The organism is Rufibacter sediminis, from assembly GCF_014269285.1.
Lineage (GTDB): Bacteria > Bacteroidota > Bacteroidia > Cytophagales > Hymenobacteraceae > Nibribacter > Nibribacter sediminis.
The window spans coordinates 1-230686 of record NZ_JACOAF010000030.1; the positions used below are offsets into that span (position 1 = coordinate 1).

General features: G+C 51.6%; 195 protein-coding genes and 2 pseudogenes (1 of these 197 cut by a window edge). 95 read left to right on the plus strand and 102 right to left on the minus strand.

The window, feature by feature from the left end; all coding sequences use genetic code 11:
• The first annotated feature begins 228 nt into the window (after window positions 1-228).
• Complete coding sequence (locus H7U12_RS11975) at window positions 229-1686, plus strand: DEAD/DEAH box helicase (RefSeq protein ID WP_186638083.1); 1458 nt, start codon at window positions 229-231, stop codon at window positions 1684-1686.
• Between the two features lie 163 nt (window positions 1687-1849).
• Here H7U12_RS11975 and H7U12_RS11980 read toward each other — a convergent pair whose 3' ends face one another.
• The 3 genes from H7U12_RS11980 to H7U12_RS11990 all read right to left on the minus strand — a co-directional run bounded on the left by H7U12_RS11980 (window position 1850) and on the right by H7U12_RS11990 (window position 4044).
• A complete protein-coding gene (locus tag H7U12_RS11980) occupies window positions 1850-2224 on the minus strand; it encodes a hypothetical protein (protein ID WP_241749334.1) in 375 nt (124 codons plus the stop codon).
• A gap of 249 nt (window positions 2225-2473) precedes the next feature.
• A complete protein-coding gene (gene upp / locus H7U12_RS11985; protein ID WP_186638084.1) occupies window positions 2474-3127 on the minus strand; it encodes a uracil phosphoribosyltransferase in 654 nt (217 codons plus the stop codon).
• Window positions 3082-4044: a GNAT family N-acetyltransferase gene (locus H7U12_RS11990; protein ID WP_186638087.1), complete on the minus strand. Its 963-nt coding sequence runs from the start codon at window positions 4042-4044 to the stop codon at window positions 3082-3084. The genes upp and H7U12_RS11990 overlap by 46 nt, the downstream gene beginning before the upstream one ends.
• Before the next feature lie 223 nt (window positions 4045-4267).
• On the opposite strand from H7U12_RS11990, the gene H7U12_RS11995 reads away from it, so the two are divergent.
• The 6 genes and pseudogenes from H7U12_RS11995 to H7U12_RS12020 all read left to right on the plus strand — a co-directional run.
• Complete coding sequence (locus tag H7U12_RS11995) at window positions 4268-5959, plus strand: hypothetical protein (RefSeq protein ID WP_186638090.1); 1692 nt, start codon at window positions 4268-4270, stop codon at window positions 5957-5959.
• Window positions 5960-6235: 276 nt separating this feature from the next.
• Entirely contained in the window at window positions 6236-8068 is a 1833-nt protein-coding gene (locus H7U12_RS12000) for an ABC transporter ATP-binding protein (protein WP_186638092.1), read from the plus strand.
• Window positions 8069-8715: 647 nt separating this feature from the next.
• Window positions 8716-9213, plus strand: coding sequence for a hypothetical protein (locus H7U12_RS12005; RefSeq protein WP_186638094.1), 498 nt, complete (start codon window positions 8716-8718; stop codon window positions 9211-9213).
• Between the two features lie 3 nt (window positions 9214-9216).
• Entirely contained in the window at window positions 9217-9801 is a 585-nt protein-coding gene (gene lpcA / locus H7U12_RS12010; RefSeq protein ID WP_186638105.1) for a D-sedoheptulose 7-phosphate isomerase, read from the plus strand.
• Window positions 9802-9854: 53 nt separating this feature from the next.
• Window positions 9855-10532, plus strand: coding sequence for a hypothetical protein (locus H7U12_RS12015; protein WP_186638108.1), 678 nt, complete (start codon window positions 9855-9857; stop codon window positions 10530-10532).
• Between the two features lie 287 nt (window positions 10533-10819).
• Window positions 10820-11884 (plus strand): annotated as a pseudogene (locus tag H7U12_RS12020) (YifB family Mg chelatase-like AAA ATPase); the annotation flags it as partial.
• A 152-nt stretch (window positions 11885-12036) separates the two neighbouring features.
• Here the strand turns inward: H7U12_RS12020 and H7U12_RS12025 are convergent.
• Together H7U12_RS12025 and H7U12_RS12030 are read right to left on the minus strand one after the other, a co-directional pair.
• Window positions 12037-12426, minus strand: coding sequence for a hypothetical protein (locus H7U12_RS12025; RefSeq protein ID WP_186638110.1), 390 nt, complete (start codon window positions 12424-12426; stop codon window positions 12037-12039).
• Between the two features lie 116 nt (window positions 12427-12542).
• On the minus strand, window positions 12543-12938 hold the full coding sequence (locus tag H7U12_RS12030) for a hypothetical protein (protein WP_186638112.1): 396 nt from the start codon (window positions 12936-12938) through the stop codon (window positions 12543-12545).
• Between the two features lie 534 nt (window positions 12939-13472).
• Here H7U12_RS12030 and H7U12_RS12035 point away from each other — a divergent pair.
• The 3 genes from H7U12_RS12035 to H7U12_RS12045 all read left to right on the plus strand — a co-directional run bounded on the left by H7U12_RS12035 (window position 13473) and on the right by H7U12_RS12045 (window position 16517).
• On the plus strand, window positions 13473-14957 hold the full coding sequence (locus H7U12_RS12035) for a DNA integrity scanning protein DisA nucleotide-binding domain protein (protein WP_186638114.1): 1485 nt from the start codon (window positions 13473-13475) through the stop codon (window positions 14955-14957).
• Between the two features lie 110 nt (window positions 14958-15067).
• Window positions 15068-15928 (plus strand): DUF4238 domain-containing protein, encoded by an 861-nt coding sequence (locus H7U12_RS12040; protein WP_186638116.1) that lies wholly within the window; start codon window positions 15068-15070, stop codon window positions 15926-15928.
• 241 nt (window positions 15929-16169) lie between these two features.
• Window positions 16170-16517, plus strand: a complete 348-nt coding sequence (locus H7U12_RS12045; protein WP_186638118.1) for a hypothetical protein — start codon at window positions 16170-16172, stop codon at window positions 16515-16517.
• Between the two features lie 120 nt (window positions 16518-16637).
• Here the strand turns inward: H7U12_RS12045 and H7U12_RS12050 are convergent, their stop codons facing one another.
• From H7U12_RS12050 to H7U12_RS12060, 3 genes are all read right to left on the minus strand, one after another.
• Window positions 16638-18320 carry a hypothetical protein gene (locus H7U12_RS12050; RefSeq protein ID WP_186638120.1) on the minus strand — a complete coding sequence of 561 codons (1683 nt, stop codon included), beginning with the start codon at window positions 18318-18320 and terminating at the stop codon, window positions 16638-16640.
• A gap of 218 nt (window positions 18321-18538) precedes the next feature.
• Complete coding sequence (locus H7U12_RS12055) at window positions 18539-19006, minus strand: hypothetical protein (RefSeq protein WP_186638122.1); 468 nt, start codon at window positions 19004-19006, stop codon at window positions 18539-18541.
• Window positions 19007-19320: 314 nt separating this feature from the next.
• Window positions 19321-19746, minus strand: a complete 426-nt coding sequence (locus H7U12_RS12060; protein ID WP_186638125.1) for a hypothetical protein — start codon at window positions 19744-19746, stop codon at window positions 19321-19323.
• A gap of 296 nt (window positions 19747-20042) precedes the next feature.
• Here H7U12_RS12060 and H7U12_RS12065 point away from each other — a divergent pair, with 296 nt between their 5' ends.
• From H7U12_RS12065 to H7U12_RS12095, 7 genes are all read left to right on the plus strand, one after another.
• Window positions 20043-20438: a hypothetical protein gene (locus tag H7U12_RS12065; protein WP_186638127.1), complete on the plus strand. Its 396-nt coding sequence runs from the start codon at window positions 20043-20045 to the stop codon at window positions 20436-20438.
• 349 nt (window positions 20439-20787) lie between these two features.
• Entirely contained in the window at window positions 20788-20964 is a 177-nt protein-coding gene (locus tag H7U12_RS12070; RefSeq protein WP_186638130.1) for a hypothetical protein, read from the plus strand.
• Window positions 20965-20967: 3 nt separating this feature from the next.
• Window positions 20968-21297, plus strand: a complete 330-nt coding sequence (locus H7U12_RS12075; protein WP_206683921.1) for a hypothetical protein — start codon at window positions 20968-20970, stop codon at window positions 21295-21297.
• Between the two features lie 293 nt (window positions 21298-21590).
• Window positions 21591-22052 carry a hypothetical protein gene (locus H7U12_RS12080; protein WP_186638136.1) on the plus strand — a complete coding sequence of 154 codons (462 nt, stop codon included), beginning with the start codon at window positions 21591-21593 and terminating at the stop codon, window positions 22050-22052.
• Window positions 22053-22145: 93 nt separating this feature from the next.
• Complete coding sequence (locus H7U12_RS12085) at window positions 22146-23231, plus strand: dsDNA nuclease domain-containing protein (RefSeq protein ID WP_186638139.1); 1086 nt, start codon at window positions 22146-22148, stop codon at window positions 23229-23231.
• Complete coding sequence (locus H7U12_RS12090) at window positions 23228-23803, plus strand: hypothetical protein (protein ID WP_186638142.1); 576 nt, start codon at window positions 23228-23230, stop codon at window positions 23801-23803. Before H7U12_RS12085 ends, H7U12_RS12090 begins: the two co-directional genes overlap by 4 nt.
• Before the next feature lie 2 nt (window positions 23804-23805).
• Complete coding sequence (locus H7U12_RS12095; RefSeq protein ID WP_186638144.1) at window positions 23806-25695, plus strand: hypothetical protein; 1890 nt, start codon at window positions 23806-23808, stop codon at window positions 25693-25695.
• Between the two features lie 118 nt (window positions 25696-25813).
• On the opposite strand, the gene H7U12_RS22985 is transcribed toward H7U12_RS12095, so the two are convergent.
• A complete protein-coding gene (locus tag H7U12_RS22985; RefSeq protein ID WP_186638146.1) occupies window positions 25814-25972 on the minus strand; it encodes a KilA-N domain-containing protein in 159 nt (52 codons plus the stop codon).
• Between the two features lie 1182 nt (window positions 25973-27154).
• Here H7U12_RS22985 and H7U12_RS12105 point away from each other — a divergent pair.
• From H7U12_RS12105 to H7U12_RS12115, 3 genes are all read left to right on the plus strand, one after another.
• Window positions 27155-27580 (plus strand): hypothetical protein, encoded by a 426-nt coding sequence (locus tag H7U12_RS12105; RefSeq protein WP_186638148.1) that lies wholly within the window; start codon window positions 27155-27157, stop codon window positions 27578-27580.
• Window positions 27581-27590: 10 nt separating this feature from the next.
• Window positions 27591-27797 (plus strand): hypothetical protein, encoded by a 207-nt coding sequence (locus H7U12_RS12110; protein WP_186638150.1) that lies wholly within the window; start codon window positions 27591-27593, stop codon window positions 27795-27797.
• A gap of 95 nt (window positions 27798-27892) precedes the next feature.
• Window positions 27893-29089 carry a hypothetical protein gene (locus tag H7U12_RS12115; RefSeq protein WP_186638152.1) on the plus strand — a complete coding sequence of 399 codons (1197 nt, stop codon included), beginning with the start codon at window positions 27893-27895 and terminating at the stop codon, window positions 29087-29089.
• Between the two features lie 123 nt (window positions 29090-29212).
• Here H7U12_RS12115 and H7U12_RS12120 read toward each other — a convergent pair whose 3' ends face one another.
• Both H7U12_RS12120 and H7U12_RS12125 read right to left on the minus strand, forming a co-directional pair.
• On the minus strand, window positions 29213-29638 hold the full coding sequence (locus tag H7U12_RS12120; RefSeq protein ID WP_186638155.1) for a hypothetical protein: 426 nt from the start codon (window positions 29636-29638) through the stop codon (window positions 29213-29215).
• Window positions 29639-29952: 314 nt separating this feature from the next.
• A complete protein-coding gene (locus H7U12_RS12125) occupies window positions 29953-30624 on the minus strand; it encodes a recombinase family protein (RefSeq protein ID WP_186638166.1) in 672 nt (223 codons plus the stop codon).
• 327 nt (window positions 30625-30951) lie between these two features.
• Between H7U12_RS12125 and H7U12_RS12130 the strand changes: the two genes are divergently transcribed.
• Window positions 30952-31476 (plus strand): hypothetical protein, encoded by a 525-nt coding sequence (locus H7U12_RS12130; RefSeq protein ID WP_186638169.1) that lies wholly within the window; start codon window positions 30952-30954, stop codon window positions 31474-31476.
• Window positions 31477-31869: 393 nt separating this feature from the next.
• Here the strand turns inward: H7U12_RS12130 and H7U12_RS12135 are convergent, their stop codons facing one another.
• Together H7U12_RS12135 and H7U12_RS12140 are read right to left on the minus strand one after the other, a co-directional pair.
• Window positions 31870-32454 (minus strand): helix-turn-helix domain-containing protein, encoded by a 585-nt coding sequence (locus tag H7U12_RS12135; RefSeq protein ID WP_186638172.1) that lies wholly within the window; start codon window positions 32452-32454, stop codon window positions 31870-31872.
• A gap of 25 nt (window positions 32455-32479) precedes the next feature.
• Window positions 32480-33541: a tyrosine-type recombinase/integrase gene (locus H7U12_RS12140; protein WP_186638175.1), complete on the minus strand. Its 1062-nt coding sequence runs from the start codon at window positions 33539-33541 to the stop codon at window positions 32480-32482.
• Window positions 33542-33732: 191 nt separating this feature from the next.
• On the opposite strand from H7U12_RS12140, the pseudogene H7U12_RS12145 reads away from it, so the two are divergent.
• From H7U12_RS12145 to H7U12_RS12165, 5 genes and pseudogenes are all read left to right on the plus strand, one after another.
• Window positions 33733-34224: pseudogene (locus H7U12_RS12145) on the plus strand (magnesium chelatase subunit ChlI family protein); the annotation flags it as partial.
• Between the two features lie 220 nt (window positions 34225-34444).
• Window positions 34445-35143: a porin family protein gene (locus H7U12_RS12150; protein ID WP_186638178.1), complete on the plus strand. Its 699-nt coding sequence runs from the start codon at window positions 34445-34447 to the stop codon at window positions 35141-35143.
• A 290-nt stretch (window positions 35144-35433) separates the two neighbouring features.
• On the plus strand, window positions 35434-36036 hold the full coding sequence (locus H7U12_RS12155) for a porin family protein (protein ID WP_186638180.1): 603 nt from the start codon (window positions 35434-35436) through the stop codon (window positions 36034-36036).
• Between the two features lie 384 nt (window positions 36037-36420).
• Entirely contained in the window at window positions 36421-37068 is a 648-nt protein-coding gene (locus tag H7U12_RS12160) for a porin family protein (RefSeq protein ID WP_186638182.1), read from the plus strand.
• A 199-nt stretch (window positions 37069-37267) separates the two neighbouring features.
• Window positions 37268-37921 (plus strand): porin family protein, encoded by a 654-nt coding sequence (locus H7U12_RS12165; protein WP_186638184.1) that lies wholly within the window; start codon window positions 37268-37270, stop codon window positions 37919-37921.
• A 103-nt stretch (window positions 37922-38024) separates the two neighbouring features.
• Here the strand turns inward: H7U12_RS12165 and H7U12_RS12170 are convergent, their stop codons facing one another.
• The 9 genes from H7U12_RS12170 to uvrA all read right to left on the minus strand — a co-directional run bounded on the left by H7U12_RS12170 (window position 38025) and on the right by uvrA (window position 53460).
• Entirely contained in the window at window positions 38025-39395 is a 1371-nt protein-coding gene (locus H7U12_RS12170) for a dipeptidase (RefSeq protein WP_186638186.1), read from the minus strand.
• Window positions 39396-39690: 295 nt separating this feature from the next.
• A complete protein-coding gene (gene plsY, locus H7U12_RS12175) occupies window positions 39691-40335 on the minus strand; it encodes a glycerol-3-phosphate 1-O-acyltransferase PlsY (RefSeq protein ID WP_186638188.1) in 645 nt (214 codons plus the stop codon).
• Between the two features lie 203 nt (window positions 40336-40538).
• Window positions 40539-45758 (minus strand): hypothetical protein, encoded by a 5220-nt coding sequence (locus H7U12_RS12180; RefSeq protein WP_186638191.1) that lies wholly within the window; start codon window positions 45756-45758, stop codon window positions 40539-40541.
• Window positions 45759-45773: 15 nt separating this feature from the next.
• The gene (gene prmA / locus H7U12_RS12185; protein WP_186638194.1) at window positions 45774-46613 is read right to left on the minus strand and encodes a 50S ribosomal protein L11 methyltransferase; all 840 of its coding nucleotides are present in this window, start codon (window positions 46611-46613) and stop codon (window positions 45774-45776) included.
• A 267-nt stretch (window positions 46614-46880) separates the two neighbouring features.
• A complete protein-coding gene (tpiA, locus tag H7U12_RS12190; RefSeq protein ID WP_186638196.1) occupies window positions 46881-47645 on the minus strand; it encodes a triose-phosphate isomerase in 765 nt (254 codons plus the stop codon).
• Between the two features lie 174 nt (window positions 47646-47819).
• Window positions 47820-48983, minus strand: a complete 1164-nt coding sequence (locus tag H7U12_RS12195) for a lycopene cyclase family protein (RefSeq protein WP_186638198.1) — start codon at window positions 48981-48983, stop codon at window positions 47820-47822.
• Complete coding sequence (locus H7U12_RS12200) at window positions 48973-49638, minus strand: carotenoid biosynthesis protein (protein ID WP_186638214.1); 666 nt, start codon at window positions 49636-49638, stop codon at window positions 48973-48975. The genes H7U12_RS12195 and H7U12_RS12200 overlap by 11 nt, the downstream gene beginning before the upstream one ends.
• Window positions 49639-49735: 97 nt before the next feature.
• Window positions 49736-50431 carry a YiiX family permuted papain-like enzyme gene (locus tag H7U12_RS12205; RefSeq protein WP_186638224.1) on the minus strand — a complete coding sequence of 232 codons (696 nt, stop codon included), beginning with the start codon at window positions 50429-50431 and terminating at the stop codon, window positions 49736-49738.
• 212 nt (window positions 50432-50643) lie between these two features.
• Window positions 50644-53460 (minus strand): excinuclease ABC subunit UvrA, encoded by a 2817-nt coding sequence (gene uvrA / locus H7U12_RS12210; RefSeq protein ID WP_186638225.1) that lies wholly within the window; start codon window positions 53458-53460, stop codon window positions 50644-50646.
• Window positions 53461-53739: 279 nt separating this feature from the next.
• Here uvrA and H7U12_RS12215 point away from each other — a divergent pair, with 279 nt between their 5' ends.
• The 4 genes from H7U12_RS12215 (at window position 53740) to H7U12_RS12230 (ending at window position 60458) form a co-directional block, all read left to right on the plus strand.
• Window positions 53740-53868: a 30S ribosomal protein THX gene (locus tag H7U12_RS12215; protein ID WP_186638226.1), complete on the plus strand. Its 129-nt coding sequence runs from the start codon at window positions 53740-53742 to the stop codon at window positions 53866-53868.
• 220 nt (window positions 53869-54088) lie between these two features.
• The gene (locus H7U12_RS12220; protein WP_186638228.1) at window positions 54089-54472 is read left to right on the plus strand and encodes a hypothetical protein; all 384 of its coding nucleotides are present in this window, start codon (window positions 54089-54091) and stop codon (window positions 54470-54472) included.
• Window positions 54473-54919: 447 nt separating this feature from the next.
• Window positions 54920-59290 carry a CusA/CzcA family heavy metal efflux RND transporter gene (locus H7U12_RS12225; protein ID WP_186638230.1) on the plus strand — a complete coding sequence of 1457 codons (4371 nt, stop codon included), beginning with the start codon at window positions 54920-54922 and terminating at the stop codon, window positions 59288-59290.
• Between the two features lies 1 nt (window position 59291).
• The gene (locus tag H7U12_RS12230; RefSeq protein ID WP_186638234.1) at window positions 59292-60458 is read left to right on the plus strand and encodes an efflux RND transporter periplasmic adaptor subunit; all 1167 of its coding nucleotides are present in this window, start codon (window positions 59292-59294) and stop codon (window positions 60456-60458) included.
• A gap of 485 nt (window positions 60459-60943) precedes the next feature.
• Here the strand turns inward: H7U12_RS12230 and H7U12_RS12235 are convergent, their stop codons facing one another.
• Window positions 60944-62203, minus strand: a complete 1260-nt coding sequence (locus H7U12_RS12235) for an MFS transporter (protein ID WP_255897120.1) — start codon at window positions 62201-62203, stop codon at window positions 60944-60946.
• Between the two features lie 187 nt (window positions 62204-62390).
• Here H7U12_RS12235 and H7U12_RS12240 point away from each other — a divergent pair, with 187 nt between their 5' ends.
• The 7 genes from H7U12_RS12240 (at window position 62391) to nth (ending at window position 68203) form a co-directional block, all read left to right on the plus strand.
• Window positions 62391-62825 carry a hypothetical protein gene (locus H7U12_RS12240; protein WP_186638237.1) on the plus strand — a complete coding sequence of 145 codons (435 nt, stop codon included), beginning with the start codon at window positions 62391-62393 and terminating at the stop codon, window positions 62823-62825.
• Between the two features lie 495 nt (window positions 62826-63320).
• The gene (locus H7U12_RS12245; protein WP_186638240.1) at window positions 63321-63713 is read left to right on the plus strand and encodes a group III truncated hemoglobin; all 393 of its coding nucleotides are present in this window, start codon (window positions 63321-63323) and stop codon (window positions 63711-63713) included.
• Between the two features lie 785 nt (window positions 63714-64498).
• Window positions 64499-65128 carry a DUF6799 domain-containing protein gene (locus H7U12_RS12250; protein ID WP_186638243.1) on the plus strand — a complete coding sequence of 210 codons (630 nt, stop codon included), beginning with the start codon at window positions 64499-64501 and terminating at the stop codon, window positions 65126-65128.
• A gap of 20 nt (window positions 65129-65148) precedes the next feature.
• Window positions 65149-66036, plus strand: coding sequence for a YitT family protein (locus H7U12_RS12255; protein WP_317170770.1), 888 nt, complete (start codon window positions 65149-65151; stop codon window positions 66034-66036).
• Between the two features lie 446 nt (window positions 66037-66482).
• Entirely contained in the window at window positions 66483-67082 is a 600-nt protein-coding gene (locus H7U12_RS12260) for an RNA polymerase sigma factor (protein ID WP_186638247.1), read from the plus strand.
• The gene (locus H7U12_RS12265; RefSeq protein WP_186638250.1) at window positions 67057-67287 is read left to right on the plus strand and encodes a hypothetical protein; all 231 of its coding nucleotides are present in this window, start codon (window positions 67057-67059) and stop codon (window positions 67285-67287) included. The genes H7U12_RS12260 and H7U12_RS12265 overlap by 26 nt, the downstream gene beginning before the upstream one ends.
• A 238-nt stretch (window positions 67288-67525) precedes the next feature.
• Complete coding sequence (gene nth, locus H7U12_RS12270) at window positions 67526-68203, plus strand: endonuclease III (RefSeq protein WP_186638252.1); 678 nt, start codon at window positions 67526-67528, stop codon at window positions 68201-68203.
• A gap of 281 nt (window positions 68204-68484) precedes the next feature.
• On the opposite strand, the gene H7U12_RS12275 is transcribed toward nth, so the two are convergent.
• Window positions 68485-69687, minus strand: a complete 1203-nt coding sequence (locus H7U12_RS12275) for a glycosyltransferase family 4 protein (protein WP_186638254.1) — start codon at window positions 69685-69687, stop codon at window positions 68485-68487.
• A 66-nt stretch (window positions 69688-69753) separates the two neighbouring features.
• Window positions 69754-70749 (minus strand): gliding motility lipoprotein GldB, encoded by a 996-nt coding sequence (gene gldB, locus H7U12_RS12280; RefSeq protein WP_241749335.1) that lies wholly within the window; start codon window positions 70747-70749, stop codon window positions 69754-69756.
• A 62-nt stretch (window positions 70750-70811) separates the two neighbouring features.
• Here gldB and H7U12_RS12285 point away from each other — a divergent pair, with 62 nt between their 5' ends.
• Window positions 70812-71507 carry a porin family protein gene (locus tag H7U12_RS12285; protein ID WP_186638257.1) on the plus strand — a complete coding sequence of 232 codons (696 nt, stop codon included), beginning with the start codon at window positions 70812-70814 and terminating at the stop codon, window positions 71505-71507.
• Window positions 71508-71918: 411 nt separating this feature from the next.
• Here the strand turns inward: H7U12_RS12285 and H7U12_RS12290 are convergent, their stop codons facing one another.
• The 3 genes from H7U12_RS12290 to H7U12_RS12300 all read right to left on the minus strand — a co-directional run bounded on the left by H7U12_RS12290 (window position 71919) and on the right by H7U12_RS12300 (window position 74993).
• A complete protein-coding gene (locus H7U12_RS12290; protein WP_186638259.1) occupies window positions 71919-73523 on the minus strand; it encodes an Rne/Rng family ribonuclease in 1605 nt (534 codons plus the stop codon).
• 219 nt (window positions 73524-73742) lie between these two features.
• On the minus strand, window positions 73743-74627 hold the full coding sequence (locus H7U12_RS12295) for a tetratricopeptide repeat protein (RefSeq protein ID WP_241749337.1): 885 nt from the start codon (window positions 74625-74627) through the stop codon (window positions 73743-73745).
• A 60-nt stretch (window positions 74628-74687) separates the two neighbouring features.
• Window positions 74688-74993 carry an HU family DNA-binding protein gene (locus tag H7U12_RS12300; protein ID WP_149090371.1) on the minus strand — a complete coding sequence of 102 codons (306 nt, stop codon included), beginning with the start codon at window positions 74991-74993 and terminating at the stop codon, window positions 74688-74690.
• A gap of 194 nt (window positions 74994-75187) precedes the next feature.
• On the opposite strand from H7U12_RS12300, the gene mutY reads away from it, so the two are divergent.
• From mutY to H7U12_RS12355, 11 genes are all read left to right on the plus strand, one after another.
• Window positions 75188-76261: an A/G-specific adenine glycosylase gene (gene mutY, locus H7U12_RS12305; protein WP_186638261.1), complete on the plus strand. Its 1074-nt coding sequence runs from the start codon at window positions 75188-75190 to the stop codon at window positions 76259-76261.
• Between the two features lie 45 nt (window positions 76262-76306).
• Window positions 76307-76798: a single-stranded DNA-binding protein gene (locus tag H7U12_RS12310; RefSeq protein ID WP_186638264.1), complete on the plus strand. Its 492-nt coding sequence runs from the start codon at window positions 76307-76309 to the stop codon at window positions 76796-76798.
• Window positions 76799-76824: 26 nt separating this feature from the next.
• Window positions 76825-78186 (plus strand): transporter associated domain-containing protein, encoded by a 1362-nt coding sequence (locus tag H7U12_RS12315; protein WP_186638272.1) that lies wholly within the window; start codon window positions 76825-76827, stop codon window positions 78184-78186.
• Complete coding sequence (gldD, locus tag H7U12_RS12320) at window positions 78173-78772, plus strand: gliding motility lipoprotein GldD (RefSeq protein WP_186638275.1); 600 nt, start codon at window positions 78173-78175, stop codon at window positions 78770-78772. Before H7U12_RS12315 ends, gldD begins: the two co-directional genes overlap by 14 nt.
• A 436-nt stretch (window positions 78773-79208) precedes the next feature.
• On the plus strand, window positions 79209-79610 hold the full coding sequence (locus H7U12_RS12325) for a hypothetical protein (RefSeq protein ID WP_186638278.1): 402 nt from the start codon (window positions 79209-79211) through the stop codon (window positions 79608-79610).
• Window positions 79611-79711: 101 nt separating this feature from the next.
• Window positions 79712-80590: a DUF4238 domain-containing protein gene (locus tag H7U12_RS12330; protein WP_186638281.1), complete on the plus strand. Its 879-nt coding sequence runs from the start codon at window positions 79712-79714 to the stop codon at window positions 80588-80590.
• A 77-nt stretch (window positions 80591-80667) separates the two neighbouring features.
• Complete coding sequence (locus H7U12_RS12335) at window positions 80668-81246, plus strand: hypothetical protein (protein ID WP_186638284.1); 579 nt, start codon at window positions 80668-80670, stop codon at window positions 81244-81246.
• On the plus strand, window positions 81224-81829 hold the full coding sequence (locus tag H7U12_RS12340; protein WP_186638286.1) for a hypothetical protein: 606 nt from the start codon (window positions 81224-81226) through the stop codon (window positions 81827-81829). Before H7U12_RS12335 ends, H7U12_RS12340 begins: the two co-directional genes overlap by 23 nt.
• Before the next feature lie 688 nt (window positions 81830-82517).
• Window positions 82518-84614, plus strand: a complete 2097-nt coding sequence (recG, locus tag H7U12_RS12345) for an ATP-dependent DNA helicase RecG (RefSeq protein WP_186638295.1) — start codon at window positions 82518-82520, stop codon at window positions 84612-84614.
• 708 nt (window positions 84615-85322) lie between these two features.
• The gene (locus H7U12_RS12350; RefSeq protein ID WP_186638297.1) at window positions 85323-86777 is read left to right on the plus strand and encodes a hypothetical protein; all 1455 of its coding nucleotides are present in this window, start codon (window positions 85323-85325) and stop codon (window positions 86775-86777) included.
• A 189-nt stretch (window positions 86778-86966) separates the two neighbouring features.
• Window positions 86967-87491, plus strand: coding sequence for a hypothetical protein (locus H7U12_RS12355; protein ID WP_186638298.1), 525 nt, complete (start codon window positions 86967-86969; stop codon window positions 87489-87491).
• A gap of 109 nt (window positions 87492-87600) precedes the next feature.
• Here the strand turns inward: H7U12_RS12355 and H7U12_RS12360 are convergent, their stop codons facing one another.
• The 9 genes from H7U12_RS12360 to H7U12_RS12400 all read right to left on the minus strand — a co-directional run bounded on the left by H7U12_RS12360 (window position 87601) and on the right by H7U12_RS12400 (window position 101453).
• Entirely contained in the window at window positions 87601-88056 is a 456-nt protein-coding gene (locus H7U12_RS12360) for a hypothetical protein (protein ID WP_186638299.1), read from the minus strand.
• 12 nt (window positions 88057-88068) lie between these two features.
• Window positions 88069-89496 (minus strand): SusD/RagB family nutrient-binding outer membrane lipoprotein, encoded by a 1428-nt coding sequence (locus H7U12_RS12365; protein WP_186638305.1) that lies wholly within the window; start codon window positions 89494-89496, stop codon window positions 88069-88071.
• A gap of 4 nt (window positions 89497-89500) precedes the next feature.
• Window positions 89501-92590, minus strand: coding sequence for a SusC/RagA family TonB-linked outer membrane protein (locus tag H7U12_RS12370; RefSeq protein WP_186638312.1), 3090 nt, complete (start codon window positions 92588-92590; stop codon window positions 89501-89503).
• A 298-nt stretch (window positions 92591-92888) separates the two neighbouring features.
• Window positions 92889-94676 (minus strand): acyl-CoA dehydrogenase family protein, encoded by a 1788-nt coding sequence (locus tag H7U12_RS12375; protein ID WP_186638326.1) that lies wholly within the window; start codon window positions 94674-94676, stop codon window positions 92889-92891.
• A gap of 107 nt (window positions 94677-94783) precedes the next feature.
• Window positions 94784-95962 (minus strand): acetyl-CoA C-acyltransferase, encoded by a 1179-nt coding sequence (locus H7U12_RS12380; RefSeq protein WP_186638328.1) that lies wholly within the window; start codon window positions 95960-95962, stop codon window positions 94784-94786.
• A gap of 134 nt (window positions 95963-96096) precedes the next feature.
• Complete coding sequence (locus H7U12_RS12385) at window positions 96097-96393, minus strand: GIY-YIG nuclease family protein (protein WP_186638330.1); 297 nt, start codon at window positions 96391-96393, stop codon at window positions 96097-96099.
• A gap of 56 nt (window positions 96394-96449) precedes the next feature.
• Window positions 96450-98852 (minus strand): 3-hydroxyacyl-CoA dehydrogenase/enoyl-CoA hydratase family protein, encoded by a 2403-nt coding sequence (locus H7U12_RS12390; RefSeq protein WP_186638332.1) that lies wholly within the window; start codon window positions 98850-98852, stop codon window positions 96450-96452.
• Between the two features lie 124 nt (window positions 98853-98976).
• Complete coding sequence (locus tag H7U12_RS12395; RefSeq protein ID WP_186638346.1) at window positions 98977-99411, minus strand: MarR family winged helix-turn-helix transcriptional regulator; 435 nt, start codon at window positions 99409-99411, stop codon at window positions 98977-98979.
• Between the two features lie 275 nt (window positions 99412-99686).
• Window positions 99687-101453 carry an AMP-dependent synthetase/ligase gene (locus H7U12_RS12400; protein ID WP_186638350.1) on the minus strand — a complete coding sequence of 589 codons (1767 nt, stop codon included), beginning with the start codon at window positions 101451-101453 and terminating at the stop codon, window positions 99687-99689.
• Between the two features lie 156 nt (window positions 101454-101609).
• On the opposite strand from H7U12_RS12400, the gene H7U12_RS12405 reads away from it, so the two are divergent.
• The 5 genes from H7U12_RS12405 to H7U12_RS12425 all read left to right on the plus strand — a co-directional run bounded on the left by H7U12_RS12405 (window position 101610) and on the right by H7U12_RS12425 (window position 105965).
• Window positions 101610-102758, plus strand: coding sequence for a formimidoylglutamase (locus tag H7U12_RS12405; RefSeq protein ID WP_186638353.1), 1149 nt, complete (start codon window positions 101610-101612; stop codon window positions 102756-102758).
• Window positions 102759-103309: 551 nt separating this feature from the next.
• Complete coding sequence (locus H7U12_RS12410) at window positions 103310-103540, plus strand: cytochrome b5 domain-containing protein (protein WP_186638356.1); 231 nt, start codon at window positions 103310-103312, stop codon at window positions 103538-103540.
• 53 nt (window positions 103541-103593) lie between these two features.
• On the plus strand, window positions 103594-104445 hold the full coding sequence (locus tag H7U12_RS12415) for a BadF/BadG/BcrA/BcrD ATPase family protein (RefSeq protein ID WP_186638358.1): 852 nt from the start codon (window positions 103594-103596) through the stop codon (window positions 104443-104445).
• Window positions 104442-105248 carry an N-acetylmuramic acid 6-phosphate etherase gene (gene murQ, locus H7U12_RS12420; protein ID WP_186638365.1) on the plus strand — a complete coding sequence of 269 codons (807 nt, stop codon included), beginning with the start codon at window positions 104442-104444 and terminating at the stop codon, window positions 105246-105248. Before H7U12_RS12415 ends, murQ begins: the two co-directional genes overlap by 4 nt.
• 147 nt (window positions 105249-105395) lie before the next feature.
• The gene (locus tag H7U12_RS12425) at window positions 105396-105965 is read left to right on the plus strand and encodes a hypothetical protein (protein WP_186638368.1); all 570 of its coding nucleotides are present in this window, start codon (window positions 105396-105398) and stop codon (window positions 105963-105965) included.
• A gap of 134 nt (window positions 105966-106099) precedes the next feature.
• Here the strand turns inward: H7U12_RS12425 and H7U12_RS12430 are convergent, their stop codons facing one another.
• The 5 genes from H7U12_RS12430 to era form a co-directional block, all read right to left on the minus strand.
• Complete coding sequence (locus H7U12_RS12430; RefSeq protein ID WP_186638372.1) at window positions 106100-106294, minus strand: hypothetical protein; 195 nt, start codon at window positions 106292-106294, stop codon at window positions 106100-106102.
• Between the two features lie 50 nt (window positions 106295-106344).
• A complete protein-coding gene (locus H7U12_RS12435) occupies window positions 106345-106539 on the minus strand; it encodes a hypothetical protein (protein ID WP_186638375.1) in 195 nt (64 codons plus the stop codon).
• A gap of 254 nt (window positions 106540-106793) precedes the next feature.
• A complete protein-coding gene (locus H7U12_RS12440; RefSeq protein ID WP_186638378.1) occupies window positions 106794-106991 on the minus strand; it encodes a hypothetical protein in 198 nt (65 codons plus the stop codon).
• A 67-nt stretch (window positions 106992-107058) separates the two neighbouring features.
• Window positions 107059-108372 carry a ribosome biogenesis GTPase Der gene (gene der / locus H7U12_RS12445; RefSeq protein WP_186638387.1) on the minus strand — a complete coding sequence of 438 codons (1314 nt, stop codon included), beginning with the start codon at window positions 108370-108372 and terminating at the stop codon, window positions 107059-107061.
• Between the two features lie 203 nt (window positions 108373-108575).
• A complete protein-coding gene (gene era / locus H7U12_RS12450) occupies window positions 108576-109466 on the minus strand; it encodes a GTPase Era (RefSeq protein ID WP_186638389.1) in 891 nt (296 codons plus the stop codon).
• Between the two features lie 417 nt (window positions 109467-109883).
• On the opposite strand from era, the gene hemH reads away from it, so the two are divergent.
• Window positions 109884-110912: a ferrochelatase gene (gene hemH, locus H7U12_RS12455; protein ID WP_186638391.1), complete on the plus strand. Its 1029-nt coding sequence runs from the start codon at window positions 109884-109886 to the stop codon at window positions 110910-110912.
• A gap of 97 nt (window positions 110913-111009) precedes the next feature.
• Here the strand turns inward: hemH and H7U12_RS12460 are convergent, their stop codons facing one another.
• The 4 genes from H7U12_RS12460 to proS all read right to left on the minus strand — a co-directional run bounded on the left by H7U12_RS12460 (window position 111010) and on the right by proS (window position 114590).
• Entirely contained in the window at window positions 111010-111150 is a 141-nt protein-coding gene (locus H7U12_RS12460; RefSeq protein ID WP_186638393.1) for a hypothetical protein, read from the minus strand.
• A gap of 53 nt (window positions 111151-111203) precedes the next feature.
• Window positions 111204-112043, minus strand: coding sequence for a S41 family peptidase (locus H7U12_RS12465; protein WP_186638395.1), 840 nt, complete (start codon window positions 112041-112043; stop codon window positions 111204-111206).
• Window positions 112044-112225: 182 nt separating this feature from the next.
• Window positions 112226-112807 (minus strand): LOG family protein, encoded by a 582-nt coding sequence (locus H7U12_RS12470; RefSeq protein WP_186638403.1) that lies wholly within the window; start codon window positions 112805-112807, stop codon window positions 112226-112228.
• Window positions 112808-113111: 304 nt separating this feature from the next.
• On the minus strand, window positions 113112-114590 hold the full coding sequence (gene proS, locus H7U12_RS12475) for a proline--tRNA ligase (protein ID WP_186638405.1): 1479 nt from the start codon (window positions 114588-114590) through the stop codon (window positions 113112-113114).
• Between the two features lie 202 nt (window positions 114591-114792).
• Here proS and H7U12_RS12480 point away from each other — a divergent pair, with 202 nt between their 5' ends.
• Both H7U12_RS12480 and H7U12_RS12485 read left to right on the plus strand, forming a co-directional pair.
• The gene (locus H7U12_RS12480; RefSeq protein ID WP_186638407.1) at window positions 114793-115893 is read left to right on the plus strand and encodes a hypothetical protein; all 1101 of its coding nucleotides are present in this window, start codon (window positions 114793-114795) and stop codon (window positions 115891-115893) included.
• A gap of 21 nt (window positions 115894-115914) precedes the next feature.
• Window positions 115915-117411 carry an OmpP1/FadL family transporter gene (locus tag H7U12_RS12485; protein ID WP_186638410.1) on the plus strand — a complete coding sequence of 499 codons (1497 nt, stop codon included), beginning with the start codon at window positions 115915-115917 and terminating at the stop codon, window positions 117409-117411.
• A 258-nt stretch (window positions 117412-117669) separates the two neighbouring features.
• Here H7U12_RS12485 and lpdA read toward each other — a convergent pair whose 3' ends face one another.
• The 4 genes from lpdA to H7U12_RS12505 form a co-directional block, all read right to left on the minus strand.
• Window positions 117670-119073 (minus strand): dihydrolipoyl dehydrogenase, encoded by a 1404-nt coding sequence (lpdA, locus tag H7U12_RS12490; RefSeq protein WP_186638411.1) that lies wholly within the window; start codon window positions 119071-119073, stop codon window positions 117670-117672.
• Window positions 119074-119179: 106 nt separating this feature from the next.
• On the minus strand, window positions 119180-120826 hold the full coding sequence (odhB, locus tag H7U12_RS12495) for a 2-oxoglutarate dehydrogenase complex dihydrolipoyllysine-residue succinyltransferase (protein WP_186638413.1): 1647 nt from the start codon (window positions 120824-120826) through the stop codon (window positions 119180-119182).
• 88 nt (window positions 120827-120914) lie between these two features.
• A complete protein-coding gene (locus H7U12_RS12500; RefSeq protein WP_186638417.1) occupies window positions 120915-123677 on the minus strand; it encodes a 2-oxoglutarate dehydrogenase E1 component in 2763 nt (920 codons plus the stop codon).
• A gap of 905 nt (window positions 123678-124582) precedes the next feature.
• Window positions 124583-126199, minus strand: a complete 1617-nt coding sequence (locus tag H7U12_RS12505; protein WP_186638419.1) for a hypothetical protein — start codon at window positions 126197-126199, stop codon at window positions 124583-124585.
• Between the two features lie 193 nt (window positions 126200-126392).
• Between H7U12_RS12505 and H7U12_RS12510 the strand changes: the two genes are divergently transcribed.
• The 3 genes from H7U12_RS12510 (at window position 126393) to H7U12_RS12520 (ending at window position 127905) form a co-directional block, all read left to right on the plus strand.
• Entirely contained in the window at window positions 126393-126665 is a 273-nt protein-coding gene (locus tag H7U12_RS12510) for a hypothetical protein (RefSeq protein WP_186638420.1), read from the plus strand.
• Window positions 126666-126779: 114 nt separating this feature from the next.
• Window positions 126780-127052 (plus strand): hypothetical protein, encoded by a 273-nt coding sequence (locus H7U12_RS12515; RefSeq protein WP_186638421.1) that lies wholly within the window; start codon window positions 126780-126782, stop codon window positions 127050-127052.
• 373 nt (window positions 127053-127425) lie between these two features.
• Window positions 127426-127905 (plus strand): very short patch repair endonuclease, encoded by a 480-nt coding sequence (locus H7U12_RS12520; protein ID WP_186638422.1) that lies wholly within the window; start codon window positions 127426-127428, stop codon window positions 127903-127905.
• Window positions 127906-128020: 115 nt separating this feature from the next.
• Here the strand turns inward: H7U12_RS12520 and H7U12_RS12525 are convergent, their stop codons facing one another.
• Window positions 128021-128572, minus strand: a complete 552-nt coding sequence (locus H7U12_RS12525; RefSeq protein ID WP_186638423.1) for a hypothetical protein — start codon at window positions 128570-128572, stop codon at window positions 128021-128023.
• A gap of 268 nt (window positions 128573-128840) precedes the next feature.
• Between H7U12_RS12525 and H7U12_RS12530 the strand changes: the two genes are divergently transcribed.
• Window positions 128841-132395: a BamA/TamA family outer membrane protein gene (locus H7U12_RS12530; RefSeq protein ID WP_186638430.1), complete on the plus strand. Its 3555-nt coding sequence runs from the start codon at window positions 128841-128843 to the stop codon at window positions 132393-132395.
• 95 nt (window positions 132396-132490) lie between these two features.
• On the opposite strand, the gene H7U12_RS12535 is transcribed toward H7U12_RS12530, so the two are convergent.
• Window positions 132491-132721 carry a hypothetical protein gene (locus H7U12_RS12535; RefSeq protein WP_241749339.1) on the minus strand — a complete coding sequence of 77 codons (231 nt, stop codon included), beginning with the start codon at window positions 132719-132721 and terminating at the stop codon, window positions 132491-132493.
• A 289-nt stretch (window positions 132722-133010) separates the two neighbouring features.
• Here H7U12_RS12535 and H7U12_RS12540 point away from each other — a divergent pair, with 289 nt between their 5' ends.
• Together H7U12_RS12540 and H7U12_RS12545 are read left to right on the plus strand one after the other, a co-directional pair.
• A complete protein-coding gene (locus H7U12_RS12540) occupies window positions 133011-133256 on the plus strand; it encodes a hypothetical protein (protein WP_186638434.1) in 246 nt (81 codons plus the stop codon).
• A 17-nt stretch (window positions 133257-133273) separates the two neighbouring features.
• A complete protein-coding gene (locus tag H7U12_RS12545) occupies window positions 133274-134368 on the plus strand; it encodes an MBL fold metallo-hydrolase (RefSeq protein ID WP_241749341.1) in 1095 nt (364 codons plus the stop codon).
• Window positions 134369-134509: 141 nt separating this feature from the next.
• On the opposite strand, the gene H7U12_RS12550 is transcribed toward H7U12_RS12545, so the two are convergent.
• Both H7U12_RS12550 and H7U12_RS12555 read right to left on the minus strand, forming a co-directional pair.
• Window positions 134510-135241: a PRC-barrel domain-containing protein gene (locus H7U12_RS12550; RefSeq protein WP_186638436.1), complete on the minus strand. Its 732-nt coding sequence runs from the start codon at window positions 135239-135241 to the stop codon at window positions 134510-134512.
• Window positions 135242-135265: 24 nt separating this feature from the next.
• A complete protein-coding gene (locus tag H7U12_RS12555) occupies window positions 135266-135457 on the minus strand; it encodes a hypothetical protein (RefSeq protein WP_186638438.1) in 192 nt (63 codons plus the stop codon).
• A 91-nt stretch (window positions 135458-135548) separates the two neighbouring features.
• Here H7U12_RS12555 and H7U12_RS12560 point away from each other — a divergent pair, with 91 nt between their 5' ends.
• The gene (locus H7U12_RS12560; protein ID WP_186638440.1) at window positions 135549-135737 is read left to right on the plus strand and encodes a hypothetical protein; all 189 of its coding nucleotides are present in this window, start codon (window positions 135549-135551) and stop codon (window positions 135735-135737) included.
• A 165-nt stretch (window positions 135738-135902) separates the two neighbouring features.
• Here H7U12_RS12560 and H7U12_RS12565 read toward each other — a convergent pair whose 3' ends face one another.
• Window positions 135903-136904, minus strand: coding sequence for a hypothetical protein (locus H7U12_RS12565; protein WP_186638442.1), 1002 nt, complete (start codon window positions 136902-136904; stop codon window positions 135903-135905).
• A 153-nt stretch (window positions 136905-137057) separates the two neighbouring features.
• On the opposite strand from H7U12_RS12565, the gene H7U12_RS12570 reads away from it, so the two are divergent.
• From H7U12_RS12570 to H7U12_RS12580, 3 genes are all read left to right on the plus strand, one after another.
• Window positions 137058-137768 carry an SIMPL domain-containing protein gene (locus tag H7U12_RS12570; protein ID WP_186638444.1) on the plus strand — a complete coding sequence of 237 codons (711 nt, stop codon included), beginning with the start codon at window positions 137058-137060 and terminating at the stop codon, window positions 137766-137768.
• Window positions 137769-138012: 244 nt separating this feature from the next.
• Window positions 138013-139161, plus strand: coding sequence for a ribonuclease D (locus H7U12_RS12575; RefSeq protein WP_206683922.1), 1149 nt, complete (start codon window positions 138013-138015; stop codon window positions 139159-139161).
• 39 nt (window positions 139162-139200) lie between these two features.
• The gene (locus H7U12_RS12580) at window positions 139201-139587 is read left to right on the plus strand and encodes a DUF6960 family protein (RefSeq protein WP_186638448.1); all 387 of its coding nucleotides are present in this window, start codon (window positions 139201-139203) and stop codon (window positions 139585-139587) included.
• 50 nt (window positions 139588-139637) lie between these two features.
• Here the strand turns inward: H7U12_RS12580 and H7U12_RS12585 are convergent, their stop codons facing one another.
• The gene (locus tag H7U12_RS12585) at window positions 139638-140513 is read right to left on the minus strand and encodes a manganese catalase family protein (RefSeq protein ID WP_186638450.1); all 876 of its coding nucleotides are present in this window, start codon (window positions 140511-140513) and stop codon (window positions 139638-139640) included.
• Window positions 140514-141010: 497 nt separating this feature from the next.
• On the opposite strand from H7U12_RS12585, the gene H7U12_RS12590 reads away from it, so the two are divergent.
• Window positions 141011-141253: a hypothetical protein gene (locus tag H7U12_RS12590; protein ID WP_186638452.1), complete on the plus strand. Its 243-nt coding sequence runs from the start codon at window positions 141011-141013 to the stop codon at window positions 141251-141253.
• A gap of 239 nt (window positions 141254-141492) precedes the next feature.
• On the plus strand, window positions 141493-141876 hold the full coding sequence (locus tag H7U12_RS12595) for a hypothetical protein (RefSeq protein ID WP_186638454.1): 384 nt from the start codon (window positions 141493-141495) through the stop codon (window positions 141874-141876).
• Between the two features lie 54 nt (window positions 141877-141930).
• Here the strand turns inward: H7U12_RS12595 and H7U12_RS12600 are convergent, their stop codons facing one another.
• Complete coding sequence (locus H7U12_RS12600) at window positions 141931-143160, minus strand: NAD(P)-dependent oxidoreductase (RefSeq protein WP_186638456.1); 1230 nt, start codon at window positions 143158-143160, stop codon at window positions 141931-141933.
• 204 nt (window positions 143161-143364) lie between these two features.
• Between H7U12_RS12600 and gcvP the strand changes: the two genes are divergently transcribed.
• Together gcvP and H7U12_RS12610 are read left to right on the plus strand one after the other, a co-directional pair.
• Window positions 143365-146280, plus strand: coding sequence for an aminomethyl-transferring glycine dehydrogenase (gene gcvP, locus H7U12_RS12605; RefSeq protein ID WP_186638457.1), 2916 nt, complete (start codon window positions 143365-143367; stop codon window positions 146278-146280).
• A 294-nt stretch (window positions 146281-146574) separates the two neighbouring features.
• On the plus strand, window positions 146575-147198 hold the full coding sequence (locus H7U12_RS12610) for a DUF4136 domain-containing protein (RefSeq protein ID WP_186638458.1): 624 nt from the start codon (window positions 146575-146577) through the stop codon (window positions 147196-147198).
• A 99-nt stretch (window positions 147199-147297) separates the two neighbouring features.
• Here H7U12_RS12610 and H7U12_RS12615 read toward each other — a convergent pair whose 3' ends face one another.
• The 9 genes from H7U12_RS12615 to H7U12_RS12655 all read right to left on the minus strand — a co-directional run bounded on the left by H7U12_RS12615 (window position 147298) and on the right by H7U12_RS12655 (window position 158159).
• Window positions 147298-149283: an OmpA family protein gene (locus H7U12_RS12615; protein WP_186638459.1), complete on the minus strand. Its 1986-nt coding sequence runs from the start codon at window positions 149281-149283 to the stop codon at window positions 147298-147300.
• 18 nt (window positions 149284-149301) lie between these two features.
• Window positions 149302-150255: a PorP/SprF family type IX secretion system membrane protein gene (locus H7U12_RS12620; protein WP_186638460.1), complete on the minus strand. Its 954-nt coding sequence runs from the start codon at window positions 150253-150255 to the stop codon at window positions 149302-149304.
• A gap of 34 nt (window positions 150256-150289) precedes the next feature.
• Window positions 150290-152506: an ice-binding family protein gene (locus H7U12_RS12625; RefSeq protein ID WP_186638461.1), complete on the minus strand. Its 2217-nt coding sequence runs from the start codon at window positions 152504-152506 to the stop codon at window positions 150290-150292.
• 474 nt (window positions 152507-152980) lie between these two features.
• On the minus strand, window positions 152981-153865 hold the full coding sequence (gene lipA / locus H7U12_RS12630; protein ID WP_186638889.1) for a lipoyl synthase: 885 nt from the start codon (window positions 153863-153865) through the stop codon (window positions 152981-152983).
• A gap of 69 nt (window positions 153866-153934) precedes the next feature.
• Window positions 153935-154684, minus strand: a complete 750-nt coding sequence (locus H7U12_RS12635) for a hypothetical protein (RefSeq protein WP_255897093.1) — start codon at window positions 154682-154684, stop codon at window positions 153935-153937.
• Between the two features lie 403 nt (window positions 154685-155087).
• The gene (ytxJ, locus tag H7U12_RS12640; RefSeq protein ID WP_186638462.1) at window positions 155088-155426 is read right to left on the minus strand and encodes a bacillithiol system redox-active protein YtxJ; all 339 of its coding nucleotides are present in this window, start codon (window positions 155424-155426) and stop codon (window positions 155088-155090) included.
• Between the two features lie 36 nt (window positions 155427-155462).
• Window positions 155463-155798, minus strand: a complete 336-nt coding sequence (locus H7U12_RS12645) for a hypothetical protein (protein WP_186638463.1) — start codon at window positions 155796-155798, stop codon at window positions 155463-155465.
• A complete protein-coding gene (locus H7U12_RS12650; protein ID WP_186638465.1) occupies window positions 155795-156079 on the minus strand; it encodes a hypothetical protein in 285 nt (94 codons plus the stop codon). The genes H7U12_RS12645 and H7U12_RS12650 overlap by 4 nt, the downstream gene beginning before the upstream one ends.
• Window positions 156080-156179: 100 nt before the next feature.
• Complete coding sequence (locus tag H7U12_RS12655; RefSeq protein WP_186638467.1) at window positions 156180-158159, minus strand: alpha-ketoacid dehydrogenase subunit alpha/beta; 1980 nt, start codon at window positions 158157-158159, stop codon at window positions 156180-156182.
• A gap of 207 nt (window positions 158160-158366) precedes the next feature.
• Between H7U12_RS12655 and H7U12_RS12660 the strand changes: the two genes are divergently transcribed.
• The 5 genes from H7U12_RS12660 (at window position 158367) to H7U12_RS12680 (ending at window position 165329) form a co-directional block, all read left to right on the plus strand.
• Complete coding sequence (locus H7U12_RS12660) at window positions 158367-159650, plus strand: M16 family metallopeptidase (protein ID WP_186638469.1); 1284 nt, start codon at window positions 158367-158369, stop codon at window positions 159648-159650.
• A gap of 321 nt (window positions 159651-159971) precedes the next feature.
• Window positions 159972-160454, plus strand: a complete 483-nt coding sequence (gene ispF, locus H7U12_RS12665; RefSeq protein ID WP_186638470.1) for a 2-C-methyl-D-erythritol 2,4-cyclodiphosphate synthase — start codon at window positions 159972-159974, stop codon at window positions 160452-160454.
• Window positions 160455-160588: 134 nt separating this feature from the next.
• Window positions 160589-162244 carry a M28 family peptidase gene (locus H7U12_RS12670; protein WP_186638471.1) on the plus strand — a complete coding sequence of 552 codons (1656 nt, stop codon included), beginning with the start codon at window positions 160589-160591 and terminating at the stop codon, window positions 162242-162244.
• Between the two features lie 227 nt (window positions 162245-162471).
• Window positions 162472-163689, plus strand: a complete 1218-nt coding sequence (locus tag H7U12_RS12675) for a thioredoxin family protein (RefSeq protein WP_186638472.1) — start codon at window positions 162472-162474, stop codon at window positions 163687-163689.
• A 257-nt stretch (window positions 163690-163946) separates the two neighbouring features.
• Window positions 163947-165329, plus strand: a complete 1383-nt coding sequence (locus H7U12_RS12680) for a LutB/LldF family L-lactate oxidation iron-sulfur protein (RefSeq protein WP_186638473.1) — start codon at window positions 163947-163949, stop codon at window positions 165327-165329.
• A 96-nt stretch (window positions 165330-165425) separates the two neighbouring features.
• Here the strand turns inward: H7U12_RS12680 and H7U12_RS12685 are convergent, their stop codons facing one another.
• From H7U12_RS12685 to H7U12_RS12700, 4 genes are all read right to left on the minus strand, one after another.
• Window positions 165426-165662, minus strand: a complete 237-nt coding sequence (locus H7U12_RS12685) for a hypothetical protein (protein ID WP_186638474.1) — start codon at window positions 165660-165662, stop codon at window positions 165426-165428.
• Between the two features lie 115 nt (window positions 165663-165777).
• Window positions 165778-166854 (minus strand): aminotransferase class V-fold PLP-dependent enzyme, encoded by a 1077-nt coding sequence (locus H7U12_RS12690; protein WP_186638475.1) that lies wholly within the window; start codon window positions 166852-166854, stop codon window positions 165778-165780.
• 242 nt (window positions 166855-167096) lie between these two features.
• Window positions 167097-168989: a phosphoglycerate dehydrogenase gene (gene serA / locus H7U12_RS12695; protein ID WP_186638476.1), complete on the minus strand. Its 1893-nt coding sequence runs from the start codon at window positions 168987-168989 to the stop codon at window positions 167097-167099.
• A 180-nt stretch (window positions 168990-169169) separates the two neighbouring features.
• Window positions 169170-170126: an asparagine synthetase A gene (locus H7U12_RS12700; protein WP_186638477.1), complete on the minus strand. Its 957-nt coding sequence runs from the start codon at window positions 170124-170126 to the stop codon at window positions 169170-169172.
• Window positions 170127-170288: 162 nt separating this feature from the next.
• Here H7U12_RS12700 and H7U12_RS12705 point away from each other — a divergent pair, with 162 nt between their 5' ends.
• The 4 genes from H7U12_RS12705 (at window position 170289) to H7U12_RS12720 (ending at window position 174156) form a co-directional block, all read left to right on the plus strand.
• Window positions 170289-170753, plus strand: a complete 465-nt coding sequence (locus H7U12_RS12705) for an Lrp/AsnC ligand binding domain-containing protein (RefSeq protein ID WP_062543670.1) — start codon at window positions 170289-170291, stop codon at window positions 170751-170753.
• An 89-nt stretch (window positions 170754-170842) separates the two neighbouring features.
• Window positions 170843-171721, plus strand: coding sequence for a glycerophosphodiester phosphodiesterase (locus tag H7U12_RS12710; RefSeq protein ID WP_186638479.1), 879 nt, complete (start codon window positions 170843-170845; stop codon window positions 171719-171721).
• A 587-nt stretch (window positions 171722-172308) separates the two neighbouring features.
• Window positions 172309-173505 carry a cation:proton antiporter domain-containing protein gene (locus H7U12_RS12715; RefSeq protein WP_186638481.1) on the plus strand — a complete coding sequence of 399 codons (1197 nt, stop codon included), beginning with the start codon at window positions 172309-172311 and terminating at the stop codon, window positions 173503-173505.
• A gap of 102 nt (window positions 173506-173607) precedes the next feature.
• Window positions 173608-174156 (plus strand): hypothetical protein, encoded by a 549-nt coding sequence (locus H7U12_RS12720; RefSeq protein ID WP_186638483.1) that lies wholly within the window; start codon window positions 173608-173610, stop codon window positions 174154-174156.
• Between the two features lie 162 nt (window positions 174157-174318).
• On the opposite strand, the gene sdaAA is transcribed toward H7U12_RS12720, so the two are convergent.
• Window positions 174319-175224 carry an L-serine ammonia-lyase, iron-sulfur-dependent, subunit alpha gene (gene sdaAA, locus H7U12_RS12725; protein ID WP_186638488.1) on the minus strand — a complete coding sequence of 302 codons (906 nt, stop codon included), beginning with the start codon at window positions 175222-175224 and terminating at the stop codon, window positions 174319-174321.
• A 220-nt stretch (window positions 175225-175444) separates the two neighbouring features.
• Between sdaAA and H7U12_RS12730 the strand changes: the two genes are divergently transcribed.
• Both H7U12_RS12730 and H7U12_RS12735 read left to right on the plus strand, forming a co-directional pair.
• Window positions 175445-175996, plus strand: a complete 552-nt coding sequence (locus H7U12_RS12730) for a Crp/Fnr family transcriptional regulator (RefSeq protein WP_186638489.1) — start codon at window positions 175445-175447, stop codon at window positions 175994-175996.
• A 64-nt stretch (window positions 175997-176060) separates the two neighbouring features.
• Window positions 176061-176630 carry a DinB family protein gene (locus H7U12_RS12735; RefSeq protein ID WP_186638490.1) on the plus strand — a complete coding sequence of 190 codons (570 nt, stop codon included), beginning with the start codon at window positions 176061-176063 and terminating at the stop codon, window positions 176628-176630.
• A 30-nt stretch (window positions 176631-176660) separates the two neighbouring features.
• On the opposite strand, the gene H7U12_RS12740 is transcribed toward H7U12_RS12735, so the two are convergent.
• A complete protein-coding gene (locus H7U12_RS12740; RefSeq protein WP_186638491.1) occupies window positions 176661-178091 on the minus strand; it encodes a thioredoxin-like domain-containing protein in 1431 nt (476 codons plus the stop codon).
• Between the two features lie 556 nt (window positions 178092-178647).
• Here H7U12_RS12740 and H7U12_RS12745 point away from each other — a divergent pair.
• From H7U12_RS12745 to H7U12_RS12755, 3 genes are all read left to right on the plus strand, one after another.
• Window positions 178648-179112, plus strand: a complete 465-nt coding sequence (locus H7U12_RS12745) for a hypothetical protein (RefSeq protein ID WP_186638492.1) — start codon at window positions 178648-178650, stop codon at window positions 179110-179112.
• A gap of 194 nt (window positions 179113-179306) precedes the next feature.
• Complete coding sequence (locus H7U12_RS12750; RefSeq protein WP_241749343.1) at window positions 179307-180095, plus strand: phosphatase PAP2 family protein; 789 nt, start codon at window positions 179307-179309, stop codon at window positions 180093-180095.
• Window positions 180096-180201: 106 nt separating this feature from the next.
• Window positions 180202-181713 carry an NAD(P)H-hydrate dehydratase gene (locus H7U12_RS12755; protein ID WP_186638494.1) on the plus strand — a complete coding sequence of 504 codons (1512 nt, stop codon included), beginning with the start codon at window positions 180202-180204 and terminating at the stop codon, window positions 181711-181713.
• Window positions 181714-181849: 136 nt separating this feature from the next.
• Here the strand turns inward: H7U12_RS12755 and H7U12_RS12760 are convergent, their stop codons facing one another.
• The 11 genes from H7U12_RS12760 to H7U12_RS12810 all read right to left on the minus strand — a co-directional run bounded on the left by H7U12_RS12760 (window position 181850) and on the right by H7U12_RS12810 (window position 191191).
• Window positions 181850-182698, minus strand: coding sequence for a UbiA prenyltransferase family protein (locus H7U12_RS12760; protein ID WP_186638496.1), 849 nt, complete (start codon window positions 182696-182698; stop codon window positions 181850-181852).
• Between the two features lie 178 nt (window positions 182699-182876).
• Window positions 182877-183437: an inorganic diphosphatase gene (locus H7U12_RS12765; protein ID WP_186638498.1), complete on the minus strand. Its 561-nt coding sequence runs from the start codon at window positions 183435-183437 to the stop codon at window positions 182877-182879.
• A gap of 39 nt (window positions 183438-183476) precedes the next feature.
• Window positions 183477-185144, minus strand: coding sequence for an alkaline phosphatase PafA (gene pafA, locus H7U12_RS12770; RefSeq protein ID WP_241749345.1), 1668 nt, complete (start codon window positions 185142-185144; stop codon window positions 183477-183479).
• A gap of 198 nt (window positions 185145-185342) precedes the next feature.
• Window positions 185343-186239: an ATP synthase F1 subunit gamma gene (atpG, locus tag H7U12_RS12775; RefSeq protein WP_186638500.1), complete on the minus strand. Its 897-nt coding sequence runs from the start codon at window positions 186237-186239 to the stop codon at window positions 185343-185345.
• A gap of 73 nt (window positions 186240-186312) precedes the next feature.
• The gene (atpA, locus tag H7U12_RS12780; protein ID WP_186638502.1) at window positions 186313-187893 is read right to left on the minus strand and encodes a F0F1 ATP synthase subunit alpha; all 1581 of its coding nucleotides are present in this window, start codon (window positions 187891-187893) and stop codon (window positions 186313-186315) included.
• A gap of 2 nt (window positions 187894-187895) precedes the next feature.
• Entirely contained in the window at window positions 187896-188456 is a 561-nt protein-coding gene (gene atpH / locus H7U12_RS12785) for an ATP synthase F1 subunit delta (RefSeq protein ID WP_186638504.1), read from the minus strand.
• Between the two features lie 70 nt (window positions 188457-188526).
• Window positions 188527-189024, minus strand: a complete 498-nt coding sequence (locus H7U12_RS12790; RefSeq protein ID WP_186638506.1) for a F0F1 ATP synthase subunit B — start codon at window positions 189022-189024, stop codon at window positions 188527-188529.
• 117 nt (window positions 189025-189141) lie between these two features.
• Window positions 189142-189396: an ATP synthase F0 subunit C gene (gene atpE / locus H7U12_RS12795; RefSeq protein WP_123128431.1), complete on the minus strand. Its 255-nt coding sequence runs from the start codon at window positions 189394-189396 to the stop codon at window positions 189142-189144.
• 38 nt (window positions 189397-189434) lie between these two features.
• The gene (atpB, locus tag H7U12_RS12800) at window positions 189435-190520 is read right to left on the minus strand and encodes a F0F1 ATP synthase subunit A (protein ID WP_186638514.1); all 1086 of its coding nucleotides are present in this window, start codon (window positions 190518-190520) and stop codon (window positions 189435-189437) included.
• Window positions 190521-190564: 44 nt separating this feature from the next.
• Window positions 190565-190930: a hypothetical protein gene (locus tag H7U12_RS12805; RefSeq protein ID WP_194362540.1), complete on the minus strand. Its 366-nt coding sequence runs from the start codon at window positions 190928-190930 to the stop codon at window positions 190565-190567.
• 24 nt (window positions 190931-190954) lie between these two features.
• Entirely contained in the window at window positions 190955-191191 is a 237-nt protein-coding gene (locus H7U12_RS12810; RefSeq protein ID WP_186638518.1) for an AtpZ/AtpI family protein, read from the minus strand.
• Between the two features lie 373 nt (window positions 191192-191564).
• Between H7U12_RS12810 and porW the strand changes: the two genes are divergently transcribed.
• From porW to uvrC, 3 genes are read left to right on the plus strand one after another with little or no spacing between them, the layout of a single operon-like run.
• Window positions 191565-194099 (plus strand): type IX secretion system periplasmic lipoprotein PorW/SprE, encoded by a 2535-nt coding sequence (gene porW, locus H7U12_RS12815; RefSeq protein ID WP_455566834.1) that lies wholly within the window; start codon window positions 191565-191567, stop codon window positions 194097-194099.
• A gap of 1 nt (window position 194100) precedes the next feature.
• On the plus strand, window positions 194101-196398 hold the full coding sequence (locus tag H7U12_RS12820) for a penicillin-binding protein 1A (protein ID WP_186638522.1): 2298 nt from the start codon (window positions 194101-194103) through the stop codon (window positions 196396-196398).
• Between the two features lie 23 nt (window positions 196399-196421).
• Window positions 196422-198224: an excinuclease ABC subunit UvrC gene (uvrC, locus tag H7U12_RS12825; protein ID WP_186638523.1), complete on the plus strand. Its 1803-nt coding sequence runs from the start codon at window positions 196422-196424 to the stop codon at window positions 198222-198224.
• 725 nt (window positions 198225-198949) lie between these two features.
• Here the strand turns inward: uvrC and porN are convergent.
• The 10 genes from porN to lipB form a co-directional block, all read right to left on the minus strand.
• A complete protein-coding gene (gene porN / locus H7U12_RS12830) occupies window positions 198950-199987 on the minus strand; it encodes a type IX secretion system ring subunit PorN/GldN (protein WP_241749350.1) in 1038 nt (345 codons plus the stop codon).
• Between the two features lie 17 nt (window positions 199988-200004).
• Complete coding sequence (porM, locus tag H7U12_RS12835) at window positions 200005-201594, minus strand: type IX secretion system motor protein PorM/GldM (protein ID WP_186638524.1); 1590 nt, start codon at window positions 201592-201594, stop codon at window positions 200005-200007.
• A gap of 59 nt (window positions 201595-201653) precedes the next feature.
• Window positions 201654-202451: a type IX secretion system motor protein PorL/GldL gene (gene porL / locus H7U12_RS12840; protein WP_186638525.1), complete on the minus strand. Its 798-nt coding sequence runs from the start codon at window positions 202449-202451 to the stop codon at window positions 201654-201656.
• A gap of 78 nt (window positions 202452-202529) precedes the next feature.
• A complete protein-coding gene (porK, locus tag H7U12_RS12845) occupies window positions 202530-203552 on the minus strand; it encodes a T9SS ring complex lipoprotein PorK/GldK (protein ID WP_186638530.1) in 1023 nt (340 codons plus the stop codon).
• Window positions 203553-203754: 202 nt separating this feature from the next.
• On the minus strand, window positions 203755-204723 hold the full coding sequence (locus tag H7U12_RS12850) for a PorP/SprF family type IX secretion system membrane protein (protein ID WP_186638532.1): 969 nt from the start codon (window positions 204721-204723) through the stop codon (window positions 203755-203757).
• A gap of 139 nt (window positions 204724-204862) precedes the next feature.
• The gene (locus H7U12_RS12855) at window positions 204863-205654 is read right to left on the minus strand and encodes a uroporphyrinogen-III synthase (protein ID WP_186638534.1); all 792 of its coding nucleotides are present in this window, start codon (window positions 205652-205654) and stop codon (window positions 204863-204865) included.
• A 66-nt stretch (window positions 205655-205720) separates the two neighbouring features.
• Window positions 205721-206848, minus strand: coding sequence for a DUF4271 domain-containing protein (locus H7U12_RS12860; protein WP_186638536.1), 1128 nt, complete (start codon window positions 206846-206848; stop codon window positions 205721-205723).
• A gap of 2 nt (window positions 206849-206850) precedes the next feature.
• Entirely contained in the window at window positions 206851-207885 is a 1035-nt protein-coding gene (locus H7U12_RS12865; protein ID WP_186638537.1) for an MraY family glycosyltransferase, read from the minus strand.
• 74 nt (window positions 207886-207959) lie between these two features.
• Entirely contained in the window at window positions 207960-208364 is a 405-nt protein-coding gene (locus H7U12_RS12870) for a hypothetical protein (protein ID WP_186638538.1), read from the minus strand.
• Window positions 208348-209082: a lipoyl(octanoyl) transferase LipB gene (lipB, locus tag H7U12_RS12875; RefSeq protein ID WP_186638539.1), complete on the minus strand. Its 735-nt coding sequence runs from the start codon at window positions 209080-209082 to the stop codon at window positions 208348-208350. Before lipB ends, H7U12_RS12870 begins: the two co-directional genes overlap by 17 nt.
• A 154-nt stretch (window positions 209083-209236) precedes the next feature.
• On the opposite strand from lipB, the gene H7U12_RS12880 reads away from it, so the two are divergent.
• On the plus strand, window positions 209237-209590 hold the full coding sequence (locus H7U12_RS12880) for a YraN family protein (RefSeq protein WP_186638540.1): 354 nt from the start codon (window positions 209237-209239) through the stop codon (window positions 209588-209590).
• Window positions 209591-209869: 279 nt separating this feature from the next.
• On the opposite strand, the gene H7U12_RS12885 is transcribed toward H7U12_RS12880, so the two are convergent.
• Together H7U12_RS12885 and H7U12_RS12890 are read right to left on the minus strand one after the other, a co-directional pair.
• Window positions 209870-210787: a toxin-antitoxin system YwqK family antitoxin gene (locus tag H7U12_RS12885; RefSeq protein ID WP_186638541.1), complete on the minus strand. Its 918-nt coding sequence runs from the start codon at window positions 210785-210787 to the stop codon at window positions 209870-209872.
• Window positions 210788-211023: 236 nt separating this feature from the next.
• On the minus strand, window positions 211024-211908 hold the full coding sequence (locus H7U12_RS12890; RefSeq protein WP_186638542.1) for a septal ring lytic transglycosylase RlpA family protein: 885 nt from the start codon (window positions 211906-211908) through the stop codon (window positions 211024-211026).
• 421 nt (window positions 211909-212329) lie between these two features.
• Between H7U12_RS12890 and H7U12_RS12895 the strand changes: the two genes are divergently transcribed.
• Window positions 212330-213238, plus strand: coding sequence for a DUF72 domain-containing protein (locus tag H7U12_RS12895; protein ID WP_186638544.1), 909 nt, complete (start codon window positions 212330-212332; stop codon window positions 213236-213238).
• A 120-nt stretch (window positions 213239-213358) separates the two neighbouring features.
• Window positions 213359-214897, plus strand: coding sequence for a gliding motility protein GldB-related protein (locus tag H7U12_RS12900; RefSeq protein ID WP_206683923.1), 1539 nt, complete (start codon window positions 213359-213361; stop codon window positions 214895-214897).
• 417 nt (window positions 214898-215314) lie between these two features.
• On the opposite strand, the gene H7U12_RS12905 is transcribed toward H7U12_RS12900, so the two are convergent.
• From H7U12_RS12905 to H7U12_RS12935, 7 genes are all read right to left on the minus strand, one after another.
• Window positions 215315-216646 carry a sensor histidine kinase gene (locus H7U12_RS12905; protein WP_186638557.1) on the minus strand — a complete coding sequence of 444 codons (1332 nt, stop codon included), beginning with the start codon at window positions 216644-216646 and terminating at the stop codon, window positions 215315-215317.
• The gene (locus H7U12_RS12910) at window positions 216630-218012 is read right to left on the minus strand and encodes a sigma-54-dependent transcriptional regulator (RefSeq protein WP_186638559.1); all 1383 of its coding nucleotides are present in this window, start codon (window positions 218010-218012) and stop codon (window positions 216630-216632) included. Before H7U12_RS12910 ends, H7U12_RS12905 begins: the two co-directional genes overlap by 17 nt.
• 444 nt (window positions 218013-218456) lie before the next feature.
• Window positions 218457-219641 (minus strand): ABC transporter permease, encoded by a 1185-nt coding sequence (locus tag H7U12_RS12915; RefSeq protein ID WP_186638560.1) that lies wholly within the window; start codon window positions 219639-219641, stop codon window positions 218457-218459.
• Entirely contained in the window at window positions 219638-220879 is a 1242-nt protein-coding gene (locus H7U12_RS12920; RefSeq protein WP_186638564.1) for an ABC transporter permease, read from the minus strand. The genes H7U12_RS12915 and H7U12_RS12920 overlap by 4 nt, the downstream gene beginning before the upstream one ends.
• Window positions 220880-220889: 10 nt before the next feature.
• Window positions 220890-221582, minus strand: coding sequence for an ABC transporter ATP-binding protein (locus H7U12_RS12925; RefSeq protein ID WP_186638571.1), 693 nt, complete (start codon window positions 221580-221582; stop codon window positions 220890-220892).
• A 299-nt stretch (window positions 221583-221881) separates the two neighbouring features.
• On the minus strand, window positions 221882-223363 hold the full coding sequence (locus H7U12_RS12930) for a TolC family protein (protein WP_186638573.1): 1482 nt from the start codon (window positions 223361-223363) through the stop codon (window positions 221882-221884).
• A 12-nt stretch (window positions 223364-223375) separates the two neighbouring features.
• Window positions 223376-224626, minus strand: coding sequence for an efflux RND transporter periplasmic adaptor subunit (locus tag H7U12_RS12935; protein WP_186638575.1), 1251 nt, complete (start codon window positions 224624-224626; stop codon window positions 223376-223378).
• Between the two features lie 266 nt (window positions 224627-224892).
• On the opposite strand from H7U12_RS12935, the gene H7U12_RS12940 reads away from it, so the two are divergent.
• The 4 genes from H7U12_RS12940 to H7U12_RS12955 form a co-directional block, all read left to right on the plus strand.
• Complete coding sequence (locus H7U12_RS12940) at window positions 224893-225378, plus strand: RNA methyltransferase (protein WP_186638576.1); 486 nt, start codon at window positions 224893-224895, stop codon at window positions 225376-225378.
• A gap of 61 nt (window positions 225379-225439) precedes the next feature.
• Window positions 225440-227053, plus strand: coding sequence for a BatA domain-containing protein (locus H7U12_RS12945; RefSeq protein ID WP_186638577.1), 1614 nt, complete (start codon window positions 225440-225442; stop codon window positions 227051-227053).
• A 34-nt stretch (window positions 227054-227087) separates the two neighbouring features.
• On the plus strand, window positions 227088-229301 hold the full coding sequence (locus H7U12_RS12950; protein ID WP_186638578.1) for a DUF4175 family protein: 2214 nt from the start codon (window positions 227088-227090) through the stop codon (window positions 229299-229301).
• 2 nt (window positions 229302-229303) lie between these two features.
• Window positions 229304-230686: the 5' portion of a hypothetical protein gene (locus H7U12_RS12955; RefSeq protein ID WP_186638579.1), read on the plus strand. The gene runs 408 nt beyond the window's last position; the window shows 1383 of its 1791 coding nt (coding positions 1-1383); it begins with the start codon at window positions 229304-229306; the stop codon falls past the right edge of the window.

A 230686-nucleotide genomic window follows, 5' to 3' on the forward strand; every position in this document is an offset into this window, starting at 1 on the left:
GCCAAGCAGTTGTAAACCTGTGCGATTTTGAAAAACTCACCGAGTTTTCCTTTTCGGAAACAAGACTTACCCTCTGATACACCGCTAATCCCCAGACCTCGTAGTGCCCGGAGGTCCTGCGAGTGTCTCTGCGAAAAGCTTTTCCCGGCTCTTTTCCCAAAATCGGCTTAAAAACGTATTACAGGAGAGAACGATAGAGACAAATCTCAATTCCGTACCTTTGCACCGATGATAGAAGAAGAAAACGAAAATCTTGCCCCGGAGCAGGATGAAACCATAGCCTCTGAGGCGACAGAGGAAACCTCGGCAGAAGAGCAGGAGGAGCAAGAAGAAGCACCCCAACCCAGCTTCGAGGATTTCAAGCTGAACAAGCAGCTTTTGAACGCCATCGCGGAGTTGGGCTTCCAGAAACCCACGCCGGTGCAGCAGAAAACCATTCCGCTGGCCATGGCCGGGCATGATGTGATGGGTATTGCGCAGACGGGCACGGGCAAAACCGGCGCGTACACGCTGCCGCTGCTCATGAAAGTGAAGTACGCGCAGGGCAAACACCCGCGCGCCCTCATTCTGGCGCCCACCCGCGAGCTGGTGATGCAGATTGAGGAGCACATCCAGAAATTCAGCGCGTACTTAGACGTGCGTACCGTGGGCATCTACGGTGGCGTAGGCCCAAAAACCCAGATTGAGCGCATTCAGGCCGGGGTTGACATTCTCGTGGCCACGCCCGGCCGGCTCATGGACATTTACCGCAAAGGCGAACTGCACCTGAAAGAACTCAAAACGCTGGTGCTGGACGAGGCCGACAAGATGATGGACATGGGCTTCATGCCCCAGATCAGGCAGATTTTGGAGATTATCCCCCGGAAACGGCAGAACCTGCTGTTCTCGGCCACCATGCACGAGCGGGTGCACACCCTTTCTGAGGAGTTCCTGGAGTTCCCGATGGTGGTGGAAGTCACGCCGCAGGCCACGCCGGTGGAGACGGTGAGCCAGAAATTATTCCAGGTGCCTAACCTCCGCACCAAGATCGCGCTGCTGGAGTATTTGTTCAAAGACCGGGAAACGTTTAACCGCGTCATGATTTTCACCCGCTCCAAAACCAACGCCGACAATGTGAGTTCCTTTCTGGACCGCAAAGGCGAGGGCGGCGTGCGCGTGGTGCACGGCAACAAAGGCCAGAACACGCGCATCAACGCCGTGGAAGCGTTCAGAGAAGGTGAAGTGCGCTATTTAGTGGCAACTGATGTGGCGGCCCGTGGCATCGATATCAATGACGTGAGCCACGTGATCAACTTCGATGTGCCCATTATCTACGAGGACTACGTGCACCGCATCGGGCGGACGGGCCGCGCCGAGCAGAAAGGCGCTTCCATCATCTTCGCCAACGAGGCCGAGATGCACCACATTGACCGCATTGAGAAGCTCATCAAGATGAAGATCCCGCAAGCGCCTATCCCGGAGGAAGTGCGCGTGTACGAGACCCCGTTCGAGGAGCAGCAGGTCATCGACCGCGAACTGGACAACCAGCGCCGTCGCGATGACCCGGATTTCAAAGGCGCGTTCCACGAGAAAAAAGCCCGTCCGCAGTACGAGAACAAAGGCAAAGGCGAGAAAGTGAGAGACCTGAAGAAAGCCGGCTGGAAGAAAACCAAAGCCGGGGGCGGCAGCAAACGCAAAAGCCGATAAGTTGATAGCTGATTGTTGATTGTTTTTAGAAAATCGGGATCTACTTTTAGCCCGATTTTCTAAAAACAGGCGTAAAATGGAAGAGCCGCTTAGGAAACTAAGCGGCTCTTCCATTTTATATTAGGTATGCTGGAGAAAACAATCAGCAATGAACCATTAGCCACTACTTCAGGAACTGCAGGAAAGGCAGGTGGCTTAACTTGAAGAGCGTGAGGGTGACGGCAAAGCCCCAGAAGACGGCGCTCCAGAGCATGTGCAGCATGATGCGGCTTTTGGAGACGCCCAGCACGGTGGCCAGCACGGTACCTACAATGGGCGTGAACAGCACCGGCGTGAGGAAAGCGATGCCCGACATGCCAAACCGTTTCCAGACGGAGACAATCCGGCGGTTCTTCTTGCTGAACATGGGTTTGTTTTTAGCCCGCTGGCGCGCCACGTACCGGTCATGCACCGCTGAGCCTATCCAGGAAAACAAGAACACGCTGGTCATCATGCCCGCCACGGTCAGGCATAAGGTGGCCCAGAAGGATAACCCCATAGTCAACCCCACCAATGGGCCGCCAAAGAACTTGACAGCACTCAGCAGATAAACAGAAATATATTTAAGAACAGCAGCAATCATACAGCCTTCGGCATAGCGGTTACATCCAACACGAGATTCTCTTTCAATGTATCGTTAATCCCCTCACGAAAAGAGATTTACGGGCCTGTTCCGGTCAATACACCATAGTACTAACGAACCTTAGCTCACATCTATTAGAGCAAAAAAAACTATTTATTGTATTTTTTAACTTTTGGCCCCGAAAGCCAGATCTCCGGCATCGCCCAGGCCGGGCACAATATAGGCGTTTTCGTTCAGTTGCTCATCCATGGCGCCCAGCCAAAGCTCGGCCTCCGGAATCTGCTCGTGCACGTGCGCCACTCCCTCGGGGCTGGCAATGATGGCGGCAATGATGATCCGCTTGGGAGTGCCAAACCGCAGCATGTCTTTGTAGGTCAATACCAGAGACTTACCCGTGGCCAGCATGGGATCTACCAGAATCAGGATCTTGTCTTCCAGGTGCGGGGTGGCCATGTAGTCTAAGTGCACCGACAGCTGCCGGGCTCCTTCTACCCGGTACGCGCCCACAAATGCACAGGTAGCCCGGTCAAAATAGTTGAGGAAGCCCTGGTGGAACGGCAAACCGGCCCGCAGCACCGTGGCCAGCACCGGGAACTCCTGCAACAAGGTTTGCTGCGTCTGGGCCAGGGGCGTCTGGATGGTCTGCTCTGCATACGGCAGCGTTTCCGAGATTTTGTAGGCCATCACCTCGCCCAGGCGCTCCAGGTTGCGCCGGAAACGCAGGCTGTCACTCTGGACCGTCACGTCCCGCAATTCAGAGATGAAATGATTGGCTAGCGAAGGTGTCTGGCTAAGAATGAAAAGACGGTTGGAGTCCATTGCAGGGCAGATAAGTTAGATTGGAGGCTTAAAGATACATACGAGACGGGCTGCGCGCCAAAACCAGCGTAAAAATTCGCCACGCCGGGCACTTCGCTGCCTTCAAAGTCAAAGGTTTTGCCGGAGCCGGCCGCGCGCTGGATCAGCTGGTCCAGAAGATAAGCCATAGCGTTTTGTTGGCGGCCCCGGGCAGAACTGGCCCCAAACAGGAACGTGATCCGGTCTGGGGTAGTCAGCATAAACGCCGCCGCCAGAAGATTATTCCCGCTCCGAACTTCCCACACCTGTCCTGCTTTTTCTTGCCGGGCCCGGTCATGCAGCGCTACTAGTCTCTGATAGTGCCGGCTCCGTAGCTCGGGCAGTTCCTGGCCTTTGGTGCTTCTAAACAGTTCTATGAGGGCAGTGATGGACGCGGTGGGCTGTAAAGTGAACGGCTCCTTGTGGGCTTTCTGAAGGTTCCGCCGCAGGTTGGAAGAGTAGTTCTGCCGCAGGGCCGCATAGTCAGGTGTCAAGGATAACTCGTAATTAGGCCGGAGGCGCCAAAACCAGGTTTCCGGCAAAGCCGATGGATTGATTGAGGCGAGCGGCATCTGGTACTGCCCTCGGGGGTAAGCAGCAGTCAAAACGTTGAGGTACTCTTCTACGGTGCGGTGTTGGCTGGTTGGGGTAAGTACCAAACCCAACTGCTGCGTGAACAGAGGCTGGTACACGCTCGCCTGACCCAACCGCCGCCGGACGGGCACCGGAAACAGCGACACGTATTCTTCGCCCTGCATTTCCACCAAAGCTGCCCACTGGCCGGCGCACACGGCCTCCAGGTACCAGAACTGCACGTATACCAACGGCTGATGCGCTTTCTGCAGGCAAGTTTTCCAGCGGGTTTCGTTTAAGGCATCTCGGCGCAGCAAGTGTATCATCTCAGAGGCAAGATACTGTTTTCAAGATTCTTTTGGCGCAAGAGCGGCCCGGCGGCGGGAAGGAAAAGAGCGTTTTGGGGCCATTTTCCGGAAAAGGGGCCTAAAGAAGAAACTCCTCCCGCTCCCGGAACGCAAAACGCCTCCGCCCGCAGGCAACCCAAGGGGCCCCGGAAGAGTACACGGTCAAAATTCCACTAACTTCGCGTATTCAACTCCTATTTATATGAGAAAAACTTACCGTCTGCTGTCGGGGCTACTTTTTCTGGCGGGTGCCGCCCAGGCCCAGGATGCCACCGTGCCCTTAAACCAGGATGTTTACCGCGTCATTGACCGTTACCATATCAAGCAGAACACCGAGGACCTGCACACCTCGTTCAAACCCTACGGCCGCGCCCGCGTGGCCCGGCTGGGCGAAGCGGCGCGTCAGGAGTCGATGACCGGCTCGGCCACCGATGAGTACAACGTCAACTATCTCCTCAACGATAACTGGAACTACACCCGCAATTCCCGCACCAACGAGAGCCAGCGCTCTTTGGGGCCGTTTTTCCAAAACAAGACCGATTTCTACCACTATGAGAGCCCCGAGTTCACCTTGCGGGTGAACCCGGTCATCGGTTTACAGGCCGGCAAAGACACTGACTCAGATGGTTTGCGCTACATCAACACGCGCGGCTTACAGGTAGAAGGCTCCATTGACGAGAAACTGGGCTTCTACACCTTCCTAGCCGATAACCAGGTGAAACTGCCCGACCACGTGAACCAACGGGTGCGCCGCGACAACATTGTGCCGCACGAAGCCTACTGGAAAACCTTCGGGACGGGCGGCTATGACTTTTTCTCGGCCCGAGGCTACGTCAATTACGCGGCCACCAAGCACATCAACGTGATGCTGGGCCATGACCGCAACTTCATAGGCAACGGATTCCGGTCCATGATCCTGTCAGATTATGCGGCCCCGTATTTCTTCCTGAAGCTGCAGACCCAGATCTGGAAACTGCAATACACCAACCTCTACGCCGAGCTCACCCAGGACTTTGAGCGCGCTGACCAGCTGTACGACAAAAAGTACATGACCCTGCACCACCTCAGCGTAAACATTTTGCCTAACCTGAACGTGGGCGTGTTTGAGTCGGTGATCTTTGGGCGGGACCACGGTCGGTTTGAGTTGCAGTACCTGAACCCGGTTATCTTCTACCGCAGCATTGAGCAGGGTCTGGGCTCAGAAGACAACGCCCTCTTGGGGATGGATTTCAAGTGGAACATCTACAACCGCGTGCAGCTGTACGGCCAGGCCGTGCTGGATGAATTCCTGATCAGTGAACTGCGGGCCGGCAACGGCTGGTGGGGAAACAAATTCGCCTTGCAGGGCGGCGCCAAGTACATCGATGCCTTCGGGGTGTCCAATCTGGATCTGCAGGGAGAACTTAACCTGGCCCGGCCTTACACCTACCAGCACGAAGATGCGTCTAAAAACTACCAGCACTATCTGCAACCGCTAGCGCACCCCATGGGCGCCAACCTGGCCGAGGCCGTGGCCATTGTGCGCTACCAGCCGCTGCCTAAGTTAACGCTTACCGGCAAAGCCATTGTCACCCGCTACGGCCAGGACCCGGAGCCCACCGTAGACCCGACAAACCCGGAAGGCGGCACCATTGACTATAATTACGGCGGCAACGTCCTGAAACCTTACACCACCCGCCCCGGCGATTACGGCTTTAAGATTGGCAGCGGCGTCACCACTGATCAGGTCTACGGCGAGGCCACTGCTTCCTTCCAGCTGATGTACAACATGTTTCTGGACGTGACCCAGGTCGTGCGCCGCGCCAATGCAGACGATAACCGGTTCGACCAGAACAACGCGTTCACGGCCGTGTCTTTCCGGTGGAACATCCCGCAACGCACGCATGAGTTTTAATCGCGTTAACGGTAGGGGCAATCCCTTGTGGTTGCCCTGAACGGAACTCAACGCCAAAGGGCAACCACAAGGGATTGCCCCTACCCGTGAGAATACCAAAATAAGGCAAAAAGAACTGCTCCATCTTTTTTGAAGCAGTCAGTAAACGCCAATGGCCTCCTTCTATCATAGAAAGGGGCCATTGGCGTTTTAGGCCCATTTTCAGAAAACTAGCCCATAAACACCTCCAACACAACGCATGCGGTTTCATTCCGGCAAAGCCGTACCTTTGTCGGAATGAAAACTTATTTCCGCATTCTATTCTTTGCGCGGCCGTTTAGCCAGTACGTTCCGTGGTACGCCATCGCCACGTTGCTGGCCACCATTTTCGGGGTGATGAACTTCACGTTGCTGGCCCCCCTGATGACGGTATTATTTGATCAGGTGGAAGCCCAGAAAGCACTTCCTACGGAGGCACCGACCTTCGCTTTCTCCTTTGACTGGCCCAAACAGTACTTCAACTTTTACTTCGGGCAGGTGGTGCAGACGCAGGGCACCATGGGCGCGCTCCGGTTCATCTGTCTGCTGCTGGTGTCATCTGTGCTGCTGGCCAACCTCTTCCGGTACATCGGGTTACGGATAGAAGGCGTGGTGCGGGCGCGGGTGGTGAAGAACCTGCGGCAACAGGTTTTTGAACGCCTGACCCAGCTGCAATTGGGCTTCTTCTCCAACCAGCGCAAAGGCAACATCATGTCTACGCTCACCAATGACGTGCAGGAGGTGGAAAACTCGGTGGTAAGTACTTTGAACGTGCTGTTCCGGGAGCCATTTCTGCTGATCGGGTACTTTGGGGTGCTGTTTTACCTCTCTCCGCAACTTACCTTCTTTAGCTTGCTCGTGCTTCCCATCTCGGGGCTGATCATCTCCAGCATCTCCAAAAAACTGAAGCGGCAGTCTACCCAGGGGCAAGACGCGCTGGGCTCCATCATGGGCATCATTGACGAAACCCTGAGCGGCCTGCGCGTAATCAAAGGCTTCAACGCGCAGCCCTACGTCATTGACAAGTTCAACCAGACCAACAACCGCTACGCCAACATCATCACCTCCATGAACAACAAGCGCAGTCTGGCCTCGCCGTTCTCTGAGTTCATGGGCGTGAGCGTGGTGGCGGGTATCCTGTACTTTGGCGGATCATTGGTATTATCCGGCGACACCGACCTGACCGGCCCCAAGCTGGTGGCGTACCTGGCCTTGTTCTCACAGGTGCTGGTACCGGTGAAAGCCATCTCCAATGCGTTCAGCAACATCCAGCGCGGGCTGGTGTCCGGGCAGCGGGTGCTTGCCCTCATTGACACCGAGCCGCTGATCCGGGACAAGCCCAATTCCCGGTCTTTACCAGAATTCACCCAGGAAATAGAGTTCAAGAACGTGGGCTTCCGGTACGCCGAGGACCCAATCTTGCAGGACATCAACCTGCGCATCCCCAAAGGGAAGACCATTGCGCTGGTAGGTCCCTCGGGCGGCGGAAAATCTACCCTGGCCGACCTACTCCCGCGTTTCTATGACCCCACCGAAGGTTCTATTACCATTGACGGACAAGACCTGCGCGATTGCTCCTTGTTCTCTGTGCGGGAGCAGATGGGCATTGTAACCCAGGAATCCATCCTGTTCAACGACACCATCTTCAACAACATCGCCTTCAACAAAACCGATGCCACCGAGGCCGAGGTCATTGCCGCCGCCAAGATCGCGAACGCCCACGAGTTCATCACGCAAAGCCCAGACGGCTACCAGACCGTAATTGGCGACCGGGGCAGCAAACTCTCCGGCGGCCAGCGCCAGCGCCTGAGCATCGCCCGCGCCATCCTCAAGAACCCGCCTATCTTGATCATGGACGAAGCCACCTCGGCCCTGGACACTGAGTCTGAGAAACTGGTGCAGGAAGCCTTGACCAACCTCATGAAGAACCGCACCTCCCTGGTGATAGCCCACCGCCTAAGCACCATCCAGCACGCCGACGAGATCATCGTCTTGCAGGGCGGCCGTATTGTGGAGCGCGGCAACCACGCCCACCTGGTGCAGCAAGGCGGCCTGTATTTCAAACTAACGCAGATGCAGCATACCTCTTAACAGTTTTCACTTGTAATTCAGAAGCCGTTTAGAGCCTTTTTTCATAAAATCAGGCTCTAAACGGCTTCTGGCTTTTCATGGTGTTTTGTTTTTCGAAACGTGAACCCACCCCTACCCCTCCGAGGAGGGGAGCATCAGATAATGAATCGAAATTAGAAACTGTTTAATATAACAAACGTGGTCTACCATCGCCCTTGCTGCGTGTTTTCACCAACAAGCGGAATGGCCCATACGTTTGGATTGTTGGTGAGAACACCAACAAAGGCAGCTATATAGCTGGTTCAAGTTTCCAACTTGGACCTAAAATGAGCTGAAGTTTGAAACTTCAGTGAGCCGTAAGGCTCAAAGTATGCAGTAATGTCAATGCCTTTAGAAGGAGCCAAACCATTGAAATAGAACCTAACGACCATACTCTCCCACGAGGGGAATGTCGCCTTGCATTGCTCACTTTCCTTTTACAAAACTCCTTATGTTATCTGATACTCCCCTCCTGGGAGGGGTAGGGGTGGGTTCGCCACAAACCAGCAAACCAAGGCGCTTCTCACGTCTCCTGGTTCGTCATCTTTGAGTCTTTCACAGCTATTTCCCGGCTTTTGCGTACAGGTTATAATATTCATTATTCTTAATGTTCATCAACCGGTACGCCTATGGAATCCTTTAAGAAGTTCGTAAATATTCTGGTGATGGTGTATTTGCTCATCGCCCTGCTGTTTCTGCTGCGTATCCTGAGTGTCTCTAAATTCGTGATGCTCTTTGACTTAGCCACCCACGCAGACTTTTTCAACCGGCTCCTGTGGGTGGGCGTGGTGTTGCTCCTGGCCGAACTCTTGGTAGAAAACGTGTATATTGCCACCCTGAAACGAAGCCTGGAGCGCGAAAGCCGGCTACACACCGAACTGAAGGCGAAGCACACCGAGTGGAAGGCGAAGCATTATGACCAGCAGCTGAAAGCTTCTGGCGCCCCGCTAATCCCCGAGCCAGACCCCGCCAGACCGGCCGCCGTTCCGCCGCAAACCAGCCCTCGGGCAGACACCGCCGCTAACCATGACGAGCAGCTCATCATCACGCCCGCTCCCATGCCGCCCACGTTGAACCCCGATGAAAACCCCAACCTGCCGCCGGCAGACCACCGGCCATTAGTTTAGTACATGACTACCTCTCCTTCTGCCCTTATTCTGCAGGAACTGCAACAAGCCCAACAGGTGCTGACCGATTTTCTGGCCCAGCCCGCCACTATTGCTTCTATTGAGGCCGCGGCGCAACTCATGGCCCAAAGCCTGAAAAACGGCGGCAAGATTCTTTCCTGCGGCAACGGAGGTTCCATGTGTGACGCCATGCACTTCGCCGAGGAACTCACCGGCCGCTACCGCGATGACCGGGCTCCCATGGCCGCCATCTCCATCTCAGATCCCAGCCACATGAGCTGCGTGATCAATGACTACGGCTACGACCATGTGTTCTCCCGCTACGTGCAGGCCTTGATCAGACCCGGCGACGTGCTGCTGGGCATCAGCACCAGCGGCAACTCGGCCAACGTGCTCAGAGCCGCCGAGGCGGCCCGCGCCCAGGGTGCCCACGTGGTGGTGCTGACCGGCAAAGACGGCGGCCAGTTGGCCCCGCTGAGCGATGTAGAGATCAGGGTGCCGCATTTCGGCTACGCCGATCGGATTCAGGAAATCCACATCAAAGTCATCCACATCCTCATTCTGCTGCTGGAAAAGCAAATGGCTTAACTTTTGACGGACTTGCCAAGAGCTCAGCAGAAAAAGAACTAATCTTTAAAAACATGCGAAATTCTCTAGTGATTTTCCTACTGGCTGGTTTTATGCTTTCTTGCCAAAACGAGGCTCAAAACAAGGAAACAGCCACCGCAGGGACTGGCGCAGAGGCTAGCCTTGGATCAGGAGATTCCACGCAAACCGAGTCTGCTGCTGCTGCTGCGCAGGACACCGCTTACCAGATCATTCCCGGTCAGCGCATCGGGCAGGTTACGCTGGGCGATTCTCCGGAGAAAGCATTTGCCGCTCTAGGCCCCTCTGATGCCGGTGATGCCGCCATGGGCAAATCCATTTCTACCTGGTACAGCAAAGAAAATGCGGCCCAAAAGCACCAACTGAATATCTACAGCGTGCGCGAGCGCACCGGCCTGCCAGATGAAACCGTGCGGGTGCACCAGGTGAGAATTACCTCTCCGCAGTTTACCCTCGCAGAAAACCATCTGAAAACCGGCAGCACACTCGCCCAGATCAGAAACCATTTCCCGCAGGTGACCCCGATTGCCTACTATACACCCCAAGGGCAGCAGCGGGCCTATGTGTATGATGCGGCAGAACAAGGCATCGCGTTTGAGATCACCGGCCCCGATAGCGTTTGCGTGGGCATTACCATTCACGTCACAGGCAGCGGCGCAACCGAAAGGTACTTACCTGTTCATGAAGGACTGGTTCAGCTGAACCAGAAGTAATCACGCTTTCTTACCTGGCCTGCGGTCCGTTTTCAGGCTGTTTTAGAAAAATCGGCTTCAAAACATACAACACAGGATCTTCTTTCTGCCTCCATTACTTGCGGGCAATGAGTTGGTATCAGCGGCTGCGCCGAATGTCAACGATTTCTGGCAGCAGCTTACCTGGAGCTTTGCCGTCTATGCAGAGGAAAGCACCGGCTCCAGCACAGAGCAGATGAAAGGAATTAATTCCGACGCATTTCTGTTGGACTGCTTAAGATAAATCCTATAAAATATTAGATTCCTCTATGCTTGTAAAAACCTTCGGAAGCGCCGTACAGGGCGTGAATGCCTTCACCATTACCATCGAAGTAAACGTATCGCCGGGGACCAAGTATTTTCTGGTGGGTCTGCCTGACAATGCCATCAAAGAAAGTGAGCAACGGATTGAGTCTGCCCTGAAGCACCACGGCTACCGGATGCCGCGCCAGAAAGTAGTCATCAACATGGCCCCGGCCAACGTGCGCAAAGAAGGCTCTGCCTATGATCTGCCCATTGCCCTGGGAATTCTGGCCGCCTCAGAACAGCTCCTTACCGATCATCTGGAACGATACCTCATCATGGGAGAACTAGCCCTGGACGGCGAAGTTCGGCCTATCAAAGGAGTGCTGCCCATTGCCATTCAGGCCCGCAAAGAAGGATTCAAAGGCATTATCCTGCCCCGGCAAAACACCCAGGAAGCGGCCATTGTGAACAATCTGGACGTGATTGGCGTGGCTAACCTGAAAGAGGCCATTGACTTTCTGCGCGGCGACCTGAAAATTGACCCCGTTAAGATAGATACCCGCGATCTGTTCCAAGTCACCATGCACCAATACACCGCCGACTTCGCCGATGTGCAGGGTCAGGAAAACATCAAGCGGGCGCTGGAGATAGCCGCGGCCGGCGGGCACAACGTGATTATGATCGGGCCGCCCGGCGCGGGGAAAACCATGCTGGCAAAACGCCTCCCGTCCATCTTGCCGCCGCTTACGCTGCACGAAGCCCTGGAAACCACCAAAATCCACTCGGTGGCCGGTAAACTGGGAGCGCAGAGTTCCCTGATGGCCCAACGTCCGTTCAGAGCGCCGCACCATACCATTTCAGACGTGGCGCTGGTGGGCGGCGGCGGCAATCCGCAGCCCGGCGAGATCTCGCTGTCGCACAACGGGGTGCTTTTCCTGGACGAGCTGCCCGAGTTCAAAAGGACGGTGCTGGAGGTGATGCGCCAACCGCTGGAGGAGCGGCGGGTGAGCATCTCACGGGCCCGGCTCACCATTGATTTTCCGGCTAATTTCATGTTGGTGGCCAGCATGAACCCGTGTCCGTGCGGTTGAAATTATATTACCTGTCAATTAGTTACGAAATTTAGTAGCAATTCAGTAACAGGCAATTAATCTCATACAAAACATAGAAAGGGAAAAAAATAAAAAAAGTGCAAGAACAATTTACAAGCACAACAAGGGAAAGCTTGAAGGCAGCGATCTTATGTGCAGCTTCCTATATGATTACGTAGATGTGTATACGCATAATAAAGCTTTGTTACTGCATCGTAGCGACAATCTGTCGCGGCTTTATAACATGGCTTCCGTTGTCTATTCATAGCTACAATCGCTAGACTATCAGCCCTCATCATTGCAATTTCACAAGTTTCACCCTTCCCCTCAATTAAAGAGCTGGAACCTTTATCAGATGATACTTCAACAGATTCCATCTTGGCGGAATCAGGAGAAAAGTCTGGTTGTGAATTAAGAGGTTCATCAGTTGTTTTTGTATTAGAAGAATTACTGTTTTCTACTAACTGAGTCTCACTTTGCTTTTCTGAACTACATGAGAGAGCCAAGAAACAAATAATGATGAGTAACGATGTTTTCATAACTTCTAAATTTTGATCAATAGCAGAATTGCCCCATAATACTTGTTAACTTATATACATATCATTCAAATTTATTATATAAAAAAAAGGGCCTTTAAAAATTAGGCCCTTTTTTCTTAGCAACTACCCAGGTGATTATGAACATTAGCTGTTGCAGTATAAAGCTTTGTATTATTATCATATTCACATTTTGTGGCAGCTCTCATACATGGCTTACCGTGATCTTGCATAAATACTCTAGCTCTGTCATTAGCTCTCCGCATAGCTTGGTCGCAATTTTCGCCCGTTTCACTAATGAGCGTCCCAAAAAACGCCTTATTTTTGAATTGAGTAGTGTCTGAGGTCATTTTTGTAGAATCAGTGGTAAAACCTGCTTCGTCACTGACAGTTTCTTCTGTACCTTGATTTGAATCAGATGCCGAAGCACTTTCCATTGATTCACTTCCATCAGGCTTTTCTGATGAGCAAGAAAAAGCAAAAGCACATAAAATAAGGAATAAGGATTTTTTCATAATATTTTTTTATTAATAGTTGAGAATCAAACATATATATTTTTATTTAATATTCAAAAAATATATATATGTTTTTTTTCATCTTACTGAAAAACAATTAATACTACTTACAATGAAAATGAAACTAATTGAAACGGCCTCTTTTCCAGCAATCATAAATCCCAATGACTGCATACTGCCCGTGCCGTTGAAACAGCACTGATAATAAGCAACTTACAACTACATAGTAACATTATTGTAACAGACATTCCTTTCTAAACAGAGTATAAATCAGTAAACATTTTTAAAATTTTTACTTATGAGCTTCTACATCTACCAAGCCAAGTTCCATAAGCGATCAACAGAAGTTGCAAGAGCCTAACAAAAAGGTTCTTTAAGATAGCTGCTTATCATGCTTGAAAAGCTAAAAGCTCAGTACTCAAGCTTTCCTAAAGCCTCAGAAAATATAAACTATGGATAAATGCTGTTGCATCTATATCTTTGAAGAAGCTCTACCAATCTTTTAAATTAATATAACCAATATAGACTATATCAATGGATAGTTCATTTTTCCCAAAAACCTGGCGAAGCAAAGAAGTAAAAGTTTCAGAAGAAGAGCAAAATATACCACTAGGTCAATATAATCTAGTTAGAGTTGAAAAAAAATTTATAGAAGTTATCACATCATTTGTTCAAAGCATATTTAACTATGAACAAATTAAAGTCACTCTTAATAAGAAAGAAAATTATAATACAGCTTCAAAAGGATATTCTTCAGGAAATTTAGTTCCTGAAAGTGGACACACCAAGTTCCATTTCGCTGCAAAACTTTTTAATGATCAGCTATATGAATTTAGTGTATCTAATATACCTGCTACACCGGAAAGCAGTCATATAAAAATATTTTTTACGGTGTTGATGGAATACCTATTCCACTTCAATGATATCATCACAAAAACACTTCCGGTTCAAGATGGAAGGCTATTTGCTTCTTCAGATTTTATTACAAAAAGCGACATTTGGCTATATAATATTAAACGAACAATAATTATAGAATATATCTATAATTTATTCAACACGTTTGATAAAGATTACAATAGCGAGCCCAAGCTTTTCCCAAATCAAATTCGATATAATATTGACCTAATAAACCTAATCTTTGATTTTGGCATTGAATTAAGCACAAAAAAAGTAGAAAATAAAGAAATTTACTGTGGATTCATCTTCCATGATGATGGGGATGAAGTAAAGTTCAACTCAGTAAAAAGCTTCAAATTCGAGAAACAATTTGATTTTGGAAACTTTGGACAATTAAAAAGTTACTTAGAAATAAGTAATGGTCAAAATATTTTCTTCAACGTAACTAATGAAAAAATCACACACTTATTTATTACTAAAGATAAACTGAATGAAATTTATCTTAGTCCAATGGGAAATGGTAAAACATTCCAAAGCAGACCATTAATTCTTTCAGTCCAAGGCAATGGCAATATATACTTCTTAGAGGGTCGGTCTGATCAAAACAAAATATTACTCCAAATTGTAAACTCACAACCACTTATTCGTGACAACGATTTTATAAAAAAATTTATTTATAATAGTTTAGAAGAGTTTACAACAGTTGATGATATTAAGCTAGAAGTATTCTCTAAATGGATTATGAGTTTAAGCCAGAGGAAACATGGCACAAGCTTACTATTTAACAATATCACTAATGAGACACAAAGCAAACTTGTAAAAAGCATTCAAATAACATTTGATAGTGGTTCTTTTTTAGAAAAACGTACCTTGCCTTATGATTTATCACTTCTAGATAGCATTACAAACCCAGATGGCGCTGTAATATTTAACAAAAATTTAACACCAACACATATCAGCACAATCCTTCCAATAGGGCAAAATGCTACAGGAGAAAGTGGTGGAGCAAGGCATAATTCCATCGCAAATTTTACCAATGAGTTTTCTTGTTTAGGAATAGTTATTTCAGAAGATGGCCCTATAACAATATTCAAAAATGGAAAAAAGCTTATAAAGTTTTGATTAAACAATAAATATTAATCAAGCAAAGCTTAAAGATATTAATCTGATTAAAATGAAAGAATCGTAGTTACTGATGATTATTCATTTATATTTTGGCAAACTAAAATTTAATGGCAATTTCTAATAGACATCATTATATCCCAAGATTCTTGATTGACAAGTTCACTGATTCTGACAAAAAGGTTTGGGTCTATAATAAAATTGAAGGTAGAATTCAGAAAAACAAACAAAGCTCAAAGTCTATCTTCTTTGAAATGGGTAGAAATAATTTTGATATCAATGGGGAAAAGGCTGACAATATCGAACAATTGTATGGTGAAGTTGACAATCTGCTTTCAAAGAACTTAGAAAAAGTATTATCAACACATTCTATGAGTGGGAGAGAATTAACTTTACTAATTCTACTAGTTTCATTAACCAAATGGAGAATCCCATCGAGTGATGAAAGATTTAAGAGTCAGTTCCAAGACATACCAAGTGAACAGTTAGGTTTAGCAATAAGGCCTATTGGCAAAACAGAAAGTGATGAAGAGGCATTGAAAAAAATTAAGGAAATGGATTTCATAAAAGAAGTGAACAGACTTCTTTTGCCAATTCAGCCTTTGCTTAGAGAAGAAAACCTTAATGAAATTCACAAGAATTGCTTTATTGTATCTCATGAAGATTTCCCTTCTCTACTTGGGGACACTCCAATTATTGAGAGCCTAAATACCAGTTATGAAACGTTAGGGAACTTTATTTTCCCATTAAGCAAAAATGAAACGCTAGTATGCAAAAGGGGGACAAGTAAAAAAAATCCTCAAACAGTATTTTACATACAAAAGGACTTAACAATGTTTCATTTAGCTCAAAAGTATGTTGTATGTAAAAGCAAGGAGCATCTTCTTAATATCGCCCGAATTCATCAAACTTTATTACAAGAAAACAAAGCCCATTTATTAACAAAATACATCTTTAATTTTTTTGATTAAAATTATTACCCAACAATCAAGCTTTCTTCCAACAATTTTAGTCATGAATAGAGCCTGTCATTTAATCAAAGCAACTGAATTAATCAATTCTTCAGCCACTCAGGCAACATTTTAGCAAACTAGTTTCAAAGCAGTAAGAAACATATTCCATGCAAAAAATACTGGAAGGCTTATGGAAAAGTCTTCAAAAGCATCTTGTAGAGATTTATGCAACTGAAAAAGCCTTTGACGATTCCTGTTTGTGGCAGACCACTTCCCCTTCAACCCCACTGTCGCTGAGTCAGAAAAGCTTGAAACGTTTCTACTTTGTAGAACAAACTTACGCAACCTCTTCATGGACGAGGTCTCACAGCTAAGCATTCTAGTCAAGACCATTAGAACTAAAAGCTATAATGAAGAGGCTAAAATGCAGCTTTTGATGCTCTTACTTGGTTATATTGAAATCGTTTCCTCAGTGTTTGAAAAGCTTTTCAAATTTAAACACACCAAGCTTTCCAGTGATAAAGAATTGGAGCAGTCCCAAACAGATTTTGAAAGATTTATAAAGTTTGTTCGACTGATTATTAAAGGAATTTTACCAAATCCCTAAACAAATAATTTTATTTTAAGCAATTCCCTCCTGATTGCATGAAGGTCATCTAATTGTAAATGAAACTTTCTACAATTAGTGTTCTCGTGCAATCTACTTCTAACCTCAATCATAAAAGCATTATGCCGCTATCTGCAATTCCTCAGCGTCTCTGTAATCCTCCATACATACCTTAGGGTATCTTCCAAAGAATTCAAGCATGCTTCGTTCTAAATGGCTCTTTACATATTCTGCATAATCTGCACGTACTATAACAGAGTCATGTATTGTAAGGCACCAAATACCTTTCTCTTTTAGCTCCGGCAATACATTTTCAATGAAAAAGTCTGCTTCCAGCCTCTGCATCATTATGGGCACCTTTGATTTTCTTCCATCCCCTTTATTGAATTGAATCCATTGCCAAACGGATGGAAATCGATATTCAATGAAAGTACCTGCCTCAGTTAAAGGAGCTACACTTACCACACTGCTTTTCTTGTTAATGTACCTGCTTCTGTAGATGTCCTGCATGACCTTTTTCTTTACCTTATCCCTGCTCTCAGGCGATGCACATTGCCCTGTGGATTCCACAATGGCATTATAGAGGTCTGCACCTTCCACTAGGTCCAGGTACTCCAGCAAATCAGGGGGCGGGGTCATGCCCTGTTCCTGGTAGTCATTCAGGATCGTTACCCCAAGAATCCACGGTTGGCAGGTCTTTATGTCAAGGTTCACCAGGCTGACAGGTGCTTCTTCCCCGTTCCGGTACACCAATGCTTTCCTGGCCTCTCGTTTCAGGTTTGTGATTGGGGAGTATAGCCTCCCCCCTTTGTCGTCTGTGAAAACGACCTTTTCCTCCAGTCCCAGGTAGAGGGAAGTGAGGGAGTGGACCAGCTGGCACTGCCTGGAGACCTCGCTGTGACTGATACCTTTTGGGTGAGGGCTGGTACCTTTTGGGTGAAACAGGGGGACACTATGAGGTATGAATAGTGTCTCCCTTACCTCATCCCCTCCCCCACACTCCCCAACAGTGCCTACCAGTGCTGACCCCATTTCCCCCAAGAGGGAATCAGTGCCCATGATGTTGACCGCTGACTCAGTGGTACCGGATGAATAGGAGACCATGAAGCACCCCCCTCTGCTGGTTTCCAGCTTATCGGCCCATCCGGTGAGTTCCTCAAGGGAGATGTTCAGCGTAAGGCGGCAAACCTCATCCAGCTTGCCTCTGTCGAAACTCAGTTTCCCAAGGTTCTCTATTGTGGCCACCCGGCCTGCCTCCCTATCTATGCCATTTGCCCGTCTTGCCCTCTGCAGGGAGAACCGTTTGATTTCGGCAAGCCTCTTGTTTATTATGACCTGCTCCTGAAGTCTGTAGTAGTACTCATCCACCCCCTCTATGTGGGCCGGGTTCAGGTGGTACTGGTAGCACTTGCCCTCCCTATAGAACCCGTCATCCAAAATAAAGGCCCTTTTGGGGCTCTCACAGAACCGCTTCAGCTTTGACCAGCTGACAGCATTGCCCTTTCCGTAACGCTTCTCCATGGCCTCATTGGCTAGCGGAACCGGGCTTGTGATCCCCTTCCTCCTGCTGAGGTTCCTGCAGTAGATAGTGGACAGCAGCCACAGGACCCCTTCCTTCCCCCTTAGCTGGGCCCGCTCGGAATCACCGAACGCCTTGAACTCTCCGGCCCGGAAGGACAGCTCCACTCGCCTGCCCAACGATGCCGGTACCTTTACAATGTGGCTATTGATATTTGTGGCTTTGCCTGAAACAGACATGTATGCAGAAGGCATTACCTTCCTATCGGCACTCTTTCTCCCCATTCCTTCTCTCCTATTCTTCCCAATCCCCTAAGCTGACATGGTGTATTGCCCCCTTTCAATATAGGGGTTACTATAGACCAATGCTTAGCACAACCATTCTTGGTTCAAGCAATTTTATAGGGTCAGCCAGCTAGGGAATTTGATGCTCTTCAATAAACATAAAGAAGCCTCGCATCAAATAGACTGATGCAAGGCTTGTGGCAAATTTCAAAATGACTTTACTCTGAGATAAAGGCTTCGAACTCCTCCTTAGTCGTGATAGAAGCTGGAAAAGTAAAATAAACGCTTGGGGATTTCAGAGACAGTTTTATCCCTACTCCACTATCAACACCTTCTGCAATACGGCTTAGGATTTCAGATAACTGCCGTCCCCTTACAGATTGACCCGAAGCCAACTCATTTTCCAGAGTGAGCAGACTGCCAAGATATCTCAGGAACGTCTCACCGGGAAATTCATCAATGGTATCATTTGCAACCCAAGAAATACCTTCTACCTGCTCAACTACCTCATATTTATGGAAGGCCAGGTGTATACCCTCATCCCACTCTTTGTAATCTCCATTTGGGTGGACCTCCAGTAAGTAGAAGAACTGACCTGACTTTTTTAAGACAAAATCTGTAGCCTCAGTTTTACCGTTAACAATCCTCTCGATTTTACCCAAAGTCTCCGCTCTTGACAAATCCATACAACCTCCTTTTTTATGTTATACCATAATTTCAAGGCAAAACTAAGTGATTTATTACGTCAAAAAAAGGATCAACAAGCCATAAATTCTACATAAATACTTATAATACAACGCATTACAAACGCAAGGGCTTATTTTTGTAAAGCAACCTCAATTATCTTTATTTTTCCCTATTATTTTTTTAGTTCAACTGTAGTGAAGGGTAGTCCTACCTTTGATTTAATACAACCTTAGACCAGTTACGCTCAAGGTCAGTGAATAAATTGAAAAGGGCAAGGTGGCCCTCTGTTTCCCTCATCAGGACGGGCCTTTTCTCACATCTTAGAGACCATGATGGAATGGCTACCACTTGAGCCTTCTATTTTCCAAATCTCTTTTCTGACAGGGTCAACCCACCCCTCCAACTTATCATTGTATTTGAACTGCTTATTGAACCGGGCGATATGCACTGACAGGTCCGTTGACTTGATAGCATAGGAGTTTGATACGCAGATGCCGTTCTTGAAATCTGCCGAGAAGTCCGGGTTGGTGATCATGTAGGAGCTGCTCCCGCACTGCCTGCATATCATAAAGAACTCATAATCAGGCTGGTCATCATAGGCACCCTCATTCCAATATGACTTGGAGACTTGGGTGCTCCAGTAATCCTTGACTTTCTCCTTACTCTGGCCAACAAAGGACTTTTGACCAAAGGTGAGAATGGAAATGAATAGAAGCGGAATGAGCACTAGAATTTTCATATAAGGAATGATAGGGGTTTTTGATGCAAAGTAAACCTAATATTCAAAATGCTCAATATTCAAACAAGTTCTAAGGAAAAGTTAAATGGGCAGAATCGCCTATTTAAAATTGAAGGATAGATACCATTCAATAAAGAGCAAAGCCTAGTGAGGACACAACATCCCCCTTTAAAGAAAATCAAGATTTCTTATAGCCCTTTTATGATCGAACAGGTCACTTTTTTCCTATACTCTTATGAGTTCCATTGGCGATTTCATGACCAGTCGGACACTGTACATTAATTAAACACAAGAGTATGAAAGTAAAAGAGAAAGAGTATCTGCCGGTACTGAAGTACATCCAGATTCTAAGCGAGAAGGCGATCCCGGTAAGTTTAGAATCCATTTCCAACGCGCTTGCCTACAGCGCCTTCGATGCAAGATGTGACGACAAGGGTCAATGGCATGTCGCCAAACACGAGTTATTGAAACGGGTTCGGGAGCATGGCAAAAAGGTCCCACCCGTTGAGGAGGGTTATGTCACACTTCAAGCCTATGTCTATCTGCTGAATGAGGCGGGTATTGACATGCCCGAGGACAGGGTTTGGGCGCAGATAATCTATGGCAACATGATAGGCAAAAATGACGAATTTGGCAGGTTCCTAATCAGCAGGCAGGACCTGGACAAGGCAATTGAGCGGTTTGGGAAGTAGAGAGATAAAGACAATTGGAGGAACAAACAATGAATAGCACGACACAAAATCAGAACTATTACACCTGTAAACAATTTTCAGAGGCATTGGCAGGAAAGGGCGTGATTTTAGCACCCAAGTGTGTCCAAAAGCACATTCGCTTAGGGAACATACGTGCAAAAAAGGACTGCATCCGGCCGAGGTTCTGGACGATCCCGCACTCTGAGCTGATACGTTTGACAAACCAGGAGTAATCAAGAACAACAATCTGACTACGTCTATCACCTACAAAAGGGGCCTCTGAAGGGAGGTCTCCTTTGTTTTGAGGCGGCAGGAAAACGAGTAGACAACCTAAGATAGAGAGGGGTATATGGCAGTAAATGTAGCTAGCGAGACAGGCTATGACCGCTTGAGCTGTGAGGTCAGGGTTATCAGGAGTGATGGCAGCGTTATTAAGTTTTTCCAGTGCGTGAGCATTGAGATTGACACGTCTATGGACACGCTCACAGACGTGGCCACGGTCACTCTGCCTTATGACAACCGCTAGAACGTGAAGGACTCCAACGGGTTCAACCAATACTGGCTTGTGTCAGGAAATAGAGAAGGCTTTTTCTCCATCAGGGAGGAGATTGAGGTTTACTTTGGCTACAACTTTAAAGACGAGCTGGAGTTTCAGGGCTATATTACTGAAGTGATTCCTGAAAACCCTTTGAAGCTTATCTGCCAGGACCGTTCTTGGAAGCTCAAGAAGAATAGGCTCATGTTCAGTAAGCCGGGGCCGGTACATTTGAAAGACATTCTCCCTAAGCTTGTAGAGGGTACTGGGGTAGCAGTACACCCTCAGACGCACATTCAGAACATTGTATTTGGGGTCCTATAAGTACCAGGAAACAACAGCCCAACTGCTGGAGGAATGGAGTGGAATGGGCCTAATCTCCTTTATGAAGGAAGGGAAACTAGTAATTGGTAGGTCTTATTTCAGCTCTTATGCAGTTGTGTATTCCACCTCAGAAACCAAAAGGTACACGCCCCCTGTCCTGGCCAGTGATGACAATGTTATTGAGGATGCCCGCAAGGTTAAAACATCCTTATAAATCAACACGTTACAATAAATGGCTACATTTTAAGCAACATCATTTTTCTTTAAATTATTTTCTCCATTACCTTTCCTAGATGGAGAAAAAGCAAGAAAATAGCCCTTCCTTTCAAAAGACTAGAGATAATCTTCTCACTAGCCTCCAAAATCATTTAGAAAATATCTATCTGGTGGAAAAGCAGTTTACTGATATAATCATTCTTTCCGATGTCTTCCCTTTCAACCCAAATCAAGTAGAAAAGGATAAATGGGAGGATTATGAAATCAAGAGAGGGAACCTCAGAGACCTCTTTATAGACGAGACTAACCAATTGGAAGGACTAATAAAAGCAATTAGGCAAAAAAAGTTTAATCCCACAGATTCAAAACAGTTACTTCTATTGATATTAGGGTATGTAGATATAGCTGATTCAGCATTCCAAAAACTGTTTACTTATAGCTTTGTAACGAGAAACATAGATGAAATGCTAGAGAGCACACAAACTCGCTTCGTAAAACTTAGAAATCTAATAAGATTACTCATTAAAGGTGTTATCTAAACCCTCACGAGCCAAGTTTATTGCAGTTCATATATTAAATCCATAGTATTACTACTATATAAGATCACACATTCCATAATTATAACTTTAAGCATGTCCCTTCCTTCAATTAAGGATTTAACCCCCATAGAAACTGGGGGTAGAATAGCAAGAAACGGCTTTGTTTATCAGGATCATGTCGGGGTTCAATTTCTTCTAGACATGCTCTATGAAGAAGAGATACAAGAGGTATGGTTTGAGGGTGAAGACGATATTGTTTTGCATAGAGTAAACTCAAGCAGTAGCCATATAGAGATGGTTCAGGTAAAATCCAATGACTTAGACTCGAGATGGTCTGTCTCTAAACTTTTCAGCCTAGAGTTACTACCTAAATCTCTAGCGCGAGGAAGATGCAAAGAAGATATTATTTACAGAATAATAACCGCAACAGATGTAGATTCAGGTATTAGCTTTTTAAAAAACGAAATAGGCTCTAATAACAGGAATAACTCAAACTTGGATACATTATTGAAGCCATACCTAACACAAATAAACAAAATTGGCAAAAATCCAAAAGGCGAGGATGCATACTCATGGTTTAACAAATGCTTTTGGGAAGTCTTTCATAGCCAAGATACTATTAAGTACAAAAACTTATCTTATTTGGAAAAATGTCTAAATGAAAAATTCAACACAGTTTTACCACCAGATCAAAAATTAGAAATATATCAGCAACTGTTAGCGTTCGTCTCAAATGCAGGGGTTGGCAATGAAAAGAATAATTTCACCAAAGAAGAGATTTGCGATAAACTTGATCACCTTCTAAATAATTTATCTGCTCCAAAACAAGGCAGCAAAACACTTGACACCAAATTGATTCAAGCAAACCTAGAGCCAGAAGTAGTATTAACAGCTAAAGAATTCCGTTGGCAATTCCAAAAGGAAAGCTTGAATTTTAATTTCTACAATAAAACCCAAATCACTGCATTTAAGAACAAAATACATCTCCTAATACAAGATTTAAAATTAAGGTTTGACGATGGAGAGTTCCAATTTACTGATATTCAATTTCACAATTATTGTAGAAAAAAAGTAATTGAACTAGCTAACGAACATAAGATTGAGCAGGCTATTGCACTTGGTTGCATGTATGACAACACAAGTAGATGCACCCACAGATTCACTAAAGCCAAAGCATGATTTCAATAAATAACCTTTCATACTATCCAGTTGGCACAACCTTAGTATCAGATGATCTTATAGAGTTTCATGCATCTAGAATACTTCTAATCCTACGCATATGTGGCCAAAAGGACAAAGCAAGAAAACAGTATAAAATCACAGGGCTGACAAAACTTGCCAAGTTAGACTTCTTTGTTAGATACCCTGAATTTTTTAGAAGGCTCGCCAAAAGGCTAGATTTAGCAGAGCTAAATATAGAAAACCATACAGGAGGAATAGAATCAAGAATGATACGCTTCCATTATGGTCCATGGGATCAAAGATATTATCAGTTACTTCCATACTTAGAAGCAAGAAGCCTTATATCCGTTGAAAAAGATAAAACCGCATTCACTTTCTTTCTATTGGAAAAGGGGCAACACATTACAGATCAACTTTTGGAAGATTCTGATTTTGAATTACTCAAACATAATTTATTTAATATTAAACGCTCAATCGGTTCTTATTCAGGCAATAAGTTAAAAGAGCTAGTTTATGATATGTTTAAGGAGGAAGTTACTAACCAACCATTAGGGAATATAATTTTTTAATTGTGGCAAATTCAATATTACTCATTAAAGCGGAAAGAATTACCTCAGAAGGAGAAGTAGAACTTTTACTTTTTGACAAAGGCATAAATTTAATTACGGGTGAACATGGGGCTGGGAAAACGACATGGATAAAACATATTGATTTTGTTTTAGGAAAAGATTCAAATATAAGCCATGTTTTTCCTGATGATGAGCTATCAACAAAATACGCTAAACTCTCCATTGATTGTTTAATAGGTGAAGACTTGGTACATATTCATAGACTACCCTTAGAACATGGAGTAGCATCAAAAATATTTATTAACGACATACCTTATTCTCCTAGTGAGTTTTCAACAGAAATATTAAGGCTTTTAAATATTCCTTCAGACATCAAATACCCTAAGGGAAACCCATATACAACACCTTGGGTTACACTTACATTTAGGAGTATATTCAGGCATATATACAGAAAGGAAGATTCTTGGAATGATATTACTGAGAAGCAGCCACAGAATGAGCAATTTGCCTCTATTTCATTGCTTTTAGGTTACGCAGATAAAATATTCCCTAATGAACTTAACAACTCTATATCCAATGAGAAGAAGCTTTTAGAGTTACAAAATAAACGAGATCAATTTAATGATATTATCTTTTCAATAGCTAGAGAAATGTCATCAAAGGAAAACTCACTAATTAATAAAAAATCCAGTCTAGAAATAAACAACATCATTGAACACCTTCAGTCTGAATTAAAAAAGATTGAAGTTGACCGCGAAACCATTCTGAAATCCAGGCTGGAAAGATTAGATAATGAAAATAAATTTAAAGAAATAGGTCTTTCAGAAACCAGGGCTATTTTATATAGCGAAAAATCAAAAAATATAGAAAATGCATCTACGCTAAGAAAGAAAATTAATGAATTCCAAATAATCAAACAATCTATTTCAGACGAACTTGGAAGACTAAAAAGAACCAAAAAATCAGGACTCATTTCTGAGCTAAAGATTACTCACTGCCCAGCCTGCGATCAAGAATTTGAAAAGACTTATGCAACTAAAGACGAATGCTTTGTTTGCCACAGAAGCATTCATGGTATTAGCACAAAAAAATCTACAAGGATAGATTTTGAAATTGAACAGTTAACCGGAGAACTTACCGAAATTTCTTCAATATTAATGCAAGATCAAAAAGCATTAAATAACTACAAAGACAATGACGAGGTATTAGGGGAAACTATTCTTGCAATAGACACGCAACTAGAATCTTTAAAAAGTCAGTTGTTTGCTTTAAATGACAATCAAATATCAGATTTAGATGTGCAAAAAGGTCGTATAATTGAGCAGATTATAAATTATGAAAGATTAGACAAAAATCGTTCGTATAAAACCCTATTAGAACAAGAGATTATTGATCTCGAATTTGAAATATTAAAAGAAAAAGCAATTCTTGAAAAAAAGGAAGCTTTAATTGACTTTGAAACTATCCCTCATGAGCTTGCATATTATATGCAAGATTACGTGGACAAAGTTTCAAAAGGCAATCCTAATATATGGAAGAACAAAGGCAGGATAAATATTTTAATGAATGAATCTAAAATTAGCTTTTTTGTAAACAACAAGAATTGGACTGCTCTTGGCGGCTTAGATCGTTATATATTTCTACTATCTTATCAATACGGGCTTCTCGCTTTAAGCTACAACGCAGAATGCAATTATCCTGCTCTCACAATAATTGATTTACCACCGGATTTAGGTAGGTCAAAAGAAACGAGTTTCAATTATCTGATTACTCCTTTCACAAGTTTATCGAATGCAATGTTAACTAGTGGATCAGGAATTCAGATTATTGTCCTAGGAAGGTCATTTACAGGTATAAAAAATGCTAACACAATTCCTATTGCTCGCCAATAATTCCCGTTAAAGCCCATGACCAGGAAAGAGAAACCGTCTTAGGTCATAATGCACGCCGGGAGGTTGCGGCCTGTAGAGTATTTAAATTCACTCACCTCGCTCCTACTGTGGTTTACATTCATAGTTTAAACTCTGGGTTGAGCCAGCCAGCGAACTTGATCACCAGCGTCTTGTGCATCCACGTCCCTGAGTGGTGTCTGCCCTTTACGATTTTAAAGGGGAGGATTCTCACCTTTAACTTTTTAGAGAGAGCGTTCACAAACTCAATGGTGCTCATCCTTCAAAAGTCTTTGGCCTTCTTCCCGAACACCATTGCCATGTGCGTGGCGTTTGCCATCGCATCTCTGTCTACCGCCTCAAACTTAGGGACAGCCATGCTTCGAAAATCAAGGCAAGTTTTTGGTGCATCTACGCTCCTGAGAGATAGCGGCCTTTAACGATTTCAAAAGCGGGATTTCCCGACTTTAACTCTGGGACTTGATAGACTCCCTGGAATGATTCAGTTGTATGTAACGGCTTGGCTTTCTCTTGAGAGTCTTGATAATCAACCAACTCAAAACTGAGTTCGTTGAAATTTAATGTCCTCAAAATTGAGGGCAATGGATTAAAGCAGACCTAATCTGCTGATGCTGAAACGGAACCCTGTTTCAGTGCTGCTTCATCATTCCTGTTGAATTTGCAGCATTTGTAGTGCAATCACTTTAATCACTGCACAACACAAAGATTTTACAAGTTTTTCCAAGTTTTCATCAACTTCTACTTACCCGTTTTCCTATACTTCTTCGAAGTTGAGCAAGAAAGTTCCATCAGGGTGATGAGTACAGAACGACAGCCAATTTCAAAGGAATATTCTGGGGGTTGTCGGGGTGACTACGGACGCTCGCTCTCAGTCTTAAGCTCAAGAGGTTTCCCATGGAGCAACTCAGCAAAGATACCGAGGGGAGGAACGCAAAGGCACTAGCGCGTTTGGTATCAAACTGTCAGAATCTTCGGCCTTTGTGTCTGACAGCCCGAATACTCAAAACAAGTATTCAGGATGGCTACCCCCTTAGCGTAAGCTCTGCCTTTCGCTCCAAGGGGTAGCCACCCAAAGCCTAAAACAACCCTATTCCTACACAGTAGGGAACAGAGTAGAACCGAGTGAAGCTAATTCGAACTGAGAGGAAGCTGTTGGCAAAGGAAGATTGAGCAGATGGGAACAGTAGGAAGAGTGAAAGGAGGGAAAGAATGGAAGTGGAACCAGTAGAGTTTTTGACAATCAGTGCATTCGTGGCCAGGCTACGGGACAATGGGATTAGGGTAGACTGCCAGACGGTAGAGAACCAAATCAAACAAGATGACCTTGACGCAGAAAAGGACACTGAGGGGAATTTCCTAATTCCCGCAAGTGAGGTAGACCGTTTGGTAGTAGCGGTGCAGTGTATTACCAGTATTATTCAACCAGGTAAAATTTAGAAGAATGGAAACAACAGCTACAGCAACATTGGAAAAGGATTATATCAAACTCCTGCAGTGTAATCAGGTGCTAAACGAACGAGGCATTGAGTTCTCCCTGAGGGGGATTAGCGCCCTTCAGGCAATAGGCAAGGTGGACACCATCAGAGATGAAAACGGCACTTGGTGGATTAGTAAGCGCGAGATGCTTATCCGCATTCGGGAGAGCGGAAACCATAAACTACCCCCAATTGAAGAAGGCTGGATTTCACTGGAGGGCTATGTCTACCATCTGAGTGAGGCTGGAATCAAAGTAGAGGAAGGGAAAGTCTGCACCCAGATATTCTTCACCGAGTCCATCCAAGGGAAAAGGGATGATTACGGAAGGACCTTGATCAAGGCAGAAGAGCTGCAGAAAAGGATTGAAAAAGGGGTACAGAATTTTTTTTAAAGATAAAATTATGGCTACAATCACTACCAAAGAACAAAAATTTTATACGGTGTCACAGTTTAGCAAAGTGATTTCTGAGAAAGGTATTTCTATCGGTGGCCAGGGCATCAGAGATCACATAAAGGCTGGACGCATCTCTGCAAAGAGAGACATTTTCCGGCCAAAGCTCTGGATGATCCCCCATACTGAATTAACCAGGCTTACAAACCAGGAATAAGAAATTGATCGTCTTCATACTCGCAAAAGGACCTCCCCTGGAGGTTCCCTTTGTTTTAAAATGTTGAAAATAAATAATTTGAGAGGGGAGGAAAAATGATAGCAAGCGGTACAAATTATGACAGGCTCTCGTGTGAGATCAGGATTACCAGGGCAAATGGAGACCTTTTGAAATTCTTTCAAGCGGTTGAAATTGAGGCAGAAACCAGCATGGACACACTGACAGACACCTGTATTGTTACTCTACCGATGGACAACAGGTGGGTAGAGAAAGATTCCAACGGATACAATCAATATCGGATGGTCTCCGGAAACAGAGAGGGATTCTTTTCCATTGGGGATGAGATTGAGGTTTGCTATGGCTATAACTTTAACAACACTTTGGAGTTCCAGGGTTTCATCACTGAAGTAGAACCTAATTCTCCTTTGCGATTAATCTGCCAAGACCGATCTTGGAAGCTCAAGAAAAACAGGCTCATGTTCAGCAAGCCAGGTCCTGTCCATTTGAAAGACATTCTCCCTATGCTGATAGAGGGCACCGGGGTAGAGATTCACCCTCAGACGTATGAGCAAAGCATCACCTTTGGGGGCCTCTCGGTTCCAGGTAGAACAACGGCACAACTGCTGGAGGAGTGGCGGGAGATGGGCTTGATCAGTTTCATGAAAGAGGGGAAACTGGTAATAGGAAGAAGCTATTTCAGTTCCTCCGCTGGCGTGTACTCCAGCTCTCTTACTAAAGGATACATCCCCCCTGTGTTGGCCACAAATGACAATGTGATTGAAGATGACCTAAGGATTGCCACCATTGAGGCAAGTGAAGTCGCAATCCGAGCAGTGTCAATGCAGACTCGGAGCAATAAATCTCATAGTGTGACTCTAGTAAAGGACCCTCAAACGCCTTCCAAAATGCTAGTGGTGGAGGTCCATGACGAGAGGCTTACCAAGTCTCAAAACGAAGAGCGGCAAAGCAAGATCATCGCTCAGGTGGAGAAGAGGGGTATTTTCCTGGAAGATTACTTTATCAAGACGCACCATGAAATCAACCTGGACAAGGACCAGCTGATTGAGGCGGCAAAGGCTGCTTTTCCAAAATACCTGAGAAGCGGCCTTGAAGGCAGTTGCCTTACGTTCGGGGACTATCCCTTGAGGGTAGCCGAGACCATCTGCTTTCTGGACCCAAGATCACCAGACAAAAACGGTGAATACCTGGTAAGGTCACTCCAGAAGAGTTGGGGGGCCGGAGGAATTAGGCAAAGGGTTGAAATACCCCACAAGATCAAGAATATTGGGTAAGGAGCGGGGGTAGGTAAAGCCTACCCCTCATCTTGCGACTGCAGGTACTGGAGGCTAAACACCGGCCAGGTTGGAAGAATTTGTGCGTCAATGACTTGATTTATTATGATGATTGACGAGTAATTAGCTCCTTTCACATTTAATTATTAAATATAACATACCTGCAGTTGATATACACATTGTAAGGAAGCCCAAAAATGATTTTAATGTTAGCACCCCATATTTATCTTCTAATTTTCTCTTAGCAATTATCCAAACAAGAAAATAAAAGAAAAGATAAATAAACCCCATAACTGCTATTTCACCGTTATCTCCGAGCCTAGGAATCCCCATTTTATACAAACCTATCAATAAACCATAACATACTAAACCTAATACCAACCCATTCCCTAAAAACGAAAAAATAGCTCCTTTGAAATTACGTGAGTCCAAGAAACCGCTGTAAACACTGTGCCAAAAGGCTAAAATGAGGAATACTGCAACAACAAGACAGATAACACCTATTAATAAATCTCCTGAGCTTATTGGTTTAGCTATATGTTCTTCCATTCTTATAAAGTATATGATATCATTAACAATATATAAATATCTCACAAAAAAATTAAAATATGATTACAATGGAGGAGTGATGTGTTCATTGCCTTGCTTGTTGATTGAACCAATTGTAAAAAGCTGGAAATGAGAGCCGGGCCGGAGTAGAATTTGCCAGGAATGAAAACCTGAGAATTGCCTCAAAAAATTGAGGGGGCTCCCTAAAAGGAATTCATGTTGAACTTTGAAAAAGGGCCGATAATACACGCCTCCTTACGTACAGAAGGGTAGTGGCCCCTGCTATTTTTGAAAGGGAGGGGGCCTAAGCCCTTTTAAGATACGGACTCTGTTGCTCTCTTGTAGAGCTTGTGGACACTGCTGACCCCAAACGCCTTCCCTTGGGAGGTGACAAGCCCTAGCTCATTCAGCTTGTCTACTATCTCCCTGAATGATTTACCCTCTCTCTTCTCACTCAGGATTACATGGATAGCCTGCCTGTTCTCTTTGCTGTTCAGGGCATTGCTCTTGCGAACCTCCAGCCCTTTCAGCCTTGCCTCCTCTGTTAGGTTGGCCGGGGTGCCTAACTTAATCCCTTGTGCTTTCTTGGCCTCCAGGGCAGCCCTTGTGCGTTGGCTGATCAGCTCCCGTTCATGCTGGGCAAGCACCGCAAAAATGCCGATGGTTAAAGTGTTTGCGTCTGGCATGTCAGCGCATACGAAGTCTACCCCACTGTCTTTCAGGGCAAAGATAAAGGCGGCATTGCGGCTCAATCTATCCAGTTTGGCAATGCAAAGAGTACTGCCTGCGGTCTTGGCCTTGGCCATGGCAGCGGCCAACTGTGGACGCTTGTTTTTCTTACCAGACTCTACCTCCGTGAACTCTGCTATGATGCAGTCCTCGTATTTGGTAAAGGCCCTCACAGCGGCTCTCTGTGCCTCCAGCCCTAAGCCGGACTCCCCCTGTTTTGCGGTACTCACTCTGTAGTAGGCTATGTATGTTTTCATGTGCTTGAGGTATGAAATAAAGGTAGCTACAGATGTTCACTTTTACAAACGGAACGTCTAAAACAGTGAACAAGGTCATTATTGCCTTTCAGGTGTACCGAAGGTTCCAAGAAGAGAGAGTGGGATTACTGTGTTGGGAGAGGCATAGAAGCCCCTAGATAATACCTGTTGGAAAAATTAAAATATTATGGAAAAACTTTATATTGAAAAGCTATATAGTATATTAAGCAATGAATTGCTAATCACCTGATTCACTTGATTTATACAATAGTTATAGTAGTCTTAACAATCAAAAAAATTATTCTTTAACGTAAATAGCAATCAAAGATGGGTTTATTCCAACGGATTTTTAAGAGACAAACAGAAACCCCAGAGAAACTGGTTTTAATCATGGTCGTCAAATCGGCTGAGATGGTTTTGGAGGAAAGGCAGTTAACAAAGGGGGCAGTTTTTGAAGTCGCAATTTTTTCCTCACTGCATGTCCTAAGAAGAGTTAAACACTATTGCCCAGAGCATTACTCAGAATTTGAAAGAAAATATTTCAGGGAACTGTTCTTGTTTGCAGATGAAGTTGGAATATCTAAAATGATTCCAGGCAATAAGACTGAATTTCTAAATAATCGGCTTGAGTTCTATGGTTCCGAGATAAATAAAATGAAGACTATTACGGGGTATTACCCTACAAAAATGGGGTACAATTTTTATAAAAAGCCATTACAAGCTCAAAGTGGGGACAACTATGATCATATGGAACTTATTGCATTGACAATCAAAATAGATGAATTGTATGGTGTTTTAGATGAGGCTGCAAACATTGGAATGCAGGAGATGAAGAAACAGTATAAAAAATAAACTCATTAAATCTATGGGTCCAAGGAGGGGTAACCTTGATTCTGTGAATGTTTAGAAACTCCCTTATACATACCTATGGATTCAAGGTTTTCATAGGTTCTCCCCATTTTTATGGGAGAGTTATTAATCAGGTGTGATGATTATGACATAGCAAAAAACTTGCTCTTTAACCTTTGAGCGAGTTTTTTGCTATGAATTAGTATGCTTATGAAAGGCGACAGTTAATTTCTCTTAGACAGGTGCTTTCATTAATAAATGACGGTGAATCATTAGCTGCCCCTCAAATTTGTATTAAATTCTGATTAGGGAATCTACTTAACATGAATTAAGATCAAGTTACGTAATATAAGAAGGTACAATAACCGCCACCATCTTTTCTTGTTCTACCTCTTCTTAATTGTTCTTTTTTTTCTCCCAAAAATTATCAAGCTGACTTTTGGGATAATAAAGCAACTTTCCTCCCCTCTTTAGCGGCTGAAGTAATTTTTTGTGATTATAATAGTACATGGTACTCTTTTCAACTTTCAAATACTTTGCAGCTTCATCAATATCCAACAATTCATCATTTGGGTCAATTCTGTCATTAGGTAAATTCAGTTTCCCCAATACTTTCTGTCGTTCCAGAATATCTTTCATACCCCTCTCCAAAAGCTTAAATTTTTCAGGAATCATCTCTACTAGTACAGCAAACTGCTCTGATAAATCTTTTAAGTGAATTAAAAACAAATCTCTTGGGGATAGCTCATCTACTCCTTCTTTAGCTTGCTGGACAAGAAAACTTGGAGGTGCCTCATGGTTAAACCTATTCTCTAACATTTGCTCAATCCTCCCACTACAATATTCAATTTGAGTATACTTTAGAAAGGAAATCCTTTCTAAAACATCTAATTGAAATAGTAAATCATCCAACTTCCTAGTTAGGCTAATATCTTCCCGCACCAACTGCCACAGCAGTAAATCGTATTTTTTAAAATCCATTATGTAAATATTGTTTCTGCAACGGTTAGTTGTCCATACTTTCAAAGGCCTCTACTAGAGTCCTACCAAGCAACTGAGCATATATCTCTGTTGTATGGATGTTTGAATGCCCCAACCCTTCTTTCACTGCTTTTAAATTACCTGTTTTTAAAAGCATCAAAGTCGCACAGGTATGTCTACCTGTATGCCAGGTAACATTAGTAGTGATACCAGCCTGCCTAACCCAATCTCTTATTATGTCATACCTATTACCATCCCCTTGAAAGGGCCAAGGGAAAACATTTTCAGAAGGCTCTCCTCTTTCTCCCATATAGAATTGTGCATTTTTATTTAATGGAACAACATGAATCTTTTTAGGTGTCTTTACCGGCCGGAAAGTTAGTCTACCATCCTTGACGTTGCTCCATTTGATTTCTTTTAAATCAGATATACGCAACCCAGTATAACAGCCAAACAAGAACATTCTTTTTATAAGATCATATTTACAGGGGGCTTTCTTAAGACTCTCCAATTCCTCTTCCGATAAAAATACTCTTTGGGGAACATGCTCTTTAATGGGAGGTACATCAAGAGTAGGGTCAATATCAATAATACCTTTTTTGTGAAGAGTAATAATGAATTGCTTAAACTTCAAAAAGCAGGTCTTAGCAAAATTTTGGCTAAGGTTCTTCAATAAATATTCCCGAAACCCTTCAGCCACTTCAGTTGAAAGTTCCTTCATCATCATAGAGCCTCCGCAAAATTTTGAGAAATGCTTGTAAGAGCAATATGTGTTACTCCTAGGTCCTCGGATTTGGAATTGTTTATCTGAAAATTCCTTGAAGCTCTTGAGGAAGTCTTTATTTGCCTTATCAACGTTAGCAAAACTCAACCTGTGATTCAAGAGCTCCACAACTCTTCCAGCAACTATCTTTTCAACTTCAGCATCAACTAGCTTATTAAAAGCCTTTTCCTCAGCAGTTGTTGGCTTTGCATACCTGTACAAGTCTTCCAAGAACTCATACTTCCGTTTCTTGTCTTTGTAGATGTCCAGATAAATGCTTTGCTTGTTATCTTTCCTGTCTTTATAACGAACTTTTACTCCCATGTTACCTCCTTTGTTATTGTTGTTACTAATTGATTTCTACAAACGTATCGTAACATTTTCAGTAACGCAAGCCCCCCAAAACAACTCAAAACACTTCAAACAACTTCAAAGCATTTCAAAGTATAAATGCGTGATTGATAGTTAATTAACTATTTTTTCGCCCCCAATTTGAAGGATTCAAACACTACTTCAACCTTTGTCCGTGTGGATTTTACAACGACCCCAACAAAGACTGCGTCTGCGGACCGGGCGTGGTGCAGCGCTACCTCAACAAAGTGAGTGGCCCCTTGCTGGACCGCATTGATTTACACGTAGAGGTAACTCCCGTTTCCTTCGATCAGATGACCGAAACGCGCAAGACTGAGACCAGCGCCGACATCCGGGAACGGGTAGAGCGCGCGCGCCAGTTACAAGCCGAGCGCTTCAAGGACTTCCCCGACATCCACTCCAACGCCATGATGCCGCCGCAAATGGTGAAGGACCTGTGCCGCATTAACGAGGCCGGCCGTTTACTGCTGAAAGCCGCCATGGAGAAACTGGGCTTGTCAGCGAGGGCCTATGACCGCATCTTAAAGGTAAGCCGCACCATTGCCGATTTGGCCGGTTCAGAGGAAATCAAGATTGAACATTTAGCCGAAGCCATCCAGTACCGCAGCCTGGACCGCGAAGGCTGGGCGGGCTGATCTTAGTTTTTGCCCCGTTTTCTTAAAACTGCCTTAAAACACCGGTGCCTCTGTTCTGCAATAGAGGCACTGGCGTTTTAAGGCAGTTTCTTTTTCAGCTTCATAGGGGTATGCATGGAGAACGCTGTCTGGAATATGGAGAGCGGCAGCGATGAAAGGCCTCGCCACCATCGCTGCCGCTCTTACTTCCAAAGAACCATTATACCACAACCTATCTAGTATGAAAAAAATAGCCATTCTTACCGTCGCGGTGTTCACGTCTTACTTCGCGCAGGCCCAAACCGGCCCATCCATTGGTGTAAAAGCAGGGGTTAACTACAGCACCATTACCGCCGACAATGACAACAACGTCAAATACAAGCCAGACTTCCACCTGGGAGCCTTCGCCGATTTCTCCATTTCTGACATGGTTTCCATTCGGCCGGAGCTTTTGTATTCCAGAAAAGGGGCCAAATTTGAGTTCAGCGGCACAGAAGTAGTGGAAGATGAATTTGGCGATGAGCAAACCATTACCGGAACAGTAGACGGCAAACTGATCCATCAGTACCTGGAACTACCCGTGCTGGCGCACATCAAAGCCGGAAACCTATTCTTTGAGGGCGGCCCTACGTTCGCTTACCTGCTGAAATCAGAAGCAGACATGAAGATAGAATATTCGGGTGATGATATGGATTTCTCTATGGACGAAACCACAGAAATCACCGAGGACATGAAACGCTTTGAGTTTGGCTACGCGGCCGGTATCGGTTACGAACTTCCCAGCGGTCTGGGCTTGACGCTTAGATACCAGGGCGGCTTGAGTGACCTTAACAAAAATTCTGACCAAGACACCGACGACGAGGATCTGGGGGCACCGTCTGGCAAGATGAAGAACTCTGTCTTCCAACTCTCGCTCAGCTACAGATTTGGCGGTAGATAATCAATTTACCTGCTTTTTCAAAAAAGGCCTGCTAAACGCAGGCCTTTTTTTGTTTATTCCTTTACCTTTCCGGTAGCGTCTGGCTCCTCATTTTTTTCAGAGAACGTCATTCCCTTTCTTCGTTCAGGCCATGCACCACCGCCTGGTTCTCCATTTATTACCCGCTTAGAGCAACCTCAGTGCATTGAAGCAAAAATTCATGTTCTAGTATAGGAAACAGCCCTGAAACTTGTTAACTAGCGCCGCATTCATACTAAATAGTACAACCTTAAAAATCTTAAGCTCATTTTATGAAGAAATTATTACTATTTGTAGCGGTATTGTTCACTACGTATGCTGCCCAGGCACAGGACGGCATCAAGCTTGGGGTTAAAGCAGGCGCTAACTTCAGCAACTGGACGGGTAAAGATGTGGAAGAAGCATTCGGTACGGAGTTAGATTACAAAGTTGGCTACCATGTTGGGGTCTTCTTAGATTATAGCTTTTCTGACTTCGTTTCTCTTCGGCCTGAGGTACAGTTGTCGAACAAAGGCTTTAAGATTGACGGAGACGGTGACGCTACCGTAAAAGCTCAGGTAAACTACATTGACGTGCCTGTTTTAGCCCGCATCAACGCAAACGGTTTGTTTTTTGAAGGTGGTCCTACCATTGGCTTCAAGGTTTCTTCTAAACTGAAGATGAAAGACGGCGATAATGAAGCTTCTACTTCGTTAGACGGCATCAGGACGGTAGACTTTGGCTATGCCGCCGGCTTAGGGTATGAATTAGAGAATGGCTTGGGCATTGGCTTACGTTACAATGGAGGCTTTTCTAAAATTTCGGAAGATGGAGAAGGCAAAGTATACAACTCCAATATTCAGCTAGCCCTGAGCTATATTCTTGTAAGAAAGTAAACCTCCGGTTATATATGTAAGGAAAAGGCCTGCTCTTAGCAGGCCTTTTTTTATGGCTCCCGTTTAACCTATAGCAGCAGAGACAGCGTTTAGAGACGCTAAGCACTCCAGTTTAGGGCCGTTTTCAGAAAATGGGCCGCTAAACGCAATTACTGCCCTCCTTTCCAGAAGCGGAAGCACCAACGCAAAGAATTCACCAACTCTACACAACTCGGTGACCATCAGCAACTCGCTACCTAATTATCTTTTTCTAAGTCATACATCACTCAGATTTTGACAAAAATTTTATGACCCTAGAACCAACGTTTTTATTTCAGGCCGTATAAAGAGTGTTTTTACCCGAGATCGTTCGCAAACTTTCTCATTTACCATTTAAGTAAAACTATGAAAAAGATTGTATTATTTCTGGCAGCTGTCATTTCTTTCGGTGTTGCTCAGGCACAAACACGTTTCGGAATTAAGGCCGGAGCAAACTACTCTAACATTTCTGGTAAAGAGTTGGCCAACGAAGACATCTACGAAAACAAATTGGGTTTCGTAGGTGGTTTGACAGCCAATTTTGACCTGAGCGGAGATGGATTCTTGTCTTTGCAGCCGGAGCTTTTGTTCTCGCAACGCGGGTATCAGTACAAAGACGAGGAATACACCATCAACAATACAACTTACAAGAGCAAGGGAGATATGAATTATAACTACCTTGACCTACCTGTTCTATTAAAAATTAATGCCGGTGGACTGTTCTTTGAAGGTGGCCCTCAAGTTTCTTATCTGTTAGGCATCAAAGATAAGACGGAGACAAAAATCGGAAGCCGGGATTATGATAATTCCAGAAGAATTGACAAAGATGATCTTTCTGAACTGGAGATTGGTTACGCCGCTGGTTTAGGATACCAGCTGGAAAACGGCCTTAGCCTTGGTTTGCGTTACACGGGTGGTATCAACAAACTAGCCAAAGAAGACAACGATGAATTAGGAAATGCCCGTCATTCTGCTTTCCAGTTAACCTTAGGCTTCCTGTTCCCGAGCAGATAAGCACACGGTTTCATACAACCTATAAAAAAATGGGTGGGCCTTTTGAAAAGGTCCACCCATTTTTTTATAGGTCATTGTCAGGTATTTACCCTTCAGCCCAGTCGCTCCTCTATAGCAACCGGCGCAAACCGAATAGTTTAGGCACAGTGTTTGATAAAATACTTGCAAACAATGGAACTAAACTCAAAATTCTAAACTCATGAAAAAGCTTTTCGTTTTAGTGGTTGCGGTTATTGCCTCGTACGCGGCGCAAGCGCAGACTACCTTCGGGATCAAGGGTGCTTTAAACTACTCCAACCTTTCCGGTGATCTCAAGGATGAAACAAGATTCAACAACAAACTGGGCTTTGCCGGCGGTCTGTACCTGAACGTACCCGCAGTGGGCGACTTCTTCTCCATTCAGCCCGAAGTCCTGTATTCCAACAAAGGTTTCAAGTACGATGACGAGACCTATACCGATCCGCTGAAACTGCACACTTACCGCAAAGAAGGAACTGCCAACTTCAACTATTTAGACGTACCGGTGCTAGCCAGAGTGAAGGCCGGCGGATTTTTCTTTGAGGCCGGTCCGCAGGTGTCTTACCTGATTGGCGTCAATGACAAAACCAAAACCTATGTAGATGACAAGCTGGAAGATTCTAAAACCAGCTCCAAAAGCAAAGAAGGCTACTCTGATTTCGAGGTGGGCTATGCTGCCGGGCTTGGTTTCGCAACACAAGGTGGCATCAGTTTAGGATTGCGGTACAACGGCGCTTTCTCTGACCTCACCGATGACTCTCCCGCCAGAGGCGATTTCAAAGATGCCCGCCATTCATTGTTCCAACTGAGCGTAGGTTTCCCCATCAGCCGGTAATCGACTCTAAAACAATATAAATCAGGCTAAAAACAGAGAGCCCCGCCATTAGCGGGGCTCTCTGTTTTTAGCCTGATTTATGAAAATGGCCCTTAAAACGCGTTTACGCCTGTTGCTGGTGCAAGGCTGTAAAATGCTGGTAGAACAGCGGAATGGTTTCAATGCCTTTCATGAAATTGAACACGCCAAAATGCTCATTAGGCGAGTGAATGGCGTCTGAATCCAGCCCGAAGCCCATCAAAACGGTATCAATGCCCAGCTCAGATTTGAACATGGCTACAATGGGAATGCTGCCCCCACTGCGCACCGGCACCGGCTTCTTCCCGAAGGTATCTTCCATGGCCCGGGCGGCCGCCTGGTAACCCGCCGAGGTGGTAGGCGTGACCACCGGCTCGCCGCCGTGGTGCGGTTTCACCACCACTTTCACGCTGGGCGGCGCAATGGACTCAAAGTGTTTCTGGAACAGCGCGCTGATTTCCTCGGAGGTTTGGTGCGGCACCAGACGCATGGAGATTTTGGCAAACGCCTTGGAGGCGATCACCGTTTTAGCGCCCTCGCCGGTATAGCCGCCCCAGATTCCGTTCACGTCCAGCGTAGGCCGGATGGAGTTGCGCTCCATGGTGCTGTAACCCGCCTCGCCGTGCACATCAGACAAGTCAAGGGCTTGCTTGTACGCGTCCAGGCTGAACGGCGCCCGCGCCATCTCGGCCCGTTCTTCCTGGCTCAGTTCCTCCACGTTGTCATAGAACCCGGGAATGGTGATGTGGTTGTTCTCGTCGTGCAGCGAGGCGATCATCTTGCACAGAATGTTGATGGGGTTGGCCACCGCGCCGCCGTACAAACCGGAGTGCAGATCGCGGTTGGGGCCGGTTACTTCTACCTCGTGGTAGCTGAGGCCGCGCAGGCCAGTAGTCACCGAAGGCACATCGTTGGCCAGCATGCCGGTGTCTGAGATGACAATGATATCGGCGGCCAGCTTTTCCTTGTTTTCTTTCACGAAGGTGGCCAGGTTCACGGAGCCAACTTCTTCTTCGCCCTCAATCATGAACTTCACGTTGCAGGGCAGCGCCTGCTGCTGCATCATGGTCTCAAACGCCTTCACGTGCATGTAGGTCTGTCCTTTGTCATCGCAGGCGCCGCGGGCGTAGATTTTCTCGTCTTTGATGACCGGCTCAAACGGCGGTGAATCCCAGAGTTCATACGGGTCGGCGGGCTGCACGTCATAGTGGCCGTACACCAGCACGGTAGGCAAGTTCGTGTCGATGATTTTATCGGCGTATACAATCGGGTTGCCGGCCGTCTGAAACAGTTGGGCATTATCGGCGCCGGCTTCCTCCAACTTGGTTCTAAGATATTCAGCCGCCCGCAGCACGTCTCCTTTGAAAGAAAGATCGGCGCTCACCGATGGAATACGCAGCAACTCCAGCAACTCTTGCAGAAACCGGTCTTTGTTCTCTTCAATATAGGCTTTCATAGTATAGGGTTGATGATGGGTGAAGTTAAACTAAAAAGCGCCTTCCTCCTTCAAGAAAGACGCTTTTGTATCGATTTTGCTTTTAAAAACGTCAGCTAGGGCAGCTATTCCTCCGTTTTTTCGGCCATTCGCTCTGTTTTGAGACTCTTTTTCAGAAATCGGCCCCAAAACCGTCACGACAGGCAAACCGATTTTGTGCGGCAGGATTCTTTGTAGTACAATGATTTCTGGTTTGAGGCCCGTTTCCGGAAAAACGCCTTAAAACGGAAACCAGTATAGCTGGCAGCGCGAGCTGCTATTTGCTTCTGAACGGATTGATGTTGGCTTTGCTTTCCACGCCTTGCAGCAGCCGGGTGATATTCTTCTTGTGCGTCAAAACCACCATAATGGCAATGAACACCCCGAACACGGGCAACAGCCAATTGTCTGGCCTGAACACTGGCAGCAACAACAGCAGCGGGAAAGAAATGGCGGCTAGCATGGAACTCAACGATACGTACTTGGTCAAAAGCAGCACCACCACAAAAATCCCCAGGCAGATAAGCGCCACCTGCAGATGCACGGCCAGCACCATGCCCATGAGCGTGGCCACGCCTTTGCCTCCTTTAAAGCCCACGTACACCGGGAAGATGTGGCCCAGCACGGCTACCACGCCCAGAATCAGTTTGAACAGAATGAGTTGCTGCGGCTCAATCACCTCCCAGGACAGCAGCAGATTGGCCAGCGAGGTGGCGGCCCAGCCTTTCAGGATGTCCACGGCCATCACCAGGGAGCCCGGCTTCTTGCCCAGTACCCGGAACGTGTTGGTGGCCCCGGCGTTGCCGCTGCCGTGCTGGCGTACGTCAATGCCATAGAACTTTTTGCCCACCCACACGGCCGTGGGAATGGAACCAATCAGATACGCCAACAAAATTATTCCGCCAATAACGACAATCTCCATGTAGTTGTACAGTTAGTGAAACCCCGATTCCTTAGATACGGCTACGCCCGATAGGGTTCCATAAATATATTTCTTCAAATATAGGCAAACCCGCAGCATAGCCCAACACCGGCACAGGCCCTACACGAAACATCCCGTTTCCGGGCAGTTTCTGAAAAACGGCCTGAAAACGGGATGCAGTGCAAGAGAAATGAATCTAGCCCTTAGTTGCCCACCGCGGTGATGTCGGGTTGGGTTTCATCGGCTTTCTTTTTCTTGTCTTTCTTCTTTTTGCCGGAGGCGTCTTCCTGCTCGTTCACCGGGGTCTCGAAGCCAGAAGGAACCACATCTACTTCGGCCTCCTTCTTTTTCTTCTTGTCTTTCCCTTTGGTGTCCTCGGGCTGCGCGGCCGGGGCCTCAAAACCGGCGGGAACAGCGTCAGATGCTTCGTCTTTCTTTTTCTTCTTGGACTTGGCTTCCTCGGGCTGGGCTACCGGCGTATCAAAGCCGGTTGGCATAGCTCCGGTATCGGTTTCCTCGCCTTTCTTTTTCTTCTTGCTTTTCTTCCCGGAGTCTTCCTCGGCCATTTCGGCGGTGTCAAAGGTGTTGTACGTAGGCTGAGGCGCGGCTTTCAGCGGCTCTTTGCCCAGGTACGTTTTCCGGAAGAAATTCACAAACTCCATCTTATCTATGTCTTCCAGCGGATAGAAGGTGTACGAACCACCCGCCGAGCCTCTGCCTTTCGACTTAGATGCCACCGCGCCGTTGAACTGCGGATCTGATGAGGTTACGCCCAGGCCTCCTTCGTAGAAGTTGAAGTAATACCACGTATACGGGTTTACCTCCAGGTACATAGACACCACATCGCTGGAAGCGCCTTTCTTGATCTCAATGTGCCCGGCAATTTTGGCGTTCACGTCTATCTTGTCAATCCCCGCGATGCTGATGGGCCCCACACTGTACCACGCGTTCTGCTTAGGCGACCATTTCAGTTTCACCTGGTTCAAGACCAGCGTATGGATGAGCTTAGGCGACACCTTGGAGAACGGCACGTAGCCTTTGGAGGTGAGGGCCGTGAAATCAGCCACGCCTTTGTCGCCCACAAACGCCGCCAGTTGGAACGGCAGGTTCGGGTTGTTCAGGTCCACGCCTTCTGGCAAGCCCGCCACGTCTTTCGCTACTTTCTGGCCCATGCTCTCTATGGCCTGCTCTGGCGCGTTGAAGTCAAAGGCCATGAAGGTATCCAGGTCATAGCGGCTGCTGTCGGTGCGGCCGGTGCCACTACCCACGGTTTGCAGGTTAAAGCCTTTCACGTTCTTGATCAGGTTGAACTGACCGTCATAGCGGGCTTCTTTGGTGGCATCGTTGTACTGGAGCATGTTGCCCGTGTATGACTTGCCGTAGGCCCGGCCTTCATCGCCAATTTTGTACATCTTATCTTCTTTGTTGAAAGAAAGCAAGCCCTGCACCTCAAACACGTCCAGGTCATCGTCATACTGTTTCTTGGAGACGAAGGTGTTGTAGATCTTACCCGAGGTGGCGTTCACGTGGATACCGGTCTTCAGCGGAGTGCCATCGGCTAAGGCCGGGTTCTTGATTTCCAGGCGCACGTCTTCGGGGTCTACGCCGTCGCGTTTGTAGGGGAACCAATCAGAGTTCTCGCCGCCGCTGAACAGCATTTTAGCGTATCCGTCAAAATTCAGCACCTTCTTGTTGGAGACCACGCCCATGTTGCCGTGGTAGCGCACCTTAGGCATGATAAACAGCGTGTCTTTCTCTTTGACGGTTCCCTCAGCTAAGAAGAAGTCAGCCGCTTTGGGCTCGTCTTTCTTGCCGCCGTCCTGCTTTTGCCAGGTGAACTTGTCCATCTTAATTTTGTAGGAGTCTCCCCCGGCGTTGGCAAAGGTGTAGATCGCGTTCCCGGTCAACCCGAAGCGGTTGTCTATGTGCAGCTCGCCTTTCGCCATCTGGTGGAACTTCTGCACCGAGTCCATCACCAGCGTAGCTTTCTGGAAGGTTTTCAGCTCGGCATCTTTCAGGAACTGCACCCGGTTGCTGTCCGGAATCAGGTAACTGTCGCCCACCGGAATGTACGGCACGCCCGAGGCCACCAATGTATAGTTCCCAAAATCATAGGTGGCGCTTTTGGCTTTGAAGGCCAGCGAATCAGTGCCTGATTTCATGGAGTAGAAGTAAGACTCAGAACCGTCTGTGTTGCCGCTGGACAAGGTGAGCTTTCTGGATTTGAAATCCCATTTACCGGCGGCCAGCGACGATCTATACTGCGCAAACGGGAACTCCGTGGTTGCTTTTCCTTTGGTTTCGGCACCGTACTCGGCGTAACCGGCATCCATGTGGAAATCCAGGTACACGTCATAGGTGGTGAGCGCGGGGATTTTCTTATCGGCGGAGGCGACTTCCATGCCGGCCTTGTTCCCGTGGATGAGCCCTTTCTTGAAGACGAACAGCGGCGATTTCATGGCCACTTCCTTGTTCTCCACCACCCCGTTCCCGAACAGCGAGGACGGCGTGAAGCCCAACATGCCTTTGTAGGTAAACCGGTCGTTGAAAATGCTCATCAGCTCGCGGCCCACGGTGTGCACCTGCAGGGTGTCCTGGTACGGGTGCCAGTTCATCTTGAAGGCCTTGAAGGTACCGCTGGGGTAAGAACCCTGGGCCACCGTTCCCTCCTTGAAGCTTCCTTTCTTTCCTACCTCAGTGATGGCAGAATCCAGGAAGAACACGAAGGCCGGTGAGTGCATGGTGGCCGTTTGGTAACTTAACACGCCTTTGCCGCGCAGACCTTTGGTGTCCATGGTAAGCGTGTCAGTGAAACGCCCTTTGCCGCCGTACACCGCAAAACCGGCTTTAGGCACTGGGTACGAGAAGCCCAAGGCCCCATCGGGCTGAATAGCCAGCTTGGTTTCAAACGGCGGGAAAATGCCTCCTGAGTTAAACGTTCCCTTGAACCCGATGACGTTGTTCTTGGTACTGGCCATGCTGTCAATCTTGAACGGCGGAATGTTGAAATACACGCTGGTGTCATACACGCCCCCCAGAATCTCGGGTTTGTTGAAGTACACCGTCATGCCTGAGATGGCATCCAAGGCTGGATAACCCGCTGATTTCTTCCGGCCCGATTTGTTATCGGGTCGGTTGAGGTACAGTTTGGCCTGGCCTTTTCCGCCGCGGTTTACCAAGGTGAACGGCGTTTCTTTCTCTTTGCCGTCTTTCCCCTTGGTTTTGGTGGTTAATACCGTAGAGTCAATTTTGGCCAGATCAATGAAAAAGCCATCGTAATCAAACAGGAACTCCTTGCCTCGGAAACTGAAGTCAGTGGATTTCACTTTCCCGTTGAACAGGATGTTCCGGTTTTTCTGCACCCGCACCATCTGGCTGTCTGGCGTGGCAATCACCGCCGAGTCTGGGTGGAAGGCGAAAGACTCTACACCGCGCAAAATTAGATCGCCGGAAGCTAAATCCAGGGTGGCGTTCTTGCCGGCCGGCGAGAGGGCGTTCAGGTGGATGTAGTCATAGTCTTTCTTGTTGCGCGAGGCGTCAACGTAATGGTACGCTTTCTCGCGCAGGCGCACGAAGCCGGTGGCCGCGTCATAGTCCAGGTAGTTGCTCTGCGATAGCGTGGTGAGCGCGTTGTGCAGCACCTCTTTCTTGATCTTGGTGTCCTCGGCCATGTTGGTCAGGTAAAACGACATCGATCCTATTTTGGCCGCGTAGCCCACAGTGGTATACAGCGGATGGAAATTAGAGATGGTTTTAATCTGCTGGAAGCGGGTCTCGGTGAAATATTCCTTGGAGTTCACCTGCACCGGCACCTGGTTTTTGGCCGTGAGAATGGCGAAGTCAATGGTAGGCTCCTTGATGTTCCAGGAAGCCATATCCGTGGTGAGTTCTATCTGGTGGTAGGAATGGTAATACGGCGTCAGTTGGTACAGCCCTTCGGGGTTGATGAGCACCAGCCGTTTTCCATCTTTGTTGTACTTGAACTTCACCCCAGGGTGCGTGATGGAGTCTTTGCCCTGGAAGAGCGCAATTCCAGCCTCAGGGGCGGTCAGCAAACTGTCACTGATGGTGTAGTTGCGGGACGTAGCCCGGAATTTAGGTTCCCCGTTCTCAGACACCCAGATGGTGGAAGGGCTGCCATCCAGCGCGGCACTCATCAGCGTTCCGCCGGAAAGGGAAAGCCCCCCCAGGTATTTGATGTCCGCGCCAAAACGCTTGATCTGGGCGTTGTTGGTGTGGGAGATGAACTTCGGGAAACCGTTGTCGCCGTTGGCTTTGGGGCGGGTGAGGCGGTATTCCAGGTTACCACGGATGCTGTTTTCCAGCACCACTGGATAGGTAAGCGTCACGTCTTCGGCTTTGAAGGCCGGTTTGGCCACTTCAAAGGACAAGTTCTTGAACTCAGCCGTGGCATCGCCGCCTAGTCTGTTCCAGACCAGTTTACCGCCTTTGCCGGCGTACATCCCGTTGGCTAGCGACATGGCACCCGAGGCCTCTTTGATGGTCACGGAGTCAAACGCCGACGTGAATACCAGATCAGACTTCTCCACCACCACCACCGGACCCGCCAGTACGGGCAACGGAGCCGAGACATACTCCTCTACGATCACCGGCTTGGGTTCTTCTTTTTTAACCGGGGTTTCTGCTTTTGCCGTGGGCGCAGGCTTGGCGGTGGTTTTCTTTTTGGTACTGCTCGCCGTTTTGGCCGCCGGCTTTGTCGTTTTCTTAGGCGTCTCCCAGGCCGCCCAAGGATCTTCTTCCACGGGTTTCGCTACTTTCTTGGGAGCTGGTTTGGGGGCTGGAGGGGCAGCTTTGGCCGTTTTGGCGGCTGGTGCCGGAGTAACGGGCGCTTTGGCGGGAGTTGCAGGAGCTGCCGTTTCCTCGGTTCCCCACCCGGCATCCGTGGCTGGGGCGGCCGTGCCTTCGCGGTAATCGAAAGAGAAAATGCCTCCCTGGGCCCGCAAGCCGTTGGTAGGGCCTTTGTAGAGCGTTTTATCCGTGAGGAACTTCTGTGTGTTGACCAGAAACTTCTCATAGACTTTAACATCCTGTTTCTGAAGGGTCTGCTCCATCACGTTCAGCAGTTTGTCCAGGTTAGCGCCGGTGTACTGGTGCAGGTTCACGCTGGACCCAATGGTACCCAGGAAATTCTCAAAGTGCGGCCGTGCCTTCAGCTTTTTCTTGAGCATCTGCTGCGCCAGATCCATGATCTTGGTTTGCTGGGCTGTACTCACTCGGCCGCTGCTCCAGGCTTGCTCAAATGAGGTTCCCGTCTGCACCGCGGCGGCATTTTTGGTGCCCGTCATCAGGGCGCGCATGTCCAGCGCAAACTGAGCCGGGTCATCGGCGGACACCTTATAGGTCTGGGCATGGCTAGCCAACCCACTTACCATTAAAATCAGAAGGAGATAAAAATGCTTCATAAGGAACGATGCAGGCTATTTAGTGGCTGTTTTCCGGAAAATGGCCGAAACCCAGTTGTTCTTGCTTCTGGACGTCTCAAAAATAAGGCCAAGCGTGGTGGCCCGCTCCTGCAGAATGGGAAGGTCCTCGGTATAAAACCCGCTGAGCACCAGCGGCTCGCCGGGCAGAAGCAACTGGCTGTACACGGGCATGTCTTCCAGCAGCACGTTGCGGTTGATGTTGGCCAGGATGAGGTCAAACGGCGCCTCGCCCTGCAGCACAGTAGCATCGCCTAGGCGCACTTCCAGCGTGGAGCAGTTGTTGCGTTCGGCGTTTTCGCGGGCGTTTTCTACAGTCCAGTCTTCAATGTCCACGGCCAGAACCTGCCGGGCGCCCAGTTGCTCGGCCATAATGGCCAGAATACCCGTGCCGCAGCCCATGTCCAGCACGCGCTTGCCGGTGTGGTCCAGGGTGAGCTGGTTCTCGATCATGAGCGTGGTGGTCTCGTGGTGCCCCGTCCCGAAGGACATTTTAGGCGTAATCACGATGTCGTATTCAATTCCCTCGGGCTTAGGGTGGAAATCGGCGCGCACCGATACTTTCTCGGCAATCAACAACGGTTCAAAGTTCTTCTCCCACTCCTCGTTCCAGTTCTGCTTGGCGATGCTCTTGGTCTCGTACGGAAACTCGCCGGCGAAACTGTACCGCTCCAATACTTCCTGCAGGGCTTCCTCAGAAAACCGCTCCTCTTCAATGTATCCCTGGAACCCTTCCTCGGTGTCCTGAAACGTATCAAAACCCAGCTCCCCCAGTTCGGCGATCAGGATTTCTGCGTATTCTGGCGAGGCGGTAACCGTTACTTCAATAAAACTCATAAGCGTGTTTATAAGAATTCTGCCATTTGGCAGAAGATCAGGTAAAATTCAAACGAAAATAAGCGTAATATCTTGCGTTTTAGACTTATTTCTAGAAAATGAGGTAAAAAGTACCAAAAATATTTTATTCCGGAGCCCTCCTGCCTCTAGGTGAGCGCTGGGCCTTAAAAACAGTTTAGGCCTGTTTTCTGGAAAACAGGCCTAAAACATATAACATATTCTATATTGATCTTCCGCCTACCGGGAAGCGGTCCGGCGAGGCGGAAACTAGAAAGATTTGATGATATCGGTGAAGTCTCTGGACTTGAGCGAAGCGCCGCCGATGAGGCCGCCGTCTACGTCTGGCTGCGCGAACAGCTCTTTGGCGTTGCCGGGGTTGGCGCTGCCGCCGTACAGGATAGTTTTGTTGTAAGCCGCCTCGGCATTAAACAAGCGGGAAAGCTCTTCTCTGATGGAAGCGTGCATTTCCTGCGCCTGCGCGCTGCTGGCGGTACGGCCAGTACCGATGGCCCAGATGGGCTCGTAGGCAATCACAATCTGGTCAAATTCCTCGTTGCTCAGGTGCGCCACGGTTTCTCTCAGTTGCTGGGCTACGTACTTGAAATGGTCATCGGCCTCACGTACTTCCAACGGCTCGCCGCAGCAGAAGATCGGTTTGATGCCTTGCGCCAAAGCCGCTTTCATTTTCTTCAGGAGCAGATCAGCATCTTCGTTGTGGTATTGTCTCCGCTCAGAATGACCTACCAGCACGTACTCCACGCCCACTGATTTCAACATACTGGCTGATACCTCGCCGGTGTACGCGCCGCTCTCGTGGGCGCTTACGTCCTGCGCCGCCAGGTGCATGCGGGAGTTGCCCTGAATCAGTTTGCTGATGGAGTGCAGGAACGGAAACGGCGGCGTGACAATCACCTCCACGTTGTCTCCGGAGACCTCGTCTTTCACCATGTTGTCAATTTCGCTCACCAGCGCCTGGGCATCCTGGTAAGTTTTGTTCATTTTCCAGTTACCGGCAACAATGTTCTTTCTCATAGCCTTGAATTAGTGGTTGAAAGCGGCAACTTCTTGGTCACCGCGTTTTTAGGTTCTTTTTCTGAAAACAACCCCAAAAGGCTTTCCACCGGAAAACCAGAGGCGCTGCTGGGCCGCTAAGTTAATGATTTGTGGATTACGTGCGTGCCCTGATCTGGCAAATGGGCATTTGCTTCAAGAAGCGGTTGAGCTGCCCAGCCCTTGTTTGATGACTGCCGAGAGGAAAATAGTCCGGTCTACGGCGTTCATGATCCGGAGGTCTTCCAGCAGAGACGTCTCTTCGTTCAGGAACTTCAGGATAAGGCTGGCCGGCAGTTTGCTGAACATGTCATGGAAGACGCGCCAGGGCTCCTGCTTTTTCTCCTGCAATACCCGCAAAAACACGCTGTCATAGAACGCGAACTTGTTGATGGTCTTTTCAGAACCGGTCAGCGGTTTCTCTCCCCGGGCCAGATTCTGCGCGATGGCCGCGCATTGCCGCTGAATAAAGCTGAAGGTGTAGCCCGTGGAGGCCTTGGTAGCGCCGCCCGCCGTGCCGATGTTGATCACCTGCTCGCTCATTTGTTTGGAGAACGGCGCATCGGTCATGGGAATGATCCCGAATTCTTCGTGGGTGATGTCATAGTCGGTGATGTGCAGGAAATCGCGGAGGTAGGCCTGAATTTCGCTATCGTATTCTTCCTGCGGCAGCACTGCTTCTGAGAAACCCGTGTATTCCACCAGGGCCTCGTGGGCGTTCACCGGCAGCACGTACATAAACCGACAATCGCCGTGTTGGGCCACCCGGAAATCCATGAGCGTCGGCTCCTCGGGTTTGAAGACCGGCGATGGTGTTCTGATGAAAATGCCCTTAAAATGCTGCACCAGGTAATGCTTCTGCGGCAGCTTCGGGATTTGGAAGAGCACACTGTTGAAGACGTACTCGGCCTGGTACACCGCTTTTTTGCCTCTGATAATTCCGTTTGGTTCCAGCGCCACCATCTCGTCTTGCCGGAACTCCACGTTGGGAAACCGCGCCATCAGGTTGAAACAGTGTTGATAGAACGAGAGGCTGTCCAGCATTTTGTACCGATACGGACTGATGTCCAGCAACGCCGAGAACTCTTGCGAATGGAAATGCAGCTTGGCCCATTTGCTCTTGAGGCAGCTCTCAAACGGACTCTCACTAGTTTCCCAGAAGCACCAGGTGCGGTCGTTGGTTTGTTTCAGGTCGCGGTCCAGGAGCAGGATGCGTTTGGTTTGCAGATTTTCATGGCTGAGCAGGTAGCACATCAGACTCAACCCGGCGGCCCCGGCCCCGGCAATGATGTAATCGTAGGTGAACGGCTTATCCGGCATAAAAGAATTCCACTACATTCAGCAACAGGAAAAACACGAACTGCACCAGCAGGAAATACGGCGCGAACAGGTTGCGGGAGTTCTTCAGCAGCGGAATGAGCACCACCGCGAACAGAAAGCTGAACACGTACCAGGCCAGGTAATTCTGCAAAGGCGGCGTGTGACCGTCCCAGTACCAGAAATCGAATTTCTCGCAGACCTGCTCAATCAAAAAATCAATGCTCACCGGAATGGCCGCCGCTATGGCTGCCTTCGCTAAAAAAGGTTTCGCCCATTGGTTGACAACCGCCACGGCCGCAAAGCACAACGCCGCCCAGTTCATGCCAATCACCAGCGGCACTTCCATGAACTTGAACCCGAACGCATCGCCGTAATGATACCCCCCAAACACCTTCCCAGTGGCTACGCCGATGATTTCAGCGGTTAAGCCCACCAGAAACACCGCTACAACTCCCAGCACCAGTTTAAGGGTTAATCCCTGCTGGTTCCAGAGCAGCAGCCCGGTGGCCAGTACCAGATTTAAAGGCGTGTTGCTCAGAAACCATTCGCGGTACGAGGTGTAAAACCCAATGAGCCCGCATACGTGGAACAGGCAGATGATGCCCACGGAGAGTTGGAGTTTGTTGACAGGAAGAGGAGCGGTGAGTTCCTTCATTCAGTTGAAGCTTGTTAGAATATGACGCAAAGACACCTGTACGCGGCGGCGGCAATATAGTCAACCGGATGGAATAAGATTTGTTCTGCTCTGCGGCTTACTTCTCCAGTACGGTCACTAACAAATCTGACGCAAACATGCTGGCCGGAGAAATCACCTTCTCCTCAAGCGGAATATTGTGCCCGTAGCGTTCGCGCATTTTCGCTTGCACCGGCTTTGCTGTCAAATCAAAGTCCTTCAGCTTTTCCAGTTTCCCTATTTCTAAACCAGTGGCTCGCTGGTAGACTTTCCAGATGAGTTCAGAACAGTAGATTTTGTCATCAGACCATTCAAAGGTAAGATCATAGTCTTTGCCCGCCAGTTTCTCTCCTTCCTGCTTCATTTTAGCCAAAGCCGATGGCGAGAGTACCTCATGGGCGTTTTTCAACCGTTTTACCACAAAATGGCCTCCCTCACCACGGGCAATCCACCTAGCTAAGGGTGTAGTGGATACCGGCTGCACCGCCTCGTAAACGAAATAGTTTTCGCCTTCTCGGTAGACAATGCCGCAGTGGCTGTACTTGGATTTAGTGGCGAGTTGGATGGCCTGGCTCTGCGCCGAGCGCGAGGTATGGAAAATCAAATCTCCGTTCTGTAGTTCGTTGGAAGCAGATAGTTCCCGTACCCGGTCCGCCGCTATCTCCTGGTATTCTTCAGGACTGGGTTTGCCGTAGCGTTTTTCCAGAAAGTAACCCACTGCTACTAAAGGAAGAAGTACCCACAAGGCCAGCAAGATTTTGGAGCGGAGTTTCATACTACAAGGTAACAGAATTATCTTTTTTCTTAACAACGACGCTGTAGGGGCAATCCCTTGTGGTTGCCCTTATCCGTTTCCACCGTATTAGGGCAACCACAAGGGATTGCCCCTACAAACAAGAAGACCTGTGAGGTTTTGAAAACCTCACAGGTCTAACTCAGAGACTATCGTTTTGAGGCCCTTTTCTTAAAAACAGCCTCAAAACAGCTTTATAATTTCGGTTTCAAATACTTGCCGGTGTGGTTATCCTCTTGCTTCACGAGATCTTCCGGGGTCCCTTCAAAGAGCAGGTGGCCGCCGTTGGTACCGCCTTCGGGGCCCAGGTCAATGATCCAGTCGGCGCATTTGATGATGTCCATGTTGTGCTCGATGACCAGTACGGTGTTGCCGTTTTCCACCAGGGCATTCAGGGCCGTTAACAGCTTGCTGATGTCGTGGAAGTGCAGGCCGGTGCTGGGCTCATCAAAGATGAACAGGATGTTGCCGTTGTGCGGCGTGGCTCCTTTGGTCAGGAACGAGGCCAGTTTTACGCGCTGCGCCTCCCCACCTGAAAGCGTATTGCTGGACTGCCCTAACCTGATGTACCCCAAACCCACGTCTTGCAGCGGCTTCAGTTTCTCCAGGATCTTGGGCTGGTCTTTAAAGAAAATTAGGCTGTCATCAATGGTCATGTCCAAGACTTCGGAGATGTTTTTCTCGTGGTACTGAATGTCCAGGATGTCTTGCTTGAACTTCTGTCCGCCGCAGGCCTCACAGGTCAGGTAAATATCTGCCATGAACTGCATCTCAATCTTCACCTGGCCTTCGCCCTGGCAGACTTCACACCGACCGCCCTCAATGTTGAACGAGAAGTGCGACGGCTTGAACCCGCGGGCTTTCGCCAAAGGCTGGTCAGCGTACATGGTTCTGATGGCATCGTAAGCTTTCACGTAGGTCACCGGGTTGGAGCGCGACGACTTGCCAATCGGGTTCTGGTCCACAAACTCCACGTGGCTCACCTTGTTGATGTCGCCGGTGAGTTTGTCGAATTTACCCGTGGCATCGGCGTGGCCGCCCAAGGCTTTGATGAGCGACGGGGCCAGAATCTTCTTCACCAGCGTGGACTTACCAGAGCCGCTCACGCCCGTCACCACCGTCATGACATCCAACGGGAACTTAGCGGTCACGTTTTTGAGGTTGTTTTCGCGGGCACCGTGCACTTCCACGCAGTTGCGCCAAGGTCTACGTTGCGCTGGCACCGGCACTTCCATGCGGCCGCTCAGGTAACGACCGGTATAGGTATCGCTTTTCAGGAGCTCATCAAACGTGCCCTGGAACATGAGATTTCCGCCGCCAGAACCGGCCTCGGGGCCGATGTCCAGCACCTGATCCGCCACTTCCATCATGCCTTCCTCGTGCTCCACCACAATCACAGTATTGCCCATTTCCTGCAAGTTGCGCAGCACGCCAATGAGTTGATCTGCGTCTTTGGGGTGCAGCCCGATGCTGGGTTCGTCCAGAATATACATGGAACCCACCAAGGCACTGCCCAACGACGTAGCCAGGTTGATGCGCTGGCTCTCCCCGCCGGAAAGCGTGTTGGAAAGTCGGTTCAAGGTGAGATAACCCAAGCCTACGCGCACCAGATAACTCAGGCGATTGGTGACTTCGGTGACTAATCTATCGGCAACGGCCTGGTCATGGGCGCTCAGCTGCACGTTCTGGAAGAAATCTAGGGTTTTGGTCACGGGCATGAGCACCAGATCCGTGATGCTTTTGCCGTCTACTTTCACGTAACTAGCGTCTTTGCGCAGACGTGAGCCTTTGCAGTCTGGGCAGGCGGTGCGGCCCCGGTAGCGGCTCAACAATACGCGGTACTGAATCTTGTGCGACTGCTGCTGAATGTGCTTGAAGAAGTCATGCAAGCCCCCGAAGTACTTGTTACCGGTCCAAAGCAATTCCTGCTCCTCCTCCGTGAGCTCATTGTACGGCCGGTGGATGGGGAAATCAAAGCGCACGCCGTTCTTAAGCAAGGGCTGCAGCCACTCGTTCTGCTTCTCGGTGCGCCACGGCGCGATGGCTCCTTCGTACACCGTCAGGCTTTTGTCAGGGATGACCAGATCTGGGTCAATGCCCAGCACGCTGCCCCAGCCTTCGCAGGTCTGGCAGGCGCCGTACGGGTTGTTGAAAGAGAAGAAGTTCACGTTGGGCTCCTCGAACACCATGCCATCCAGCTCAAAGCGGTTGGAGAACACGCGGGTCTCGTCGCCCATCTGGATGTGGCATTCGTCATGGCCTTCGTAGAACGCGGTCTGCACCGAGTCAGCGAGGCGCATCTGCAGGCTTTCGGCTTCCTCGTCTTTCCGGATGACGGCGCGGTCAATCAGGATGAACACCTCGCCTTTGGGTTCTTTCTGGCCTTCGGCGATTAGCTCTTCAATAAAGAAGGGTTCGCCGTTGAGAATCACCCGCGAATAGCCTTTCTGCAACAGCAGGTCCAGTTCTTTGCTGAGCTTGCGGTCTTTGCTTTGCTGCAACGGAGCCAGAATCATGACGCGGGTACCGTCTTCCAGGGTCATCAGGTAATCAACCACGCTGGTCACGGTGTCTTTCTTCACTTCCTGCCCCGAGACCGGCGAAATGGTCTTGCCGATGCGCGCGTAGAGTAGCTTGAGGTAGTCGTAAATCTCGGTGCTGGTGCCCACGGTGGAGCGGTTGTTCCGGATGCTCACTTTCTGCTCAATGGCAATGGCCGGGCTGATGCCCCGGATGTAATCCACATCGGGCTTGTCCATGCGGCCCAGGAACTGGCGGGCGTAGGAGCTCAAGCTCTCCACGTACATGCGCTGCCCCTCGGCGTAGAGCGTGTCAAACGCCAGCGACGATTTGCCGGAGCCGGAAAGGCCGGTGACCACAATGAACTGGTTGCGCGGCAGGGCCACGCTCAGGTTCTTTAAGTTATGGACGCGGGCCCGCTTGATGATGATGTGCTCGCGGGCGTCCAGCGCGTCCAAGTCGGTATCTTGTTGAATGAGATCTTCTGTCATATAGAATTATAGCCTCTCTAGAACAACAACCGCGGCAGAATAATTCTGTTTGGGCGGGTTTAAAACAAGCGGGAGGCCAAACCGCAAAGGTAGGCATACGCATTGGTTTTTAGAAGGGTAACCGCTTTCTCTGTTTTGGAGCTTCTTTCGGGAAACCGGGCTCAAAACGCCGGAAGAAACTTGCGTTTATTTCTCAGACTTTGTAACTTTCTTCCCCTGAGTCTCGCACAAGAGTACTTGTCACCTATTGTTTCACTTACTTATTAATTCAGTACCGTTATGGGAAAAGGAGATGTTAAAAGTAAAAAAGGGAAAATCAGCAAAGGTTCTTACGGCAACAGCCGTCCGCAGAAACCCAAGAACGAAGCTACCAAAGCTGCTAAACTGACGGTTTCCAGCAAAGCGTAGTGGATGCATAGCAACAGGGAGGCCCGCCAGAATAGATCTGACGGGCCTCCTTGTTTTAGGGCCGTTTCTATAAAAACGAGCCAAAATCAGGAATTGGTGATCCCGGAGGTCAGTAACTTGGGGCTTACTCAGACGGCGCTCAGCGGTGAAAGCGTTCTTTTGTTTCTCCTCCTTCCGGCATTCTTTCTATATTTGCCCGTAGAACCTCTTCCCCCCTGTTGTGAAAATCAGAGTTATCTTTTTTGCGGTATACCTCTTTCTGGGCTCCCTGCTGCCCAACTCTGATTTGCACGAACTGTCCAAAATCTCTGACCTGCTGCAGCACTACCAAACGCATATTGCCCTGAACGGCCAGTTAAGCTTCACCGAGTTCCTGCACATGCACTACCAGGGTTCAGAGAACACCTCCTCAGAAAAGCACGACCGGCTCCCGCTCAAGCAGATGGGCAACTCGGCGTATGATTACTTTGTGGCCGTACCTTTGCTACAACCTTCTTTCCAGCTACAGGAAACCCAGGAGCCGCAGCACTACCTTTCCCACCCGCAACCCCGGGTTCCCGACGCCTTTACCGGCAGCATCTGGCAACCGCCGCAAGTGGCGTAACTCTCCTTTTATTGGCAGCATCAGCAGTCTGGCTACTTCAACAGCCCAGGCTTCTCTCTTCTGTCATTCTGAAAGAACTTTGTGAGCAAACTAGTATAGCGTTTAAGAAACGTTATTGCCGCCCGCAACCAAGTTCCTTCCAGGATGACAAAGAAAGATTTGGTTCTTAAAGAAAGATCTGGTGCATTCAGTCCTGCACGTGATGTGTGAACCGCGTTTTTAGCCTGTTTTCTAAAAAAACAGCTCCTAAACGCACTTCTTACTCCAAACTCAGGACTCTAGACTCAGGACTAACCCAGACCTGTGAGCGTCTCTGCCAATAGCCCAATCAACCTCATTTTCCCAGAACCGTCGGGACGGCAACCGTTCAGGCGTTCTCCGGCCTTGCCGTTTTTGGCTTGTTTTTGAGAAAACAGGCCAGAAACGGCGTCATTCCAAATCAAGAACATGTTACAGAAGATTATAGAGTTTTCCATCAAGAACAAGCTGGTGATTGGTTTGCTCACGGTGGCCTTGGTGGCGTGGGGCGTGTATAACGTGCAGCGCCTGCCCATTGATGCCGTGCCCGACATCACCAACAACCAGGTGCAGGTCATCACGGTGTCGCCGTCGTTGGGGGCGCAGGAGGTGGAGCGGCTTATCTCATTCCCCGTGGAGCAGTCGGTGGCCAGCGTGCCGGGCGTGACCGAGATCAGGTCGTTCTCCCGTTTCGGGCTGTCATTGGTGACGGTGGTCTTTGACGAGGACCGCGATATTTACTGGGCCCGCCAGCAGATCACCGAGAAACTGAAAGAAGCCGAGGAACAGATTCCCGAAGGCATGGGCTCGCCCACGCTGGCCCCTATTTCCAGCGGTTTGGGCGAGATTTACCAGTACGAGCTTCGGCCAGCGGCCGGATACGAGAGCCAATACAAGGCCACCGAACTGCGCACCATTCAGGACTGGATTGTGCGGCGGCAACTGTTGGGAACGCCCGGTGTGGCAGAAGTCAGTAGTTTTGGCGGTAAGCTGAAGCAGTACGAGGTAGCTATCAGCCCCGAGAAGCTCCGCAGTTTCAATCTCACCATCACCCATATTTTCAACGCGCTGGAGAAAAACAACGCCAACGCGGGCGGCGCTTACATTGAGAAAGACCCCAACGCCTACTTCATCCGCACCGAAGGGCTGGTGAAGAGCCCCGAGGACATTGGCCGCATAGTGGTCACCAACACCGCGGGCGGCGCGCCGGTCTTAATCAGGGACGTGGCCGAGGTGCGTGAGGGCTCGGCCATCCGGTACGGCGCCATGGTGAACGAGCAGGGCGAAGTGGCGGGCGGTATTGTGATGATGCTCAAAGGCGAAAACTCATCGCAGGTGATTCAGCGGGTGAAGGACAAGGTAGCCGAAATCAGAAAAACCTTGCCCCAAGGCGTGGTCTTGGAGCCGTTCCTGGACCGCACCAAACTGGTAAACCGCGCCATCAATACCGTAGAAACCAACCTCGCCGAGGGCGCGCTGATTGTGGTCTTCGTGCTGGTGTTGCTTTTGGGCAACTGGCGGGCGGGCTTGCTGGTGGCCTCCGTGATTCCGCTGGCCATGCTGTTTGCCATCTCGCTCATGAACGTGTTCGGCGTGTCGGGGAACCTGATGAGCCTGGGCGCGCTGGACTTCGGGTTGATTGTGGACGGGGCCGTGATTATTGTGGAGGCGGTCATTCACAGCATCCATACCAGCGAGTACGCGCAGCAGGGTGTTTTTAAGCTCTCGCGCAAGCAGATGGACGATGAGGTACAGGGCTCGGCCAGCAAGATGATGGGCTTCGCGTCGTTCGGGCAGATTATCATTCTCATTGTCTATCTGCCTATTCTGGCGCTGGTGGGCATTGAGGGCAAGATGTTCAAACCCATGGCGCAGACGGTTTCCTTCGCTATTCTGGGCGCTTTCCTGTTGTCGCTCACCTACGTGCCCATGATGGCCTCGCTGGTCTTGAGCCGAAAAACCCAGCACAAAGAGAACATTTCAGACCGCATCATGCAGGCCATTAACCGCACCTACCAGCCGCTACTCAACTTCGCGTTGCGCGCCAAAACGCTGGTACTGGGCATTGCTTTGGGGCTGTTCGCGCTCAGTCTGGTGCTGTTCACGCAAATGGGCGGCGAGTTTATTCCGTCGCTGGACGAAGGCGATTTCGCTATTGAGACGCGCGTACTCACGGGCAGCTCCCTCAACGAGACCATTGAAGTGGTGCAGAAAGCTTCCAAAGTGCTCAAGCAGACCTTCCCCGAGGTTGAGAAAGTAGTCACCAAAATCGGCTCTGCCGAAGTGCCCACCGAGCCCAACCCTGTGGAACTGGGCGACATGATTGTGGTCCTGAAAGAGCGCGACCAGTGGACCAGCGCCAGCTCCCGCGTGGAACTGGCCAACAAAATGTCTGACGTGCTGCACCAGAACTTGCCCCAGGCCACCTTTGGCGTGCAGCAGCCCATTCAGATGCGGTTCAACGAGCTCATGACCGGCGCGCGGCAAGACGTGGTGCTCAAAATCTACGGCGAAGACATGGACCAACTGGCCCTGTACGCGCAGAAAATAGGCAAACTGGTGCAACCCATTGAAGGCGCGCAGGACCTGTACATTGAGGAAATGAGCGGCTTGCCGCAAGTGGTGGTGCAATATGACCGCGAACAGATAGCCCGCTACGGCCTCACCATTGCAGACGTGAACCGCACCGTAACTTCGGCTTTTGCCGGTGAGATTGCGGGGCAAGTCTATGAAGGCGAGAAACGCTTTGACCTGGTGGTGCGCCTGAACCAACAGAACCGGCTAGACATTTCGGATGTGCAGCGCCTGTACGTGAGCAATGAAAACGGCCTGCAGATTCCGCTGGAGCACATTGCCCAGGTGGAGATGAAGGAAGGCCCCAACCAGATTCAGCGCGACGGCACCCGCCGCCGCATCACCATTGGCTTTAACGTGCGCAACCGCGATGTGCAGAGCATTGTCACCGAGATTCAGCAGAGAATTGAGACGCAAATTCAGTTGCCGCCCGGCTATACCATCACCTACGGCGGCGAGTTCCAAAACCTGATTGAGGCTAAAGAACGGCTTTCAGTGGCGGTCCCGCTGGCGCTGGCGCTCATCTTCGTGCTGCTGTTTTTCGCCTTTAAATCCATTAAACAGTCTATTCTCATCTTCACGGCCATTCCGCTGTCTGCCATTGGCGGCGTGTTTGCCTTGCTCCTGCGCGACATGCCGTTCAGCATCTCGGCGGGGGTGGGCTTTATTGCGCTGTTTGGCGTGGCGGTGCTCAACGGCATTGTGATGATCGGCTATTTTAACCAACTAAAAGCCAGCGGCATGACCAACCTGGAACAAATCATTCGCGAAGGAACGGCCGCCCGTCTGCGGCCCATCATCATGACAGCCACCGTGGCCTCGCTCGGTTTCCTGCCCATGGCCTTGTCTTCCTCGGCGGGCGCCGAAGTGCAGAAACCTTTAGCCACCGTAGTCATTGGCGGACTGCTCTCGGCCACGCTGCTCACGTTGGTGGTGCTGCCCATCATCTATTATTTCTCGGAGCGGGGCTTCGGAGGGCTGAAGAAATCAGCGGCGCTGTGGCTCCTGCCGTTCGGTTTGGTAGTGCCCCTAACTTCGCTAGCCCAGACCACTCCGTCGCAAACCTTGTCACTGGCTCAGGTGCTGGAATTGGCGAAGGAGCACAACCAACAGCTCAAAAGCGCGGCCTTGGAAGTAGAAATGCGGGGCGCGTTGCAGAAAACCGCGGTGGACATTCCCAAGACTGAGCTTTCCTACAGCCAGGGCGAAATCAACAGCCCCGTCACCGATGACCGCATTGGTATAAGTCAGACCATTCCGTTCCCTACGGTATGGAAAGCGCAGGGCAAGCTGTTGCAGGAGCAGAAGAACCTGAGCCAGCAGCAATTGACCCTGAAGCAGCACGACCTGCTGTACCAGGTGAAGCAGGCGTATGCACGGTTGGCGTTTCTGCACCAAGCGCAGCAGCTGCTGCAGCGGCAGGACAGCATTTTTCAGGTATTGGAGCGAGCCGCCGAAGTCAGGTTCAGGACGGGCGAAACAGGACTGCTGGAGAAAACCACCGCCACCACCCAACGGCTGGAACTCACTGACCGCCTAAGGCAGAACCAGAGCGCTCTGGCCGTGGCCCAGGCGCAGCTGAATGCCTTGGTGCAGGCCCCGGAACCCCTGCACATCACGCCGCAGCCGTTGCAACTAGACAACACTTCCTTCGGCGTAGCCGAAACAGGAAACCACCCGCTCCTGCAACTGTACCAACAACAGATTGCCGTAGCCGACCGGGAGCAGCAAGTGGAGAAAAGCAGGCTGGCGCCCGACCTTACACTGGGGTATTTCAACCAGTCCTTGATTGGCACTTATGACATCAACGGCCGCATAGAAACGGCCGCCGATAGAAGCCGTCGGTTTCAGGGCGTGGAAGCGGGGGTGGCGGTACCGCTCTGGCAGGGGCCGCAACGGGCACGGGTGAAGGCCGCCGCCTTGGGCAAACAGGCCGCTGAAGCCTCGCTCCAAAACCAGCAGCACCTTTTGCAGAGCGAGTGGCAGGCGGCGCAGGAAACCCAGCAGCGGCTTCGGCAGAGCGTGCAGTTTTACCGGGAACAGGTGCTGGTGAACGCCCGTCTGGCCCTCACCCAAGCCGATAAAGCCTACCGCAGCGGCGAGGCCAATTACCTGAGCTACCTCCAGGCCGCCGACCAGCAGTTGCGCACCCAACAGAATTACCTCCAGCTCCTGCTGGATTACCAGTTAAACGTCTTTCAACTCCAATACCTAGGAGGCCAATAATATGAGATCATTATTTTTAAATTACGCCATTGCTGGACTTTTCCTGCTTTCGGCCTGTTCTGAGAAAAACAGCCCCGAAACGGAAACGCCAGCCGCCCAATCCGCAACTGCCGCCGCTCCAGAAAACCCGGAAGTGATCACGCTCACCGAGCAGCAGATGCAGAACACAGGCATTGAATTGGGAGCGCCATCGCAGCAGAAACTGGGCAATACCTTGCAGCTCTCCGGGGAGATTGACGTGCCGCCCACCAGTTTGGTGAGCGTCTCGGTGCCCTACGGCGGCTTCGTGAAAACCATGAACCTGTTGCCCGGCCAACACATCAACAAAGGTCAGGTCCTGGCCACCCTCCAGCACCCAGATTATGTGCAACTGCAGCAGGATTACCTGGACACCCGCGCCCGCCTGCAACTGGCCAATCTGGAATATGCCCGTCAGCAGGAGCTCACGCAGGAGAAGGTGAGTGCCCTTAAAAACCTGCAACAGGTGAAGACTGAACGCGAAGTCTTGCAGAACAGCCTGGCCGCCTTGCGGGAGAAACTGCTCATGATTAACATCAACCCGGCCCGCCTGCAGAACGGGAAAATCAGCCGCACCATCAATGTTGTCTCGCCGATCAACGGCTTCGTGAAGAACACACTGGTGAACGTGGGCAAGATGGTGAGTTCTACCGATGTGCTGTTTGAACTGGTGAACACCGATGACCTGCACCTCAAGCTCAACGCCTTTGAAAAAGACGTACCGTACCTGAGCCCCGGCCAGCGCCTCACCTACACCCTGCCCAATGACGCCACTCCCCGCTCGGCGGAAATCATCTTGGTGGGCCACAGCGTGGAAGGCGACAAAACCGTACCCGTACACGCCCACTTAGCCCACGCAGATGAGCACAAGCTGCTCCCCGGCATGTACGTCACGGCCACCGTGCCCACCAAAGAGCGCGCCGTCACTGCCCTGCCCGAAAGCGCCGTGGTGCAGTTTCAAGGAGTCTCTTACATCTATGTGGACAACGGTAACCGTGCGTTCAGACGGGTAGAGGTACAGACCGGCTTGAAAGGAAATGGCTTTATAGAAGTAGTGCTCCCCGCGGAACTGCAGAACTCCAGCCGCATTGCCGTGAAAGGCGCGCATAACCTGTTGGCCATGCAGGAGAACAAGGAGGAGGAAGAGTAACCTTAGGGAGTTCTGAGTCTTGAGTCTTGAGTCAGTTTTGGTTTCGTTTGGGGAAAAGAGGCTGGAAATGGATGAACCCACCCCTACCCCTCCCAGGAGGGGAATTTTCAGGTATGCGTGGTTCGGCAGGTGTCAACATCCCCCTTCGCCCCCTTCAAAGGGGGAGTATCAGCTAGAGCACAGCCACGGGAGAAATTCCCACGTTCTGACCATGGAACAGCCTTCGACTTGCAAGCTCCGTTCCTATGCAACAAGACTCCCCTCCTCGGAGGGGTAGGGGTGGGTTCAATCTGCCTGCCGCCGCATTATCGTCCGCTCCCAAAAGACCTCATAGCGTGCGCAGCACCTGCGAGCGTCTGCGCCAATGGCTTTTTGCCCAAGACTTAAGGTCATCCGGCAAACGTCACATAAAAAAACCCTCTGCGTTTAGAGGCAGTTTTTGAGAAAACTGCCTCTAAACGCAGAGGGTTTTTGTTTCACTACCGCTACAAACTCAACTTTCGGAGCTTATCGGCTTTCCAGGCGGTAAAGGAAACGATGAGGATGGTCATGGTGCCGCCAAACACCACTGAGGGCACTACGCCCAGCAGTTTGGCGGCCAGGCCCGATTCAAAGGAACCGATCTCGTTGCTGGAGCCCACAAAGATGTTGTTCACGCTGGAGACGCGGCCTTTCATGTGCTCCGGCGTGAGCGTATGAATCAAGGTGGAGCGGATGATCACCGACACGCTGTCCAGCACGCCGCTCAGCAGCAGCATCCCAAAGGAGAGCCAGAAAATCTCTGACAAGCCGAACACGATGATGCAGGCCCCGAAACCCGCCACCGCCCATAACATTTTCTTCCCGGCGTTAAAGGTGATCGGCCGGTAGGCCATGAACAAGGCCATGGTCACTGAGCCAATAGCCGGCGCTGACCGCAGCAAGCCCAGCCCTTGCGGACCGATCTTGAGAATATCAGAGGCAAACACCGGCAACAGAATCACGGCTCCGCCGAAGAGCACCGCAAACATATCCAGCGCCAGCGCGCTTAGGATAATCTGGTTCCCGAACACGAACCGGAGGCCGGTCTGCAAGCTTTCCTTGATCTTGAGTTTAGGACCTTCGCTCAGCGGCAGCGGCCGGGCGGCGATGAACGAATACAGCAGCAGCGACAGTAACACCAGCGAGGCATCTACCCCGAAAGCGGCCGTTACCCCGCCAAAAGCGTACACCAGTCCTCCAATGGCCGGACCTGCTACGGAGCCCGCCTGCCAGGTAGTACTGCTCCAGGTGATGGCGTTGGCGTACAGTTTCCGGTCGGGGAGCAGTTGGGGCATGAATGAGAAGACCGCCGGCCCCATGAACCCGCGCGCGATGCCGCTCAGGAAGATCACCGAGTAGATGGGCAGCGTACCGAAGGCGTGCAGCACTTTCCCAATGTCCAGGGTATAGAAAAGCAGCGCAAGCGAGCAGAAAAGCAGCACGCTCAGCACCGTGATGATGATGCGCTTGCGCGGCACAATATCGGCCACGTGCCCAGCGTATAGCGCCACCGTGATGGAGGGGATCGCCTCTACCAAACCAATCAGCCCCAGGGAAAAAGGGTCTTTGGTGATGTCGTAGATCTGCCAGCCTACCACCACGGCCTGTATTTGCATGGCCAGCGTGATGCAGAAACGGGCAGAAACAAACAATCTGAACTCGGGGATGCGGAGTACGGCGTAAGGATCATGCCGCTCCTCGGGGATGGGGGTAGGTGTCGTCACAGTTTGGAAAGATCAGGGAGGCAAAGGTATTGCATTTTTCTGTGGAGTTCATTTATTCCTCCTCGGGAACGAACGATCAACCAGGTATAGATGTTTGCTATATTCAAGGTCCTGACAAACAATTTTGCTTGTACATGTTCAGGATTGCGGATTATGTTTGTAAGTTTACCTTAAATATCTGTGTCCTATGTCTCCATTGTTTTTAGATGCCATTGCCTTAACACACCGTCCGGATTTGGATGTGTTGTTTCTGCGCTGGCCCCAGCCCGTGTACGCCTTCACGGTGAAGGAGGTGTACCAGCAGGTATTGGAGTTAGCCAAGGATACCAATGCCCGCTATTGGTTGTTTGATATCAGAAGCCGTGGTCCGCTTTTAAAGGAAGACATGGCGTGGCTGATGGAGTCGTATTACCCAACGCTGCACGGCCAGCTTGGTCAGATTGCCCATGTTGCCTACCTGGTGTCTCCCGCCCATGCCAAAGACCCCGAAACAAGAACATCGGTGGCCGAAATGCGACAGCAACCTTGGTTTGGCCAGGGAGCCGACTTTGAAGTATTCACCTCAGAGACGGAAGCGTTGCATTGGCTTAAAAAATGCCAGTTGATTGAAATTGAGCAATAAGCTCGCTTATCATAAAGGAAGAACAATGGGCCCGGCAGAAAACTCTCTGCCGGGCCCATTCCGTTTAGCGCGGCGTAGGATTTTATTTCAGGGCTCTTTTTGTAAAAACAGGCCTGAAACAGCGTTCGCTCTCAACCGCGTGATTGGTGTTGACCGGAAGCTGGACAGCAACAGGAAAACCGGTGACAAAAGGAGCCCATCAGCTGTCAAGCGTCCTAGCCCTTCTTGTGATAGCGAGTTTCTTCTAATGTGCTCGTATGCCTGAGCACCTCTTTACCCAAGACGCAGCACTTCTTGTCATTTCCTGTTTTTGGAGAATAAAGAGCTCTTTCAACCCACCCTTGCCAGCCATTTCTTCCGATGACGGATGGTACAGCTGTTTTACGCCCGTTTTTCAGAAAAAAGGCTTAAAATGATGGATGTCATTTCAGGCATCGGCACCTATTCCTATTCTTGCAGTGTTATGTAAGAGGCCAAAGCCTCAGGAGGAAAAAGATGGAAGAAACCAAAGCAGAGTTACAGACCGAGGAAGACATCAAGAGACTGGTGGATACTTTCTATGACCACGTAAACCAGGACGAGCTGCTGGGCCCGGTGTTCAACGAGTTTGCCCGGGTAGACTGGGAACACCATTTGCCCAAGATGTACGCCTTCTGGAGCACGGTGCTGTTTGGGTCTATGGCTTACAAAGGACAACCGTTCCCCAAGCATTTGGCCATGCCCATTGACCGCGCGCATTTCACCCGTTGGATTGCTCTTTTCACGCAGACGGTAGACGAGCTGTTCGCAGGTTCCATGGCCAATCAGGCGAAGCAGAAGGCCGCCAGCATTGCCAATATCTTCCAGATGAAAATGGGCTTGTGGGCTATTCCTTTGGTGAAACCCTAAAAGAGTTTCGGTGCCCTTTTCCAGAAACAAGGCTTAAAACGGGCTTGCCTCTCAGAAGCGACCATCCGGGGCTATTTTCCATGGTGGGCGGTAATCACAACCCTCTATAACGCAGCAGCGGAAGCCTGATGGGGCTTCCGCTGCTGCGTTATAGAGGGTTTATATTGCTAGATGACACCGGTAGCGCGTACAGGTCTGTCATTCGGAAAGAGAAAAGAAAAGAAGTGGGCGGATTTGCATTCCAACAACACCTTCACATACGACCGCCGCACTCCTTATTTCATATATAATACAATTTAAAAATCTGTTCCTTTTTTCACGAGTTCTATTTACGCTGCTCTATTGGTAAGGTTAGAAAAAAAGTTCTATAAGTTTACTTTGCCTGTTTTTCTATCTCACTTTGCTATCTTTCAGCAAGCAACACCAGCTACAATCATCACTACAACAATCACATCAGCCATCATTCAGCGCAGCAATTGCTTTTCTCACGTGGAGCCAGCACACTTACCTAATCCAATAACACTGGTTTTCGCCTAAGCCTTCTGATAAAGCCCCAAGCCATTCCAGACCTGATTGTCAATTTCAGCTATCTACTAATTTTCACATTCCTTACACAAACTTATACGCCCAATCACAAACAAAGGATATAGCATTAATTTAACTTTTCAAAGAACCTGTCTGCATCTTACTGCTTGGCTTGACGAAGGAAAAGTTTTCTGTAGGCTTCTCCTCCATCATCAGGCGGGCAATTCCCGTATACAGAGGCAGATTCAATTGTATTTTGTATGAAAAGAGCCACGCTATACCTGTTAGTTGCCTTTACCTTTTTAGCCACTGCTTCTACTTCCTGGGCACAGCAAACGTCAGACTCCCTGATCACGCAAGCCAACATCAAGGACAACACCATCTTCTGGCAACAGAACAAACTGGTGCAGCACCGGGGTGGCAAGCTATATGAAGTGCAGGAACCGGTGCAGTACAGCAACGGCACCATCGTCTCGCCCAGCGGGCAGGTACGCCTCCCCGACGGAAAAACCTATACCTTGAAACAGAAGAACGCGGTGAATCCGCAGGGAAAAGTGGTGCTGGTCGCCGATGATATCTTCACCCACACCACCATTGTAGAGCACGAGAAGAAAGTGGTGGGCGACACGGAGGTGCGTATTGTGACCGTAGACGGCCAGATTGTGTCGGCGGGCAACCAGAAGCAGAAATTCACTTACGTTCTGCCAGAGGAAAAGCGAATGAAGTTACTGGAGCAGATTGTGCAACTGCAGGAACAGCGGGCGGCCTTGCTGGAGGCGAACCTCACGGCCTCAGAACGCAAAAGCATAGAAGCCTACTACAACGGCCTGAACAAGCAACTCACGGCTGTCAACCAGCAACTGCAGACCTTGGCTACCCCGGTTAAATAAGCAATAAAGATTTCGCCTCCTTGAACCTGCCGCCTCGTAACATCCCTGTCACGTTAAAAGTCAAACGCCCGTGGGGCAGGTTGCGCGATGCCGCTTTCATTGCCTGCGGCATCTGCTCGGCCGGCCTGGGGCTGAAAGGCTTTTTGATTCCCAATCATTTTATTGATGGCGGAGTCACGGGCCTTTCCATGCTGCTGTCTAAGGGAACGGGAATTCCGTTGCCGTTGCTCATCTTATTTATTAATGCTCCTTTTCTGATTGCCGGCTATAAACTGGTGGCCCGCTCGTTCGCGCTCAAGAGCCTGCTGGCGGTCATGGGCCTGGCGGTGCTGCTGCTCACCATTGATTTCCCCACCATCACCGATGACAAACTACTGACGGCGGTCTTTGGCGGCTTCTTTCTGGGGGCCGGCATTGGGCTCTCCATCCGGGGTGGCTGCGTGCTGGACGGTACCGAGATCCTGGCCCTGCTTTTAAGCAAACGCACCAGCCTCACCATCGGGGACGTGATTCTGGTCATCAACCTGTTCCTGTTCCTGGGTGCGGCCTTTCTATTGGGGGCCGGACCGGCCATGTACTCGGTGCTCACCTACCTTACCGCCTCCAAGACCATTGACTTTATCATCAACGGGATTGAAGAATACACCGGCGTTACCATTGTCTCCATCCACAGCGACACCATGCGGCAGGCCATCTTAACTCAGTTGGGCAGGGCCGTGACTATTTACAAAGGCCAGCGGGGCTTCTCCGGCGAGGAAGTGGATATTCTTTACTGTGTGGTCACCCGGCTGGAGGTACAGCGGCTGAAAACCCTCATCACGGAACTAGACGCGGGCGCCTTCATTATCACGCACAGCATCAATGATACGTCTGGGGGCATGATCAAAAAGCGCCCGCTCTCCCATTAAGCTTATTCTCTTCTATTCCAAAATTTATTTCAGCCTCGCTGAAGAATTTACCAGCCCAGAAAGTTCAAGGTTTCTTCACGGGCTTTCTATTCGTTTACAGCTACTTACAAAAGCGCCCTTTCAACGCTTGGTTAATTTTTGTTCTTTTCTGGCGCAGAAAACAAGTAAATTGCTTTCATTTGTGCCACAGAAGGCAGTATCTTCATCATTGGATCAGATGTACTGGTGTGATTTTTGAGGCAATCTGGTTTTCTGCGTTCGGCTGTTTTCAGGCAGGCTTCTGAGAACTGGTTTTCACCTGAAAAAAAATATTTTTTCAGAGGTTTTCAGCCGTTGCATTTGGGTGCCTTATTTTCTATATTTGATAATCTGATAAAAAACCTCTCTTAAAAACCTAACCTCACAATATGGCATAAACCTCTACGTTACTTTAATTGTAGATTTAGATGAATACAGTACAGCTAAATGATTCGGCGTTAGTGACGTCGTATATCGCTGGTAACGAGAGTGCGTTTGAGGAATTGGTGACCCGCCACAAGAGCAAGGTTTACACCACTATTCTACTGATAGTAAAAGATACCTACACAGCCGAAGACCTGTTACAGGAGACGTTTGTGAAGGCGATCCATACCATGAAGAGCGGTCGTTACAACGAAGAAGGCAAATTTTCATCCTGGATCTGCCGTATCGCCCATAACTTGGCTATTGATTACTTCCGTCGGGAGAAACGGAGCCCAATGATTACGTTGGAAGACGGCAGTAATGTGTTTAACACGTTGAGCTTCTCTGAGGAATCAGTGGAATCCGTCCGGATCAAAGAGGAAACCCATGCCCGTCTGCGGGAACTGATTCAACAGTTGCCGGCAGCGCAGAAAGAGGTGCTCATCATGCGCCATTACGCAGACATGAGTTTCCAGGAGATCGCAGAGGCTACCGGTGTCAGCATCAACACGGCTTTGGGCAGAATGAGATACGCATTAATCAATTTGCGGAAAAAAATGTCCAATGATAAAACAGCCTATGACCAAAACCTTTACTCATCATGATCTAGTACAGTACCTCTACAACGAACTGCCTCAAAAGCGTCGGCTTGCCCTGGAAGAAGCCTTAATGGTAGACCAGGAACTGGCCGAATGCTGTGCTGATCTGCTCCTCACCCAGCTAAGCTTGGAGGATGCTCTCACCCAACCAAGCGAACGCGTTACCGACGCCATCATTAGTTACTCTAAAACTGTGAGCTTGCATCCGTAATTTGAAGCGATGAAAAGAAGGCGCTGGTTACCTCTGAGGTGGCCAGCGCCTTCTCATTTCTGGTAACCTAACCACATCCGGCAGCAGTTTCATTGTCAATCCTGATTTATCAGGAAACCTTCGGCAGCGCATTCTTTCTGATGGGCTTCAGGAGGACACCGGAAGAAATTATGGCTCTCTTCAGGAAATCTACTTAAGCACATTTTGCCTAAGTTTGTATTCTTAATCCTTGAACCTGATGCGCAAACCAGAGCGGTACCGCCACTTAATCTCTTATTTCACGCAGAACTTCCCGGAGGCTGAGACGGAGCTGGATTACCGCAATCCGTATGAGTTGCTGGTGGCCGTTGTACTAAGCGCCCAGTGCACCGATAAGCGGGTCAATCTGGTGACGCCGCCGCTATTTGAAGCCTTTCCAACACCGGAGGTGCTGGCCACCGCTACCGCCGAGGAGATTTTCCCTTACATCAAAAGCATCTCGTACCCCAACAACAAGGCCAAGCACCTGGCGGGCCTGGGCAAAATGCTGGCCGAGCGGTTCGGTGGCGAGGTTCCTTCTTCCATAGAAGAGCTGCAGTTGCTGCCCGGTGTAGGCCGTAAAACCGCCAACGTGATTGCCTCGGTGATTTTCAACATGCCCGCCATGGCCGTAGACACGCACGTGTTCAGGGTTTCCAAACGGCTGGGATTGGTGAGTTCCAAGGCCAAAACCCCGCTGGAGGTGGAGAAAGAACTGCTGAAACACATTCCGGTGGATCTGGTGCCCAAAGCGCACCACTGGCTTATACTGCACGGCCGCTACATCTGCCTGGCCCGCACGCCGCAATGCGAACGCTGTCCGCTTACCCACTTCTGCGCCTACTACCAGAAGAACTGGCCCAACAAACCCGAGGACCCGGAGAACAAACTGGGATAGGTAAACCGTTGCGGGGCTATTTTGGTGAAAAGAGGCCCAAAGCGTAGTACAGTGCTATTGCTCCTGCCTAGCAAGCAAAGCCCATCATTGTGCCTGATAAAAGAAAAGACGAGACAAGGACCAGAGACGTTCAATTCATCAGCCAGGAAAGCTCCCGCTTGTTTTGCCCGAACGCCCACAAAATCAATGGAAGGAAACAGAAAGGTTTCTGAGGCCAAATTCCTGAAATAGGCCGAAAACGTAGAGCACGTTCAACACAGCTATTCCGGGTTGCGGCAGATTCAACGCTGTTTTTGCACCACCTTTTCAAAAATTTCCTCTAAAACGGGCACCATCTGCCGACGGTCAAATTGAGAACGTGCCACCTGCCTTGCGTTCTCCCGCATTACGCCCATTTGCTGCTCCTGCCCCAGCTGTTGCTCCAAGGAGCGGGCCAACGCATCAGCGTCTCCGGCCGGCACGTACCAGCCGCAGCCCTGCGTTTCCACCAGCTTTTTGGTCCACCCAGGATTGGTGACGATGACCGGAGTACCCACTGCCAGGCTATCGAAGAGCTTTCCGGGGGAGTTGGCTTCTAGCACCGGCAAGTCAATAAACGACACCACTGATACATCTGCGATGGAGAACAGCTGGAAGATCTCGTGGCGGGGCAACGGCGGCAGCAACTTGATGTTTGTTTGCTGTTTTGCGGCCGTTTCCAGCAAAGGAGCGTCAAAACCCTGCCCCGTGAACACAAAGCAGATCTCTGACCAATGCTGCAGCAACCCCGAGGCCCGCACCAGCATGGGAATATCGTTGGCCCGACCGTAGGTTCCGGCATACAAGACCACCTTTTTCCCCTGCAACCCAAACTTCGCCCGCAGGGCCTGTTGCTCAGCCAATGCGATCGGCTGCGCCGGGATTTCCGTGCCGTTCACGAGCGTGGTTACCTTCTGGGGGGAGATGCCTTGGTCAAGGATGTAGCGTTCCATATCCTCGGACAACGGAAGGATGTGGGCGGCTTGCCGGTACAAAGAGGCTTCCATGCGGTACAACTGACGCTGCGCCAGGGTAGACGGCACCGCGCCCATCTGGATGGGGAAAGAAGGCCAGAGATCCTGCACCTCAAACACCCAGGGCACCTTCCTGAACCTGGACACCTGCGCCGCGGCCCAGGCCGTGGTCAAGGGTGTGGAAACTCCCCAGATGACATCGGGTTTGGGCATGCGCAGCCCTTTCACCAAGGCGTGCGAAGCGAAGGAGCCGAAGGACTTTACCCGTTGCACCACGCCCATCTTGTTGGAATACGGCACGTCAATGGACACCAGTTCCACCCCGGGCGGCACCCAATCATACAACTGCGTGAGGCGCTTGCTCTCCCAGGCGTTGGAGGTGATGAGCGTGATTTGGTGCCGCTTTACCAGCTCAGCCATAAACGTGTAATGCCGGCACGTGGCGGGGCAGTCGGGGTTATGGTGGTACTGGTGAAACAGCGCAATGTGCATGGCAACGGAGAGAGGGAGGTCACGTTTTAGGGCTGCTTCCGGGAAAACAGCCCCAAAACAGAAAGCTTATTTTTTCTGCGGCTTGTATCTGGACAGGTTCAGGATCTTGCGGGCGTCTTTCTCCTCCATGAGTTGTTGCAGCGTCACCTGGGGGTTGTTCTCCATGTACTTGCGCACAATCTGCCAGCCTACCCACGTAGCCACCCGACCCGGGCAACGCTCACTGATCTCGGGGACGTTAGGCCGCTCTCCAATGTATTTCCGGATGGTGAACTGGCTGGTTTCATACAGCAGGCCCTTCTCAATGAGATGCGCCCAGATTTTGCCTTCGTTGTAGGTGACATCGGCTAGCTCCTGGCCCGTGTACCAGATGATCAGCGAATCTGGCGTACAAGGCAGCACCTTCTCCGTGAAATAGTACGACTTCCCGAAATCGATCATCTCGTCCAGCATCTCTTTGTTCACGAAATCAGTCTTGTTGAATTTGTTGGAGACCAACAGCATAACCGACGGAGCCAGGTTCTCCTTTTCGTAGCGCTTGAGGATATACTCGGGGGCCTGCGGCCGAAAGGAGGCTTTCTTCCCAATGAAGAAGTCCAGGCCCAATACCACCAGGCTGTCGCTGACCAGCAGATCTCGGCTGAGGCCCGAGACAAACGTCTGCACCTTGGGAATCTGGAACGAAGGATAAAAGTACTTGACGTGCTTAAAACCGTTCTCCAGGTCCTGGGTTACGTCTTGCAGGTCGCCGAAGGTGGCGTCGCTTTGCTTCTTCAGTTGATGGATGCTGGTATCAGTGGCCAGCCGGAGCAGGTTCTGCGCCATGAGTTCTTCTGAGGGATAGCGGTCACGCAGCAGAAACTTGTCGCGCAGCAGCGGTTCCTGCCGGAGGAAGGTCTGCATTTCGGGCACGGTTTTTATTTCAAAAAAGCGGCTCTCCAGGCGGTCCACCTTTATTTCTACCGGAATACGGGATACTTCCTCGGGGATAGTACACGTTTCATCCTTGGAACAGCTCATGAACAACAATCCGGTAAACAGCAGCAATAAATAGCTTCGCATCCTTTTCTTCTCTTTATCTTTAAGCAAATTTAACGTACTAATTCTTAATACCCTCTTACCCTATGAAGATGATTCGCTTTACTCCCCTGGTTTTGGCTTTTGCCGCTCTGTTCTGCTTCTCGCAGGAAGCCTCTGCCCAGGTAGAAATTGGGGTGAAAGTATCGCCCTCCGTTACTTCTACCCGCACCATTGCCAAAGACCAATACAACTTCAAGAACGATGGTGCCGGTGTTGGATTTGGGCTAGGCGTGATTGCTGACTATTTCTTCGGCACGAACTACGCCTTCAGCTCTGGCTTGCTCTATAACGTAAAGGGTGGTGAAGTCGCTTATAACTACACCCAAAATGTGGATGGGGTGACTACCAACAAGTCGGGCTCTGACGACATCAACCTGCAGTACCTGGAGATTCCGCTTACCCTGAAGCTCTTCACCAACGAGGTAGCCCCTGAGACCCGCTTGTATTTCCAGGCCGGAGGCTCCTTGAACACCATGCTGGCCGCCAAAGTGAACGACAAGAAAGTGGAGGACTCCTCCGGTGACAAGTACACCAAACGCTTCAACACCTTTGAGATTGGGGCCGTTCTGGGCGCCGGCGCCGAGTGGCAACTGGGCCAGAGCACCAAAGTGTTCGGTGGCCTCTCTTACCACCGCGGCCTCACCGATGTGGATGACAACTACTACTCCGGCACGTTCGGTGACAAGAAGGTGGAGCTCAAGAACAACTCCTTCGCCCTTGACTTCGGGATTAAATTCTAATCCTGTTTTTGCCCCGTTTCTGGGAAAACAGCCCTGAAACGAACCTTTTAAGTTGTTGGTGCTCTCAAATGCTTACGCCGTTACAGGGTAACGGCGCTACAGAAGGAATGTAGGCTCGTTACCCTGTAACGAGGTACACGTGCAGAGGAAAACTTTGGTGCTCTCACCACAACTTCTACTCCATCAGTTTAAGGGCAGTTTTGGGAAAGGAACCTAAAAAGGATTGTTGGTGATAACACCAACAAGGACACGAAGGTAGAATAACTCCCCCGCCTTTGATTTCGGAATTAAATTCTAATCCTGTTTCAGCCTTTTTTCTCTAAAACAGCCTGTAAACGGAAACTTACCGCACGAAAAAGCCCTCGTTTCACAACGAGGGCTTTTCTTTTATATCGCAGGCAATAGGAACGGTTACTCTGTTTCTACCGCGCGGTCTTGTAACCCATTTACTTCAGTGTAAGCTGATTTCAGCTCAATCTCGTCGCCGTGTTCGTCCATCACCTTGAAATCTGTGAGGGCCAAGGCCGTATCTTTCATCACGTTCACCCGCTTGAAGTGCTTCAGGAACCATCTCCGTTGCTTGGAGAGAATGCCTTTGGTGTAATACGCGTGCAAGAACGGATGCACGTACAGCGTAATGTTTTTCTGATTCTGGCGAGTCAACAGATCTTCAATGGTCTGATCTATCTCATCGGTTACCAGAATGCTGGCGGATATTTTGCCGCTGCCTCCGCAGGTAGGGCATACCTCGCCGGTTACAATATTCTGCTCAGGCCGTACGCGCTGGCGGGTGATCTGCATGAGGCCGAACTTGGAGATGGGAAGCACCGTGTATTTAGACCGGTCTTTCTTCATTTCCTCCTTCACTACATCCTGCACTCTCTGCCGGTTCTCGGCTGACTTCATGTCAATGAAGTCTACTACAATGATTCCGCCCAGGTCCCGGAGGCGCAGCTGACGCGCTACCTCTTTCGCCGCAGTAAGATTCACATTCAGAGCGGTGGCTTCCTGGTCCGTCTCGGAGTTGGATTTGTTTCCGCTGTTCACATCTACCACGTGCAGGGCCTCAGTATGTTCAATTACCAGGTACCCCCCGCCGGGGATGCTCACTGTCTTCCCGAAGAGGGATTTCAGCTGCTTTTCAATGTTAAAGTGTTCAAAGGTTTTCACCTTGCCCGAGTAATGCTTCAGAATCTTCAGCTTATCCGGGGCTATGGATTCAATGTACGTCCTGATCTCATCGTGCAACTTAGCGTCGTCTACCACAATGTTGTCAAAACTTTCATTCAATATGTCTCTCAACATGGAGGAGGAGCGTCCTAGCTCCCCAATGACCTTGTCGCGTTCCTTGGCGGTGCGCAACTTGGCAATGCCTTCTTCCCAGGTAGCCAACATGGTGCGGAGGTCTTTGTCTAACTCCGCCACTTCGCGGCCCTCGGCCACGGTACGGATGATCACCCCAAAGTTTTCCGGTTTAATGGAAGTGATGAGGCGCTTTAGACGCGTACGCTCCTCTTTGCTCACGATCTTCTTGGACACGCTTACCGTGTTAGAGAAGGGCACAAGCACCAGGTAGCGGCCCGCCAGGGAAATCTCACAAGAGAGCCGGGGCCCCTTGGTAGAAATTGGCTCTTTTACAATCTGGACCAAGACCTGCTGTCCTTTTTTGAGGACATCGGCCATTTTGCCCAGTTTGTCTATTTCGGGCTCAAACTTCACAGGGCCAAGCTTGGCCGTAGTGTTTTTCTGGGTCTGCACAGATTTCACGTATTTGTTGAGCGTTTTGATGTGCTCTCCTAAATCATGATAGTGCAGGAACGCGTCTTTAGTGTAGCCAATGTCAATGAACGCGGCGTTCAGACCAGGCATCACCTTTTTCACGGTTCCCAGGAAAATGTCTCCTACGGAGTAGTTGGTATCATTCCGGTCGAAGTGATACTCTACTAATCGCTTGTCCTGAAGAAGGGCTATTCGTTCTCCATCTTGAGTAGAATTAATAATTAATTCGTTACTCAATGTATTAGATGCTTAGGTGGAAGAATATACCAAAGCCCATCATTACCTTAACAGGTAATGTGGGCTCTCAGAATCAAAGGCCGGGCCTTATTTTTTCTTATGTCTATTCTTACGAAGACGCTTCTTTCTTTTGTGCGTAGAGATCTTATGTCTTTTTCTTTTCTTACCGCAAGGCATAGTGTTGATTTTTTATGTGTGAAAAAATTCTTTAACTCCGTTTTATTGAGCGCCGTTGAGGCGCTGCAGGTAACTGTCTACTGAGGCCTGCACCTCAGGATCTTTGCTAATCTGCTTGACCTTTAGGAAAGACTTCTGAGCCTCTGCCTTTTTACCTGTCTCCGCTAACGCAACGCCCATGTAAAAAGTGCCCTCCACGTGGTTAGGATTCACCACCAGCAGCTCCTGAAAACGCTCTACCGCCTTGTCATACTGATTAGACTGGATAGAAAGAACACCCAGGTTGAACAGGGCTTTCTCGTTTTTAGGATCTGCCGAGATCACTTCCCGCAGCAGGGTGATGCCCCGCATGGGTGTGCTGCTGGAGATGTAGGTCATGGCCAGGTTGGTCTTGGCATCCAGGTTAGTTGGGTTGTTTTTCAGCACCTGCTCATACAGCCCTTGCGCCTTGCTGCCCAGCTCCTGCGAGCGTTCCTGCGTGGCGGCAAAAGTGAATGCCTGAAAGTACTGATCGGCCGCTTTCTGGAAGCTTTTCTCCCCGGGTCTTGCCTGTGCTACCTGCTCGTAGAAATATCCGGCGCTGTCATGTTTGGCAACGGCCGCATATTTCTGCGCCAGTTCATCAGCCAGTTTGCCTTTCGCTTGTGCGTTACTCTCGCGGCTGAACTTGTTGCGCAGATCGGCAATTTCCTTCAGCTGGGCGGGGGTAGCCACCACGTGCGCGTCTGTGGGAGTGGCTGCTTCCTGTGCGTGGTCTTCATGGCCCTCATGATTGGGGTCATGCGTAGACTGCGCGGCGTTGGCATTGGCTCCGTTAGCGGCAAACTCGCCTTTCTTATCTTTATTGATAATCACTTTCGGTAACAACGCCATCAAAACGGCCAGCACCACGGCAGAAAGAATAAGGGCTATCCGACCTTTTGACATAGTTTCGTTATCCGGAAATTGTTATGAAGCAAATAGTTAAGGCTGCAAAGGTACAAAAAACTAAGAAACTACCGGTTCTTTGATTTTTTTGCTGTTTTTGATCTTCGCAACAAACGTTTTAGACGGCTTGAAAGAAGGGATGAAATGCTCGTCAATGATGATGGACGTGTTCTTGGAGATATTACGGGCTACTTTCTTCGCACGCTTCTTGTTTACAAAGCTTCCAAAGCCACGCACGTAAATGTTATTACCATCGGCCATGGAATCTTTTACCACTTTGAAGAATGCTTCAACGGTGGCCGCAACATCAGATTTTTCAATCCCTGTCTTATCCGCAATTTCTGATATAACTTCTGCTTTAGTCACTTGTTTAAACTTTTAAAGGTAATTGAGTAAAGATGAATATGTTTGTACAAACGTTGTACCGTACAGCGTACAGCACCCCTGAAATCGGGGCACAAAGGTAGTCGGCCTTTTCGGAAAGTAAAACAATTTATGCAAAAAATCTGTTCTCTGTAGCCTTGCATAAGAACAGCAAACCAATACGTTAAAGCCTTTTCATGGCCAGCACCCCTTCTTTTTTTAGTAATACTCTTATTGATTGGTATCACCGGCACCGCCGTCCGCTGCCCTGGCGTGAAACCACAGACCCGTACGCCATCTGGCTTTCAGAGATCATTCTGCAGCAAACGCGCGTTAAGCAGGGGCTGCCTTATTACCTGAAATTCATAGAGCGTTTCCCTACGGTGCACGACTTGGCAAACGCTCCCGAAGACGAAGTATTGCGTCTCTGGCAAGGCCTGGGTTATTACTCAAGGGCTAGAAACCTGCACTTTACGGCCAAGCAAGTGGTGGCCGAGTTTGGCGGCGAGTTCCCGGGCAGTTACGCCGGCCTGCTGCAGCTACGGGGCGTGGGCTCTTACACCGCGGCGGCCATTGCCTCCTTTGCGTACCGCGAGCCGGTGGCCGTACTGGACGGGAACGTGTACCGCGTACTGGCCCGGGTATTTGGCCGCCATGAGAACATTGCCGCCCCGGCCAGCAAGAAAATCTTTGAGGAGATTGCCAACGCCCAAATTCCTTTTGACAACCCAGACACCTACAACCAGGCCATCATGGAGTTTGGGGCCATCCAGTGCACGCCCGTAGCGCCCGACTGCCTGTTCTGTCCCTTGCAACAGGAATGCTTCGCCTTTCAGCATGGCCTGGTGAACGTGCTCCCCGTGAAAGAGAAAGCCAAAAGCAGCCGGCAGCGGTTCTTCCATTATTTGGTGCTGCAGCATGAAAACAAGCTATATTTAAGAAAACGCCCCGCAAACGACATCTGGCAAAGTCTCTATGACTTCTTCTCGCTGGAAACTGAAACCCTGCACCCCGATCCGGAGCTGTTTCAGGGCCAGATTTCTGAAACGTTGCAAATTCCAGCTATCCCCTTCCGCACTACTGGCAAAGTCTACAAGCACATTCTGAGCCACCAGAAAATCTCGGCCCAGTTTTATCTGGTTTCGCTTGATTTTCGTTTAAGGGAGGAAACAGAAGATACGCTTGGCTTACAGCTCTACTCTCTGGACGAAATAGAAGCGCTTCCTAAGCCTATTTTGATACACTCATTTTTAGATGAGCATTTCTTTTAGTATTTTTATAAGCTAAATCAAGTTCCACCCACCATCTTTCAATCTATGGCAAGCATTAATAAAGTTATCTTAATCGGGAACCTTGGCAAAGACCCGGAAGTGCGGCATTTAGAAGGCGGCGTGGCGGTGGCCCGTTTCCCGCTGGCTACTTCTGAAACGTTCAAAGACAAGAACGGCGACCGCCAGGAGCGCACCGAGTGGCATAACATTGTGGTATGGCGCGGCCTGGCCGAGGTGGCGGAGAAATACGTCAAGAAAGGCCAGTCGGTCTACATTGAAGGAAGAATCAGAACCAACAGCTACCAGGACAAAGATGGCGTGCAGCGCTACAGCACCGAGATTGTAGCCGATAACATGACCATGCTGGGTGGCCGTCCCGACGGCGGTTCCTCTGCCCAGGGAAGCGGCAGCGGCAGCTATAACAACGAACCCTCCTCTGCTGGCGTAAGTACTTCCAGTGGCAGCATGGGCGCTAATAAAGGCGGAAACTCTAAGTCGGTGGCCTACGAGGAAGAGCCAGACGATCTGCCTTTCTAACTTATTGTTGGATTAAACTCTAGCTTTTGGAAAGTATACCTCCATTAGGGGAGCCCTCCAGTTGGGGCTCACTGTTAGCTTTCACCCTTTCGTCTCTATATGGGACGGATTGGGTTCTCCCCTCTGCCCTCCTGGTGCTGCTACTTGGCGGCAAACTGGCCCTCATCGCCGCTTTGGCGGCATTTCAACAGTTTCTCAGCAATACCACTTCCTTAACGCCTGTTCAAAAGGCGGCGGCGTTACCAACGGTCTTCTATGAAGAGCCGGAGCGGGTGGCTTGGGCCGGCACGTTTGTCGCGTCTATGCTTTTCCTGCTAGTGGGCGGCTGTGGCTATTGGGTAGGGACCAGCCTCTTTTCTTTTCCTACTGTTGCCCCCTGGCTCTACTCCGCCGGTTCCTTGCTAGTCATTGCCACCCTGCTGGTCATGCTGCGGCTGTACTTCGCGCAATGGGGCAGAACCCGGCAGGCAGCAACCTCGCACCCGCTGCTGCTCCCGGTATTGAAAGCGGCGCACTGGGTAGGCAGTCCCTTTGTCTTCTTCATGTTACCGCTGCAACAGCTGGCAGGGCGCACCCGGGTGGCATTTGGCACGCCCTCACCGTCTGAGGAGCTCTCCCATTCCCTGGATCACTCGCCTACTGAGCCCGCCTCTCCGCAGGAGAAAGGCCTGCTCAAAGCCATCGTCAACTTCAGCTCCATTACGGTGCGGCAAATCATGCGGGCCCGCGCCGATGTCATTGCGATTCACCGCCGCGTGCCTTTCCAGTCCCTTCTCAAGCAGGTAAAGCAGTGTGGTTACTCGCGTATTCCGGTGTACTCCCAGGGCACCGATAAGCTGGACGGCATCCTGTATGTAAAGGATTTGCTTTCTTACCTGAATGCTCCCGGAGACTTTGTCTGGCAAAACCTGATCAGAACCCCTTACTTTGTACCGGAGACAAAGAAAATAGACGAGTTGCTACGCGAGTTTCAGGAGCGCCGCGTGCACATGGCCATTGTGGTGAACGAATACGGCGAAACCACCGGTCTGATCACTTTAGAAGATGTAATTGAGGAGATTGTGGGCGAGATCCATGACGAGCTGGACGAAGAAGAAGACCATTACTACACGCAATTGGACGAGCGCACGTTCCTGTTTGAGGGGAGCACCTCCCTGCATGACTTCTGCAAAGTGGTAGACCCTCCGGCCGAACTATTGAAAGACATCAAAGGAGACGTGGAGTCTGTGGCAGGGTTAATGCTGCGGCTTTTCTCCCGCATTCCGCATACAGGCGAGGAAACCCAGCTGGGGCCTTACCTCTTCCGGATAGAAGCCGCCGACAGTAAAAAGATAAAGAAAGTACGGGTACACGAAGCGGTGCCCCACCCTCATAATGAAAAAGAATAATTTCTTCAAAATAACCGCCCTGCTGGGTGGATTTCTGTTTTTGGTTGGCTGCGCGGAAGACTACACCCCCAAACCCAAAGGCTTTAACCGCATCGATTTGCCGGAGGCGAAGTACATCACCCTGCAGGAGCAGCACCCGTACACCTTTGAGCATTCTATCTATGCCAAAATATTACGGGACTCCTCCCGCATAGCCGAGCCGCACTGGATAGACATTTACTACCCGCGTTTTAAGGCCAATATCCAGATCACGTACAAAAACTTCAACCAGGACCCTAAGATGTTCAACGGCCTGGTGGAAGATGCCCGCAAGCTCACTTCCCGTCACCAGATCAAGGCCTACGCCATTGAGGAAAGCCAGATCAAGACGCCCACCGGCATTACCGCCAGCGTGTTTGAACTGGAGGGCGAGGTTCCCAGCCAGTTCCAGTTTTATCTAACGGATAGCTCCAAACACTTCTTCCGGGGTGCCCTATACTTCAGAACCGCCACCTCCAATGACTCGCTCGCACCCGTGATTGAATACCTGAAAAAAGACGCCGTGCACCTGCTCAATACCCTGCACTGGACTGCCCAGGTCAAGTAAACTGCGTTTTAGCGGCCGTTTCGCGAAAGCAGCCGCTAAACGCCGATACGGTTTTAATTGGCTGTATAGCTCTTACGCAAAACCTCAACTCATTACCAGGTGCCTATCCGCTTTACCGCAGGAGTAAAGTGCCTCGCGCCTGCCGCTTAAAAGCAAGAAAGGAACACCAATCATGGTGTTCCTTTCTTGCTTTTAGAATAGCTGTTATTCCAAAAATAACTCAATCCGTTTTTAGCCTATATTCCAGAAAAGAAGCCAAAAATGGAAACAGTCGCGTTGCTCTCCTTTTGTTGACTGTTCTTTCATTTGCCCAGGCTATATAGTATATTCGGCAACGCACCTACTGTTACTGATAACATGCCATGTTAACCATTCCATCCATTGAGCCAATAACCGGAATGGTTTCGTTTATATAATAGTTGGCGGTAATGTAAATATGAATAAAGAGACATTAATACAAGGAAGTTTTGCACTTACTGAATTCAACTTCTTTACTGAAAGCGGAATGTGGCTTCTTGTATTTGAGAATGACTTGAGAGTTCAAATTGAAAGCTTCTGGAGATTTTTAGAAAATAGAAGTATAAAATGGACATCGAAGGACAATGGGCAAATTTACGGGCATAGAACCCCGATAGATTTAAAAGCCGAAATCAGAAAGTCACTCCTCAACAGTAGCCTGAACTCAATGGAAAGAAATCTAAATACAGGCGACTTATACCTTGAATTTGAATATAATCTAACCTTTGAAATATTAACCGACTCAAGCGGATATGAACCTTGGGAAATATTCATTGGAGAAAAAAGAATCCTTGGACTTGGGCAAGGAGCAAAAGCATAAGAAAAGAAACACTCCCGCCAACAACAGCTAAACGCCAGCATCAGCCGACGGCCTCCGCCGCCGTTTAGCCTAACCGTTGGTAGTAAAACATAAAATAAAGAATGGCTCAATCTCAACGTCACCATTATATACCACAATTCTTAATCAAAGGGTTTGTCGGTGAAGACAAAAAGGTAGCTGTGTATAATATTGAAAAGAAAAAGCTTGAACCTTATCGAAAAAGCCCTTCGCAAGTGTTCTTTGAATGGAATAGAAACTCTTTTGATATTAATGGCGAGGTTACTGATTTTATAGAAGGTTCATATCAATTTAGTGAAAGTATATTTGCTCCAGTTTACAGAAAGATACTTGAACAGCCTGGACCTATCGTTATTGATACTTATGAACTGCTTCAGTTAATTTTATTTATAGGTGAGTTACATTGGAGAGTACCTGACAGAGATGAGGAAATGGAAACCTTCATGCAACATGCCACTAAAAAAGACCTCCTCATTTCCATTCGAAATAAAAAAAACGGAGAAGAGGCCCCTCAAGATATATATGACCGATTAATGAAGGAACCTGCTTTTAGGCAAGGTTCTAAGATCATAAAATCTATTCATGATTATCTTAAAGCTGATATAATTTCTTCAATAGACAACTGGAAAATATATTACTCTTCAAATAATATCCAATTGCATTTACTAAGTGACAACCCGCTTATAATCCGAGATATAAAAGAATCTAATATTTATAAAAATGAATTAATATTTCCTCTTTCAAAAGGAAAGACTGTTTTTCATACTAATGGAAGAACAGTAAAAGTATTACCTCCTGAACATAGACTTTCAATTGACTTGCTTATTTTTCTTCAAGCAAAAAAAATGGTCTGTGGACCTAATAGTGAATACTTAAACCATATAGCTCATCTTGCAGAACTTTATAAAAGTGACAACCATGTTCAACTGTTGAAAGAACAAATATTTAAAGTATTTGAATAAATAGTTCTACTACCAACAACAGCTAAAAAGCATTAAAAAGCTTTTCAACCCAACCGTTCTCAGTAATTCGAACCATAATGCTAATTCAGAATCAGGGTTTTTATTTTAAGGGCTTTGAATTTCCAGCATTCACTTTAAGTCAAGGAGGAATGTTAAGGTTCTGGGTTGAGGTTGTTCCACAATCCGAAACCGCCACCAATGGATATTTGATCCCAAGCAAATTGATAGGGGACATCCAAGCTACGTACCCTGATAAAGAAATAATAAGGATATGCCCAGCAAGGGTGAAAAGAAGTTTCTTCGACTTTATCCAACCGATAACATTAGAAGATTATTTTAGAAACAGATTTAACCTAAACACAACAGCAATCGACGAAATACTCTCCTTATTTAGCCTAGACCCTAAGTGGAAGGTCAAAAACTTAGGATACGCTCACCAAAAGATATTTGCAATTATTTGTGAGTTTCAAAGAGAAAGCATCGTCAGCTACGACTACTATGGGTTTGCACCAGATAGTGAAGAGCAACTAACAAAATATGTAAAGAGAGAATTAGAGAAGGGAAAATCAGCGATAAGTTTTGATAATCTTTATTATAAGCCAGAAAATCCTGATTCGGAGAGAATAACAAATCTTGACATTAGGCAAAGAAGATAAACTAATGAGAACAACGTGTAAACGCCAGCCTCCGCCGCCGTTTACATTAGTCGGTTTGGAGAAATATATACAGATGAAGATTCAAAAGATTTTATATTCAACGGTTATTATATACTTTCTAAGCCTCAGTTGTCACGGACAAATAAAACTAGAATTGGAGGTTCAATCAGAGACCAGAGATTCTATTAAAATTAACATAACTTCAACCAATACAAGCACAACTGATACACTTATATTTTATACTCCAACTGAATCTTCATTTTGTGTAAGAGTAATAAATATAGATTTCATCCAGGTTGGCACAAATAAAGAGCACAGCTATTTTCCATGTGATTGGATTAGCGACTTAGACCATATACTTTTAAATAATTCAAATTCAGTTTTAATTCCTCCTTCAGATTCATTTTCGTTTATCATGAACCTGAATAAGCAAGAGATAAGCCCCCATTTAAAAAGAGGAAAATACAAGATGAAAGCTTCCCTCAATTATGGCTATGGTAATTTTAAACTTGAATCAGATTCTAAGCATTCGGTCTTTCATGGTAATGTAACATCAAATGATTTAGTAGTAACAAGTAACTAAAATTGAAAAGAGAGGCGACAAGAAATCGGGTTACTGGTATGTCGTCAACATGAAGCAAGACCAGGGCCTTCTATCACTTCAATACCGGTGTTACATCGCCGAAGCCCTGCAATCAGAGGAAATCCTACTCGGTAAGAACTAATCTTGCTCCCCAACCTCATTTCTGACCTGTTTTCTGGAAAATAGCCTGAAAACAGAACAAGCACGCATTCACGTTTTCAAGCCGATGGGAAAGATGCGATTCGATTTTATGGATGTCACCACCGGCCTCCGTTTTTAGGCTCCTTTGTGGAAAACAAGCCCAAAACGGCTCAGATAAGAAAAGCCCCGGCTAAACCGAGGCTCCCCACTCGCCACTTCATGGCGTAACGCTCGCCCAGCGTGTTAGGTGCTTACCGGTAACCCGTAACGGCCTAGCACAGATAGTGTCTCCTTTCTTTGGTGAGTAGATGTTGGTATATACGGATCACTCAATATATGGATCTGCTTTCCTTGCGCTATTTCCGCTAGCCCCGCACCTATTTCCCCCATCGGCTTGCCGTCAAAGAACCGGGCAGCATGGGCACCGCCAAATAGCTAAGGAGATTAGCCTGCCTCGTGTCTTTTCTGTAATTTTACAGAGCAACTAGGCAGGCGTTTTCGGGGTGTTTTCCGGGAAACAGGCTAAAAACGGTTGCGTTTCCTATAGGTGTCATCAGGCTTTTTCCATACCAAAATAGAGTTTCTGAAAGGCGTAGGGCCGCAACGGGCCACGTTGCTCCAGACCGAGCTGGGCATCTTCACCTACGGCGACCTCATCCAGCACTACCCGTTCCGGTACATGGACCGCACCCAGTTCCACGCCATCGCGGATCTGAACGAGGACATGCCCTATGTGCAGATCAAAGGCCGAATTCTGGAAAAGAACCTGCTGGGCGAAGGTCGCAAGCAAAGATTATCGGCCATCATCCGTGACGCCTCCGGTGAGCTGGAACTGGTCTGGTTTAAAGGCGTGAAGTGGCTGAACGTGCAATTGAAAGTCAACCAGGAGTACATCGCCTTCGGGAAGCCCAGCCTGTTTAACGGGAAATTCAACATGGCCCACCCCGAGTTGGAGGAAGCCACCGAGGTGAAGCAGGGCCAAAGCTTTCTGCAGCCCGTTTACCACACCACCGAGAAGCTCAAAAACCACCGGGTAGACAGCAAAGTGCTGGGGAAGATGATGGCCGATCTGCTGAAGCAATCCCCCACGCACCTTTCTGAAACGCTTACTCCCGAACTGGTAGACCACTACCGCATGGTTTCCAAACGCGAGGCCATGCAGCAGGTGCACTTCCCCAGCAATTGGGACACCTTGCTGGCCGCCCGTTTCCGGCTGAAGTTCGAGGAGCTTTTCTACACCCAGCTCAAGCTGCTGCGCACCCGCACCAAGCGCAAAGCCGAGCTGGCCGGGCAGATCTTCAGCAAGACGCCTACGCTCACCGAGTTCTACAAAAACCACCTGCCCTTTGACCTCACCACTGCCCAGAAACGGGTAGTGCGAGAGATTTACCAGGATGTGACCGCCGGCAAGCAGATGAACAGGCTGCTCCAGGGCGATGTGGGCAGCGGCAAGACCATTGTGGCCTTCGTGACCATGCTCCTGGCCACCGACAACGGCGCGCAGGCCTGCATCATGGCGCCCACCGAGATCCTCGCCGACCAGCATTACCAGGGCCTGAAACAGTACGCCGATAAACTGGGCATTCTGCTGGGCAAACTCACCGGCTCCACCAAAAAGGCCGACCGCCGCGTGCTGCACGAGCAATTACGCAACGGCGAGATGAAAATGATTGTGGGCACGCACGCGCTTTTAGAGGACGAAGTGCAGTTCCAGAACCTGGGCCTCTGCATTGTGGACGAGCAGCACCGTTTTGGTGTGGCTCAGCGCTCTAAGCTGTGGCAAAAGAACCCCCGCATCATTCCGCACGTGCTGGTCATGACGGCCACGCCTATCCCCCGCACGCTGGCCATGACCTTATATGGCGATCTGGAGGTATCGGTGATTGATGAGCTTCCGGCGGGCCGCAAGGAGATTATCACCGTGCACCGCTATGACAGCAATCGTCTGAAAGTCTTCGGGTTCATCAGGGAGCAGATCAAGCTAGGCCGCCAGGTGTACATTGTGTATCCGCTGATTGAAGAATCTGAAGGGCTGGAATACAAAGACCTGATGGACGGCTACGAGAGCGTGACCCGCGCTTTTCCGGAGTATCGCGTGAGCATGGTGCACGGCAGAATGAAGCCGCAGGACAAAGACTTTGAGATGCAACGCTTTGTGAAGCACGAGACCCACATCATGGTGGCTACTACGGTGATTGAGGTGGGTGTGAACGTGCCCAACGCCAGCGTGATGGTGATTGAGAACGCAGAGCGGTTTGGCCTGGCCCAGTTGCACCAGCTGCGCGGCCGCGTGGGCCGGGGCGCCGAACAGAGTTACTGTATTCTGATGACGGGCTATAAACTCAGCAAAGAGGGAAAAACCCGCATAGAAACCATGGTGCGCACCAACAACGGCTTCGAGATTGCCGATATTGACTTGAAGTTGCGCGGGCCGGGAGATTTGATGGGAACCCAGCAAAGCGGCGTGCTGGACCTTTTGATCGCTGATTTGGCCAAAGATGCCAAAATCCTGAAGGAGAGCCGGCACGCGGCCCTGCAGATCATAGAAAAAGATCCGGACTTAAGTCTTCCGGAGCATGCCAACTTGTTGCGGCACATCCGGTCGCTGAGTGCCAACGCCGTGAACTGGAGCAGGATCAGCTAGACCAAAGCCTGGATCTTCAGGAAAGGAAATTGTACTTCTTAGTTAAGGGAGTAAGTAGAGGTCTCTTCAGTAGTTTCTGCTTTGGGGGTTGAGGTTTCTGTATTCTTTGTCTGGTGAGTGAAGGGGAATGGATCCTGAAGGTTCATGGAGTAAACGTCTTCAGTTGCACTATTACCTTTCTTGCTGATTTCGTTCGCTGAACCCTCTTTCAAGAATTTTCCAACTAGTATCATTCCCACCAAAAAAAGAACTTTAAAAATAAACTTCATAAACGTACTATTAAATGTTTTTTAATGTCTGATCAATCAAAATACGTGTCTTAATCACGAAGAGCCGTCAACAGAAAATCATGTTTTTATTACCTAATTATTAACAGATTTTCAATGAACTCCCTCTATTCTCTTATCACTATTTTGACAAGCCTAGGGGTTTACGTCTATCTTACTATCAGGTTAACTTTATGTCCTAAAAGTTTTCCACATAATCATTTTAGCCCGTATTCCTATATTTAAATATTATTAAATTTAATTATTTAGTTATGTTTCCGCCTGATTTACAAACGGCTGCAAAGTTAAGTATAAAATTTCAATTTCAATTATTCCGTTACCAATTTACTGATATATGATTTTTTCGCTTCAGGTAATTGCTAATTAGTAATACCAGACGCGCCTTTAACCAGTATATTGCCAAAAAATCAACAATAGTAATATGCGTACCAGCTTCCTTTATTCCCCTCTTTTATTTCTCATCGCTTTGTTTGCCCAAATAGGACAGACGCAGGCCCAAAAGATAAAGTCAGCCGCCTTTGATTACACCCCCGAGGCAGCCGGCGACCAGTACAACCAACGGATCCCGAAGAAAGCCTTCACCGTCAGCCCCACTGATTTTGTGATCCTCAGCCGGAAATCAGACAACACGTACGCCATCATCCGGTACGGGGCTGACCTGAAGAAAGCGACCTGGACTACGCCGGTGCAATTGCTGGGCCAGGAAACCGTTGAGGCTTTCTCCCACAATAACCAGACCGCTTTGCTGATCACGCACCGGGTACTGCCCGAGCAAGGCAGCCAGGCCCTGTACGGCCGGTTGTTTGACGTGGCTACTGGCAAAGAAATAAGCCAGACCAAACTGATAGACGCCCCCAGCAAAAGCCGGCGCCTGGCCGTGGCCATCTCCGCCGATGGCTCCAAACTGGTGGCTTATCATTCCATCACCCGCAACGAGGAGCTCCGCTCTATCCAGGCGGCTATCTATGATGCGTCTCTGACTAAAATAAAGGACAGAACTTATGATTTAGCCGGGGCAGGCCCGCAGGTAAGCGCCCAGATCCAGATTGACAACCACGGCAACCAGTTCGTCAGCATTCTCACCAGCAACTCCATGCGCCTGAGTGTGCGCCGCTACAACAACCGCAACAATGAAATAAAGGTGATGGAAGTGATGCTGGGCGGCGTGTTTGACGGCGTGAATGTGTACGTGATGGACACCTACTTCAAACTGCACCAGGACAGCAGCCTGTACGCCGCCGTGTTAGTGGCCGAGGAAAAGAAAGGCGAGTACCACAGCCTCAAAATGGTGCGGTTTGACTACGCCGCCGGCAACATGCGCTTCGCGGATGAGTTCCGTTTTACGCCTGAATTCACCGAAAAGCTAAACAAAGCCACCGGTGCCAAACGGCTGGAAGACATTTACCTCTCTGACATCCTGATCAGCTCAGAAGGGCAAACGCTGGTGATCGGGGAAAAGAAATACACCGAAGGCGGCGAGAACAGTGATTACCACGCCAAGGAACTACTGCTGTTTGCCTATGACGAGTACCTGCACCCCACCTGGAACTCCGTGATCTTGAAAGACCAGGTAGCGCCTGCCGCCGAGGGGTTTGCCGGCATCTCGTACAACGCCCATCTCATTGGCAACCGCCTGCAACTGCTTACCTTGGAAACCATCAAAGGCAAAACCGATCTTTACACCCGCTCCATCCATCTGCTGACCGGCGCCTCTGAGCCACCCAAAGCCGTAGGCCTGAACGTAGCTAATGACAAGCAGGTGGCCTTTGTGAAAGACTTCACCACCTGGCTGGACGAGCGCACCATCACCGCCGTGAACCGGCCCTCCAAAGCATCGGCAGGTTTGCGCCTGAGCCGAATCACTTTCAAAAAATAAGGTGCGTTTAGGGGCTGTTTTTCCAAAAACAGCCCCTAAACGCAACCTCACACCCCGGAAGACGATCTTAGGCCTACCCAGATGCAAGACCTTGATTTCCCGCTGCATTTCACCTTTGAGAAATTCACCCTGGCCAACCGGTTACAGGTAACGGATGCTACTGGACGGGTCCTTTACCTAGTCAAGCAGATGCATTATGATGAGTTTTCTGAATCAAGCCTCCTGAATATTGATCCTTTCATAGATGAAGTAAAGATTTTCGGGAATTTCTCTGACTCAGAAGCCCTTTACATCATAAAAGCCGTGCCCTGGCAAGATTTCACCGCCTCTTTTGGGTTTCTGGACAAAGATGGACAAGTGCTGGGGTATGTAGCCCGCTCCACGTGGGTTCCCGAACTGGCCGCGCATTATCACATATTTAATAAGCACCTGCAAAAGGTATTCACCGTGAGAGAAGGAGCTGGTATGGTTAGGTTCAGCGATACCCTCTTTAGCAGAATCCCTTTCCTGGGATTCTTTTCAGGTTACTTTTTCAACCCGTCTTACCATGTTATCCGGCAGGATGATACCCAGGTAGCCTTACTTAAAAAACAAAAATCCTTTCTAGCGCGCAGATTCTCTGTGTACCGAGGAAACCCATTCTCAGATAGCGAGAAAGCACAGATTGTTTTGAGTTTGCTACTGATAACCATCCAGGAAAGGCTTCGTGGGTAGCAATAGGAATTCTCCCTTCCTAAAACAGAACGCCCCGCTGTAGTAGCGGGGCGTTCTGTTTTAAGCCTGTTTTGAGCAAATGAAGCCCAAAACATCGTCTGTCTTCAAACTACTGCGGAACCGTGAAACTGATACTCGCCTTGGCCGGATATTGCTCCAGCCCTTGGTTGGCTACCCTCGCCTGGATGGAGAAAGCACTGCCGCGTGCAATGTTGGCTGGAACCTGATAGTTGAACAGCAGCGAATCGGTGCGGGTCACTTTGCTGTAGGCGGGTTTGTAGGGGCTCTCTCCTATCTTGGTTTCCTGCGTACCCATGACCATGTAAAACTGCACGTCCTTGATCTGACCCTCAGACCAAAACCGCAGGTCCATGGAAAGATCGGCACCGGGCTGTACCGCCGTGGCCGTTGGGGTTATGAGCCGGAACGTGGCAATCTTAGGCACATAGCCCAAATCTTCTTTGACGATCTCCTTCAGATCATCCATGGGGTCTTCGTCACAGGAACTGAAGGTGAAGGCAATGGCCAGTAAAGGCAGTATGAAAAGGTTACTTAGCTTCTTCATGATAGGCTTGATTTATTGAAACAACCAAAGAACACTGGTTTGGGTAACGCCGGTGGGCAGGCAGGTATTCACACCCGGCTCTTCATCGGCTAGGTTAGACCGCTGCACCCACGGGTTGCCCGGCAACTGGTTCACTACTGGCTTTTCTAACCGTGGGTAAACGTTCTGGTCGTATTGGTAGCGGCGCATATCGGTCCAGGTCTCTATCTGCATGTACAGGGCCAGGTACTTTTGCAGCATGATGTCCTGCAAGGTTAGGGTAGTGGGAGTTAATGCCACCGCCGGATTATTCAGATAGGCGGCAATATCGGCTACCGGAACACCCACTTTGGTCATGCTGGCCTCAATGCCTCGGCGGTACGCGGCGTAAGACTCCGCGCGGTTGGTATTGAACAGCGCTTCGGCCATGATGAACTGGGTTTCAGCGTAGGTGATGAATAAGATGGGGGCCACAGCGCGGGTATGCCAGGAGGTAGGCGTCATGCTCACGTTCACGGAAGGCTGGTCTCCCACCAAGCGCCCGGGGGTAAGCCCCACATCGGTTTGCGTAGCGGAAGCCCGGGTCATGTAAATAGGCAGACGCGGATCTGCCACGCCCTGGAATCTGCCTCCGCGGCCGCTCAGTAAATCCACCACGTAAGAACTCGGCTGCATGGGCTTGTTCGTAGCATTCCCCAAAAAGCCAAACCAGGGGTTAGGATTTTGCTGCTCAAAGCTTAACTGCAAATCATCGGCATTGGACCCGAAGGACGCGGCTGCCTCCTGGGCAGCGGTAGCCAGGGCGGCAGGATCTTTCTCACTCAGGTGCAGGAAATACCGGGCCCGGATGGCCTTGACGGCTTTGGTCCACTTAGCAAGGTCTCCCCCGTAGATCAGATCATTCTGCACCGTCCGCAAGGCCTGGATGGAAGGCAACGGTTGCGCCAAGTCGGCCAACGCTCCGTTGAGCAAGCCGATGATGTGCACCCGGTACAGGTCTTCCATCTTGTCATAGCACGGGTACAGATTGGCCGTGCCCTGGTTAGCCTGCGAGTAGGGCGCATCGCCGTAGATATCGGCAACGGTCATCAGGTTCAGGGCCAGCAGGGTTTTGGCAATACCCGAGTAATTGTATGCCCCCAGTTCCTCGGCCCGGTCGATCATGTCCTGCAAGGTAGGAAAGGCATCTGTGTAGAACGGAGTCCAAAGCTGATCGAACCCATAAGGCGTAAACTGACCGATGGCCTGTCCCGCCAGATACTGGGGGTATTGTGCTCCGTATTGCGCCGCGCCGTATTGGGTGTTGGCGGTAAACCGCTCCGCGGAAGGCAGCAAGGTGGGCAATGTTGCTTCCTCGGGGCTAACCCTTCCCGGATCAGAATTTGCGTCAAGCAGATCTCCGCATGCGCCCAAAAACAGGGCGCTCAGAGCTATGGTTGTACTGTATAGTAGCTTTCTCATAAGATTAAAAAGTGACGTTAAGGCCAAAATACACGCTTCTGGTGGCCGGAATGTTGGTACCCACATACCCAAAGATGTTACTTCCTGGTCCGTAAGCACTCTGCTCTGGGTCAAAGCCCACGAAAGGCGACGTCATCCAGAGGTTGTTACCGGTCACGGAGGCAGTCACGTTGGTGAAAGGCGTTTTGCTGAGCAAGGTCTTGGGCAGGCTGTAGCTTAAACTCACGTTCTGCAGGCGCAGCACGCTGGCATCCTGAAATCCGTTGAATTCTTTCGCTAACCGGTACCGGAACGTCTGGCTGTAAAAATTAGGAACGTCAATCACTACCGGAGTGGTATTCTCCACCCAAACCGGCGCTTCTACGGTACCCGTGTTGGTGACGCCATCAAAGACCACCAGGCGGTTGCGCCATTCGGTTTCTGCTCCGGTTGGTGCCTCACCACCAGCAGATCCGTACCGCATCCGGCGGTTGATGTCAAACGCTTCGCCGCCTTTGCGGAAATTGAACAGGAAACTGAAAGAAAAATTCTTGAAGCTGAAGCTGTTGTTCCAGCCGCCTTCAAAGTCAGGGAAAGCATTCCCGATGTGCGTATCCTGGGCAAGCGGGGTTCCTTTCCAGTTGTTGTTCACATCCGGATACCCATTCAGAATCACCAGTCGGCCGTTGGCCGGATCACCGGGCGCGTTGACGCGGCTCAGTTCCCAACCATACCAGTCACCGGGTCTGCCGCCGGTCTGGATGCGTTGTTTCACCCAAGGTGACTCGGGTTGGAACGTGATCACGTCCACTCCTTCGGGCATGCTGATCACTTTACTGCGCAGGCGGGTAAAGTTGAGGATACTGTTCCAGGTGAAATCTCCGGCTTTCAGTACTTCGGCATCTAACACCAGCTCCAAAACCTTGTTCTGGATTTCACCGGCATTGGTAACAAAGGTGGTGAAACCGGTGGGCCGGCTGGTAGGCACGGGAACAATCTGGTCCACGGAGTTCTGGATGGCGTAGTTGGCATCAACTTTCAGGCGGTTCCCCAGGAAAGCCAGCTCAAGACCCATCTCAATTCCTTTGGTGCGCTCTGGCCGCAGGGTCTCTGAACCGATGATCTCACTTCTCCGGATTCCGGCAACGCCCAGAAACGGCGTCTGCGTGCTGTAGTGATTCCCCAGCAGATAAGGAGCGGCATCTTTGCCCACCTCGGCGTAAGAAGCGCGCAGCTTTCCGTAATTGAAGAACCGGTTCTGGGAAAGCCCCAACGTCTCACTGAAAATGTACGCCAAACTCACCGACGGGTAGAAGAAAGACCGGTTGTTTACCGGCAGAGTAGACGACCAGTCATTGCGGCCGGTCACGTTCAAAAATACGGTCTCTTTATAATTCAGCTTAGCGTCACCAAACGCCCCAATGATGTTGCGCTCCGTAGGGAAAGACCGCACCGTGTATTGCCCCAGGTTGTTCACGCTGTTGAAATCGGGCAGAATGAAGTTGGTACCAGACCCGGTAATATCCGTGCTGTTAATCATGGTCACCTGGTTACCCAAGGAAACAGTCAGCCCGAAATTCTCACTGAGCTGCCGTTCCCCGGTTAGCAACAAGTTGCTGTTAATTTCCTGATAAGTGAGAGTTTGCTCAGAAATGCTCCCCCGGCTGGTAGCGGCAATCAGGACGGTAGGGCGGGAGATGCCCCGGCGTTGGTTGCTGTAGTAGTCTATCCCGGCCCGGTAATCCAAGGAGAGCCAGTCGGTGAACTTGTAGTTAAGCCCCATGTTCCCGATAATCCTGTTCAGGTCTTCTTCCTGGTACGCGTTCTCCGCAAAGAAGAATGGATTATCCAACTGCGTGGAGTACCGGAACTGGCTGCCGTCAGGGTTGAGGATGTTGTTCATGTCTACATCCGGCGCGTAGCGCGAGGCATAGGAAATCACCCCGGAACCACCGGTCCCGCTACGCGGATTGGTGCCGTTGGAGTTGATGAAATTGGCCGATCCGTCTAACTTCAACCGGTCAGAGGTTTTCAAGGACCCGGCAATTTTAACGGTGGTGCGGTCAAAATCTGAATTAGGCACCACGCCGGTCTGGTCTAAGCGGCCCAAAGAACCATAAAAGGTGGCCTGCTCCGTACCGCCTGAGAAAGATAAGTTGTTCTGGTACTGGTGCCCGGTTCTGAAAATCTGATCCCATTGGTCATACACCTGCTCGCCGGCCGGAATGGGCGGACCATCGGCGCGGTAATCAGTGGGGTTGTAGATCCCGTTGAAGCCACGACCGTACCGCTCCTGCATAGGCGGCGTGCGGTACACCTCATCCACGCTGGCGGAAGTACGGAAGTTGAAGGTAGTTTTACCCGCCTGCCCGGATTTGGTGGTGATGATCACCGCTCCATTGGAAGCCCGAAGTCCGTACAACGCCGAAGCAGCCGGACCTTTCAGCACCGAGATGGACGCGATGTCATCGGGGTTGATGTCTGCGAAACGGTTGGTGTTGGAGAAGGTATCACCCCCGCGTCCGCCGGTTAAATTGGTCTCGTTACTGATCGGAATTCCGTCTACCACAAACAGCGGCTGGTTGTTAGCACTGGGGTTAAGCGAGTTGATTCCGCGGATGACAATCGTGGCCCCGGCCCCGGGAGCACCACCGGCACTCTGGATACTCACCCCGGCTACCCTGCCCCGTAACGCATTCAACGCATTGGGTTGGTTGGTTTCCTGAATCAGCTCAGCATCTACCTGCTGCACCGCATAGGTAAGCGCCTTACTTTTTTCTTCTCGTCCAAAGGAAGTCACCACAATTTCATCTAACGTACGGGCATCTTCCTTCAGGCCTATGTTGATGGTTTGCTGGTTGCCTACGGGAACTTCCCGGGTCTCGTACCCTATAAAAGAGAAAACCAGGGTGGAGTTTGGACCAGCCACTGAAATGGAGAAGTCGCCATTCGCTCCCGTAGACACCCCGTTGGTGGGGTTCCCTTTTTCCAGCACGGTCACCCCTGCAAGTCCTTCCGATGAACTTCCGGAAGTAACCCGCCCTGTGATCCTGCTTTGGCCATAGGAACTTAATCCTCCCATGAGCATGCACAAAATGAGTAGATATTTCATCATAGTTCTTGTGTGTGTTAATCTATGGCTCAAAGTAATTACAAAAATCGCAAACAAGACAGCTATACAGCTGCATTATTAAACAATATTTAATTTTTTATTCATCTCTGCGCGACTTTTTAAAAATTCAGCCTAATACTGACCTTGAGGACTGCCGATGGATAATCAACCCCTTAAAAACAGAAAACCCCGCCAACTGACGGGGTTTTCTGTTTTTAAGGGGTTTTGCCCAAAACAGGGCTAAAACGCTCTTTCAAAATTCAAGGCTAAGTCTTTCGACTTATGTCTTGAATCTTGCGTCTTAGTAAACAAACTCGTTCGCTTTGATCATATCAGCGGCGATGCGGCGGCGGGCTTCTTTGGTGTTGAACGGCTCCAGTTTGGTGAAGCGCTTCAAACCGATCAATAGTAGCTTTTGCTCATCGCCGGGCTCACTCATGGCGGCCAACGCTTCTTTTCCGGCTTTGTTGATGCGGTCAGCGGCGTCATTGATGACTACGCGTACCATGTCCAGCTGGCGGGCGTGGGCTTCTTCGCCGTCCCGCATTACCAGTTTCTCCACACGCAGCAGAGCAGATTCCGTGATGTAGGTCTGGATGGCCATATCCGCGATGTACATCAACACTTCCTGCTCTTTGTCCAGGGTCATCATGAACTTCTGCACGGCGGTACCGGCGGTCATGAGCACGGCTTTCTTGAACTTCTGCACGGCTTTCTTCTCGTACGCAAACAGCGTGGTGTCTTCATCGCCGAAGTCTGGAATTTCCATCAGCTCCTGTTGCACGGCGGCGGCAGGTCCCATCAAATCCAGTTCGCCTTTCATGGCTTTCTTCAAGACCATGTCCACGATGAGCATGCGGTTGATTTCGTTGGTACCTTCAAAGATGCGGTTGATACGGGCATCGCGGTACGCGCGGTCCATGGGGTAATCAGCGGAGAAGCCGTAGCCACCGTAGATCTGCACGCCTTCGTCTACCACGTAATCCAGCACCTCGGAACTGTCTACTTTCAGGATAGCGGCTTCTACGGCAAACTCACGGGCTGCTTCCAGCACAGCTTCGTTGTAGCTTTTGCCAGCGGCCAATAATTCCTGCTCTTTCTGGTGGATGTCGTGCCCAGCGCGGTACAGCGCAGATTCCACCGCGAAGATGCGGATGGCCTGCTCAGCTAATTTATGACGGATGGCCCCAAACTTGGAGATCGGAATTTTGAACTGGATGCGCTCATTGGCATATTTCACTGACAGATCAGCTACGCTCTTACAAGCGCCCAAACAAGCTGCCGCCAGTTTAATCCGGCCGATGTTGAGGATGTTGAACGCGATCAAGTGCCCTCTTCCAATCTCGCCCAGCACGTTTTCTTTCGGCACTTTGCAGTCCGTGAAGAACACCTGGCGCGTGGAAGAACCTTTGATGCCCATTTTGTGCTCCTCGTTGCCCAGGCTCAACCCTTCGGCGCCTTTCTCCACGATGAAGCCCGTGAATTTATCGCCGTCTACCTGCGCGAACACGATGAACACATCGGCGAAACCCGCGTTCGTAATCCACATTTTCTGGCCATTCAGGATGTAGTTTTCGCCATCCACGTCCAGCACCGCCTTGGTTTTAGCGGCCAGCGCGTCTGATCCGGAACCCGGCTCGGTTAAGCAGTAAGACGAGGACCACTCGCCGGTGGCCAGTTTGGGAATGTACTTGGCTTTCTGCTCCTCTGTCCCGAAGTACAGGATAGGCAGCGTTCCAATACCCGTGTGCGCCGCGAAGGCTACCGGGAACGAGTGCCCCGGACCAACTGACTCCGTTACCAGCAGAGACGAGTTGAAGTCCATGTTCAGGCCACCGTACTGCTCTGGTATGGCTACGCCGAACAAGCCTAAATCCCCGGCCTTTTTCATGAGGCCTTCCATCAGGCCTTCCTCGTGGTTGTCCAGACGTTCTACCAACGGATGCACCTCGGTTTGCACAAACTGCTGGGCCGTTTCGGCCATCATGCGCTGCTCCTCAGAAAAATCCTCGGGCGTGAAAATATCTGCGGCGTTGGTTTCCTTGATGATGAACTCACCGCCTTTTAAGGTTTTGCTTGTAGTTTCCATATGTATAAGACTTTAGATTCTAGTAGGTTGATGTAGTCTCTTCCTTCAAAACAAGAGCAAACCCCGCTTTTGGCTCGTTTTTGTAAAAGCAGGCCAAAAGCGGAAGCTTATTTCAAAAACTCATAGATACCGGCCACTCCCTGGCCACCGCCTACGCAGGCCGTCACCATGCCGTATTTCTTGTTCATGCGGCGCAGATCACTGAAGAGCTGCACGCTCAGTTTGGCACCGGTACAGCCTAGCGGGTGACCCAAGGCGATGGCCCCTCCGTTCGGGTTAAGTCTGTCTGGATCAATGCCTAATTCACGCATCACCGCAATGGACTGGGAGGCGAAGGCCTCGTTCATTTCAATGATGTCGATGTCCTGCAGGTTCATGCCAGCGTTCTTCAAAGCGCGTGGAATGGCTTTCACCGGGCCCATGCCCATGATGCGCGGGTCCACGCCTTCGGCGGCGTAAGACACCAGACGGGCGATGGGTTCAATGTTCAGCTCTTTGACCATGCGTTCGCTCATCACAATCACGAAGGCGGCACCATCTGAGGTCTGCGAGGAGTTACCAGCCGTTACGCTTCCGTTAGCAGCGAATACGGGACGAAGTTTGGCCAGTTTCTCAATGGAGGTATCGGCGCGCGGACCTTCATCGGTGTCTACCACGTAGGAGCGGGTTTTCTTTTTGCCGTTCTCGTCCAGGAAAGTCTCTTCCACGGTGATAGGCACAATCTGGTCTTTGAACCGACCTTCTTCAATGGCCCGGATGGCTTTCTGGTGCGAGGCAAAGGCGAATGCATCCTGGTCTTCGCGGCTAACCTTGAAGTCATTGGCTACGGCCTCGGCGGTCAAGCCCATGCTCAGATAATATTCAGGGTGTTCTTTCGCGATTTTGTAGTTCGGCGCGGTTTTCCAGCCCACCACCGGCACCAGGCTCATAGACTCGGCCCCTCCGGCGATGATACAATCGGCCATGCCGGACTGAATCTTGAAAGACGCGGTGGCGATGGTCTCAATACCAGAGCCGCAGTAGCGGTTCATGATGGCACCGGGAACGTTGATGGGCAGGGACAGCAGGGAAATCATGCGTCCCATCTGGAGGCCTTGCTCCGCCTCGGGCACCGCGTTTCCTACCAACAGGTCATCTACGCGGGCGGGGTCCAATTGCGGCACCGAGGCCAGCAGATGCTTGATCACATCGGCGGCCAGATCATCGGGCCGGGTGAAACGGAATACTCCGCGGGGCGCTTTCCCCACGGCGGTCCTGAATCCGGCAACTATATAGGCAGTTTGCATTTTCTTTTCTGTTTTTGAGGTGTTTTTATAAAAACAAGCTGAAAACAGCTCTTAGTTCTCTTTTCAACTCTTACTCTCTATGAAACTCTCCACCTTTTTGTCATTCTGAAAGAATCTTGGTGGCAAGCGGTAGTTCAGTCGGCTATCTTCAGAAAAAGCATCTTTGGATTAATTGTTTTAATTAAAGCAACCTTCTCTTCACGGCCCATTAGCTTCAACTCTGTCTCCCGGTCAATTGCATGCTGCACAAACGAGTGCCGCTCATAGTACAGTAACTTATAACAGTAGTATCTGCCGGCAAACGTCTCTGGCTTGCCTCGATTCTCCCGGTGCTCGAACAATCTTCGAGACAAATCATTGGTCATTCCCACGTAAAGCACTGTCTTTGTCGGGTTTGACGTGATGTAGACAAAGTAGTTATGCTGTTTCATCGCTACTGCCGTCTAGTTTGTTACCGAGATTCTTCCAGAATGACATGGTGGGGAAACTAATTCCGCAGGGGCTTACCGGTTGTCAGGATGCTCTTGATGCGTTCCAGGGTTTTACGTTCGCCGCAGAGGCTCAGGAAGGCTTCGCGCTCCAGGTCCAGCAGGTATTGCTCAGACACTTCAGACGGCATAGACAAATCACCGCCGCACATCACGTAGGCCAGTTTCTCGGAGATCTTGCGGTCATGGTCTGAGATGAACCCGGCGGCTTGCATAGCGTGGGCACCGGTGATGAACATTCCCAGTCCGCCGCGGCCCTGCACTTTGATGTTGGCTTTAGGGGTTGGTTTGGTATATCCAGCCTCGGCTAACAGGATGGCTTCGGCTTTGGCTTCGGCGAGTTGGCGGTTATTGTTGAGCGTGATACCATCGCCGTGGCGCATGAACCCTAAATCATAGGCTTCTGCCGCGGAGGTGGAGACTTTGGCCGTCCCGATGGTCATGAACACGTTGCGCAGGGCGTTGTACTCGGTGTCGCCTTCTTCGTAAGCGGCTGAGGTACGCAGGGTCATTTCCTTCGTTCCGCCGCCGCCCGGGATCAAGCCCACGCCAAATTCTACCAGCCCGATGTACGTCTCGGCGGCTGCCTGCACTCTATCGGCGTGGAGGCACAGCTCGCAGCCGCCGCCCAGCGTTAGGCCATGCGGGGCCGCCACTACCGGAATAGCCGAGTAGCGCATGCGCATCATGGTGTTCTGGAACTGCCGGATCATCAGGTTCAGCTCATCATACTCCTGGTCCAGGGCGTACATGAACACAAGGCCCAGATTAGCGCCCGCCGAGAAGTTCGCGGCTTCGTTGCCTACCACTACCCCTCTAAAGTTCTGTTCCGCCAAGTCGATGCCTTTGTTCAGCCCCTGGATGATTTCACTCCCGATGGCGTTCATCTTGGAGTGGAACTCTACGTTCAGGATGCCGTCGCCGAGGTCAATGATAGAGCAGCCGGCGTTTTTCCAGACCACATTGTTACCGCGCAGCACATCCAGGAGCACGAAGTTCTCGGTGCCTGGAATCTGCTTGTATTCTTTGGAATCAATATCATAGTACTGGCGCTGGTTGTTCTGGCTCCGGTAGAAGCTCTCGTGGCCGGCCTCCAGCATCTCGTACACCCAGGCGGCGGGCTTGTAACCGGCGGTTTCCATGGCAGAAACGGTCTCACGCACGCCAAAAGCATCCCAGGTTTCAAACGGCCCCAGCTCCCACCCGAAACCGGCGCGCATGGCGTCGTCAATGCGGTAGAGTTCGTCGGAAATTTCGGGGATGCGGTTGGTCACGTACTGAAACAGCCCGAAGGAAGTCTCTCTAAAGAACTCACCGGCTTTGTCCTGGGCCTGGCTGAAGGCTTTGAGGCGCTTGCGCAAATCCTCGATGGGCTTCAGCATTTCCATGCTCTGGAACCGAACCTTTTGCTTAGGCCCATATTCCATGGTTTTGAGGTCCAGCGTCAGGATTTCGGTGGCACCCTCAGCAGTTTTGGTTTTTTTGTAGAAGCCTTGGCGGGTTTTATCACCCAGCCAGTTTTTCTCCAGCATCTGCTGAATGTAACCGGGCAACTGGAACAGGTCACGGGCTTCGTCGTTCTCGCCGCTCTGGTACAGCCCTTGCGCAACTTTGGCCAGCGTGTCCAGACCCACCACATCGGAAGTTCTAAAGGTCGCGGATTTCGGGCGGCCCACTACCGGACCGGTGAGGCGGTCTACTTCGTCTACGTTCAGACCCAGTTTCTCCATCACGTGCAGCACCTGCATGATGCCATAGATACCCACGCGGTTCGCGATGAACGCCGGCGTGTCCTTGGCCAGCACAGTGGTTTTACCCAGGTACAGATCGCCGTACTTTAACAGGAAAGCAGTGATTTCAGGATCGGTTTCTGGCGTGGGGATGATCTCCAGCAACTTGAGGTAGCGCGGCGGGTTGAAGAAGTGCGTGCCGCAGAAGTGCTTTCTGAAGTCCTCGGAACGGCCGTCCAGCATCAGGTGAATGGGAATACCCGAGGTATTGGAAGTAATCAACGTGCCCGGCTTGCGGAATTGCTCCACGCGCTCAAACACGCTTTGCTTGATTTTCAGGTTCTCCACCACTACCTCAATGGTCCAGTCGCACTCGGCAATGCGGTTCAGGTCATCGTCAAAGTTTCCGGTCTGGATGAGGCGGGCATCGGTTTTCTTGTAGAGGGGCGCGGGGTTGGAGGTGATGGCCGTTTGCAGGGCGGTGTTCACAATGCGGTTGCGCACCAGCTTGTTCTCCAGCGTGAGGCCTTTGGCTTGTTCTTCGGGGAGCAGCTCACGCGGCACCATGTCCAGGAGCAGCACCTGCACGCCAATGTTGGCGAAGTGGCAGGCAATGCGCGAGCCCATAATGCCCGAGCCCAACACCGCCACTTTCTTGATGATTCTCTTCATAGTTACTCAGTTTTTGTATCACGACGGGCGACTCGCGCCGCTTCTATTATTTACTTGGTACAACTTCCGTTTAGAAGGTCTTTTCCGGAAAACAGGCTTAAAACACCCGTTTCTTTTCTGGCGGTTAGTAGACCTTTTTAGAGTCTATCAGGTCGTTGATCTGGCCCACCACCTGAAAGAACACCTGCAGCTGGCTCTCAGGGATCACCTCGCGCACTTTCTGGTTGAACCGGCGCACAGTTACCCGGCTCACTTCCCGTTTCTCCAGCCCCAGTTCGGTGAGCAGAATGCGCACGGATCGTTTGTCCTGCTCATCGGCAACCTTGTAGATCAGGCCTTTCTCTTCCATGCTCTTCAGGATGCGGGTCAGGCTTCGGGCCTCCAGGCCCAACAGCGGCGCGATCTTGGTAGCCGGGGTGCCTTTCTCGGGATCGATGTTCAGCAGCACGAACCCAATGGAGGTAGTGATGTCATTCTTCACGGCCTGGGCATTGTACATGCGCGCGATGGCGTGCCAGCACACTTTGATATTATAGTCTACCGTCTCGTTTGCTTTCATGGGCTATTGCTGTCTCTTACCAAATTTAATAAAATTTGTTATGCTTGCATACTATAAAATAAAAATTTTACGTACTGGCAACAAAAAGGATGAATAGAGTCCTGTTTTTATTCTTCTCCGGGGGCAGAGGCCACTACATTGCCACTTTGGCAAACAACCTGCGGCAACGCTCTTGCTAGCCAGCTGGGTTTTGCGGCTGTTTTCCGGAAAACAGGGCTAAAACGAAACAGCAGGGGAGACGCTGTTGAACGTCTCCCCTGCTGTATTAACTTGTCTTACGCGGTGCGGTACAGGCTTTCAATCAAATGGCTGTTGTTGCTGGTGATGACCTTGCGCTTGATGCTGAGCTTTGGCGTCATCTCCCCGGTTTCAACGCTCCAGAGCTTAGGCAGCAGCACAAACTTCTTGATCTTCTCGTACTGGGCCAGGTGCTCGTTGGCTTTGTCAATCTCTTTCTGAAACTTGTCCAGCACCTCCGGCTTCCGGATCATCTCTTCGTCTGAGGTGTACGCGATGCTGTGAATACGGCACCACTCCCGCAAGCCTTCAAAAGCGGGCACAATCAAGGCACCCGGGAACTTCTCCCCTTCGCCTACCACCATCACCTGCTCCACCACCAGAGACTCCTTGAGTTTGTTTTCGATGAGCTGCGGCGCGATGTACTTACCGCCCGAGGTCTTGAACATCTCTTTCTTGCGGTCCGTGATCTTCAGAAACTTGCCTTCCACCAGTTCGCCAATGTCGCCGGTATGGAACCACCCGTCGGGGTCAATCGCCTCGGCGGTCAGGTCGGGGCGTTTGTAGTAGCCCACCATCACGCTTTCAGAGCGGGTGAGAATCTCGCCGTCCTGGGCAATTTTGATTTCCACGTTGTTGATGGCCGGCCCCACGGTGCCAATGACGTTGTTCTCGGGCTCGTAGCGGTTCACGGCAATGACCGGCGAGGTTTCAGTGAGGCCGTAGCCTTCCATGATGCGGATGTTGGCACCCCAGAACACGCGCGCCAACCGGGGTTGCAACGCGGCTCCGCCGGAGACAATCACTTTCACGTTTCCGCCCAGCGCCTCCTGCCATTTGGAGAAGATCAGCTTGCGGGCCAGTTTCAGTTGCAGGTCATAGAAAGCGCCCGGCGAGGTGCGGGTATCGTATTTCTGCCCCAGGGCCAGCGCCCAGAAGAACAGGCTTTTTTTCACGCCGGTCAGCTCGCCGCCCTTGGCTACAATCTTGTCATAGACTTTCTCCAGCAGGCGCGGCACCGTTACGAAGATATGCGGCCCCACTTCCTTGAGATTATCGCCTACTTTTTCAATACTCTCGGCAAAGTACACAGACACGCCCACCGACATGTAGATGCAGGACACCATGCGCTCATAGATGTGGCAGAGCGGCAGGAAGCTCAGGGCGCGGTGCTCCTGGTTCACGGGCACAAAGGGTTTCACGTTGGTGAAGTTGCTTACCAGGTTGTTGTGCGAGAGCATCACTCCCTTGGGAGCCCCGGTAGTGCCGGAGGTATAGATAATGGAAAGCAGGTCTGCGGGCTGCACGGCGGCCTTGTACGGCTCCAGCGTGGCAACGTCTTCTCCCTGGGCCATTTTCAGGAGCTCCGTCCAATGCTTGGCGCCAGGCACGTGGTCAAAGGTGTAAATCTCCTGAATGCCCGGCAGATCGGCGGCGGCTTCCTTTACTTTGCGGTACAGGTCTTCCGTTGACACCAGAATGAGCCGGGTCTCTGAGTCTTTCAGGATGTAGCGGTAATCCTCCACGGTGATGGTGGGGTACATGGGCACGCTCACCGCGCCCACCTGCTGAATGGCGTAGTCAGAGAACGTCCATTCAGGCCGGTTCATGGAAATCAGGGCAACCTTGTCATCTTTCCGGATGCCCGACTTGATCAGCGCCAGGCTCATCGTGTTCACGGTCTCCACCACCTGCTGCGTGCTGTATTTCACCCATTCTCCGTTGATTTTTGCAGCCAGACAGTCTGGTTGTGGAAACTGCTCTAACTGGTTGGTCAGCAAATCAAAAACCCGGGTTACTTTCATAGATTTAGAGCGTCTTAGTGGTTTGTCCGGTTAATATAACGCAAATAAGGTTTAAAAAAAATAAAACCCCGCTGCGCCCGCTTAACCGAATTGTTAAAAATGCTTCGGCCTTATGGCCGATATTTACCTAAATTTGATTTTTGCCACACGCACTTCATGAATCTCTCCATCTTTTTTGAACCACTGCCCGAAGAGCTTTTCGGGCAGGCAGACGCACCGAAGACCGTGGGAGGCTACCTGGCCCCGTTTATCCACTCGTTTCCGGATTGGCGCTCTGCCGAGGTGGTCCTGCTGGGTCTGCCAGAATACCGCGGCAGCACCAACACTACTGATCTCACGTACCAGGGCCCCAACAGAATTCGGCAGGAGCTCTACCGCCTCATGAAGGGAACCGGTTCCTGGCTGGTGATGGACCTGGGCAACCTGCTTCCCGGCATTCACCTGGAAGACACGTACCTACGCCTGAAAGAGGTAATAGAAATATTAGTGGATGCCGGCAAGTTCCCCATCCTTCTGGGCGGCTCCCATGACCTCACGTACGGCCAGTTCTTAGGGTACGAGCACTTGTCCAAAACGGTTAACCTGGTGGTGATAGACAGCCAACCGGACATGGCCGATGTGGCTGACACCGCCCCTGAGCACCACCACCTGCACCGCATCCTGCTGCATGACCCCAACTACCTATTCGGGTTCAGCCACATAGGCCACCAGACCTACCTCACCGATGCCTCCACCCTGGCCGCGTTTGAGAAACTGCACTTTGAATTATACCGGGTAGGCCAGGTACGGCAACAGATGCAGGAAATGGAGCCCATCATCCGACAAGCCGATCTCATCAGTTTTGATGTCTCGGCCCTCCGCCACCACGATGCCCCCGGGCAACAGCAGGCCAATCCGTTTGGGTTAACCGGTGAGGAAGCGTGTCAACTCTGCTGGTACGCCGGCCAGAACGACCAACTCAGCTCCCTGGGCTTCTATGGTTACCGCCCCGAGTTGGACCACCGCTCCCTGACCGCCACTACTTTGGCTACCATGGTGTGGTACAGCATTGAGGGCTTCTACCAGCGCCAGGGCACCCTTGATTTCCACAGCAACCAGTTCCTCAAGTTCTCGGTGGGTTTCCACGACAATCCCAACAAAATGGCCTTCTACAAAAACCGCCTCACCGAAAAATGGTGGATGCAGGTAGACGACCTCTCCGGCCGGCACGCCCCGCTGATTGTCCCCTGCAGCTACCAGGACTACCTCACCGCCGCCGACGGCGAAGTCCCCAACCGCTGGATTCTCATGCAGGCGAGGTTTTAATGTGCTAATTGGTTAATGTGCTGATGTGCTAATTAGGAAATGTGTAGATGTGGAATGTGTAAATGTGGAAATTAGGAAATGCGTAGATGTGCTGATGTGCTATTTTAGAGAACTACATTGGCGGAGCTTACACAGCCTTCATGCATGCAAATTCCCTTTGAAGCCTCTTCTTCTGTCATCCTGAAAGGATCTTGTGGGCGAACAAGGCAAGCAGAAGCTATAGAACAGCATAGGACAAGCATTCCAAATAAAACGAAGGGTTATGTTGTAAGCTTATGTTACATAGTTGTCCTTATTACAGTTTGCCCACAATATCCTTTCAGGATGACAGAAGAGGGAAGGAAATAGGACAGGAAGAGTTGAAAGAAGGAATGCAGAATGAAAAACCGAAGCATTTTGGGCGAGTTTTCCAGAAAACAGCCTTAAAAGGAAAATCATCAGCACATTACCACATCAGCACAATAAACAATTAGCATATTTCCACATCTACACATTTCCTAATTATCAAATTAGCACATCAGCACATTAACCAATTAGCACATTATATAACCATGCAAGAATACACCCGCGCTCAGTTAGCCCTCCGGAACGGTCAGGACCGGGACGAGATTTGGGTGGCGTACAAAGGCGAGATCTATGACGTGACCAAGTCACGGTTATGGCGGCGCGGAAACCACTATGAACACTGGGCGGGCCAGGACTTAACCGAGGAATTAGCCGATGCCCCGCACACCGAATATGTGTTTGACAAGTTCTCTATTATAGGAATTCTAAAAAAATAGCTCTGGTCTGGTCAGTTTTTCAGAGATTTGGCCCAGCTTACGAACAAAATTATATGATCCTGATTGCTGACAGCGGCTCCACCAAAACCGCATGGCGCTTACTAGACTCCCAGGGCGAAGTGGCCCAGGCGCAAACCGAGGGCATCAACCCTTATTACCAGAACACCCCAGAAATCGCCCAAACTCTGAAAGACAGCCTCTTAGAACAACTAGGCGGCCAAACTCCCCAGGAGATCTACTTCTACGGCGCCGGTTGCAGTGCCAAAGACAAGCAGGAAGTAGTGGCCCTGGCCCTGAAAGAGCTTTTCCCCCACTCCCAGGTGCATGTGCACCATGACCTGGAGGCAGCCGCCCATGCTCTTTGCGGAGACAAAGAAGGCATTGCCTGCATTTTGGGCACCGGCTCCAACTCCTGCCTGTATGACGGAGAGAAGATTGTGCAGAACGTTCCCAACCTGGGCTTCATCTTAGGCGATGAAGGCAGCGGCGGCTACATGGGCAAACTGCTGGTGCAAGCCTTCCTGAACCAGGAACTCCCGGCAGACCTCCATGACTCGTTCATGGCCCGCTACAACACCAACCGTGACGAGATCATAGACCAGGTGTACCGCAAGCCGTACCCCAACCGCTACATGGCCAGCTACTCCAGATTTCTCTTTGACCAGCAGCAGCACCCCTTCATCTACCAGATGATCTGCCAGTGTTTTAAAGACTTTTTTGAGAAAACCGTCATAAAATACCCCGGCTACCAGCAGAAAGAAACGCATTTTGTGGGCTCCATCGCCTTCCATTTCGCTGATATGCTGCGTACCGTAGCCAAAGAATACCACATTACCGTAGGACAGATACTAGACAGCCCCATTGCAGGCCTAAGCTTGTACCACCAACAGAAAACCACAGCATGAGCACCACAGAAACCGCTTCGCACTACAACCATCTGGAACAGATGAGCGTGCAGGAACTCCTCACCAACATCAACAAAGAAGACAAAACCGTGCCCCTGGCCGTGGAGAAAGCCATTCCGCAGCTGGAGAAACTGGTAGAGGCCACCGTGGCCAAAATGAAAGAGGGCGGCCGCCTGTTCTACATTGGCGCCGGCACCAGCGGCCGTCTGGGCGTGGTAGACGCGTCTGAATGCCCGCCTACCTTTGGCGTTCCGTTTGACATGGTCATCGGGATCATGGCCGGCGGCGATACCGCCATCCGGAAAGCCGTGGAGTTTGCCGAGGACGATGACCAGCAGGCCATCATAGACCTGGACGCGTACGGCGTGAACGAGAAAGACGTAGTGGTGGGCATCGCGGCCTCGGGCCGGACTCCTTACGTGATTGGCGGCTTACAGGCCTGCAATGAGCGCGGCATCACCACCGGCTGCATTGTCTGCAATGCAGATAGCAAAGTGGCCGCCGTGGCCAAGTTCCCGGTAGAGGTAGTGACCGGCCCAGAGTTCCTGACGGGCAGCACGCGTATGAAAGCCGGCACCGGCCAGAAACTGGCCCTGAACATGCTCACCACCTCCACCATGATCCAACTGGGTCGCGTGAAAGGCAACAAGATGGTAGACATGCAGCTCACCAACCACAAACTGGTAGACCGTGGCGTGCGCATGATCATGGAAGAACTGAACACTTCTGAGGAGAAAGCCAAGGAGTTACTAGACTTACACGGCAGCGTGCGCGCCGCCATTACCGCCGCCGCAGAACACTAAGCTTCCGTTTTGCGCCTACTTTCCTGAAAACAGGCCTGAAACAGGACAGAAAGATTCGCCCACACCCGGCGAATCTTTTTTTGTGCCGTTCGGCCATCCCTGACCCGGTTTTCTGCGTTATGCAGTTTGCAATACATCTTTTTGGCCATGCACACCATTGAACCTTTCTATAACTGGATCGAAGCCTACACAGCTTCAGAAGACGAACGCTCGCCGCTTTACGGTGCGGAGAACAACGAACTGGAATACATCAACACCATCTACGGCTACTACATCCATCCGCAGTGGGACGACATAGATTCTGAGACGCTCTTCATCAAGATTCTCTATGTAGACTACCATGACAATTACGCCGTCATAGAATTCATAGGCGAGTGGAACGACACGCTCAACAATGACATCATGTCTCTGAAGCGCAACATCCTGGACCTGATGGTGGGCGAAGGCATCAACCATTTCATCCTGATTGGGGAGAACGTCTTCAATTTCCACGGCTCAGATGACGCGTACTACGAGGAGTGGTTTGAGGAAGTGGAAGACGGCTGGATTGCGGCCATCGGGTTTCAGGAATTTGTGGTGCAGGAGATGCAGCAGTTCCATTTGGATTACTACATCAACTTCGGCGGAGACCTGGACAAGATTCCGTGGCGCACGCTGGCGCCCCCGCAGCTTTTCCATTTGGTAGACGGGCTTATCCAGAGAAGATTAGGCGCCTGAGTTTAGGGGCCGTTTTTGTAAAATCGGCTTTAAAACGGATCTCCTATCTTTAGGTAATCACCAGCAATGAAAAAGAGCCGGCACTTAGTAGTACGGGCTCTTTTTTATTGCCAATGTCGTATGGTGTGCGGGAATTAACTTGGATCAGCGGCGTCTACGCTATCTTCCCGCTCTTCGGCGGCTTCCTCTGGAACAGGGTTGTCAGCATCGTCCTGGATGTCTTCGGTTCTTTCCGTCTGGTCTTCCACTTGGTTTTCTTTCGCTGAGTCACAGGAAGAGAACGAGAGCATTCCGGCCGCCAGGGCCATTACAAAGAGGGTCTTTTTCATAGTTTTATTTTGTACGAGTGTCTTGTGTGCGTTTCCTGAGGAAACAAAGTCTATTCAGGATCTACCTGGTCAATGCTGTCTTTCACCTCGCGGGCCTCGGCAGCCAAGGCCGTATCGCCGGCCATCTCAGCGTGCGTTTCAACTTTCTCTGCCTGCTTTTCCATGTTGTTTTCTTTTTTAGAATCACAAGCCGAAAAGCTTACAACACCTCCCAGGAGCGCAAACAGAAACAATGTCTTTTTCATAGTCTTATTTTGTATGAACGGGTAATCTCTTCTCTTTCTTTTCTGCCTTTTACAGGAAATCAGCCAAGAAAGATCTGTTCTGGTGGTATGTACGGCTGTATGGAGAAATGGATATATTTTTAAGTCTAGATATTAAAACAATACCATCAGATTCTTTTAAAACGGATAAGGCGCGGGACCGTCCTGAAGTACATCAGGACCGTCCCGCGCCTTGGCAAAGCGTCACAACAGGTAAGTTTTACGCCGTTAGCAGCTTAGATATCAGAAGCCACAGAATCTCTGGAGAGTCCGGTAGAGTCAATGGGAGCCGCAGTGGTCTCGGCCACATCGGTGGCGTTGGTGCTTTCCTCTATGGTTTCAGAAGAGGAAATAGGCGTCTCCTCGGCTTCTTTAGAGGAACACGCAGAGAAAGTCAACAGAACTGCTGCGGCAAAAGGTAAAACAGTCTTCATAAAAAGTTAACAGTAAGCAGGTTTAGACGTTGGGTAAGTCGCGGATAGAAAGAAATAAGCCGAGGGCCTATTTCTTTCTGAATACTAAGTTAACGGGCACACCTTCAAATCCAAAATGTTCCCGCAATCGGTTTTCCAGGTACCGGGTATAGGATTCTTTGATGTACTGGGGCAGGTTGCAGAAGAACGCGAACGTGGGCGTGTTGGTAGGCAGCTGCGTCACGTATTTGATCTTCACGAACTTGCCTTTGATGGACGGCGGCGGATAACGCTCAATCTCCTTCAGCATGGCATCGTTCAGCTTGGAGGTCGGGATCTTCATGGTGCGGTTCTCATGCACCTGAATGGCCGTCTCAATGGCTTTATGCACGCGTTGCTTGTTCAGCACCGAGATAAACACGATAGGCGGATATGCGATAGGCGCAATCTTCTCCCGGATGGCGTTCTCCATGTCACGCATGGTGTTGGTTTCCTTCTCCACCAGGTCCCACTTGTTCACCAGAATCACCAGACCCTTGCGGTTTTTATCTGCCAAGCCGATGATGTTCATGTCCTGGGCTTCAATGCCACGGGTGGCATCCAGCATCACAATCACGATATCGCTTTCCTCCAGCGCGCGCACGGAACGCAGCACCGAGTAGAACTCGATGTCTTCGTGTACTTTGCTCTTCTTCCGGAGCCCGGCGGTATCCACGATGATGAATTCCTGCCCGAACGCGTTGTAGTGCGAGTGGATAGAGTCACGGGTGGTACCGGCTACATCGGTGACAATGTTGCGCTCCTCGCCCAGCAGCAAATTCACAAACGAGGACTTGCCCACGTTTGGTCTGCCCACCACGGCAATGCGCGGAATACCGGCCTCGGGGTTCTCAATGCCTTCCTCAGGGAAGTGTTTCACTACCTCGTCCAGCAGTTCTCCCGTTCCGGAGCCGTTTTGGCTGGAAACCGGGAAAATCTCGCCCTCAAACCCCATCGCGTAAAACTCGCCGGCCAAGTGGCCACGGGCGTGCGTATCGGCTTTGTTGGCCACAATGTACACGGGCTTATCGGTGCGGCGCAGCACATCGGCAAATTCCTGGTCCAGGCCGGTCAAACCTGCGTCCACGTCTACCATGAACAGGATGACATCGGCTTCTTTGATAGCCAGTTCTACCTGTTTCCTGATTTCCTCTTCAAAGATATCGTCTGAGCCGCGTACGTAGCCGCCGGTGTCAATCACGGTGAAGTACTTGCCTGTCCAGTTGCCGTGGCCGTAGTGGCGGTCGCGCGTCACGCCGCTCTCATTGTCCATAATGGCTTTCCGATGACCTACTAAACGGTTGAACAGGGTTGATTTGCCCACGTTGGGGCGTCCTACAATGGCGATTGTATTTTGTGCCATATCTACTTAAATGTGCGTTTTGAGGCTCCTTTCCGGGAATCGCTCCCAAAACGCGGGTTAAACCTGCGGTATCGCCTTCGTGGCGCCGCTAGGGAATTGTCTGTATCACGTATCTGGTAGCAAGTATCAAGATTTTAGATACTACTGGTTATTACCCTTGCTGAAAATCTTGCTACTTGATACGTGTGTCTTGATACTATTAATTATATGCTGTTGTAGCCGAAACGGTCCAGCAAACGCTTATCGGCGCGCCAGTTTTCATTCACGCGCACGTAGAGGTCCAGGAACACTTTCTTCTGGAAGAACTCTTCCATGTCAATGCGGGCCTGGGTGCCTACTTTCTTGAGCGCCGCGCCTTTGTCCCCGATCACGATGCCTTTCTGGCTTTTCCGCTCCACGCTGATCTCGGCGCGCATTCTAATGATGTCGTCGTCTTCTTTGAACTCCTCAATGACCACCTCGCAGCTATAAGGAATTTCCTTTTTGTAGTTGAGGAAAATCTTCTCGCGCACCATCTCGGCCGCAAAGAAACGCTCCGGCTTGTCGGTTAGTTCATCTTTGGGATAATAGGGCGGATGCTCGGGCAGCAGATCCAGGATTTTCTGGAACACGCCGGGCGTGCCCTGGCTGTGCAGCGCCGAGATGGGCAGGTATTCCTGCGCGGGCAGCTGCTCTTTCCAATAGGCAATTTTGTCAACTACCTCTTCCTGCGTGGCCTGGTCAATTTTGTTGATGAGCAGCAGAATGGGCGCTTTGGCTTTGCGCAGCCGCTCCACCACTTCGCTCTCGTCGTGCTTCTCGTAAATATCGGTCACGAACAGAATGACATCAGCGTCTTCCAGCGACGCATGCACGAAACGCATCATGGACTCGTGCAGCTCGTACTGCGGCTGAATGATGCCGGGGGTATCTGAGTACACAATCTGGAACTCCTCGGCGTTGAGAATTCCCATGATGCGGTGCCGGGTGGTCTGGGCTTTGGACGTGATAATGGACAGTTTCTCGCCTACCATCACGTTCATCAACGTGGATTTGCCTACGTTCGGCTTACCGATGATGCTTACAAACCCTGCTTTGTGCGGCTTTTCTGCCATTTTTTTCGCCTCCATTTAAAATAGTTTGCAAAGGTACGGCTTTTTTAGATCGTATGAAGTATCACGCAGCAAGTATCGGGCGGGTTGCTACTTCTTGAGTATCAATTATTCACGAAAACAGTTAGAAAGAGCAACTCACCTATTGGCCTTCTTCCCCACCGGTGTCACTCTAGCCGAGTCGGCAGAAGTCAGCCCCTCAAAACGCATCTATTCTTTACGCGTACAAAAACGTCAAAACATTTAGCCGCCGTTAGCGCTTATGGGTTTTGGGCGTGTTTTCCGGAAAACGAACCTGAAACGGGAAGTGCCGCCTCTATCACTCATTGGCAATATCTATCGGAAAATGATGTAGATCACCTGTCTGGCTCGTGCCAACTGGTCCTCAAATCCGTATCTTTGCCCCTCAATTGAAAGCGTATGAAAAGTGGAGCCACTGGCAAAACAGGAGTATTACTAGTCAACCTCGGCACGCCGGACTCTCCCAGCGTACCGCACGTGCGCAAATACCTGCGCGAATTCTTATTGGACAAACGGGTGCTGGACATTGCCGCGCCCTCCAGATACATGTTGGTGAACGGCGTGATTGCGCCGTTCCGGGCTCCTAAATCGGCGAAGATCTATGCGCAGCTGTGGACCGAGCGCGGTTCGCCGCTGTTGTTCCACGGACTGGATCTGCAGCGCCTGGTGCAGGAGCAATTGGGCAAAGACTACCACGTGGCGTTTGGCATGCGGTACCAGAGCCCCAGCATTGAAAGTGCCTTGAAAGAACTGCAGGACAAAGTGGTGGACCGCATTGTGGTGCTGCCGCTGTTCCCGCAGTACGCCTCGGCCAGCACGGGCTCTGTGCAGGAGAAAGTGATGGAGCTGGTGAGCAAGTGGGAGGTGATCCCAGACATCCGGTTCATCAGCACGTTCTGCAACCACCCGGGCTTTATTGGCACCTTCGCCGAGATTGCGAGCCAGCACATGGCCCAGCGCGACTATGACCATTTTGTGTTCAGCTACCACGGCATACCCGAGCGGCAGGTTCTGAAAGCCAGCACCAAAGGCTATTGCCAGTTGGGCGTCTGCTGCAACACCTACCACAGCCGCAACCGCTACTGCTACCGCGCCCAGTGTTTTGAGACCTCGCGCCAGTTGGCCAAAGCGTTGAACATCCCCGAGGACAAGTACACCGTCTCGTTTCAGTCCCGCCTAGGCAAAGATCCGTGGCTCACCCCCTATACCGATTTCATTCTGAAAGACCTGGCCGCCGCCGGCGTGAAGAACGTCTTAGCGTTCAGTCCCGCGTTTGTCGCCGATTGTCTGGAAACCACCATTGAAGTAGGCAAGGAATTTAAGGAGGAGTTTGAAGCCGCCGGAGGCGAACACTGGCAACTGGTGGAGAGCCTGAACACGCACCCGAGCTGGATCAAGGCCGTGGCCCAGATGGTGCAGGAAGCGTAAGTTTCGGTATCAAGTAGCACGTATCGAGTAGCATGATTTAGATTTAAGAGAGAAGCCCAGGCAGTTGCCTGGGCTTCTCTCGTTTTAAAAAAGCAGGCTACCGTTTCTTCCTTTGGGCCTTGGTTTCTTTTTTGAGCCACTTAACGGCAGCGGCGATCTTCTGGTCTTTTTTCCAGTTGGTGAAGTCATCGCCGTTCAGGATTTCTTCGTCTGGCTTCACGTTTTCTTGGTAGATCACGCCGTTGCGATCAGCTTCATACAGGACGGCCAGGGTAAGGCCAGAGTTTTTGTCTATCCGGAAGCCTTCGTTGGCAGTGGTGAGCCCGTGGGTGGTTTCCCCGAAGAAGCGCCTTTGAGGCTGATGGCCACGGCCTCACCGGCGCTGGCGGTCATGTTGCTCAACAGCACGGCCATGGGCGCGTCTCCCGCTACCTGCAGCGCTTGGGGCACGTTGGTAACTAGGGCCGTGTTCACGTAGAAGTTACTGTCCCTGATGCTCCACTCCTCCTCGGGTTTCTGGTCTTTCGTCACAAAGCCGCCTACTTTCCCGTCACCCATCAGTTGTGCCAAGCCCCCGAACATGGGATACATGTTGCCGCCGGTGTTCAGCCGAAGGTCTATGATCCAGCCTTTTATTTTACCCGGATGGATTTTGCTGATGGAATCCCGAATGGCCTGCGCATCACGGTTCACATTCGTCATCCCGAAGTCACTATTGCCCTGAAGCAAGATGTACCCGATGCCGTTCTTCAGCACTTTCACCTGCACCCCGGGCTTCTTTTTAAGCTCGGCCACTACCGCCGCGTTGCGGGGCTGGGCGGGGTTCCTTCGCCAGGAATAGCTCTTGCCTTTGTACGTGAACCAGCCGTGATAATCATTGAGCTGCTCAAAGAGAAACGGATACACCGGCGCTACCTCCTCGTACGTCTTGGCTCCCCGCGCTTTCTCGTAAGCCGCCCGGCGCAACTCCTCCCAGTTCACCGCATCCCGGTTCAGAGAATGTTCCTGCAGCAGGGAAAGTCCTTTGTCCAGGTATGCTTTGACGCTGTCTGGCAGAGGCTGAGAAGTAGTCTGCCCGAAGGCGGAGGCGCACACCAATAACAGGCAAACAAGGAGCAGGTTTCTATTCATGACGATAGGTTCGGTTTGAAAGGTAAATGCCGTTTCTCCCGCCCGAGTTGCCTGACGTGCGCCGTTTTTTTTCACCTCAGCGGCCCGAACTGTTTTAAGGCCATTTTCCTGAAAACAGGCAAAAAGAAGCGCCACCTTTCTCAGGTGGCGCTTCTTTTTCAATGTAGGGACGTTTCCTGCGGCTAAATGCGTTTAAAATCCACCCACTTCTCCGTGATGACGGGCGAGTGGTTTTGCAACTGGTTCAGCAGTTCTTCTCCTTTATCCGCGATGATGATATTGTCGCGCTGCTCGGCCTTGACAAAACCTTCGGTGACGCTGTGGTCCATCATCTGCAGAAACGGATTGAAATAACCGTTCACGTTGTACAAAGCCGCGGGCTTCTGGATGATCTTGAGTTGGTTCCAGGTCACAATCTCGCAGAACTCATCAAACGTACCGAAGCCGCCGGGCATGGCTACAAACGCATCTGACTCCGCGGCCATCAGGGCTTTGCGCTCATGCATGGTCTGCACCACGTGCAGTTGGGTAAGCCCCGTATGCGCCACTTCCATGTCTACCAGGCTCTGCGGAATCACGCCTACCACCTCGCCGCCTCCGGCCAGCACCGCATCGGCTATTACGCCCATCAGACCAACTTTCCCGCCGCCGTACACCAGCCGGATGCCTTTCTGGGCGAACAAAGTCCCCAATTTCTGGGCCGCTTCACGATACACCGGATTGTGGCCGCTGCTGGCCCCGCAAAAGATGGCGATGCTTTTCATCTCTGTATTCTTTATGGATGGAAAACAAAGATAACAATTCCCGCAGTTTCTGTTTTGAGGCTGTTTTTAGAAAAACGGGCCTAAACTAAACTCTCTTGACAGTTACGCAAGTTGAAAACTTGCGTAATTAGTGCTCCAAGTTGAAAACTTGAAGCAGGAAATTGCAGAGCTGTTTTTAGCCTGTTTCTTCTAAAACAGGCTAAAAACAGAAAAGGGAGCCGCTGTTGGAGCGGTTCCCTTTTCTATCATCTATAAATCGAGGAGACATTTTCACATCTCCTCATTTCCAAATCTTCACATCAATCTAGTACGCTCGCGCGAAGTACACACGGCGCGAAGAAGGTTTGCCGGTGACCATGTCCACGCCTTCTTCCTCTGGCGTGTCCAGGGCGATGCAGCGGATGGTGGCTTTGGTTTCTTCTTTGATGCGCTCCTCGGTCTCGGGGGTTCCGTCCCAGTGAGCTAATACAAACCCGGGTTTCTCGTCCAGAATGCGTTTGAACTCGTCATAAGAATCAACTTTGGTGGTGTTGGCTTCCCTAAAGTCTAACGCGCGCTGGAAGATGTTGGCTTGCATTTCGTCCAGCAGGGCCGGAATGGTGTTCACCAACTCATCAAACTGCTGGGAGCTTTTCTCTTTGGTGTCACGGCGGGCTACTTCGGCGGTGCCGTTCTCCAAATCTCTTCCGCCAATGGCGATTCGCACCGGCACGCCTTTCAGTTCCCACTCGGCAAACTTGAAGCCGGGACGCTCGGTGTCGCGGTCGTCAAACTTCACGGATATGCCTTTGGCCTCCAATTGCTTTTTCAGGCCCAAAACCTTCTCGGAGATTTGCGCCAGTTGTTCTTCGCCTTTGTAAATCGGCACAATCACCACTTGAATTGGGGCCAGTTTTGGCGGCAGCACCAGACCTTCATCATCGGAGTGGGCCATCACCAGGGCTCCCATCAAACGGGTACTCACGCCCCACGAGGTTCCCCAGACGTGCTCCAGGCCGCCTTCTTTGGTCGCGAATTTCACGTCAAACGCCTGCGCGAAGTTCTGCCCCAGGAAGTGCGACGTACCGGCTTGCAGGGCTTTTCCGTCTTGCATCAGACCTTCAATGCAGTAAGTGTCCAAAGCTCCGGCGAAGCGCTCGTTCGGCGTTTTCTTGCCTCTGATTACCGGCAGGGCCAGGAAATTCTCGGCGAAATCAGCGTAGACGTGCAGCATGCGTTCGGTTTCCTCTACGGCTTCTTTGGAAGTGGCGTGGGCGGTGTGGCCTTCCTGCCACAGGAACTCAGCCGTCCGCAGAAACAGACGGGTCCGCATCTCCCAGCGCACTACGTTCGCCCACTGGTTGATGAGCAAAGGCAGATCGCGGTAGCTTTGAATCCAACCTTTGTAGGTGCTCCAGATAATGGCTTCTGAGGTAGGGCGCACAATGAGTTCTTCCTCCAGTTTGGCATTAGGGTCTACGCGCAGTTTTCCGGGTTTGTCGGGATCCGTTTGCAGGCGGTAGTGGGTCACTACGGCGCATTCCTTGGCGAAACCCTCGGCGTTCTGCTCCTCGGCCTCAAACAAACTTTTGGGCACGAATAGGGGAAAATAGGCGTTGGAGTGTCCAGTAGCTTTGAACATGTCATCCAGCACGCGCTGCATCTTTTCCCAGATGGCGTAGCCGTAGGGTTTGATGACCATACAACCGCGCACGGCTGAGTTTTCGGCCAGGCCGGCCCGTTTCACTAACTCATTATACCAGAGAGAATAATCCTCGCTGCGTTTAGGCAACCCTTTGCTCATTTTTTGTATCTTTGATAAAGAAGAAATATATAGCGAATCTTGAATTACACGGCATAGAATTTGCTTAATTTCTTAAGCGTTACCATACCTTTTCGGCCCAAAAATACGTTAATATATCTGAATAGAAACGTTGGCGAACCGGATACTCGTGTTATTGGTTTCGTGAATTGGTCTAGCATCCTTTACCAACTACTATACTCCCATGAAATATACTAAAAACAAACTGCTCATATTACCGCTGCTGGGCTTTCTGGCAGCCGGTTGTAGCACCTCTTCCAACTTACAGACCAGTGAGACGGACGATGTGTATTTCTCCTCTTCTGACAAAGTAACCTACGTGGAGCCCGCACCGCAGGAAGATGCGACCGCTTACGCGGAGGAAGTTGACGGAGGCGATGACTCCCGGGACATCACTGAGCGCGTGAGCGACCCTGAATCCTACGCCCAAAGACGTTCCAGCAACAACACGCCTTACCAGTATTCTTACTACGATGCGCCGTTCGGGAACCCGTACTACGCGTATCAGTCACCTTTCTATTATCCGGGCCGCTACTACTCCAGAGCGGTGATGATGGACCCCTGGATGGACCCTTTCTACGATCCGTTCTACGGACCAAGCATGGCCAGAATGGCGATGTATGATCCTTTTTGGCCGCGCACGGGCTTGTCTATCGGCATCGGCATCGGTTTTGGCCGGTATTACAATCCCTGGGGATATGGTGGCTACGGATACGGCTACAACCCTTACCGTTACGGCGGTTACTATGGCGGCGGATACTATGACAACGTGTACGGCGGAGGCCGGGTAGTGGCGAGCCGCGTGGCTTACGGCCGCAGAGATGACAGAAGCACGAACACCAGCGGCAGAAACCCTAATATCTCGCGGGACGGCCGCGGCAGCATAGCGTCTCCCGGCACCAGCCGGTCAAGCGCAGCCACGGCAGTGGAACCGGGTTACAGAGGTCGTGCTACTTCCAGAGGTGGCGTAGCCGATGCCGATGGCACTATCCAGACGCGCCGGAGAACAGCCGCTCCTTCAGGCAGCCAGACGCAGGAGATCAGCGTTCCGGCCCAGGAGAGAAGATCACGCACCAGCGGGGTAAGCTCAGAAGGCGGCCAACCTACCAGACGTCAGCGCACGGATTACACCCCGGCCCCAAGACCTACGGAAACCCGTACCCGTTCTTATGAGCCGGCTCCCAGCCGTTCTTATGAGCCATCTCGCTCATCTTCCTCCAGCTCCTCTTCCGGAGGTGGCGGCGGCGGAAGCAGCTCAGGTGGTGGCCGTAGAGGCAGAAATTAATTTCCATTCTTTTTAAACTACATGAAACGATATAGTTTTCTTCTGGCCTGCCTGGCGTTGCTAGGCAGTGCCGGAAAGAGCTTTGCCCAAAACGAGGTAGATGCTCTCCGTTACTCAAGAACAGAATTTGGGGGAACCGCCCGCACCATGGGTCTTGGCGGGGCCAACGTAGCCTTAGGCGGTGATGCCGGTTCTTTTTCCTCTAACCCGGCGGGTCTGGGACTTTTCAGACGCTCAGAGATCACCGTTTCTGCCGGCATCAACGCCAATGAGGTCAACAGCACCGTCTATGGCTCTGCCGCTACCAACAGCCGCAACAACCTGAACATCCCGGGCCTTTCGGCAGTATTCTCCACCCGCAAAGCGGATGACGAGGAAGGCGACTGGCGCTCCAGCTCCTTCGGGATTGGCTACACCAGACAGAACAACTTCAACCAGCGCTCTTTTTACCGGGGCCAGGGAGGAGAAGACAACCTGAAGTTTGGGGAATATGCCGCGCAACGCGCCAACCGAGACCCACTTGTTGGTGGTGAGCTGGCGTATAATTCACTACAGGAGCTAGCTTTTGAAACCTATCTCATTGACGAAGATGCGAACGGTTTCTATTACCCTAACTGGGTGCCGAACAATGCCTTTCAGGAGAACATCCAGACAACCGGCTCCCAGAATCAGTGGGATTTTGCCTACGGCGCCAGCTTCCGGGACAAATTCTTCATTGGGGCATCCTTGGGTTTAACTACCGTCCGGTTTAAACAGACCAGAACGTATTCTGAGGAAGGTCCGGCCTCTGACATCACCAACCTGAGTTTGCAAGACCAACTAACTACGGAAGGTTCGGGCGTGAGCTTACGGGTGGGGGGTATCTACCGTCCCAGCGATGCGCTCCGCCTGGGGTTCTCTGTGCAGACGCCTACCTGGTTTAACCTCACAGACCGTTACAACACCAATCTCTCAGTTAACTACACCGAGGCTCCTGAAGAAAACGCGAACCTGAACCAGTACTTCTCCACAGATCAGGGCGAGTATGACTACAGTCTCACCACTCCTTTCCGGGCCAGTGGTGGCGCCGCCTTCTTCTTAGGCAAGAACGGCTTCATCACCGCCGATGTGGAATATGTAGACTACAGCAACGCCAAGTTAGACTCCGACGATTCTTTCCAGAACGAGAACCAGACCATCAAGAACGTGTATGACAAAGCGCTGAATTACCGCGTTGGGGCAGAGGGTCGGTTCAATATCTTTAGAGTGAGAGCTGGTTACGCTCTGTACGGCGATCCGTTCAAAGACAGTGACGTGAACCAGGCGAAATCGTACTACACCGGAGGATTCGGGATCAGACAGAACAACTTTTTCATTGACGGCGCTTTGGTGTATGGCAAGTACAACAGCGTGTACTCCCCTTATACCAACCTGGAAGTGAATGACCAAGGCTCAGAGTATTACAACCTGTCAGTGCCCACGGTAAAAAGCAAAATCACCAACACCAACTTCATCGCCACCGTCGGCTGGAACTTCTAATTCCTGTTTTAGGCCTGATTTCCTAAAATCAGGCCTAAAACGAAGTGTAAAAGAGAGGGCTCTCCTGATGATTCAGGAGAGCCCTCTCTTGTTATGATAAGACAAAACTTTAAATAAGATTTACACTGCTCTGGGTAGCAGCCAAACAGGTTTACGTTTAGGGCCTGATTTTAGGAAAACAGGTCCTAAACGCTTTAAAGCAGAGGGGCCACTCCTTTTTTGGAAGTGGCCCCTCTTGTGATTAATATAAGAAGATCCTTAAATATGAATCGCGCGGTTCTCCGTGGCTGCCAAGCAGGCTTCTTTCATGGCCTCGGTGTAGGTGGGGTGTGCGTGGCTCATGCGGGCTATGTCCTCGGCAGACGCGCGGAACTCCATGGCCACTACGGCCTCGGCGATCATGTCAGCGGCGCGGGGCCCGATCATGTGCACGCCCAGAATTTCATCGGTCTTGGCATCGGCTAATACTTTCACGAAACCATCAGTATCCATAGATGCTTTGGCGCGGCCCGAGGCTTTGAACGGGAAAGAACCGGCTTTGTACGCCACGCCCTGGGTTTTCAACTGCTCCTCGGTGAAACCTACGCCCGCTACTTCCGGCCAGGTGTATACTACACCCGGGATCAAGTTGTAGTTGATGTGCGGCTTCTGGCCTGCCATGATCTCGGCTACCAAAACACCTTCTTCCTCGGCTTTGTGGGCCAGCATAGCACCGCGTACTACGTCACCGATGGCGTAGATGCCGGGCACGTTGGTTTGCAGGTGATCGTCTACGGCAATCATGCCGCGCTCGCCCAATTGCACGCCCGCATTCTCCAGACCCAAGCCTTCGGTGTACGGTTTACGACCCACGGAAACCAGGCAGTAATCGCCTTCAAACGTCACGGTCTGCCCTTTGGGAGATTCCGCGGTTACCACCACGCCTTCGCCTTGCACTTCGGCACCGGTTACTTTATGTCCGAAGAAGAACTCGAAACCGAGGGTCTTTTTCAACACGCGCTGTAACTCCTTGCCCAAGGCACGGTCCATGGTCGGGATGATGGCATCGGTGTATTCCACCACACTTACTTTTGAACCAAGGCGGGCGTATACGGAACCCAACTCCAGGCCAATCACACCGCCACCAATCACAATCATGTGCTTGGGAACCTCTTTCAAGGTCAAGGCCTCAGTGGAAGTGATGATGCGGTTTTTATCAACAGGCAGGAACGGCAGACTCACGGGCTTAGAACCGGTGGCGATGATGGTTTTATCCGTTTCGATCTGCTGCTCGGCACCGTCCTGCCCCGCGATTTTGATGGTGTTTTTGTTCACGAAAGAGCCAAGGCCGTTGTACACGTCAATCTTGTTCTTTTTCATGAGGTACGCGATGCCGTCGTTGTTGGACTTCACCACTTCGCTCTTGCGCTTGATCATCTGCTCAATGTTCACTTTCAGGTTCTCCAGCTCAATGCCGTGCGTGGTGAAGGTATGGGCGGCGTTGTGGAAGTGCTCAGATGAATCTAACAACGCTTTAGACGGAATACAGCCCACGTTCAGGCAAGTACCACCCAACACTGAATATTTCTCAATAATGGCGGTTTTCAGGCCCAACTGCGCGCAGCGGATGGCTGCCACGTAACCTCCGGGACCGGAACCGATTACTGTTACATCATATTTCATGTTCTTTCTTTTTATGTGAAGAAAGGCTCCGTACCCGCTCTTGTTCAGCAGCACGGAGCCTTTCGTTTTTAACTCATTTTTACGAAATCACGCGTAAAGCGCAAGTTTAGACTCCCAGCAATAAACGCATCGGATCTTCCAGCAACTCTTTCACGCGCACCAGGAAGCTCACTGACTCACGGCCGTCAATGATGCGGTGGTCATACGAAAGCGCCAGGTACATCATCGGGCGGATTTCCACCTGGTTGTTGATGGCCACCGGACGGTTCACGATGTTGTGCATACCCAGAATGGCCGACTGCGGCGCGTTGATGATAGGCGTTGACATCATGGAACCGAACACCCCACCGTTGGTGATGGTGAAGGTACCACCAGTCATCTCGTCAATACCCAGTTTGTTTTCGCGGGCACGCTTGGCCAGACGTACTACTTCTTTCTCAATACCGTCTAAGCTCAGGCCTTCGGCGTTGCGGATAACCGGAACCACAAGACCTTTAGGCGCAGACACGGCGATGGAGATATCGCAGAAATCGTTGAAGACCATTTCTGCACCGTCAATCTGGGCGTTTACCGCTGGCCACTCTTGCAGCGCTACGGTACAAGCCTTCACGAAGAACGACATAAAGCCTAAGCCTACTTCGTGCTTCTCTTTGAACTTGTCTTTGTATTTGGCCCGGATGTCCATGATGGGTTTCATGTCTACCTCGTTGAAGGTAGTGAGCATGGCCGTTTCATTTTTCACCGCTACCAAACGACGAGCGACAGTTTTACGCAAACTGGTCATTTTCTCGCGGCGGCTGTTGCGGGAACCTGGAGCGGCCGGAGCCGGAGCAGCAGTTTCTTTGGCAGTTGGTGCAGCAGAAGCGGCGGCAGGCTGTGGTGCCGGAGCAGCCGAACGAGCCTGGGCGTTCTGGGCATCTTCTTTGGTGATGCGGCCGTCACGGCCAGTACCACTTACATCAGAAGCTGAGATACCTTTTTCAGAAAGGATTTTACCTGCCGCTGGCGATGGCGTACCGCTCGCGTAGGTGGTAGATCCACCGTACCCGGAGGATGCGGCTTGCGCTGGTTGCGCCGCCGGAGCGCTTGTCTGTGGAGCAGGAGAAGTAGAAACCCCGGAACCAGCACCCACCTCAATGCGGCAAATGGTAGCACCAATTTCTACGGTATCGCCTTCCTGAGCTACAATTCTCAGAACCCCAGCGGCTTCAGCTGGTAACTCAAAAGTAGCTTTGTCAGACTCCAGTTCGCAGAGAACTTCGTCCATGGAAACCTGGTCACCATCGGCTTTTAGCCATTTAGAGATGGTTACCTCAGAGATAGACTCACCTACAGTTGGGATTTTTACCTCTAACGTCTGGCCAGTACCGGCTCCACCACCTTGCGGTTGGTTAGGAGTGCCGTGGCTTGGCGTATTTTCAGCGGCTACGGTGCTCTGCGGGTCTGTCACTGATTTAGACTCTGTGAGGCTGTGCTCGGTAGAAACAGTGGTAGGCTGAGGCGTAGAAGCACCTTGTCCGGCGCCATCAATGGAGCAAATTACTTCTCCAATGGCAATGGTATCGCCTTCCTGGGCTTTGATTCTTAGAATACCGGCAGCCTCAGCGGGCAATTCAAAGGTGGCTTTGTCTGATTCCAGTTCACAGATCACCTCGTCCATGGCCACTTGGTCGCCATCTTGTTTAAGCCACTTGGCAATGGTTACCTCCGTGATGGATTCGCCCACTACCGGCACTTTTACGTCTAATGCCATAATCTCTTTTTAGATTAAGTTATGTTGTTAAAAGTCCGTTTAGGGCTTGTTTTTAGAAAAACAAGCCCTAAACGGACATATGTTTTACTTAAATACTGAATGCTTTTTCTACCACCGCGCGTTGCTCTTTCTGGTGGATTTTGTTGTACCCAGTAGCCGGTGAGGAGCTTGGCTTACGGGAAACCACGTCATCAATGCCTTTGCGCATTACGCTCAGAATGTACGTCCAGGCACCCATGTTGTACGGTTCTTCCTGAACCCAGAAAATCTGTGCGTTCGGGTATTTGCTCAGTTCACGGTCTAGCTGTACCTGCGGGAACGGATGCAGCTGCTCCAGACGGATGATGGCTACATCTTTGCGGTTTGTTTTCTGCTGTTCCTCCAGCAAGTCATAGTACACTTTACCGGTACACAGCAACACTTTGGTCACGGCTTTCGCCTCGGCATACGTGTCACCAATCACTTCCTGGAACGAGCCTGCCATGAAGTCTTCCAGCGGCGACATCACGTTCTGGTGACGCAGCATAGACTTAGGCGACATGTGGATACACGGTTTCCGGAACGGCGTTGCCAACTGACGACGCAGCATGTGGAAGAAGTTAGCCGGAGTGGTACACTGGGTCACGTACATGTTGTACTCTGCGGCCAACTGCAGGAAGCGCTCAGGACGGGCATTGGAGTGCTCTGGTCCTTGGCCTTCATAACCGTGCGGCAACAGCATCACCACACCGTTCATGCGCTGCCACTTAGATTCTGTAGACGAGATGAACTGGTCAATCATCACCTGAGAACCGTTGGCGAAGTCACCGAACTGCGCTTCCCAAATTACCAATGCATTGGGGTTGGCCATGGCGTAACCGAACTCAAACCCTAACACGCCATATTCAGACAACAAGGAGTTGTAAATCTGTAGTTTCTGCTGATTTTCCTGAATGTGGTTCAGGTTGGTGTAAGCCGCGCTGGTATTGGCATCATGCAACACCGCGTGACGGTGCGAGAAAGTACCCCGCTGCACGTCCTGGCCACTCATGCGTACCACTTTTCCGTCTAACAGAATAGAACCGTACGCCAACAATTCAGCCGATGCCCAGTTCAAGGCGCGCGCTCCGAAGAACATGTCCTGGCGCTCTTTGGTCAGTTTCTCAATCTGCTTCAGCGGCTTGAAGTTTTCTGGCAGCGTAGTCAACGCTTTCCCTACTTTCTCAATCGCCTCGGCAGAAATACCGGTTTCTGGCGACTGGTTGAAGTCTTCTGGTTTAGAACGACGCAGCTCTTGCCATTCTTTCTCCAACACTTGGTAGTTGTACGGCAACGGCTTTTGCTTCACCATGTCCAGACGGTCTTGCAGCATCTGACGGAACTCCTTGTCCATCTCCTCGGCTACCTTCGCGTCTAACTCACCACGTCTGATTAACTCTTTATTATAGACTTCCCGTGGGTTGTCATGCTTGGAGATGAGGTTGTACAGTTGTGGCTGGGTGAATTTAGGCTCATCTGCCTCATTGTGGCCATGGCGGCGGTAGCACACCATGTCAATGAAGATATCATTGTGGAAACGCTGACGGTATTCAGTCGCTAACCTTACGGCAAACACCACCGCTTCCGGGTCATCACCGTTTACGTGCAGAACTGGCGCGTCAATGATTTTGGCTAAATCGGTGCTGTAGATAGAAGAGCGGGCGTCTTCAAAGTCAGTGGTGAAACCTACCTGGTTGTTAATCACGAAGTGGATAGTACCGCCAGTGCTGTAGCCTTCCAGATTCGCCATCTGGGTTACCTCGTAACCAATACCTTGTCCGGCCACGGCTGCATCGCCGTGGATGAGGATAGGCAGGATCTTATTAGTGTCACGGCCGTACATGGAGTCCAGCTTGGCGCGCACAAAACCTTCTACCACTGGGTTCACCGCTTCTAAGTGCGAAGGGTTAGGAGCCAGTTTCAGGTTCACTTTTCCGCCAGACGGCGTGTTTACCTCGCTGGAAAAGCCCATGTGGTATTTCACGTCACCATCGCCCATGGTCAAATCTGGCACGGCGGTTCCCTCAAATTCAGAGAAGATTTGCTCGTAGGTTTTGCCCATGATGTTGGCCAACACGTTCAACCGACCGCGGTGCGCCATGCCAATCACCACTTCCTCTACGCCCAGTTCAGAGCCTTTGTCAATGATAGCATCCAACGCCGGAATAGTGGTTTCGCCACCTTCCAGAGAGAAACGCTTCTGCCCCAGAAACTTGGTGTGCAGGAAGTTTTCAAACACCACTGCCTCGTTCAACTTAGACAGGATGCGTTTTTTATAGTCAACCGATGGGTTGAAAGCCACCGACTCTTTCTCGGCTTTTTCCTTAAACCAGGCCAAAACCTCTGGGTCCCGGATGTACATGTACTCAAACCCAATGGTTCTTTCATATACTTTCTTCAGGGTAGCCAGAATGTCGCGCAAGGTGGCGGCACCTAAGCCCAGCTCAGATCCGCTCTGGAATTTGGTGTCCAGATCAGCCTCAGACAAACCGAAGTCCTTCAGGTCTAACAAAGCCTTGCGGTCTTTACGCGGACGAACCGGATTGGTGTTAGAGCGCAGGTGACCGCGGGAACGGTAGGCGTAAATCAGATTACGCACCTGAATTTCTTTCTCTACCTCACCCACAGACGCGCCACTGGTGGCACCACCAACTGTTGGAGCCGCCGCCGCTGGGGCCTGGCCGTTTCCGTTCGGGTAGGTTTGCGAGAAATCAAAACCTTCAAAGAATTTCTGCCAACCAAAATCCACTGAACCCGGATCTTGCTGATACTGCTTGTACAGTTCATCAATGTACGCACCGTGCGCGTTGGCTATATATGAGTATTTATCCATAAAAATTGATAGTACTTGCCTTATTCACGGCAAATTATAAAATCCTCAGCAATACACATAACCCTAAATTCGCATAAGCAAATATTCAGCTTCATTTATTAAAATGTTATTGATTTTGAAACCGATCTGCTCAAACGTAAAAATCTCATCTAGGGAATACGTGAAAAAATTTGATTTTGGCGAAATTATAGATAAATAGATAACAGACAAATCTTTATCTGGCCTGTGCTCCAATTGGCTCTATTTTCCGGCCATCTTTCCAATATTCAATTTCAACGATACCTTTCCGCCCTTAGTACATCCTTAATTTCCGGAACTCAGCAGGTAGTTTACTCAAGCTACTACGCACTAGGAAGACGTTTTAAGGCTTCTCTTTACCTTCTACCGGTATCCCCTTGCCGCACAGAGACCTACAAAAGAAAAAAAAGACGTGTGCAGCTAACCTTTCAACTGAAAGAAGCTGATCTTCAAGCCAACTGGAAAATTCAATAAACCTGATCAAGAGGAACTGAGAGGTAAAACCTGATGATTCTTTATCCGTTCTGCCTTTTCTTATCTCATCTGCAAAGCAATAACTTCTAGTTCTCACCAGAAAACACCACTACACAGCATCTATTTATCACCTGTTTTCAGGAAAGCAGGCCAAAAAGACAAAAGCAATTATAGCAACATGAAACAGCTGCAGAATGGGCCAACGTTAATTTCAGTGAAGCGCTAGTTCCCCGCTGACATGAGCCAGACTAAAAACTGAAATTGATTGCCACATCCATGCGGGAAACGGGAAACACACCGTCAGAAGCTTGCAGCAAGAAGAAGGTCAGAATACGGCAGCGGCCGAACTACGCCTGATGTTGACAAGTTTGTTTTGAGGGTGTTTTCAGGAAAACAGGCCGAAAGCGGAGGTACTATTCCCGGACGCGCACGCGCACGAACGAGGGTACCTCAGTGATCGATTCCGATAACTTCGCCTGGGTGATGGGACCGGGCTGCAACTGAACTCCGGGCGTATCGTCTACCACCACGGTCTTTTTGCGCCAGCCTTCTACCGTAGATTTGTCGGTGACTTTATCTGTTCCGGCGCCGCCGTACACGTAGACGTAGCTTCCTTTGGCCGCAGTGCCACTGATATCAAAAATATCGTCTCCTTTCAACCCGAAAAGATTGATGCGTTCGGTTTCGCCAGCAAAGAACGTGCGGCTATACACTTTGCCGCTATTCACGTTGCCCTCGCCCAGCCGGTAAATCTCCACCACGGTTCTTCCCTGCGACAACCGCTGCACCACAAACCGTTCTGGCTCATCAGCGCCAACCACCGCTACTTCCTTGGCCAGGATCTTGTAATAGTCTTCGGCGGTTTGCACCAGCAGTTTCCGGCGGCTTCTCAGCTTCTGGAACGTCTCTTCGCCCACCAACGCGTAAACCGGCGGAGGCAGCTGCTGTACGGCTCTCCGGAGGACAGCATCTGACAAGGCCACCTGCATCTCGCGGGCCAATCTCCTGAAATCAACCAAAGACACCTCAGACAGGGCTCTGGTATCTAAGAAAGAGGCATTGATGGTGAGGCCAAACACGTCTTTGAAGACAGGATGGAACGACTCAAACTTGCGGGCCGCGAATTTACGGGTGGCCAGCCACGGGATAACGCCATCGTCATAGAGGCAGAGCGCCTGGTCGCGGTCTTTGGGAATGGGCTTGTACCAGATTTCGTTTTCCTGCACATACGCCGCCCAGTCCCATTGCCCCTCGTGCCGGTCCCAGTCGCTGAGCAGCAGGTCCAGGAGACGCGCCCGGGCGAAGGCCCATTGGTCAATGCGGTGCCGGCTGGAGGAAAACCGCCGCCGCAGCATCTCCTCGGTGTCTACCAGATCCGTGGCCGCGCCCAGCTTATCAGCCAGCGAGGCTTTGGAGGTGAATTTCTCTTCCATCAGGAAAAGCTTGTTCCCAAAGATGTTGGAATATTGCTTGAAGTCCTGGTCGGCGGGCAGGACGTACACCAGCTGGGGCGATGGATGTAAAATGTTGGCAGCTTTCGCCAGCGGAGGCACCACCAGGGCCGCGTACGGGTTGGTAGCGGAAACCTGATCCCGCACAAAGGAGCCCACAAACGTCTTTTGCCAGAAAGCCGGCAGCACCTGAATGGGATCTTTGTCCAGGGAGCGGAGGGCGAAGCGCCGGCCTGAGGAATCGGTGAGGGTGAGGCTGGTGGTCTGCATGCCGCCGCCTAACTTCTCGATGGAAAGTCCGCCGGCCACTTCGTTCATGTGGAAGACCTTGGCTTTGACGGGCACCGTCCAGACGGGGCGGTAATGCTCGCCCAGAAAGAACTCGCCGGCTTTGCTGATCTTGTAGTGCGCTCCGGCGCTGGCCATGACACTGTCCTGGGCGTACTGCAAAGGGCTGGTTTGACCAAAGGAAGGAGAAGAAGAAGTCATGGGCCCCGGCGTTTGGTCGGCAAAGAACAAGTCCACTAATCCGTACAGGACCAGCACTCCCACCAAGGCCAGTAAAATCCTTCTCTTCATGTAAGCGTTTTCATTAGAGTTCAGCTTTACCGCAATTGGGCGCGAAAGGTTCAGCTGTCGGTTGGAAAGTCTACCCGTCTGTTTTACGGAAAACCGCCAGAAAACATATACCTTTAAGCGTTGAGGCGGCGGCTAACCTTGCCTTTGCCTCATGCGTTAAATCTATTCTACCCATAACCTAAATTCTACTCTTATGGCAAACAGTGCTACCTACACTGGCATTACCCCAGAACTGTACAACACCCTCAGAAGCAAATTAGGCGCCGCTGGTATTGAGCTGGCAGGTAATAACGGACGTGTTTCCAAGCAAGGCGTGACCGCCGATTATGCGTATGAGGAGAATTCCCAAACGTTGCAGATCAACAATGTACAGGTAAGTTTCCCGGCCAGTATGATGTTCAGCCCAGACAAAATCATCCAGAAAATAAACGAAGCCGTGCAGAGCGCAGGCGGCCGCGTGTCTTAACCTTGAAAAAAGATTGACCTAAGCTATTTTATTTGCGTATAGAAATCCCGGCCCGCCCTTGTGCGCAGGCCGGGATTTTTCTTTTAACAACCGCTCATTCTAGAGAACACAACTATGGAACAAACACCAAATACATCGCCCCAGGTAGTACAACCCAAAGATTTCGCGAAAACCGTAGAATCAATTGTAAGTGTGTACCAAGGAAACCATGACGTGCTGCCAGAGCTACTTTCTGATGCCGGCCGCATGCTATTAACCGTTAGACAGAAGCTGAGCCCCGTACAACTGGTGCTGTCTGTCGCCGCCGTGGCCATTGGCGCCATTGTGCTGGTTTCTTACAGCGGCAACCGCTTTGACGAGGCCGAAGATGTGACGAAATCAAAGTAGTCCTCGGGTCAACCCCTCAAAAAAGAAGAGCCCCGCTTATGCAGATAAGCGGGGCTCTTCTTTTTTGAAATCGGAGAGAAATCTTAACAAGCCTTTCTTTTCCTGGCAGAGATCCTCTGAAAGTAGAGGCGACACACACCTGCACCCTGAACACATCGGCCACCAACCATAAACATCACCGGCTGCAGCAAAGCACTTCTTTTCAGCAGCTCCGTTTTATAGCCATTTTAAGCAAAACAGGCTCAAAACAACCATCTCTTTTCGCCTTCGGCCGATATAAAAGTTTTCAGAACCGGCACTGCCTCTATAAAGAAACGCCGACGCAAGGCACTCTCTTTCCCGGATGTGTGTTTTCTTTGCACACATCTGCTGCATGGCCACAAAGAAGAGGAAATACGCCCCCATCGCTCCCCCGCCCCTGACTGCTCAGGAGAAGGTCAGCCGGTACATGCGTGGCAATAAAAGCAAAGACACCCAACCAGAACTGCTGCTGCGCCGCCTGCTTTGGCACCACGGCTTGCGCGGCTACCGCATCCACTGGAAGAAGCTCCCGGGCAAGCCCGATGTTTGTTACCCTGGCCGCAAACTGGCTATTTTCCTGCACGGCTGTTTCTGGCACCGGTGCCCCCACTGCGTACCCGCTCTGCCCAAATCCAACGTCCCTTTCTGGACCGACAAATTCACCCGCAACCAGGCACGAGACCAACTGAACAGAGCCAGGCTACGGGCAGCCGGTTGGCAGGTGCTGGTGATCTGGGGATGTCAGTTACAGCAAGACCCCGAAGGCTGCCTGTTCGCCATTAAAGCGTTGCACGCCGGAGTACCGGAAAGCTATTGGCTGGAGGCGGCGTAGCGCTTCCCTCACCTGCCTAACCTCCAACTGCGTTTTGGGCATGCTTTTCAAAAATAGCCCTTAAACACGTCGCTTGCGCTCTTATCAGGTAAAAGCTATTGTATATCCTGATCTGCTATTTCCAGCGGACTGGCACGCCCAATTTACGGGCGGCATACCCAGCCGCCGAGGCGTGAAGGGCGGGAAGCACCTCGTTCACGTCATCAGAGAATTCCACGTGCAGGTCTTCATGGAGCTTGTTTAGTTTCTGCAGCATCTCTTCGGCGCGTTTGGCCAAGAACAGACTTAACGCCTCGGTGGCACCGGTGAGCACCTGCAGCATTTCCTTCTGATGAGACAAGACTTCCTGCAAGAGCAGGAGCAGCAATTGAATCTCGCCGTAGACATCACCAGTTATTTTGGTGTGGTAACCCAGCGCAGGGCACAACTGCCGCAGACAGGCCAGCAGATCGGTGGCAGTATAGTAGAAGCCCTGGGTGATCGTTTGCACCTGGGCTGCCAATGCCTCCCTCCTAAGCGCCAGCGCCTCCGGGCCTTCCAATAATTCAAACCGGAGCTGCTCCTGCAAGACGGGCTGGGCGGTCAGCAACTGCAGCAGCAATTTATCTTTTCGGGCGGCGGGCAGGGCCAGAACGGCCTTGCGCAGGTCTTTGTCTAAGGCGGGCATAGGATCTGTCTCTCAGGATAAAACAAACAAAACGGACTCCGCCACGCATGGTTCCGCATTTTCGGATTTCACGTGCCAGATCAGCCTGTTCTCTCCTAAAATACAAAAGAGATAATATAGCCTTAACCTAAACCAACCCAAACTGCGTAAACAGCGGCAAACAAGCCCGGCTTCTGCCGGCATTTACACTTAGCTCCTTCCTGTTTTAGTCTTGTTTTCATTAAACAGGCCCAAAACCGAGAAGCCGACTGCCATTAATAAAATGAACATGAAAGAATTTTTACCCAGAAGGGTAATCCTGCTTCAGCTTTGCCTTTGGATGCTGTGCCCGGCGCTGGCCTGGGCTCAGCTTCCTTCCTTACCGTCTTCCTCCCCCTCGTACACCGTCTTGCTGACCGGCAGGTGGGCGCCAGGTCAGAGTTCCGCGGCCCCTTTGCCCCTGCTGCAAGAGCAACTGAAATCCGCCGGCAAGAACAGCGCCGTAGTCTTTATGGGGAACCCGTTTCAGCCGGCAACGCTGCCGGGCGTATCGGCGGGCAACCGAAAGGAATTGGAAGCGCAGCTGCAAAAGCAACTGAACTACCTGCAAGGCTACGCGGGGAAAATCATTCTCATGCCGGGCGAACACGACGCCAAAGGTGGCCTGGACCAGGGAGTCCGGAACCAGGAACGCTACATCTCCCAATACCTGCAAAACGAGAAGCTGCTCTTGCCGGAGAACTACTGCCCCGGCCCCGCCGAGGTAGCCCTCACCGATGACGTGCACCTGCTCCTGCTGGACACCCAATGGCTTCTGCCCAACCGCCGCATGGACGACGAGGAAACCCAGCGCGGTTGCCCCACCACCGGCGGCACCGCCACGCTGGCCGCTCTGGATGACGTGATGCGCAGCAACGAAGAGAAAAACCTGCTGGTGGCCATGAGCGTCTCCCCCGAGATGTCAGGACTGGAGTACCGCCTCATGCACCGCCAACTGAGCCAGATGTACGCCCAGCACAAAGGCTTGGTACACGCCGAGGGGAACTCTGCCGCCCTTACCCATAGCACTCAAGACAGCATCCACTACGTGACCGCGGGCGGGGGCATGAAAAAAGGAAAATCGCCCCGGCAGGCGGCGCCGCTTTTCTCCCAAACCGCTCCCGGCTTCGCGAAGGTTTTGTACTTCCCCAACGGCGAAACCTGGCTGGAGATCTGGACTGCGCAAGACGCCCAAAGCAACCAAGGCCAGGTAGCCCACCGCGTGCTCCTTTCCCGCAAGCCTACCCAAAAGCAGATAGAAGAGCAGACCAAGAAAATGAACCTGAGCTTCGCGGGCAAGAAGAGCGCCTTACCCGCCAGCCAGGTGTACAAAGCTAGCGGCTTCAGAGAGTGGCTTCTGGGCGAGAACTACCGCCCCGAGTGGCAGACGCCCGTTTCTTTGCCCGTTTTCGATATTGGCACCCAAAACGGCGGCCTGAAAGTAGTTCAGCGCGGTGGCGGTTTCCAGACGGTTTCTTTGCGCCTGGAAGACAGCACCGGCCGCCAGTACGCGTTGCGGTCTGTAGAGAAATACCCAGATGCCGCCCTTCCCCGCATTCTGCGCCATACCCTGGCCGCCGATGTGGTGAAAGACCAGATTTCAGCCTCGCATCCGTACGGCTCTTTGGTGGTTCCCACCTTGGCAGATGCCGTGGGCGTGTACCACACCAACCCCCAGTACTTCATCATCCCGGATGATCCGCGGTTTGGCAAGTACCTGAAAGGCTTCGCCAATACCATCGGGTTGTTTGAGGAGCGCCCCGACGAGGACATGTCTGACCTGGAAAGCTTCGGGAACGCCAAAAACGTGGTGGGCACAGACAAAGTCCTGGAAAACACCCTGGAAGACCAGAACGACCAGGTAGACCAGAGAAGCCTGCTCCGCGCCCGCCTCCTGGATTTCTTCATTGCCGACTGGGACCGCCACGACGACCAATGGCGCTGGGCCGAGTTCAAGAAGGAAGGCAAAGGCAAAATCTACAAACCCATTCCGCGTGACCGCGACCAGGCCTTCTTCGTGAACCAGGGCGTGATTCCCAACATTGCCAGCCGGCGCTGGATTCTGCCCAAGGTGCAGGGATTTGACGAAAGCTTGCGTGACATCAAAGGCTTTAACTTCAACAACCGGTACTTTGACCGGTACTTCCTCACCGCCTTGGAACGCGCCGACTGGATTGCCATGGCCGATTCTGTAAAAGCGGGCCTCACCGATGAAGCCATTGACAAAGCCGTTCGCGCTCTGCCGCCTGAAATCCAGAAGATCTCCGGTGAGCGTCTGGCCAGCACCCTCAAAGCCCGCCGTGCTTACATCAAGCGGGATGCCGAAGAATATTATGAGTTCCTGGCCCATAAAGTAGACGTAGTAGGCACTGACCTGGACGAGCGGTTTGAAGTACAGCGCGAAGCCGGCGGAGCCACCCTGGTGACCATCTACAAAAAAGACGGCACCTCCGCAGATGACCAACTGTACCGCCGCCGCTTTCTGCCCGATGAGACCCGTGAAATCCGCTTGTACGGTCTGGGAGGCGCGGATGAATTCCAGGTGCAAGGACAAGCCGCCGATGGTATCCGGGTCCGGATTATCGGGGGCGATGGCATGGACAAGGTCACGGACAGCTCCAGCGTGGTTGGCCTGCGCCGCCTCACCTATGTCTATGACAACCCGGGTGGCGCGCAACTGGCCCTGGGACCAGAAGCCCGCAACCTCACGCGCCTGCGCAAAACACCGGTGTATGACCGCCGAAGCTTTGTCTACAACTACTTCGGGCCGTTGGGGTCCGTAGAATTCAACCGCGATGACGGTTTGCTGCTGGGCGGTGGCGTCTTGCTGAAAACCCAAGGCTTCAACAAGCAGCCGTATGGCATGATGCAGCGGCTGGTGGGCAGCTACGCCCTCAATACCAAATCGTTTTTGGTAGACTACGCCGCCCACTTCCCGCGACTTAGAATGGGCATGGATGTGAAGGTGAACGTCAACTGGAAAAGCCCCGGCTTCGCCGAGAACTTCTTCGGGTTGGGCAACGAAACCCCGTTTGACCCAGACCTGGACATCGACTTGTACCGGTTCCAGTCATCGCAGCTCTACACCAATGTGCTGGTGGGTGGTAAAATAGGCAAATACGAATCGGTGTTTGTGGGTCCGGCCTACCAGAACGTGAACGTAGACCGCATGGACGAGCGCTTTCTGCCGCAACAGCTGGCAGGTACCGAGCAGGCCATCGGGTTCGCTGATCCAAAATCGTACGCGGGAGCCCGGTTTGAGTATACCTTAGATTCACGTGATCTGGCGGCCTTGCCCTCTAAAGGGGTGCACTGGCTGGTAGCCGCAGACGTGTTGAAAGGCGTGAACGAGAGTGCTTCAGACGTGGCTCGGGTGCATTCGCAGTTCTCCATCTACAAGACTCTGCGCATTCCCCTGAAACTCACGCTGGCCACCCGTTTTGGCGGGGGGCACACCTTCGGGGACAGCTATGAGTTCTTCCAGGCGCAGTTCCTGGACGGCCCTTCTACCCTGCGCGGCTACCGCAGAAACCGGTTCAGCGGCCAGAGCAGCCTCTACAACAACACCGAAGCCCGCCTGCGCCTGTTCAGTTTCACCACGTACCTGTTCCCGGCTTCGCTGGGCGTGTTCGGGTTCCATGACATGGGCCGGGTATGGGTGAAAGATGAAGATTCAGACAAGTGGCACCGCGGCTACGGCGGCGGGGTGTGGATTTCCCCGCTGAACCAGGTTGTGCTCTCGCTGGGGTATGCTACCTCACCCGAGCAAAGCCAACTGCTGCTGCGGGCCGGGTTCCAGTTCTAACGATTCACAGCCGCCCCAAAAACAGAAAGGGCTGACCCTATGGGGTCAGCCCTTTCTGTTTTTGATCTCTTTTCTGAAAAAGAGGCCTAAAGCGCTTAGTTCAGGAAAATGGAGAACAACTCAAACCGGTTAGATGAGAAACTCCAGTGCGACGGTGACGGATGAATCTCCTCGCCCTCTTCGTCAATGATGGTCACGGCCATTCCTTCTTCCTGGTTTAGAGGCTCAGTGAAATGTTTTACAATGTATACGTGCCCTTCTTTGATCCACTCTTCTGGGTCAAAACTAGGTAGCGTGGCGTCAATGCATTTTGCGTATACCGCCATATAGTTAGGTGGATAGATCAGATTTACCATGTCTTATTAACTATAAACAGGTGAGAAAAATTCCGGCTACACATGACTCTCTTCTTTGCTGGTATCCTACCCTCCTGCGTCCAGATCACATGTACCTCGGCGTAACAACATGACTAGTTTACGCACCAATTCTGACTTTTGCAACTCTGTAGATCAGAAATTCTGAATCAGAAGACACCCTCTTTCCCATCTGCTCGTACAAACACAGGCCGGTTTCTCCGGTTTTAACTTGTTTTTACACCATAAACCATACTACACCATGGAAAACGACAATAAGTTTAACGAAAAGGAAAAATTACCGAACGGAAAAGAAGCTGCCGATGATCTGAAGAACACCTCAGAGGAACCAGGCGCAGAAGCAAAAGGAAACGCCAGCTTCAAGCAAGGCGGCCAGCAGCCCGGCAACAGCCAGGGCGGACAAGGCGGCAAATCCACGGACGGCGATGACAACTCCCGCCATGACACCGGTGATGAGCTAAGCGTATTTGGCCGTCTGGACAGCTAATCTTACCGCGCCTGACGATGCAAGATCATCTAACCAACGTCCTGCGGCAGAAGCAGCACTCCTGCTTTACGGTGGCACCAGGTGTCATGGGCATGGAGATTGTTTTCGTGAACCTGTACTACATAGAAAACCCAGACAAATCCTGGGTATTGATTGACGCCGGTCTGTACGGCTCCGCCGATAGAATCAGAAAAGCCGCCGAGGACAAGTTTGGCAAAGGCAATCCGCCTAAAGCCATCCTGCTCACGCACGGCCACTTTGATCACGTTGGCGCCCTGCAAACCTTAGCAGATATCTGGCAGGTGCCGGTGTACGCGCATCCGCTGGAACTGCCTTATTTGACCGGGTTGTCCAGCTACCCGCCGCCAGACTCCAGCGTGGGCGGAGGCGGTATGGCCTACCTGTCGTTCATGTACCCCAAGAAGCCCATCACCTTCAAAGGTCGGCTGGAACTGCTTCCGTCTGACGGATCGGTTCCGTTCCTGCCGGAGTGGAAGTGGATTGAAACCCCGGGCCACTCGCCGGGGCACGTTTCGTTCTTCCGGGAGCATGACCGGTTATTGATCGCCGGCGATGCCTTTGTGACCCGCAAACCCGAGTCTGCCCTGGCGGTGCTCACCCAGAAGCAGGAAGTGTGCGGCCCGCCCGCGTATTTCACGCCAGACTGGGAGGCAGCGCGCGCATCGGTGCAGAAACTTAACGCCCTTCACCCAGAGATTGCCGCCAGCGGCCACGGATTGCCCATGCGCGGTCAGGAACTGAAGCAAGGGCTGGAGGAGTTGGCGCGGTTATTTGACCAGCTGGCCATTCCGTCTAAAGGACGCTACGTCCCAGAACCGGCTATTACGGATCGGCAGGGTGTGGTGCAGCTTCCGCCTACCGTCAACAACACCGTACCCAAGGTATTGGCGACGGCGGGCCTGGTAGCTTTGGCAGGTTTGGCGACGTATGCGTTTACCAAGCAGCGGAAAAGCAAAACCAACGCCCGCGTGAAGAGAAGCTGGCCGGGGTACGCCAACCCGCACAGCCGGTACGGCTCTGAGCACCACGTGCAGGAACATGCCTCGTTCACCCATGATCAGGATGATAACATCACCAATAATTATCCGTAAAAGGTGACCAATGGGTCGTTAATGAAAAGAGAGGGCAGCTTTACAGCAGGCCCTCTCTTTTTGTTTTTATGCGTTAGGTACTTCCTTTTAGAGGGAAACTGTTTTGGGGCTGTTTTCTGTAAAACAGCCCCAAAACAGTTTTTACAGGCCTATGGCCTTCCGCTTCAAGGCGGTGAACTCATCCTGGGTGATGGTGCCTTGTTCCAGCATGGTTCTCAGGCGCTCAATGGTAGCAATGTCATCCTGCACCGGACGGCCGTCCAGATTGGAACCTGAGCCCAGGTTTGAACTTGAACCCACCGTAGAGCCTGACCCGAAGTTGGAGCTGCTGGAAGTGGAGCTATGGAAATGGCTTTGGTCCTGCGGGATGGATTGCCCGCGCTGGTGCCGGTTTCCGTAGAACCGGTCCTCATTGAACTGCTCGCGTCCATAGAACTCCGCGCTGGGAGAAGGCGAAGCCGTTTGCTGCGAGTACGTTTCGTTGGGGCTGGTGATGGCGTGCATCACGCGGTATTCATAGTCTGCGTCTACGGCACCGCCTCTGTAGAACGGAAACCGAGACAGGGACATCTGGTCCATGCCTACGAACACCTGGTCGCTGTCATCGTCTAGCTGGGCCGCGCCAATGGGCACCAGAATGTGGCGGGCATCGGTGTCGGGCAGCACGCGGTCTTTGTCTACGTCTACATCCAGGTAACGTACTTTCATCAGCTCGCGGTCTACAATGAGATCGTCTACTTTGCCAATGCGTTTGCCGTCAGAGCCAATCACTTCCCAGCCTCTGACATCCAGGTTATTATTTGCTACTTTAAAGTCTCTCAGGTCGTGTAAAGGGGCCAGCCTGGGCAGCCCGTCGTTTGCGTGATATGCCATAGCGGTATGCTTTTAAGGGGTGAATCAATAAGACAGGAAAACAGGAGCGATGGGCATGATCATGCCAGCAGTAGGTGCGCCACTGGTCTCGGGGCTGCCTCCCTGCGCTTCAAAGAAATATTTGTACAGAAGATAGCCTACTACCAGCAATATCAGCAACACCACTATCCACGCCCAGCTGGAGCGTTTTTTTGGTTCAATGTTTATTTCAGCCATAGTTTTAGTTTGGTTAGATCAATACGTAATTACCGTATCCTAGCGTACGAAGCTTTTCAAGAGAGGTTTATACTCAGGCGTTTAGAACCACTTGACGCAGCACTTAAATCTCAGGCAACTTTCGCCTTGGCTCCTCTTCTATCTCTTTGCGGCCCAGCGCGGTACAGGTGGCACCCAAACGCAGCGTCCGTTTACGGGCTGTTTTTCAGAAACTGGACAAAAAACAGAAAGGCCGCCAACGAGCCAGCAGCAATCTGAACTGAAACAGCAAAACAAGTAAGGCTGAAAACCAGCAACTGGAGGCGAAAGCAGAAGAGCCAGAGAGGCCCCGGAAAACTGATTCTGCTTGCCCAAGGGCTGGTAAAAAACAAAGGTGTTTCAAGGCCGATTTTCAAAAACCAGCCCCGAAACACCTTTTCAGATTCGTTGTCTAAAACAGTACTTCTTACGCCTGCCCGGGTATTTTGGGAAACTCGATGAATTCGCCCTCGCGGCTGAAAAGCATGCTCATGGGCTCCTGCGGATCGCGCAGAATCTCTTCCTGCGTGATACCCCATTTAGCCCAGACGGTGGCCAGCAATTTGGCGTAGGCGCTGTTCTGCCACGGGTTGAAGATCACGTTGGTGACATCGTCAATGAGCGTGTCCATGACCAGGTGATCGTCTTGCGGCTTCACGGCGCGCAGCAGGTAATCTGGGATCACGTTGAGCAGATACCCGGCATAGAAAACGCGGGCGCTGAGCTCCGCCGCCTGGATGGGCTGCAACTGCTTGGGCTCCAATTCCTGCCACACGCGCTTCATGGCGTCTTTGATCATGGCGTTGTCCAGCAGGCAGGAGACGATGAGCACGTTATCCAGCCGCAGGCTGAACATCATGGTGGAGAGCTCGTCCCGGAACTCGAACCGCGAGGGCTCCGCGGAGGCGTCCACGTCTATCACAAACAGCGAGGCGGGCAGAAAATCAGCAAACTCCATGGGCACCCGCAAGGACTGCAGCACCCTGAAAAACGCCTGGAACTTCATCAGCATCTTGGGCTGCTCGCTCACGGCGTACTCGGGCCTAATCAAAGGGTTCTGCTCTTTGATGAGTTCGGTGATGAGCGTGCCGTAGAACATTTTGCCCATCCACTGGAAAAGCAGCTTCCCGTCCAGGGCTCTGAGTCCGGCTAAACCCTGGCTTGCGGCTTCCTGCACCTTGTCTTCCAAAGGTTGCAGGTGCTGCGTCTGGCACTGGGTACAGCACGGGATGTGCAGCTCCTGGTACGTCACTACGCTTTGGTCCAGGAGCCGGAGCGGTTCCTGGGCAAACCCGTACTCCTCCATCAGCCAGGTGGGGAAAACCGGCGTTTTCTGCTCTGGGGTAACGGTGGTGCCACACAGAAAACAGATATGGTTACCAAAGCGCATCCCCTCAAACGGATCGAAAATGGACAGGTGCTGCTGCATAAAACTCAGGGAAAGTAAATCTTAACGAAACCGCAAAGATACACATCAAAGCGGCTTAGCCCACACTGCGGCGCTGGTGGCGCGCGTTAAACCAACGTGATCAGAAACTCGGCATGGTACTTGCAAACCCATTCTATATATATCTTTAACCCTATGAAACTACTATTCGCCTCCGTTTTCGGCCTGTTATTGACAGGTTTCGCCTTTTCTGCCAATGCCCAGCAAAGCCAGTTGCCGCCGCTAGTGAGCACGTCTGGCCTGGGCGAAGTGAAAGTGCAGCCTGACCAAATCACGTTCACAACCGGCGTGGAGATCAGGGAGAAAACCCTGGAAGACGCCCGCCGCGTAGCCGACCAGCGTACCGCCGCTCTGCTGACCTTCCTGAAGAAAAACGGCGTGGATGACAAGCACGTGCAGACCGCGTATCTTTCGTTGCAGCCCGTGTACACCGGGGAATTTGGGCAAACCACGCCGCAGTTCTACCAGGCCACCCGCTCCATCTCGGTGACGCTTAACAAGATTGACAAGTTTGACGAGCTCATGTCTGGGCTGTACAAAGCCGGGGCCAACCGGGTAGACGGCATCAGTTACCAGAGCAGCCAGTTGAAGAAGCACCAGGAGGAAGCCCGCAAGAGAGCCGTGCAGGACGCCAAGCAGAAAGCGATGGCGCTTGCCTCTGAGTTAGGTGCCAAAGTAGGCCGGCCGTACCAGATAAACGAAGGCGGCAGTAATGCGCCGGGCCCGGTGATGTACAAGGGCATGATGCGGGAATCTATGGTGGCCATGGATGGCGGCGGCTCTACCCTGGCGCTTGGCGAGATCATCATCACGTCTGGCGTACAAGTTAGTTTTCTGCTGGAGTAGCTTCGGGCCTTGGCCTTCCGTAAGGAGTCAAGTTTTTTATATCTGACCTGCAGCGCCAGGAGAAAGAAAGTTTTTAGGAACGCTTCTTTCTCCTGGCGCTGTACTTTTTCGATCTTTGCACAGTTATATCATCAGAGAATGCCATTTATAAGCTGATTTTGAGAAAACTGCCCCAAAGCGGCAACGCGAGACAACCGTTACCCGTCAAGGAACTAACCTGAATTTTGGGTACATTTGGAAGATTATGAAGGAACCTGCATTTACTCTGGAGGGAAAGCCTGTTCACGTGGTACAAACCGATGAAGCGTTGCAAGAGGCCGTAACTCATTTAGCCCAGCAGCCAGAGCTCGCCTTAGACCTGGAGTTTGACCAACACCACTATACGTACGGCTTCACGCTGTGCCTGATCCAAATCTCTGACGGCCACACGTGTTTCGTGATTGACCCGTTTCCGTTGACAGACCTTCAGCCGCTGTGGGATGTGCTGGAGAATCCGTCGGTGACCAAGATATTCCACCACGCCAACAATGACCTCATGCTGCTGAGCATGCTGGGTTGCCAGGTACGCACCCTGGTAGATACCGCCGTGGCCGCCAAAGTCCTGAACTACGCCAAAGCCGCGCTGGGCACGTTGCTGGAAGAAGAACTGGGCCTGCACCTGGATAAATCTCAGCAGATGAGCAACTGGAACCAACGGCCTTTGTCCAGACGCCAGCTGGAGTACGCCGCCCAGGACGTCTTGTACCTGCATGAACTCAAGAACGCCATGGTGGCCAAGATACAGGAGTTAGGCCGCCTGCACTGGCTGGAGGAGGAAGACCAACTGCTGGAGTCCATCACGTTTGTGGAGCAGGAAGACCCGCACCTGAAGATCAAGTTTCCGCAGCGGCTCACGTTGCTGCAACAGTTCATCCTGAAGCCCCTCTATGACTTCCGGGATCAGTTGGCGCAGAAATGGAACCTGCCGGCCGGGCAACTCATCAACACCAACGCGCTCATGCAGCTGCTCAGCAACCCTGAGCAACCCATCAATGACTGGCTGTACCACACCAAAGGCATCAACGGCCGCCTACAGCAAGACCGCTACGAGGAACAGTTGCAGCGCATCTTGAACGGTGCCTTGAAAGAAGCCGCGAAACGCCGCGTGCCTAACCGGTTTCCGCCTAACACCTTTCCGCCCCGGCTGAAGACACCCGAGACCGAGGCCCGGCGGGAACTGCTCTGCACCGTGCAACGCGCCTTAATAGAGCGGTACGGCGCTTATGCCACGCCCATGCTCCTGGACCAGAGCATCATCACCCATTACAGCCAGACAAACGAGTTGGTCATTCCTAAAAAATACGCGCGGGAGATTGTACACGCCACGGCCCAGGAACTGCAGATAGATCTGTAACCCTGGAGCGGCGGCCTGTCTGGAAAAGAGAAAGGAACTATGCCTAAGAAGAGTTTAGAATTTGGTTTATACTCCTGGTTGCCGGGACATGGCTATGCCCCTATTCACCCGGCCAACCGGAGGGAGTTTGAGTTGCTGGAGCCCCACAACAAAGTTTTTGAAAAGATTGGCGAGGTAAACGGGTGGTTGCTTTTGCGCTACTCAGATGAGGAATTCAAAGTACGCCCAGACATGTTCACCCCCATCTCGTGGCTGCCCTTCACCTTTGGGGAATGGGTAAGGCCCGTCAATCAACCCACCGGCCCGGTAGCCGAGATCACCGACATCTACTGGAGCGTTTCTGATGATGCCCCGTTCTTCGGGCTACGGGTAGGCAAACAGAAACTAGACGGAGTCTACCGCCAGAATCAGTTACAACCGGCATAAAAAAAGCCTTCCTTGCAGTGCAAGGAAGGCTTTTTTTATGCTCTGGCGTTTTAGAGGGCGTTTTTGATTTTGTTGATCAAACCACTGCCTTCTGCGCCGGTCATCTGCTCTACCTGGGCATGTCCCTCAGGAGCCGGTGGCGGCAAGATTGGAATATCTCCCAGCGGTTCACCGGGCACCATCTGGAACGTTCCTTTGCCATCAATAGACGGTCCTTCGGCCCAACGACCGAACGCTTCCTGGTCTCTGTAAATGTTGGTGGTCACGAAGGCGTAGTTGAACTGCTGGTTTTCCTCGGCTTGCGGGAAACTGTTCGGGATTGGGTGGTTGTTGGCCACACCGCCTAACTCTTCCAGCACCGCCATCCATTGGTTCTGGTGCATGGTGTCACGGGCAATCAGGAACGCGAGCATGTCTTTCATTCCCGGGTCATCAGTCGCTTCCCACAGGCGGGTAGCCAGCACTCTACCGGTAGACTCGGCCATGACGTTGGCGTGCATGTCGGCGGCCAGGTTGCCGCTACCTACTACCCAGGAGCCATTGAACGGAACGCCATTGGCATCTACCGCCATGGCCGCTAAGCCCGATGACAGAAAATGACGGGGGTCCATGCCACCCATCACCGCCCCAACCACTGGGTTGGCGCCTACTATTTCATCCTTCAGGGAAGAAGTGGCTCCCTCCAGGTTCAAGGCTACCGCTGTAGCCAGCATTTCAATGTGCCCAATTTCTTCTGTTCCCGTCTCCAGGAGCATGTTCTTGTATTTCACAGGGCCCCGGTTGCCCCAGGCCTGGAACAGATACTGCAAACATACCCGGATTTCTCCTTCGATACCGCCAATTGCCTGTTGCAGCATTCTGGCGAATGCAGGGTTGGGTTTATCTACCCGTACTTTGTACTGTAATCTGCGATCGTGATAGAACATAGTTTCTTTTAGTTAATGAATTAAAATTTACTATTTCACTTCCTTCCTAAACGATCATTATTGTTTTATGGACAATTGTTTTTCCTTTAATCACGCATGTATATAAAAATATATCACTCTCTATATCACATTCATTCACAATAACTTACTTCTAAATAAATAAAGATATTCTTCTAGAATGTTTTTGTAATTCACTTGTAAATTCAGTATAAATACGAATCGATTAAGGGGTATTCATTTCAATAGATTTACCCAAATAGATAAGAGGCTATATTGCCACGTTAAAGAACGTGTCTTCATAAAACTTCTAACAAAAAATATAATCCCAAACTCCTCTTTACAAAAGATAAAATACGAATAGTTCTACTTACCAAAAGGAACAGTAAACCTGAAAATCACCTCACAGACAAACATATACCTGCCAGCTTCGCTCGTTTTAATCTAATTACCTGAAACATCCGTATAAACATCCCAACGAAACCAATTGACCTATGACTATGAAAAAAGTATCTAAGGGATTGGCAATGGCCCTGATGGCTCTTGCCTTCGGATTCACCTCCTGTGAATCGAAAACTGCCCAAAACGTGGAAAATACGGCAGAATCGGCAGCTGATGAGATTTCTGCCGAAGCAGATTCTGCCTTTGATGATGCGGATGCTGCACTCACGCCTACCGATACATTAACCGTGAAAGACGAACCGGTAAACGACGGGGTAGCTGACAAGGTGGAGAACCAATAGAAATACTCCCATATATTTTTAGATTAAATCTGCTGGCAAAAACGAGATTTCTTGCCAGCAGATTTAATTCACCTTCAAAAACATCTAAAATTATTCAATTTTTTTTTTGGCATAATGATATAACATATCAAGAAGGTCTTATATTTGTGCTCCGGTCCCCTACCACGAGTAAAAAACCCTTTGTTGTGAATACCACCCGCCAACCGTTGACATATACTAATGTATATGTAGATACTAGCTTGCATGCAGTACATATAGAGTGTGAAGGATTTGTCCCCAGTGACATCTTCCGGCGAACCTTACTGGGCGTGGTAACGCTCATCAAAGACCGGAACCTTTCTTCCTGCATCTATGACATCCGTCGGCTCAAGAGCCTCCCTCCTTTAGACCAGGACTGGTTTCTGGATGAAGTGTTGCCTTTACTTATGAAAACCTCCCTACGGCATGTAGCCGTACTGGAGTCTGCCACCAGTTCTGGCATACTGGATCTGAATCAGCTGGTGTACACAAAGCTTCACTCCATTCCTTTTGAGTTGCAGTACTTTGAAGACGTGGCCCCAGCCTTGGAGTGGATTTCAAGCTCCTTATCTGCCCCAGCCCGAACAACTGACGCTCCGCGCTAGAGCAACTCTTTCCTGAGCGCCAGCCGCACGTTGAAACAACCTCAGCCAAACAGTTTATGAAATGGCATGGGCCGGATAGGCGTAGTCTTTCAAATAGCTGTATTTCTCACATAAGGCACCGTCTTTGGCGATAGTCGCCTTTTTCAATACTCCGTCTTGATCGCCGTTGAACAGGTGGGGCAAAACCTTGTCAATGATTTGCCGGCTGAAATCACGGGAGGCGTTCCGGGGTAACTCACAGGGCAGATTGTCTACCGCCATTATAGTGATGTTCTTCTCTGAACTGTACGCCTCCTCCAACTCACCTGTCACCGGATTGTAGTCAAAAGCAGGATCCGCAATGGTAGACACGCGCTTGGTACACGGAATGGACCCACCCACATCACAGGTGATGTCGGCAATGGTGTTGATCTTGAAGTCTGGCTTCTGCATGTCTTCCTGGGTGAAAAGCACCGGGGCCGCCGGGTTCCAGTACGCGCAAGCCATAAGCAAGTCGGTCACTTTGGCGAACTTCTGGAAAGTAGACTGGTAGAGATGCGGGTTCTGATAAAAATCTGCCGTGTCCCATACCTCTACGTCTGGCCGCATGTGGTAATGCGAAGAACGCACCTGCGTAAACACCGGTTCATTGTATTCTTTGTACAGGTAATCAAAGACGCTCACTTGCTTCAGGCCCATTCTGGTCAACACCTCCAACGCGCCCTGGGTGACCCGCCCGCCGCCGGTCACGGCAATCTTGATGCTGGGCAGCGTCTTCACCTTGAAGAATTCCTCCAGCATGTCTTCCAGATCATGGCACTGGTGCGCGGGTTTCAGGTGGAAGAGGTCCCATTTGCGGCCGTAGGTGAGCAAGCCGTTGTAAGCCCCCACAATTCCCGCCCATCGCCCGAAGGCCACTTCCCGGTCGCCTTGAGCGTTGGTGATGGTCTCGTAGTCAATCATGGTGATTTTCTTCTCCAGAATGGCCTGCAACAGTTTCTGATTATGGGCCTGTTTCTTAATCGTATGCGAAAAGAAGAAATACGTCTTCTGGGGAATCAGCTGGTGAATGGGCACTTCCTTCACGCCAAACAGCACATCGCAGCTGCTCAGGTCCTCTTCCAACGGAATGCCCAGGTCAGTGTATTCTTCGTCTGAAAAACACCGGATGGGGCTGGGCTGCACCACCAACTGCACCTGCGGAAAGGTCTGCAACACCTCCAGGCACTTTTTGGGAGTCAGCGGCACCCGCTTGTCTACCGGTATCTTTCCTTCACGCAGCACACCAATTTTTAGCTTTTTCATAGAAGAGTCTTCAGGAGCATGACGATGTTTTAGGGGTTGTTTCCGGAAAACGGGGCAAAAACGAAATATGCCCACATCCCTTGCCCGCAATTTAAGGGCTCTCTCTGTAATTACTGAATTATAACCTGTACTTTTGTTAAATCATTTGCACCAAACGTTTGTTACAGGACAAAAGAAACTTATCTACCTAAATTCCAGCGATAAATGATCTTTAAAACCAAGCCTGCCGATATCTTCAAAGAGCGCCACAACGGCCCTGTGAAAGAACAGATGCAGGACATGCTGCACGTCATTGGCGCAGCATCTCTAGACCAACTCATTGACGAGACCGTTCCGCCGGCTATCCGCTTGAAAAAACCGTTGAACTTGCCCGCCCCTTTAACGGAGCGTGATTTCCTGCGGAAGTTTGCCAAGATTGCCAAGCAGAACAAACTCTACAAGTCTTACATCGGGTTGGGGTACCATGACACCATCCTGCCGCCGGTGATTCAGCGCAACATTCTGGAGAATCCAGGCTGGTACACGGCTTACACGCCGTATCAGGCCGAGATCGCCCAGGGCCGTTTAGAGGCGCTGATCAACTACCAGACCCTCATCATTGACCTGACCGGCATGGCCATCGCCAACGCTTCTTTGCTGGACGAAGCCACCGCCGCCGCCGAGGCCATGAACCTGCAGTACTCGCTGCGCAAAGGCAACCGCAAAAACGCGAACCGCTACTTTGTGTCTGAGCAAGTATTGCCGCAAACCATTGACGTATTGCTTTCCCGCGCCACGCCGCTGGGCATTGAACTGGTGCAAGGCGATCACCGCGAGCTGAATATCCAGGACGACACCTTATTCGGTGCTTTGGTGCAGTACCCTGCCGCCGATGGCGAGGTATTTGACTACACCGATTTCATTTCCCAAGCCCACGAAGCTGGTGTACCGGTGGCCGTTGCCGCTGACCTGTTGAGCCTGACCCTGTTGAAATCACCAGGTGAGATGGGTGCCGATGTAGTAGTTGGTTCTTCGCAGCGTTTTGGCGTGCCCATGGGCTACGGCGGACCACACGCCGGTTTCTTCGCTACTAAAGACGAGTATAAGCGTTCCATCCCGGGCCGTATCATAGGTGTTTCGCAGGATGCGTTCGGGCAGAAAGCCTATCGTATGGCCTTGCAGACGCGTGAGCAGCACATCCGCCGCGAGAAAGCGACCTCTAACATCTGTACCGCGCAGGTATTGCTGGCGGTAATGGCCGGTATGTACGCCGTGTACCACGGACCACGCCGCCTGAAATACATTGGTCTGAACATCCATAGTCTGACCCAGATTCTGGAGAAAGGTCTGGAGCGTTTAGGTTTTGAACAACTGAACGAAAACTATTTTGATACGCTGAACCTGCGTATTGAGAGCGCTGAGTTACAACAAGCCATCCGTCAGGAAGCCGAAGCTGCTCAAATCAACTTCCGTTACTTTGGAGACAACAACATAGGCATTTCCATCAACCAGAACACTGATCTGGATGAGGTGAAGGATATTTTGGCCGTTTTCGCGAAAGTAGCCGGGAAACCGGATGCCACGCTGGAACTGGACGCTATTCCGGAAGAAACCGAGATCACCTGGCCAGAGTCCCTTATCCGGACTTCTCCGTACCTGCAGGCGGAAGTTTTCAACAAGTACCACTCTGAGAGCGAGATCCTGCGCTACATGAAGTACTTAGAGAACAAAGACTTCTCCTTGGCACATGGCATGATTCCGCTGGGTTCCTGCACCATGAAACTGAATGCCACCGCCGAGATGATTCCGGTGACCTGGCCAGAGATTGGGCAGATGCACCCATTTGCCCCGGCTGATCAAGCTCAAGGTTACGCGCAGATTTTCCAGGACCTTGAAGCTTGGTTATGTGAAGTGACTGGCTTTGCAGCCATGAGCTTGCAGCCAAACTCCGGTGCCCAAGGTGAGTATGCCGGCCTGATGGTGATCAGAGCCTACCACGAAGCGCGCGGTGACCATCACCGTAACATCTCATTGATTCCTTCCTCGGCGCACGGCACTAACCCTGCCTCGGCGGTAATGGCGGGCATGAAAGTGGTGATTGTGAAGTGTGATGAGCGCGGAAACATTGACGTAGCTGACCTGCGCGCGAAAGCCGAGGAGCACAAAGACGACTTGTCTTGCCTGATGGTAACCTATCCGTCTACCCACGGGGTGTACGAGGAAAGCATCATTGAAATCTGCGAGATCATTCACCAGAACGGTGGCCGCGTGTACATGGACGGTGCCAACATGAACGCCCAGGTAGGCTTGACCTCTCCGGCGAACATCGGCGCTGACGTGTGTCACCTGAACCTGCACAAGACCTTCTGTATCCCTCACGGTGGTGGTGGACCAGGTGTTGGACCAATTGGGGTAGTAGCGGATCTGGCTCCTTTCCTGCCAGGCCACGCGGTAGTAGACTTAGAGCGCCCAGAAGCTATCAACGCAGTATCGGCGGCACCTTGGGGAAGCGCCAGTATTCTGCCCATCTCGTATGCCTACATCAACATGATGGGCGGCGAAGGTTTGACCGAGGCTACCAAAATGGCGATCCTGAACGCGAACTACATCAAAGCGCGCTTAGAGGAGCATTACCCGGTGTTATACGTTGGCTCCAACGGCCGTTGCGCCCACGAGATGATCTTAGATTGCCGCTCTTTCAAAAAGGCCGGGGTTGAGGTAGAAGACATTGCGAAGCGTCTGATGGACTATGGTTTCCACGCACCCACCGTATCATTCCCGGTAGCGGGTACTTTGATGGTGGAGCCAACCGAGAGCGAGAGCAAAGAAGAACTGGACCGTTTCTGCGACGCCATGATCTCCATCCGTGCCGAAATCCGCGAGATTGAGGAAGGTGCTGCTGATCAGAAAAACAACCTGCTGAAAAACGCACCGCACCCGGCCCACGTGGCCCTGGCCGAGAACTGGACGTTCCCATATACCCGCGAACGCGCCGTTTATCCGGTTCCTTACACCCGTACTGCCAAATTCTGGCCAACCGTAAGCCGGATTGACAGTGCCTACGGCGACCGTAACCTGGTGTGCAGCTGCGCGCCAATTGAGGCCTACAACGAGCAAGGCGAAGAAATGAAAGCCGTTTAAGCTTAATCCACTTACCAAGCATTGAAACGCCTGCGGAGCTTCCGCAGGCGTTTTTGTTTTAGGCGTGATTTAACTAAAACAGCCCTAAAACGGCTTTGGGTAAGAGAGCAGAAAATACGCTTTCAAAATAAACCGAACGGTATAATACAGGCACAGTTTTTGCCTTGTAATTGCACGAAAAGAACATCCCTAGAAACCATCTTTTCCGCTTAGTTGTTACTTACATGAAGCGAGAAAGCCATTTTAAAGGTGTTTTTTTCTCTTTCTTTCACTACACTAAAACTGTACAAATCAATGAGACCATTTAATAAGATAGCGAAGTTGGTAACGGGAGTAATGATGGGGTTGCTGGTGTTAGGTTTCACTGGTTGCGCCACTACCTACAACGTTGCCACTGATTTTGACAAGGGCACCAATTTCCAGGCGTACAAAACTTGGCGCTGGTACCAGGACCAACCGGTAGCCAAAGATTCCACCAGCCGCAGATACACCACGTTTTTAGATAAACGGGTGAAAAACGCGGTGGAGACCGAGATGCAGCGCCGCGGTTTCACCAAAGCCTCCGGACAGGAGAAACCAGACATGTTGCTGGCGTACGATTTCACTATCGAGAACCAGCAGCGCGTACGTCCTGACTTTATGAGTATCCCGTCTATTGGCTATGGTTACTGGTACGGTTATCGGTATGCATATACTTATAACCGGCTGTACAACACTTCTACCGTGCAGGATTACCAGGAGGGAACCTTGATTCTGGACGTGGTAGACACCAAATCCAATGAACTGATCTGGCGCGGCAGCAGTGAAACCGCCGCCACCGAGCGTTCCTTAACCGATGAGAAAGTTCAGGCCATTGTTTCCAGCATCCTGGCGAAGTTCCCGCCTCAGGCCGAGGAGAGAGCCACGGCCCGCCGTTAATGACCTGCTTTAGCAAAAACAGCCTTAAAACAGAAGCGCCACCCCATTGAGGTGGCGCTTCTGTTTTAAGGCTGTTTTCAGGAAAACGAGGCCGAAACGTTACTTGATCTTGAACTCCGTACGGCGGTTGAGTTGGTGCTGGTCTTCGGTACATTCCACGCCATCGGCGCAGCCGTTGATCAGGACGGTTTCGCCGTAGCCTTTCCAAGTGAGTCGGTTTCGGGCGATGCCCTGGCTCACCAGGTATTCCACCGCTGACTGGGCCCGGCGCTCAGAGAGCACCTGGTTGTAGCCGTGGCCTTCGCGGCTATCGGTGTGCGAACCTAGCTCAATCTTAATGCTGGGGTTGTCTTTGAGCATTTGTACCAGTTTGTCCAGTTCTTTGGCGGCATCTGGCCGGATGTTCCATTTGTCCAGGTCATAATAGATGTTCTCCACGGCAATGACCTGGTTCTTCTGGCTCTTGTCAAAGATGAGCGTCACGCGCGTGGTATCGGCTAGTTTCACCGTGTCAATGGCCACAATCGCTGATTGCGTGAGATACCCGAATTTGTCCCCGATCAGGTCATAGGTGGTTCCTTTCTGCACGCCAAACTTGTATTCGCCGTTGCGGTCAGAGAAAGCGACCACCGAGTCATTGGTTTCTTTGGGCGTCAACTTCAGGCGGACATCGGCCAGGGGCTGGTTGATGCTGCGTTTGCCTTTCACCTGTACGCGTTCCAAAGTGGTCACAAACAGTACGGCGTTGCTCAGCAGTTTGAAGGAATAGATGTCATCGGTGCCGTTGTTGCTGTCGCGGTTAGAGGACAAGTAGCCGACCTGGGCATTGTTCGCCCCGCGCATGAACACCATCCCGAAATCATCTTTGGGCGAGTTTACCGGCGCGCGCAGGTTCTCAGGTTTGCTCCAGGTGGCGCGGCTGCCTTTCACTTTGAACACATCCAGGCCACCGAAGCCGGGGTGCGTGTCTGAGGAGAAGTACAGGGTACCGTTCTGGTCGAAGCCCGGGAACATCTCTTTGCCCACGGTATTCACCATGTTACCGGCGTTCATGGGCTGGCCCCAGGTGCCATCGGCTTGCAGTTCTGCGTAGTAGATATCGGTCTCGCCGTAGCCGCCGGGTTTGTCTGACACAAAGTACAGCACTTTTCCATCGGGGGAGATGGCGGGGTGGCCCACGCTATACTCTTCCACTTTATTATGGGCGAAAGGCTTCACCTCGGTCCAGTTGGCCCCGTCGCGGCGGGCCGAGAAGATCTCCAGGCGGTTCACATAGTCACTGGAGAGTGGCTTTTTCACCCAACTGGTGGGGTCTACGTTCACGTCTTTCTGTTTCTTCTCCACCATGTGGGTGCGGGTGAAGTACATAGTGGTGTTGGCAGAATCAAGCACCGCCGGGCCGTCATGGTACACGGAGTTTAACGTGCTGCTGGCGATGGTAGGCATTTGCCAGGTGCTGTCTGCGTTGCGCTGGGCGTAAAACATCTGCAGGTAAGGCCGACCAGTCCAGCCGTAGGTACCGGCGTCCACGTCTTTCTCGTTGCTCACGTTGCCGCCCCGGTCTGAGGTAAACAGGATACCCTGGTCATACACCGTCGGGCTGAAATCAGCGTTACCGGAGTTGATCTGGGTTTCGTTCACCACAATGGCGGAGGCGGGCTCTTCTAGCAACTTCAAGGCCGCGTCTGAGGCCTGGGCTTTTGCGTTAGCTTTGGCCGCCTCGGCGGGCACTTTCCGGGCGTAGTCCTGGTACTGGGTTTTCGCTTCGAAGTACTTCCCGTTGCTCCGTAAAGCCTCGGCATAGTAATAAGTGTTGATCGGGTCTGCCTCGGGCATGGCCACAACTTTGGCGTAAGCTTCCTCGGCTTCTTTCGTGCGGCCCGTCAGGCGGTACGCATCGGCTAAGCGTTGGGCACCCTGCAGGGTTGGCTCCTTTTTGGCGAATGCTTCCTGGTACTCCTCAATGGCCAGGGAATAATCAAAGTTCTCGAACAGCCGGTCGGCTTTGCGGGTCGTTTGGCAACCGTTTAAAGCTAGGCTACCGGCAAGAAAGGAAAGTAAAAGTGATTTGTATATGTTATGCATAGAAGCGTCTCGTTAGAATTAGAAATACCGGGGGGTTACCATTTTGGTGGCTTCCTTTCTCAGGAAACTGTAGCCAACGGATATTTCATGGGTGCTCAAATCATTCAGGTTACCGTGCAGCGTAAAGTCATGGGCATAGCCCAGGCGCAACCGCTTGGTCACGTACAGGTCCACCATGGCCACCACCGCATCTTTAGAGGAAAGCCCCTTCGCCTCGAAGTCATTCTTGAAGATGTTCATGGCCGTGCGGTAGCTGGCGCCTAACCAGATGCGCTCACCAAAGAGGAAAAAGGCATTCAAATCCACGTTGGTCGGTCCATCGAAGTTCTCCTTCAGCATGATGCTGGGCTTCACCTTGATGTTGTGGCTGAGGTCGGCCACGTACCCCACGTTGAAGAAGTAATGGCGCTCCGGGTCATAGTTGATGTCCTTGTCGATGCCCAGCAAATCGGTCACGGAAACGCCCGCGTAGAAGCGCTCGGTGTGGAAGAAAATCCCCGCTTTCAGGCTGGGGCTCCAGGTGGTTTCCTTTTGGGCGGCAATAACCGCCGGATCTTCCTGGTCGTTCCCGGTCACCAGTTTTGAGCCGTTCACCGCAAAGTGGGAAACGCCCGCGGCCAACCCGAACGAAAGAATACCAGTCTCGCTGACCGGCAATTTCACGGCGGCGTCTACCTCAATGTTCTTGCGGTTCTGAGCGAAGATCTCATCTCGGGTGGCATGGAAACCCAGGCCTAAATGTTTGTTCTTGGTAAGCCCGTCAATGCTGAAAGTCTGCGTATTGGGCGCTCCCTGCAAGCCCACCCACTGGGTCCGGTGGAAGGCGTTGAGGGTAAGCGTTTCCTTACTGCCAGCATAGGCCGGATTAATGACCAGTTGGTTGAAGATGTACTGGGAAAACTGTGACCGGTGCTGTGCCCAACCGCTCCCCGCGGCCAGCATAGTGATCAGTATGATAAAGATTCTTTTCATTTCTAAGGGAAATTAATGTTTGAACTACCTGCGTTTAGCGCACTACCTGTACCGGCCCTCTGAATACCTGGTCTTTGCCGTCACAGCCGCGCACGCGCAGGACATAGAAGTAAGTGGCTTCTTCCAGGCCGGTGGCCCGCCAGTCATTCTTGTAGTTTTTGGTTTTGTAGATCTCGTTGCCCCAACGGTTGTAGACGGTCAGGTCATTGTCAGGGAAGTTCAGCAGGTTCCGGATCACGAAGGTGTCGTTGATGCCGTCGCCGTTCGGGCTGAACACCGTAGGTACCACAATCTCGGTTCCGGCGTTGGCGGCTTTCACCTCCACGGAGGCTCCGTTGCTGGCGCAGGTAGAGGCTCCGGTGCTGGCCGTTACTTTGAGCATTCCTACAGCGTTAGCGGTAGAGGCTTTCAGGGTCACGGTTGTTCCGGTAGTGGTGGTGCTGTTATCAGCGAAGGTGAAGCCGGCCGGCGCGGTCCAGGTGTAGGTGACACCCGCCACCGGGTTGGAGATGGCGTAGGTCAGACCGGTACACGGTCCGCTGTTGTCCACAATCACCGGGGTAGCCGGAGGAATGCTTGGGGTCACGTCTGCCGTAGAAGCAGTAGCGGTACCGCAGGCATTGGAAGCTACTACCGTTACTCTTCCGGGGCCAGTTCCTGCTTTTACTTGTACTTGCGTGCCAGTAGCAGCCCCTATTCTTTCCCAGCCGGTGCCAGACACGCTCCAGGTATAGGTTACTCCCGCTACCGGCTGACTGATGCTGTATTGATAAGTAGTACCCGCGCACAGCCCGGTTTCAGGACCCGTAATCACCGGCGCCACTGGGGCTGTTCTCACCACCAGTTCAATTGGGAAGGCAAGGCTGTTCTGGCAGTTACCCGTGGTTACGGCCACTACCGTGATCGGATAGGTACCTGGAGCAGTGGTGGCGCTTGCTCTCACCGTGAAGGACGTCAAGGTTCTGGCTTCAATAGTCAGGCCGCTGTTGGCCGGAGCCACAATGGCAAGGCTCGTTACACCCGCAGACACGTTGCTCACCGTGAAGGTAGTTGTTCCGCCTACGCACACTTCCTGCGGTCCCACCACATTAGGCCTGGCCGGACGCACGCAGATGGTAGCTTCATCGGTGTCGCCGTTGTTCTCGATAACGGCAATGTTGGTGATTTCTCCCAAGGCCACGGTTCTGGCGGTGATGCGCAGCGTAGCGGTTTGGTTTGCCGGCAGAGTGCCGATGGTCCAGATACCGGTAGTGGCGTTGTAGGTTCCTTTGTCCGCTTCAGCGGGTGGCACCAGCGTTAAACCTTCCGGCAGTTTGTCTTCCACGGTAACATTAGTGGCATCAGCGGCCCCGGAGTTCGTCACCCTGATGGTGTAAATGACATTGTCGCCCATGGTTACGGTGGTGGCATTCACCGCTTTGGTGATGCTCAGTCTGGCGGTCCCCGGAGTAGTTCCGCCCCCGCCGGTGTCTCCATCTCCGCCGTCTCCGTCATCACCTCCACCTCCATCGTTGGTCGTGAGCGGCTCTGGCAAAGAAATGTTATTGTTGTTGAGCGTTACGGCCCCGTTTGTAGACAGCACCCGTCCTACCAGCGTGGAGTTCAGGCTAAGGAAGGCATTATTCTGCACGATGAAGTTCCCGCTCAGGGTAGAAGGCGTGGCCAACATCCCTCCGGTGCCAATGGTCACATTGCCGGTTACCCGGAAGAAAATATTATTGGGTGTGGCGTTGAAAACGTTGATGGCAGAACCAGGCTCAATGACCAGGTCACCATTCACCTGGATAACAAACACCGAATTGGGGTTTCCCTGTCCGTCAAACTTCAACCGGCCATTGATACGGGCGTTACCGTCAAATTTGTACACGCCACGGGTGAGCAGGGCGCCCCTAACGGCCGCTTCACCGGGTGTGAAGCCTTCGCCCAGGGTTTGCCCGGTCAGGTTGCGGGTGGGCGTCAATTGCCCTAATTCGTTGTATACCCGCACTACCTCGGTTTTGGCACTGGCCGCAGCCGCCGTGCCTCGCTGGGTGTCTCCGAGCACTTTGCCCGTGGGGAAACCAACTACCGCCGTGCCGGGCGAGGTACCCAGGTCTCCGTAAATGAGGCTGCTACCAGTACTGGTAACGGTACTACTCCCTAACACCGCATATTCACGGGCGGCTCCTAACGAGGGAGCCGTTAGGGTTTGTGCAGTTGAAGAGGAAAAAACAGCGAACAATGCTGTCAACACAAGTAAAAGTTTCTTCATACGAAGGGATAAAGGAAGTTGTGGTAATAGTTAATCTCAGATATTCCTATATAGGAATACAGCCCCTGCATGTACTTTGCTTTAGAGCAAAAGTTTTTACTTGTTGGAAAGATGCAAACTGAGAGAAAAGGACAGAAACGTGTGTTCTGAGGGCAAGCTAGGCTACTTGGTGCTTTTTAAAAATCTCAAGATTGAGAAAATGCTTTTTCAAAGCGCAGATGGGTAGATATCTCCGCAAGGTACTTCTAAATAATTGAGTAAAGACTTTTATTTCAGAACTCTTGCGGAAAACCACACCCATTCGTTTAAATACGATTTTATTATTTTTATTCAATTTCAGATCCGCGCATCACCCTCTTAGATTTCTTATAAACTGTAGCAAACCGATACGAATAGTCCAAGTAACACCATAAAAAAAGCCCCGCTGGTCAGCGGGGCTTTTTTTATGGTGTTTTGGTAAAAACGGCTCTAAAACTATACGTGCACGTGACGCTCGGCGTGGTAAGAAGACCGCACCAGAGGGCCGGACTCTACATACTTCAAGCCCCGGCGCAGACCTTCTTCTCTGTAATGCGCAAACAGATCGGGGTGAATGAACTCGGCAACCTCCAGGTGCATTTTGGTAGGCTGCAGGTACTGGCCCAAGGTAAGAATATCCAAGCCGTTGGCGGCCAGGTCATCCATGGCCTCGTACACTTGCTCCTGCGTCTCGCCCAAGCCCAGCATGATGCCGGTTTTGGTGCGCTTGCCGTACTCCTTGATGCGTCTGATTTGCTCCAGGCTGCGGTCATACTTGGCCTGAGGCCGAACCTGGCGGTACAGCGCTTTCACGGTCTCTACGTTATGCGACACTACTTCCTGCCCAGCAGAGATCATCACTTCCAGCGCTTCCCAGTTGGCTTTCACGTCTGGGATGAGCGTTTCAATGGTGGTTTCCGGAGAAAGCTTCTTAATCTGCACGATGGTTTCATGCCATACACTGGCGCCACGGTCTTTCAGTTCGTCACGGTTCACCGAGGTGATCACGGCATGCTTCACGCCCATCAACTGAATGGCTTCCGCTACGCGGCGAGGCTCATCCAGATCATATTCGTTCGGTCTACCCGTGGCAACGGCACAGAAAGAGCAAGAGCGGGTACATACGTTGCCCAGAATCATGAAGGTAGCCGTGCCGGCACCCCAGCACTCTCCCATGTTCGGGCAGTTACCGCTTTCGCAGATGGTATGTAGTTTATAGGTATCTACCAGTTGTCTGACTTTGGCGTATTCTTTGCCTACCGGCAGTTTCACGCGCAGCCAGTCTGGCTTACGGGTTTTAGTTTGAGCTTCTGCTGGTTGGATAACCGGCAACGCAATCAATTGATCCATGGCACAAAGGTACTAAGTGAGGAGCGGATAGGCAAAAAACAGCCAAAGGGAAAGGATCGTTCAACGGCGGCGCCCGTAATACAGGGTCAGGTACACAGAGGTGAACAAATTACGGTTGGGAGCCTCCGGGATCATGGTCATGTCTCCCGCAAAAGTCTCTACCAGCATGCCTACTTCAATCCCCGTTACGCTCTCCATATAGCGGCCGTACTCAAAGGAAACCCCGGCCTTGGCGTGGGCCCCCACCCTGAAACTTGGTTCGCTCAGTCCTTTGAAAACACCGGGAGCCCCTACAATCATGCTTTCGTTATTATGGATATCAGGGTTGAATTGCTCTGTACTGATTATGACCGGACCAGACAGATAATATCGTTGCGTGTTTTGGTCATAGACGTAATTGCTCCGGTCATAGTCAATAAAGTAAGGAGCCAAGATGCCCAAGGAAGGCCCGGCCGCCAGAATACCGTTCACCTGTACGCCAGACTCAGCCGCTTTCCGGAAGAAGGTGTACTCCCGCCCGTACTGCGGCCGCAGCACAAACAGGTAATTGCTTTTTCCTCTCACGAAAGAAGCCCCGTTCTGCAGGTTCTGCACCGGGTTCTCCTTTTCATGTTTTACCTCTACCCCTTCCAGCGCCCAGAACTGGTACCATTTACCATCCATGTGGTACACCTGCTTGATCATGGCACCGCCCAGCAGCCCACCATTGGAGTTAAAGTTGAGTCCGTAGGTGAACTCCCTGGAATAGCCTTCCTCTTCTTCTATTGATTGGGCGAACACCAACCCGACAGGAAGAAAGCATGTGATCACAAGCACAAGTAGAAATCTGCGCACAGAGCAAAAGGCTAAGTTTTTATTAAATGTAAATAACTTTACAGGCACCTGCAAATCTTAAATAACGTAAGACAATAAGATTTCAACGCGTTCACTTCCCCTGGAAAGCCCCACCCTTCAGCAGACTGAACTGCCAAAGACAAGGATATAAGACTTTCCTCTAAACAGAACTCGCCCCGGCATCCAGAAGGCAAGGCCAAGGCCGAACATCACGCACCCTAGTTGGCCGCTGCTTACAGCATAACCAGACAACCCCGGTTTCTGTTTTGTCTCCAATGAAACAACGCTGATATAGAACGCGATAGCACCTGCTTTTGGTATAAAAAAATCCCGTTGAAAACATTCTCAAGGGAAATGGTTTCAACGGGATTCAATTCACTCAGGAAGCTAATTTTTTCACCTCCTGCAAGCTGATTCCTAAATGGGAACCGTGGTACTGGCATTGTCCGTCTTTGATCAGCAAGAGCTGCGGAGACTCATGCTTCACGGCAAACGACTGCGCGATTTCCGCGGAGACGGGCCGATGGTTAAGCAGGTCCAGGTAGTACGGTTTTACGTTCCCGAGGCCCGCGTCTGCCCACTGGCGCTCTAGCCGGCTTTTGGCCGTGGCACTGATGGAGCACGTAGTACTGTGCTTAAAGATGACCACTGGTTGTTCTTTTGACTCCTCTTTGATCTGGGCTATCTGTTCAATACTGTTTATCGGATTCCACTGCATAGTTCTTGATCGCTAAAATACATAAAGCAGAACGCCTCAACTTCTTCTGTTCCGGGGCTGGACGTTCTTTTTGGTAAACACTTTGGGTTTGATAACGGCGGTCCCGTCTTCATTGATGGGCATCTGGTCTCGTTTCTTCTTCTTTTTCAGTTTCCGGCCGTTTTCCCCCATTTTGAGGTTGTACGCGCTTACATCCAGATGTGATTCACTGAAATCAGATTCCACCTTTTTAGCCGCTTTGAGGCTGTTCTTCACCTCGCGCTTCTGCTGGCTCTTGGTGGTAAAGGCGGTCTGGGCCGCGGCCTGTTGGGCTACTCCCAAAACCAGCACCACCACTACACTTAAAAAAATAGAGCGTAACGTTTGTTTCATCCTAGTCCTACTTTTCCCAGTAAACCCTGCTTCCGTTTAGGGGTAGGGATTTTGGTTTTCTTCTTTTTAAGCAATCCCTGTTTGTCGTACTCCATGTCGCGGCCGCCGTAATCGCGGCCTTCGTTGGCCTGGTCTTCCTGGGTCACTTCTTTCTTCTTGAAGAAGGAGAACTTCTTCTTCCCGGAGACATCGGGGCAGGCAATCCGGTTGGAGTTGCAGCCTCCCAATATCAGGCCCATGGACAAAACCACCAACCCTACTGCAAAGCGTGTCTTTTTCATACCTATATTCAAGTTATGGTATACGTATATCAGGCTATATCGGCCGAAGCAGTTTCGGGGCTGTTTTCTGGAAAACGGCCCCGAAACACGCTCGCCTTTTCTAGAAGCTGAGCAGCGCCTCCACTTTCTCCCGCAGCCGTTTCACGGGCAGGAACTCCTGCTCTAGCGGCGGGGCAAACGGAATAGCCGTATCCAGGCCGCCCACGCGCACCACCGGTCCGTCTAACTGGGTGAAGCAGTTCTCTGAAATCCAGGCGGCAATCTCCGCGCCTATGCCGCCGGTAAGCGTGTCTTCGTGCAGCACAATCACGCGGCCGGTTTTGGTGACGGTCTGGCGCACGGCTTCCTTGTCCCAGGGCAGCAGCGAACGCAGGTCCAGGATATCGGCCGAGACGTCTGGCATGGTGTTCAGCAGCTGTTTGGCCCAGTGCACGCCCATGCCGTAGGTGATGATGGAGAAGTCGTTTCCTTCCTGCGCCAGGCGGGCTCGCCCGATTTCCACGGTATAGTAATCGTCCGGGATGGCTTCTGACAGGGCGCGGTACAGCAGTTTGTGCTCAAAGAACATCACCGGGTTAGGGTCTTCAATGGCCGCGTTCAGCAGACCTTTAGCGTCATACGGCGTAGACGGATACACAATCTTGAGCCCCGGCGTGTGGAAAAACCAGGCCTCGTTGCTTTGCGAGTGGAACGGACCGGCCGCTGCGCCCGCGCCCGTAGGCATGCGCACCACCACATCGGCGTTCTGGCCCCAGCGGTAGTGGCTTTTGGCCAGGTTATTCACAATCTGGCTGAAACCGGCGCTCACGAAATCGGCGAACTGCATCTCAATCACCGACTTCTTTTTCCGGATGGACATTCCCAACCCGATGCCCAGGATCGCCGACTCGCACAAGGGTGTGTTGCGGATGCGCTCCTTACCGAACTTATCCACAAAGCCTTCGGTCACTTTGAAAACCCCGCCGTACTCGGCAATATCCTGGCCCATGAGCACCAGATCGGGGTAACGCTCTAGGCTTTGGCGCAGGGAATCGGAAATGGCATCCACGAAGCGGCGCTCCGAGCGGGCGCTGTCTCTGGGTGCGATCACGTTCTGGATAAACGGTTGGTACATGTCCGCGATTTCCTCCTTCACATCCGGCGTAGGCATGGCCGTGTTGCCCGCCACTTCCAGCCCGCGCTCAATCTCCTCGCGGAACTCCTCGCGGATGGCCGCCAAGGTTTTCGGCGTGAGTACTTTCTCGTCCAGCAGGTATTTCTCAAAGTTCTCCACCGGGTCTTTCTTGCTCCAGCGCTCAAACAGCTCCTGCGGCACGTACTTGGTGCCCGAAGCTTCCTCGTGCCCACGCATCCTGAAGGTCATCGCCTCAATTAACATGGGGCGCGGGTTTTTTCTTATGCTGTAGGCGGCTTGGCGCACGGTGTCATACACTTCCAGCACGTTGTTGCCGTCTATCTGCAGCGCGTCTATGCCGTAGGCCGGGCCTTTGTCAATGAAGTACTGGCATTTGAACTGCTCGTTGCTGGGGGTAGACAAGCCGTAGCCGTTGTTTTCAATCATGAAGATTACGGGCAGTCCCCACACAGCGGCTACGTTAAGCGCCTCGTGGAAATCGCCTTCGCTCGCGCCGCCGTCGCCGCTGTACACCAGGGTCACTTTCTCGCGCTTGTCCAGCATCTCGGCTAAGGCAATGCCATCGGCCACGGCCAGTTGCGGGCCCAGGTGCGAGATCATGCCCACGATGTGGTGCTCGTTCGTCCCGAAGTGGAAGGAGCGGTCACGACCTTTGGTGAAGCCGGTTTTCTTGCCCTGGAACTGGGCAAACAGGCGGTCCAACGGAATGTCGCGGCAGGTGAAAACGCCCAGGTTGCGGTGCAGCGGCAGAATATACTCATCGGGGTCCAGCGCCAGGGTGGAACCCACCGAAATCGCTTCCTGCCCAATGCCCGAGAACCACTTGCTCACCTTGCCCTGGCGCAGCAGAATCAGCATTTTCTCCTCAATCATGCGAGGCTTGAGTATGCCGCGGTACAAATGCAGCAACTCATCGTCTGTATAGTCTTTTCTGTTGAATTTCATGGTTTTCGCGTTAGCTGCGAGGCGTAAATTTACGGCAATCCCTGACGGAGCGAAATAGTAGCCTAGTTATTTTTACTTTTGTCGTTTCGGGGCTGTTTTTCAGAAAGCGGGCCCAAAAAGGGAACGCCGCCGGGGCTGTTGCAACACCGCCTCCTTCGCCGCGTTATGTATGATACCTTTCAGAAGGAGCATCTTTATTAGACTTGTATGATTCATTACAAAGAATTCACCTTAGATAACGGCCTTCACTGCATTGTGCACGAAGACTTCACCACGCCGCTGGCGGTCCTGAACGTGCTCTACAACGTGGGCTCCCGCGATGAAGACGAGCAGCACACCGGGTTTGCCCACCTGTTTGAGCACCTGATGTTCAGCGGATCGGTGAACGTACCCAACTATGATGAGCCCCTGCAGCAGGCCGGCGGAGAGAACAATGCCTTCACCTCGCCGGATATCACCAACTACTACCTCACCGTGCCCGCCCAGAACATTGAGACCGGTTTCTGGTTGGAATCTGACCGCATGCTGGACCTGGCGTTCAGCGAGAACGGCCTGGAGGTGCAGCGCAAAGTGGTGGTAGAAGAGTTCAAGCAGAACTACCTGAACCAACCTTACGGCGATGTCTGGCTGAAGCTTCGGCCGCTGGCTTACCAGCAGCACCCGTACAAATGGGCCACCATCGGCAAAGAGGTGAGCCACATTGAGAACGCGGTGATGGACGATGTCCGGGCCTTTTTCAAGAAACACTACTCGCCCGCCAACGCCGTTCTGGTACTGGCCGGCAACATCACCTTTGAGCGCGCCAAAGAACTTTCCGAGAAATGGTTCGGGCCGATTCCGGGCGGTGTAAAATATGAGCGCAACCTGCCGCAGGAGCCTCGCCAAACCGAAGCCCGCTTCCTGGAAGTGGAGGCCGAGGTGCCGCTGACCGCCCTTTACAAAGCCTACCACATGCCCGCCCGCACCAGCCCCGATTATTACGCCGCCGATTTGCTGAGCGATGTGCTGGGCCACGGCGATTCTTCGCGGCTGTACAATGAGCTGGTGAAAGAGCAGAAACTGTTCAACTCCATCTCTTCGTTTGTGACCGGCTCCATGGAACCGGGCCTGTTGGTGATCCAGGGCAAACTGAACGTGGGCGTGGACCCGCAGGTCGCCAATGCCGCCGTGGAAACCATCGTGGCCCAGATCAGGGCCGAGCACGTGAGCGAGGAAGAACTGCAGAAGGTGAAAAACAAGGCCGAGACCTCCATCGTCTTCTCGGAGATTGAACTGCTGAACCGCGCCATGAACCTGGCCGTGGGCAAACTGATGGGCAATCCCAACCACATCAACGAAGAAGGCTACCTGGTGCAGGCCGTCACCTCAGACGCCATCTACCAACAGGCCCAGGAAATCCTGCGGCCTGAGAACTGCTCCACCCTGCTCTACAAAGCCGCCCCCGGCAGCGAGGCGCAGGAAGAACTGGAAGAAGTCTTGGAAGAGGAATAAGCTGTTTTGGGGCTGTTTTCTGTAAAACGGCCCCAAAACAGCTCAGCGCTTCTTTCACCCATTTGTCATCCTGAAAGGATCTTGGGCGCGAACGGCAGCAGCGTTTAAAACCGGCTTTTCTATTTGCGCCTTTGTTGGTGTTATCACCAACAAGCCTTAGGGCAGCTATTGGCAAGGCCAGCGTTCAACTGCTGCTTGGTGATAACACCAACCAGGGCACCATTCGCCCGCAAGATTTTCCAGGATGACAGGGAGGTTTTTAATTATTACGCTATCTTAATTTAGTCTAGCAGCGAACATCCAGCTACTAGCATCTACACTATGAGCTTTAACATTAGAACCGGCTTCGGCTATGACGTGCACCAGTTGCAGGAAGGATTGGACTTCTGGCTAGGCGGCATCAAAGTACCCCACACTCACGGTGCCCTGGGCCACTCAGACGCCGATGTCCTGATCCACGTTATCTGCGATGCCCTGCTGGGTGCCGCCAACCTGCGCGACATCGGGTTCCACTTCTCAGACAAAGACCCGCAGTACAAGGGCATCGACAGCAAGATCCTGCTGCGCGAGGTCATGAAGCTGATCCGGGAGAAAGGCTATGAAGTGGGCAACATTGACTCTACCATCTGCCTGCAGGAGCCCAAGGTGAACCCGCACATCCCGGCCATGAAAATGTGTCTGGCGCAGGTGATGGGCATTCCGGAGGACGATATCTCCATCAAGGCCACCACCACCGAGCAGCTGGGCTTTGTGGGCAAGAAAGAAGGCGTGGCCGCCTACGCTACCGTCCTGATCCACAAATAGCCGCTCATCTGGCAAGACTTAGGCTTCGTTTTTGCCTTTGTTTCGCAAAAATGGCCCTAAAACAGCTATCGTTTGTTCGTTACCCGAAAATTCAGTAGCATTAAGGTCTTATATCAGTACAACAAACAATCTCAATGAAAAAGCATTTGTACACGTTGGGCATGGCCGCCGCTTTCCTGTCGGCTTGTTCTTCGTCCCAAACTCCTTCGGCGTCCAACACCGGGGGTGCTACCGCGGGTAGCAGTGCCGCGGCCGGTTCCGGTGCCCTTGCCGCTAACCCCACGCAGTACGCCAACACCATCACCGCCGCCGACATGGAGAAATACCTGCGCGTGCTGGCCTCCGATTCTCTGGAAGGCCGCGAAACCGGTGAGCGCGGACAGAAAATGGCGGCTGAGTACATCGCCAACCACTTCAAGGCAAACGGCGTTCCGGGCCCGGTAAAAACAGGCTCTAATCCTTATTATCAAACGTTTGACCTGGAGAAAAGCACCTGGGGCGAAGGCTACGTGACCGTGGGTTCCAAGCGGTTCACCATGGGCAAAGACTTTTTCGTGCTGGGCGCCTCGCCGTACCAGAACGAGGAAACCGCGCAGGTGGTGTTTGCCGGCTACGGCATTGACGAATCGGCGTACTCAGACTACACCAACCTGGACGTGACCGGCAAAGCCGTGGTCGTGCTGGCCGGCGAGCCGAAGAAAGCCGATGGCAAGTACCTCCTCAGCGGCACCGACAAAATGAGCACATGGAGCCAGGACGCCCGCACCAAAGCCGCCGCCGCCACCAAGAAAGGCGCGAAGAGCGTGTTGGTGGTAATGGGTACTACGGATGCCGAGTTCCAGCAGATGACCGCCCGCTACGCCGGCATGTTGACGCGTCCGTCCATCGGGTTCGGGACCTCTACCGCCGCGCCGCGTGCCGCCAACATTTACGTGTCGCCTTCTATGGCTGCCGCTTTGTTGAACACCAAGCCTGAGCAACTGGCTTCTTACGGAGCCTCGGTCTCCAAAGCTGGCAAAGTAGTGGCCTCGCCGTACAAAGCGGCTACCAACGTGAAAATCAAAACGGCCCGCAACAAGCAGCCGCTCCCTACCGAGAACGTGTTGGGTTACATTGAGGGCTCTGACCTGAAAGACCAACTCATTGTCATCAGCTCGCACTATGACCACGAAGGCATCAAAGACGGCAAGGTGTACAACGGCGCCAACGACGATGGCTCCGGCACCATGGCGGTGATGGAACTGGCCCAGGCCTTCGCGCAGGCGAAGAAAAACGGCCACGGACCGCGCCGCAGCATCCTGTTCCTGACGGTAACCGCCGAGGAAAAAGGCCTGCTGGGTTCTGAGTACTACACTGAAAACCCAATTTTCCCGCTGGAGAACACCGTAGCTGACCTGAACATTGACATGATTGGCCGACATGACAAAGAGCACGAAGGCAAGCCAGACTACATCTACGTGATCGGGTCAGACAAGCTTTCCTCAGAATTGCACGCGATTTCTGAAAACGCCAATAAAACGTACACGAACATCGACCTGGACTATACCTTCAATGACCCCAACGACCCGAACCGGTTCTACTATCGTTCAGACCACTATAACTTCGCGAAGCACAAAATTCCCGTTGCCTTCTACTTCAACGGCGTGCACGAAGATTACCACCAGCCCACCGATGACGTGGAGAAGATCAACTTCCAGTCCGCTGAGAAAGTGGCCCGCCTGGTGTTCTACACCGCTTGGGACCTGGCCAACCGCACCGAGCGCATCAAAGTAGACAGCAATAAGAAATAAGCGGAGCTTATTTCAGTTCTGAGTCTGGAGTGCTGAGTTATAACACGCTGGATTCAGGAAGAAACAAAAAAAGGAGAGGCGACGGTCTCTCCTTTTTTTGTTTCTTCTTCTCCGCTGGTATAAGCCTGATTCAGATGATTCTCTGTATCTTAATCAAAATTATAGCCGATATCCTCCATTGCCACAACAGCTTACCTGTAGAGCGATGGTAATCTATAGCGTAAAGTATGTCCCCATTTCATAAAAGAATTTATTCTGGAATCAGCTTAGTCTTGCTCCTTTTCGGCTGCCTCTTTCAGGTGCAAGCCCAGAAGAAACCAGGCATTGCCTTTCTAGCTGCCTCCTCCTGGGAGAAAGTGCTTGCCAAAGCCAAACAAGAGCGGAAAGCTGTTTTCCTGTATGTGTCAACGCCCGGTTGCCGGCATTGCGCGCACATGGAGAAAGACATCTTCCCGATGCCGGAAGTTGCCCGCTTCTACAACGCCACGTTTGTAAGCCATAAGATCAACATTGAAGACAAAGCGCAGGGAGAAGCCCTGGCGAAACAGTACGGCATCACAGCCTATCCCACTTACCTGTATCTGAGCAAAGACGGAGAACTTTTGCACCAGAGCGGCGGCAGCAAACCTGCGGCGGAATTCATCTTAGACGGTAAAAATGCTTTCGACCCTACCAAAGCCCTCCTCTCCCTCAAAAGAAGGTATGATACCGGCGACAGGTCCCCTTCCCTCCTGTTCCATTACAGCAATGCCTTAAACCTGGCTCACCAGGCCAACAGCCCGAAGGAAACCGTAGTGGCAGAATACCTGGCCACCCAAACACCCCAGCAACTAGCGTCTGAAGAGAACCTACGCTATCTCTTCTCCCAATACCTGGGTTTCCACTCCCCTGCCACGCAGTATTTTCTACGGAACCAACCTCGGTTTTCGCCTTTGTTCAAAGAAGAAGAAGTGGCCCATAAGGCCAAAAGGATTATCACCAACACCGCCCAACACGCCGGCACGCAAAACGATACGCGTTTGCTCCAGGAGGTAAAGCACGCCATTGCCGCCCATTTCAAAGACACTAGTCAACTCTCGGCTCTGACCACCATCTACTTTTACGCCGGTCGGCACGACTGGCTCCCCTATGCCAAAGCGACATTAGAGTACAGCCAGACGAAAGCAAACGGTGATTGGCAAACCTTGTACGAAAGCGCCATGTACCTGAATGCCTTCGCCGAGGACAAAGAAGCGCTTAGCCTCGGGGCAAAGATCATGCAGCAGGTTATTCCCTTGCATAAGAATTACGAGAACCTTTACCTGTATGCCCAACTCCTGCAAAAAACCGGCAACTACTCCTTAGCGCTGCAAACAGCCAAAGAAGCCATCGCCGTGGCGGCACAACACAATGAAGACTCCCGCCAGGCCAGAGACCTGCAAATGAAGCTGGAATCCCGGAAATAACGACTCTTACCCGGCAGCTGTTTTGGCCCTGTTTTCAGAAAAAGCCCCTTTAAACGCATAGCTTCTTCCTGTTTTCCGTTAGAAGTGCAGGAAAGGAACCTGATCAAATCAGGGAAGCGCCAAGGCGATGCCTGAATCTTGCCATGCGTTTGCGCTTACCATGCCTATTTGCGGCAAAGGTTCGTTAATTTTGCAGTGGCTCTATTTATCTGTAGCTTGGCCAAATAGAGCTTTCTCACCTATACCGGAGAACACACTTGAGCACTAAACTGAAACAGTTTCTGCTGGACGCAGAAGATAAAGCCTTTGACCTGGAGCACCGGCAGAAGATTCGCTTCAACATTGGCAAATACAACGCCGCCGTGCAGAACGGCATGAGCGCCTACGAGCACCATGAACTGGCGCGGGAGCGGGCCTCATTTCTCAAAACCCAGACCATCAACAACCTGGACAAGTACCTGGTGGAGTTTGAGAACAACTTCAGCAAACGGGGCGGAAAAGTGATCTGGGCGCAGAACGCTGAGGAAGCCCTGCGCGAGATTGGCACCATCATGAAGCGCAAGCGCGCCAAATCAGTGGTGAAGTCCAAGTCCATGAGTACCGAGGAAATCCACCTGAACGATTTTCTGGAGAAGAACGGCGTGGAAACCGTGGAGACGGACCTGGGCGAGTACATTGTGCAGCTGGCCGGTCAGCGGCCGTACCACATTGTGACCCCCGCCATGCACATGTCCAAGAAGGACATTTCGGAGCTGTTTTCTGAAAAACTGGGCATTCCGCCCACCGATGACGCCCAGCAACTGGTGCTCACCGCCCGAAAACTGCTGCGCGAGAAATATACGCAGGCCGAGGTTGGTATCAGCGGCGCCAACTTCCTGATCGCGGACATCGGCGGCATCGCCGTGACCGAGAACGAAGGGAATGCGCGCCTCTCCACCACCTTCCCCAAAACGCACATCGCCATTGTGGGCATCGAGAAGCTGATTCCGTCCATGCTGGACCTGGATTTGTTCTGGCCTTTGCTCAGCACCAGCGGTACCGGCCAAAACGTGACCATCTACAACACCATTCTCACTGGTCCGCGCCAGCCCACCGAGAAAGACGGCCCCGAGGAGATGTACGTGGTACTGCTGGACAACGGCCGCACGAACCTCTTGGCCCAACCAGAGCAGCGCGAAGCCCTGAACTGCATCCGGTGCGGGGCTTGCCTCAACGTGTGCCCGGTGTACAAGAACATTGGCGGCCATACCTATGAAACTACTTACAGCGGGCCCATTGGCTCGGTGATTACGCCGCACCTGGCGGGCATGGAAGAACACAAACACCTGAGCTACGCCAGCTCGCTGTGCGGCGCCTGTACCAGCGTGTGCCCGGTGAAGATCAACCTGCACAACCTGCTTTTGCTCAACCGCAGACAGAGCGTAGACGAAGGCCTGGTGGACAAGAACGAGAAACTGGCTTTTAGATTCTGGGCGAAAGGCATGCAAAATCGCAGGCTCCTGAACTTCGCGCCGGCCTCGGTCAAGAACTTCGTTCTGGGGCACGTGCAGAAAGAGACCTGGAGCAAACGCCGCGAACCGCTGGTAGCCGCCCCGCTTTCGTTTAATGAGATGTGGCGAAAACAACGCAAAAACTCCTAGAAACAGAAAACGCCTTCCAGATTCGGAAGGCGTTTTTGTTGGTAAGTTGTTACCGCCTGTTGACGGCCTAAAAAGGCCACGCCAGCAAGCCAACGCTTAGCGGGCAGCTATTGACTGGAAGAAGGACTTCTTTTTACGGGTAGAAGTGGCACGCTTCTTTACATAACTTCCATTGTTCCGTTTGATCTGCTTGTATCTGGCCATAGACCCTTTTTTCTTTTTGAAGAAGGGAAGCCCTTCACCGGCAAGAGCTGAATCTGACGCAGCAGACGCGACAGGGGAGAAAGAAACCGCAAAAGCGCAAAGCATTAAAGTAAGTAAATACTTCTTCATGAGGAGCGTGTTAGTTTAGTTATATAATAGTGTATTTATACTCAAAACTATAGCTAAAGTTTAACTATACCAAGTATTAGTTTAAACCAAATAACACATTCCTGTTAACATACAATTAGATACGCTTCAGTGCCTGTACTAAAATTTCTACTTCCTGTTCTAAAACAGCCGGAAAATTGGCGATTCTGATCTGTTTGTCTTTAAATGCCCCATACCCGCTGCCTACTACAATTCCTTGTTTTTTTACTATCGAAATAATTTCAGCGGCGGGGCGGTCCAGCACATCGGCCACCACTACCGTGGGAGATCTATGCGTTTTCTCCTGCACGAACGGCGAGAACAAAGCACTCTCCTCCAGAAAGGAATAAAGCTGTTGCGCCTTGGCCTCCGTCTCGCGCCGGATCACCTCTACGCCTTTGGCCAGCATGTCTTCCACCACGTGCGCCAGCAGGTAAATGTCCAGCACATTGGGCGTGCTGGGCGTCTGAAACTGCTGGTACTGCTCTTGCAGCGAAGCAAGACTGTGGTGCCCGCCAGTATATTGCTTTCCTTCCAGAGAAGCGGCTTTCTGGCGGCAACGCTCATTCACCAGCCACACCCCAAGGCCGGCCGGCAAACCAAACCCCTTCTGCACCGAGAAGAACGCCATGTCAATTTTAGAAAAGTCCAGCGCCGCATACGGAGCCCCGGATACGATGTCCACGGAGATCAACGGCTCAGGATAGCGCTGGCGCAGGGCATGAATGTCTTCTACCGGCATGCACACCCCGGAACTGGTTTCGTTCTGGGTGATGGCCAGCAACTCTGTCCCGTCGGGCACCTGCACATCCTCCAGGGAAAATCCCTGCCCGAAGGGCACCTGCAACACCTGCGCGTTCCGGCCCAGCCACTTGGCATGGTCCAGGTACTTTTTGGAGAAGGAGCCGTTCACCAGGTGGTAAGTATTTTGCGCCGTGAGGCTCTGCAGGCTGCGCTCCCAGATCTCCGTGGCCGAGCCGGTGAAGTAAATGGAATAATCATCGGGTAGCTGGAACAGCGCCCGCAACCCGGCATCGGCGCGGCGGTACAGATCTTTGAACGCCTGGCTCCGGTGCGACTGGGAGAACACCTGCTGCTCTAACGCATTTTGCAAATGACCTGCCACTGTGGGGTACAGTTGCGCCGGGCCGGGAGTGAAATAAACAGAAGCCATAGTTGATGGAGTGAATGAATGGTTGAGCGATGGATTAAATAAAAGAAGGAGCCTTCTATCTCCTGAAACTTAAATATTGGGAAGAAAGGCAGCTGAAAAGCAAGAGCCGTTTTGATGCCATTTCCTGGAAAACAGCTTTAAAACGGCTCTTGCACTTTATATCTACCTCTGGCGTACGTTTAGGGCCCATTTTCCTGAAAACAGCCCTAAAACTACCAGACAATTCTACTACTTGCTACTCTTTAGTACAGCGTCCGGGATTTGATGGTATCCGGGATCTGCTTCAGTTGCTGGATAACCGAACGGTCATACTTGGTGTCTACATCGGTGATCACGTACCCGATGGTCTCGTTCGTTTTCAGGTACTGGCCCAGGATGTTGATCTGGTTCTCGGCCAGGGTGTTGTTAATCTTGGCCAGAATGCCCGGCACGTTGCGGTGGATGTGGATCAGGCGATGCGCGTTGCGCAAAGCCGGCAACTGCAGGTTAGGGAAGTTCACGCTGTTGTAAGAGCCGCCGGTATTCACGTAGTCAATCATCTTGGACGGCACGTACTGCGCGATGTTCTCCTGCGCCTCCTCGGTGCTGCCGCCCACGTGCGGACTCAGCAACGTATTGGGCAATCCGCGGAGCGCCGACTCAAACCGCTCCTGGTTGTTCTTGGGCTCATACGGGAACACGTCTACCGCGCAGCCTCTAATCTTGCCGCTCTTGATATTCTCAGCGAGGGCCTCAATGTCCACCACGTGGCCGCGGGCCAGGTTCAGGAACAGCACGCCCGGCTTCATTAACTCAAATTCCTTGGGGCCGATGATGTTTTTGTTGCTGGCGCGGCCATCTACGTGCAGCGTCACTATATCAGCCAGAGCCAGCAGCTCGGCTAACGAATGGCAGACTTTGGCATTGCCCAGGGCCAGCTTGTCTACCACGTCATAGAAGTAGACCTCCATGCCCAGGCTCTCCGCTAGCACAGACAGTTGCGACCCGATGTTGCCGTACCCGATGATGCCCAGTTTCTTGCCCCGGATCTCGTTGGAACCCTTGGCAGATTTGTCCCACTCACCTTCGTGCAGGCGGTTGCTTTTCTCCACCAGTCCGCGGGAAAGCATGATGATCTCGCCAATGGCCATTTCCACCACGCTGCGGGTATTGCTGTACGGCGCGTTGAATACCACAATACCGCGCTCGGTGCAGGTCTGCAGGTCTATCTGGTTGGTGCCGATGCAGAACGCGCCCACGGCCATCAGCCTGGGGGCCGCCGCAATGGCTTTGGCGGTTAACTGCGTTTTAGACCGGATGCAGAGAATGGCCACGTCGTGCAACTGCTCGCAGAGTTCGTCTTCCTCCAGCGCCCCGGCCACTACTTCTACCTGGTACCCTTCCTGCCTAAACATGTTGATGGCTCGTTCATGGATGCCTTCCAGTACCAGCACCTTGATGCGGTTCTTAGGATAGGAGAGCGCGCTGGGCAGTTTGTTCACGTACAGGAACTCGTCCAGGCTGGGCGTCACGTGATCGGCTTTGCCTACCACGCTGTCGCGGCTCACGTTCTCAGTGAAGGCGTAGAATTTATCGGCGATGCCGGCTTCTTTGATTTCGTAATCGGTATATCCGTCCCCAATGACGTAGACCTCGCCGGGCAGGTTCAGCGATTTGATCTGCTTGGCTTTGCCCTGGTTCTGGGTGAGCACGTTGTCGCGGTCGAATCCGGTGATGTTGCCGTTCTCGTCATACGTGAAACTGTTGGCGAACACGTTCTCGGGCTTCACGCCCAACTCCCGCACAATGGGCACGATGAACTCCTTGAATCCGTTGGAGATGATGTAAATATCGTCTTTGAAGGCCTCAAAAAAAGCCTTGTTGTGCTTGAATGACTCAGAGATCTGGCCGCGCAGGTGCTCAATGAGGGTGTCTAGATGCTCGCGGTTGGCGCTGAGCAGGGCCAGGCGTTGGTCCAGGGAATCTACCAACGGGATTTCGCCTTCCATGCCCAGGTCTGTGATGCGCTGGATCTCAGCAAGTACTTTTTGCCGGCGTACCGGGTCTGGAATGCAGATGGCGCAAAGTTCGTCCAGGGCTTCCACCTTGGTGAAGGTACTGTCAAAGTCAATGATAAAGTGCTTGTGCGTACTCATGGAGTAGGAGTTTACGAGGCGATGGGGAAATCTGCCGCCGCCTCTGGTTTCCGGTTTGCCGCCCCAACAGGAACGGCGCCCCAATATCGGGGAGTATACCGTCAAATGAAAAACGTTTTGGGGCTGTTTTTCACAAAACAGCCCCAAAACCGAAATATGCCGTTAAAAATCTGCTGTTCTTCAGAAAAGGGCGGGCATGCCTGGCCGGCGGCAGAACGGGGTCACGTCGTTGATGTCCTTGATGCGGCAGATGTAGCGGGCCATGCGCTCCACCCCAAAACCGGCCCCGGCCGAGAGCGGCAACAGCTGTTGCCGGGCCACCTCCAGGTAATGCGTAAACGCCTCCTTGCTGGCTCCGGTCTCATCCATCCGCTTCAGGATCTGGTGGTATTCGTTCTCGCGCTCCGCCCCAGACAGGCCCTCGCCGAAGCCTTCGGGCCAGATGAGATCATAGTTCAGGTACGTGCCCGGGTTGGCGGGGTCTTCTTTGTCATAGAACTCGCGGCGGTGGTTCAGGAGCCAGAAGGGCGCGGCCGCTTCTTTGGATTTGAGGTGCTCATAGTCCGGGCCATACTGGGCCTCCAGCTCCTGGGTGCGGAACACCTCCAGCGGACCAAACGCGGGCAACCCCTCAGGGCGGTACTTGGCCACTGTCTCCGGAAGGTCTCTGTTCACCGCCCAAAAGACGTAATTCAACAAATCTTCCATGAACGCCCGCACAAAAGCCCCATCTTTGTCCCAGAATTCAAAGTCTACCTGGGTGAACTCAAACAGATGGCGGCCCGTAAATGCACGGTCAGCGAACTCTAACCGAACATTAGGCGAAACGATGTACAAAGACTCCAGTTCTGGGTTCAACAGCGCCAGTTGCTTATGGAAGATCATGGATTTGGTCAGGCTCCAGCGGCCGCCGGCATACGAGATAGCCGCGTCTACCACGCCGTGGTTCAGGGGATCTGTGATGGGCGAGAGCATAACCGGCATCAGCTGCACCAGGCCGCGCTCAAACATGAACTGGTGCACCGCCCTGATAATGGCCTGCTGCACCTTGAGCACATCTACCACTGCAGGACCCCGCAATTGGCCCAAAGTTTGGTCTAAACTCACCTTGATATCCTCAATCAAATCGGTTTGCATATAACTTTTTATCAATATGTTAAACTTTAAACCTTTTTGTTATTACGAATATAACACAATTGTAAATAAATTGACAATTTGATAAATATATTTTTTGTATCTTAGCACATCTCTAAAGCGAGATGTTATTCGTTGTAGAATTGTTAAAACTAGATCTATAAAATGGCCCAAGTTTCAGAAATTGATAATCTTGACAGAAGAATTCTTTCCATGCTCATGTTAGACGCCACCCGGGCTTACACTGATATAGCGAAGGAATTACAAGTTTCTGGGGGTACCGTACACGTGCGCATGAAAAAGTTGGAAGATTTAGGGGTGATCAAAGGATCGCACCTCTTTATTAACCCCAACGCAGTAGGCTATGACATCTGCGCCTTTATTGGTATCTACCTGGAGAAAGGCTCAGCTTACCAGACCGCGGTGACCGCCATGCGGCAGGTGCCCGAGATTGTGGAAATGCACTACACCACCGGTCAGTGGAGCATGTTCGCCAAAATTATCTGCCGTGACACCCTGCACCTGCGCGAAGTATTGAACGAGAAGATACAAGCCATTGAGGGCGTGGAGCGCACTGAGACCTTTATTTCTTTGGAAGAAAGCATTACCCGCCAGGTAGATATTTTGTAATTCCTATAAATGCTTTCTGCGGCCATTGGCCGAATACAAAAACTGTATTAACTTACATTGCTGAAGTCTACAGATAGACCGGCGCGTCTATGAGCGAACGATCTGGAACAGGTAAAATACCCGTATGGAGCAGGCTGGTTCCCCTGCCCTTCCTGTTGTTTTGGATGTGTGCCTGCGGCGATGCCGGCACCCCTGAAAAAGGAATCACGCTGAAGAAAAATGCCCGCAAGGTGAGCGTCATTGCCCACCGCGGCGCCTCTGGCCTGGCCCCGGAGAACACCCTGGCCGCCGTCAGGAAAGCCATGGAAACCGATGCCGACTTCATTGAGGTAGACGTTCACCAAAGCAAAGACAACGAGGTAGTGGTGATCCATGACGCCACCCTTGACCGCACCACCACCGGCACCGGCCGCGTGTCTGATTTCACGCTGGCAGAACTCGAGAAACTGGATGCCGGCATTAAGCTGGACTCGGCTTTTGCGGGGGAGCGCATTCCTACGCTGGCGCAGGTCTTGAAAGCGGTGAAAGGTAAAAAAAAGCTGCTCATTGAACTCAAAAAAGGCGAAGACGACTATTACCCGGGGCTGGAGGAGAACACCCTGCGGCTCATCCGGGAAAACCGCGCCGAGGAATGGTGCGTGCTCCAGTCGTTCTACGACCCCATTCTGGAACGCATCTGGAAAGCGGATTTCGTGATTCAGACGCACAAACTGATGGTGGGCAAGATTCCGTTCCTGCCTATCTTCATTGACCACGAACTCAAATTTGGCGGCTTTGACCGCTACTCAGAAGCCACGGCTATCAATGTGCATCGCTACTTCGCCTCCAAGGCCTTTATCAAGTCACTGCACCATCAAGGCTTCAAAACTTTCATCTGGACCGAGGACAAACCAAGGAACATCCAGGAACTCTTTGAAATAGGAGCCGATGGCGTGATGACCAACCACCCGGAGCTGATCACGAGGTAAGTGCCTGTTTTAAGCCTAATATCCTTAAAACGGCCCAGAAACGGCAGAAAGCCTACTACATCCGTTCATCCGTTTAGGACCTGTTTTCTTTAAAACAGCCTTAAAACGCCGGGTCCGCTTCTATAAGCAGAAGCGGCCCCGGCTTTTTCATTTCCGCTCTTAGTAATACTAGTTAAGCCGCTTTCCGCTTCGTGCCTGGATTCCTTCTGGCCTAGATTTCGCATATCGGCACATCAGTCTTTGAACAACAACTCGTTCTTCTTACCTAAGCCACAAGCGCGCAACGCACAAAAGAGCATTAAGGTCAATCTGGGGCAAGACACATGGTTTTAGGAGGAAAATTACAGCATGTTTTAACCCAAAGAGCGGAATACCTCGGTTTACTTTCTTCCAGCGGTCATCTTCTTAGCCAGGATAAAAAGCGTTATCTCTGAGAAGGGTTGTGTACCTTAGTAGTGGAAAAAAGCCGATCTGGAAACATTTACCCCTGTTCATCGCTTCTTTCTTCCGATACTTTAGAAATACGAGGTTCATTTTCCCATCTGCGGAGGGCCACTTTCGTATATTTATTCACCTAACCGCCCGGCATGATATTAGACGCCTATACCTTTCTGATCATTCTTAGCAGCCTCATCATTCTTTCCTATGTCTTTGATGTGGTGGCGAAACGATCTAAGATACCATCCGTCATTCTGCTGCTCTTCACGGGCATTCTCCTGCAGGTCCTTGCTACGTATTTCAACGTCTCCCTGCCGGGCCTGCGCAACATTCTGGAACTGTTTGGCATCATCGGACTTATTCTGATTGTACTGGAGGGCGCGCTGGACCTGGAACTTAGCCGCGACAAGCTCCCCCTCATCCGGAAAACCCTGCTGACTGCCACGCTTACCCTGCTCATCACGGCGGCGCTGATTGCCTGGTTTATCAATTTCTGGCTGGATGTGCCGTATCAGATGGCCATTGTCAACGCTATTCCGCTGGCGGTGATCAGCAGCGCCATTGCCATTCCCAGCGTGAGCAACCTTTCTGCTGAGAAAAAGGAATTCATCGTCTACGAAGCTACTTTTTCAGACATCATCGGGATTGTGGCCTTCAACTTCGCCGTCCAGAACGAGCAGGTTGGGGTGGGCTCTTTTGTGACGCTGGCCGTGGATCTGGTGAGTATCTTCCTGATCTCCGTGGTGTGCTGTCTTATTCTGCTGTTTTTCGTGGACAAGATCAAAAGCCACATCAAGTTCTTCCTGATCATCGCCATCCTGATTCTGCTTTACTCCATCGGGAAGAAACTGCATCTGTCCTCGCTGCTCATGGTGCTGTGTTTCGGGCTGATGCTGAACAATGCCGCGCTCTTTATCAAAGATCGGCTGGGCAAATTCATCAACTTAACCTCGCTGCAGGCCGAAATCATCCAGCTCAAGCAGATCAACGGCGAGAGCGCCTTCGTGATCAGGACCTTCTTTTTCCTGCTGTTCGGGTTTTCCATCAATCTGCAGGAACTCTACCAGCTGGATGTCTGGGTCATGGGCTTCACTATTTTCTCCATCATTCTGCTGGTGCGGTTTGCGTACCTGCAGTACATTGCACGGGTACCGCTCATCCCAGAGCTTTTCATCGCGCCCCGAGGGCTCATCACCATTCTGCTGTTCTTCAGCATTCCGCCGCAATATGACATTGCGGGCATGACCGAGAGCGTGCTTTTCTTTGTGGTGCTGCTCTCCAGTCTGCTCATGATGCTGGGCCTGATGCTGACCAAAAACAGCGTGAGCAACATCCCCAACTATTAAGCGAGCGCAGAAGAAACCTGCCGTTTAGGGTGGCTTCTGCGTTCACGCGGATAAGCTGGTTTCCGGCTGGTGTTCTTCCGTAAAAAGGTGTAGATTTGAACTATGGGAAAAGCACTAGCCATTTTCATCTTGGGAGTTCTCGGCTCCTTCTCGGTCAGGGGGCAAATCAGGGCCGGCCAACCGTTGGACAGAGCCGAGTTGCCCCCTGTCCTGACGCCGCCGCCAATGCTAGGAGTCGTTTCCATGTCCAGCACTCCTCTGTTGCTGCTGGGCTCCCAGGAAACCTCCTACGGTTCTTTGCTGGTAGATCCCAAGGAAATCATAGTGGTGCAAGTCTACAAAGACTCCGCGGTGCTGGCCGAGATGGGGCGCAAAGCCCAAAACGGAGTGGTGCAGATTACCCTTAAAAACAAGAAACCGCTCCTTAAACTGGAAGACGTGCTGGATTACTTTGAGGTGCCACCCGCCCAACGGCAACTGCGCGTGTTGGTGAACAAACACCCCGTGAACAGCGCCCATTTCCTAGCCGATCTCAAGCGAATCGCCAAGGTGGAGGTCATTACGCAGGACAAGATAACGCCCTACCGCCTCAGTTGGGATGAAAATGAGCAATTCCTGAACATCGTGACGGTGCAGCAGTCGCTGCTGTAAAGAAATTATCATTGGGGTGGACAAACCCTTGTGGTTGTCCTTTGCGTTGAGCCCCATAAGGGCAACCACAAGGGATTGCCCCTACATGCGCTTTGCCGAAAGGCAGAAACAGCAATCCCGGTTTAAGGCCTGTTTTCTGAAAACAGGCCTTAAACCGGGGACTCACTCACTGTCTTCATCCGGTAGGATTTCCACGTCCTGCACCAGCACCAGGTTTTCAATCTCGCGGCCTTTGGGAGTGTTGGCTAAGCCGCCCAGAGCGGTTTCCTTGTACCTGGTTTCCATGCTTTGCCCTACCTCGCCCAGCGCCATCACGCACTGGTCCACCGGAATGACGGGATTTACCCCGGCAATGGCAATCTGGGCGCTGGAGAACGCGATAGCCGCCGCACTGGCGTTACGCACAATACACGGCACCTCCACCAAACCGGCCACGGGGTCACAGATCAACCCCAGCATGCATTGGATGGTAATGGCCACGGCCGCAAACGCCTGCTCCACGGTGCCGCCCAGGCAGTACACAATGGCTCCGGCCCCCATGGCGGCGGCACTGCCGGTTTCGGCCTGGCAACCACCTACGGCACCGGCCAAAGATGCATTGGTTTCAATAATGAGCGCGATGCCCGCGGCCACCAGCAATCCCTCCAGAATCTTGCGGTCATCCAGGTGGTGCAGGTCCTGGATGGTGGTTAAGATGCCGGGCAAGATACCCGAGGCACCGGCCGTAGGAGCCGCCACTACCCGGCCCATGCACGAGTTTACCTCCTTAGCCCCCAGGGCCCGGCTGATGAGCTGCTGAAACTCAGGTGACAGTACCGTAACCGGCGCGGCCGCTACTTTCTTAGCCCCGTTGTTCACCATGCCTGAGCGGGAGGTCATGTCTTGCGTGAGCCCGGTTTTCACGGCATCTTTCATCACGTCGTACGCCCGCTGCAGACCGTCCCAGATCTCTTCCTCAGACCGGCCTTTCTGTTCTATCTCATAGCCCAGCACCGCCTGGTACAACGGTTCTCCCGTGGTCTGGCAGTGCTCTCCCCAACTCGCGAAATCATTAAAAAGTAGTGCCATATCTTGCGTGTATGCTCTGATGCCAAATCTCTTCACTTCCTGTACAAAGCTCTTGTTCGTTGAACAAACGAGCCTTTATGAAAGGGTTCAGTCTTTAAAATTACGTGAAAGAAAAGAGATAATCAGTATCCTTGGGTATACGCAGGAGAAAAAAACCTAACATTAGTTTTCATCCTGTTTTTGGCTTATTTTTAAGTAAACAGCCCTAAAACAGAACCGTATGCTGGCCTCGCTGCTGAACCAGGTTCCATTCTTCTCCCCCGATGACGTGGAAGCCTTTCTGCCCTTATGGAAGAAGCGCTACACGGTGAACCGCGGCGACTTCCTCATCCGGACGGGGCAGGTGGAGCAGCATCTGTATTTTGTGGAAAGCGGCACCCTGCGGCTGTACCTGCCCACCCCGCAAGAAGAGATCTGCGTGGGATTTGCCTACCCCAACACCTTGATCACCTCGTTCCCTTCGCTAGTGACCCAAACGCCCTCCCAGTACTGCATCCAAGCCCTGCGGAGAAGCGAGTTGCTGGCCATCTCGAAAACTGATTTTGACCTGATTCAGGAAAAACGGCCCGTATTCGGGAAGTTCTGGCGCCTGGAACTGGAGAAGGCCTTGGTGGGCAAGATAGAACGCGAAGTAGACCTGCAACTCCCCGATCCTGCCCAGCGCCTGGATCGTCTGCTGCGCCGGAGTCCGCATATCTTTCAGCTGGTGCCTAAGAAGTACATCGCCTCTTACCTTCGCATGACCCCTGAGACCCTGAGCCGCATCATGTAAATCTTGATCTGAATCAAGGTTTGGCACCGTTCAGGGCGCTAGCTTTGGTAAAAAGATAAACGTCATGAAACCAGCACCTTTCCTAACCCAACTGCAGGAGCAGGCCCACGCCCAGCAAGAGATTATCCGGTCAGAGTTTCTTCCGGCGGATGCTGCGGCCCTTAATTTCAAGCCCCACGCCTCCGGGTGGAGCGTTCTGGAATGTGTAGAGCACCTCAACCGCTACAGCCGGTTTTATCTGCCCCACCTGGAGCGCGCCATCACTATCACTCAGCAGCCACTCCTTTCCCAGGCCGTGCGCTACTCCTGGATAGGCAGAAAGTCCCTTGATGTGGTGAACCCCCTCGGCAGCAAGAAATACAAGACCCTGAAGCACCTGAACCCGCATAACAGCCATCTCACGCCCCAGGTACTGGACGAGTTCCTGCAGCACCAGGACAAGCTGCTCCACCTGCTGGAAGCCGCTGCCAAAGCAGATCTCAACAAAAAAGCCATTCCGGTGGAGTTCTTCCGATTGCTCAAAATGCGCTTGGGCGAAGCGCTGGAGTTCCTACTTCTGCACCAGCAGCGCCATCTGCTACAAGCCCAACGCGCGAAGGAACAGGCCCGGCACTCTATCTGCCTGGTGGTGTGAAAAACCGGCTCTCCAGCCCTGGCAGACAGATTATTCCACCGGCACCATGGCTTTGATGGCTACTATTTCCCGCTCGCCGGTTTCCAGGTTCACCTTCCAGAGTTGGTGGGCGTTGGTGTTAGTTATCCACAGAAAACCGTTGTGGAAAAGTACGTCGTTGGGTTCGTCTAAACCGCCTACAATGGTCTTGATGCGCTCTTTGGCCAGGTTAAGCTCCTTAACTTTGCCGTTGTAGGTATCTGCCAAGTAGAGGTTTCCGTTATGGGCCGTGATGCCCATGCAATGCTGCAGATACGCCTCGTCAAAGTAGCCGTCTTCATCCCCGAACTCAAAGAGCCCGCGGCCGATGAGCGTAGAAACCCGGCCTTTCTCCAGGTGTACCGCGCGCACGGCACTGGCCTCGGGGTCTGCCACGTACAGGGTGTGATCGATGAGGGTGAGGCCGCTGGGCTGGTTGAAAGCCGCTTCGGGCAGCGTTCCATCGGCGAGGGCCTCGCGGCCGGTTCCCGCAAACCGGTACACCTTTTCGGTGTGTAGGTCCATGCGCAGGATCTGGTGATTCCCGGCGCTGGCTATATAGAGCTGATTTCCGTCAATGACCAAATCCCAGGGACTGTTGGGGTTCACGGGCACGCCAATTTCCTCGTGGAAAAAGTAATAGCTCAATTCACCCGTTCCGGCCACTGTTTTCACCTGCTTCTGCACCAGGTCTACCTTCCGGAGGGCGTTGTTCTTGGCATCGGCTACGTAGAGGAACTGCCCGTGCAAGGCCAGACCGTGCGGCTCATGGAAAGTAGCCTCCTCCGCAGGTCCGTCCGTGAAGCCTTGCTGGCCACTGCCAATCACTTCCAGCACATGACCGGCGGTATCCAGTTTCAGAATCTGGTTATGGCCACTGTCAGAAAGATAAAGATTGCCTTCTGGGTCCGCGATCATCTTAGAAGGAAACCGCAGGGCAGAGGCCTCGGTTGTTTCGGGTTTAAAGCGGTAGGGCTCCAGGTTTAAGCGTCCCTGGAACGTCTCAATCAGGTCATCCAGGTGCGGTTTGATGATGTCATAGATGCCCTCGCCGGAGCGTTGCCCCACCACTTTGCCATCGGGGTCAATGAGAGCCACCGTAGGCCAGGCGTTGACGGCGTATTGTTTCCACACCTCAAAATCAGCGTCGTTCACCACGGGGTGCTCAATCCCGAACTTAAGGATGGCCTGCCGGATGGCGTCTTTTCTTTTCTCGGCCTCGAACTTGGCGGAGTGCACGCCAATCACGACCAACTCGTTGGGATATTCCTGCTCCAGGCGCTTCAGATCAGGCAAGATGTGCTGGCAGTTGATGCACCCGAAGGTCCAGAAATCCAGCAGAACAATTTTACCCCGGAAGTCTCGCAGGGTGTACGACCGATTCACATTCAGCCAACCGTGGCGGGTATTTATCTCGGGGGCGTTGACACGTCCGGTAAGCATAGGCTCTTCACTTATTGTAAATAATAAAGTTAATATAGGATTTAACTTTTAATAAAATCAACTCAGCCGATAAAAATCTTCGCTTTTGCTCTTCTTCTCTCTTTCCGGCACACTACTTTGAAAAGCGTAATTCATCTTAAGAAATTGAGTATCAACAGGTATTGTCTTCCCAAAGCTCACCAGTCGTTTTGGGCCTCTTTTCAAGAAAACCCCTCTTTTTCAGAGAACCAGGTTCAAACGCGCTCCATCTGGGCAGGCGTTTGCAAGCACGGGTCTACGTGTTCCATTTACCGCATGTTTTAAGGAAAAAGGGCTTAAAACAGAAATACCCTGAAGGTCAGGGCTCAAGAAGTAATGAAGGTGCTGGGAAGTTCGCTTCCAAAAAGAGAAGTTCCTGAAGGGGTAGTATAGCCAAATCGCTACCATACTGTGCCTCCACGAGGCAAGTGTCTGCCTATGTTGAGTGTGCTCTAATTATAGTACCTTTAGCGGAGGAGTAAGCAAGCACCTGGGCAACAGGCAAGTCAGATCTCAAATAGCAGTCAGCACACAAAAAATGAAAAAAGCACTAGACTTTATGGCCCTGCTGTTGGGCATCAGGACAGCCAACAACACCGATGGTCATCGGCGGAGTCCTATCATTAGGTGGAGAACCTGGTTTCCTCTCCTAAAATGGACTTTTTCTCTGCTGCTGGGTGGCTTTTTATTGCTCCTGCTCCTCAGCTTACTCACTGATTCTTACGTGAAACAAAGGAACACCAGCCAGAAACTGAATCGACTGGGCGTGGCAATTGTGAAGTACCACCAGACCCAAACCCGCTGGCCTCTTACGTTAGAGGAAGTAGTGGCAAACAGTCCCGTGCTGCGTGATTTGACCGTGGACAGCTGGGGAAAAGCCATTCTCTATCAGCCTAACCCCGCCCGCCAGACCTTCTCCCTGACCTCGAGCGGCAAAGACCAGCAACTGAACACCCCCGATGACCTGGTGCAGGTGATTCAGACGATGAACCGCCAGGACTAACCTGCGTTTAGGGGCTGGTGACGCGCCTCCCAATACAGGAGGGCACTCCCAAAACTTCTCGGCCCGACTTGCGTTTTTATGACTGTTTTGAGAAAACAAGCTTACAACGCCGCTGGTTGGGTAATGAAGAGGACGGTGTCTGTAGGGAGATGTGTCACCATAATTTCTATCTATCACGTAAATCTTTACCCAACTTGAACATTAAACTATTCCTGTCCACCTCGCTGCTGTGGCTTTCTGTGTCTGCGGGAGTGGTAGCTCAAACTCCAGTTGCGGACACCGTAACCACTACATCGGCTCAGGCCGCTCAATCGGCCACGCAGGCCGAGGAGAAACCCAGAACCAAACAGTACCTGAAGCGCGCAGTGCTTCCGTCGGCTATCTTAATTGCCGCTGGTATTTCCACCATCAAAGACCGGGGCTTTTACAGCAGTTATGACGCCAGCCGAGACGCCAGGAAAGCTTTCCCCCACTTCAGCACCAAGATTGATGACTATCTGTTTTTCGTGCCCATTGTAGGTCTGTATGGGTTCACGGCCTTTTCAGAGGAAAACAAACATGACATCCGGCGCCAGACGGGTTTATTGCTGGCTTCCGGCGCGCTCACAACGGTGGTGATCTATCCCATGAAAATCTGGACAGCGCAGGAAAGGCCCAACGGCTTGCCCCGGGCGTTCCCCTCAGGCCACACGGCCTATGCGTTCACCATTGCCACCATCGTAGACAAAGAATTCCGGCACAAAAGCAAGTGGATTAGTATTGGTAGCTACACCATTGCCTCGGCCACGGGCGTGATGCGGGTCCTGAACAACGAACACTGGATGGCCGATGTCTTGGCCGGCGCGGGCATTGGCATTCTCTCCGTGAACACCGTTTACTTTCTGCATGACCGCCTCCTGCGCAACAAAGGCCTGAACGCCTCCATCACCCCAGCCGTTTTACCGGGCGGCCGATTGGGTCTGGGCATGGGCTTGCAGTTCTGATGATGGCTGATTAATGGCTGTTTTTGTCAAAAGGGCCCGAAAACAGCGTATAATGACCTTGAGCAGTCTTATCCGTTTAGGAACAATCAGGTATTAACCAGCAACCATGAAAATACTCACCGCCGCCCAGACCCGCGCCGCCGATGCTTTCACCATTGCGCAGGAGCCCATCTCTTCCCTTGATCTGATGGAGCGCGCCTCCTGGGCCTTGGTGCAGTGGCTGAAACAGAGGTATTCGGCGGCAGTTCCTGTTTTCGTTTTCTGCGGCCCCGGCAATAACGGCGGCGATGGCTTGGCGGCCGCCCGCCTGCTTCATCAGGATGGCTATGACGTGCAGGTTTTCCTGATTGAAACCGGCCAGAGCGCTTCCGCAGACTTTACCCAGAATCTGCAGCGTCTGCCCAGCGCCATCGCGGTGAACCGGCTCCAGCGCCTAGAAGATTTACCGCCAGGGTTGCCGCCTCAGGCACTCGTATTGGACGGACTGTTTGGCTCGGGGCTTTCCCGGCCCTTGGAAGGTCTGTACGCCCAGGTAGTCACGTATCTGAACCAGCAGCCCGCCACTATTCTTTCCATCGATATCCCCTCGGGGCTGTTCGCCGATGCGCCTACTCCCTCCGGCAGCGCCGTTATTCAGGCCGATGTCACGCTCACCTTTGAGCGGCCTAAACTGGCGTTTCTGATGCCCCATTCGGGGGGTTATGCCGGCGAGTGGCACGTGCTTCCTATTGGGCTGCATGAAGATTTCCTGAACCAGGTGGAGTCTCCGTACCAGGTTCTCCTGCCCGAGGCCTTCCAGACCATCCTTCGTCCCAGATCAAAGTTTTCGCACAAAGGCACATTTGGGCACGCTCTGCTGGTGGGCGGAAGTTACGGGAAGATGGGGGCCATTACCATGAGTGCGCACGCGGCGTTGCGGGCGGGCGTAGGGCTCCTGACCGTGCAGGTTCCCCAAAGCGGCTATTCCATTCTCCAGACAACAGTGCCAGAGGCGATGGTGTTGACCGATGATCATGAACGGCACCTTTCCCAGTTCCCGGAGGACCTCACGAAGTACCAGTGCCTGGGCATTGGGCCAGGCTTTGGCCAAGCCGAAGACACCCGTCTGGCCCTGGAGAGTCTGTTCCGCCAAAAGCTGCCGCCGCTGGTGCTGGATGCCGATGCCCTGAACCTACTGGCCGCGGACCGTTTACTGCGCCAGCAACTGCCCCCTGATAGTATCTTAACGCCGCACCCCAAGGAATTTGAACGGCTCACCGGCCCGGCCTCGGATGATTTCCACCGGCTGCAACTACTACAAAACTTCTGTTCCGAACACGCCTGCTATGTCATCCTGAAAGGGGCCCACTCCTGCATCGGGACCCCGTCTGGCGAGTTCTATTTCAACACCACCGGCAACCCGGGCATGGCGACGGGCGGCTCCGGTGACGTGCTCACGGGCATTTTGACGGGGTTACGGGCGCAAGGGTACTCTCCTTTAGAGGCTTGTCAACTGGGGGTTTACCTGCACGGGCTGGCCGGCGATCTAGCGGCTGAAGCAGTAGGAGAAGATTCACTCATCGCCTCGGATCTATATAACTACCTGGGCGCGGCTTTTCTACAAATCAGACACTCCTGAACCATTTCCGGCGCTGGCTTTTTAGGCTTAGTTTCAGGAAATCAGGTCAAAAACAGAGAATGCGTTTCAGCGGCCTTTTGCCGATTTCGGCCTTAAAACGCTGCGAGGTAGTAATAGTTTTACTTGGGGAAGACGCTTACGTCAAGAGCCAGACCAGCAGGAATTGCAGCATCATCATCCCATCGGTGAGAAGCATGAAGTAATAAGGAGATCGGTATTCGTGCGCGTTCCAGACTACCAGAGCGGCCGCTACCCCCGCCAAGCCCAAGGCGATGCGCATGTGCAGCACGGTTCCGGCGGGTACCAGCAGCACAAACAGGAACAAGAAAACCAGGGCCAGCTTTTTGGTGTTCTGAACGCCCCATCTGGTTGGGAACGTCACGGTCTGGGTCAGTTTATCTTTGTTTATGTCCCGGATATCGAAAACGAGGGTCAAAGCGAACAGAAACAGAAAGCGCCGCACAAAAAGGATGAGACTGTCTGAGGAGAACAGGTCATGGCCCACCTCGGTGAGGGGCAGTTGCACGGTAATGGCGGTCCAGACGTAGGCAATCAGGAAAACTTTGAGGTACGGGATATCGCGCAGCGGAATGAAACGCTCCCCCTCCGGCACCACTGGCACCGAGTACAGGCCCGCAATCACCAGCAGATGCAGCAGAAACCAGAAATTCAGCTCAAAAATAGCCGTCCAGTACAGGAAGATGGCACAGAGGGCACTGCCCACGGCCATAAAGATCAGCTCTAACCGGTTCGATTTCACCCACTCCAGGCGAGGGGTCAGAGGCACGTCCTGGTTGAATTTGTAAGGCAGCAGGCTGTCTGCGTTGTAGACAAACAAGGTGGCGAAGAAGACCATGGCTCCCAGTCGCAAAGAAATGGGGATTCCGCTGAGCAGATAGGTCTCCCCCACCAGTGCGGCGGCGCACAGGGAGATGAACATATTGCTGTACAGAATGAAATCAAGGACTTTTTGGGGGACCCTCATGTGATCTTACTGGTCAACGGTTTTCTTCACCATTTCCCTGACAAAGTACGTCAGCCAAACATATAGGTGCAACACTATTCTTGGGTTTGTTTTCGCGTTTTTCAAGCGTCTACAAACCAGAAGCGCCGATTTCCTATACGGGAACCGGCGCTTCTTCAATGGCATTCTTTTCTACTTCTTAGCTTTGCGCTCTGAAGGTGGTATTGTACAGCTCAATGCTCTGCTCAATGATCTTGTAGGCTTCTTCACGGCCCAGGAAGTTCTCTACTACCACTTCTTTGTTTTCCAGTTTCTTATAGTCTTCAAAGAAACGTTGGATTTCCAGCAGCGTGTGCGGAGGCAACTCAGAGATGTCATTGATGTGCTTCACAGACATGTCATTGGCCGCCACGGCGATGATCTTGTCATCTTCCTCGTTGTTGTCAATCATCTGCATCACGCCAATCACTTTGGCATCAATGAGGCACATAGGCGCTACATCAATAGAGCAAAGCACCAGGATGTCCAGAGGGTCTTTGTCATCGCAGTAAGTCTGCGGAATGAAACCATAGTTTGCCGGGTAGTGCACCGCGGAGAACAATACTCTATCTAATTTCAGGAGACCACTGTCTTTGTCCAGTTCATACTTGGCTTTGGAGCCCTTCGGGATTTCAATAATACCGGTTACCACCTTCGGAGCCTCTTCACCGAAGCTTACATCGTGCCAGGGATTGCTGGCGGTTTGGGAAGTTTCTAACATCTTACTTTTTATCTAATCTATCCTCGCGTCTGGAAACCCTTATTTCCCGACGTATTCTACTAATGAACGACCAGTTGTGCCATTGGGCTCCTGTATCCGAAGCCAGGCTGCCAGGCTGGGGGCAATATCAGTGATATGTGTTCTTACGGTTGACTCACCGGCCGGGATCTGCCAGCCGTACCAGAGCAATGGCACGTGGGTGTCATAGCCATAGGAACTGCCATGGCTGGTTCCTTTGACAGCGGCCCGGCCATAGTTGTCATACCAGCCGGGCTGCGACACGACCATCACATCGCCGGAACGGGCATACATAAATCCTTGCTCCACCATCATTCCCAGCCCGACGGTCCAGTTGTTACGGAGCAGGTTATCTGCCGTAAACACCCGCGCCACGCCCGGGAACTGCATCATAATTCTGGCGGTCTCTTCCTGTATCTCCAGGAGGTTTACTTTCTTGCTCTGTATTACCTTATGGTTCAGGTAGACTTGCTGGTTCATGAATTTACTCACCCATTCTGCTGTCCCAAACTTCTGGTTCAGCCTTTTCTCCAGGGTGTCTGTCATGGCCTTGTTGTTGGTGGTACCTGCCGGGATACGCAATTGTTGCAAGTAGGTTGGGTTATGAGCCCCACCGTGGTCAGCCGTTAGAAAGATAAGTACGTTTTCTTTGCCCAAGTGGCCGTCAATAAATTTCAGCAGGGCCGCCATCTCCTGATCAAGCCGTAAATAGGTGTCTTCTACCTCAATGGAATTAGGCCCGAACTGGTGCCCCACATAGTCTGTGGCGGAGAAACTAACGGCCAGGAAATCAGTCACGCTTCCTTTGCCCAGGTTCTCGGCTTTGATAGCCTCCTCCGCAAACTGTCTGGTATAAGTATTACCGGCCGGTATGGACCGCAACATATCAAAGGTTTTGCCCCGATACGCGGGAATGTTGTGCGGGAACACCGGTTTCTGCTCGCCGGAGAAGGTGCCTTCAAACGGCTGATCATCGGCGGTGCTCTCTGTATACTGCTCAAGGGGCAACAGGGTGGTCCAGGGCTGGCTTAAGTATTGATCTGCGAGGTTCCGCTTGTTGAAGGCTTTCACCCACTCTGGCAAATCCTGCATGTAGTACGTGCTCGTGATCATGCTGCCATTGCTGCCGTCATACCAGTAGGCGGCATTGGCGGCGTGGCCAGCAGGCAGAATAGAGCCTCTGTCTTTCAAGCTCAGGCCAATTACCTTGCTCTTCTGATTTGTGGCCAGCTTCAGCTCATCTGTGATGGTGGAGGCGATCATGTTGACCGGTGACATCTCGCCCGCCTTGCTGGAACTGCCCACTGATTTTACACTTTTGTCTTCGGCACAGTACGTGTTACGCCCCGTCTCGCGGTTGTACCAGTCATTGCCCACTATCCCATGAAAGGCAGGCGTGGTGCCGGTATAGATGGAGGCGTGGCCAGGACCGGTATAAGTGGGAACGTAGTTGTAGTGGTTGTCTCTGAAGTTGAAGCCTTGGCCTATCAGCCGTTTAAAGCCATCTTTCGAATATTTGTCCCAAAAACGGTATAGGTAATCGTACCGCATCTGGTCTACCACTATCCCGATGACCAGTTTAGGATTTTCCGGATTCTTTACGTTCGATTTTCTCTTCTGGGCCACTCCCGGGAAACTTCCCAGCAACAGCACCAGCATCATCCAACCACAGATAACACTTTTCTTCATTCGTATTAAATTCTGTTAACCTTTAGAGCCTCTTTTTATTAAAATGCCTTTAAAACGTAAAGATAGATGATAAATGCTTTAAATTACTTTTTCTAAATATAGGCCCTAAATTTAATCTATGGATAACACCGGCTACAAAAGCAAAGCGCCCATTGAGAAATGGGCGCTTTGCTTTTGTAGGGGAAGATTATCTCCCGGCTATCTGCTGGCGGCCAGCGCTTCGGCACCACCTACAATCTCCAGGATCTCGGTCGTGATGGCCGCCTGGCGGGTCCGGTTATAGGTCAGTTTCAGTTGTTTCAGGAGTTCACCGGCGTTCTCGGTGGCTTTGTCCATGGCCGTCATCCGGGCACCGTGCTCAGAAGCGTTGGATTCCAGAACGGCCTTGTACACCTGAATCTTCAGAGACTTAGGAATCAGCTGCTCCAGGATCTCCTCTTTGGAAGGTTCAAAGATGTAGTCCAAGTTGGCATTAGTGCTGGTGTTGGCCTGCTCCGTCGCATTTTCCTGAATAGGCAGGAACTGCTCAGTGCGCACAATCTGGGTGGCTACGTTCTTGAACTCGTTGTACACGATATCCACCTGGTCATACAGTCCGGTCCGGAAACCTTCCATGGCTTGCTCAGCGGCAACGCGCACGGTTTCAAAAGACAGGTTCCCGAATACGGTGGTATAATCACCGGCCGTAGGCATGTTCCGTTTGTTGAAATACTCATGCCCTTTCTTCCCGATGGCCATGATCTCAATGTTGCCGGCCGCTGACTGGGCACTGTAGCGCTCATTGATGAGGTTGTTCACCGCTTTCATAACGTTAGAGTTGAAAGCGCCGCACAAACCACGGTCAGAGGTAACGGCAATAATCAATACCCGCTGCACGTCACGTTTCTGGGCATACACATTCTGGCCGGCCTCACTGCTTACGTTAGACAGGTTAGACAGAATGCTGTTCAGGCGCTGCGCATAAGGGCGCATACGCATGATATTATCCTGCGCCCGGCGCAATTTAGCCGCCGCCACCATTTTCATGGCTTTGGTGATCTGCTGGGTAGAACCTACTGAAACAATGCGGTTACGTACTTCTTTTAAACTTGCCATTAACTTGCGTCAAGTATAAACAGAGAAAAAAGAGCACGCGCGTTACCGCTATGCTCTTTTTCTGTTGGTTTAATTATTTACGATATCTGGCTGTGAGCTCACGCGCCACTTTCTTCAGCGTGTCAGTCACATTATCATCAATCTTACCAGCTCTCAACGCATCCAGAACCGGACGGTGCTGCGCGTTCAAAGTCATGGTGAAGTCTTTCTCAAAGGTACGCACCTCGTTTACCGGCACGTCATCGATCAGACCATTGGTACAGCAGTAGATCATGGCTACCTGGTCTTCTACCGCTACCGGAGAGAACTGAGGCTGCTTCAATACTTCCAGGTTTCTACGGCCACGCTCAATGGTCAGCTTAGTAGCGGCATCCAGGTCAGAACCGAATTTCGCGAAAGCTTCCAATTCACGGAACTGCGCCTGATCCAGTTTCAAGGTACCAGCCACTTTCTTCATAGACTTGATCTGAGCCGAACCACCCACGCGAGATACCGAGATACCTACGTTGATTGCCGGACGGATACCGGAGTTGAACAAGTTGGTTTCCAAGAAGATCTGACCGTCTGTGATGGAGATCACGTTGGTTGGGATATAGGCAGAAACGTCACCCGCCTGCGTCTCAATGATAGGAAGAGCGGTCAAAGAACCACCACCTTTCACTAAGTGACGGATAGACTCTGGCAAGTCGTTCATGTCTTGCGCGATGGCATCAGAAGCGTTAATCTTAGCCGCACGCTCTAACAAACGGGAGTGCAGATAGAACACGTCACCTGGATAGGCCTCACGTCCTGGAGGACGACGAAGCAACAGAGACACTTCACGATACGCCACGGCTTGCTTAGACAAGTCATCATAAACTACCAGGGCAGGACGACCGGTATCCCGGAAGAACTCGCCAATGGCAGCACCAGTGAAGGGCGCGTAGAATTGCAAGGGAGCTGGGTCAGCAGCCGGAGCAGCCACTACTACGGTGTAACGCATGGCACCACTGGCTTCCAAGGCGTTCACGATCTGCGCTACGGTAGAGGCTTTCTGGCCAATAGCTACGTAAATACAGAATACGGGGGCACCACGGTCAAAGAACTCACCCTGGTTGATGATGGTGTCAATAGCCACGGCAGACTTACCTGTCTGGCGGTCACCAATGATCAACTCCCGCTGGCCACGGCCAATCGGAATCATGGAGTCAATGGCTTTGATACCGGTTTGCATCGGCTCATTTACCGGCTGACGGTAGATAACGCCTGGTGCTTTTCTTTCAATTGGCATTTCGTACAGCTCACCCTCTAACGGGCCTTTGCCATCTATTGGCTGACCAAGGGTGTTCACCACGCGGCCTACCATGCCATCACCTACGCGAACGGAGGCAATTTTATTTGTTTTCTTAACTGTGTCGCCTTCTTTAACGTCGCTCCAGTCACCCAACAATACCGCACCCACATTGTCTTCCTCTAGGTTAAGAACAAGGGCTTGCAGACCATTTTCGAACTCTAACAACTCACCAGACTGTGCCTTGGATAAGCCGTAGATACGAGCAACACCGTCACCCACTTGCAGAACCGTACCAACTTCTTCTAGTTCAGCTTCTGTTCTGAAGTTTGACAGCTGTTCTCTTAAAATCGCTGATACTTCATCAGGTCTAACTTCTGCCATGATTATAGTTTAGTAATGTATGGATTTTCTTTAAACTTGTTTTTCAATTTCTGCACATTGGTTCTCACCGAGTTATCAATCTGCTGATCGCCAATGCGCAAGATGTACCCGCCTACTACGGCTGGGTTCACTACTTCTTGCAACTCTACCTTCATGCCTCCGGTGCGTTCTACCACCATTTGCTGGAAAGTAGCCCGAAGCTCTGGGGTAAGGGGCACGGCAGTAGTCACCGTTGCTTTCTGGATTCCGCTGATCAGGTTGTATTGCTTTACAAACTCAACCGCCACTGACTCCAGAATGGCCTCCCGGTTCTTTTGGGTGATAATCCGGAAAAAGGCCATAGTCAACTCACTCATGCTGCTCCCGAAAACGGAGTTAAGGATGGCGAGTTTCTTATCATGCTTTATAATCGGGTTGCGCAGTACCAGGCTCAGGTCACGGCTTCCGTTCAGGGTTTTGGTGAAGGAAAGCATATCGGCATACACTTTCTCCAGGGAACCCTTCTCTTGGGACAGCTCTAGCAGAGACTTGGCGTACCGCGAGGCAACTCTTTCGTCTGACATTTTTTTCTCTTGCGTGGTTTAAAACGATTCGCTTCCTTTCTCGGGGCGGGAAGCCGCTCGCCGTCCGTTCTTAGCTCAGGTGCGTGTCTTGCAGGTAGCTTTGCACCAGAGCGCGTTGCGCCTGCTCGTCTTGCAACTCACGTCTGATCAGTTTCTCCGCGATGTCAATTGACAAGGTAGCGGCCAAGTTTTTCACCTCGGTCAACGCGGCCTTCTTCTCATTCACAATAGAGATGCGGGCCTGCTCAATCATGCGCTGTCCTTCTTCAGTGGCTTTGGCGCGGGCGGTCTCCACTAAATTGGTAGCAGCCTCAGAGGCGTCTTTCAAGATACGGTCGCGCTCAACACGGGCCTCGGTAAGAAGGCGCTCGTTGTCGGCTTTCAAAGCTTGCATCTCCAGTTTGGCTTTCTCAGCCATGCTCAGGGCAGCGTCAATGTTGTCTTCGCGCTCGCGCAAGGCCTTCATGATCGGCTTCCAGGCGAACTTTGACAACAGGAAAAGCACCACCAAAAAGGTGACCACTTGCCAGAAAAGTAATCCGAGACTAGGGGTTACTAATGGATTCATCTTGTAAGATTAATTAACGAAAGGTACTATTTTTTTCAACGTGTCTATACTACCGGCTCTTTATCCCCTCGGCCCGTCCAGACCAATCGTCAGGACGGGCGAGGCGATAGAATTCATCTACTCGATGAAAGAAATCAGAAGGCAAACTACCACCCCGAACAGGGCAACACCTTCAATAAGAGCAGAAGCGATAATCATCGCTGTCTGGATCTGTCCACCAGCCTCTGGTTGTCTAGCGATAGACTCCATGGCAGAGCCACCAATTCTACCGATACCCAAACCGGCACCAAGAGCCACTAAACCAGCGCCGATACCGGCACCCATGATCGCGTAGCCTGAGCCAAGAGACAATGCAAGCAATAATCCTAACATAGTAGTATATATATATAGTTAAAAAAAAGGAATTCAGATTAATGAGATGCTTTCACTGCGTGGGGCGCATCACCAAACCCCATGTCATCATGATGATCGTGCTCTTCTACCGCTCCGCCAAAGTACATGGCAGACAGCAACGTGAAGATATACGCCTGCAACAGAGCCACAAACAACTCCAGGAAATTCATGAAGGTGGCGAACGCCACGCTCAACGGCCCGATGGCCATGCTTTCAAAGATGAAGATCAAGCTGAACAAACTCAGGATGATGATGTGACCGGCCGTGATGTTTGCGAACAATCGAACCATCAACGAGAAAGGCTTGGTAAAAATTCCGATCACCTCTACCAAAGGCATGATTGGAATACCCCACTTCAACCACCACGGAACACCCGGCGTGTTGAAGATGTGTCCCCAGTACGACTTGTTCCCACTGAACACGGTAATCAACAAAGTAATCACCGCCAGCACCAACGTAACCGTAATGTTACCGGTCAGGTTAGCGCCACCCGGGATCAGACCCAACAGGTTGTTAAACCAGATAAAGAAGAACACGGTGAGCAGATACGGCATAAAGCGCTCATACTTAGGACCGATGTTGGTTTTAGCGATATCATCCCGCACAAAAACAATGATCGGCTCAAAGAAAGACTGAATACCTCTTGGGGCCTTACCGCGGTTCTTTTTGTAAGCTCCGGCAATGGTCAGGAACACCAGAAACAACAGGAACACGCTAATGAACATGGAGGCCACGTTCTTGGTGATAGAGAAGTCCATTGGACCTACGTGCTCTTCTTCGCCCTTGGCATTCACGGTTGTACGTGGATGCCCTTCTTCGTTGGCGTAATAGATATGACCATGCTCATTCACATACCCGTTGTAAGGCTGCAATTCATGGTGCTCATTATAGAAGTTAGAGGAGGAGAAAATATCCAGTCCTTTTTCCCCGTATAGTATAACCGGCAAAGGCAATGTAACCCCGTGCGCAAACTCCCAAACATAGTCATCGCCTATGTGGTGCATAATCATGTCTCCGGGACTGAATTTACCCTCCTCGGTTGATTCTGCCGCTTGGGCTGAAAAAGTAAGTACAGTAAGCAGGAAAACGAGTATCTTCTTCATTAAGAGCTAATTAAAAGCAATGGTTTTTATGTAAGCGCATTGCCCTATGCACGCTTTTTTGAATTTTGGCGCAAGTTACTCAACAAAGCGTAGATTTCAAATCCGGCATAAATAAAATAAAGGGCGAAAAAGTTTAATACAAATTGTACTAGCTGCTCTGCATGGAAATATCTATATACAAAAACTGCTATTATAGAGAAAACCATCCGCACCCCCATAGAGGCAAAGTAATAGGCATGCAGGTTATCAGAATCATGCTTCAGGCCCAGATTAGCCACGTAATGGGCAAAACCGGTCAGAAACACAAAGAACCCCAGCATGTACCAGATATAGGAATGGATCAATCTGTCTCCGGTGAACTGGAGGAGAAACGTCACCAAAAGGATCAGCAGACCGGTGATCAAAAGCATGCCTCTGAAAAAATTCACCGGCTTTTATTTCTTAGTAGTAAGGGACACAATCACAGAATACATGCAGGCAAACACGGCCACCACCAGCAAGCCCAGGGTCCACCACGGAGTATCGTTCTGGAAGTAGGCATCCAGTTTACGTCCGCCCACCGCCGCCACAGACATCACCGCAATCATCTGGAAAGCCAAGCCTGAGTATTTCAGGTACGGTTTCACGCCGCCTTTCTTGTTTGGATCAGAAGAAGGTTGGGTTGGCTCCATGGGGTGCATTTGCTCCTGTTTCTACAAAGGTACTAATCCCTGGCTCACTGCAGGCAGAAAGATGGGGCAGTTTTGACTCATTTTGGAGAAAACGAGCCAAAAACGGGATTGGTTCGCACTATTTCGGGGTTCATTCGTTTACCTGGTAGCCAGCATTTTGCGTAGTAGCATAACTAGAGGTAAAATAATGTAAATTTGCTTTTAGCCTCGCAGAGACTGCCCTGGCACCAAATGCATCCGTACGTTTCCAGCTTGTTTTGGCTAAAACAGAGACAAAATAAAAAGGCCGCTGCGTAGTTCTACCTAGTACCCCAACCTTTACCTGACGTTGAAACTGACCCGTTTTCTTCTTTCCTTCCTTGTAGCGGCAACCTTGGCGGGCTGCTCTTCTGATAAACCCTTGGGTAGGCTGTACCGCAATATCAACGCCCGCTTCAACGGCTATTTTCTGGCGCGCGAAAAGATGGAGGCGGTAGAAGCCCGCATTGCGGCCGCCAACGTGAATGACTACAACCGCATTCTGGACGTTCTGCCCACTCCTGACACCGCGTTTCTGAGAACCCTGGCCCCAGATCTGGACGAGGTGATCAAACGCGCTTCGTTCCCCATTGCCCGGCACCCTAAATCGCGGTGGATTGATGACTGCTATGTTTTGATTGGTAAAGCGCGCTATTACCAGGGCGAAGATGCCGAAGCCGCGAAGACTTTCCGGTTTGTGCAGACCACCAGCCCCGACCGGCACGCCCGCCACGAAGCCATGATCTGGATGATGCGGCTGGCCATCCGGCAGAAAGACTATGACCAGGCCATCTCCATTTCTGAACAGTTCCGGAAGGAGCGCATGAACGAAGACAACGGCCGGGAGTTACTTTTAACCAGGGCGCAACTGGCCAGCATCCAGAACAACCTGCCGCTGGAGATGGAGAACCTGGAGAAAGCCATTCCCTTCGCCCGGAAGAGAGACCAGGAAGCCCGGCTTCGGTTTATCCTGGGTCAGTTGTACCAGGCCACCAACCAGGACACCAAAGCCTATGAACAATTTGCGAAGGTGCTCAAGAAGCGGCCGCCCTATGAACTGGGCTTCTATGCCAACCTGAGCATGGCGCAGGTCACCGAGCTGAAAGACGTAGAAGATAAGGAGAAAGTGAAAAACTTCCTCCACAAACTAGCCGATGACGCCAAAAACAAAGAATACACGGACAAGATCTATTATGATCTGGCGAAGCTGGAACTCCGGGAAAACCAGTATCCAGATGCTCTGAAACTGCTGCGTCAGTCCACCGCGGCCTCCACCACTAATAAGGTTCAGAAAGCGTACTCGTACTTGCTGTCAGGGCAGATTTACTATGAGAACCTGCAGCAGTACGGCCTCGCCCAGGCGTACTATGACAGCACCCTGCAGTTGTTACCGCCCAACACGCTGGGGTATGAAGAACTCGCCGACCGCCGTACGGTGCTCACGGCCTTTACCCAACAGTTGGAGATCATCCGGTCAGAAGATAGCCTGCAGGCGTTGGGGCAACTAAGCACCACGGAACGAGTTCAGCGCGTAGCCGAGCAGATCACCCGCGAGCGGGAACAAGAGGCTGCTGCCACGTTGGCCGCCATGACAAACGCCGCCGGACCTACCCAACAGACCGCTACCCTACCCATCGGCGGACCGGCCACGCCCGGAAGCACCTGGTACTTTGACAATCCGGCGGCTATGGCCACGGCCCGAAATGACTTTTTGCGCACCTGGGGAGACCGCCCGCTCCAAGACAACTGGCGCCGGGGAGCGGCTATTTCGGGCAACACTGGAGTCGCGGCCAGCCCCGTTGCCAGCCCTGCCGTAGACAGTACCGCCCTGGCCGCTGCGGCCGCCCAAAAGCAGGAAGCCTATCTGGCCGCCATTCCGGTAACGCCTGAGCAGCGGCAAGCCTCCGCTAAACGGGTCGAAGAAGCCTTGTTCACCTTAGGCAATATTTATCAGCAGCGCCTGAGAGAACCCGAGAAGGCTGCCCAGACTTTCCAGCGGTTGCTGGAACGGTTCCCTAATTCAGTCCACGCGTCTGAAGCATATTATAGTTTGTACCTTCTCTCCCAGGGCCTGCAACAGCCCGAGAAAGCGGCTGAATACGCTAAAATTCTGAAAGACCGTTTCCCAACGTCTAAGTACAGCAAGCTGATTGACCAACCAGATTTCCTGCGCACCTTTTCCGCGGAGAACATGGCGGCGCACGCGCTCTATGACTCGGCGTACGTGCTGTATGAGCAGGAGAAGTATCCCGAGGCCCTGGCCGTTTTGGACTCCCTTTCCAGAAAGTACCCCCAAAACGATGTCCAGGACCAAAGCGCTTTCCTGCAGGCGCTGGTAGTAGGCCGTACGCAACCGGCGGTTACGTTCAGGGCGGCGATGGAGAGATTCGTGGTTCAGTACCCGGAAAGTCCGCTTTTACCCAAAGCCCGCGACTTCATGAGCCTGTACCTGCGGTACGAAAGCGGCGAGTTGTCCAAAGCGCCCGAAGTCAGTACCCCCGTTGCGCCCAAAGAAGAAATGCCCACGTACAAAACCGAAAGAAGCCTGCCGCACAGCTTTGTGGTGGTGCACACCGGCGATAGCGTAGCCTTGCAGCAGCTCATGAAAGCGTATGACACCTACAACGCCCGCTTTCACCCTAAAAAACAACTGAAACTGGAGGCGCTGCCCTTTAATGAGGGCACTACACTGCTCATCATCCGGGCCTTGCCCGATTTTAAAGCGGCCCAACAGTACACCAAACTACAAGCCACACGCAATTCTCCGTTAGCCAATTTAAAAGGCTCGAATTTTGCTACCTTTGTCATTACTGACGCGAACCTGGCGGTACTAGAAATGCTGGGAAATATAGCGGAGTATGTAGCTTTCTTTGAAAAAAATTACCAATAGCATGTCGTCTACGCCTGTTAATAAGTTCCGGAAAACCATTTCGGCACTTTGGCTGCTCTTTGCCGGAGGATTTGTGTTCTTCCTGCTGTACGTTTTTGCCGTTAGCATCAATTTCCTGAATCTTTTTGGCGACCTCCCAGACCTGAAAACCCTGGAGAACCCCAAAAGCGAACTGGCTTCTGAAGTGTACTCAGAAGACGGCCAGCTCCTGGGAAAATATTTCCGGGAAAACCGCTCGCCCGTGACGTATGAGCAACTGCCCAAGACCCTGGTAGATGCCTTGGTGGCCACCGAAGACATCCGGTTCGAAGAGCACTCCGGCATTGACTTCAAGGGAACCCTGGCCGTGCCTTACTATAAACTGACCGGCAAACAGGACCGCGGTTCCAGTACGCTTACCCAGCAGCTGGCCCGTAACCTCTTCCGGACCCGTGATGACCTGAACAACGGCCTGCTCAGCGACGTGCCGGGCCTGCGCATGCTCATCATCAAAACCAAGGAATGGATCATGTCCATCAAGCTGGAGCGCTCTTACACCAAGAAAGAGATCCTGCTCATGTACCTGAACACCGTTGACTTCGGGAGCAATGCCTACGGGATCAAAGTTGCCGCCAAGACCTTCTTCAATAAAGATCCGCAACAACTCACGTTAGAGGAAGGCGCCACGCTGGTAGGTGTCTTGAAAGGACCATCGTTCTACAGTCCGGTTCTGCGCCCGGAGCGTTCGCTGAGCCGCCGGAACACCGTGCTGGACCAGATGCTCAAGTACAACTACATAGATGAGCCCACTTACCAGACGGCCAGCGCTAAACCTATTAAACTGGATTTCAACGTAGAAAACCAGAACAAAGGCCTGGCCCCATACTTCCGGACCGAGATTGGCAAATCGCTGGCGCAATGGTGCCGTGATAACGGGTACGACCTGTATTCAGATGGCTTGAAAATCTACACCACCATTGATTCACGCATGCAAAAGCATGCCGAGGCCGCCCTAGAACAGCACATGAAAACCATGCAGAAGGAATTCTTCCAGCAGTGGAAAGGACGTAACCCTTGGATCAATGACAGCGGGAAAGAGATCAAAGGTTTCCTGATGGACCGCATGAAAGGCACCGCCCGCTACAAGAGCCTGGTAGAGCAGTTCGGGAACAACGAGGATTCCATCAAATACCACCTGAACCACAAAATTCCCATGCGGGTTTTCTCCTGGAAAGGAGAACGTGACACCATCATGAGCCCGATGGATTCGCTGCGCTACTACAAGCATTATCTGCAGGCTGGTTTCATGGCCATGGACCCGCTCACCGGCAAAGTGAAAGCCTGGGTTGGGGGCACCAACTTTAAGTACTTCAAATACGACCACGTGAAGCAGGGAGCCCGCCAGCCTGGTTCCACGTTCAAACCATTTGTGTACACCACTGCTATTGAGAAAGGCTTCTCGCCGTGCTATACCGTTACAGATGCCCCGGTGACTATCATCAACCCAGACGGAAAACCCTGGACGCCCAAGAACAGTGAAGGCACCTACACTGGCCGCCGAATGACTTTGCGGGAAGCCTTGGCTCTTTCGGTGAACAGTATCACCACGTACCTGATGAAGAAACTGGGACCAGAAGAAGTAGTGGCGACCGCCAAGCGATTAGGTATCACTACTCCCCTAGATCCGGTTCCTTCTCTGGCCTTAGGCTCCAGCGATGTTACCCTGTATGACATGGTGGGCGCGTATGGCACCTTCGTGAACAAAGGAACCTGGACCCAACCCCAGTACCTGGTCCGGATTGAGGACAAGAACGGAAACGTGCTCCACGAATACGTGCCGAAGACGGTAGAAGCCCTGAGCGAGGAAACCGCTTACCTGATGGTGCACATGCTGCAAGGCTCGGCTGATACCCGCGGCGGTACCGCTTATTACGGACTGCGTCACCGTTTTGGCCTGAAAAACGAAATCGGGGCCAAAACCGGTACTACTTCCAACTACTCAGATGCCTGGTTCATGGGCATCACACCAGACTTGGCAGCCGGGGTTTGGGTAGGTGGCGAGGACCGCAGTATTCACTTCCGGAGCGCGGCCTACGGTCAGGGAAATAAGCTGGCCATGCCCATCTATGCACTCTTCATGAAGAAGGTCTATGCTGATAAATCTTTGAGTGTCTCTAAGGCGGCTTTCCCGAAACCGGCGCAACCACTTTCCACGAATATCAACTGCGGAGGTTCTGACTTTGTACCAACGGTCACTGATTCCGTAAAACAAGAGCAAATCCTTACCCTACCGCAAAAAGTAGAGGAAGGGGCGTTCTAAGGAAGAAGACGAAAGGAAGAACTGTGGAGGAATCATTAAGAGAGCAACTGAAGCATTTGCCCCATCGGCCTGGCATCTACAAGTACTATGATGACAAGGGCATCATTTACGTGGGCAAAGCCATTGACATCCGCAAGCGGGTCAGTTCTTATTTTAATTCTTCCAAGCAGCACAACAAGAAAACCCTGAAGCTGATCTCGCAGATCAAGCGGATTGAGTTCACTATTGTGGACAGTGAGGCCGATGCGTTCCTGCTGGAAAACAACCTCATCAAGCAACATCAGCCCAAGTACAACATCCTGCTGAAGGACGGGAAATCGTACCCGTTCCTGTGCATCACCAATGAGCGTTTCCCGCGGGTGTTAAGCACCCGCAACAAGCTGAACGATGGCTCCCGCTACTTCGGTCCTTACCCCAGCGTGACTAGCATGTACGTGGTACTGGAGTTGATCAGGACCCTGTACCCGCTGCGCACGTGTAGTTACAACCTGAGCCCCGCCAACATTGAAGCCGGCAAGTTTAAGGTGTGCCTGGAGTACCACATTGGCAACTGCAAAGGCCCCTGCGAAGGCCTATACGAGGAGACGCAATACAACGAGCACATCCAGCAGATCAGGAACATTCTGTCCGGCAACCTGACGGTAGCTAAGAACTACTTCAAAGAGGCCATGTCGGCCGCGGCCGCTGATTACCAGTATGAGCTGGCGCATCAGTACAAACAGAAACTGGATTTGCTGGACGATTTCCAGGCCAAGTCTACGGTGGTGAGCCACACGCTTACCAACATAGACGTCTTCACCATCACCTCCAATGAGAAGTGTTCGTTTATCAACTACCTGAAGGTAATGAACGGCTCCATCATCGGGACTCAATCACTGGAACTGCAGAAAAAGCTGGAAGAGACCGATCAGGAGATCCTGGCTTCCATGATCATGCAGCTTCGGTCAGACTTTGAGAGTTCGTCCAGAGAGATCCTGGTGAACATTGAGGACCTGATTCTGCCTCTGGAAGGCGTCACGATTACCGTCCCGCAGATTGGAGACAAACGCAAGTTGCTGAACCTGTCTCTGAAGAACGCATTGTACCTGCGCAAGGAGAAGGAAAGCATGCAGGACAAGTCCAAAGATAGTAACGAGGTGCGCATCATGGAAACTATGAAACGTGACCTGCGCCTCACGGAGCTTCCCAAGCACATAGAGTGTTTCGACAACTCCAACTTTCAGGGCGACAATCCGGTGGCTTCCATGGTGTGTTTCCGGAACGCGCGGCCTTCCAAGAAAGACTACCGCCATTTCCACATTAAAACTGTGGTTGGTCCTGATGACTTTGCCTCTATGTACGAAGTGGTGACCCGCCGTTATCGCAGGCTCATAGACGAAGGCACTTCTTTACCCCAGTTGATCATCATTGACGGAGGAAAAGGGCAGCTGGGCATGGCCGTGAAAGCCTTGAAAGATCTGGGCATCTACGGCCAGGTAGCCATCGTGAGTATTGCCAAACGCCTGGAGGAGATCTTTTACCCCGGAGACACGCTTCCGCTTTACATCGATAAGAAATCGGAGACCCTGAAGCTGATTCAACGTCTCCGGAACGAGGCGCACCGCTTCGGGATTACGTTCCACCGTTCCCTGCGGGACGCAGGTACGCTACAGACCGAACTCACCAAAATCAAAGGCCTGGGCCCGGCCACGGCGGAGAAGCTGTTGAGCAAGTTTAAGTCGGTGAAAAAGATTGCCGAGTTATCACAACAGGAACTGGAAAGTGAGGTAGGCAAAAGCAAAGCGCGGCTTCTCCTTGACTACTTCGCCCAGACGCAGAAGAAGTAAGCTGTTTCAGAGGTAGTTTCTGGAAATCACCCCTAAAACAGCCTTACTTCTCCTTTTCTGAGCTTTTTCTCCTGCATTCTGTTTTGGGCTTCTTTTTCTGAAATCGGCCCTGAAACGGGTAAACTTTATTCTCCTTCTTTTGAGCTGTTATGCCTCTGCTCTCCTGTAGACAAGGTAATCTTCGTTTTAAGCCTCTTTTCACCAAAACAGCCTTAAAACGGAAATCGCTTTTACCTCGCTCTGACTTATCTATCTAAAGTAGGGGCAATCCCTTGTGGTTGCCCTTTCCTATGTCCCGTTTTTCTTTCAAAGAATGGAAGGATAGACTATACAACTAGATCTGCGATGGCACAAAGATCAACAGCTAACGTGAAGGCAATGTGGCTGTGTAGCTGTTCGGGATTAGAAATCCTGAATGAAGGAGAAGCGAATTCGTAATCTGCCATGTATTTGTTATCCGCCATGTACTAGTGGCGAATGTAGGGGATTACAAATCTCCCTCTCCCAGTTTTCGAATTTTAAATCCTAAAGAGCCTACGGCAAGTAGCGACCTGTCCCAGATGGCAAAGAGCATTATATCAGTTCCTGTGTAGGGCTACCACAAGGGATTGCCCCTACTTGCTAAATCGTCAACATTCTTTGATTTCTAAACTAGTTGCCGTGACAAAATGGGCATAAAAAAAAGGAGACCGTTTTGGGTCTCCTTTTTTGTTTCTTGCTTTAAACTAGTAGCTCCACAAGCTGTATTCGAACTCAATGATGTCTTCCATGGCTTGCTGGGCGGCTAACAAGCCTTTTTTGCCAGCACCAAACTGCTCTTCCAAACGGGCATCACCTACGTTAGATACTTTGGTGATGTACGAGCTGAATAACCACAGATCAAACGCATCGGCCAGGTTTTTATGCTGCGCATCGTTCTGAGCGTTGAACCAGAGAGCTTCGTCTGGATGCGCTCTGAAGACGCGGGCCAGGTCGCTGTACTTGAAAGAAGCAATTGGTTTCTCAAAGCCCAGGCTGTTGTATTTCGCTGGCATTACCAGCGTAACCGCCTGGATGTCATGATACAGTCTGGAACGCTTTTTATCAAATACCACATCTTCCTTGATCTCTAATTTATAAAGCTCGTTTGGAAGAAGCTCGTTACCCGTGGTTACCGCCATTGCCGGAGCAGGAGTGGCTGCTTTGGTAGTGGTTTTAGGAGCCGCTTTCTTAGGAGCGGGTGTTCCCCAACCATCATCTTCCGCTGCCGCTGGGGCATCAAAGCCCGCTGCTTTCTCAGCTTCGGTTAAGCCGCCACCGGTTTCAGCCGGCGTCATGTTACCGAAGAATTCTTGTGCCGGGATGGGCGTATTCAAGGTATCGGAACGATAAGCTTGCAACTCTCCTCTTTTCACCGCTTCTGTGATGAGCTTGGTGATTTGCTTACCGCTGGAGAACATAGGCAGGTTTTGCTTCTCGCGTAAGTCTACTGCTCTCCAAACCGTTTTCTTGAACATCACATCAGAGGGTGGAATTGGTCTGGCAGAAGCAGGGGCCGCTAACGAGCTGTCCATTCTTGCCTGAGCAATTTCTGCCTGCTTTTGCATTTCCTGCTGACGAGCTAACTCTTCCTGCCGCGCTTTTTCAGCAGCAGCTTGGGCTGCAGCACTTTGCTGAGCTTTCTGCGCAGAAGTAGTTGACTTTTTAGTAGTACGCTTTTGCGCCATACTAACAACCGGCATGCTAAGCAAACCCGCTAAACCCAACACAATTAACTTCTTCATGGTACTATTTTTAACTACTAGTTAAGCTGAAAGGTGATACTTGAATTATCAGAAGGAACAACTTCCTGCTGATCACGATAGTTCATTCTACGTATTTCTTTTACTTCTACGGCGATACGGTCTCCCGGACGAGCCTGCCCAGCTAGGTTACCTAAGCTAACAGTTGGGCCACTTCCTTCCACTCTACCTACCGGACGGTTACCACGCACCAAGTACACGGTGTAATCAGTCACTCTGTAACGAGCATCTTTCGGTAATTGGTTCTTGAAGCTTTCGTCAGGAATAGCTTGGATAGTCAAAGAACGAGGGCCTGGAGCAGGCATCCCTTTCACAACATCTACCGGACGACCATTGGCAGTAGCTACTACTCTTGGTCTTGGTACCAGTTTCACGGTGAAGTCTTGTGACCCGATGGCGTTTCCGCCGCTGCTCACATTTAGTTTCACTTGTCTTGACGTAGGAATGATAGTTAAAAAGCCTTTTTTAGCACCTTTTACCACCGTTGCGCCAGAAGCAGAGAAAGAAGGATCATACACGGCACCTAAAGCAGGTACCTGTACACTCAACTCATTCCCGCAGTTGAAATACAAGGAGTTGATTGAAGCTGACTGGATCTGCATCACAGGCTTGGCTACTACGTAATCCTGCGTAACTGTAAACGTGGTGTCACGGCCGCTTGCCTGACGGAAACGTACTTGGCCTCTCCACTGCTTTTTGGCGTTACCTTCCGCGTCATAGTTACCGGCAGTTGCGGTGAATTCAATTCTACCTTTTCCGCCTTGCACTGGAATAGATCTTCCGTCAACTGACATCGTTGGAGTTACAGCATCAGAAGAAGCCGCCAGGAACATTTCCGCTTTGTATTTGGTACCAGCCGCTACTGTTTTAGACTCAGCGCTGGCCATTGCGAAGATGTTCTCAAACTTGATGATATCCGCACCCACTTTCTGGGCCAGTTGCGATAAGGTTTCAGCTTCGTACTTCAACACTTCTGATTCTTTCTGCGCCAATGTGGCCAAAGCGGCTACCATTGGGGTTTCTTCAAAGTTCAGTTGAGCAAAGTTCTTCTTACGTTGGTCTTTGTTTTGTGCCACCCGTGGGTCTTCTGTGCCGCTCATGGCAAGCTTTTGCGGAATCTTAGGGTTGAATGGGCGCAAGAACTCGGCGTACTGGTTCAGTTTTGCTTCTAACTCATAACCTTTGCCTTTTTTCAGGCCGCCAATCATCACTTCATTCACCACTTCATTCGCTTCTGGATTGATGTAGTTGCCTTCGGCATCTTTACCTCCAGTTGCTTTTTCTAACTCTTCCCGCAGGCTCCGGATGTACGCTACCATCTCAGCAGTTTTAGAGCTCACTTGCTGAGCTTGCTCTACCACTTGCTGGTCTTTGGCAGTACTTGCTCCCTCGGCCACCGCTGCCTGAATGCCTTTCACTGCTCCCTGGTTATCGGTTACCGTTTTGCGGTTCACCTCCATTAAGCTGGCATCAATAAATTGGAATTTTAAAAGTATCGCAGAGCTTACGTTCAATGCCAGCAGCGCAGTCAGAACGAGATACATCATCCCGATCATCTTTTGCCGTGGCGTCTCTTTTCCTCCAGCCATAGTATCCTGTAGTGTTTACCTTTTAATTTATCTTATCTTATATAGAGGAATGGCAGAGATTATCCTCTCATGGCATTTAACATGTTGCCATACACATTATTCAAAGAATGCAGGTTTTTAGTAAGGTTAGTCACCTCATCTTTAAATTGTTCAGTTTCACGGCTGGCCTGAGTAAGGTTTTCCATTGCATTAGTGATGCTGCCGTAGAACTTGTTGATAGATTTCAGGTGGTTGTTGGCATCCTGAAGCTCCATTTCGTACACTGCGTTTAGGGCACCCAGGTTTTTAGTCACCTGCTGTACCTGTGCGTGGTACGCCTGCGTATCTGCGGTGGCAGTGGCCATCTGAGATACTACTTGCAACGTAGTGCCGTACGCATCATTGATTTTGTCTAATGAACCAGTAGCCGTTCTTACACGGGCGGCGTATTCTTTGGTAGCTACAGTAGCATCCGTTAAATCAGCCATCTGAGCAGTGGTTTCGCTTAAGCGGTTCAAACCTTGGCCTAATGTGCTGATAGTAGCAGGGGTCACGTTGGCGTCACGCAGCATTTTGTCCAGATCACCGGTGATAGACGGACCAGCAGCGGCAGTTTGTACCGTTGGAAGCGGACCATCATAGTCATCACGCAATTGTGGATATACACGCTCCCACTCTGGCTCATGCGGAGGGTTTGGTTGGAAAGCACTCAGGAAGAAAATAACCGCTTCGGTACCAAGACCAACAATAAGCATCAGGTTTGCACCTTCTAAGTGGAGGATTTTGAACAACGCTCCAACAATTACTACTGCAGCTCCAATACCATAGATTTTTGGCATCACCTTATCGAAGAAGAAGTTGCCTCTCGCTTTACTCATTTTTTGAAGGATTTAGATTGTAAGTTATTTGGGTTCAGAAATTAAATTAATATAGCACTATTAAGATATGACCAAAAATTATCTTCCCAGGTCAAAGTCAGAGGAACGACCAATGTAGATCATGGCGCTACGGAAACCGATGAAAGAACGCGCTGAGTCTTGGTATTCAAAGTTACGTACGCCGGTCTCCAGGAAGTGCGCAATGTCTTTCCATGAACCGCCACGCACAATTTTACGGGGCTCGTTGTCATCATAGTAAGTAGGGTTCAAATCCCACACTACTGGCACAGTAGCCTCAGAGTAAGCATCTTCGCACCACTCCGCTACGTTACCGGCCATATCATATAAACCGAAATCGTTCGGATAATATTGTCCTACCGGGGCAGTATAGGTGAAACCATCGCTGTAATAATCGCCACGGCCTGGTTTGAAGTTAGCGAGCATACAACCTTTGGCGTTACGCAGGTAAGGACCACCCCAGGGGTAGGTAGCCAGATCACGACCACCACGGGCGGCATACTCCCACTCAGCCTCAGACGGCAAACGGAAGCTTGGCATTGGTGCCATCCCGCTCTCTACGTTATAATTATTTTTGTGCTTGGTTCTCCAGTTGTTGAAGTACTTGGCGGCAAACCAGTCTACCCCTACTACCGGGAAATCATCAAACGCCGGGTGAGAGAAATAATACTCCATCAATGGGTCACCCATGTGGTAAGTAAAATCTTTCACCCAAACGGTGGTGTCTGGATAGAGCTGAGTCATCACGAACTCTTCCCCAAGAATGTCCAAAGAATCTTGACGGATGGCATCTACGAACTGACGGTACTCATTGTTGGTGATTTCAGTCTCATCCATGTAGAAACCGCCAATGGTTACCTGCTTGTTCATGTTGGACATACTGGCCGCGATATCCTGATCTGTCTGCCCCATATGAAAAGTACCACCTGGGCAAGCCACCATCCCGTATGGAACTTCTTGTGGATTGAATTCAGGACGATCTTCTGCCCCGATCACATCTCCCTGAGAATCTCTACCCATACCACAACCTGCCATCAAGACTACGCTCAGAGCAATGGCAGAAAACTGTAAAAACTTAATCATATTCTTTGGACTTGAAAAAAGAAGCGTTTCCGCTAAGCAGTTATAATTTTTTTAAGATAGCAACTATATGTCCTGATTTAAAAAACAAAACTAGTGTTTTTTCTTGAAGATCAATATGCTAACGAGGTAAAGAAAATAATATTTTATTTGGTTAACAATTCCCTCATCGCTAGCGATATGCCTGTTACTTAAAAGTAAGTATTTAGAAGAAGTAGCGTGGGGTTCTGATGGGGGGCTTTGTATTATTCTTAGGCTTCGGAAGTCTGTACCCCACCATTACCTCATGCGAGGTGGCGCTTTTTGCATCGGTGCCTAGGGTGGTAAGATCAAAAGCATATCCAAAACTAAGAGCATTGTCTTTCAAAAGATAAACACCTAACATTCCTGTGATGGCTTCCCCAAACCTATAACCCGCTCCACCCCAGAATTTGTCATTGAACGTTGCTCTTGCCCCAGCCTCAAAAGAGGTGACGCCAGCGTTTATATCCTGTTTTAGCAGGACCGTAGGTATAACGTCTACAGCATCGGAAAGTTCCACTTCATACCCACCGGTGACCATAAGATGTTTTTCACCCGTTACGGTACCTCGCTCTTCGCTTTGTTCCCGGTTCTCAAATTGGTAGCTAGTACCCAGAAGGTTGGTAATCCCTACCCCCGCGTACCAGTTCTCGTGCTGGTACCACAAACCGCCCCCCATGTCAAACTTGCGGTCAGAGCTGTTAAAAGGCACCCTGGTATCGCCTTGCTCGTTGGCACGGTAACCTCCTTTGCTCATATTCGTCAGGCTTCCCTGCACACCAATCCCCAACGTGCCTCCGGCAAGAGATAGGTGATAGGAATAAGCCAATTGTGCGTTGAAAATGTCTACCGCCCCAATCTCGTCTTTCATCACTACCAATCCTATGCCACTTTTTAAGGAAGTAAGGGGGGCTGAGACGGTAAACAAGGCGGTCTTAGGCGATCCTCCGGCGTCAAACGTTCCATCATACCCCAACCATTGGTACCGATAGAGAACGTTCATTTCCGTCTGGCCTTTCACGCCGGCGTATCCAGGGCTTATAAACTGCCCATTGAAGCCATAATGGCTAAACTGCGGCAACTGCTGCGCCTGAGTCAGGAAGGGAACCAGGAGCCCAAACAAAAAAATCAGAAAACCAGATTTGTGCTTCATGTATGGCATTGAAGTACCCTCGCGTTTCTAAGGGTCGGTTGGCAAAAGCTAGCAAATTATCCAGTAACAACCAAAAGCAACCATTAATTTTCTAGCCTAGCCATGCTACGCACAAACCTAGCAAAAAGTAACATTCCTTTTACTTTTTCCTAGAATGTTGTTGGATATAAACCTCAATTGCTCCGGTCATAGACGGGGCATTAGGCATAGGCGCCTCAATATCCAGCTCCAGACCTGCATCTCGCACCGCCTGAGCGGTAGTAGGGCCAAAGGCGGCGATCCGGGTCCCGTCCTGCACAAAATCAGGGAAATTCACAAACAGCGAGTTAACTCCTGAAGGGCTGAAGAACGCGATACAATCATACTTCACCTCAGCCAGGTCTGACAAGTCAGAGGCCACCGTTTTGTACATGGTAGCTTCGGTGAAGTTAAAGTTATTGGCCCGCATGAACTCAGGAATGTCTTCTTTTCTGATGTTGGAGCATGGGTACAGAAACTTCTCTGTCTTATGCTTCTTTAACACATCAAACAGATCTGAGGCGGTTTTTCCCCCAATGAATAATTTCCGTTTCCGTAAAACGATGTACTTCTGCAGGTAGTACGCCGTCTGGTCTGAAATACAGAAATATTTCATTTCAGCGGGCACTTCAATCTTCCCTTCGGCACAGATTCTAAAGAAGTGATCTACCGCGTTACGGCTGGTGAAAATCACTGCTGTATGATCCAGGATGGAGACTTTATCTTTCCTGAAATCTTTGTAAGAAACTGGCTCTATCTCAATGAAAGCTCTGAAATCAACTTTAATCCCGTATTTATCAGCAATGCTTAAATACGGCGAGTTATCATTTGCCGGCTTTGGCTGTGTGACCAGAATACTAGAAATTTTCTTTGAATGTCTATCAGCACCCAGCTCTTCTTTACCGTCAGCCATATTTAGAAGGTAGTTTAACAACTTATAATCTAAAATCTGTAATAATTCCAGTTTAGGATGTATTCTTTACACAAAAACAATAAGCTTGAGTAAGATCATCAGAGGAATCACTTCTGTGGCGCAAAGGTAGGAAAATAAATGTAGATTTTTGAGGGAATATTTTTTACTAACGGTATAGAAAGTCCTCATAACGGTAAAGACCAGAAGTGCCGTAATGCTCACATTGGCAATCCAATAGACTACCTGCGGAGTGGTAGACCAAAGCCCCAGATAAAGCAGTAAAACAAAGGGTAAAAACAATCCCATTCCCAGCAACGTGCGCAGAAACTCCCGATACTGTGACAGCACCATTTCGCCTACCCCAAAAATAAATCCCATCAACCGCAGGAACAGGTATTTAAACAGCACAAACAAGAAAATCATCAAAGAATACAGCAGAATCTTTGAGATGAGGTCTGCCTGAGTTGCCGTAAACAACTGGTTCAGCAATGCCAGATCCTCCAGGTTGGTATGGATGGCCACGATCAGCAAGGCAAACGAGAGCGCAAATGCCAGCACAAACAGAATACTGGACCAGTTGCCAACAGGCTTCGCCAACAATCCTTCTTCCAGGGTGGAAAGCTTCGTGAAGCTGCTCCATCTGAAAATACTCACAAAGTCTGAGTAGAACGTCATGCGCAGAGCGCCATAAATCAACCCCACCACCACCATGAAAAACACCAAGGCACTCCGGTGGGCATCCGGTGGCTTCCGGATAGGCCGGTACATTGCGGCAGGCTTGGAGCTCAAGGCCGGCATTTGCCCCTGCGGTACTTTGAAAGAAGGGTAGTTAGGCTGTTGATCTGGATGCCACACCGTCAAAAGGTATTTCTTCCCGGCCGTGAGATACGGCGACAGGTCCAGAGTATACCGGGCGGTGGAATCAGCAACAAACACTAACCGATTGTCCAGGAAAAGGCAAAGATCCTGCCGGGCAGCGAACTCCACCTTCGGGTTGGTGAACTTATCCAGACTAACCCACTGATAGAGAGCCTGACGCTCCTCATGATACTCAGGAAGGTAGGGCACCAGTTTGTTCTGGGAAGCCTCGTAAATAAGCCAGTCAGATGATAGCAAAGGCTTCAAGGCTCCTGGTTGCCCTACGGCAATTCCGCCCCATAACCAAAGCACGATGACCGCTCCCCAGAAACGCATTATTAAGTACTAGAAGTAGATTTAGAAGAATATTGCCCCAACACCACGCTCAGGATCACTGAGAAGCCCAGCAGACACAGCAGCAGCACCAAGTTCCCCCAATGAGAGAAGTTAAAGACAAACAGGATCACCAGTATATTCAGAAGCGCCAGAATAAGCACGGTAGCCACCTGACTGAAGCCCATGGCTAAGATACGGTGGTGAATGTGGTTCTTATCTGGCGAGAAAGGAGACACGCCCTTCAGGATTCTGATAAGGGAAACCCGCACGGTATCAAACAAAGGCACGAAAAGCACGCCCAAGGCCACCATAGGCGAAGAAGGCACCGCCCGCATCTCTATGAATTGAATGGCCATGATGGAGACCACAAATCCACAGAGCAAGGAACCGGTATCTCCCATGAAGATCCTGGCCTTGTAGAAGTTGTAGCGCAGAAAGCCCAGCAAGCCACCAATGAGGCAAACCGCCACCCCGGCGTAATTGGAATACGTCTCTATGTGGGCATACCAGAAGAAGAAGCCGAACGTGGAGACCACAATGGTGACAATGGTTCCGGCCAGACCATCCAAGCCGTCAATCAGGTTAATGGCATTGGTGATGCCCACAATGGTAAAGAAGGTAAACCCATAACTCAGTCCGTCGGGCAGTTCATGAATTCCGAAAATACCCTGAAAACTGGTCACCCGGATATCGGCGATAAACATGACCACCCCGGTGGCCAATACCTGCATGAAGAATTTCTTAAAGGCCGAGATGGAAACCAAGTCATCTTTCAGACCACCGAAGAAAAGGATGATGCACCCGGCTAGCACCTGCTGTACCCCGTTAGACAAATCCCCGAAGATGGTGAGGGCCGACATGAAACCTGCAAAAACACCTAATCCTCCTAAACGGGGGGTAAGCGACACGTGCACCGTGCGTTTATTGGGTTGATCTAAGATGTTCTTTAAATGCGCCACATACACAATAGAAGGGATGGCGAATAGAGTGATAAAGAAAGACCAGCTAAAGGAGAGTAGGTATGTAAAGAATTTCATGCCATAAGTAACGTAAAAACATAAGGCCGAGGCCAGCCAAAATGGAAGCCTCGGTAGAAATTTTTGTGATTAAATCAGGAATGCAGCACTCCTTCTTTATCCAGTAGCGCAATAGGGATCAAGTTCTCCTCCACAATGCTGCCCGGCACAAAAATAAACCGTTTGTCATGGATGTTGCGGCCAATGTAGTAGCTCACCCAGTATTCATTGGTGATGTGAAACAAAGCAGGATCAATAGGCTCTACCTGCAAGGCCGTTTTAGGGGCAATTTGGTCAAACATGTGCCGTAACACCGAGGTCTTAACCTCCTGCCCGTCCTGCTCACCATAGCCTTTTGAGGAGACGAGCACATTCTCCAGGTAAAAATCATTGTTGTTGATAAAGTACACATTCCACTCTTCCAACCCTGCTTCATTCAACTCCCGTGCAATGGCAACGGATACACCTTCTACCTGGTGAAAATCAATGTCCTTCTTCATATTGATGCGCCAGCATTCTGGCTTCAAATAACTGTTCTAAATGCCGGAGGAGTTTCTCTTCAACTTCTTCTACGGGTACGGCATGCCCAACTTCTTTTTCCAGAGACGTCACCGCTTTGTCTGAAATACCGCAGGGAACAATGTTCCCAAAATAATTCAGGTCTGTGTTCACGTTCAAGGCCAACCCATGCATGGTCACCCATCTACTGCATTTCACCCCCATGGCACATATCTTCCTGGGGTTACGCTGCTCTTCAAAATCCAGCCAAACGCCGGTCAGCCCTACAATTCTACCCGTCTTCAGGCCGTATTCGGCTAAGGTCAGGATAACGGCCTCTTCCAGCAGGCGCAGGTACTGGTGAATATCAGTGAAGAAATTCTCCAGGTCCAGGATGGGATATGCTACTAACTGCCCGGGGCCATGATACGTGATATCACCGCCCCGATTGATTTTATAAAAAGAGGCCTGCTTTTCCGCCAATCCTTGCTCATCCAGCAGCAAGTGGGCCTCATGACCGCTCTTGCCCAAGGTATACACATGCGGATGCTGGCACAGCAGCAGGTAGTTGGGCGTGGTTCGCTTCTCTTCCTCCGGCAAAGACCGGTTCTGCGTCTTAATCTCTACCACTCCCTTCAGAAGTTGCTCCTGATAGTCCCAGGCCTGCTGGTAATCTACCAGACCCATCTTCTCAAAAATGATGTCTCTGTTCTGCTTCATGGTCCTGGGCTCTGCCTTTCTCTTTCTATAATAGTCCTATTGCCTTGCCGCACAGCCTCTACCTAGCCCCATACAGAAACCTACTCTGCACGTATAGAAGGCGTTGCACCTAGAAAACTGTGCAAATTACTCATTAAACCAGCACCTACCAAAAATGGCGCATAATACTACTTTAGGAAAGCTGGGGGAGCAAGCCGCCGAGGCCCATCTGATCGCGCACGGATACCAGATACTAGAGCGAAACTACCGCTACAGACGCGCCGAGGTGGACCTGATCGTGCTCAAAGAAACGACGTTGGTCTTCATAGAAGTGAAAACCCGGAGCACCCATCAATATGGTTTCCCTGAAGAAGCGGTCTCCTCCAAAAAGGAAGTCATGCTCCAATTAGCCGCCGACTATTATATAGAGCAGCACCAATGGCAATACGAAGTCAGGTTTGATGTGATCTCAGTTTTATGGCACCAGGACAGACCCGAGATCCTGCACATAGAAGATGCTTTCCATTAAAGAGACACAGACGAACCCCAGCACCCGCTCGCCATCAGCCAAACACTCTATTATATATAGAGCACTCTATTATATATAGAGAGAATCAGACTGTTTTAAAGCGAGAATCCAGAAAACTGCCCTAAAACGTAATTCTCGATTCAGAGCCTTTAAACCGGGGGAGACAATACCGAAGCAGGAAGGCTTCACCACGTCAAATGCAAAATCCCGTTTGGGGCCTGTTTTCGGAAAACAGGCCCCAAACGGGTTTAAAGCTTAATTACCAAGATATCTTACAGGCTATTGCTCTTTCTTCTCAAAGACCAAAGATCCATGGCGGTCATATTGCTTCACCAGTACAGGCTCAACAGGCTTATCGAAGGCGCTCTCCGCGTACTGGAACTCAAACTGACGACGGCCCCTGAAATCATAGAAGTTAATCCAGGTGCCCACTTTGCGACCTTTGTCATAGGTGCCCTGCCACTCCAGCTGTCCGTTTTCATAGAACTTGTAGTACTCGCCCTGCACCTGGCCATACTGGTACGGCACTACCTCCTTGATCTTGGTTTTGGCGGCGTCATAGTACGTGATAACGGCATCCCGCAGGAAGCCTTTCTCATAGTGCTGCCGCTGCGTGAGCGTGCTATCAGTTTTGAAGGTCTCCCAGCGCAGGTGCTTGGCCCCCACAAAGAAATACCCTTGCTCAATGAGCACGTCGCCTCTCTTTTTGGTGTACGGCCCGTGCAGCACCAGCATCTGGGTCTTGGAGGGATCCAGCGTGGGAGCCCTGAAAATCTTGCGCTTCTTTACATCAAAGTAATGCTTGTCGCGCACGTATGGGTTGGGCTCTTTGAACTCAGGCAGGTAGTAAAAAGTCTCCACTATCTCGTTTTTGCCTTTGCCCTGGCGGGCGAAGCCTCGTTTCACGCGATAGCCGAAGTAAGTCTTCTTCTTTTTAGATTCCTTCTTCTTGTCTTTCTTGCTCTTAGGGTCGGCAATGCTGTCTGCCTGGGCGGTAGCCAGCGAAGGTCTTGCCAGAGAATCGTTCAGGAGAGCCGTATCCACCGGACTGGCTACTAGGGAGACCTTGTCCTTCTGCCAGAAAAACAGTTTCTTCTTTTCCTTCCCTATAATCTGGGCTTGGGTTTGCAGGTGTAAGCCCCAGATCATTCCCAGACTACACAGCAGCAGCTTTGCCCAAAATCTCTTCTCACCCATAGTAGACTTCTACTTTCTGAATTTCGCTTATAACGTGGTTAATTGCTCAAATGGTATACAGCACCCCATACGGAAAATCCGCTTACGGATGTTGCAGTAGCAAGTAGAACAAATCACGGCAAATAAAATTCAGTACGGCCTGTTTTTCGCCTCATTTTCTTAAAACAAGGCGAAAACATCAACTCCAGGTCTGTTGCGACAGCTCTGGCGGCAAGCACAAGTACACCAGGAGAATCTTAGAGAGCGGCGCTACTAGCCAGGGCGGCAGGTTCTGCCATGGTCCGCACCAGTCCCTGAATGCCTTTTTTGCCGAGGTCTTTGCGAGCCTGCTCAGCGGTGGCCTTGGTCACGAACCGACCGGCCAGAATGCGGTGCACTTTCTGTCCGTTCACGGTTTCCTCCACCAAGGCGATGGGCATTTTCTGGTACATGCGGCGCATTTTCTCTACCTGGGCCTGGGCGTTGCTCAGATTCCCGTAAGCACCCGCCTGAATAACGAACAAGTGCGTCTGCGACAGGGTAGGCGTAACGGGAGCAATGACAGAAGCCGTAGGAGTGCCGGCGGGAGTTTCCGTTGGGTTGACAACGGGTCCTGCCTGTTCCGTCACGACAGTGCTGGCTGAAGGCGTCTCTGGCGCAGCTTCTATGGCCGGTGTTGCCAATGCCGTAGCGGTTTTCTCTGCCTGTTCTGCCTCAGCAGCAGCTTTGGCTTTGGCCCTGCTGGCCAAGAAAGCATCTGGCAGGTCAACCACCTCTACCGTCACCTCGGCCAGGCCGTGTTTACGGTAATGGATTTTACGGGCGGCGGCCTCAGAGAGGTCAATGATGCGGGCACCTCTGAAGGGTCCGCGGTCGTTGATTTTCACGATCACACTTTCACCGGTGGCAACGTTGGTGACTTTGACTTTACTGCCTAAAGGAAGTTCATTATGAGCGGCGGTAAGCTTGTGGCGGTTGTAAACCTCGCCACTGCTGGTACGTTTACCGTGGTATTGAGCCCCATACCAGGAGGCTACTCCGTTTTGCGTATCGCCTACCTCTTGCCCTGAGGCAATAGGTGCAAAACCGAAGGAAAAGATGAAAAGAACGGTGAGCGCATAGTAAATTTTCTGTATCCCCATTTTAGGTTTTGTTGGTGGAACATCAATTTCGAGACGACAAAATTAGGAGTAATTTTCTTCCCAACAAGCCTCCGGAGGTCAACTGCGTCCTTCGCAGCCTTTATTAACTAAATAAAGTAATACATTTTATTCTAAATACACAAATAAAAAAGTTTTACATATCACTAAATTTACAATCTGTGGTATGCCAGATTTCCATTTCGCTGAAAACTATTTTTCTGCGTATAACAGCCGTAGACACCAATTTTTCAGCCTGAATTGGATTTTAATGACACGTCTCTTTTCAGACGATTTCCTTGGAAAAATAGAATGTGTGCTTTGAAAATATTTTTTTTCTTAAAATTTTAGCGTTCGCCCCAAAAAACAAGTAAAATACCTCCTGAATTAGCATTAATATAGCCAAAACCTAATACTTAGAACCATGGATTTCGGCCGCCTTCCAGACATCAGCAACGTAGACTTCCGCTTACCGCCAGACCATCCGGTCACGCAGCAGGTACTGGCCAGATCAGGACGGCCCACCCGGTCCAATCTCTACCTGGGTTGCCCCACCTGGTCTAACAAACCCTGGATTGGCACCTATTACCCGGCCGGGGCGCAGGACGCGCAGTTGCTGTATTGGTACGCGCGGCAATTCAACACCCTGGAGATGAACACCACCCATTACCGCATCCCAGACGCCACGGCTATCAGCCGGTGGCGGCAAGCCGTTCCGCCGGGGTTTGTCTTCTGCCCTAAACTTCCCCAGATCATCAGCCATGACCAACTGTTGCAGAACGTGGGCGAACCTACCAAGCTGTTCTGTGACGCAATCCTGGGTTTAGGCGAAAGCCTGGGCATGGCCTTTCTGCAGCTGCCGCCGTTCTTCGGGCCGGAGGATTGGCCGGTACTGGAGCAGTTCCTGAAACACTTCCCCGAAGAGGTGCCGCTGGCGGTGGAGTTCCGGCATGAGAACTGGTTCAAAGCATCTAAGGCGACCCAGAAAGCATTTGATACGCTAGAAGAAAGGCAAATTACCACCATTATTACGGATGTGGCTGGCCGCCGAGATGTGCTGCACATGCGCCTCACTTCTGCTACCGCCATGATTCGGTTCAACGGCCACGGCTTGGTGCCTTCAGATTACACCCGCCTGGAAGCCTGGGCCGACCGGCTGCACCAGTGGCTGGAGCAGGGGCTACAGACGGTCTACTTCTTCATGCACCAGAAAGACATCATGCACGCCCCTCCCGCGCTGGTCTACCTCATGGAGCAACTGGAAAAACGGACTGGCTTGCAGTTGGCGCGACCCCAAAAGGTGCAGCAATTCATCCAGGGCCAGCTTTTCTGAGTTAGGCAGAGCTTCATGTTCTGAAATTCTATGCTACCTGAGGTTTGGCAAGCAACTACTGACGGGTATCTTGCATCTATAAACATAGAAAACCTTCTATACTTTCAGAACCACCGCTCAATGTCCTTCAAATCATTCCTTCAGAAAAGCTGCCTGGCGGTAGCGCTCCTTTCGCCCACCTTCCTGTATGCCCAGGGCAACGCCCCTTTGCTGTACGCGCCGCATGACAGTGTAACGTTGGTCATGAAAGAAAGCAACCTCAACTACACCTTCCACGTGAGTGAGGCGGGCAAAGAAACACTGATTCGCATTAACCCTAAGTCCCGGCCCAACGTGTTGTGGGTGCACACGGGCAAAGACAGCCTGGCGGTGCGCTACCGGAACAACCCCCGGGAGAAATTCAGGCTCACCAACGGCAAAGACACCACCCAACTGGTGTTCTCCTATTTCACGTCGCCAGCCCACGAAGACCTGAACAAGCAAGGCACCGATGCTTACACGAAGAAGAACTATCCGCAAGCCGTTGCCCTGTACCAAAAAGCCATCAATGCTACGCCCAATGGGGCGCATGTACGTTCCGCGTACTACAACATGGCCTGTAGTTATGCCTTGATGGGCCAGAAAGCACCCGCCCTCAAAGCCCTGGAGCAAGCGGTAAACGCCGGGTACAAGAACGTGGCGCACCTGAAGAAAGACACCGACCTGGATATACTCCGGCAGGAGAAGAAGTATCTGCAGTTGGTGAGTAGGTTGGAAAAACAGAATGCCCAGCTAGGCGACCCTCTCAAGGCGCAACTGGTCACCACCGATGTCCACAATTTCTGGAAAGCCTATGACCTTGCCGCCAAAAACCCGGCCCGGCAGCAGGAGATTTTTGAGCAGGAGTACTTCAACAAAGCATCGGTGGGCTTGCAGGATTACTTCGCCAGCAAGATTGGCTCCGTGGAGCAGTTCCTCAACAACCTCAACAACAAAACCGCGTTTTTCCCGGCTATCCGCCGGAACACGCTGGCGGTTGACACCATGAAGGCCGGCATTTACCAGAGCTTCCAAAAGATGAAGGAGCTGTACCCAGATGCCACGTTCCCCAACGTGTACTTCGTGGTGGGGCGCTACAGCTCGGCGGGCACCGTCTCAGACAACGGCCTCCTGATTGGCATTGACCAGTACTCGCGCTCCCCGGAAGTGCCGCTGCATGAGCTGAGCCTCTGGGAGCGCAACAACTTTGACTACGTGAAGAACGTGCCGCCCCTGGTGGCGCATGAACTCATCCACTTCATCCAGACCGACCGAAACGACACCACGCTGCTTTCCAATGCCCTGTCCGAGGGCATGGCCGATTTCATTGGCGAGCTCATCTCCGGGATGAACGCCAACCGACGCCTCCATGAGTTTGCGAATCCGCGCGAGAAACAGGTTTGGGAAGCCTTCCAGAAAGAGATGTACCTCAACCGCGCCTACAACTGGATTGCCAACGGCAGCCAGGAGCGCCCCGACCATCCCGCCGATTTGGGCTACTACATGGGCTACAAAATCTGCGAGGCTTACTACCAAAAAGCCACCGACAAGAAACAGGCCGTGAAAGACATCCTGGAAATCAAAGACGCCCGCGCCTTCTTCGAGCAGAGCGGCTACGCCGATAAATTCACGAAGAACTAGCCAGTAGCTCCTACCAGTTCAACCGTTTTGTTTTGGGCACGTTTTCCGGAAAACGTGCCCAAAACAGAAACCGGCTCTCAGACCTCACAGGTTTTCAAAACCTGTGAGGTCTTTTTGTTTTCAACCGTTATTGGCACAGACGCTCGCAGGTCCTCCGGACGCTACGAGGTCTTTGGAGCAGGCGCTTTAGGCCTATTTTCAGAAAAACTGCCCTAAAACAGCATTCGACCACTACAAAGAAAGCCTCTACTATGGCGCGGAAGTTACTTCCGTGACTACAGGAATCGATAGGCACGGAAGTAACTTCCGCGCCATAGTGGGGCCATATGTGGAAAAGAACTCAACACCAATCCGCTCCATCTTGTTTTGAGCCTGTTTTCTGAAAAACGTGCTCAAAACAGGCAAGTAGTTTTCAACTTAGCTCCGGGCCGAGGCCAGGGGAGCGACTTCCGCAAACGCAATCCGGAACGTCGTCACGCCATCAGGGCCGCTTTCCAGCGAGAAAGGGAACCCGTGGTGCAGCAGAATCTCCCGGACCATGGTGAGTCCGATGCCCTGTCCGTTGGCCTTGGTACTGAAGAATGGGGAGAACAGCTTTTCCTGCACCTCGGGGGAAATGGGCTTTCCGTTGTCCTGGATGAGTAGTTGCGGCGGATTCACCACTGTTTTCACGTTCACCCAGCCGCCCGCCTCCGTCGCTTCCAGGGCATTCTTCACTACGTTAATGAGCACCTGTTCCATTTGCTGCACATCAAGCGAAATGGGTTGAATTTGCTCCGCCAACTCCCACTCCCAAGTCACTTGCTTCCGTTCAAAGCTTGGCAGCATGAGCCGGTGGATACTGTGCAGCAGAGCATGCAAATCGGTGGGCTGCGGAACAGGTGGCGGAATTCGGACGACATTGGCGAAATTGGCCATAAAACCGGCCAGGTTCTGGTTGCGCGTGATGCAGACTTGCAGGGCCTCGTCGAAATCCGGCTGGGTGTCTTGGTTGAGTTGCGGGGAGAAATACGAGAAGGAATTTAGGATGGAGTTGACTGCGCCAATGGAGTTGTTGATTTCATGCGACATCATCCTAATCAGTTTTTCGTAGGCGTTGCGCTCCTTCTCCAGCAGTTCCTGCGTGAGTTCCTCCACTAGAATGAAGTAGCGATGGTAGCCCCGGTCCAGAAACCTGATTTTGCGGCAGCGGTACGTCTGAATGCCGTTCGGCCGTATCACACGCTGCTCGTCTTTGGGCAGCTTGCTCAGGGAGCCGCCCCAGTGCTGCGGAAGCCCGGTCAGAGGTTTGCCTATTACGTCTTTTCCCGTGATTTGCAGCAGCGCCGCCGCCGCCGGATTCAGGCCGGCCACGCGGTCATGGGTATCCAGCAGGATAATGCCCGAGGGCGAGGCTTCAATGAGGCGCTCCAGCAGGAAATGCTTTTCGGTTTGCACCACCCGCTCCTGCCGCAGCTCGTCCATCATCTGGTTGTACACGCTAATAAGCTGGTCTACCTCCTTCTGGCCCGTTTCCAGGAATTTGATGGAAAAATCACGGTCTTTGATGGACGCCACGCCGGCGGCAATCAGGTTCAAGGGGCGCACGAACGCCGTGTACAGCCGAACCGTAAGCACCAGACTCACCAGAATGAGCGCCTCGGCGGCCACAAACATCCACTTGTTGTAGGTGAGCAGTTGCCAGGCCAGCACGCCCATGGCCGCGTACAGCAGCGCCGCGGTGAAGATAAACCTATTCTTGAGCGTCATAGGGGATGTTGAACTTCTCCAGCCTTCGGTACAGCGAGCCTCGGCTCACGCCCAGCGCCTTGGCCACTTTGCTCACGTTGTTTTGGTAATAAGCCATCGATTTTTTAATCATGCTGGCCTCCAGCTCGTCCAGGGTCATGGCGCCCACGGATGGAAGCAGTTTCTCATCCAGTTTCCGGGAACCGCCTTGGAGTTGGCTCTGGAAATCCTCTACATCCAGCAGGCTTTTGCCACTTACCAGCACCGTTCGCTCCACCAGGTTCTTCAGCTCCCGTATGTTGCCCGGCAAGGGCAGTTCGCGCAGCCATTTTAGGGCTTTTTGGCTCACCTGCAGCTCCTGTTTATGGTACGTTTTCTTGAGGTTGTTCACGAAATGCTGCACCAGCAACGGGATGTCCTGGCTCCGCTCTCGCAGCGCGGGCAGTTTCACCGTGATGAGGTTGATTCTATAATATAAGTCTTCCCGGAACTTGCCTTCGGCCACCATTTCCTGCAGGTTGCGGTTGGTGGCGCAGACCACGCGTATGTCCAGGTTTTTGGAACGGCTGTCGCCGAGGACTTCATAGGTGCGGTCTTGCAGCACACGCAGCAGTTTCACCTGGCTGTTGAGGTCCAGTTCGCCAATCTCGTCCAGAAAAATGGTGCCTTTGTTCGCCAGCTCGAAGCGGCCCACGCGGTCGGTCTTGGCATCAGTGAACGCGCCGCGCCGGTGCCCGAACATCTCGCTCTCAAACAGACTGGCCGAGATGCCGCCCAAATTCACCTTCACAAACGGAGCCTTCCGGCGATGGCTGTTCTTGTGGAGCGCCTCGGCGATGAGTTCCTTGCCCGTGCCGCTGTCGCCCTCAATGAGCACCGAGGCATCGGTGGCGCTGATTTGCCCGATGCTGCGCAGCACCTGTAATAGCCCAGGGTCTTCACCCACAATCATGGAGAAATCATACTGCTCGTCCAGCGGCTTGCGGCTGAGTTTCCCGGCCGGGATTTCCACCACGGGTTGGGCCAGTTCCAGCGCCGTTTTAATGGATTGCAGCAGGGCCTCGTTGTTCCAGGGTTTGGTGATGAAATCGGCCGCGCCGCCTTTGAGCCCTTCCACGGCCAGGTGAATGGAGCCCCAGCCGGTAATCAGAATCACCGGCACAGCCGGGTAGCTTTGCTTCAGTTGCGCCAGCAGGTGCAGCCCGTCTTCGCCGGTGGTTTCTATGGAGAAGTTCATGTCCAGCAGCACCAGCTGGGGCGTCTGCCGGGCGGCTAGTTGCAAGGCTTCCTGGGGCCCTGCGGCCTGGGCCGTGGCATAGCCCGCTTGTTTGAGCAACAAGCCCAGGGAAGCCCGTACGGCTACGTCATCGTCAATAATCAGAATCATGGGTTAGGGAAGCAGATAGGTGAAGGTAGCGTTTTTAAGCCGATTTCAGAAAAAGAGCCGCTAAACGGAACGGTTTGGACACTCGCAAAAGCTGCGCACAAGACGAGGTCAAAGGGAGTTCTGAGTCAAGAATTCTAAGTTTGATAATAGAAGAAGCTGGCGCGAGTCTCCAGACTCGCGCCTTGGGATAACGGGTAGTCTCTGACTACCCTCGCTGCCCGCAGCGACCGAGCGCATTGCTGAGCTACTTTCCCCTGCTGCCTAGAAAGAAATCCAATAGAGAAACTGCATGTAGCACCAGTTCTCGGTTCACGGCGAGTCTGGAGACTCGCATCATCCGTTGGCACGAGACTGGAGTCTCGCGCCAGAGGCTTATTTGAATTTGTGAGGATTTGCGTTTAGGGGCTGCTTTTATGAAAACAGCCCCTAAACGCATAAGCCAGCTTACTCCTCATGCAATGCCACCGCCGGATGGATTTTCGCCGCTTGCCAGCTGGGGTACACGGCACAGACAATGGCCAGCAGAAAGATGAGCAGTGCGGCGGCTCCTATACCTTGCCAGTAAATCTCGGCGGAAAGCTGGAATACGTGCAGCAGCGGAAACTGCGCCGCCAGCAACAGGCCCAGCAGCAGCCCGAAGGTGGCCATCACCAGCACTTCGCCCACAAACTGGTTCCGGATCTGTCTGGTAGTGGCGCCCAGCGCCCGGCGCAGGCCAATCTCTGAGTAACGGCGGTTGATGTTGTACCAGAGCACCCCAAACAAGCCCAGCGCCACGTTGAAAATCAGGAAACCGCACACCACGCCCATGGCCGCCATGGGCACCCAGGTTAATTTTGATTTGCTTTGGCGCATTTTCTCCAGTGTGGTGACTTCTATGGTCCAGTCTTTGGCGATGCGCGAGAGGTCTTTCACCATTTTCTCCTCAAAAACTACACCGGTGCCCGGTTTTACCTTGATGAGCAAACTGGCGTACAGCTGATCGGGTTTGGCCTGCTCCAGGTTGATGCGCCGAAAAAGCGCAGGTTCCTCTTCGGCAAACTCGCTGTCGGCGCGGTAATGGGGAATCACGCCCACCACGGTATAACTGGTAGAGTCATCCACCTTGATTTGTTTGCCCAGCGCTTCTTCCTCGCCAAACAGCCGGTCTTTCAATACCTGGTTGATGACCACGGAGGTGTGGAGCGCAACGGCATCCTGCGGCCCGAACCACCGGCCCTGGTCCACCGACAACTGGAAGACGTCTTTGTAGGCATCCTGCACCTCGTAATTATTGGTTTCCACCGATTCCTTGTTTCCGTAGGAAACCCCCATGCTCATGCTGCTGAATGCAAAAGGCACGTTGTTGTGGGCCAGAGAGGCAGCCTCCACCTCGGGGAAAGATTTAATGCGCTGCATCATCTGCTCCTGTATGGCCTTGGCCTGCCCCATGGAATCTGCATTGGGCCTGAAGGAGAGCTGCCACACGTTCTGGTGGTTAATGCCCAGCGGTTGCTTATAGTTATGGTAGTTGTAGAGCACAAAGCTGATGACCGCGAACAGCACCATGAATGAGAAGAACATTTCAGTGATGAGCAGGAAGTTGCTTTTCTTCCGGTTCCAGATTAGTTTAAATAAATGGCGTATCATTTGGAGCCTCCTCTCAAAGCCTCAACGGCGTGTAAACGTGACATTTTAAAAGCGGGGTACACCCCGGAAATCAACCCGAACACCAGGCACAAAAGCAGCCCCCAGGCGAACACCCGCAGATTCAACCCCAGTTGCGAATAGACGATAATGCCGCTGTCATTGATCAGCGCCAGCACCCCCGCCGAGAGCAGAAAACCTAGCAAGCCACCCAAGAGCGTCAGGAAAACGTTCTCCACCACAAACTGCCCGATGATGGTATTAGACGAAGCCCCGAACGCCTTGCGCACGCCAATCTCAGAAGACCGTTCCATGATGCGGCTGATGTTGATGTTCACCAGGTTGATGGTAGGCAAAAGCATGAACAGAAAGGCGGCCAAGGCCATCATGGTGTACAGGAACGTGACCTTGTCTTGCTTGCCATTGCCCGGAAATGCCCGCGCGAAGCTTTCCAGGATGGCATCTGCAAAGGAATGCACCTGCTTCGTTTCTTTGGGATTCAACCGACTCACCTCCTGAATGATGCGGTCGTATTCTTCCTTTATCTTAGGAATGTCAGCCGCTTGCCGGGCTTTGATGGTGGCAAAAAAACCGCCCCGCAGGCCGGTGTCTTTGAACTCCTGGCTTTTGAGCGTGATGGGCACCCAGACATCGGCGTAGGAATGTATTCTTAGCACCGGCACGTCTTCCACTACGCCAATGACCCGGTATTTCACCTGGTCTACCTCAATGGTCTGCCCCAGGGCCGGCCCCGTCCCGAAGTAGTTCTTGCGCGTCGTCTGGTTGATCACGGCCACCCGGCTGGCGTTCTTCACCTCCTGCGCCCCAAAGGGATTTCCCTCCAGAAAATGAAAGTCCAGGATCTCCCAGAACTGCTGATCGGTGTGCTTGATGTCCAGCGCCAGCTTCTTGTTATGGATGTAGCTGTTCACCGGGTTGAATACCGAGTGGACGGAGACTTTCTCGGGCGTTTGCATGCGCCGCACATAGCGGTCCAGGAAAAAATAGCTGGGCGGACCGCTGCTGGAGTAGCCTTCGCCCTGTTCCTCGCGCAGGTTGTTCACAAACAGCAAGCGGTCGGTCTCCCGCTCCGGCATCTGCGGCCCGAACACATGGTCAAAGAGCGAAGTCACCACCATGAGCACCATCAAGGTGAAACTGATCCCGAAGAGGCTGATGAAGGTGAAGAATTTCCGGCGCAACAGTACCGCCCAAGCAATTTTTATATAATTCTTTAACATGGCTGTGGCGTTAGATCTGCGCTTCTACTAGTCTGGAGTCTGCCACTTGCTGCCCGTCAAAGAACCGGACCAGGCGGTTGGTCTTGAGTGCCATGTTCTCGTCATGGGTCACCATCACAATGGTGGTGCCTTCTTCCTGGTTCAGGCGCAGCAGAATGTCCATGATCTCGTCGCCCATCACGCTGTCCAGGTTTCCGGTGGGTTCATCCGCCAGGATGATTTCCGGCTGACCGGCCAGCGCCCGGGCAATGGCCACCCGCTGGCGCTGTCCACCGCTGAGCTGACTGGGAAAGTGCTTGGTGCGGGCACTCAGGCCTACTTTCTCCAGGGCCGCCAGCGCCCGCTTACGCCGCTCACTCGCGCTCACGTTCCGGTACAGCAACGGCAATTCCACGTTGTCTACCACGCTCAGATCATGAATTAAGTGATAACTCTGGAACACAAAACCGATCTTCTCATTGCGCAGCCTGGCCAGTTGCTTGTCTGAGTGCGTTTTCACCGGCTGCCCGTCAATGATCACTTGGCCGGATGAAGGATCATCCAACAAGCCCATGATGTTGAGCAGCGTAGATTTCCCGCAACCCGAGGGCCCCATGATGGACACAAACTCCCCACGTTCCACGTGCAGGTTCACGCGGTGGAGGGCTACCGTCTCAATGGTCTTGGTGCGGTAGACTTTTTCAATGTCTTGTAACTGTATCATAGTTAATATGCTGATGTGTGAATGTGCTAATGTGCTATGTCTGTTTTAGGCCTGTTTTCCGGAAAACGTGCTCAAAACAAGTTTTAGCTGGGTACTCCTTCGTCCCCCTTGGAAGGGGGTAGGGGGATGATTTCGCATGCTGATCAATCATCCTGAGGTTCAGTATTTAATTGCTTCTTACAAGCGTTATAAAGTTCTCCAGCCGCCTTTGTCATCCCCCTACCCCCTTCAAAGGGGGACGAAATGCGTGCCTGTTGTTTTAGCCCTGTTTTCAGAAAAAGAGCCGCTAAACGCATTGCTCATTTTTCTGCCAGCAGTGACTGCCTGCGTTCAAAGTCATATAAGGTAAGCGCTCTGAGTTTGTAATAGGCTACCCAGAAATCCTGAAGGGCCGTAATATACGCCCGCCGGGCCTGGTCTTTTTCCTGTAAGGCGATGTTCAGGTCAGTGATGCTGATGCGGCCTACCAGAAACGTGGCTTTGGTGATGTCATAGCGTTCCTGGGCAATGGAATCTGCCGAGGCGGTGATGTGGAGGCGCTCCTTCAGCAGCTCTATCTGGTTTACCTGCGTGTAGACATTCTGCTCAAAAGCTGTCTGTTCCTGCTCTACGGTGTACTGGGTGAGCTGCAGGTTGGCCTCGGCGGTTTTCACGCTGGCTTTCTGCCGTCCCCAATCCACGATGGGCACGCTGAACCCCAGCGTTACCTGTTGCTGGTTTTCCGGTTGGGCATAGCTCTCAGAAAAGTTGTTCGCGCTCTTGGTTAGCCCGAAGGTGGCGTACAGATCGGCGTTGAAGCCGCCTTTGCCCCGGGCCTGGGCCACCTGCTGCCGGGCCTGCAGCACCCGCCGCTCAAACTGAAACCGCTCTTTCCGGTTAAGCCGGGCCTGCTCTAGGGCGAGTTGCTCTTCCACCTGCAGAGCCGGAACCGCTTCGGGTGCCTGCACCGCCACTTGTTCGCCCCGCATCAGGCCCACGTAGGCCGAGAACTGCATGGCCACGGTTTTGAGCTCGGTGGAAGCCTGGGCCTGCGCCATCTGCGCGTTCATGAGGCTCAATTTCAGTTGCAGCAGTTCGTTCCTGGACAATCGGCCTAGCCGATGCTTTTCCTCGGCCACCCTGAACAGCGCCTGGTTGTTTTCCACGTTTTTACTCGCAATCTCATAGTTAACCTGCTGGAGCAAGACCTCAAAGAAGCGCTGGGTGGCAGTGGTGGCAATGTTCTCGCGGTCTTCAATGAACTGCCGCTCTGATTCCCGGAAGCGCAGGGGCTCTACTTTCTTCGCCCAGCCCAGGCTGTTGTACCCAAAAATAGGCTGCCGAAACCCGATGATGGCCGGGAAGGAATTGTAGCGCCGTACCCCCTGGTTGAAATCATCGAAGCGCTGGCTCTGCGAAGACACAAAGAACTGCCCGCCCGTGAGCCCCACCGCCTGACTCAGAGACAAAGACAAATCTGAGTTGCTGATGGAAACGGCCCTGAAGTCAGTGGTACCGTCTGGCTGAATGACCGGAATGATGCTCCTGGAGAAATCTGGCAGCGTACCAGACAAGGTCAGGTGCGGCCGGTAATCTGCCTTGAACGTGCGGTACTGCCAATAACTGCCGGTTTTGTTGGTAGCGGCCTGCTTGGCGGCTGTGGAGGCGGAAAGCGCCAACTCAATGGTTTCGGGCAAGGTGAAGCGGCGCGCAACTCCCCCGTTCTGGGCGCTGGGCTGGGCCTGCGCCGCCGGCGTTTTCAGAAGATAGAACAACACTATATATAATAGAGTATTTTTCATGATGCAGGGACCTTAATCGGCTGAGAGTTGCAGTTCTTTCAGGTGCGCGTACTCCTTGGTGTTGGAGAGGATGATCTGCTCGCCCTTGGCGATGTCGCCTTGCAGTTCCACGTAGTCCAGGTTGCTGGCGCCGGTTTTCAGGGTGCGGCGCACGGCTTTGTCGCCCTGGACCACAAACACGGCCTGTTCCGGGGAGCCGGTGAAGAAAGGCCCGTTTTTCACGCGCAGCACGTTGGGCCGGAAATCAGTGAGGACAAAGACTTCTACCCGCAGGTTGGAGCGCAGGGCGGCGTGGTTTTTCTCCTGCAGCCGCACGTAGAACGTGATGATGCCGTTCTCTACTTTGGGCTGCACGTTGGCAATCTCGCCGCGTAGATCGGTGTTGTTCACCCGCACGGTCACGGGGCCGCCTACTTTCAACTGCTCGGCGTAGGTATCTGCAATGGTGGCTTTGATCTTGAAGCTGCTCAGGTCGGCTATGCGGGCCAATGGGTCTCCGGCATTCACGGTGCCGCCTACTTCCTCGTTCACCCACGTTACCACGCCTTTGCGCACGGCTTTCACATCGGCTTGCTCCAGTTGGCGCTGCAGTTGGCCTATGTCGCGGCGCTGCATTTCCAGTTCGTAGCCCACGCCTTTCATGCCTATGCGGGCGGCGGCCTGCTCGTCCTGAATCTGGCGTTGCAGTTGGGTCAGTTCCAGCGAGGCTACCTTCAGGTCCAGCTCGGCTTTTTTCACGTTTTCCTGGGTGCCGCCGCCAATGGAAAGCAGGTATTGTTCATCATTAAGGGCAGCTTGCAGGCTTTTCACGCGCACTTCCTGCACGGCATAGCGGGAACGGAGCTGGTTCACGTTTTTCTGTAGGTCGTTCTTCAGTTCGGCGGTTTTGTTCTGCTTCAGTTGCTGCTCATCGCGAAGTTTGTCAAAGGCCGTCTGGGACGATTGCTTGTCCAGGAGCAGGAGCGGCTCGCCGGCCGCCACGTGATCGCCGGGAGTATGCAGCACGCGCTCAATCTTGGCCTGGATGGGACTGGCGATGACTTCCTCGTTCTCGGGCACCACCACCCCGGAGGCGGTGAGCGAAGCTTCCACGGCGCCCACTTCCACGGTGGCGAAACGGAGCTCTGATCTGGCTACCCGCGTTTGCAGCACCGACCGGAACGCCAGCACCCCAATCAGCACCACCACGACCACTGCGCCAATCTGCCACCACCGCCGACGGTTGGCTTTCTGCACTACAGCTTGGGATAATTCTCTGTCCATTTTTGCATCTATTTGACAGTCTGTGTTATCCAAGCGCCGTGCCACTATTTAATTATCTGATTATCAGAATATTACACACAAAACACCTCCGCAAAACTGTCCAGTTCTGGACAGCTGGTCCAGATGTGGTCAGGTTTTAGAAGGCGGTAAAGCGGAGGCTAAAAATGGTTTTGGCCCTGTTTTCAGAAAAGGAGCCTAAAACGGAAACCGGTACTGCTATCTTTGCCTCGGTCGTTGGCAGTTCCACTTTTACACAGGCCCGCAGCATGGCAAGAAACAAGGCACAATTTGAAGGCTACTTCGGGATAGGCATCATCGAACCCAAAACCGAGGCCAACGTGGGCACGCTCTGGCGGTCGGCTTCGCTGCTGGGCGCCAGTTTTATCTTCACCGTAGGGCGGCGGTACAAAAAGCAGTCGTCAGACACAGGTAAAAGCTGGAAGGAGATGCCGCTGTTCCACTACGCAGACTTCGAGGATTTCTACCAGCATTTGCCCTACAGTTGCCAACTGGTAGGCGTGGAACTGGACGAGAACGCCGTACCGGTAGAGCAGTTTGGGCACCCGGAGCGGTGCGTGTACCTGCTGGGTTCTGAAGACCACGGCCTCTCCAACGCGGTGCGGGCGCGGTGCCACTACCTGGTGCAGTTGCCCGGCACCAACTCCCTGAACGTGGCCTCGGCGGGTTCCATCATGCTCTATGACCGGTACCTCAAAGCCCATCTGGCGCAGGAGAATGGGGCAGCACGCTAAGCGCGAGCCTTTTCCGGGGCAGTTACTGGCATAATAGGATATTCAGCGCGCAGTCTTTATCTTGGACGGGGCAGACCAGTTCTGCGATGCGCTTTATGTCTTACCTTTTGAATCGGCTTTCTTAGTTTTGTTCCAGTTCCTGAACCCGGCATGGTTGTGGGCCGCCGCCAGCGTGGCCGTTCCCATTGCTATTCATTTATGGAATAAAAAACCGCCCCGTACGGTGCTGGTGGGCAGCATTCGGTGGCTCCAACCCTCCGAGAGCAAGAAACTCAGCAGCCTGCGCCTTTCTGAGCCCTGGCTGTTGCTGCTGCGCTGTCTCCTTTTGGTGCTGCTTGCTCTGCTGTTAGCTGAGCCGCGCTGGAAACACCACGTGCCCGCGGTACCCGAGAAACACGCCTATCTGCACCCTGCGCTTTTTCAGCCCCGTTACCTTCCGCAGATAGCCGCCACGGTAGATTCTCTGGCTCTCAAAGGCTGGCAGATTCACCGTTTACAGCCCGGTTTTCCCAAACTGCCCCTAAACGAGGAAACGTCTCTCCAAAACTTCCAAACCGATAGCCTCTCTGCGGATTCCACCAACGCCTGGGCGATGCTGCGCGTGCTCAACCGAAGTCTGCCCGCCGATGCCCGCGCCTGGATTTTCACCACCGATCTGCTCCGGCACCACCGCGGCGAGTTCCCCGCCCTGCGTTCCGGCCTCACCTGGATTCCCGTGAGCGCGCCCCAAACCAACACCTGGCTGCAGGAAGCCTACTACACCACCGCCGGACAACTGCTGCTGCGGTTCGGGAAAAGTGACGGACAGGAAGTGACGTTTCTGGAGCGGAAAGTCGCCAAACCCGTCTCGGGGCAAACCATCACGGTGCCTCACGCGCCCGCCGTCCAGTTCACTTCTCACGCCACTTCAGATTCCCTGACCTTGATGGATGCCGCCCAAAACACCATCGGCCTTTCCAAACAGCCGCTCCAGGTGCTCGTGCGCTACGGGAAATCGCGGCAAGCCGATGTCCGGTACGTACGCGCCGCCCTGCAAACCGCTCTGGACTACCAAGGCGCGGCCTATCAGTTGCTCGTCTCTTCTGAGGATCAAGCCTTGCCCGATTCCGCCCCGGACTGGGTTTTCTGGTTAAGCGATGAACCCCTGGCTCCGTTTCTGGCCCGTTTTCCGGAAAAGCGCCTGAAAACGCTGCAAGACGCTCCCGGCGGCGTTCCGGTCCAGAAAACCGAGAGTTGGGCGCAAGTACCGGGCAGTGCGCAACCCGTGTCGCTGCACCAACGCACCTCCGCTCCCCAAACGTTAGCCGTCGATGTCCTCTGGAAAGACGGTTTCGGGCAGCCGCTGCTGACTCAGGAGATCAAAGACCAACAGACGCACTACCGTTTCTACAGCCGCTTTCACCCCACCTGGAATGCCTTGCCCAATAATGGACACTTCCCCGAACTGCTCCTTCGGCTGCTCTTCCCCCAGGAAACTTCCTGGCGCACGCAATTTGACACCCGCACCTTACAGCAAGACCTGGAACGTCCCCGTCCGTTTACCGGCCCGATTCCCGAAAACAGCCCTAAAACAGAAGAATTGCTGGATATAGAACCCTGGCTGGTCGCGTTGATGGCGGTGCTGCTGACGCTGGAGCGGTGGCTGGCCACCCGCCGCACAAGGATTAGTGCCTGATATCGTGTACATTTAACATTCATCCCCCAGAACGTTGCCTCACCTGACCTCCCATATCTCCCCTTCGGCCCCGGTGCTTATGCACGTGCGGGCGCAGTACCTCCGCCGGAAGGCCGGGCTGCTGGCATTGCAGGAACTGGGCATGTTGCTGCCTTTGGCGGTGTGGACCTACCGCGGAGGAATTGGAGGCGTGACCGCCGCGCTTCTCCTGATGCTGCTGACCTTGGGTTTACAGGCCTGGCGCTGGCGCGAACTGCAGCAGAAAACTGACCTGCTCAAAATTGCCCGGCACCTGAACCGCCAATTCCCGCAACTGGAAGAAAGCACCGAGCTGTTGCTGCAACCCGAGGAGCAACTGGGCTTACTTCCTCAACTCCAGCGCCAACGCGTAGCGGCGGTCCTGGCGCAGATTCCGCCGGAAGAAGCCTCGCCGGTGAAGTACAAAAGCGGGATAATCTTCTTACTAGTGGGAGCGTTGCTGGCAATTGCGATCTGGTTTCTGCCCGTTTCGCCTCGGCAACTGAATCAAACGGCTTCTGCCGACGCGGGTAACTCCGCGGAGGTACAGACGCCCGTTGCGCAGCCCAAAGCCATTCTGCCGGCCATTGAGCAGATGCACCTCAAGATTACGCCCCCCGCTTACACCCGCAAAGCTCCCTACGCCGTCACCACGCCCTCCTTCAAAGCCGAAGTGGGCGCACAGGTCACGTTCACCCTTCAAACCAATGCGGCGGTGTCTTCGCTGCAACTGATTTTAAGCAACCAGAAAGCGATCAATCTCCGGCCGGTGGCGAGGCAGCAAGACACCTATACCACTTCCATCACGGTCACGCAAGCGGCGTTGTACCATCTCCGGATCAACGGGCAGGCCTCTGATTTCTATTCCATAGAAGTAATTCCAGACGAAGCGCCTTCCGTAGCGGTGCAGCAACCTAAGCAGTACACCGAGATCCTCTTCGGGGAACCGCAGCGGGTGATCTTGCAGGCGACCCTGCGGGATGACTACGGTCTTCGGTCCGCTGATTTAATCGCTACCGTGGCCCAGGGCGAGGGAGAGGCCGTGAAGTTCCGGGAGCAGCGCATTCCGCTTCAGCTTTCGTTCAGCGGCCAGCCGCGCCAGTTGCAGCTGAAACAAACCCTGAATTTGAAGACCCTGGGCATGACCTACGGCGATGAACTGTATTTTTACCTGCAGGCCTATGACAACCACCGGGGCTACACCCGCACCGAGGCGTTTCTGGTAGAGATTGAGGACACCACCATCGTGGAAACCATGGATGATCTTTCGCTGGGCGTGAACCCCAACCCTGAGTATTTCCGGAGCCAGCGCCAGATCATCATTGACACCGAGAAACTGATTCAGGAGCAGAAGGGCCTCACGCCGGCCGTTTTTCAGGAGCGGTCCAACAACATCGGGGTAGACCAGAAATTGCTGCGCCTGCGCTACGGCAAGTTCCTGGGCGAAGAGTTTGAATCGAACATCGGGGCCGCCGCCCTTCCGCCAGAACTAGCCGAAGGACACACTATGGACGACGGCCATGACCATTCGCCCAAGCAAGGAAGCAGCGAGCACGAAACCAAGATGGGCGAACTGCTGGACCCGTACCTGCATAAGCACGATCAGGAAGAAGCCGCCACGTTTTTTGAACCAGCCATCAAGGCGCAATTGAAAGGCGCGCTGGCCCAGATGTGGGAGGCGGAGCTGAGGCTGCGCACTGCGCGGCCCAAGGAAGCGCTGCCGTTTGAGTACAAGGCGCTGCGCATGCTCAAAGACGTGCAGCAGAAATCACGGGTGTACTTGAAGAAAAGTGGTTTTGAGCCGCCGCCGCTCAAAGAACCCGAAAAACGCCTCACTGGTGACCTGAGCAAAGTGCAGCCGGTAGAAGCCCAGCGGAAAGAAAAACCCACGGAAACCGCCATGGTGGTGCGGCAGGCGCTGCAACGCGTAAGCCAGCTCCGCCAAGGCAGATCGCCTCTTTCCGCTGATGCCGCTTTGCTGGAGCTGGCTGGTCAGGAACTGGGGAAAGCCGCCGTGCGGGAACCCGGCGCGTACCTGCGCGCCCTGCAAGACCTCCGGAAGCTGACGCAGGACATCCGGGCAGAGCGTCCGCTGTGCTTTGATTGCCTTACGCGGGTAGAAGCCGCCCTGCACCGTTTTCTGCCCGTTTTTGTTAAAACGGCCCAAAAACCGGTGTCTTCCGGGGCACCCAAGAAACTGGCGCAGGACTACTTTAACCGGCTGAACTAACCATGAACCTTTCGTTGCCTTTTCTTCTGGTGTTTGCGGGGCTGCTGGGCGCCTGGTTTTCCTGGCTGGCGGTGCGCCGCCCAGACCGCCGTCGGCTTATCTGGCGGTTGCTGGCCACTTGGGGCGTGGTGGCTTGCCTGGTCCTGCTGCTCGCGCCACCGCACCTCACCCGCTCCTACAATGCCTCCGAGGCGATTCTGTTAACAGAAGGCTACTCCCCTGATACGCTCCGCGCCCTGATGAAAACGCTTCGTCCGCGCCCGCAGGTCTATGGATTTGAGACGAAGGCAAACGGAGCCGAAGCGGTGCCTGATCTTACGTCCTTCCGGCAAGCACACCCGGCGGTGAAGACCTTGCATGTGCTGGGCAACGGCCTTCCGGCCGAAGAAATAGTCGCTCTTTCCGGGGTGCGTCTGGTGCCGCATTTTTCGCCTTTGCCTGCCGGGGTTCTGGCTGCTTCCTGGTCGCCGGAGATCACGTTAGGCGAAGAAGTGCTGGTGCAGGGCACCTTTCACGGAACAGCAACGCAACCGGTCAACTTATTTCTGCAGGCCGCCGGTCAACCACGGGACTCTGTGGAGCTCAGAAAGGGAGTAGATCAGCCGTTTGCCCTTCGGTTCAGGCCTAAGGCAGCCGGGCAGTTTGTGTACAACTTGCGCTGGAAAGACGCCGATGATTCTGTGCAGCAGGAAGACGTACCCGTGGTGGTGCAGGCCCCGCGCCGCCTGAGCGTGTTGCTCCTGTCCTCGGCCCCGTCGTTTGAAGGCAAGTTCCTGAAAAACGCCTTGGCCCAACAAGGTCACAGCGTAGCCCTGCGCAGCCAGATGAGCAAAGACATTTACGCCACCGAACTGGTCAATCTTCCCGCTCTTACCCTCAATCGGCTTACGCCTTCTTTGCTCCAGAAATTTGACGTGGTCCTGCTGGATGACGTGACACTGCAACGCCTCAGCGGCGGAGAGAAACAAGCCTTGCAGCAGGCAGTCCGGCAGCAAGGCCTGGGAGTATTGACCTCCGTTTCGCCGCAAACCACTAAAGCCGTACCCTTCTTCACCGAAGCCGTTTTCAGGACGATTTCTGAAAAACAGGCCCGAAACGGGGCCGTACGCTGGGCGAAGCAAACCGGCACATCTCCGGTGCTTCCGCTTTCCAACGCCGTGTTGCAACCCAAAGAAGGCCAGCAGGCGCTGGCTTGGGAACAGAAACCCACGCAGGCGCTGGTGGTGCACTACCGGAAAGGGCTGGGACAAGTGGGCATCAGTCTGGTGCCGGAGACGTTTCCGCTGGCCTTGGAAGGAAAAGAAACGCTATACCAGCAGTATTGGGCCACCATATTGACGGCATTGGCTAAACCTGAGGAAGCGGTACCGGTCACCTTCGCCTCT

Bases quoted from the DNA above. Each gene is read 5' to 3' on its own strand.
- H7U12_RS11975 (WP_186638083.1), top strand. From the start codon at position 229: ATGATAGAAGAAGAAAACGAAAATCTTGCCCCGGAGCAGGATGAAACC.
- H7U12_RS11980 (WP_241749334.1), bottom strand. From the start codon at position 2,224: ATGGGGTTATCCTTCTGGGCCACCTTATGCCTGACCGTGGCGGGCATG.
- upp (WP_186638084.1), bottom strand. From the start codon at position 3,127: ATGGACTCCAACCGTCTTTTCATTCTTAGCCAGACACCTTCGCTAGCC.
- H7U12_RS11990 (WP_186638087.1), bottom strand. From the start codon at position 4,044: ATGATACACTTGCTGCGCCGAGATGCCTTAAACGAAACCCGCTGGAAA.
- H7U12_RS11995 (WP_186638090.1), top strand. From the start codon at position 4,268: ATGAGAAAAACTTACCGTCTGCTGTCGGGGCTACTTTTTCTGGCGGGT.
- H7U12_RS12000 (WP_186638092.1), top strand. From the start codon at position 6,236: ATGAAAACTTATTTCCGCATTCTATTCTTTGCGCGGCCGTTTAGCCAG.
- H7U12_RS12005 (WP_186638094.1), top strand. From the start codon at position 8,716: ATGGAATCCTTTAAGAAGTTCGTAAATATTCTGGTGATGGTGTATTTG.
- lpcA (WP_186638105.1), top strand. From the start codon at position 9,217: ATGACTACCTCTCCTTCTGCCCTTATTCTGCAGGAACTGCAACAAGCC.
- H7U12_RS12015 (WP_186638108.1), top strand. From the start codon at position 9,855: ATGCGAAATTCTCTAGTGATTTTCCTACTGGCTGGTTTTATGCTTTCT.
- H7U12_RS12025 (WP_186638110.1), bottom strand. From the start codon at position 12,426: ATGAAAACATCGTTACTCATCATTATTTGTTTCTTGGCTCTCTCATGT.
- H7U12_RS12030 (WP_186638112.1), bottom strand. From the start codon at position 12,938: ATGAAAAAATCCTTATTCCTTATTTTATGTGCTTTTGCTTTTTCTTGC.
- H7U12_RS12035 (WP_186638114.1), top strand. From the start codon at position 13,473: ATGGATAGTTCATTTTTCCCAAAAACCTGGCGAAGCAAAGAAGTAAAA.
- H7U12_RS12040 (WP_186638116.1), top strand. From the start codon at position 15,068: ATGGCAATTTCTAATAGACATCATTATATCCCAAGATTCTTGATTGAC.
- H7U12_RS12050 (WP_186638120.1), bottom strand. From the start codon at position 18,320: ATGGGGAGAAAGAGTGCCGATAGGAAGGTAATGCCTTCTGCATACATG.
- H7U12_RS12055 (WP_186638122.1), bottom strand. From the start codon at position 19,006: ATGGATTTGTCAAGAGCGGAGACTTTGGGTAAAATCGAGAGGATTGTT.
- H7U12_RS12060 (WP_186638125.1), bottom strand. From the start codon at position 19,746: ATGAAAATTCTAGTGCTCATTCCGCTTCTATTCATTTCCATTCTCACC.
- H7U12_RS12065 (WP_186638127.1), top strand. From the start codon at position 20,043: ATGAAAGTAAAAGAGAAAGAGTATCTGCCGGTACTGAAGTACATCCAG.
- H7U12_RS12070 (WP_186638130.1), top strand. From the start codon at position 20,788: ATGGCAGTAAATGTAGCTAGCGAGACAGGCTATGACCGCTTGAGCTGT.
- H7U12_RS12080 (WP_186638136.1), top strand. From the start codon at position 21,591: ATGGAGAAAAAGCAAGAAAATAGCCCTTCCTTTCAAAAGACTAGAGAT.
- H7U12_RS12085 (WP_186638139.1), top strand. From the start codon at position 22,146: ATGTCCCTTCCTTCAATTAAGGATTTAACCCCCATAGAAACTGGGGGT.
- H7U12_RS12090 (WP_186638142.1), top strand. From the start codon at position 23,228: ATGATTTCAATAAATAACCTTTCATACTATCCAGTTGGCACAACCTTA.
- H7U12_RS22985 (WP_186638146.1), bottom strand. From the start codon at position 25,972: ATGAGCACCATTGAGTTTGTGAACGCTCTCTCTAAAAAGTTAAAGGTG.
- H7U12_RS12105 (WP_186638148.1), top strand. From the start codon at position 27,155: ATGGAAACAACAGCTACAGCAACATTGGAAAAGGATTATATCAAACTC.
- H7U12_RS12110 (WP_186638150.1), top strand. From the start codon at position 27,591: ATGGCTACAATCACTACCAAAGAACAAAAATTTTATACGGTGTCACAG.
- H7U12_RS12115 (WP_186638152.1), top strand. From the start codon at position 27,893: ATGATAGCAAGCGGTACAAATTATGACAGGCTCTCGTGTGAGATCAGG.
- H7U12_RS12120 (WP_186638155.1), bottom strand. From the start codon at position 29,638: ATGGAAGAACATATAGCTAAACCAATAAGCTCAGGAGATTTATTAATA.
- H7U12_RS12125 (WP_186638166.1), bottom strand. From the start codon at position 30,624: ATGAAAACATACATAGCCTACTACAGAGTGAGTACCGCAAAACAGGGG.
- H7U12_RS12130 (WP_186638169.1), top strand. From the start codon at position 30,952: ATGGGTTTATTCCAACGGATTTTTAAGAGACAAACAGAAACCCCAGAG.
- H7U12_RS12135 (WP_186638172.1), bottom strand. From the start codon at position 32,454: ATGGATTTTAAAAAATACGATTTACTGCTGTGGCAGTTGGTGCGGGAA.
- H7U12_RS12140 (WP_186638175.1), bottom strand. From the start codon at position 33,541: ATGGGAGTAAAAGTTCGTTATAAAGACAGGAAAGATAACAAGCAAAGC.
- H7U12_RS12150 (WP_186638178.1), top strand. From the start codon at position 34,445: ATGAAAAAAATAGCCATTCTTACCGTCGCGGTGTTCACGTCTTACTTC.
- H7U12_RS12155 (WP_186638180.1), top strand. From the start codon at position 35,434: ATGAAGAAATTATTACTATTTGTAGCGGTATTGTTCACTACGTATGCT.
- H7U12_RS12160 (WP_186638182.1), top strand. From the start codon at position 36,421: ATGAAAAAGATTGTATTATTTCTGGCAGCTGTCATTTCTTTCGGTGTT.
- H7U12_RS12165 (WP_186638184.1), top strand. From the start codon at position 37,268: ATGAAAAAGCTTTTCGTTTTAGTGGTTGCGGTTATTGCCTCGTACGCG.
- H7U12_RS12170 (WP_186638186.1), bottom strand. From the start codon at position 39,395: ATGAAAGCCTATATTGAAGAGAACAAAGACCGGTTTCTGCAAGAGTTG.
- plsY (WP_186638188.1), bottom strand. From the start codon at position 40,335: ATGGAGATTGTCGTTATTGGCGGAATAATTTTGTTGGCGTATCTGATT.
- H7U12_RS12180 (WP_186638191.1), bottom strand. From the start codon at position 45,758: ATGAAGCATTTTTATCTCCTTCTGATTTTAATGGTAAGTGGGTTGGCT.
- prmA (WP_186638194.1), bottom strand. From the start codon at position 46,613: ATGAGTTTTATTGAAGTAACGGTTACCGCCTCGCCAGAATACGCAGAA.
- tpiA (WP_186638196.1), bottom strand. From the start codon at position 47,645: ATGAGAAAGAACATTGTTGCCGGTAACTGGAAAATGAACAAAACTTAC.
- H7U12_RS12195 (WP_186638198.1), bottom strand. From the start codon at position 48,983: ATGCCGGATAAGCCGTTCACCTACGATTACATCATTGCCGGGGCCGGG.
- H7U12_RS12200 (WP_186638214.1), bottom strand. From the start codon at position 49,638: ATGAAGGAACTCACCGCTCCTCTTCCTGTCAACAAACTCCAACTCTCC.
- H7U12_RS12205 (WP_186638224.1), bottom strand. From the start codon at position 50,431: ATGAAACTCCGCTCCAAAATCTTGCTGGCCTTGTGGGTACTTCTTCCT.
- uvrA (WP_186638225.1), bottom strand. From the start codon at position 53,460: ATGACAGAAGATCTCATTCAACAAGATACCGACTTGGACGCGCTGGAC.
- H7U12_RS12215 (WP_186638226.1), top strand. From the start codon at position 53,740: ATGGGAAAAGGAGATGTTAAAAGTAAAAAAGGGAAAATCAGCAAAGGT.
- H7U12_RS12225 (WP_186638230.1), top strand. From the start codon at position 54,920: ATGTTACAGAAGATTATAGAGTTTTCCATCAAGAACAAGCTGGTGATT.
- H7U12_RS12230 (WP_186638234.1), top strand. From the start codon at position 59,292: ATGAGATCATTATTTTTAAATTACGCCATTGCTGGACTTTTCCTGCTT.
- H7U12_RS12240 (WP_186638237.1), top strand. From the start codon at position 62,391: ATGTCTCCATTGTTTTTAGATGCCATTGCCTTAACACACCGTCCGGAT.
- H7U12_RS12245 (WP_186638240.1), top strand. From the start codon at position 63,321: ATGGAAGAAACCAAAGCAGAGTTACAGACCGAGGAAGACATCAAGAGA.
- H7U12_RS12250 (WP_186638243.1), top strand. From the start codon at position 64,499: ATGAAAAGAGCCACGCTATACCTGTTAGTTGCCTTTACCTTTTTAGCC.
- H7U12_RS12260 (WP_186638247.1), top strand. From the start codon at position 66,483: ATGAATACAGTACAGCTAAATGATTCGGCGTTAGTGACGTCGTATATC.
- H7U12_RS12265 (WP_186638250.1), top strand. From the start codon at position 67,057: ATGACCAAAACCTTTACTCATCATGATCTAGTACAGTACCTCTACAAC.
- nth (WP_186638252.1), top strand. From the start codon at position 67,526: ATGCGCAAACCAGAGCGGTACCGCCACTTAATCTCTTATTTCACGCAG.
- H7U12_RS12275 (WP_186638254.1), bottom strand. From the start codon at position 69,687: ATGCACATTGCGCTGTTTCACCAGTACCACCATAACCCCGACTGCCCC.
- gldB (WP_241749335.1), bottom strand. From the start codon at position 70,749: ATGCGAAGCTATTTATTGCTGCTGTTTACCGGATTGTTGTTCATGAGC.
- H7U12_RS12285 (WP_186638257.1), top strand. From the start codon at position 70,812: ATGAAGATGATTCGCTTTACTCCCCTGGTTTTGGCTTTTGCCGCTCTG.
- H7U12_RS12295 (WP_241749337.1), bottom strand. From the start codon at position 74,627: ATGTCAAAAGGTCGGATAGCCCTTATTCTTTCTGCCGTGGTGCTGGCC.
- mutY (WP_186638261.1), top strand. From the start codon at position 75,188: ATGGCCAGCACCCCTTCTTTTTTTAGTAATACTCTTATTGATTGGTAT.
- H7U12_RS12310 (WP_186638264.1), top strand. From the start codon at position 76,307: ATGGCAAGCATTAATAAAGTTATCTTAATCGGGAACCTTGGCAAAGAC.
- gldD (WP_186638275.1), top strand. From the start codon at position 78,173: ATGAAAAAGAATAATTTCTTCAAAATAACCGCCCTGCTGGGTGGATTT.
- H7U12_RS12325 (WP_186638278.1), top strand. From the start codon at position 79,209: ATGAATAAAGAGACATTAATACAAGGAAGTTTTGCACTTACTGAATTC.
- H7U12_RS12330 (WP_186638281.1), top strand. From the start codon at position 79,712: ATGGCTCAATCTCAACGTCACCATTATATACCACAATTCTTAATCAAA.
- H7U12_RS12335 (WP_186638284.1), top strand. From the start codon at position 80,668: ATGCTAATTCAGAATCAGGGTTTTTATTTTAAGGGCTTTGAATTTCCA.
- H7U12_RS12350 (WP_186638297.1), top strand. From the start codon at position 85,323: ATGCGTACCAGCTTCCTTTATTCCCCTCTTTTATTTCTCATCGCTTTG.
- H7U12_RS12355 (WP_186638298.1), top strand. From the start codon at position 86,967: ATGCATTATGATGAGTTTTCTGAATCAAGCCTCCTGAATATTGATCCT.
- H7U12_RS12360 (WP_186638299.1), bottom strand. From the start codon at position 88,056: ATGAAGAAGCTAAGTAACCTTTTCATACTGCCTTTACTGGCCATTGCC.
- H7U12_RS12365 (WP_186638305.1), bottom strand. From the start codon at position 89,496: ATGAGAAAGCTACTATACAGTACAACCATAGCTCTGAGCGCCCTGTTT.
- H7U12_RS12370 (WP_186638312.1), bottom strand. From the start codon at position 92,590: ATGATGAAATATCTACTCATTTTGTGCATGCTCATGGGAGGATTAAGT.
- H7U12_RS12375 (WP_186638326.1), bottom strand. From the start codon at position 94,676: ATGGAAACTACAAGCAAAACCTTAAAAGGCGGTGAGTTCATCATCAAG.
- H7U12_RS12380 (WP_186638328.1), bottom strand. From the start codon at position 95,962: ATGCAAACTGCCTATATAGTTGCCGGATTCAGGACCGCCGTGGGGAAA.
- H7U12_RS12385 (WP_186638330.1), bottom strand. From the start codon at position 96,393: ATGAAACAGCATAACTACTTTGTCTACATCACGTCAAACCCGACAAAG.
- H7U12_RS12390 (WP_186638332.1), bottom strand. From the start codon at position 98,852: ATGAAGAGAATCATCAAGAAAGTGGCGGTGTTGGGCTCGGGCATTATG.
- H7U12_RS12395 (WP_186638346.1), bottom strand. From the start codon at position 99,411: ATGAAAGCAAACGAGACGGTAGACTATAATATCAAAGTGTGCTGGCAC.
- H7U12_RS12400 (WP_186638350.1), bottom strand. From the start codon at position 101,453: ATGAAAGTAACCCGGGTTTTTGATTTGCTGACCAACCAGTTAGAGCAG.
- H7U12_RS12405 (WP_186638353.1), top strand. From the start codon at position 101,610: ATGAATCTCTCCATCTTTTTTGAACCACTGCCCGAAGAGCTTTTCGGG.
- H7U12_RS12410 (WP_186638356.1), top strand. From the start codon at position 103,310: ATGCAAGAATACACCCGCGCTCAGTTAGCCCTCCGGAACGGTCAGGAC.
- H7U12_RS12415 (WP_186638358.1), top strand. From the start codon at position 103,594: ATGATCCTGATTGCTGACAGCGGCTCCACCAAAACCGCATGGCGCTTA.
- murQ (WP_186638365.1), top strand. From the start codon at position 104,442: ATGAGCACCACAGAAACCGCTTCGCACTACAACCATCTGGAACAGATG.
- H7U12_RS12425 (WP_186638368.1), top strand. From the start codon at position 105,396: ATGCACACCATTGAACCTTTCTATAACTGGATCGAAGCCTACACAGCT.
- H7U12_RS12430 (WP_186638372.1), bottom strand. From the start codon at position 106,294: ATGAAAAAGACCCTCTTTGTAATGGCCCTGGCGGCCGGAATGCTCTCG.
- H7U12_RS12435 (WP_186638375.1), bottom strand. From the start codon at position 106,539: ATGAAAAAGACATTGTTTCTGTTTGCGCTCCTGGGAGGTGTTGTAAGC.
- H7U12_RS12440 (WP_186638378.1), bottom strand. From the start codon at position 106,991: ATGAAGACTGTTTTACCTTTTGCCGCAGCAGTTCTGTTGACTTTCTCT.
- der (WP_186638387.1), bottom strand. From the start codon at position 108,372: ATGGCACAAAATACAATCGCCATTGTAGGACGCCCCAACGTGGGCAAA.
- era (WP_186638389.1), bottom strand. From the start codon at position 109,466: ATGGCAGAAAAGCCGCACAAAGCAGGGTTTGTAAGCATCATCGGTAAG.
- hemH (WP_186638391.1), top strand. From the start codon at position 109,884: ATGAAAAGTGGAGCCACTGGCAAAACAGGAGTATTACTAGTCAACCTC.
- H7U12_RS12465 (WP_186638395.1), bottom strand. From the start codon at position 112,043: ATGAATAGAAACCTGCTCCTTGTTTGCCTGTTATTGGTGTGCGCCTCC.
- H7U12_RS12470 (WP_186638403.1), bottom strand. From the start codon at position 112,807: ATGAAAAGCATCGCCATCTTTTGCGGGGCCAGCAGCGGCCACAATCCG.
- proS (WP_186638405.1), bottom strand. From the start codon at position 114,590: ATGAGCAAAGGGTTGCCTAAACGCAGCGAGGATTATTCTCTCTGGTAT.
- H7U12_RS12480 (WP_186638407.1), top strand. From the start codon at position 114,793: ATGAAATATACTAAAAACAAACTGCTCATATTACCGCTGCTGGGCTTT.
- H7U12_RS12485 (WP_186638410.1), top strand. From the start codon at position 115,915: ATGAAACGATATAGTTTTCTTCTGGCCTGCCTGGCGTTGCTAGGCAGT.
- lpdA (WP_186638411.1), bottom strand. From the start codon at position 119,073: ATGAAATATGATGTAACAGTAATCGGTTCCGGTCCCGGAGGTTACGTG.
- odhB (WP_186638413.1), bottom strand. From the start codon at position 120,826: ATGGCATTAGACGTAAAAGTGCCGGTAGTGGGCGAATCCATCACGGAG.
- H7U12_RS12500 (WP_186638417.1), bottom strand. From the start codon at position 123,677: ATGGATAAATACTCATATATAGCCAACGCGCACGGTGCGTACATTGAT.
- H7U12_RS12505 (WP_186638419.1), bottom strand. From the start codon at position 126,199: ATGAAGAGAAGGATTTTACTGGCCTTGGTGGGAGTGCTGGTCCTGTAC.
- H7U12_RS12510 (WP_186638420.1), top strand. From the start codon at position 126,393: ATGGCAAACAGTGCTACCTACACTGGCATTACCCCAGAACTGTACAAC.
- H7U12_RS12515 (WP_186638421.1), top strand. From the start codon at position 126,780: ATGGAACAAACACCAAATACATCGCCCCAGGTAGTACAACCCAAAGAT.
- H7U12_RS12520 (WP_186638422.1), top strand. From the start codon at position 127,426: ATGGCCACAAAGAAGAGGAAATACGCCCCCATCGCTCCCCCGCCCCTG.
- H7U12_RS12525 (WP_186638423.1), bottom strand. From the start codon at position 128,572: ATGCCCGCCTTAGACAAAGACCTGCGCAAGGCCGTTCTGGCCCTGCCC.
- H7U12_RS12530 (WP_186638430.1), top strand. From the start codon at position 128,841: ATGAAAGAATTTTTACCCAGAAGGGTAATCCTGCTTCAGCTTTGCCTT.
- H7U12_RS12535 (WP_241749339.1), bottom strand. From the start codon at position 132,721: ATGGCGGTATACGCAAAATGCATTGACGCCACGCTACCTAGTTTTGAC.
- H7U12_RS12540 (WP_186638434.1), top strand. From the start codon at position 133,011: ATGGAAAACGACAATAAGTTTAACGAAAAGGAAAAATTACCGAACGGA.
- H7U12_RS12545 (WP_241749341.1), top strand. From the start codon at position 133,274: ATGCAAGATCATCTAACCAACGTCCTGCGGCAGAAGCAGCACTCCTGC.
- H7U12_RS12550 (WP_186638436.1), bottom strand. From the start codon at position 135,241: ATGGCATATCACGCAAACGACGGGCTGCCCAGGCTGGCCCCTTTACAC.
- H7U12_RS12555 (WP_186638438.1), bottom strand. From the start codon at position 135,457: ATGGCTGAAATAAACATTGAACCAAAAAAACGCTCCAGCTGGGCGTGG.
- H7U12_RS12565 (WP_186638442.1), bottom strand. From the start codon at position 136,904: ATGCAGCAGCACCTGTCCATTTTCGATCCGTTTGAGGGGATGCGCTTT.
- H7U12_RS12570 (WP_186638444.1), top strand. From the start codon at position 137,058: ATGAAACTACTATTCGCCTCCGTTTTCGGCCTGTTATTGACAGGTTTC.
- H7U12_RS12575 (WP_206683922.1), top strand. From the start codon at position 138,013: ATGAAGGAACCTGCATTTACTCTGGAGGGAAAGCCTGTTCACGTGGTA.
- H7U12_RS12580 (WP_186638448.1), top strand. From the start codon at position 139,201: ATGCCTAAGAAGAGTTTAGAATTTGGTTTATACTCCTGGTTGCCGGGA.
- H7U12_RS12585 (WP_186638450.1), bottom strand. From the start codon at position 140,513: ATGTTCTATCACGATCGCAGATTACAGTACAAAGTACGGGTAGATAAA.
- H7U12_RS12590 (WP_186638452.1), top strand. From the start codon at position 141,011: ATGAAAAAAGTATCTAAGGGATTGGCAATGGCCCTGATGGCTCTTGCC.
- H7U12_RS12600 (WP_186638456.1), bottom strand. From the start codon at position 143,160: ATGAAAAAGCTAAAAATTGGTGTGCTGCGTGAAGGAAAGATACCGGTA.
- gcvP (WP_186638457.1), top strand. From the start codon at position 143,365: ATGATCTTTAAAACCAAGCCTGCCGATATCTTCAAAGAGCGCCACAAC.
- H7U12_RS12610 (WP_186638458.1), top strand. From the start codon at position 146,575: ATGAGACCATTTAATAAGATAGCGAAGTTGGTAACGGGAGTAATGATG.
- H7U12_RS12615 (WP_186638459.1), bottom strand. From the start codon at position 149,283: ATGCATAACATATACAAATCACTTTTACTTTCCTTTCTTGCCGGTAGC.
- H7U12_RS12620 (WP_186638460.1), bottom strand. From the start codon at position 150,255: ATGAAAAGAATCTTTATCATACTGATCACTATGCTGGCCGCGGGGAGC.
- H7U12_RS12625 (WP_186638461.1), bottom strand. From the start codon at position 152,506: ATGAAGAAACTTTTACTTGTGTTGACAGCATTGTTCGCTGTTTTTTCC.
- ytxJ (WP_186638462.1), bottom strand. From the start codon at position 155,426: ATGCAGTGGAATCCGATAAACAGTATTGAACAGATAGCCCAGATCAAA.
- H7U12_RS12645 (WP_186638463.1), bottom strand. From the start codon at position 155,798: ATGAAACAAACGTTACGCTCTATTTTTTTAAGTGTAGTGGTGGTGCTG.
- H7U12_RS12650 (WP_186638465.1), bottom strand. From the start codon at position 156,079: ATGAAAAAGACACGCTTTGCAGTAGGGTTGGTGGTTTTGTCCATGGGC.
- H7U12_RS12655 (WP_186638467.1), bottom strand. From the start codon at position 158,159: ATGAAATTCAACAGAAAAGACTATACAGACGATGAGTTGCTGCATTTG.
- H7U12_RS12660 (WP_186638469.1), top strand. From the start codon at position 158,367: ATGATTCATTACAAAGAATTCACCTTAGATAACGGCCTTCACTGCATT.
- ispF (WP_186638470.1), top strand. From the start codon at position 159,972: ATGAGCTTTAACATTAGAACCGGCTTCGGCTATGACGTGCACCAGTTG.
- H7U12_RS12670 (WP_186638471.1), top strand. From the start codon at position 160,589: ATGAAAAAGCATTTGTACACGTTGGGCATGGCCGCCGCTTTCCTGTCG.
- H7U12_RS12675 (WP_186638472.1), top strand. From the start codon at position 162,472: ATGTCCCCATTTCATAAAAGAATTTATTCTGGAATCAGCTTAGTCTTG.
- H7U12_RS12685 (WP_186638474.1), bottom strand. From the start codon at position 165,662: ATGAAGAAGTATTTACTTACTTTAATGCTTTGCGCTTTTGCGGTTTCT.
- H7U12_RS12690 (WP_186638475.1), bottom strand. From the start codon at position 166,854: ATGGCTTCTGTTTATTTCACTCCCGGCCCGGCGCAACTGTACCCCACA.
- serA (WP_186638476.1), bottom strand. From the start codon at position 168,989: ATGAGTACGCACAAGCACTTTATCATTGACTTTGACAGTACCTTCACC.
- H7U12_RS12700 (WP_186638477.1), bottom strand. From the start codon at position 170,126: ATGCAAACCGATTTGATTGAGGATATCAAGGTGAGTTTAGACCAAACT.
- H7U12_RS12705 (WP_062543670.1), top strand. From the start codon at position 170,289: ATGGCCCAAGTTTCAGAAATTGATAATCTTGACAGAAGAATTCTTTCC.
- H7U12_RS12710 (WP_186638479.1), top strand. From the start codon at position 170,843: ATGAGCGAACGATCTGGAACAGGTAAAATACCCGTATGGAGCAGGCTG.
- H7U12_RS12715 (WP_186638481.1), top strand. From the start codon at position 172,309: ATGATATTAGACGCCTATACCTTTCTGATCATTCTTAGCAGCCTCATC.
- H7U12_RS12720 (WP_186638483.1), top strand. From the start codon at position 173,608: ATGGGAAAAGCACTAGCCATTTTCATCTTGGGAGTTCTCGGCTCCTTC.
- sdaAA (WP_186638488.1), bottom strand. From the start codon at position 175,224: ATGGCACTACTTTTTAATGATTTCGCGAGTTGGGGAGAGCACTGCCAG.
- H7U12_RS12730 (WP_186638489.1), top strand. From the start codon at position 175,445: ATGCTGGCCTCGCTGCTGAACCAGGTTCCATTCTTCTCCCCCGATGAC.
- H7U12_RS12735 (WP_186638490.1), top strand. From the start codon at position 176,061: ATGAAACCAGCACCTTTCCTAACCCAACTGCAGGAGCAGGCCCACGCC.
- H7U12_RS12740 (WP_186638491.1), bottom strand. From the start codon at position 178,091: ATGCTTACCGGACGTGTCAACGCCCCCGAGATAAATACCCGCCACGGT.
- H7U12_RS12745 (WP_186638492.1), top strand. From the start codon at position 178,648: ATGAAAAAAGCACTAGACTTTATGGCCCTGCTGTTGGGCATCAGGACA.
- H7U12_RS12755 (WP_186638494.1), top strand. From the start codon at position 180,202: ATGAAAATACTCACCGCCGCCCAGACCCGCGCCGCCGATGCTTTCACC.
- H7U12_RS12760 (WP_186638496.1), bottom strand. From the start codon at position 182,698: ATGAGGGTCCCCCAAAAAGTCCTTGATTTCATTCTGTACAGCAATATG.
- H7U12_RS12765 (WP_186638498.1), bottom strand. From the start codon at position 183,437: ATGTTAGAAACTTCCCAAACCGCCAGCAATCCCTGGCACGATGTAAGC.
- pafA (WP_241749345.1), bottom strand. From the start codon at position 185,144: ATGAAGAAAAGTGTTATCTGTGGTTGGATGATGCTGGTGCTGTTGCTG.
- atpG (WP_186638500.1), bottom strand. From the start codon at position 186,239: ATGGCAAGTTTAAAAGAAGTACGTAACCGCATTGTTTCAGTAGGTTCT.
- atpA (WP_186638502.1), bottom strand. From the start codon at position 187,893: ATGGCAGAAGTTAGACCTGATGAAGTATCAGCGATTTTAAGAGAACAG.
- atpH (WP_186638504.1), bottom strand. From the start codon at position 188,456: ATGTCAGACGAAAGAGTTGCCTCGCGGTACGCCAAGTCTCTGCTAGAG.
- H7U12_RS12790 (WP_186638506.1), bottom strand. From the start codon at position 189,024: ATGAATCCATTAGTAACCCCTAGTCTCGGATTACTTTTCTGGCAAGTG.
- atpE (WP_123128431.1), bottom strand. From the start codon at position 189,396: ATGTTAGGATTATTGCTTGCATTGTCTCTTGGCTCAGGCTACGCGATC.
- atpB (WP_186638514.1), bottom strand. From the start codon at position 190,520: ATGAAGAAGATACTCGTTTTCCTGCTTACTGTACTTACTTTTTCAGCC.
- H7U12_RS12805 (WP_194362540.1), bottom strand. From the start codon at position 190,930: ATGCTTTTGATCACCGGTCTGCTGATCCTTTTGGTGACGTTTCTCCTC.
- H7U12_RS12810 (WP_186638518.1), bottom strand. From the start codon at position 191,191: ATGGAGCCAACCCAACCTTCTTCTGATCCAAACAAGAAAGGCGGCGTG.
- H7U12_RS12820 (WP_186638522.1), top strand. From the start codon at position 194,101: ATGTCGTCTACGCCTGTTAATAAGTTCCGGAAAACCATTTCGGCACTT.
- porN (WP_241749350.1), bottom strand. From the start codon at position 199,987: ATGAAGAAGTTAATTGTGTTGGGTTTAGCGGGTTTGCTTAGCATGCCG.
- porM (WP_186638524.1), bottom strand. From the start codon at position 201,594: ATGGCTGGAGGAAAAGAGACGCCACGGCAAAAGATGATCGGGATGATG.
- porL (WP_186638525.1), bottom strand. From the start codon at position 202,451: ATGAGTAAAGCGAGAGGCAACTTCTTCTTCGATAAGGTGATGCCAAAA.
- porK (WP_186638530.1), bottom strand. From the start codon at position 203,552: ATGATTAAGTTTTTACAGTTTTCTGCCATTGCTCTGAGCGTAGTCTTG.
- H7U12_RS12850 (WP_186638532.1), bottom strand. From the start codon at position 204,723: ATGAAGCACAAATCTGGTTTTCTGATTTTTTTGTTTGGGCTCCTGGTT.
- H7U12_RS12855 (WP_186638534.1), bottom strand. From the start codon at position 205,654: ATGGCTGACGGTAAAGAAGAGCTGGGTGCTGATAGACATTCAAAGAAA.
- H7U12_RS12860 (WP_186638536.1), bottom strand. From the start codon at position 206,848: ATGCGTTTCTGGGGAGCGGTCATCGTGCTTTGGTTATGGGGCGGAATT.
- H7U12_RS12865 (WP_186638537.1), bottom strand. From the start codon at position 207,885: ATGAAATTCTTTACATACCTACTCTCCTTTAGCTGGTCTTTCTTTATC.
- H7U12_RS12870 (WP_186638538.1), bottom strand. From the start codon at position 208,364: ATGAAGAAGGACATTGATTTTCACCAGGTAGAAGGTGTATCCGTTGCC.
- lipB (WP_186638539.1), bottom strand. From the start codon at position 209,082: ATGAAGCAGAACAGAGACATCATTTTTGAGAAGATGGGTCTGGTAGAT.
- H7U12_RS12880 (WP_186638540.1), top strand. From the start codon at position 209,237: ATGGCGCATAATACTACTTTAGGAAAGCTGGGGGAGCAAGCCGCCGAG.
- H7U12_RS12885 (WP_186638541.1), bottom strand. From the start codon at position 210,787: ATGGGTGAGAAGAGATTTTGGGCAAAGCTGCTGCTGTGTAGTCTGGGA.
- H7U12_RS12890 (WP_186638542.1), bottom strand. From the start codon at position 211,908: ATGGGGATACAGAAAATTTACTATGCGCTCACCGTTCTTTTCATCTTT.
- H7U12_RS12895 (WP_186638544.1), top strand. From the start codon at position 212,330: ATGGATTTCGGCCGCCTTCCAGACATCAGCAACGTAGACTTCCGCTTA.
- H7U12_RS12900 (WP_206683923.1), top strand. From the start codon at position 213,359: ATGTCCTTCAAATCATTCCTTCAGAAAAGCTGCCTGGCGGTAGCGCTC.
- H7U12_RS12905 (WP_186638557.1), bottom strand. From the start codon at position 216,646: ATGACGCTCAAGAATAGGTTTATCTTCACCGCGGCGCTGCTGTACGCG.
- H7U12_RS12910 (WP_186638559.1), bottom strand. From the start codon at position 218,012: ATGATTCTGATTATTGACGATGACGTAGCCGTACGGGCTTCCCTGGGC.
- H7U12_RS12915 (WP_186638560.1), bottom strand. From the start codon at position 219,641: ATGATACGCCATTTATTTAAACTAATCTGGAACCGGAAGAAAAGCAAC.
- H7U12_RS12920 (WP_186638564.1), bottom strand. From the start codon at position 220,879: ATGTTAAAGAATTATATAAAAATTGCTTGGGCGGTACTGTTGCGCCGG.
- H7U12_RS12925 (WP_186638571.1), bottom strand. From the start codon at position 221,582: ATGATACAGTTACAAGACATTGAAAAAGTCTACCGCACCAAGACCATT.
- H7U12_RS12930 (WP_186638573.1), bottom strand. From the start codon at position 223,363: ATGAAAAATACTCTATTATATATAGTGTTGTTCTATCTTCTGAAAACG.
- H7U12_RS12935 (WP_186638575.1), bottom strand. From the start codon at position 224,626: ATGGACAGAGAATTATCCCAAGCTGTAGTGCAGAAAGCCAACCGTCGG.
- H7U12_RS12940 (WP_186638576.1), top strand. From the start codon at position 224,893: ATGGCAAGAAACAAGGCACAATTTGAAGGCTACTTCGGGATAGGCATC.